221 protein-coding genes, 4 tRNA genes and 1 pseudogene (2 of these 226 running past the window's edge) are annotated in these 230,686 nt (G+C 62.4%); 64 read left to right on the forward strand and 162 right to left on the reverse strand.

What is annotated here, in order from left to right; translation table 11 throughout:
* From KYT97_RS09495 to mftE, 8 genes are all read right to left on the reverse strand, one after another.
* On the reverse strand, positions 1-1,037 hold the 5' portion of the coding sequence (locus tag KYT97_RS09495) for an ethanolamine ammonia-lyase subunit EutB (protein ID WP_045070874.1). It extends 376 nt beyond the left edge of the window; only the first 1,037 of its 1,413 coding nucleotides appear in the window; its start codon is at positions 1,035-1,037; the stop codon falls past the left edge of the window.
* Positions 1,034-2,497, reverse strand: coding sequence for an ethanolamine permease (eat, locus tag KYT97_RS09500; protein ID WP_116538729.1), 1,464 nt, complete (start codon positions 2,495-2,497; stop codon positions 1,034-1,036). Before eat ends, KYT97_RS09495 begins: the two co-directional genes overlap by 4 nt.
* A 112-nt stretch (positions 2,498-2,609) precedes the next feature.
* The gene (locus tag KYT97_RS09505) at positions 2,610-3,182 is read right to left on the reverse strand and encodes a DUF779 domain-containing protein (protein WP_116101667.1); all 573 of its coding nucleotides are present in this window, start codon (positions 3,180-3,182) and stop codon (positions 2,610-2,612) included.
* 58 nt (positions 3,183-3,240) lie between these two features.
* Positions 3,241-4,764 (reverse strand): aldehyde dehydrogenase, encoded by a 1,524-nt coding sequence (gene adh, locus KYT97_RS09510; protein ID WP_033236961.1) that lies wholly within the window; start codon positions 4,762-4,764, stop codon positions 3,241-3,243.
* A 165-nt stretch (positions 4,765-4,929) separates the two neighbouring features.
* Positions 4,930-6,237 (reverse strand): sigma-54-dependent transcriptional regulator family protein, encoded by a 1,308-nt coding sequence (locus KYT97_RS09515; protein ID WP_033236962.1) that lies wholly within the window; start codon positions 6,235-6,237, stop codon positions 4,930-4,932.
* Between the two features lie 73 nt (positions 6,238-6,310).
* Positions 6,311-7,798, reverse strand: coding sequence for a mycofactocin dehydrogenase MftG (gene mftG, locus KYT97_RS09520; protein WP_219112150.1), 1,488 nt, complete (start codon positions 7,796-7,798; stop codon positions 6,311-6,313).
* Positions 7,795-9,192 carry a mycofactocin biosynthesis glycosyltransferase MftF gene (gene mftF, locus KYT97_RS09525; protein ID WP_033236971.1) on the reverse strand — a complete coding sequence of 466 codons (1,398 nt, stop codon included), beginning with the start codon at positions 9,190-9,192 and terminating at the stop codon, positions 7,795-7,797. The genes mftG and mftF overlap by 4 nt, the downstream gene beginning before the upstream one ends.
* Positions 9,193-9,262: 70 nt before the next feature.
* Positions 9,263-9,955 carry a mycofactocin biosynthesis peptidyl-dipeptidase MftE gene (gene mftE / locus KYT97_RS09530; RefSeq protein ID WP_095887929.1) on the reverse strand — a complete coding sequence of 231 codons (693 nt, stop codon included), beginning with the start codon at positions 9,953-9,955 and terminating at the stop codon, positions 9,263-9,265.
* Between the two features lie 165 nt (positions 9,956-10,120).
* Between mftE and KYT97_RS09535 the strand changes: the two genes are divergently transcribed.
* Positions 10,121-11,359: an HNH endonuclease signature motif containing protein gene (locus KYT97_RS09535; protein WP_219112151.1), complete on the forward strand. Its 1,239-nt coding sequence runs from the start codon at positions 10,121-10,123 to the stop codon at positions 11,357-11,359.
* A gap of 57 nt (positions 11,360-11,416) precedes the next feature.
* Here KYT97_RS09535 and KYT97_RS09540 read toward each other — a convergent pair whose 3' ends face one another.
* The 7 genes from KYT97_RS09540 to mftA form a co-directional block, all read right to left on the reverse strand.
* Positions 11,417-13,366, reverse strand: coding sequence for a mycofactocin system FadH/OYE family oxidoreductase 2 (locus KYT97_RS09540; RefSeq protein ID WP_219112152.1), 1,950 nt, complete (start codon positions 13,364-13,366; stop codon positions 11,417-11,419).
* A complete protein-coding gene (locus tag KYT97_RS09545; protein WP_033236396.1) occupies positions 13,366-14,187 on the reverse strand; it encodes a mycofactocin-coupled SDR family oxidoreductase in 822 nt (273 codons plus the stop codon). The genes KYT97_RS09540 and KYT97_RS09545 overlap by 1 nt, the downstream gene beginning before the upstream one ends.
* A complete protein-coding gene (locus KYT97_RS09550; protein ID WP_219112153.1) occupies positions 14,184-16,112 on the reverse strand; it encodes a mycofactocin system FadH/OYE family oxidoreductase 1 in 1,929 nt (642 codons plus the stop codon). The genes KYT97_RS09545 and KYT97_RS09550 overlap by 4 nt, the downstream gene beginning before the upstream one ends.
* 26 nt (positions 16,113-16,138) lie before the next feature.
* Entirely contained in the window at positions 16,139-17,317 is a 1,179-nt protein-coding gene (gene mftD, locus KYT97_RS09555) for a pre-mycofactocin synthase MftD (RefSeq protein WP_045070891.1), read from the reverse strand.
* A gap of 40 nt (positions 17,318-17,357) precedes the next feature.
* Positions 17,358-18,572 carry a mycofactocin radical SAM maturase gene (gene mftC / locus KYT97_RS09560; RefSeq protein ID WP_033236399.1) on the reverse strand — a complete coding sequence of 405 codons (1,215 nt, stop codon included), beginning with the start codon at positions 18,570-18,572 and terminating at the stop codon, positions 17,358-17,360.
* Between the two features lie 75 nt (positions 18,573-18,647).
* Positions 18,648-18,935, reverse strand: a complete 288-nt coding sequence (gene mftB / locus KYT97_RS09565; RefSeq protein ID WP_033236400.1) for a mycofactocin biosynthesis chaperone MftB — start codon at positions 18,933-18,935, stop codon at positions 18,648-18,650.
* Entirely contained in the window at positions 18,920-19,015 is a 96-nt protein-coding gene (gene mftA / locus KYT97_RS09570) for a mycofactocin precursor MftA (RefSeq protein WP_072782308.1), read from the reverse strand. Before mftA ends, mftB begins: the two co-directional genes overlap by 16 nt.
* Before the next feature lie 103 nt (positions 19,016-19,118).
* Here mftA and mftR point away from each other — a divergent pair, with 103 nt between their 5' ends.
* Both mftR and mftM read left to right on the forward strand, forming a co-directional pair.
* Positions 19,119-19,718, forward strand: coding sequence for a mycofactocin system transcriptional regulator (mftR, locus tag KYT97_RS09575; protein WP_033236401.1), 600 nt, complete (start codon positions 19,119-19,121; stop codon positions 19,716-19,718).
* Positions 19,719-19,729: 11 nt separating this feature from the next.
* Positions 19,730-20,554: a mycofactocin oligosaccharide methyltransferase MftM gene (mftM, locus tag KYT97_RS09580; protein WP_045070894.1), complete on the forward strand. Its 825-nt coding sequence runs from the start codon at positions 19,730-19,732 to the stop codon at positions 20,552-20,554.
* 3 nt (positions 20,555-20,557) lie between these two features.
* Here mftM and KYT97_RS09585 read toward each other — a convergent pair whose 3' ends face one another.
* On the reverse strand, positions 20,558-20,767 hold the full coding sequence (locus KYT97_RS09585) for a DUF4287 domain-containing protein (RefSeq protein WP_033236403.1): 210 nt from the start codon (positions 20,765-20,767) through the stop codon (positions 20,558-20,560).
* A gap of 41 nt (positions 20,768-20,808) precedes the next feature.
* Positions 20,809-21,252, reverse strand: coding sequence for a DUF6314 family protein (locus tag KYT97_RS09590; RefSeq protein ID WP_045070896.1), 444 nt, complete (start codon positions 21,250-21,252; stop codon positions 20,809-20,811).
* A 73-nt stretch (positions 21,253-21,325) separates the two neighbouring features.
* Between KYT97_RS09590 and KYT97_RS09595 the strand changes: the two genes are divergently transcribed.
* Entirely contained in the window at positions 21,326-21,796 is a 471-nt protein-coding gene (locus KYT97_RS09595; protein WP_045071242.1) for a MaoC/PaaZ C-terminal domain-containing protein, read from the forward strand.
* Between the two features lie 8 nt (positions 21,797-21,804).
* On the opposite strand, the gene KYT97_RS09600 is transcribed toward KYT97_RS09595, so the two are convergent.
* Both KYT97_RS09600 and KYT97_RS09605 read right to left on the reverse strand, forming a co-directional pair.
* Positions 21,805-23,469: an ABC transporter permease gene (locus KYT97_RS09600; protein WP_219112154.1), complete on the reverse strand. Its 1,665-nt coding sequence runs from the start codon at positions 23,467-23,469 to the stop codon at positions 21,805-21,807.
* Positions 23,466-24,401: an ABC transporter ATP-binding protein gene (locus tag KYT97_RS09605; RefSeq protein WP_033236405.1), complete on the reverse strand. Its 936-nt coding sequence runs from the start codon at positions 24,399-24,401 to the stop codon at positions 23,466-23,468. Before KYT97_RS09605 ends, KYT97_RS09600 begins: the two co-directional genes overlap by 4 nt.
* A gap of 68 nt (positions 24,402-24,469) precedes the next feature.
* Here KYT97_RS09605 and KYT97_RS09610 point away from each other — a divergent pair, with 68 nt between their 5' ends.
* The gene (locus tag KYT97_RS09610) at positions 24,470-24,958 is read left to right on the forward strand and encodes a GbsR/MarR family transcriptional regulator (protein WP_245006060.1); all 489 of its coding nucleotides are present in this window, start codon (positions 24,470-24,472) and stop codon (positions 24,956-24,958) included.
* On the opposite strand, the gene KYT97_RS09615 is transcribed toward KYT97_RS09610, so the two are convergent.
* From KYT97_RS09615 to mdo, 7 genes are all read right to left on the reverse strand, one after another.
* Positions 24,955-25,659: a MadR family response regulator transcription factor gene (locus KYT97_RS09615; RefSeq protein ID WP_245006061.1), complete on the reverse strand. Its 705-nt coding sequence runs from the start codon at positions 25,657-25,659 to the stop codon at positions 24,955-24,957. The genes KYT97_RS09610 and KYT97_RS09615 overlap by 4 nt on opposite strands.
* Positions 25,659-27,044 carry a MadS family sensor histidine kinase gene (locus tag KYT97_RS09620; RefSeq protein WP_245006155.1) on the reverse strand — a complete coding sequence of 462 codons (1,386 nt, stop codon included), beginning with the start codon at positions 27,042-27,044 and terminating at the stop codon, positions 25,659-25,661. Before KYT97_RS09620 ends, KYT97_RS09615 begins: the two co-directional genes overlap by 1 nt.
* Positions 27,045-27,054: 10 nt before the next feature.
* Complete coding sequence (locus KYT97_RS09625; protein WP_230590363.1) at positions 27,055-28,197, reverse strand: iron-containing alcohol dehydrogenase; 1,143 nt, start codon at positions 28,195-28,197, stop codon at positions 27,055-27,057.
* A gap of 274 nt (positions 28,198-28,471) precedes the next feature.
* On the reverse strand, positions 28,472-28,795 hold the full coding sequence (locus KYT97_RS09630; protein WP_045070904.1) for a hypothetical protein: 324 nt from the start codon (positions 28,793-28,795) through the stop codon (positions 28,472-28,474).
* A gap of 41 nt (positions 28,796-28,836) precedes the next feature.
* Complete coding sequence (madC, locus tag KYT97_RS09635) at positions 28,837-30,354, reverse strand: MadC family VWA domain-containing protein (RefSeq protein ID WP_092801785.1); 1,518 nt, start codon at positions 30,352-30,354, stop codon at positions 28,837-28,839.
* Entirely contained in the window at positions 30,351-31,433 is a 1,083-nt protein-coding gene (locus KYT97_RS09640; protein ID WP_219112155.1) for a MadB family AAA-type ATPase, read from the reverse strand. The genes madC and KYT97_RS09640 overlap by 4 nt, the downstream gene beginning before the upstream one ends.
* 85 nt (positions 31,434-31,518) lie before the next feature.
* The gene (gene mdo, locus KYT97_RS09645; RefSeq protein WP_033236488.1) at positions 31,519-32,793 is read right to left on the reverse strand and encodes an NDMA-dependent methanol dehydrogenase; all 1,275 of its coding nucleotides are present in this window, start codon (positions 32,791-32,793) and stop codon (positions 31,519-31,521) included.
* 362 nt (positions 32,794-33,155) lie between these two features.
* On the opposite strand from mdo, the gene KYT97_RS09650 reads away from it, so the two are divergent.
* Positions 33,156-34,211: a ferredoxin--NADP reductase gene (locus KYT97_RS09650; RefSeq protein WP_092801912.1), complete on the forward strand. Its 1,056-nt coding sequence runs from the start codon at positions 33,156-33,158 to the stop codon at positions 34,209-34,211.
* Here the strand turns inward: KYT97_RS09650 and KYT97_RS09655 are convergent.
* Both KYT97_RS09655 and KYT97_RS09660 read right to left on the reverse strand, forming a co-directional pair.
* Positions 34,195-35,439 carry a glycosyltransferase family 87 protein gene (locus KYT97_RS09655; protein ID WP_219112156.1) on the reverse strand — a complete coding sequence of 415 codons (1,245 nt, stop codon included), beginning with the start codon at positions 35,437-35,439 and terminating at the stop codon, positions 34,195-34,197. The two genes, KYT97_RS09650 and KYT97_RS09655, sit on opposite strands and share 17 nt — an antisense overlap.
* Before the next feature lie 83 nt (positions 35,440-35,522).
* Positions 35,523-36,269: a DNA alkylation repair protein gene (locus tag KYT97_RS09660; protein ID WP_219112157.1), complete on the reverse strand. Its 747-nt coding sequence runs from the start codon at positions 36,267-36,269 to the stop codon at positions 35,523-35,525.
* Between the two features lie 319 nt (positions 36,270-36,588).
* Here KYT97_RS09660 and KYT97_RS09665 point away from each other — a divergent pair, with 319 nt between their 5' ends.
* Positions 36,589-36,954 carry an SPW repeat domain-containing protein gene (locus KYT97_RS09665; protein ID WP_033236413.1) on the forward strand — a complete coding sequence of 122 codons (366 nt, stop codon included), beginning with the start codon at positions 36,589-36,591 and terminating at the stop codon, positions 36,952-36,954.
* A gap of 34 nt (positions 36,955-36,988) precedes the next feature.
* Here the strand turns inward: KYT97_RS09665 and KYT97_RS09670 are convergent, their stop codons facing one another.
* Complete coding sequence (locus tag KYT97_RS09670) at positions 36,989-37,756, reverse strand: glutamate racemase (protein ID WP_219112158.1); 768 nt, start codon at positions 37,754-37,756, stop codon at positions 36,989-36,991.
* Positions 37,757-37,836: 80 nt separating this feature from the next.
* Entirely contained in the window at positions 37,837-39,015 is a 1,179-nt protein-coding gene (locus KYT97_RS09675) for an NAD(P)/FAD-dependent oxidoreductase (protein WP_245006156.1), read from the reverse strand.
* A gap of 187 nt (positions 39,016-39,202) precedes the next feature.
* Between KYT97_RS09675 and KYT97_RS09680 the strand changes: the two genes are divergently transcribed.
* From KYT97_RS09680 to KYT97_RS09700, 5 genes are read left to right on the forward strand one after another with little or no spacing between them, the layout of a single operon-like run.
* Entirely contained in the window at positions 39,203-39,667 is a 465-nt protein-coding gene (locus tag KYT97_RS09680; protein WP_045070913.1) for an Asp23/Gls24 family envelope stress response protein, read from the forward strand.
* On the forward strand, positions 39,664-39,993 hold the full coding sequence (locus tag KYT97_RS09685) for an Asp23/Gls24 family envelope stress response protein (RefSeq protein WP_245006062.1): 330 nt from the start codon (positions 39,664-39,666) through the stop codon (positions 39,991-39,993). The genes KYT97_RS09680 and KYT97_RS09685 overlap by 4 nt, the downstream gene beginning before the upstream one ends.
* 1 nt (position 39,994) lies before the next feature.
* Entirely contained in the window at positions 39,995-40,174 is a 180-nt protein-coding gene (locus tag KYT97_RS09690; RefSeq protein ID WP_033236416.1) for a hypothetical protein, read from the forward strand.
* Complete coding sequence (locus KYT97_RS09695; RefSeq protein WP_033236417.1) at positions 40,161-41,159, forward strand: DUF6286 domain-containing Asp23/Gls24 family envelope stress response protein; 999 nt, start codon at positions 40,161-40,163, stop codon at positions 41,157-41,159. Before KYT97_RS09690 ends, KYT97_RS09695 begins: the two co-directional genes overlap by 14 nt.
* Positions 41,156-41,719 (forward strand): hypothetical protein, encoded by a 564-nt coding sequence (locus KYT97_RS09700; RefSeq protein ID WP_219112159.1) that lies wholly within the window; start codon positions 41,156-41,158, stop codon positions 41,717-41,719. Before KYT97_RS09695 ends, KYT97_RS09700 begins: the two co-directional genes overlap by 4 nt.
* 132 nt (positions 41,720-41,851) lie before the next feature.
* Here KYT97_RS09700 and tuf read toward each other — a convergent pair whose 3' ends face one another.
* From tuf to KYT97_RS09770, 14 genes are all read right to left on the reverse strand, one after another.
* Positions 41,852-43,042, reverse strand: a complete 1,191-nt coding sequence (tuf, locus tag KYT97_RS09705; protein ID WP_033236419.1) for an elongation factor Tu — start codon at positions 43,040-43,042, stop codon at positions 41,852-41,854.
* 132 nt (positions 43,043-43,174) lie between these two features.
* The gene (fusA, locus tag KYT97_RS09710) at positions 43,175-45,277 is read right to left on the reverse strand and encodes an elongation factor G (protein ID WP_033236420.1); all 2,103 of its coding nucleotides are present in this window, start codon (positions 45,275-45,277) and stop codon (positions 43,175-43,177) included.
* A 204-nt stretch (positions 45,278-45,481) separates the two neighbouring features.
* Positions 45,482-45,952 (reverse strand): 30S ribosomal protein S7, encoded by a 471-nt coding sequence (gene rpsG / locus KYT97_RS09715; protein ID WP_003941856.1) that lies wholly within the window; start codon positions 45,950-45,952, stop codon positions 45,482-45,484.
* Entirely contained in the window at positions 45,952-46,326 is a 375-nt protein-coding gene (gene rpsL / locus KYT97_RS09720; protein ID WP_003941908.1) for a 30S ribosomal protein S12, read from the reverse strand. The genes rpsG and rpsL overlap by 1 nt, the downstream gene beginning before the upstream one ends.
* Before the next feature lie 364 nt (positions 46,327-46,690).
* Entirely contained in the window at positions 46,691-47,215 is a 525-nt protein-coding gene (locus KYT97_RS09725) for a DUF3558 domain-containing protein (protein ID WP_116101688.1), read from the reverse strand.
* The gene (locus tag KYT97_RS09730; protein ID WP_219112160.1) at positions 47,212-47,769 is read right to left on the reverse strand and encodes a DUF3558 domain-containing protein; all 558 of its coding nucleotides are present in this window, start codon (positions 47,767-47,769) and stop codon (positions 47,212-47,214) included. The genes KYT97_RS09725 and KYT97_RS09730 overlap by 4 nt, the downstream gene beginning before the upstream one ends.
* A gap of 36 nt (positions 47,770-47,805) precedes the next feature.
* Positions 47,806-48,417, reverse strand: coding sequence for a TetR/AcrR family transcriptional regulator (locus KYT97_RS09735; protein ID WP_033236422.1), 612 nt, complete (start codon positions 48,415-48,417; stop codon positions 47,806-47,808).
* Positions 48,418-48,433: 16 nt separating this feature from the next.
* Positions 48,434-49,231 (reverse strand): enoyl-CoA hydratase family protein, encoded by a 798-nt coding sequence (locus KYT97_RS09740; protein WP_116101691.1) that lies wholly within the window; start codon positions 49,229-49,231, stop codon positions 48,434-48,436.
* Between the two features lie 25 nt (positions 49,232-49,256).
* Entirely contained in the window at positions 49,257-50,417 is a 1,161-nt protein-coding gene (locus KYT97_RS09745) for an acyl-CoA dehydrogenase family protein (protein WP_033236424.1), read from the reverse strand.
* Positions 50,417-52,402: an acetyl/propionyl/methylcrotonyl-CoA carboxylase subunit alpha gene (locus KYT97_RS09750; RefSeq protein WP_219112161.1), complete on the reverse strand. Its 1,986-nt coding sequence runs from the start codon at positions 52,400-52,402 to the stop codon at positions 50,417-50,419. Before KYT97_RS09750 ends, KYT97_RS09745 begins: the two co-directional genes overlap by 1 nt.
* Positions 52,403-52,410: 8 nt before the next feature.
* On the reverse strand, positions 52,411-54,009 hold the full coding sequence (locus KYT97_RS09755) for an acyl-CoA carboxylase subunit beta (RefSeq protein ID WP_219112162.1): 1,599 nt from the start codon (positions 54,007-54,009) through the stop codon (positions 52,411-52,413).
* The gene (locus KYT97_RS09760) at positions 54,006-55,154 is read right to left on the reverse strand and encodes an acyl-CoA dehydrogenase family protein (protein WP_042921024.1); all 1,149 of its coding nucleotides are present in this window, start codon (positions 55,152-55,154) and stop codon (positions 54,006-54,008) included. The genes KYT97_RS09755 and KYT97_RS09760 overlap by 4 nt, the downstream gene beginning before the upstream one ends.
* A complete protein-coding gene (locus KYT97_RS09765; RefSeq protein ID WP_219112163.1) occupies positions 55,151-56,872 on the reverse strand; it encodes an acyclic terpene utilization AtuA family protein in 1,722 nt (573 codons plus the stop codon). Before KYT97_RS09765 ends, KYT97_RS09760 begins: the two co-directional genes overlap by 4 nt.
* Positions 56,869-57,690, reverse strand: coding sequence for a TIGR03084 family metal-binding protein (locus tag KYT97_RS09770; protein ID WP_172936269.1), 822 nt, complete (start codon positions 57,688-57,690; stop codon positions 56,869-56,871). Before KYT97_RS09770 ends, KYT97_RS09765 begins: the two co-directional genes overlap by 4 nt.
* 109 nt (positions 57,691-57,799) lie before the next feature.
* Between KYT97_RS09770 and KYT97_RS09775 the strand changes: the two genes are divergently transcribed.
* From KYT97_RS09775 to KYT97_RS09785, 3 genes are read left to right on the forward strand one after another with little or no spacing between them, the layout of a single operon-like run.
* A complete protein-coding gene (locus tag KYT97_RS09775; RefSeq protein ID WP_033236429.1) occupies positions 57,800-58,600 on the forward strand; it encodes a crotonase/enoyl-CoA hydratase family protein in 801 nt (266 codons plus the stop codon).
* On the forward strand, positions 58,597-59,457 hold the full coding sequence (locus tag KYT97_RS09780; RefSeq protein ID WP_033236430.1) for an EamA family transporter: 861 nt from the start codon (positions 58,597-58,599) through the stop codon (positions 59,455-59,457). The genes KYT97_RS09775 and KYT97_RS09780 overlap by 4 nt, the downstream gene beginning before the upstream one ends.
* Positions 59,458-59,502: 45 nt before the next feature.
* Positions 59,503-60,030, forward strand: coding sequence for a gamma carbonic anhydrase family protein (locus KYT97_RS09785; protein WP_033236431.1), 528 nt, complete (start codon positions 59,503-59,505; stop codon positions 60,028-60,030).
* Positions 60,031-60,070: 40 nt separating this feature from the next.
* Here the strand turns inward: KYT97_RS09785 and KYT97_RS09790 are convergent, their stop codons facing one another.
* From KYT97_RS09790 to KYT97_RS09810, 5 genes are all read right to left on the reverse strand, one after another.
* Positions 60,071-61,057, reverse strand: coding sequence for a pirin family protein (locus tag KYT97_RS09790; RefSeq protein WP_033236432.1), 987 nt, complete (start codon positions 61,055-61,057; stop codon positions 60,071-60,073).
* 39 nt (positions 61,058-61,096) lie between these two features.
* Entirely contained in the window at positions 61,097-62,191 is a 1,095-nt protein-coding gene (locus KYT97_RS09795; protein WP_033236433.1) for an LLM class flavin-dependent oxidoreductase, read from the reverse strand.
* Positions 62,192-62,338: 147 nt separating this feature from the next.
* Complete coding sequence (locus tag KYT97_RS09800) at positions 62,339-63,865, reverse strand: DHA2 family efflux MFS transporter permease subunit (RefSeq protein ID WP_033236434.1); 1,527 nt, start codon at positions 63,863-63,865, stop codon at positions 62,339-62,341.
* On the reverse strand, positions 63,862-64,332 hold the full coding sequence (locus KYT97_RS09805; RefSeq protein WP_033236435.1) for a MarR family winged helix-turn-helix transcriptional regulator: 471 nt from the start codon (positions 64,330-64,332) through the stop codon (positions 63,862-63,864). Before KYT97_RS09805 ends, KYT97_RS09800 begins: the two co-directional genes overlap by 4 nt.
* Before the next feature lie 88 nt (positions 64,333-64,420).
* Positions 64,421-65,386 carry an NADPH:quinone oxidoreductase family protein gene (locus KYT97_RS09810; RefSeq protein WP_095886696.1) on the reverse strand — a complete coding sequence of 322 codons (966 nt, stop codon included), beginning with the start codon at positions 65,384-65,386 and terminating at the stop codon, positions 64,421-64,423.
* A gap of 377 nt (positions 65,387-65,763) precedes the next feature.
* On the opposite strand from KYT97_RS09810, the gene KYT97_RS09815 reads away from it, so the two are divergent.
* From KYT97_RS09815 to KYT97_RS09850, 8 genes are all read left to right on the forward strand, one after another.
* The gene (locus KYT97_RS09815; protein ID WP_052683643.1) at positions 65,764-66,483 is read left to right on the forward strand and encodes an ANTAR domain-containing response regulator; all 720 of its coding nucleotides are present in this window, start codon (positions 65,764-65,766) and stop codon (positions 66,481-66,483) included.
* 3 nt (positions 66,484-66,486) lie between these two features.
* Entirely contained in the window at positions 66,487-67,572 is a 1,086-nt protein-coding gene (locus KYT97_RS09820; protein WP_116101702.1) for a glycosyltransferase family 4 protein, read from the forward strand.
* Positions 67,573-67,711: 139 nt separating this feature from the next.
* Positions 67,712-68,569, forward strand: a complete 858-nt coding sequence (locus tag KYT97_RS09825) for a glycosyltransferase family 2 protein (RefSeq protein WP_116101703.1) — start codon at positions 67,712-67,714, stop codon at positions 68,567-68,569.
* Positions 68,566-69,735 carry a glycosyltransferase gene (locus KYT97_RS09830; RefSeq protein ID WP_033236437.1) on the forward strand — a complete coding sequence of 390 codons (1,170 nt, stop codon included), beginning with the start codon at positions 68,566-68,568 and terminating at the stop codon, positions 69,733-69,735. Before KYT97_RS09825 ends, KYT97_RS09830 begins: the two co-directional genes overlap by 4 nt.
* Positions 69,732-71,627 carry a hypothetical protein gene (locus tag KYT97_RS09835; protein ID WP_219112164.1) on the forward strand — a complete coding sequence of 632 codons (1,896 nt, stop codon included), beginning with the start codon at positions 69,732-69,734 and terminating at the stop codon, positions 71,625-71,627. Before KYT97_RS09830 ends, KYT97_RS09835 begins: the two co-directional genes overlap by 4 nt.
* Positions 71,624-72,562: a hypothetical protein gene (locus tag KYT97_RS09840; RefSeq protein ID WP_219112165.1), complete on the forward strand. Its 939-nt coding sequence runs from the start codon at positions 71,624-71,626 to the stop codon at positions 72,560-72,562. Before KYT97_RS09835 ends, KYT97_RS09840 begins: the two co-directional genes overlap by 4 nt.
* A complete protein-coding gene (locus KYT97_RS09845) occupies positions 72,562-73,872 on the forward strand; it encodes a lipopolysaccharide biosynthesis protein (RefSeq protein WP_219112166.1) in 1,311 nt (436 codons plus the stop codon). Before KYT97_RS09840 ends, KYT97_RS09845 begins: the two co-directional genes overlap by 1 nt.
* 13 nt (positions 73,873-73,885) lie before the next feature.
* Positions 73,886-75,127, forward strand: a complete 1,242-nt coding sequence (locus KYT97_RS09850) for a glycosyltransferase (RefSeq protein ID WP_219112167.1) — start codon at positions 73,886-73,888, stop codon at positions 75,125-75,127.
* Here KYT97_RS09850 and KYT97_RS09855 read toward each other — a convergent pair.
* From KYT97_RS09855 to KYT97_RS09870, 4 genes are read right to left on the reverse strand one after another with little or no spacing between them, the layout of a single operon-like run.
* Positions 75,094-76,110, reverse strand: coding sequence for a glycoside hydrolase family 6 protein (locus tag KYT97_RS09855; RefSeq protein ID WP_245006157.1), 1,017 nt, complete (start codon positions 76,108-76,110; stop codon positions 75,094-75,096). The genes KYT97_RS09850 and KYT97_RS09855 overlap by 34 nt on opposite strands.
* A complete protein-coding gene (locus KYT97_RS09860; RefSeq protein ID WP_219112169.1) occupies positions 76,110-80,228 on the reverse strand; it encodes a non-ribosomal peptide synthetase in 4,119 nt (1,372 codons plus the stop codon). Before KYT97_RS09860 ends, KYT97_RS09855 begins: the two co-directional genes overlap by 1 nt.
* Positions 80,225-81,448, reverse strand: a complete 1,224-nt coding sequence (locus tag KYT97_RS09865) for a cytochrome P450 (protein WP_033236443.1) — start codon at positions 81,446-81,448, stop codon at positions 80,225-80,227. The genes KYT97_RS09860 and KYT97_RS09865 overlap by 4 nt, the downstream gene beginning before the upstream one ends.
* Positions 81,448-83,307 (reverse strand): non-ribosomal peptide synthetase, encoded by a 1,860-nt coding sequence (locus KYT97_RS09870; RefSeq protein ID WP_219112170.1) that lies wholly within the window; start codon positions 83,305-83,307, stop codon positions 81,448-81,450. Before KYT97_RS09870 ends, KYT97_RS09865 begins: the two co-directional genes overlap by 1 nt.
* A gap of 338 nt (positions 83,308-83,645) precedes the next feature.
* Between KYT97_RS09870 and KYT97_RS09875 the strand changes: the two genes are divergently transcribed.
* Complete coding sequence (locus KYT97_RS09875; protein WP_045070971.1) at positions 83,646-84,341, forward strand: GAF domain-containing protein; 696 nt, start codon at positions 83,646-83,648, stop codon at positions 84,339-84,341.
* Here the strand turns inward: KYT97_RS09875 and KYT97_RS09880 are convergent.
* From KYT97_RS09880 to KYT97_RS09890, 3 genes are read right to left on the reverse strand one after another with little or no spacing between them, the layout of a single operon-like run.
* Positions 84,330-86,186 carry a putative bifunctional diguanylate cyclase/phosphodiesterase gene (locus KYT97_RS09880; RefSeq protein WP_045070974.1) on the reverse strand — a complete coding sequence of 619 codons (1,857 nt, stop codon included), beginning with the start codon at positions 86,184-86,186 and terminating at the stop codon, positions 84,330-84,332. The genes KYT97_RS09875 and KYT97_RS09880 overlap by 12 nt on opposite strands.
* 30 nt (positions 86,187-86,216) lie before the next feature.
* Positions 86,217-88,376, reverse strand: coding sequence for an Rv1355c family protein (locus tag KYT97_RS09885; protein WP_245006063.1), 2,160 nt, complete (start codon positions 88,374-88,376; stop codon positions 86,217-86,219).
* Entirely contained in the window at positions 88,345-89,127 is a 783-nt protein-coding gene (locus KYT97_RS09890; protein ID WP_141484738.1) for a hypothetical protein, read from the reverse strand. The genes KYT97_RS09885 and KYT97_RS09890 overlap by 32 nt, the downstream gene beginning before the upstream one ends.
* Before the next feature lie 150 nt (positions 89,128-89,277).
* Between KYT97_RS09890 and KYT97_RS09895 the strand changes: the two genes are divergently transcribed.
* Positions 89,278-90,036 carry an acyl-[acyl-carrier-protein] thioesterase gene (locus KYT97_RS09895; RefSeq protein ID WP_033236446.1) on the forward strand — a complete coding sequence of 253 codons (759 nt, stop codon included), beginning with the start codon at positions 89,278-89,280 and terminating at the stop codon, positions 90,034-90,036.
* On the opposite strand, the gene KYT97_RS09900 is transcribed toward KYT97_RS09895, so the two are convergent.
* Positions 90,033-90,233 carry a hypothetical protein gene (locus KYT97_RS09900; RefSeq protein ID WP_033236447.1) on the reverse strand — a complete coding sequence of 67 codons (201 nt, stop codon included), beginning with the start codon at positions 90,231-90,233 and terminating at the stop codon, positions 90,033-90,035. The genes KYT97_RS09895 and KYT97_RS09900 overlap by 4 nt on opposite strands.
* Positions 90,234-90,306: 73 nt before the next feature.
* Here KYT97_RS09900 and KYT97_RS09905 point away from each other — a divergent pair, with 73 nt between their 5' ends.
* Positions 90,307-90,804: a SixA phosphatase family protein gene (locus tag KYT97_RS09905; RefSeq protein ID WP_033236448.1), complete on the forward strand. Its 498-nt coding sequence runs from the start codon at positions 90,307-90,309 to the stop codon at positions 90,802-90,804.
* Here the strand turns inward: KYT97_RS09905 and KYT97_RS09910 are convergent.
* The gene (locus KYT97_RS09910; protein WP_219112171.1) at positions 90,801-91,808 is read right to left on the reverse strand and encodes an MsnO8 family LLM class oxidoreductase; all 1,008 of its coding nucleotides are present in this window, start codon (positions 91,806-91,808) and stop codon (positions 90,801-90,803) included. The two genes, KYT97_RS09905 and KYT97_RS09910, sit on opposite strands and share 4 nt — an antisense overlap.
* A gap of 88 nt (positions 91,809-91,896) precedes the next feature.
* Between KYT97_RS09910 and KYT97_RS09915 the strand changes: the two genes are divergently transcribed.
* Positions 91,897-92,283 (forward strand): glyoxalase superfamily protein, encoded by a 387-nt coding sequence (locus KYT97_RS09915; RefSeq protein ID WP_033236450.1) that lies wholly within the window; start codon positions 91,897-91,899, stop codon positions 92,281-92,283.
* A 53-nt stretch (positions 92,284-92,336) separates the two neighbouring features.
* Here the strand turns inward: KYT97_RS09915 and KYT97_RS09920 are convergent, their stop codons facing one another.
* From KYT97_RS09920 to KYT97_RS10045, 26 genes are all read right to left on the reverse strand, one after another.
* A complete protein-coding gene (locus KYT97_RS09920) occupies positions 92,337-96,293 on the reverse strand; it encodes a DNA-directed RNA polymerase subunit beta' (RefSeq protein WP_045070980.1) in 3,957 nt (1,318 codons plus the stop codon).
* Positions 96,294-96,412: 119 nt separating this feature from the next.
* Positions 96,413-99,919, reverse strand: a complete 3,507-nt coding sequence (gene rpoB / locus KYT97_RS09925) for a DNA-directed RNA polymerase subunit beta (protein ID WP_033236452.1) — start codon at positions 99,917-99,919, stop codon at positions 96,413-96,415.
* Between the two features lie 433 nt (positions 99,920-100,352).
* Entirely contained in the window at positions 100,353-101,216 is an 864-nt protein-coding gene (locus tag KYT97_RS09930; RefSeq protein ID WP_219112172.1) for a hypothetical protein, read from the reverse strand.
* A 36-nt stretch (positions 101,217-101,252) separates the two neighbouring features.
* On the reverse strand, positions 101,253-101,906 hold the full coding sequence (locus KYT97_RS09935; RefSeq protein ID WP_242484599.1) for a hypothetical protein: 654 nt from the start codon (positions 101,904-101,906) through the stop codon (positions 101,253-101,255).
* 103 nt (positions 101,907-102,009) lie between these two features.
* Positions 102,010-103,257 (reverse strand): MCE family protein, encoded by a 1,248-nt coding sequence (locus tag KYT97_RS09940; RefSeq protein ID WP_033236455.1) that lies wholly within the window; start codon positions 103,255-103,257, stop codon positions 102,010-102,012.
* Positions 103,254-104,486 carry an MCE family protein gene (locus tag KYT97_RS09945; protein WP_033236456.1) on the reverse strand — a complete coding sequence of 411 codons (1,233 nt, stop codon included), beginning with the start codon at positions 104,484-104,486 and terminating at the stop codon, positions 103,254-103,256. Before KYT97_RS09945 ends, KYT97_RS09940 begins: the two co-directional genes overlap by 4 nt.
* Positions 104,483-105,730 (reverse strand): MCE family protein, encoded by a 1,248-nt coding sequence (locus KYT97_RS09950; RefSeq protein ID WP_033236457.1) that lies wholly within the window; start codon positions 105,728-105,730, stop codon positions 104,483-104,485. Before KYT97_RS09950 ends, KYT97_RS09945 begins: the two co-directional genes overlap by 4 nt.
* Positions 105,730-106,725, reverse strand: coding sequence for an MCE family protein (locus KYT97_RS09955; RefSeq protein ID WP_045070990.1), 996 nt, complete (start codon positions 106,723-106,725; stop codon positions 105,730-105,732). Before KYT97_RS09955 ends, KYT97_RS09950 begins: the two co-directional genes overlap by 1 nt.
* Positions 106,722-107,801 carry an MCE family protein gene (locus KYT97_RS09960; RefSeq protein WP_033236459.1) on the reverse strand — a complete coding sequence of 360 codons (1,080 nt, stop codon included), beginning with the start codon at positions 107,799-107,801 and terminating at the stop codon, positions 106,722-106,724. The genes KYT97_RS09955 and KYT97_RS09960 overlap by 4 nt, the downstream gene beginning before the upstream one ends.
* Complete coding sequence (locus KYT97_RS09965; RefSeq protein ID WP_033236460.1) at positions 107,798-109,159, reverse strand: MCE family protein; 1,362 nt, start codon at positions 109,157-109,159, stop codon at positions 107,798-107,800. Before KYT97_RS09965 ends, KYT97_RS09960 begins: the two co-directional genes overlap by 4 nt.
* Positions 109,156-110,016, reverse strand: a complete 861-nt coding sequence (locus tag KYT97_RS09970) for an MlaE family ABC transporter permease (protein WP_033236461.1) — start codon at positions 110,014-110,016, stop codon at positions 109,156-109,158. Before KYT97_RS09970 ends, KYT97_RS09965 begins: the two co-directional genes overlap by 4 nt.
* 5 nt (positions 110,017-110,021) lie before the next feature.
* Positions 110,022-110,816, reverse strand: coding sequence for an MlaE family ABC transporter permease (locus KYT97_RS09975; protein ID WP_033236462.1), 795 nt, complete (start codon positions 110,814-110,816; stop codon positions 110,022-110,024).
* A 9-nt stretch (positions 110,817-110,825) separates the two neighbouring features.
* Positions 110,826-111,941 carry an ABC transporter ATP-binding protein gene (locus KYT97_RS09980; RefSeq protein ID WP_275586646.1) on the reverse strand — a complete coding sequence of 372 codons (1,116 nt, stop codon included), beginning with the start codon at positions 111,939-111,941 and terminating at the stop codon, positions 110,826-110,828.
* Positions 111,942-112,196: 255 nt separating this feature from the next.
* On the reverse strand, positions 112,197-112,583 hold the full coding sequence (rplL, locus tag KYT97_RS09985) for a 50S ribosomal protein L7/L12 (RefSeq protein ID WP_033236464.1): 387 nt from the start codon (positions 112,581-112,583) through the stop codon (positions 112,197-112,199).
* A 78-nt stretch (positions 112,584-112,661) separates the two neighbouring features.
* Entirely contained in the window at positions 112,662-113,255 is a 594-nt protein-coding gene (gene rplJ, locus KYT97_RS09990) for a 50S ribosomal protein L10 (protein WP_033236465.1), read from the reverse strand.
* A gap of 429 nt (positions 113,256-113,684) precedes the next feature.
* Positions 113,685-114,404, reverse strand: a complete 720-nt coding sequence (gene rplA, locus KYT97_RS09995) for a 50S ribosomal protein L1 (protein WP_003941982.1) — start codon at positions 114,402-114,404, stop codon at positions 113,685-113,687.
* A gap of 111 nt (positions 114,405-114,515) precedes the next feature.
* Positions 114,516-114,950 carry a 50S ribosomal protein L11 gene (gene rplK / locus KYT97_RS10000; RefSeq protein WP_033236466.1) on the reverse strand — a complete coding sequence of 145 codons (435 nt, stop codon included), beginning with the start codon at positions 114,948-114,950 and terminating at the stop codon, positions 114,516-114,518.
* 61 nt (positions 114,951-115,011) lie between these two features.
* The gene (gene nusG / locus KYT97_RS10005; RefSeq protein WP_033236467.1) at positions 115,012-115,863 is read right to left on the reverse strand and encodes a transcription termination/antitermination protein NusG; all 852 of its coding nucleotides are present in this window, start codon (positions 115,861-115,863) and stop codon (positions 115,012-115,014) included.
* Between the two features lie 83 nt (positions 115,864-115,946).
* Positions 115,947-116,438, reverse strand: coding sequence for a preprotein translocase subunit SecE (gene secE / locus KYT97_RS10010; protein WP_033236468.1), 492 nt, complete (start codon positions 116,436-116,438; stop codon positions 115,947-115,949).
* 31 nt (positions 116,439-116,469) lie between these two features.
* Positions 116,470-116,542: transfer RNA gene (locus KYT97_RS10015), tRNA-Trp, on the reverse strand.
* A gap of 186 nt (positions 116,543-116,728) precedes the next feature.
* Entirely contained in the window at positions 116,729-117,154 is a 426-nt protein-coding gene (hadB, locus tag KYT97_RS10020) for a (3R)-hydroxyacyl-ACP dehydratase subunit HadB (protein ID WP_033236469.1), read from the reverse strand.
* Positions 117,141-117,626, reverse strand: a complete 486-nt coding sequence (gene hadA / locus KYT97_RS10025; RefSeq protein WP_172936632.1) for a (3R)-hydroxyacyl-ACP dehydratase subunit HadA — start codon at positions 117,624-117,626, stop codon at positions 117,141-117,143. The genes hadB and hadA overlap by 14 nt, the downstream gene beginning before the upstream one ends.
* Before the next feature lie 155 nt (positions 117,627-117,781).
* Entirely contained in the window at positions 117,782-117,949 is a 168-nt protein-coding gene (gene rpmG / locus KYT97_RS10030) for a 50S ribosomal protein L33 (protein WP_003941903.1), read from the reverse strand.
* 61 nt (positions 117,950-118,010) lie between these two features.
* Positions 118,011-118,083, reverse strand: a tRNA-Met gene (locus KYT97_RS10035).
* Between the two features lie 45 nt (positions 118,084-118,128).
* Positions 118,129-118,201 (reverse strand) — tRNA-Thr (locus KYT97_RS10040).
* A gap of 425 nt (positions 118,202-118,626) precedes the next feature.
* Positions 118,627-118,709, reverse strand: a tRNA-Tyr gene (locus KYT97_RS10045).
* Between the two features lie 222 nt (positions 118,710-118,931).
* Between KYT97_RS10045 and KYT97_RS10050 the strand changes: the two genes are divergently transcribed.
* A complete protein-coding gene (locus tag KYT97_RS10050) occupies positions 118,932-119,423 on the forward strand; it encodes a YajQ family cyclic di-GMP-binding protein (RefSeq protein WP_033236471.1) in 492 nt (163 codons plus the stop codon).
* A 71-nt stretch (positions 119,424-119,494) separates the two neighbouring features.
* On the opposite strand, the gene htpX is transcribed toward KYT97_RS10050, so the two are convergent.
* Both htpX and KYT97_RS10060 read right to left on the reverse strand, forming a co-directional pair.
* The gene (htpX, locus tag KYT97_RS10055) at positions 119,495-120,400 is read right to left on the reverse strand and encodes a zinc metalloprotease HtpX (RefSeq protein WP_092801963.1); all 906 of its coding nucleotides are present in this window, start codon (positions 120,398-120,400) and stop codon (positions 119,495-119,497) included.
* Between the two features lie 96 nt (positions 120,401-120,496).
* The gene (locus KYT97_RS10060) at positions 120,497-121,546 is read right to left on the reverse strand and encodes a polyprenyl synthetase family protein (RefSeq protein ID WP_045071268.1); all 1,050 of its coding nucleotides are present in this window, start codon (positions 121,544-121,546) and stop codon (positions 120,497-120,499) included.
* Between the two features lie 104 nt (positions 121,547-121,650).
* On the opposite strand from KYT97_RS10060, the gene KYT97_RS10065 reads away from it, so the two are divergent.
* On the forward strand, positions 121,651-122,913 hold the full coding sequence (locus KYT97_RS10065) for a geranylgeranyl reductase family protein (protein WP_116102008.1): 1,263 nt from the start codon (positions 121,651-121,653) through the stop codon (positions 122,911-122,913).
* An 11-nt stretch (positions 122,914-122,924) separates the two neighbouring features.
* Here the strand turns inward: KYT97_RS10065 and KYT97_RS10070 are convergent, their stop codons facing one another.
* Genes KYT97_RS10070 through menD form a run of 4 tightly spaced genes read right to left on the reverse strand, consistent with a single transcriptional unit; the run spans position 122,925 to position 126,914 of the window.
* On the reverse strand, positions 122,925-123,623 hold the full coding sequence (locus tag KYT97_RS10070) for a demethylmenaquinone methyltransferase (protein WP_033236474.1): 699 nt from the start codon (positions 123,621-123,623) through the stop codon (positions 122,925-122,927).
* 37 nt (positions 123,624-123,660) lie between these two features.
* Complete coding sequence (locus KYT97_RS10075; RefSeq protein ID WP_219112173.1) at positions 123,661-124,803, reverse strand: glycosyltransferase family 4 protein; 1,143 nt, start codon at positions 124,801-124,803, stop codon at positions 123,661-123,663.
* A 57-nt stretch (positions 124,804-124,860) separates the two neighbouring features.
* Complete coding sequence (locus KYT97_RS10080; protein ID WP_219112174.1) at positions 124,861-125,304, reverse strand: DUF3592 domain-containing protein; 444 nt, start codon at positions 125,302-125,304, stop codon at positions 124,861-124,863.
* A complete protein-coding gene (menD, locus tag KYT97_RS10085; RefSeq protein ID WP_172936290.1) occupies positions 125,301-126,914 on the reverse strand; it encodes a 2-succinyl-5-enolpyruvyl-6-hydroxy-3-cyclohexene-1-carboxylic-acid synthase in 1,614 nt (537 codons plus the stop codon). The genes KYT97_RS10080 and menD overlap by 4 nt, the downstream gene beginning before the upstream one ends.
* Positions 126,915-126,981: 67 nt before the next feature.
* Between menD and KYT97_RS10090 the strand changes: the two genes are divergently transcribed.
* Together KYT97_RS10090 and KYT97_RS10095 are read left to right on the forward strand one after the other, a co-directional pair.
* Complete coding sequence (locus KYT97_RS10090; RefSeq protein ID WP_219112175.1) at positions 126,982-127,581, forward strand: flavin reductase family protein; 600 nt, start codon at positions 126,982-126,984, stop codon at positions 127,579-127,581.
* Positions 127,582-127,624: 43 nt separating this feature from the next.
* Positions 127,625-128,452 carry a siderophore-interacting protein gene (locus tag KYT97_RS10095; RefSeq protein ID WP_219112176.1) on the forward strand — a complete coding sequence of 276 codons (828 nt, stop codon included), beginning with the start codon at positions 127,625-127,627 and terminating at the stop codon, positions 128,450-128,452.
* A gap of 67 nt (positions 128,453-128,519) precedes the next feature.
* Here the strand turns inward: KYT97_RS10095 and KYT97_RS10100 are convergent, their stop codons facing one another.
* From KYT97_RS10100 to KYT97_RS10110, 3 genes are read right to left on the reverse strand one after another with little or no spacing between them, the layout of a single operon-like run.
* A complete protein-coding gene (locus tag KYT97_RS10100; RefSeq protein ID WP_033236504.1) occupies positions 128,520-128,966 on the reverse strand; it encodes a DUF6918 family protein in 447 nt (148 codons plus the stop codon).
* A gap of 48 nt (positions 128,967-129,014) precedes the next feature.
* A complete protein-coding gene (locus KYT97_RS10105; protein WP_219112177.1) occupies positions 129,015-130,025 on the reverse strand; it encodes an o-succinylbenzoate synthase in 1,011 nt (336 codons plus the stop codon).
* A 1-nt stretch (position 130,026) separates the two neighbouring features.
* Positions 130,027-130,671 (reverse strand): PaaI family thioesterase, encoded by a 645-nt coding sequence (locus KYT97_RS10110; RefSeq protein ID WP_045071274.1) that lies wholly within the window; start codon positions 130,669-130,671, stop codon positions 130,027-130,029.
* Positions 130,672-130,754: 83 nt separating this feature from the next.
* On the opposite strand from KYT97_RS10110, the gene KYT97_RS10115 reads away from it, so the two are divergent.
* Together KYT97_RS10115 and KYT97_RS10120 are read left to right on the forward strand one after the other, a co-directional pair.
* Complete coding sequence (locus KYT97_RS10115) at positions 130,755-131,648, forward strand: 1,4-dihydroxy-2-naphthoyl-CoA synthase (protein WP_033236506.1); 894 nt, start codon at positions 130,755-130,757, stop codon at positions 131,646-131,648.
* Positions 131,649-131,697: 49 nt separating this feature from the next.
* On the forward strand, positions 131,698-132,084 hold the full coding sequence (locus KYT97_RS10120) for a VOC family protein (RefSeq protein ID WP_033236479.1): 387 nt from the start codon (positions 131,698-131,700) through the stop codon (positions 132,082-132,084).
* Between the two features lie 62 nt (positions 132,085-132,146).
* Here the strand turns inward: KYT97_RS10120 and KYT97_RS10125 are convergent, their stop codons facing one another.
* From KYT97_RS10125 to KYT97_RS10145, 5 genes are all read right to left on the reverse strand, one after another.
* Entirely contained in the window at positions 132,147-132,509 is a 363-nt protein-coding gene (locus KYT97_RS10125; protein WP_174557328.1) for a hypothetical protein, read from the reverse strand.
* Positions 132,506-133,249 (reverse strand): ABC transporter ATP-binding protein, encoded by a 744-nt coding sequence (locus KYT97_RS10130; protein ID WP_116101728.1) that lies wholly within the window; start codon positions 133,247-133,249, stop codon positions 132,506-132,508. The genes KYT97_RS10125 and KYT97_RS10130 overlap by 4 nt, the downstream gene beginning before the upstream one ends.
* Positions 133,246-133,989 carry an ABC transporter ATP-binding protein gene (locus tag KYT97_RS10135; RefSeq protein ID WP_219112178.1) on the reverse strand — a complete coding sequence of 248 codons (744 nt, stop codon included), beginning with the start codon at positions 133,987-133,989 and terminating at the stop codon, positions 133,246-133,248. The genes KYT97_RS10130 and KYT97_RS10135 overlap by 4 nt, the downstream gene beginning before the upstream one ends.
* Positions 133,982-136,234: an ABC transporter permease gene (locus KYT97_RS10140; RefSeq protein ID WP_219112179.1), complete on the reverse strand. Its 2,253-nt coding sequence runs from the start codon at positions 136,232-136,234 to the stop codon at positions 133,982-133,984. Before KYT97_RS10140 ends, KYT97_RS10135 begins: the two co-directional genes overlap by 8 nt.
* Before the next feature lie 82 nt (positions 136,235-136,316).
* Entirely contained in the window at positions 136,317-137,741 is a 1,425-nt protein-coding gene (locus KYT97_RS10145; protein ID WP_045063800.1) for an ABC transporter substrate-binding protein, read from the reverse strand.
* Positions 137,742-138,003: 262 nt separating this feature from the next.
* Here KYT97_RS10145 and KYT97_RS10150 point away from each other — a divergent pair, with 262 nt between their 5' ends.
* From KYT97_RS10150 to menE, 5 genes are read left to right on the forward strand one after another with little or no spacing between them, the layout of a single operon-like run.
* Positions 138,004-139,188: an inorganic phosphate transporter gene (locus KYT97_RS10150; protein ID WP_033235447.1), complete on the forward strand. Its 1,185-nt coding sequence runs from the start codon at positions 138,004-138,006 to the stop codon at positions 139,186-139,188.
* 14 nt (positions 139,189-139,202) lie between these two features.
* On the forward strand, positions 139,203-139,466 hold the full coding sequence (locus KYT97_RS10155; protein ID WP_141484749.1) for a hypothetical protein: 264 nt from the start codon (positions 139,203-139,205) through the stop codon (positions 139,464-139,466).
* 55 nt (positions 139,467-139,521) lie between these two features.
* Positions 139,522-139,854 (forward strand): DUF3349 domain-containing protein, encoded by a 333-nt coding sequence (locus KYT97_RS10160; RefSeq protein WP_033235449.1) that lies wholly within the window; start codon positions 139,522-139,524, stop codon positions 139,852-139,854.
* A 4-nt stretch (positions 139,855-139,858) separates the two neighbouring features.
* Positions 139,859-140,164 carry a DUF3349 domain-containing protein gene (locus KYT97_RS10165; protein ID WP_033235450.1) on the forward strand — a complete coding sequence of 102 codons (306 nt, stop codon included), beginning with the start codon at positions 139,859-139,861 and terminating at the stop codon, positions 140,162-140,164.
* The gene (gene menE, locus KYT97_RS10170) at positions 140,161-141,300 is read left to right on the forward strand and encodes an o-succinylbenzoate--CoA ligase (RefSeq protein ID WP_219112180.1); all 1,140 of its coding nucleotides are present in this window, start codon (positions 140,161-140,163) and stop codon (positions 141,298-141,300) included. The genes KYT97_RS10165 and menE overlap by 4 nt, the downstream gene beginning before the upstream one ends.
* An 18-nt stretch (positions 141,301-141,318) precedes the next feature.
* Here the strand turns inward: menE and KYT97_RS10175 are convergent, their stop codons facing one another.
* The 4 genes from KYT97_RS10175 to KYT97_RS10190 all read right to left on the reverse strand — a co-directional run bounded on the left by KYT97_RS10175 (position 141,319) and on the right by KYT97_RS10190 (position 147,189).
* The gene (locus KYT97_RS10175) at positions 141,319-142,056 is read right to left on the reverse strand and encodes an ABC transporter ATP-binding protein (RefSeq protein WP_172936296.1); all 738 of its coding nucleotides are present in this window, start codon (positions 142,054-142,056) and stop codon (positions 141,319-141,321) included.
* Positions 142,053-144,773, reverse strand: coding sequence for a branched-chain amino acid ABC transporter permease/ATP-binding protein (locus tag KYT97_RS10180; RefSeq protein ID WP_219112182.1), 2,721 nt, complete (start codon positions 144,771-144,773; stop codon positions 142,053-142,055). The genes KYT97_RS10175 and KYT97_RS10180 overlap by 4 nt, the downstream gene beginning before the upstream one ends.
* A gap of 26 nt (positions 144,774-144,799) precedes the next feature.
* Complete coding sequence (locus KYT97_RS10185; RefSeq protein ID WP_033235453.1) at positions 144,800-146,011, reverse strand: ABC transporter substrate-binding protein; 1,212 nt, start codon at positions 146,009-146,011, stop codon at positions 144,800-144,802.
* 284 nt (positions 146,012-146,295) lie between these two features.
* Complete coding sequence (locus KYT97_RS10190; protein WP_172936299.1) at positions 146,296-147,189, reverse strand: type IV toxin-antitoxin system AbiEi family antitoxin domain-containing protein; 894 nt, start codon at positions 147,187-147,189, stop codon at positions 146,296-146,298.
* A 242-nt stretch (positions 147,190-147,431) separates the two neighbouring features.
* On the opposite strand from KYT97_RS10190, the gene KYT97_RS10195 reads away from it, so the two are divergent.
* Entirely contained in the window at positions 147,432-148,439 is a 1,008-nt protein-coding gene (locus KYT97_RS10195; protein WP_033235454.1) for a daunorubicin resistance protein DrrA family ABC transporter ATP-binding protein, read from the forward strand.
* Positions 148,436-149,263: an ABC transporter permease gene (locus KYT97_RS10200; protein WP_033235455.1), complete on the forward strand. Its 828-nt coding sequence runs from the start codon at positions 148,436-148,438 to the stop codon at positions 149,261-149,263. The genes KYT97_RS10195 and KYT97_RS10200 overlap by 4 nt, the downstream gene beginning before the upstream one ends.
* A gap of 10 nt (positions 149,264-149,273) precedes the next feature.
* Here the strand turns inward: KYT97_RS10200 and KYT97_RS10205 are convergent, their stop codons facing one another.
* A complete protein-coding gene (locus KYT97_RS10205) occupies positions 149,274-152,468 on the reverse strand; it encodes an AfsR/SARP family transcriptional regulator (protein ID WP_245006064.1) in 3,195 nt (1,064 codons plus the stop codon).
* Positions 152,469-152,529: 61 nt separating this feature from the next.
* Between KYT97_RS10205 and KYT97_RS10210 the strand changes: the two genes are divergently transcribed.
* Positions 152,530-153,399, forward strand: coding sequence for a 1,4-dihydroxy-2-naphthoate polyprenyltransferase (locus KYT97_RS10210; protein WP_045063810.1), 870 nt, complete (start codon positions 152,530-152,532; stop codon positions 153,397-153,399).
* Positions 153,400-153,430: 31 nt separating this feature from the next.
* Here the strand turns inward: KYT97_RS10210 and KYT97_RS10215 are convergent, their stop codons facing one another.
* The 4 genes from KYT97_RS10215 to KYT97_RS10230 are packed head-to-tail and all read right to left on the reverse strand — an operon-like array spanning position 153,431 to position 155,429.
* Positions 153,431-153,811, reverse strand: coding sequence for a phage holin family protein (locus tag KYT97_RS10215; protein WP_033235458.1), 381 nt, complete (start codon positions 153,809-153,811; stop codon positions 153,431-153,433).
* Positions 153,812-153,850: 39 nt separating this feature from the next.
* Positions 153,851-154,396, reverse strand: coding sequence for a Clp protease N-terminal domain-containing protein (locus tag KYT97_RS10220; protein ID WP_219112184.1), 546 nt, complete (start codon positions 154,394-154,396; stop codon positions 153,851-153,853).
* Between the two features lie 4 nt (positions 154,397-154,400).
* The gene (locus KYT97_RS10225) at positions 154,401-154,634 is read right to left on the reverse strand and encodes an HTH domain-containing protein (RefSeq protein WP_033235460.1); all 234 of its coding nucleotides are present in this window, start codon (positions 154,632-154,634) and stop codon (positions 154,401-154,403) included.
* Between the two features lie 57 nt (positions 154,635-154,691).
* Positions 154,692-155,429, reverse strand: a complete 738-nt coding sequence (locus tag KYT97_RS10230) for a lysophospholipid acyltransferase family protein (protein WP_219112185.1) — start codon at positions 155,427-155,429, stop codon at positions 154,692-154,694.
* Between the two features lie 93 nt (positions 155,430-155,522).
* Here KYT97_RS10230 and KYT97_RS10235 point away from each other — a divergent pair, with 93 nt between their 5' ends.
* Positions 155,523-156,059, forward strand: coding sequence for a GNAT family N-acetyltransferase (locus KYT97_RS10235; RefSeq protein WP_219112187.1), 537 nt, complete (start codon positions 155,523-155,525; stop codon positions 156,057-156,059).
* On the opposite strand, the gene cds1 is transcribed toward KYT97_RS10235, so the two are convergent.
* Positions 156,025-157,128 carry an L-cysteine desulfhydrase Cds1 gene (gene cds1, locus KYT97_RS10240; RefSeq protein WP_219112189.1) on the reverse strand — a complete coding sequence of 368 codons (1,104 nt, stop codon included), beginning with the start codon at positions 157,126-157,128 and terminating at the stop codon, positions 156,025-156,027. The two genes, KYT97_RS10235 and cds1, sit on opposite strands and share 35 nt — an antisense overlap.
* Complete coding sequence (locus tag KYT97_RS10245; RefSeq protein ID WP_033235463.1) at positions 157,125-157,511, reverse strand: DUF4229 domain-containing protein; 387 nt, start codon at positions 157,509-157,511, stop codon at positions 157,125-157,127. The genes cds1 and KYT97_RS10245 overlap by 4 nt, the downstream gene beginning before the upstream one ends.
* Positions 157,512-157,748: 237 nt before the next feature.
* On the opposite strand from KYT97_RS10245, the gene KYT97_RS10250 reads away from it, so the two are divergent.
* The gene (locus KYT97_RS10250) at positions 157,749-157,955 is read left to right on the forward strand and encodes a BldC family transcriptional regulator (protein WP_033235774.1); all 207 of its coding nucleotides are present in this window, start codon (positions 157,749-157,751) and stop codon (positions 157,953-157,955) included.
* Positions 157,956-158,094: 139 nt separating this feature from the next.
* Complete coding sequence (locus KYT97_RS10255) at positions 158,095-158,301, forward strand: hypothetical protein (RefSeq protein ID WP_033235464.1); 207 nt, start codon at positions 158,095-158,097, stop codon at positions 158,299-158,301.
* A gap of 151 nt (positions 158,302-158,452) precedes the next feature.
* On the opposite strand, the gene KYT97_RS10260 is transcribed toward KYT97_RS10255, so the two are convergent.
* From KYT97_RS10260 to hemL, 7 genes are all read right to left on the reverse strand, one after another.
* Positions 158,453-160,114 carry a MinD/ParA family ATP-binding protein gene (locus KYT97_RS10260; protein ID WP_219112190.1) on the reverse strand — a complete coding sequence of 554 codons (1,662 nt, stop codon included), beginning with the start codon at positions 160,112-160,114 and terminating at the stop codon, positions 158,453-158,455.
* Between the two features lie 178 nt (positions 160,115-160,292).
* Entirely contained in the window at positions 160,293-161,255 is a 963-nt protein-coding gene (gene ccsB, locus KYT97_RS10265; RefSeq protein WP_045063821.1) for a c-type cytochrome biogenesis protein CcsB, read from the reverse strand.
* The gene (resB, locus tag KYT97_RS10270; RefSeq protein ID WP_172936304.1) at positions 161,252-162,916 is read right to left on the reverse strand and encodes a cytochrome c biogenesis protein ResB; all 1,665 of its coding nucleotides are present in this window, start codon (positions 162,914-162,916) and stop codon (positions 161,252-161,254) included. Before resB ends, ccsB begins: the two co-directional genes overlap by 4 nt.
* Positions 162,913-163,743 (reverse strand): cytochrome c biogenesis CcdA family protein, encoded by an 831-nt coding sequence (locus KYT97_RS10275; protein ID WP_033235467.1) that lies wholly within the window; start codon positions 163,741-163,743, stop codon positions 162,913-162,915. The genes resB and KYT97_RS10275 overlap by 4 nt, the downstream gene beginning before the upstream one ends.
* Positions 163,740-164,351, reverse strand: a complete 612-nt coding sequence (locus KYT97_RS10280) for a TlpA disulfide reductase family protein (RefSeq protein WP_033235468.1) — start codon at positions 164,349-164,351, stop codon at positions 163,740-163,742. Before KYT97_RS10280 ends, KYT97_RS10275 begins: the two co-directional genes overlap by 4 nt.
* Positions 164,348-165,007, reverse strand: coding sequence for a histidine phosphatase family protein (locus tag KYT97_RS10285; RefSeq protein ID WP_033235469.1), 660 nt, complete (start codon positions 165,005-165,007; stop codon positions 164,348-164,350). Before KYT97_RS10285 ends, KYT97_RS10280 begins: the two co-directional genes overlap by 4 nt.
* Positions 165,008-165,066: 59 nt before the next feature.
* Positions 165,067-166,392, reverse strand: coding sequence for a glutamate-1-semialdehyde 2,1-aminomutase (gene hemL, locus KYT97_RS10290; RefSeq protein WP_045063822.1), 1,326 nt, complete (start codon positions 166,390-166,392; stop codon positions 165,067-165,069).
* A 110-nt stretch (positions 166,393-166,502) separates the two neighbouring features.
* On the opposite strand from hemL, the gene KYT97_RS10295 reads away from it, so the two are divergent.
* Both KYT97_RS10295 and KYT97_RS10300 read left to right on the forward strand, forming a co-directional pair.
* Positions 166,503-166,850 (forward strand): hypothetical protein, encoded by a 348-nt coding sequence (locus KYT97_RS10295; RefSeq protein WP_219112192.1) that lies wholly within the window; start codon positions 166,503-166,505, stop codon positions 166,848-166,850.
* A 43-nt stretch (positions 166,851-166,893) separates the two neighbouring features.
* Positions 166,894-168,825, forward strand: a complete 1,932-nt coding sequence (locus KYT97_RS10300) for an acyl-CoA dehydrogenase family protein (protein WP_045063823.1) — start codon at positions 166,894-166,896, stop codon at positions 168,823-168,825.
* A 38-nt stretch (positions 168,826-168,863) separates the two neighbouring features.
* Here the strand turns inward: KYT97_RS10300 and KYT97_RS10305 are convergent, their stop codons facing one another.
* On the reverse strand, positions 168,864-169,886 hold the full coding sequence (locus tag KYT97_RS10305; protein ID WP_172936305.1) for an ABC transporter permease: 1,023 nt from the start codon (positions 169,884-169,886) through the stop codon (positions 168,864-168,866).
* 135 nt (positions 169,887-170,021) lie between these two features.
* Here KYT97_RS10305 and KYT97_RS10310 point away from each other — a divergent pair, with 135 nt between their 5' ends.
* A complete protein-coding gene (locus tag KYT97_RS10310) occupies positions 170,022-170,582 on the forward strand; it encodes a TetR/AcrR family transcriptional regulator (RefSeq protein ID WP_219112194.1) in 561 nt (186 codons plus the stop codon).
* A gap of 5 nt (positions 170,583-170,587) precedes the next feature.
* On the opposite strand, the gene KYT97_RS10315 is transcribed toward KYT97_RS10310, so the two are convergent.
* The 9 genes from KYT97_RS10315 to KYT97_RS10355 form a co-directional block, all read right to left on the reverse strand.
* Positions 170,588-171,463, reverse strand: coding sequence for a TIGR03619 family F420-dependent LLM class oxidoreductase (locus tag KYT97_RS10315; RefSeq protein WP_219112196.1), 876 nt, complete (start codon positions 171,461-171,463; stop codon positions 170,588-170,590).
* Between the two features lie 125 nt (positions 171,464-171,588).
* Positions 171,589-173,202, reverse strand: coding sequence for an ABC transporter substrate-binding protein (locus KYT97_RS10320; protein ID WP_219112198.1), 1,614 nt, complete (start codon positions 173,200-173,202; stop codon positions 171,589-171,591).
* Between the two features lie 118 nt (positions 173,203-173,320).
* Complete coding sequence (locus tag KYT97_RS10325; protein ID WP_045063830.1) at positions 173,321-174,382, reverse strand: DUF1214 domain-containing protein; 1,062 nt, start codon at positions 174,380-174,382, stop codon at positions 173,321-173,323.
* Positions 174,383-174,417: 35 nt separating this feature from the next.
* Positions 174,418-175,560: a sulfotransferase family protein gene (locus KYT97_RS10330; protein WP_219112200.1), complete on the reverse strand. Its 1,143-nt coding sequence runs from the start codon at positions 175,558-175,560 to the stop codon at positions 174,418-174,420.
* A 40-nt stretch (positions 175,561-175,600) separates the two neighbouring features.
* Positions 175,601-176,392: an SDR family oxidoreductase gene (locus KYT97_RS10335; RefSeq protein WP_092802101.1), complete on the reverse strand. Its 792-nt coding sequence runs from the start codon at positions 176,390-176,392 to the stop codon at positions 175,601-175,603.
* On the reverse strand, positions 176,386-176,745 hold the full coding sequence (locus tag KYT97_RS10340; RefSeq protein WP_033235479.1) for a nuclear transport factor 2 family protein: 360 nt from the start codon (positions 176,743-176,745) through the stop codon (positions 176,386-176,388). Before KYT97_RS10340 ends, KYT97_RS10335 begins: the two co-directional genes overlap by 7 nt.
* 24 nt (positions 176,746-176,769) lie before the next feature.
* Positions 176,770-178,671, reverse strand: a complete 1,902-nt coding sequence (cysN, locus tag KYT97_RS10345; protein ID WP_219112201.1) for a sulfate adenylyltransferase subunit CysN — start codon at positions 178,669-178,671, stop codon at positions 176,770-176,772.
* Positions 178,671-179,576 carry a sulfate adenylyltransferase subunit CysD gene (gene cysD / locus KYT97_RS10350; RefSeq protein WP_045063838.1) on the reverse strand — a complete coding sequence of 302 codons (906 nt, stop codon included), beginning with the start codon at positions 179,574-179,576 and terminating at the stop codon, positions 178,671-178,673. The genes cysN and cysD overlap by 1 nt, the downstream gene beginning before the upstream one ends.
* Complete coding sequence (locus KYT97_RS10355) at positions 179,573-180,319, reverse strand: 3'(2'),5'-bisphosphate nucleotidase CysQ (RefSeq protein WP_033235482.1); 747 nt, start codon at positions 180,317-180,319, stop codon at positions 179,573-179,575. Before KYT97_RS10355 ends, cysD begins: the two co-directional genes overlap by 4 nt.
* Positions 180,320-180,573: 254 nt before the next feature.
* Here KYT97_RS10355 and KYT97_RS10360 point away from each other — a divergent pair, with 254 nt between their 5' ends.
* Positions 180,574-181,185 (forward strand): TetR/AcrR family transcriptional regulator, encoded by a 612-nt coding sequence (locus KYT97_RS10360; RefSeq protein WP_033235777.1) that lies wholly within the window; start codon positions 180,574-180,576, stop codon positions 181,183-181,185.
* A gap of 13 nt (positions 181,186-181,198) precedes the next feature.
* On the opposite strand, the gene KYT97_RS10365 is transcribed toward KYT97_RS10360, so the two are convergent.
* The 11 genes from KYT97_RS10365 to KYT97_RS10415 form a co-directional block, all read right to left on the reverse strand.
* Positions 181,199-181,480, reverse strand: coding sequence for a metal-sensitive transcriptional regulator (locus KYT97_RS10365; RefSeq protein ID WP_033235483.1), 282 nt, complete (start codon positions 181,478-181,480; stop codon positions 181,199-181,201).
* Positions 181,481-181,511: 31 nt separating this feature from the next.
* Entirely contained in the window at positions 181,512-181,769 is a 258-nt protein-coding gene (locus KYT97_RS10370) for a hypothetical protein (RefSeq protein ID WP_219112203.1), read from the reverse strand.
* The gene (locus KYT97_RS10375) at positions 181,762-182,283 is read right to left on the reverse strand and encodes a hypothetical protein (RefSeq protein WP_045063842.1); all 522 of its coding nucleotides are present in this window, start codon (positions 182,281-182,283) and stop codon (positions 181,762-181,764) included. Before KYT97_RS10375 ends, KYT97_RS10370 begins: the two co-directional genes overlap by 8 nt.
* Positions 182,276-182,737: a hypothetical protein gene (locus KYT97_RS10380; protein ID WP_239654589.1), complete on the reverse strand. Its 462-nt coding sequence runs from the start codon at positions 182,735-182,737 to the stop codon at positions 182,276-182,278. The genes KYT97_RS10375 and KYT97_RS10380 overlap by 8 nt, the downstream gene beginning before the upstream one ends.
* 206 nt (positions 182,738-182,943) lie before the next feature.
* On the reverse strand, positions 182,944-183,594 hold the full coding sequence (locus KYT97_RS10385; RefSeq protein WP_033235486.1) for a hypothetical protein: 651 nt from the start codon (positions 183,592-183,594) through the stop codon (positions 182,944-182,946).
* A 51-nt stretch (positions 183,595-183,645) separates the two neighbouring features.
* Positions 183,646-184,620 carry a porphobilinogen synthase gene (gene hemB, locus KYT97_RS10390; RefSeq protein ID WP_033235487.1) on the reverse strand — a complete coding sequence of 325 codons (975 nt, stop codon included), beginning with the start codon at positions 184,618-184,620 and terminating at the stop codon, positions 183,646-183,648.
* A gap of 73 nt (positions 184,621-184,693) precedes the next feature.
* Positions 184,694-186,256, reverse strand: coding sequence for a bifunctional uroporphyrinogen-III C-methyltransferase/uroporphyrinogen-III synthase (locus tag KYT97_RS10395; protein WP_033235488.1), 1,563 nt, complete (start codon positions 186,254-186,256; stop codon positions 184,694-184,696).
* Positions 186,257-186,316: 60 nt separating this feature from the next.
* Positions 186,317-187,291: a hydroxymethylbilane synthase gene (gene hemC / locus KYT97_RS10400; protein ID WP_033235489.1), complete on the reverse strand. Its 975-nt coding sequence runs from the start codon at positions 187,289-187,291 to the stop codon at positions 186,317-186,319.
* On the reverse strand, positions 187,288-188,649 hold the full coding sequence (locus KYT97_RS10405; RefSeq protein WP_219112205.1) for a glutamyl-tRNA reductase: 1,362 nt from the start codon (positions 188,647-188,649) through the stop codon (positions 187,288-187,290). Before KYT97_RS10405 ends, hemC begins: the two co-directional genes overlap by 4 nt.
* Entirely contained in the window at positions 188,646-189,539 is an 894-nt protein-coding gene (locus tag KYT97_RS10410; RefSeq protein WP_095886734.1) for a redox-sensing transcriptional repressor Rex, read from the reverse strand. The genes KYT97_RS10405 and KYT97_RS10410 overlap by 4 nt, the downstream gene beginning before the upstream one ends.
* Before the next feature lie 141 nt (positions 189,540-189,680).
* The gene (locus tag KYT97_RS10415; RefSeq protein ID WP_033235492.1) at positions 189,681-189,941 is read right to left on the reverse strand and encodes a glutaredoxin family protein; all 261 of its coding nucleotides are present in this window, start codon (positions 189,939-189,941) and stop codon (positions 189,681-189,683) included.
* A 201-nt stretch (positions 189,942-190,142) separates the two neighbouring features.
* Here KYT97_RS10415 and KYT97_RS10420 point away from each other — a divergent pair, with 201 nt between their 5' ends.
* A complete protein-coding gene (locus KYT97_RS10420; protein WP_033235493.1) occupies positions 190,143-191,138 on the forward strand; it encodes an HAD family hydrolase in 996 nt (331 codons plus the stop codon).
* Positions 191,139-191,214: 76 nt separating this feature from the next.
* Here KYT97_RS10420 and KYT97_RS10425 read toward each other — a convergent pair whose 3' ends face one another.
* The 7 genes from KYT97_RS10425 to KYT97_RS10455 all read right to left on the reverse strand — a co-directional run bounded on the left by KYT97_RS10425 (position 191,215) and on the right by KYT97_RS10455 (position 196,698).
* A complete protein-coding gene (locus KYT97_RS10425) occupies positions 191,215-192,240 on the reverse strand; it encodes a lysophospholipid acyltransferase family protein (protein ID WP_033235494.1) in 1,026 nt (341 codons plus the stop codon).
* Positions 192,237-193,328, reverse strand: a complete 1,092-nt coding sequence (locus KYT97_RS10430) for an NAD-dependent epimerase/dehydratase family protein (RefSeq protein ID WP_141484823.1) — start codon at positions 193,326-193,328, stop codon at positions 192,237-192,239. Before KYT97_RS10430 ends, KYT97_RS10425 begins: the two co-directional genes overlap by 4 nt.
* Before the next feature lie 320 nt (positions 193,329-193,648).
* Positions 193,649-193,750: a 30S ribosomal protein bS22 gene (locus KYT97_RS10435; RefSeq protein WP_003402602.1), complete on the reverse strand. Its 102-nt coding sequence runs from the start codon at positions 193,748-193,750 to the stop codon at positions 193,649-193,651.
* A gap of 244 nt (positions 193,751-193,994) precedes the next feature.
* Complete coding sequence (locus KYT97_RS10440; protein WP_003941845.1) at positions 193,995-194,231, reverse strand: helix-turn-helix domain-containing protein; 237 nt, start codon at positions 194,229-194,231, stop codon at positions 193,995-193,997.
* A 127-nt stretch (positions 194,232-194,358) separates the two neighbouring features.
* Positions 194,359-195,174: a pyrroline-5-carboxylate reductase gene (gene proC, locus KYT97_RS10445; protein WP_033235495.1), complete on the reverse strand. Its 816-nt coding sequence runs from the start codon at positions 195,172-195,174 to the stop codon at positions 194,359-194,361.
* A gap of 34 nt (positions 195,175-195,208) precedes the next feature.
* Positions 195,209-196,054, reverse strand: coding sequence for a thioesterase family protein (locus tag KYT97_RS10450; RefSeq protein ID WP_045063858.1), 846 nt, complete (start codon positions 196,052-196,054; stop codon positions 195,209-195,211).
* On the reverse strand, positions 196,054-196,698 hold the full coding sequence (locus KYT97_RS10455; RefSeq protein WP_033235497.1) for a MerR family transcriptional regulator: 645 nt from the start codon (positions 196,696-196,698) through the stop codon (positions 196,054-196,056). The genes KYT97_RS10450 and KYT97_RS10455 overlap by 1 nt, the downstream gene beginning before the upstream one ends.
* A 135-nt stretch (positions 196,699-196,833) precedes the next feature.
* On the opposite strand from KYT97_RS10455, the gene KYT97_RS10460 reads away from it, so the two are divergent.
* The 4 genes from KYT97_RS10460 to KYT97_RS10475 all read left to right on the forward strand — a co-directional run bounded on the left by KYT97_RS10460 (position 196,834) and on the right by KYT97_RS10475 (position 202,822).
* Entirely contained in the window at positions 196,834-197,481 is a 648-nt protein-coding gene (locus KYT97_RS10460; RefSeq protein ID WP_045063862.1) for a TetR/AcrR family transcriptional regulator, read from the forward strand.
* Positions 197,482-197,609: 128 nt separating this feature from the next.
* Positions 197,610-199,076: a wax ester/triacylglycerol synthase domain-containing protein gene (locus KYT97_RS10465; RefSeq protein ID WP_033235498.1), complete on the forward strand. Its 1,467-nt coding sequence runs from the start codon at positions 197,610-197,612 to the stop codon at positions 199,074-199,076.
* Positions 199,077-199,079: 3 nt separating this feature from the next.
* Positions 199,080-201,392, forward strand: coding sequence for a glycerol-3-phosphate 1-O-acyltransferase (locus KYT97_RS10470; protein WP_219112207.1), 2,313 nt, complete (start codon positions 199,080-199,082; stop codon positions 201,390-201,392).
* Positions 201,389-202,822 (forward strand): HAD-IB family hydrolase, encoded by a 1,434-nt coding sequence (locus tag KYT97_RS10475; RefSeq protein WP_033235500.1) that lies wholly within the window; start codon positions 201,389-201,391, stop codon positions 202,820-202,822. The genes KYT97_RS10470 and KYT97_RS10475 overlap by 4 nt, the downstream gene beginning before the upstream one ends.
* 31 nt (positions 202,823-202,853) lie before the next feature.
* On the opposite strand, the gene KYT97_RS10480 is transcribed toward KYT97_RS10475, so the two are convergent.
* The 3 genes from KYT97_RS10480 to KYT97_RS10490 are packed head-to-tail and all read right to left on the reverse strand — an operon-like array spanning position 202,854 to position 205,736.
* Entirely contained in the window at positions 202,854-203,684 is an 831-nt protein-coding gene (locus KYT97_RS10480; RefSeq protein WP_033235501.1) for a sugar phosphate isomerase/epimerase family protein, read from the reverse strand.
* A gap of 7 nt (positions 203,685-203,691) precedes the next feature.
* Positions 203,692-204,786, reverse strand: coding sequence for a hypothetical protein (locus tag KYT97_RS10485; RefSeq protein WP_219112208.1), 1,095 nt, complete (start codon positions 204,784-204,786; stop codon positions 203,692-203,694).
* Positions 204,786-205,736: a Ppx/GppA family phosphatase gene (locus tag KYT97_RS10490; RefSeq protein WP_033235503.1), complete on the reverse strand. Its 951-nt coding sequence runs from the start codon at positions 205,734-205,736 to the stop codon at positions 204,786-204,788. Before KYT97_RS10490 ends, KYT97_RS10485 begins: the two co-directional genes overlap by 1 nt.
* Before the next feature lie 66 nt (positions 205,737-205,802).
* Here KYT97_RS10490 and KYT97_RS10495 point away from each other — a divergent pair, with 66 nt between their 5' ends.
* Complete coding sequence (locus KYT97_RS10495; RefSeq protein ID WP_033235504.1) at positions 205,803-206,588, forward strand: DUF3109 family protein; 786 nt, start codon at positions 205,803-205,805, stop codon at positions 206,586-206,588.
* 58 nt (positions 206,589-206,646) lie between these two features.
* Here KYT97_RS10495 and KYT97_RS10500 read toward each other — a convergent pair whose 3' ends face one another.
* The 4 genes and pseudogenes from KYT97_RS10500 to KYT97_RS31070 all read right to left on the reverse strand — a co-directional run.
* The gene (locus tag KYT97_RS10500; protein WP_033235505.1) at positions 206,647-207,336 is read right to left on the reverse strand and encodes a response regulator transcription factor; all 690 of its coding nucleotides are present in this window, start codon (positions 207,334-207,336) and stop codon (positions 206,647-206,649) included.
* On the reverse strand, positions 207,333-208,568 hold the full coding sequence (locus tag KYT97_RS10505; RefSeq protein WP_092802151.1) for a sensor histidine kinase: 1,236 nt from the start codon (positions 208,566-208,568) through the stop codon (positions 207,333-207,335). The genes KYT97_RS10500 and KYT97_RS10505 overlap by 4 nt, the downstream gene beginning before the upstream one ends.
* A 162-nt stretch (positions 208,569-208,730) precedes the next feature.
* The gene (locus tag KYT97_RS10510) at positions 208,731-209,486 is read right to left on the reverse strand and encodes a phosphoglyceromutase (RefSeq protein ID WP_172936322.1); all 756 of its coding nucleotides are present in this window, start codon (positions 209,484-209,486) and stop codon (positions 208,731-208,733) included.
* Positions 209,487-209,532: 46 nt separating this feature from the next.
* Positions 209,533-209,631 (reverse strand): annotated as a pseudogene (locus tag KYT97_RS31070) (AMP-binding enzyme); the annotation flags it as partial.
* 284 nt (positions 209,632-209,915) lie between these two features.
* Here KYT97_RS31070 and KYT97_RS10520 point away from each other — a divergent pair.
* On the forward strand, positions 209,916-210,665 hold the full coding sequence (locus KYT97_RS10520; protein WP_219112209.1) for a hypothetical protein: 750 nt from the start codon (positions 209,916-209,918) through the stop codon (positions 210,663-210,665).
* Between the two features lie 53 nt (positions 210,666-210,718).
* Positions 210,719-211,162, forward strand: coding sequence for a hypothetical protein (locus KYT97_RS10525; RefSeq protein WP_219112211.1), 444 nt, complete (start codon positions 210,719-210,721; stop codon positions 211,160-211,162).
* Between the two features lie 95 nt (positions 211,163-211,257).
* On the opposite strand, the gene KYT97_RS10530 is transcribed toward KYT97_RS10525, so the two are convergent.
* The 5 genes from KYT97_RS10530 to KYT97_RS10550 form a co-directional block, all read right to left on the reverse strand.
* Complete coding sequence (locus KYT97_RS10530) at positions 211,258-212,853, reverse strand: AMP-binding protein (RefSeq protein WP_219112212.1); 1,596 nt, start codon at positions 212,851-212,853, stop codon at positions 211,258-211,260.
* Between the two features lie 134 nt (positions 212,854-212,987).
* Positions 212,988-213,521, reverse strand: coding sequence for a type III secretion system chaperone family protein (locus tag KYT97_RS10535; protein ID WP_051730615.1), 534 nt, complete (start codon positions 213,519-213,521; stop codon positions 212,988-212,990).
* Positions 213,518-214,876, reverse strand: a complete 1,359-nt coding sequence (gene mshA / locus KYT97_RS10540) for a D-inositol-3-phosphate glycosyltransferase (RefSeq protein ID WP_181317465.1) — start codon at positions 214,874-214,876, stop codon at positions 213,518-213,520. The genes KYT97_RS10535 and mshA overlap by 4 nt, the downstream gene beginning before the upstream one ends.
* A gap of 12 nt (positions 214,877-214,888) precedes the next feature.
* On the reverse strand, positions 214,889-215,716 hold the full coding sequence (locus KYT97_RS10545) for an alpha/beta fold hydrolase (protein ID WP_045063884.1): 828 nt from the start codon (positions 215,714-215,716) through the stop codon (positions 214,889-214,891).
* The gene (locus KYT97_RS10550) at positions 215,662-216,888 is read right to left on the reverse strand and encodes an MFS transporter (RefSeq protein ID WP_219112213.1); all 1,227 of its coding nucleotides are present in this window, start codon (positions 216,886-216,888) and stop codon (positions 215,662-215,664) included. The genes KYT97_RS10545 and KYT97_RS10550 overlap by 55 nt, the downstream gene beginning before the upstream one ends.
* Before the next feature lie 101 nt (positions 216,889-216,989).
* Between KYT97_RS10550 and KYT97_RS10555 the strand changes: the two genes are divergently transcribed.
* Genes KYT97_RS10555 through KYT97_RS10565 form a run of 3 tightly spaced genes read left to right on the forward strand, consistent with a single transcriptional unit; the run spans position 216,990 to position 219,202 of the window.
* Positions 216,990-217,763 carry a PIG-L family deacetylase gene (locus KYT97_RS10555; RefSeq protein WP_033235511.1) on the forward strand — a complete coding sequence of 258 codons (774 nt, stop codon included), beginning with the start codon at positions 216,990-216,992 and terminating at the stop codon, positions 217,761-217,763.
* A gap of 45 nt (positions 217,764-217,808) precedes the next feature.
* Positions 217,809-218,201: a PaaI family thioesterase gene (locus tag KYT97_RS10560; protein WP_033235512.1), complete on the forward strand. Its 393-nt coding sequence runs from the start codon at positions 217,809-217,811 to the stop codon at positions 218,199-218,201.
* Entirely contained in the window at positions 218,198-219,202 is a 1,005-nt protein-coding gene (locus tag KYT97_RS10565; RefSeq protein WP_245006065.1) for a tocopherol cyclase family protein, read from the forward strand. The genes KYT97_RS10560 and KYT97_RS10565 overlap by 4 nt, the downstream gene beginning before the upstream one ends.
* Here the strand turns inward: KYT97_RS10565 and KYT97_RS10570 are convergent.
* Positions 219,168-220,037, reverse strand: coding sequence for a LysR family transcriptional regulator (locus KYT97_RS10570; protein WP_116101749.1), 870 nt, complete (start codon positions 220,035-220,037; stop codon positions 219,168-219,170). The genes KYT97_RS10565 and KYT97_RS10570 overlap by 35 nt on opposite strands.
* 70 nt (positions 220,038-220,107) lie before the next feature.
* Between KYT97_RS10570 and KYT97_RS10575 the strand changes: the two genes are divergently transcribed.
* Entirely contained in the window at positions 220,108-220,467 is a 360-nt protein-coding gene (locus tag KYT97_RS10575; protein WP_033235515.1) for a YybH family protein, read from the forward strand.
* A gap of 15 nt (positions 220,468-220,482) precedes the next feature.
* Here KYT97_RS10575 and KYT97_RS10580 read toward each other — a convergent pair whose 3' ends face one another.
* Positions 220,483-221,745, reverse strand: coding sequence for an ROK family transcriptional regulator (locus tag KYT97_RS10580; protein ID WP_033235783.1), 1,263 nt, complete (start codon positions 221,743-221,745; stop codon positions 220,483-220,485).
* 317 nt (positions 221,746-222,062) lie between these two features.
* On the opposite strand from KYT97_RS10580, the gene KYT97_RS10585 reads away from it, so the two are divergent.
* A complete protein-coding gene (locus KYT97_RS10585) occupies positions 222,063-224,384 on the forward strand; it encodes an arylsulfatase (protein WP_116102018.1) in 2,322 nt (773 codons plus the stop codon).
* 15 nt (positions 224,385-224,399) lie between these two features.
* Complete coding sequence (locus tag KYT97_RS10590; RefSeq protein WP_033235516.1) at positions 224,400-225,149, forward strand: SDR family NAD(P)-dependent oxidoreductase; 750 nt, start codon at positions 224,400-224,402, stop codon at positions 225,147-225,149.
* Between the two features lie 15 nt (positions 225,150-225,164).
* Here the strand turns inward: KYT97_RS10590 and KYT97_RS10595 are convergent, their stop codons facing one another.
* From KYT97_RS10595 to KYT97_RS10610, 4 genes are all read right to left on the reverse strand, one after another.
* Positions 225,165-225,881, reverse strand: coding sequence for an ESX secretion-associated protein EspG (locus KYT97_RS10595; RefSeq protein WP_245006159.1), 717 nt, complete (start codon positions 225,879-225,881; stop codon positions 225,165-225,167).
* A gap of 71 nt (positions 225,882-225,952) precedes the next feature.
* On the reverse strand, positions 225,953-227,476 hold the full coding sequence (locus tag KYT97_RS10600; RefSeq protein ID WP_219112214.1) for a hypothetical protein: 1,524 nt from the start codon (positions 227,474-227,476) through the stop codon (positions 225,953-225,955).
* Positions 227,477-227,563: 87 nt separating this feature from the next.
* Positions 227,564-228,760, reverse strand: coding sequence for a L,D-transpeptidase (locus tag KYT97_RS10605; RefSeq protein ID WP_219112215.1), 1,197 nt, complete (start codon positions 228,758-228,760; stop codon positions 227,564-227,566).
* 33 nt (positions 228,761-228,793) lie between these two features.
* Entirely contained in the window at positions 228,794-229,837 is a 1,044-nt protein-coding gene (locus KYT97_RS10610) for a UDP-N-acetylmuramate dehydrogenase (protein ID WP_245006066.1), read from the reverse strand.
* A 74-nt stretch (positions 229,838-229,911) separates the two neighbouring features.
* On the opposite strand from KYT97_RS10610, the gene KYT97_RS10615 reads away from it, so the two are divergent.
* Both KYT97_RS10615 and KYT97_RS10620 read left to right on the forward strand, forming a co-directional pair.
* Positions 229,912-230,409, forward strand: coding sequence for a DUF2505 domain-containing protein (locus KYT97_RS10615; protein ID WP_033235518.1), 498 nt, complete (start codon positions 229,912-229,914; stop codon positions 230,407-230,409).
* Positions 230,410-230,469: 60 nt separating this feature from the next.
* On the forward strand, positions 230,470-230,686 hold the start of the coding sequence (locus tag KYT97_RS10620; RefSeq protein WP_045063896.1) for a DUF2505 domain-containing protein. The gene runs 284 nt beyond the window's last position; the window shows 217 of its 501 coding nt (coding positions 1-217); its start codon is at positions 230,470-230,472; its stop codon lies off the right edge, out of view.

The raw sequence follows: 230,686 nt of genomic DNA on the forward strand, positions 1-230,686 counted from the left end.
TACAGGTACTCGGGCCCGATGAATCCGACGACGGTGTTGACCAGGAGTGGTTCGAGGTCGCGTGCCACCGCGTACGCGCGCGTTTCGAGAGTTTGTTGATCGACGGGAGCGCCGCCGGTGCCGAGGTGAGCGCCGGAACTGAGCGCCGAACCCTGCCCGGTCTCGAGATACATGACGTTGTTCCCGACAGTCCCCCGGTTCAAGGACCGACCGGCTTCGTTACCTTCTCGGAGCAGCGGAATACTCACTCCGAAGCCGGAATTGGCGCCTTCGGTGCCGGCAATCGACTGGAAGACGAGATCGACCGGTACACCGGATTCGATCAGTCCGATCGTCGTGGTCACGTGGGAGAGCACGCAGGATTGTGTCGGAATCTCGAATCGCTGCCGGATGTCGTCGAGGAGGTGCAACAGATCCGATGTGGCCTGCGGAGAGTCCGTTGCCGGGTTGATCCCGATGACGGCGTCGCCGCAACCCAGGAGGAGACCGTCGAGCGTGGCCGCGGCGATTCCCCGCGGGTCGTCGGTGGGATGGTTGGGTTGTAGCCGGGTGCTCAGCCGACCAGGCAGACCGATGGTGGTCCGGAAGCCTGCGGTGACGTTGATCGCCTTCGCGACCGCAATCAGATCCTGATTACGCATGATCTTGCTGACCGCCGCTACCATCTCCGGGGTCAATCCAGGACTCACCGCCGCAAGTTGTGCCGCGGCACCTGGCGCCGACGCAGTCTCGAGGAGCCAGTCCCGCAAGCCGCCGACGGTCAGGTGCGCGATCGGTTGGAACGCCAGACGGTTGTGACTGTCGATGATGAGCCGAGTGACCTCGTCGTCCTCGTACGGAACCAGGAGATCTTCCAGAAATACTTTCAACGGAAGATCTGCCAGAACCCACTGGGCAGCAGCGCGTTCCGCGTCGGAGTGCGCCGCGCAACCGGCCAGTTCGTCACCTGATCGAAGTGGTGTCGCCTTGGCCATGAGGTCGACGAGACTCTCGAACGAGTAAGTCGTGCCCGAAACCTGTTGGTGGTACATGCTCATTCCAGTTCTTCTTCCGCCTGTGCAAGTACAGCAAACTCCTCGTCCGGCGAGTTGGCAACAAGATGATGTCGACTGTAGAGACCAAAATAGGCCATGAGAACACCGAACGCGACGAGCGTGAGAAGTGCTGCGATCGGATCGACCAGGAACGTGGCGACCACGGATATCGCTGCGACGACAAGAGCAAATGAAGTGGTGGCAATTCCGCCGGGAGTCCGATACGGACGGGGCATGTTCGGCTCCCGCTTGCGAAGCACGATGTGGCTCACCATCATCAGCACGTAGCTGACAGCCGCGCCGAACACCGCCATGTTCAGCAGCATCGCGCCTTCTCCGGTGAGCGACAGGGCAAACCCGACGACTCCGGGGACTACGAGCGCAAGTGTCGGGGCCTTGCGTTTGTTTGTCACCGACAGGTTCTTGGGCAGGTATCCGGCACGCGAGAGCGCAAAGGTCTGACGGGAGTACGCGTACATGATCGAGAAGAAACTCGCGACCAGGCCGGCGAGCCCGATGTAGTTGACGACCTTGGCGGCGCCACTGTCACCAAGCGCTTCGACCAGCGGGTTTCCGGACGTGGACAACGCGTCGGCACCCAATGCGCCCGTCGCCAGGAAGAGAACGGCTGCGCCCGTGACGATCAGGATCAGCATGCTGATGATGATGCCGCGCGGGACGTTCTTCTCCGGCTCGCGCGCTTCCTCAGCTGCGAGCGGAACACCTTCCACCGCAAGGAAGAACCAGATCGCGAAGGGAACTGCTGCCCAGATTCCGATCAAACCGAAGGGCAGGAACGACGACGACCCGGCCGCGGAAGTATCGACGGCGATGTCGGTGAGATTCGACGAATCGAACAGTCCCACAGCGGAAACCGCAAAGACGACAAGGCCGACGAGAGCAATGGCGGTAATCACGAACATCGCTTTGAGCGCCTCACCGGCACCGGTGAGGTGAATGCCGATGAAGATCGCGTACACCGCGAGGTAGACCCACCAACCGTCGGTGATTCCGAACAGATTGAGCGATTCGACGTACGCTCCGATGAACGTCGCAATGGCGGCCGGTGCGATGGAATACTCGATGAGAATTGCAGTGCCGGTGGCAAATCCACCCCACGGGCCCAACGCACGACGGGCGAACGTGTACCCGCCACCAGCAGCCGGGAGAGCCGACGACATCTCAGCCATGCCCAGCACCATCGCCAAGTACATGCCGGCGATGACAACTGCAGCAATCAACAGACCACCGAATCCGCCCTCGGCCAGTCCGTTGTTCCATCCGGCATAGTCGCCGGAAATCACATAGCTGACTCCCAATCCGGCCAGCAGCACCCATCCTGCCGTGCCTTTGCGGAGTGTTCGTTTTTCGAGATACGAATTGTCTTCTGCATGAAAATCGGCGCCGTCGTGGTGCGCGCCCGTCGACTTGTCCGGCACGTGCTCGGAAAGAGACATGTCCATCCTCTGAATCGGTCAAGAATTCAACGACGCCAGTGCCCGGCGCCGCGTGGCTCAACAGTATGGGTGAGAAGTAACTGGCAATCGCCGCGGCGATGACGGGACTGTAAAACGCTCAGGCTCGGCCGGCCATGCCCGGAACCGGGCAAGCGTCCACCGCTTCGGCCACAACCTGAGGAACCGTTGGAGGAAGGGGACGCACCCCGGCCTCCCACTGCGCGCCGACCAAGATCGCGGACGAGTTGAGCGCATCGTTCTCTTGCGGCGTGAAAGCCCGTGCTCGACTGAGGAATCGGAATCCTTCAGGAGACTCCAGACTGAAACCGCTGCCACGACCGGGCACAACGTCCAGAACCAGCTGGGTATGCTTCCACGCTTCGAATTGGGATCCGGAAATCCAGACCTGAACGGCATCCGCACCCGCGGGCAGGTCGACCGGAACCTCACCGACCCCAAGCCGCAGATCGATGACGCCGAGCAGTACGTCACGGTCACCCACGATGAACTCTCCTGCGGGATAACACATCGGTGCGCTGCCGTCGCAGCATCCACCGGATTGGTGCATCATCAGTTCGCCGTGGTTTCCGCTGAGGCGGCGCAGAAGATCAGCCGCCCCAGCGGTAGTCACGAGACGGGGTGGAACGACGCCTGCCGTGTCATCAGTTGCGGTGACATCAGTAGCGTCCATTCCAGCCTCCGTGTGTTCGTATTCTCGCGTTGTCTTTACCTGGTGCGCGAAGCGAGGATCAGAAGAATCCCTGAGCCTTCTGCGCGTAGCTGACCAGGAGGTTCTTGGTCTGCTGGTAGTGCGAGAGCATCATCAGGTGGTTCTCGCGACCGATACCGGACTGCTTGTATCCACCGAAGGCGGCATGTGCCGGGTACTGGTGGTACGTGTTGGTCCACACTCGGCCGGCCTGGATGTCACGGCCTGCACGGTAGGCAACTCCACCATCACGCGACCAGACGCCGGCGCCGAGACCGTAGAGAGTGTCGTTGGCAAGTTCGATGGCCTCGTCGTAATCCTTGAAGGACGTGACGGATACGACCGGGCCGAAGATCTCTTCCTGGAAGATGCGCATCTTGTTGTTGCCGGTGAAGACCGTCGGCTGCACGTAGTAGCCGCCGGAGAGGTCGCCGCCCAGTTGAGCCCGCTCGCCGCCGGTGATGACCTTGGCGCCTTCGGCCTTGCCGATCTCGATGTAGGACAGGATCTTCTCGAGCTGATCGTTGCTGGCCTGCGCGCCGATCATGGTGTCGGTATCGAGCGGATCACCTTGGCGCACAGCCTTGGTGCGGATGGCAGCCATTGCGAGGAAGTCGTCGAAAATATCTTCCTGGATCAACGAACGCGACGGGCACGTGCATACCTCGCCCTGGTTGAGCGCGAACATCGTGAAGCCTTCGAGCGCCTTGTCCTGGTAGTCGTCGTTAGCGGCGAGCACGTCGGAGAAGAAGATGTTGGGGCTCTTGCCACCGAGTTCGAGGGTGACCGGGATCAGGTTCTGCGACGCGTACTGCATGATCAGGCGTCCGGTGGTGGTTTCACCGGTGAACGCGATCTTCTTGATGCGCGGGCTCGATGCGAGCGGCTTGCCGGCCTCGACGCCGAATCCGTTGACGATGTTGAGAACACCGGCAGGCAGCAGGTCACCGATGATGCCGATGAGGTGCAGGATCGAGACGGGCGTCTGCTCGGCAGGCTTGAGGACGATGGCATTTCCGGCAGCAAGTGCGGGAGCCAGCTTCCACACGGCCATGAGGATCGGGAAGTTCCACGGAATGATCTGACCGACTACACCGAGCGGCTCGTGGAAGTGGTACGCCACGGTGTCGGAGTTGATCTCCGAGAGCGAACCTTCCTGTGCGCGAATCGCTCCCGCGAAGTAGCGGAAGTGGTCGATGGCAAGCGGGATGTCCGCGTTGAGGGTTTCACGAATCGGCTTGCCGTTGTCCCAGGACTCGGCAAGCGCGATGGATTCGAGGTTCTCCTCCATGCGATCGGCGATCTTGTTCAGGATGATGGCGCGCTCGGCAACAGAGGTCTTGCCCCAGGCCGGTGCCGCCGCGTGTGCTGCGTCGAGAGCGAGCTCGATGTCTTCCGCGGTGGAACGTGCCACGTCGCAGAAGTTCTGTCCGGTCACCGGCGTCGGATTCTCGAAGTACTGACCCTTGACCGGAGCAACCCATTCGTTGCCGATCCAGTTGTCGTATCGAGACTGGAAGGACATGATCGCGTCGGCGGTACCTGGGCGGGCGTACACGGTCATTGCAAGCTCCTATGTAAACGTGATCTTCCTGGGCACAGTCACGAGATCGGTGACTGCAGTCCCACCCCCCGGTGGGGTGTGATTCACAACACTAGGAGTTGCAACGTTGCAACTACGTTGCGTCGGTGCAACGCGCCCGTTCGGTCGGTGCAACGCGCCCGTTCCTCAGAGGCCGAGTTGCCGGTCCAGAAGATCAATTTTTGCCTTGACCTGCGAATACAGTGCAGATTTCGGGTCTAGTGTCGACAGGTACGCCTCCCAGACGACCGAATCCTCCCGGCCATGTACCGACGTGGTCCACTTGGCGAGAAGGTTGGCGTCGCCGCCGCGAAGAAGCGCGGCCTGAACCCGAGTGCGCAGTTCGTCCCGGATTGCGTCGATGCCCGGAGCGGTGGATCCACTCAGGACCGGGCCGGAATACAAGCGCAAGGCCGTCGCTGCGTCACCGCGATCCAGAGCCTTGCGGACGTCGTCGACGTCGGTGGCGAACTCGGTAATGATGCGATAGGGCCTCGACGCCAACCGATCGGCGCCGAAAACCTTACGAAGGCGAGACATCTCGGCGCGAACAGTGACACCGTCCAATTCACCTTCGTCGAGGAGAACCGCAAGGTGATCGGCGCTGAGCCCTTCCGGATGTTCCGCGAGCAGAAGCAGGATCTCGGCGTGACGTTGTGAGACCGGAATCCGCTCACCGCCGCGTACGAGAGTCGGCCGTCCGCCGCCGAACGTCTCCAGCCTCGGAGCTGAGGCAGTGAGCGGGATCGGCGAGTTGAGCAGGTGGAACCGCAGTTCCGATTCGGCGGCGGCCACCGTTGCACGAATCAACGACAACACTTCCGGGACGGCAACCCGAGGTCCACCGGTGATGTCGATGGCGCCGAGAATCTGTCCGGTCGTGGGGTCGTGGACAGGCGCGGCCGAACAACTCCAGTCGTGCACGGTGCGGTTGAAATGCTCCGAACCGAAAATCTGTACCGAATGGTCGAGCGCGAGTGCCGTCCCCGGAGCATTGGTGCCGACGCGGTCTTCACTCCAGTCGGCGCCTTCGACAAAATTCATCGACAGTGCCCGGTCCTTGGCGGCACTGTCGCCCTCCACCCAGAGCAACCGACCGTGTGCGTCGCTGATCGCGATCAGCAGGCCTGTATCCGCTGCATCCTCAACCAGCAGTTTTCGAACCACCGGCCGGATGAGAGACATGGGATGGGACGAGCGATAACTCTCGAGATCCAGCCCCTCGAGCATCTCCGGAGCACCGACGACATCAGGATCGACGCCCTTGTTTCGACTACGCATCCAGGATTCGAGCACAACGGACCGCACGCGCGAATCGTCCGCTATTGCAGCCCCGTCGTGGGCGTCGATAAAGGATTGATGGGCACTCGACAGTCGACGTGCCAGCACCGCTACGTCATCTCCGGGCCGCACTGCTACCCACGGGTTGCCGTACACAGCCTGTTCACGTGCCATATTCTGCGTTCCTCCGCTCCCCTGCCACTGTAGTGCCGATCACATCACAATGGTGAAGATGGTCGGTTGCTCTTCACGCCCGCGCAGCGTCACGCACCAGTTCACTTGCTCGTTCAGCCAGCATCACCGCAGTTGCATGGGGACCGCGAGTGGGAATCACCGGCATGATCGATGTGTCGACAATACTGAGTGCCTCGACGCCGAGGACACTGCATCGATCGTTGACAACCGCATCCGGATCGAACTCCGAACCCATGACGCAACTTCCCGACATGTGCAGCGACGTGCCCAACCGCGATTCGATCCACTCGTCCGAATATTCGATCTCGGGCCGCCGGATCATCCCGGTCTTCGCAATGGTTTCGAGCAGGTCCTCCGCGATCTGTATTCCCCGCCGGAGGACTCGACGATCGTGCGCTGAGTCGACATAGTTGTATCGAATCCGCGGCGATCCACCGGGCGCCTTCGGATCGAGCTCGACGGTTCCGCGGCTGCGCGGAGCCATCAGCACCACTCCGATCCCATGATCCATCTGCGGAATTCCGGGTACCAAATCTGTGAACGACGCTGTGTACGGACGTATTTCGAGGTCCGCGTCGTTCAGAGCCATTTCCAGCACCGGGGTCTGCGGCCGCAATGCCTCCGGAACCGAATACCGGTAAGGCAGCAACACTTCCGGGTGATCGACAAAACCCTGCCCCACGCCCGGAAGGTCGACCACCACCGGAACATCATGAGCCACAAGCTGATCAGCCGATCCGACGCCGGAATTGAGGAGCAGGAGCGGCGTGGCAACCGCGCCGGAGCACACCACGATGTGGCGCCCGCGGATGCGCCGCAACGCTGTGCCGTCGAGGACATCGACGCCCACCGCCCGCGTCCCGGAGAACACGATCCGCAGCACGGTGACACCGACATCGACGGTGAGATTACGACGCCCCATCGCCGGCAACAGGTAGCCGACCGCAGTACTGATACGACGATGGTCCGAGATATTCAACGGGACCGGGCCGACGCCGTTCGAATCCGGCGCATTCTTGTCGGCGTCCTCTGGGAAACCCGCTGCAAGTGCCGCGTCATGGAACCGACTGCTGAATGGATGCATGGCGTCGAGTTGGCGCCGACGCACCGGAATTGGACCATTGTCACCGTGATACGGCCCGCCGAAATCGTGATCGGTCTCCGACTTCCGGAAGTACGGCAGCACCTTCTCGTAACTCCAGGAATCGGGCCAGAGGTCAAAATCTGTGCGCGTGGCCCTCGCGAAGTACGCACCATTTACCGCGCCGCTCCCACCGAGAGTTCGCCCACGCGAGACGGTGGCACGTCGACTTGGCGTCAATTCGACCGGATACGTCCAGGTGTGTTCACTAGCCGGTCCCACCGGGAGCAAATACGGATCATCGAGGACACCCGGAAGATCAACCGTCGAACGATATCCACTTCCTGCCTCGAGAAGAAGCACCTGCGCGGCCGGGTCCTCGCTGAGTCTCGCCGCGACCACACAGCCCGTGGTGCCGCCACCGACCACCACGAAGTCTGCGCGATCCGGAACGCTCACTTGGTGATTCGGGGCTTCAATGCCGCCAGGTCGCGCGCCTCGATCGCACCACGCCACAGGCCGAATCCGTACGCGACGTCGTCGGCCCGTTTGAACAACACGTACCGAACCGGACCCAAACCACCTGGCTCGCGGTGCCGATACCAGTCCACCAGCCCTTCACTGACGGCCGCGGCAATCGCCAATCGCCGGATCTTGCGTGAGCTGATCACCGCCAACAGCGTCACCGGCCAATAGTGACGGCACATCGCCGACGCCAATTGCCAGAACCCGCCCACAAATCCTTGGGCAGTGAGAATCGCCGCGATGCGCGTCGGCTGCGTCAGACCAGTGAACATCTTCCGCAACCGGAACACGGTGAACAGCAAAGCGCCGAGCGCTCCGGCCAACCCCGATTTGGTGAGCGTTGCTGCCGCAACACACGCGAACAGCGTCGAGACCGACATCGCCATGGGCGGCACCGAACCCGGATGGCGTGCAGCCAACGGCGCAGCGCCGGTTCCGTAGAAAGCTCGTCTGCTGAACCATTTGCCGAACTGAACCCGATGGTCATGGGCGACATTGGCAACCGGTTCGTAGCGCAGTCGCCAACCGGCTGACTGCAGGCGCCAGCAGAAATCGACGTCCTCGGCCACCTCGAGGTTTTCGTCGAATCCCTCGCAGTCCAGAGCCACGTCGCGCCGCACGATCATGGCCGCACTGGGTACGTACGACACCGGACTGCCGGACTTGACGGCGGCTTCCTTCCGCCCGAGATCCAGGGAGGAACGCATACTTTCATACCGAGCCAGTGATGTCCCGTAAGGATCGAGGGCCACAATTCGCGGCGCTACCAGCGCCACACCAGGATCACTGAAGTGCCCTAGCATCAGCTCGAGCCAGCCTGCTCGCGGAATGACGTCGGAGTCGAGGAACGCCACGAAACATGTTTGTGCCGAACGCAATCCCGTATTACGGGCCGACGAGGGACCACGCGCGTACTCGTGCCGGACAACAGTGACAGTTCCCGTACCCGGGTAGTCCCGCCGCGGATCGAGAGGAACGTCGGACCCGTCGTCGACAACGATCACCGCCAGATCCTTGAGCACCGGCAACAACCGCTCGATGCCGGCAACGTTGTCCTTGACCGGAATCACTACAGTGACGTCAGCCGCCGACGGCGTCGACATGGGCCGAGGATTCGCGACGCCCGAATCGAGCAAATGGCGCGCCACCGCGGCGCTCTGGTGGTCGACAACCTCGAGGAAGCCGTCGCCGATCATCGCCGCTGCTGTCGGAGCCAGTTTGAGCATGCGCGTCGGCGAACCGCCGATGAGCACGCGGCCACCCGAGTACGTGCGAACTTTGGGATCCAACCGAATGCCGAAGCCGTCGGGGAGTCGTGCGGGTCGCATCAGGCGATCGTCAGGGAAAACACCGCGAATCGGTTCGGGTAGATCGCCCGCCCCCCATCGGTAACAACCATCACCGAAGCCTCCCATCCGGGCCCGGACTCCACCGGGCCAGTCCATCCGTCACACGTTGCACCAACTCGTCGAAAATGTGCGCGCCGTCCACGGCACTTGCCTGAACTGGATCACCCAGAACACCGTTATCCGACACAGCGACCATACCGCCCGAACGCAATCCTGGCATCAGGTCTGAGATAGGAGAAATATTTCCTACCTCCGCCAGGTTCATATCCACACATTCCGGCGAAAGGTGCAGTAAGAGGCTGGTTTCTGTCTTGCCCGCATGGGCGTCCGCCCCCGGAACCGCGCAAGGCACCCAGGCTGCGTCCCGGCCTTCGTATCGCAACAGCGCCACAGCCTTTGCCAACGCCGGACCGTTTCCACCATGACCGTTGACGAACAGCACCCTCTTCGCCCACCGGAATGCCGACCGTCCGTACTCGACAACCACCATTTCCATGACCTCGGCGCCGATGGAAATCGTCCCGGCAAAACCCTCATGCTCCCCGCTCGCCCCGTACTCGAGGGCCGGGGCAACCACGGCGCCGGGAAGCTCGTTCGACACCGCTCTCGCAATTCGGGTATCGGTGTCCAGCGGCAAGTGCGGGCCATGCTGCTCGAAAGAACCGACCGGAACCACGACGGTGTGCGCAGACCCCTCGAGCCCTGGGCTCGGGATAGCGGACAGTTCACGGGTTTCGGTCATGATGAGATCATATTCGTCGGCCGTTCGAGCGTGGGCAGCGCACATGGCCGATTTGTATCAATGTATCGAATATTATTGCAAGTCAACATGTCTCGAGAGAATATTGACGGGAATCTGTCCGATATGTCCCTAGGAATCGAAATCCTGTTCGATTAGAATTGGCCCATGGACAGTCGGGAAGCGTGGCAATACGACGGCGAGGGCCTCAAGACCGAGGTACTCGACCTCGCTCGCGCCCGACACGAGATGCAGTCCCGCATGGTTGTGATGATCACGGAAATGTTCACCCGCGACACCCTCGGCGGCAAAGGATTCCGCGCTATCGCACAGTGGCTGCACCTGTCCACCAACCTCGAGATCGGCGAATGCAGCCAACTTGTCGGCCTGGCGCGGTTATTCATGCTCGAACCTGTTGTCGGACAATCCTTTCACGACGGCGACATCGACGCGTTGAAAGCGCGTCAGGTCGCCCACTTCTGTCAGCACCCACCCAAGAACATGAGCCTCGCCGACGTCGAGAAAGCCCGCGACATCCTCCTGACCCTCGCCTCGAAGAAGGTCACCGACTGCGATTCCGTCCGCGCGGCCATTAGACGGATCCAGAAGCAGTACGGCAAACGCGCCGACGGAGTGCCGGCCGGTGAAGACTCCGAGCTCAACGAGTTCTACGCCTCCCGCGGACTGTACGGGCGAGTCAGCGCGAAAGGTGACCTCGACGCCGTCAACGGTGCCCGTCTCATCGCACTACTGTCCGCCCTCTCGGCGCCCACGCCGGAGAAGGACGGTGTGAAAGACGAACGCACCCCGGCACTTCGACGCGCCGACGGGTTCTGCGAAATGCTGCGCCGCTACGAAGCCGCGGGTCTCGGTCCCGTCGAAGGCGGCGTGAAACCGCACCTGACGATCACCGCCACCGCAAAAGACATGACCGATCTTCAAGCGCTGAAGGATATGTTGCCCTCCACTGAAGAACTCGGGTACGCGATCACCAACTGGGCCGGCCCCATCAGCCTCGACACCGCCCGCATGCTGGCCTGCGACTGCGAGGTCACCCGAATCCTTCTCGACAGCAACGGTGTTCCGCTCAATCACGGCATGAAAGCGCGCCTTGCCAGCGTTCCGCAGCGGCGGGCCCTGACGGTTCGGGACGGCGGATGTGCCTTCCCCGGTTGCGGCACCCCACCAGGCTGGTGCGACGCCCACCATCTGATCCACTGGCTCGATGACGGCCCAACGGACCTCGACAACCTGATCTTGTTGTGCGGTCACCACCATCGGATGATGCATCACACCGAGTGGCGAGTCGACATCGGAGACGACCGAAAAACCCGGTTCTATCCACCGATGTCCGTGGATCCGTATCAAGTTCCCGTTCCCGGGAACACACCGCCGACAGCGGCCTGAAAAACCAACGTGTGCACCGGGGATCAAACACGCCCCGGTGCACACGCCTGCGTGCGATTAGAGGCTCACTGCAACCCTGTGACCTTCAATGACGGCACTGTGCGAACGCCTCGGCGACAGAGCATCACCAATTCGGTAGACCTCGAAGGAACTGCCACGCAGCCCATTCCACAGTTCATCCACCGGTTCCTGCTGCGTCGCAAACACCACCCAGTCCGCAGCAATAGACTCGGACACTCCCGTCGGATGGTGCACCAGTTCGACAGTCACTGGACCTTCGCCGTGCACCGCGGTCACCATCAGATCCGTACGCTGAACTATCGACTTCTCATGCGCCCGACGGTTCCAGCCTTCGAAATCCAAAGTGATACTCAAATCTTGGGCCACAACCATCCCGTTGGTGGCGATCGTGACGGCGCAACCGCGATCTGCGAGGAACTCCGCCACCGACGCGCCCTGGTGGAATCCCAGTTCGTCAAACACCAATACGGAACCGCTCGGCAGCACCTTCCCGTCGAGCACGTCGCGAACACCCACAACTCTGCGCAGGTCGCCCGCCCACACCGGGCGCACTGGCTTTGCTCCCGTCGCCACCACCACCACATCGGGGGCCAACTCGATCAGCCTCTCCGCTGTCACTTCAGTATCGAGTTCGATGGCGACTCCGTCTCTGCGGCATTCGGATTCGAGGTTTCGGATCAGATCACCCAGTTCCCGGCGAGCAGGCATCACGCAGGCAGTACGGATCTGCCCACCAAGAACGGCGTCGCGCTCGAACAGCGTCACCCGATGCCCACGCTGCGCGGCGGTAGCCGCTGCCTGCAGACCAGCCGGCCCGCCGCCGACAACAACTACGCTGCGGCCCTGCAACCGCGGCCGGGGTAAAGCAACGGACTCTCGTCCGGCCCGCGGGTTCTCCGTGCAACCCAACCAACGGTTGAGCCCCATCCGTCCGACGCATTCCTGGTTGCAGGACAGGCAGGTTCGCACCTGCGAGGGCTTGCCCGCGCGTGCCTTATTCACAAAATCCGGGTCTGCGATCTGACCACGCACTACCCCCACTAGATCGCACAGACCTTCGTCCAACGCCTGCTCAGCCTGTTCCGGTGACTTGAATCGGCCGACACCGATGACAGGTAGTGAGACCACTTCCTTGATCGCCGATGGAATGAAGTTCGCGTAACCTTTCGGCACCGCCATCGATGCCTCGATCAAATGCAAAGTCTCTGTGGCCATGCCGATAGCGGTGTTGATGTAGTCGACCTGACCGTCGGCTTCCACCAGCTGCGCAGTCAGGACCGCGTCAGGCAACTCGATACCGCCCCGGGTTCCTTCGTAACCGCTCAGCCGAACTCCGAGAATGCGATCAGGGCCGATGGCGCGGCGAAGAATTCGCAATACTTCCAGGAGGAACTGGGCACGGTTCTCAGTAGCACCGCCGTACCGATCCGTTCGCTGGTTTGTCGACCGCGCCAGAAATGCTCGGACAATCGACGACTGCGACGCCTGCAATTCCACGCCGTCGAACCCGCCGGAGATACAGTTGCGCGCGACCAGCGAAAAACCGTCGAGGATCTCCGCGATATCGCCGTCGTCAACAGCTTTGGGGACTTCCCGGAACAGTGGATCGGCTATAGCACTGGGCGCCCAGAGCGGGAGCCTCGAATACGTTCCGGCGCCCTGTCCTCCATTGTGATTGATCTGAGCGAGGATCACCGACCCGTGCGCGTGCACGGCATCGGTGATCCGGCGATAGCCCTCGACCACCTCGGGCCTGTATCCGGCGATCATCTTCTCGTACGGTCGATCCGACGGATGAGTCGAATGTTCCTCACTGATGATCAACCCGGCGCCACCTCGCGCCCTCGCCTCGTAATACGCGGCATGCTGCGCCGTCGGCAACCCGTTCTCTGCATAGTTGGTCAGGTGCGCAGAGAACACCACCCGATTACGCAGGGTGAAATCGCGCAGGCGCAGCGGCTCGAAGAGACGAGGATATGACGTCATCAGACCTTGGAGTTACCTTGATCAAGAGCGATGTGGCTTGCCGTCACGGTGCGTGAACCGTCACCGGCCAACCACACGACGGTATCGGAGATCTCGTCGGGCTCGGCAAAAGCCGTCTCCGTGAGAATGGGAGTGAAGTTCGGGAGGTATTGCGGGTAGTTCTGGAACACGGCGAGAGCGCCCTGATCAACACCCATCGGGGTATTGACCCCGTACGGATGGATGGAGTTGACGCGGATCCTGTACTCCCCCAGTTCCTTTGCCGCCGCCTGAGTGAGACCGACCAAACCGAACTTTGCGCTTCCGTAGTGCGCCTGACCGGGCATCGCCTTGAGTCCGGCGACCGAACTGATCACGACGATCGAACCACCGCGGCCACCCTCGATGATGGACGGCACCGCCGCTTTGAGCGTTTTCCACACACCGGTGAGGTTGATGTCGATGAGGGTTTCCCACTGCTCGTCCGACATCTCCCAGAATCGATTCCAGTTGCAGACGCCCGCATTGGCCACCACGATGTCCAGTCGACCGAACTGCTCGACACCGTCCTTCACCACAGCGGCGAGCGCGGCACTGTCTCGAACGTCAGCCTCACGCGCGAGGATCTTGCCGCCCTCGGCTTCGACCAGGCGGACGGTCTCAGTGAAATCTTCCGAGGTTGCCGCGTCGTAGGTGTTGTGCTCGGCAACAGCACTGCAGACGTCGATCGCAATGATCGACGCACCCTCCCTGGCCAAGCGAATTGCGTGTGAGCGGCCCTGACCACGCGCCGCGCCCGTAATGAATGCAACACGGCCTTCGAGTGAACGTACCTGGGTCATGAATCGATCCTCTCCACGGAATTGAAACCTGTTCCAGTAGTAAACCCTGCGCGGCGCCCTTCGTGGATGGATTCGAGAACAGTTCTCGGAGCAATCGTGTCGCCGACACCGGTACCTGCCAAATAGCGCAGGGAGTTGTCAGGCAATCGAGGCGAGCAGTCGATCACGGTCGCGCACCGGATTTCTGCAGCGACATCCGTGTAGACGTTCTCGACGTGCACACAGCCGTCGACAACCGCACGTACCCGCGAGGAACACACTCGGTTCACCCCAGCCTGCTGAAGTCTGGTGTTCGCTCCGACAAGGTCGCCACTCATACCCAACCGCGAACCGACGATTGTGTCAGGTGTGACGATCGAGACGTCGAGTCCGCACTCTGCCAACTCCTCCGCAAGCGCAACGGCTACCGGCCCACCCAACGGATCCACAAGAACAACAGGGCCTTTGATCGAATCGCCGCCAAGCCTCTGCGCCTGCGCCGCGTCCATCCAGAGAACGGATGTGTCGACGGAGTACGTCGGCGGCCTGGGAATACTGCCCGACGCGATCACCACGCCTCCACGGCCTCGTGCGTCGTCGATCTCCGGTGGGCTGACTGTGTGCTCGGTCAGCATGGTGACGCCGCTGCGACGGCATTCGTCTTCGAGCCACTGTGCAAGCAAGGAAAATCGACTGCGCTCCTTCCCCTGCGCAAAGGTTCGGATCATCCCGCCGAACCGTGACGATTGTTCTGCAACGGTGACGGCAGCGCCGCGCCCGGCCAGGATTCGTGCAGCTTCCAATCCCGCAGGTCCGCCCCCGACCACAAGCACCGGGCCGGTAATCGAATCCTGCTCGCGCTCATCAGGATCGATCGTCTCGAATCCGGCAGTCGGATTTCCGACGCACGTCACCACCGGATTACGCGGATCGCGCACGAGGCACGTTTGATTGCACAGAACGCACGGACGCGGCTGATCTCCGCGGGCTGACTTCACCACCAGGTCCGGGTCGGCGATCTGCGCTCGGGTCATTTCCACAAAATCCACATGCTCGAGCGCGTCATGGGCGTCCGCGATGTCGACGACGCTCCCCTGCAACACAACCGGAATCGAAACTGCGGCCTTGACGGATCGGCACAGTTCACGATTGAAGTTCGGTTCTGCGTGAAAGTCCGGGCGATACCCCGCGGTCGAGTAGAGACCGCCGCGCACCACAACCAGCAGATCGAGATACCGTTCCAGTTCACTGGCATACCCGACCGCGAGCTCCGGCGTGACGCCCGCCCACGGCGCCTGCTCGTCGCACGACATCCGGAGGGAAACCACACGGTTCGCACCGACAGAGCCGCGAACTGCGTGCAGGACTTCCCGCAGCAGCGTCAGCCGATCACGTCCGTACCTGTCCCCGCGCGTATTGGTCAACCCCGAAAGGAACTGCCGCAGAATGCTTCGCGGGCCGGCATCTATCTCGATGCCGTCCATCCCGGAGTTCACCGCAAGCGCTGCCGATGTACGGAAACCCTCGACCACAGCGTCGATGTCGTTCTGTTCCATCATCATCGGCAGCTCGCGTGTCACCGGATCAGCGACCCTCGACGGCCCCCACAGAACCGACTGCGAGTAGGCGCTCGATCCCTGCATCCCGGTGTGCCCCAGGCTCGCGAGGACCAGGGAGCCGTGCGCCGCGCATGCCGATGAGATCGCTCGCCAACCCGGCCCACACCGAGATGCCAGCGGCGCACGCTCGTATGGCCAGTCGTTCTCCAGAACCGACGCCGTTTCGGTGACTACGATCCCGGCTCCGCCCTCGGCGCGGCGCTGGTAGTACGCGCGGTGCCGATCCGAGAAAACTCTTCCCACAGCAAGATTGGTCTCGTGCGGACCGAAAACAACCCTGGACCGGACATGGTGTCCGGCCAGGGTTGTGTGTTCGTGAAGGCTCAACTCACAGCTCGATCAGAGCCAGAGGTTCAGCTCGCGCCCAGCGTGCGGGTGAAGCCTTCCGGAATGACCAGGTCATCCTTGCTGAGCTCGGTGATGGACGAATGGCCGAGACCCATGAGGCCCGAGTCGATGCCCATACGCATGAGGTCGAGTACGTTCTCGACACCGGCCTGGCCGTTTGCCGAGAGGCCCCACAGGTACGCGCGGCCGAGCATGACTGCCTTGGCGCCGAGCGCAAGAGCCTTGACGACATCGCCGCCGCGTCGGATGCCGCCGTCGAGAACAACTTCCACCTGATCGCCAACAGCTTCGGCGATACCCGGGAGCACACGGATCGGCGCCGGGGTGCCGTCGAGGTTGTTGCCACCGTGGTTGGAGACGGAGATCGCGGAGACACCGGCGTCGACTGCACGCTTGGCGTCGTCGATACGCATGATGCCCTTGAGCATGAACGGGCCACCCCACTGCTCACGCAGCCAGGCGATGTCTTCCCACGTCGGAAGCGGAGTCTGCATCCACTCGCCGTACGCGCCGAAGAACGTCGGTGCCGGCTGGCCGGGAGCCGCGAGATTGGGTGTTGTCAGATCCGGGATCTTGCCGGTCTTGGCGAACTCCAACAACCACTTCGGGCGCATGATGCCTTCGGGCGCGAACTGGAACATGGCTTTGAGGTCCATCTTTTCGGGGATGGACGGGCTGCCCCAGTCGCGGCCGTACGAGAAGGACCAGTCGGTGGTGATGATCAGGCCCTTGGCGCCGGCAGCGCGAGCGCGCTCCATACGCTGTAGGAGCACGTCGCGGCTACCGACCCAGTACATCTGGAAGAACACCTGCGGGTTGGCCGCAGCGACCTCTTCGATGGACTTGCTGGCAAAAGAACTCAGGCCGATGGCCGTTCCCCGCGCCGCAGCGGCCCGTGCAACCGCCACCTCACCGTCGGGGTGCACTGCCTGCACACCGGTCGGCGAGATCATCACCGGAAGCGAAATGTCCTGCCCCATAATGGTGGTGGCCATGTTCCGCTCGTTCGGCAATCCGGCCGCATGCGGAGCGAAACCCAGTTCGCTGTATGCCGCGACATTGTCGTCGACGGTCAGACCCTTTTCGGATCCGGCCACCAGCGCCGCATACACGGACTTGGGCAGCCTCTTCTGCGCACGTCGCTGTGCTTCAGCGACGGTCTCGAAGAATGCGTTCTTTGCCATCAATCAAACCTCTCGTATCGCAAGTAGCCCGGAAAGCTACTTACATTCCCGCTAGCGGGTTTTCGTCACAAATCTTGGCGGGGGGACGCATCATCAGTGTCAAGGGCACCGATGCGCGCGGGGTCTTACGTTGACCGGATCGTGAGTGGTCGACGCTGGACTTGGGGATCTCTCCCGCGCCGGCCAACGCCATTTCACCGTTTCCGATGACGCATTCGGGATCGGGTCCGTCCATCGGCAGGCCGGTGAAGAACTTGGCTGCCATGCAGCCGCCGCGGCAGGAGTCGTAGTGGTTGCACTTGCTGCACGCGCCACCGGTCTGCGGCGAACGCAGTTCCTGGAACAGGTCCGAGTGCTGCCAGACATGCTGGAAGCCACCGTCTTTCACGATGTTGCCGGCGAGGAACTGATCGTGAATCGCGAACGGGCATGCGTAGACGTCGCCGACCGGGTCGATCAGGCACACAACTCGGCCCGCGCCGCACAGGTTCAAACCGGGCAGTGCATCGCCGAACGCAGAGAGATGGAAGAAGGAGTCGCCCGTCAGGACGCCCTCACCGTTGGCGACCAGCCAGTTGTAGAGCTCACGCTGCTGTTCGGGACGCGGATGCAGATCATCCCACACGTCGGCGCCGCGGCCCGAAGGACGCAGGCGAGTGATGCGCAGGGTCGCGTCGTACTTGTCCGCGAGAGCCTTGAACTCGTCGAGCTGGCTGACGTTGTGCCGCGTGACGACTACGGAGATCTTGGCGTCCTTGAAGCCGGCTTCCTTCAGGTTGGCAAGCGCACGCTCGGCCATCGCGAACGAACCAGGCCCGCGCACAGCATCATTGACCTCAGCAGTGGCGCCGTCGATGGAAATCTGCACGTCGACGTAGTCACTGGCCGCAAGGCGCGCAGCAACCTTCTTGTCGATCTTCACGCCGTTGGTGGAGAACTTCACGCCGACCTGGTGGTCCGTCGCGTAGTCGACGAGCTCCCAGAAATCGGAACGCACGGTCGGCTCACCGCCACCGATGTTGACGTAGAAAACCTGCATACGCTGCAGCTCGTCGATGATGGCCTTGCACTGCTCGGTGCTCAGCTCGTTGGGGTCGCGGCGACCCGACGACGACAGGCAGTGCACGCAGGACAGGTTGCAGGCGTAGGTAAGTTCCCACGTCAGGCAGATGGGGGCGTCGAGTCCGAGTTCGAACTGATCGACGAGGCGACCCACCGGTGCCGGTGTGGAGGGATGTTCAAGAACTGAGGTCATGGCTGTGTCCTCGCAAAGAAATGAAGCGGGCGAACGTGCAGAGGGCTGTTCCGCACGTGGGAGCGAGCGAGCGACTCAGACAGGCACAATCATGTGCGAGTCGGCGAGAGTGCTCAGCGCGCGGGCATATTGGGGAGCCGCGTCATCTTCGATGCCTTGCGCACGTAGTGCGGACCGGACATCAGGATGGTCTGGCAACGCCTTGACCACCGCAACGATGGTCGTGTTCTTCAGGAACGAGAGCTTGCGCGTTCCGAAGTGGTAGAGCAACGCCCCGAAAGGTTCGGGGCGAAGCGCTACCTGCGGGTGGAGTTTCCACCCCGCATCGAGATTCAAAGCAGGCACGGTCAGTACACGCCGCACATGCCGTCGATCGAAACCTCTTCGACCAGCGATTCTTCGATGAGGTCGTTGTCGAGTGCCTTATTGTCACGATCGGACATGGATTCCTCCTGAATCTGTGGTCACGAGTGGGACTTCACTGTGACTCGGTTCACCACTGTAATGGCATCGAGTGCAGAATGACAGACTGGGAGCAGAAAAAGTATGCGAAGCCGCAAAAACCCGTCCGCTCGGATAGGTCGTCGCCCCTCCACTACCAGGGAGGGAATCAGCACGGTCGGCATCGAACTCTTTTCCACGCTCGGCTTCAACGAGGTCAGTGTCGATCAGATCGCCGACGCCGCCGGAATCGCTCGCCGGACGTTCTTCCGCTACTTTCCGTCCAAGAACGCTGTGCCATGGGGCGACTTCGACGGTCATCTGGCTCAGATGCGTGAACACTTCAATTCGCTGCCCGAGGACATGCCGCTTGTCGACGCCCTCGAATCCGCACTACTGACGTTCAACACGTTTCCCCCGGAAGAGACTGCTGTGCACCGTAACCGGATGGAACTCATCCTCACCGTGCCCACGCTTCAGGCATACTCGGTGGTGATGTACGAAGGCTGGCGCCAGGTTGTCGCCGAGTACGCTGCCAAGCGAATGAACCTCGAACCGACCGATCACGGTCCGCGGACTGTGGGCTACCTTCTGCTCGGTGTCGCGATGGCCGCCTACGAACAGTGGCTCACCGACGACGCACTTGAACTACCCGAACTTCTGCGAACCGGAACACAGTCCTTGCGCACCGGTATCAGCATCTAGGAAGGCCCACCATGTCAGCACCCGCCGCACCGGTCATGGATTCACTTGCGCCCTCGACACCCGGGCGATGGTCGTTCGGCCACGTCACGGTCGAGCGGGTGGCGTCAGGTCCCCTCACTCTCGATCGCAGTGACGGCACGCTGCTGGTGCGGCATTCCCTGACTGCGGACGACCTCAGCGAACGGCTCGTCGCTGGCGTGACCGCCTCGATCCAGGACGCCGACTTCGGGCAGGACGAATTCGAACTCACGATGGTGGGACTGGTTCGCTCCACCGTCGACGGAGCCCTCGAATCATGGACCACCTACTACCGGAACTCACTGCGCGAACTCCTGGACGGCAGCGCCGATTTTGCGCCCATCCACGAGAAAGCACACGAACTCGTGCGCGGCTCCGTCCTCGACCTCGGGTCGTGTTTCGGATTCCTGCCGTTGCGCCTCGCCGGCGCCGGAATGGACGTCACTGCGACGGATATCCTGCCCGGAACCATGATCCTGCTCGACGCGGTTGCCCCAGAACTGGGTATCACGATCAACACACTGATCTGCGACGCCGGTGAGGTACCAACACCCGACAAGAGTGCGGATACCGTCACGGCAATTCATCTGCTCGAACATGTCGACAATGCCGTGGGAGAGAAGGTGATCGCGCAGGCCCTGCGGATCGCCCGAGAGCGTGTTGTCATCGCCGTCCCGTTCGAGGACGAGGCAACTGCATGCCACGGGCACATCCGGACCTTCGACCTCGAATCACTGCGCGCCGTTGGCGAGAAGACCGGCGCGGCGTTCGAGGTGTTCGAACATCACGGTGGATGGCTGATACTCGATGCGCGGTAAGTGCTAGCCGGCATCTTCCTTCAGGGTATGCGCCACTAGAGCATTGGCATGTCCGTGCCCCAGCCCGTGCTCGGACTTCAGCCAGGTGACCAGTTCCATGTGCTTTGTCAGGTCGGAACTGCGAATCAGCTCCTGCCACTCGCTGATCGGCCGTCCGTATTTCTTCTCGATCGACGGAAAATACGACGCTGGGCCTTTCACCGGTTCAGTCATGACCCGGAATCTACAGCCGCCATGCGTGCGTCGCGCGTCATTTACGACGATCTCGCGAGGTGCGTCGTCATCGTGTAGTCCTTGCTCGGCCCGGTCACCGTCCACTCGACGGACCACGCAGCCTGCGCGTCTGTTGTGGCTTCCTCGACATCGATGTCGATGCGGCCCCGGTATGTATCTGCGCCGCACAGATGCTCGACGTCGTCTCCCGGCGCCCAGTCGTGAAACTCTCGACCGTCCTCGAAGGTGACTGCCCACTCGCCGTCATGCTGCTCGATGAACAGAGTGCGGAAAACCGGCAACTCCAGGTCGCCGTCGAACAATGTCCCGCTTTCGAACCAGCGCAGTCGGCCGTCACCGGCATCTTCGATGGTGGTTGTTCCCGTGACGCGTTTTGTAACTTCTGCACGGCGGTCGACGATCCTTCGTTCGAAGTTCCACTCCCCTACCAGTGCGTTTGGATCGAGGTGCCTGTCGTTGACCATCTCCCGATTCTAGTGGCTCGGTAGGTGGCGTATGTTCCGAGTACAGGCCTACCCGCAGGAGATCCAGAAGAACATGAACGATTCTGCCGCCCTTCACCATCGCTCCGTCTACGCCGAAGATCTTCGGATCGGCCAGATCATGGAGTTGAGTTCATACACGGTCTCGGAGCAGGAAATTGTCGACTTTGCGACGCAATGGGACCCTCAGTGGTTCCACACCGACAAAGAGGCCGCCGAATCCGGCGTGTTCGGCGGCTTGATCGGCAGCGGAGTACACACTTTGGCAATTTGTCAGAGACTTGTGGTCGCAAGCATTTACGACCGATGGAACGTCATTGCCGGCAAGTCCATGCGCGACGTACAGTTCCTGCGCCCACTCCGTCCCGGCGACACCTTGAGCGGCACGCTCACCGTTGACGACGTAGTACTCGACACGCGCTCGCGTGGACTGGTGACTACAACCGCCGAATTGGTTGATGCGCAGGGTAATCGCATGTTCCAGGTTGTCACAGACGCGTATCTCCACTGTCGACCGACATCGTGATCGAGCCGCTACATCCGGATGTCTCGGCGTGCAAACGCAGCAATCGCCGACGCACCGAGAGCTAGTGCCAGAGCGGTCAACACAACCAGCGGCAAAGCCGTCACGGCTTCGGCGGGTGCGGTGGGAACGTGAGTGAACGGTGAAAGGTCCAGGACTACTTGGGGAAGCTTGAACAGCACGCCGAATTGCCCGAGAACGATGCAGGCCGCAAAAATACCCCAGGACAGCGACGACGCAATCGCCGGAAACCGTCCGAAAACCAAAGCCACGACTGCAAGAACGACTAGAACTGCCGGTAGATAGGCCAGTGCCGCGCCTGTCATCCGCACAGTGTTGCCCGCGATATCGTCGGTAACCAGACCGAACGCGAACCCGGTGAACACTCCCGAAAGAATGTGCGCGAGCACCACCCCGCCGACAACGGTGCTTACGTGCGAAAGCATCCACTTCCAGCGCGGAAGTGCCGTGGACAACAGCGGTTCCAACCTTCCCGAGGATTCTTCGCCATGCATGCGGAGAATGCTCTGAACCGCATATGCCGCAATGACTATCGACAGGAAACCCAACGCGGTCGCCAGGTAGGAATCGACCAATGCGGCTGACCCCCCACCGAGCTGCTCGAAAAGGTCAGCAGTCTGCTGCGACGAACCCACCAACTGGTCGATCTCGTTTCCGACTGCCCCGTACGAGAATCCGAGAATGACTACCGAGAATAGCCACCAGAACATCGTCACTCTCTGCATGCGCCACGCCAGACCCCACGCCGACGGTAACCAGCGCGCCGCAACCGGTGGCCCCGGCCTCGGCTGGACCAGTCCAGCTCCCTGGTCACGATGACCGATGAGCACAAAGGCAATCCCGATGTGAACTACGGCAAAACCGAAGAGCAGCAGCAGTATCCACCAGGCGTTGTCGTCGTACGGTCGTATCTGCTGCGCCCACCCGATCGGCGAGAGCCACGACATCCACCCACTGACCACGCGGGTACCGTCGTCGACAACGGTGCTGTCGACGTCGCCGATCGCCCGTAGCATGAACGCAATTCCGATGGCCGCGCCCGCGATACCGTTGGCCGTGCGAGCACCATCCGTGATTTGAGCCGCAACAGCCGCAACGCCGGCAAACGCGATACCGGTGCCGCCGATCGCCGCTCCCAGCGCCAGCGAGCCGTCCGCCGGAAGCCCGATGGCCACCAGACCGATTGCACTGGCAAGAGCCAGAACGATATTCGCACCGATCGTGACAACAAGTGCCGACGTCAGTAGCGCACGCCTACCGACAACCGCCGCACCGATCATCTCGGCGCGCCCGGTCTCCTCGTTCTGCCGAGTGTGGCGCACCACCGCCAGCGTGCTCATCAATGCCGCTGCCAACGCAAACACCAGAACGCCCTGGCTGGCAACAATCGCGCCCTCGGAGTATCCCGACACGATGCCGTTGGTGGCCAACGCCACGGGTGAGACTGCGGATCCGACTGCAACGGAACGCAATTCCTCCGGAGTGCTGTACAGTCCACCCACGCTGGCAGCGACAAATATCAGAAACACGGTCAGCGAAATCAGCCAGACCGGGAGCTGAATTCGATCGCGTCGCAAGGCAAGCCGAACCAACCGTGATGTACCGGTGAACTGGGTACCTTGGTGAACGTCGACCGGGCTGGTCGTGGCAGTCACGGCCGCGCCCCCGATTCCGCTCGCAGATGCTCCGAACTCTCCTTCGCTCGTTCGTCCCCGTAATGACGAAGGAACAGTTCTTCGAGAGTTGGCGGTGTGGACGTCAGCGCCACGATCCCGAAGCCGACAAGGTGTTCCATCAGTGCGCCGAGCCGAACACTGTCGACCTCACACTTCGCGTGATCACCATCGACGAGCACGTCGTACGTGCCCTCGAAGGCGTCGAGTCCGGCGACCGGTGTGCGCGTCGTGACCGATACCGATGTACGGGTCAGATGCCGCAGTTCCGATAGCGTTCCGGACTCCACCGTTTGCCCTTCACGAATGATGCTGACACGATCGCACAGCGCTTCCACCTCTGCCAGAATGTGACTCGACAGCAAAACCGTCTTCCCGGCATGGGCCAACTCGTGAACGCAGTCCTGGAAAACCGCCTCCATCAACGGGTCGAGACCGGACGTCGGTTCGTCGAGAACATAGAGTTCGACGTCCGAAGCGAACGCGGCAACGAGTGCCACTTTCTGCCGATTGCCTTTCGAGTATGTTCTCGCCTTCTTTCTGGGATCGAGTTCGAAACGATCGAGTAACTCTGCGCGCGTAGACACATCGATTCCGCCTCGCAGGCCGGCGAGTAGGTCGATGGCCTCACCTCCGGTCAAATTCGGCCACAGATTCACCTCGCCCGGCACGTATGCCAGACGCCGATGCAGGGCGACGGAATCACGCCACGGATCGCCGCCGAGGACCGTTGCTTCGCCGGAATCCGAACGCAGCAGGCCGAGCAGTACCCGAATGGTGGTCGACTTGCCTGAACCGTTCGGCCCGAGAAATCCGTGAATCTCGCCTTCGGAAACCTCGAGATCCAAGCCGTCCAACGCTCGGGTTGGTCCGAACGTCTTGACCAGGTCTTTCACCGAAACTGCGGCACCCATGAATTCGACCGTACGCTGATTTCACAAATGTGTGAAGATAGAAAAACGTAAAGATCGGACACTCCCCGATGACCGACATGACCGCCCGACATGAACCGCCCGACCATCCCGACAAGAGCCGGCAGTTGGTCGAGCGCCTCTCGCTGGTGCTGATCGACATGGGCTTCCCGCCCATGCCGGCACGCGTCTGGGCGGCTTTGATGACCAGCAATCAGCCGTCGTCGACTCCCGGCGATCTCGGTGAGGTGCTCGGCGTGAGCGCGGCTGCCATTTCCGGCGCGGTGCGATACCTGCTACAGGTCAGCCTGATCGAACGCGACGCCGTTCCGGGATCAAGGCGTCAGCACTACCGCGTCAGTGTAGACCTGTGGGCCGACGCGTTTGTCACCAAACAGTCTGCGCTGTACCAGGTATCGGAGGTAGCAGCAGAGGGCATTCGCGTCCTTGGCGAAGGCACACGCGGCGGCGACCGGATGGCCGACCTTCGCGACTTCTTCGACTTCATGGCCGCGGAGATGCCGCGGATGCTGGCCGACTGGCGAGCAACGCGCGTCTAGATCAATCCCTGTTTGCTGGCCGCATAGACTGCCTCGGCACGCCGACTCACCTCGAGTTTGCGCATGATATTGCTGACATGGAACTTCACCGTCGTCGGTGAGATGAACAATCTCTCACCGATCCTGATGTTGGACAATCCATTTGCGAGCAGCCGCAGGACCTCGAGTTCGCGATCCGTCAACCGGTCCTTGGTTGTGGACTGGCCGTTCAACGAGCGCACCACAGCGGAAGCACTGCGCGAGTCGAATGCACTCTCGCCGCGAGATACCGCCCGGATTGCCCGGACCAGTTCGGTGGTGTCGACGTCTTTGACAACGTATCCACGCGCCCCGGCGTGCACAGCGCGAACCACCAGTTGGTCGTCGAGAAATGTGGTGAGAACCAGCAATCCGAGTTTCGGATGCGCCACGGACAACTGCGAGCACAGCGTCAATCCCTCGTAGTCCGAACTCGCCGAGAGTTTGAGGTCCATGAGGACGATGTCGGGACTCACCCGATCGACAACCGACAATGCCTCCGGCAATGACGATGCCTCGCCGACAATGCGCAGATCACTTTCCCTCTCGAGCACCGACCGCAGTCCTTGCCGCAGTATTGCGTGGTCGTCGACGAGCACGATACGAACTACGCGACTCTCGGTGGGCCGCACAGGATTTCTGGGCCCGACGTGGCCGGCGGAGACGGGGCGTGCTGTGGTCATCATTCCTCGATCTCGGTTGTGGGACAGGTATCTTCGGCGCCGGTCTCAGTATCACTGTCAGGCTTGTCGGCGAGCGGCACCCGAACCAACACTTGGACTCCCCCGATCCTCGCGCGACGAACATCGAGCGTGCCACCCAATTCGCGTGCCCGGGACTGCATGTTGGCCAAGCCCCTGTGCCGCCCGTCGAGATCGTTGCTCGCCGCAAGTTTGAGGATCAATCGCATCCGCGCGGGGTCTCCGTCACCGTCGTCCGAGATGGACAAGACCACGGTATCGGTGCGATACGTCAACCGGAGAACCGCCCGAGTGGCGTGGGCGTGAACGGCGGCGTTGAAGAGTGCTTCGCCCGCGATCCGCAGCAATGCATGTTCGGTTTCACCGGGAAGCTCGGCCGGTGTGCCGCCGACACGAAGACTTACGGCCAACTCGTCGGGCATGTGGACCACGCTGAGTTGCTCGAGCATCTCCGGTAGCGAGGTCCGGCCTTCATCCGACGAGTGGTTGAGCGCGTAGATCGCCGAGCGCAGTTGCTCCACGGCCCGCCTCGTCAGATCCTTTGCCAGATCCAGTCTTTCACTTCGCTCGGCGTCGGGAATGTCACTGCGGCACACTTCGATCTGCATACCCGCTGACAGCACCGCCTGGGTCACGCTGTCGTGGAGTTCGCGGGCGATGCGATGGCGTTCGTCGTCGACGACCTGGTGCCGGTGCGCCACCCCGAGTTGACGTTGCGTCGATTCCAGCTCACTGTTTCGCACCGCCAGATCGGCGGCAGTTCGATTGGCCTCCGCAAATGCCTCTTCGGCACGCGACAGCAGCAGTTGCCCGCGCTGATACAGAGCCGAATTCTGCAGCGCAACAGCCGTTTGACTGGCCAAGATGCTGAGAACTGCGCCGTCGGTGGAATCAAGAGTGCGATTCTGCGGAGTCCAGGCCGCAAATGCGCCCACAACACCACCCCCGAGCACGATCGGCACAAACGCGTAGTGCGGATCGACCACGGAATTCGATTCGATACTGCCGCACCGAATGTCGTTGAGACAATCCACGACGTCGTCCGGCAGCGGTGGACCCTCGACGTTGTCGACCAGGAATGGAGTCGCGTCCGGTCCGAGAACCAACCGTCGCGGCCCCGCGTCAGGCAAGGTGCCGTCGGCGAGCGCAAAGACCACCCACTGCGCACTCAAATGTGCACGCGCGGCCTCGGCAACAGCACAGACCAACGTCTCCGGGCCGTCGACTGTTCTCACCAGCGCCCGCGAAATCAACTCCAATGCATGCACGACGCGCTCGAGTCGTTCAGCCGCGCCGCGGTACTGCGGATAGAAAGTGCTCTTCCCCGAACGTAATCCGGTGAGCCTCGACAGGTCTGCGGTCATGATCTCGCCCGATTCACAGCGCGCTCCGGAACAAGGCCACCATCTGTTCCTGAGTGGCTTCACGCGGATTGGTGGACATGCACGCATCACGCAGTGCAAAACTTGCCAAGCGGCTCAAGTCCTGCTCCCGAACACCCAACTCCGCCAAACCCTTCGGGACACCGACCTCACGGGCAAGCCGCTCGACGCGATCCGCCACCGCCAACGCGGCTTCTTGCGCACTGCCACGTTGCTCCGGAAGATTCAGCGCCGCAGCAATTGCCACGAACGGCGCCGCGTCGGTCGTGGAATTGAAACGAATGACGTGCGGAAGCAAGATCCCGTTGATGACGCCATGTGGGAGATCCAGCATGCCTCCGACTTGATGACTCATCGCATGAGCCGCGCCGAGAATCGCGTTGGTGAAGGCAAGACCGGCCTCGAGACTCGCCTGAGCCATGACGGATCGCGCTTCCATTTCCATCGGCTCATGAATTGTGCGCACCAGATTCTCGGTGACCAAGCCGACCGCTCGGAGTGCGTGATGATCAGTGAGCGGATTGTGGGCAAGCGATACGAAAGCCTCGATACCGTGCGTCAACGCATCCAATCCGGTTGCCGCATTGAGCCACTCGGGCATCGTTGTGAGCAAACGTGGATCGATGACCGTGACATCGGGAACCAACGCTCGCCCGATGATCGTGATCTTCGTACCCCGAGCGGTGTCCGTGACTATGCAGAACTGAGAAACATCTGCTCCGGTACCCGACGTGGTCGGGACCATCACCAGGGGCGGAATCGGCTTGGTCGCCTGATCGACCCCCTCGTAGTCGAGTATGTTTCCGCCGTTTGCGGCCAGAACCGCGACGCCCTTGGCCGCATCGATGACAGACCCACCGCCGAGCGCGATGATGACGTCGCACTCGCCCTCCTGGTACACCCCGAAGCCGGCCGCAATCTCGTAGTCCTTGGGATTGGGAGTCAGCCCAGCCCAGACCGTCGGCTGCAGCCCCTGCTCGGCCAAGTGCGCCTCGAGTTCACTGACCCATCCCGATTCGACCAGGCCCGGGTCGGTGACAAGAAAGGGGCGAAAACCGCCGAATCGGAGGGTTGCGTGAGCGGCTTCGACCAGGGAACCGATGCCGAACACAATTTCCGGAGCATGGAACTTCACCAATCTGGCAGCGGTGCCACGGCGGTGTTCACCTGTGTCATGGCGGTGTTCACCTGCGTCACGGCGGTGTTCACCTGCGTCAACAGCGTCCGGAACATCCACCGACACGGCTCCCACTCTCCTCTCGCCCGGCGCCGAGTCTGTGATCCACTTAACAAGCGCCGGTTCCGAGACTACGCGGGCATCGACGGACACACACCCGCCCAAGGAGAGGTGAATACCTACCCGATCGGGTAGGTACTGTCTTTATGCCTCGACCGTGCGTCCAGGGAGACCCTTACTCCTGACGACGACGATCCCGCCCGCCGAACAGCACGAACACGATGCCGGCGAGCAAGCCGACCACGGTCGGTCCGAGGACCAATCCGGAATACAACCACGGCGCAGGCTCTGCGGGGTACAGGTCCATAAAGCTGGCTCCGGTGAAACCAGGCTCGGGATCGAAGTATGCGCCGCCAGTGAGGATGTGCGGCGATGCCAACGATTGCCACCACCACTGGAAGACTCCCAGAGCAACAAGGCCGCATACCGCACCGACTACCGTCAGCAGCAGTATCGGTTTCCAGCGCAGCGCCGACTTCTCGGCCTTCGTCACCGTCATGGATATCAGTACATCACTACTCTCGGATTGCTTTTCACACCTCAGCGAAGCGCGTGACCCAGTTCCGCCGCCTTGGTCATCAGCTGCGCGGCATCGCGAGCCACCACCACCTCGTCACAGATCTTCGAGTACTCCGGCATCGCACACGACGCCTGGTTCCAATATCGCTGTGGTTCCGGCGTGATCCAGGCCAATCGATGAACCTTGCGTCGTAGTTCCTCGAGCTTCTCCACCTGCGGAGGTAATCCGTTGCACCGCCCGTCACCGACGATGATGACGGACGTTCGTGAGTTCAAGGCGTTGCCGTGCTCGTCCAGCAATTCGGTGAGTACTCGCCCGTAATCACTGCTGGCTTCCAGGTCCAGACCTGGATGCGCCAGGACCGCTGCCAGAGCGCCGTCACCACTGCTGGCGAGCAGGGTGTCCGTGACGTCGACGGGTCGATCGACAAAGGCCAGCACCTCACAGCGGTCGGCGCGCCGGTGCATCGCCTGGGCCAGCCTCAAGGTGAACGCGGTAACGGGCCGGACCGACAGCGAGACGTCGGCGATCAGCAACAACCGAACCCGATCGGGGCGAGGAGCTTTCACCACCAGATGGAAGGGAATGCCGTCAGTCCGCAAACTCGACCGTACCGTCCGCCGCATGTCCAAACGCCCACGGGAGCGTTCGCGCGGTCGCGGTCTCGCGGGGCCTCGCATCCGGCGCAACACTTCGTGGCACGCAAGTTCGACGTCGTTATGTGAGGGGCCTGCGGCCGCCTCACTGTCAGGGGCATCGGGAGCGGACTCCGCCAGGGCAGCGGCGGAGAGCGCCTGAACAAATGCTTCGACAGCTTCGACCAGGCGGTTCAGCTGCGCCTGCGTCAGCGGTCCGTCATCGGAGACGTCCGCATAGGCCTTGCTGGGATCGTACGCGTCGAGCCACGCGAGAATGGACGTCGGATCGTCCCAAGACAACGAACCCACCACAGCGGCAGCAACACTCGTACTGAGATCACCGACTACAGCCGACGACGCTCTGTCCACGTCCACGGTGTAGCTGACCCCCCGTCGCCCCGTTTCGGAACCGGTATCCACCGACAGTTCAGCATCACTTGACGTCATCGACACATCGTCGTCGTCCTTGTGCGGGTTGAATCCCTTCTCCGCCTCCGGAGTATCGAAGTAGTCACCCACCTCGGCGGCACGCTCGTTGTACTCCGCGTAGCGGCCGACTTCCTGATCCTCGTCGATACCGAGTGCGGTCGGCAGACCGTCGGCCACTTCCGCTCTGGACGCAATGCGATCTGCCGTCTTGCCGTCTCGAATCGGACGGAACAACGCGTCGAATGCCCGATCGAAGCCCGGTTGCTCGTGAGAGTACTTGGCGCACACCGACCGCAGGCAGGCACGCAAGACATCACGATCCGACGCCCCGACCATCGCCAGGACCCGCCGGACCTCGATGACCTCAGCGGGCGACGCCGATACTCCGGCCGCCCTCAGCAATCGGCCGAAGCTCGCCGACACCACGTCGAGGACAAACGACGGCTTTGCGGTAGAGCTGAGCATTGTCATCGCGACGAGCGGAGTCCGCTGCCACCGCGGATCCCTTGTTGATGCGAATCCCGCCCGCCGGTCCCCCGGAACACCGCTGTCGTCGTGTTCGCGGGCTTGCTTGCGACAGTGGCACGTTCGACTGACTCCCCGCCATTGCGCGACGGCGACTCCAGCGCTGTCCCGTCGAATCGTTCCTTCGCGAGCGTCACATCCGACGAGTACTTGAGTAGCGCTGCCAGCAAGATGTCGCGCACCGTGGCGTCCGACGACACCCCCAGGCCGCTGGCTGCGAGAACCGTTGCCGCCCTTGCCGCATCGATCACCTCGGAGATCGACGGGCTCTTGCGCAGCGGAAGGTCACGCAGGATTCGAGCCAGTTCGACTACTTCGGAGGCAGTGGCTTGATCAACCTCCGGCGCACGGGCGGTGACGATCTCACGCTCGCGCTCGGAGGTCGGGTAGCCGAGATGGTAGTGCAGGCACCGACGCTTGAGCGCCGGCGAAAGTTCACGAGTATCGTTGGACGTCAAGATGACCCAGGGCTGCGACCGGGCCACGAATGTACCGACCTCGGGAATCGTGATCTGCTGCTCGGCAAGAATTTCCAGGAGAAGCGCCTCCATGGACTCCTCGGTGCGGTCCACTTCGTCGACCAGAAGCACGACCGGTTCCGGTGACAATATCGCCTCGAGCAACGGCCGGACCGACAGGAAATTCTCGGAATACAAACCGAAATCCTGATCTGCCAGAAACTTCGACGCGTCAGCGACGCTGTCGAACTCGGCCACCTGATCGCTGATCCGGTCACGGAGCATCTGCACGTGCAGGAGTTGCTTTGCGTAGTCCCATTCGTAGAGCGCCCGATTGTCGTCCAAACCCTCGTAGCACTGCAATCGCACGAGCTTTCGTCCACCGATCGCGGCCAGCGATTTCGCGAGTTCCGTCTTGCCGACCCCGGCCGGTCCTTCGAGCAGGAGTGGACGCCCCAACGCCGTCGCAAGGTGAACTACCACCGCAAACTCGTCGTCCGCGATGTAATCCTGCTCGCGCAGCGCATCTTTCACTTCGACGCCGGTGGAGAAAGTGCGATTGGACATGGAACACCTTTCAATGGGGGCAAGCCCCACGTGCGCCTTTCTGGTAGCGCGGGCTACCAAAAAGGCGCACGGGGCCGAAGGCCCGTTAGAAGTAGGACTTGTTGATCGCGTGATCGACAACCGGGATCATCGACTCCACGGTGACCTCGCGGGGGTTGCCCGGGGTGCACCAGTCGTCCTGAATGTGCTCGGAGATGGCGCGCACAGTCTTCTCGTCACCCTTGATGACATCACCACGACCTTCGTACTTCTTGGTGTTCATCTGGTTCTTCGCGTACGAATCGGTGCGCACCTGACCGAAGTTGTCAGGGATACCGACATCCTTGGCCAGACGGATCGCGGCCTCGACGGCAGCGTCGGCGGCCTGCACCGTCGTGAGGTTGCGGGTGTCGACACCGAGAGCGCCGGCCAACTGGGCGTAACGCTCGTAGCGCGAGGGCAGGTTGTACTCCCACACCCGAGGCAGCGCGATGGCGTTGTTCAGACCGTGGTGGCTGTCGAAGAAAGCGCTCACCGCGTGGGAGATCGAGTGGACGATTCCGAGTCCGCCGGAGTTGAAGGCCTGGCCGGCAATGTACTGCGCGTTCATCATTCCCTCGCGGGCCTTGAGGTTCCGCGGCTCGAAGACAGCCTCGCGCAGGTTCTTCGCGACCAACTCGACCGAGTAGATCGCGTTGCCGAGCGACGGCGCAAAATCCAGGCGAGACACGAAAGGCTCACTGCCGTGGGCCAGTACGTCGAAGCCGCAGTACGCGGTGAAGTGCTGAGGGCAGGTGTAGTAGAGCAGCGGGTCGTCGACCGCGAGGGTCACGATGGTCGCCTCGTCGAAGCCCACCCACTTGTGCGGGTTGTTCATGTCAGACGTGTCGGTGATGACGTACGCCCATGACGTCTCGGAACCCGTACCGGCTGTGGTGGATACAGCGATGTGCGGAGGGTTCTCCTTGTTCGTGGACTTGGCAAATCCCTCGAACTCGTTGATGTTGCGGCCGTCGTGCGCGATCACGACGCGGGCACCCTTGGCGGCGTCGTGGCTCGAGCCACCACCGATCGAGATGATCGAGTCGCACTTCTCCTTCTGGTAGAGCGCCGCGGCCTCCATGACGTTGTAGTCCTTGGGGTTGGACTCCACCTTGTCGTAGAGAACCACCTCGACGCCCTGGTACTCGATCTTGCCGATCAGTTCTTCGATGATTCCCGAGCCGCGCAGACCCGTCGTCATCAACAAGGTGCGCTTGAACCCGAGGTTCTTGGCTTCGACGCCGATGATGTCGTGAGCACCCACACCCATGAGTGCGCGGGGGAACGGATGAAATTCCTTGATCGGGAAGTCCCAGATCTGATTGAGCTCGATTGCCATCTTCTTTGCTCCTCGCGAATGCGTGACTGTGACGGTGGGAGTGAGTGAAAGCCGCTTGTTTGTGATCGGCATCTCATCTGCACTCCACTGTGGACCGGCCGACAGCCCGAACCCACAATTCGCTGCGATTACCGCCCGGACGCCGCCCCCGAACCGCCCATTCGGGCAGGTTGTGACCGCCCCGGCCCGCCAGGCGCCCCCATCACGATCGGTCTGATTCCCGCTGATCGGGAACGTTTTGCCGCGCGACTAGGATCCCCAGTAGCTTTTCATCACTGCTAGCATTGAACTAGAACATGTTCTACCTGCAGCATTTCACTGACCTGCGCATTACCCAGCTTCACGAGAGGACTTGCTTCGCGATGACGACAGTCGAGGTACCGCACAGCTCGCGATCGGCGGTACTCACCGTGTCCGGAGTCGTGGAAGAGACTTCGGACGCCCGGTCGCTGGTTTTCGAGATCCCCGCAGACCTGAAGGGCAAGTTCGACTACAAGCCCGGACAGTTCCTCACCCTGCGCATCCCCAGCGACCAGACCGGTTCCGTTGCCCGGTGCTACTCCCTGGCCAGTTCACCGTTCACCGACGACGCCCCCAAGGTGACCGTCAAGCGAACCGTCGACGGCTATGGTTCCAATTGGCTGTGCGACAAGGTTCAGGTCGGCGACACCATCGAAGTGCTGCCGCCGTCCGGTGTGTTCACCCCCAAGTCGCTCGATCACGATTTCCTGCTCTTCGGCGCGGGCAGCGGCATCACTCCGGTGATCTCGATCCTCAAGTCCGCTCTCACCCAGGGCAGCGGCAACGTTGTCCTCGTGTACGCCAACCGTGACGAGAAGTCCGTCATCTTCGGCGCGGAGCTTCGCGAACTCGCAACGAAGTACGCCGGTCGCCTGACCGTCATCCACTGGATCGAATCGGTCCAGGGACTCCCGGTCGTTTCGCAGCTGGCAACGCTGGCCAAGCCGTTTGTCGCCTACGAAGCCTTCATGTGTGGCCCCGGCCCCTTCATGGACGCCGTGCACAACGCACTCGCCGAAGCCGGCATGCCCCGCACACAGGTCCACGCCGAGGTCTTCAATTCACTCGCCGGCGACCCGTTCAAGGACGTGGAGCTCGCCGAGGTCACCGACGAGGAAGCAGCCGACGCCGCCACAGTCGAGGTCGAACTGGACGGCGAAACCCATACCCTCGTCTGGCCCCGCAAGCAGACCCTCGTCGACATCATGCTCGCCAAGGGCCTCGACGTGCCGTACTCCTGCCAGGAAGGTGAATGCGGCTCCTGCGCCTGCACCGTCACCGAAGGCGAAGTGCAGATGGACAACTCCGAGATCCTCGACGCCGAGGACATCGCAAACGGATACATTCTCGGATGCCAGGCAAAGCCTGTATCCGACAGCCTCAAGATCGAGTTCTGACACCGGATTCTTCGATACTGTTCGGCCCCTGATTCCCTTCGGATTCGGGGGCCGAATCGTTTTCCCCGAACGCCGAATTCTGCCCGAACACAGTGTCCGGCCGTGGCCGCATCTGCCACAAAGCAACAATTGCCGCTGCGCTGACCAGGATGAAACCCTCCCGCAAGATCGCTCCGACCGGCACGAGCAGCGCCGACGCGTCCATCAACTGCTGTCCCATACTCGGTCCGCAATAGACCACCACCAGAGCTGCAACGAAAACCGCGACACCACGACGCGAACGCAGCCGGAACAGTATCGTGACCGCCGCCGGGATCAGGTACACCCAGTGATGAATCCAGCTGATCGGCGACAGAATCGGCGCGCTCAACCCGATCACCAGTGCCGCGTCGACGCTACGGCCGTCGAGGTATATCCGCCTCGCAATCCACAGTGCCGCTGCGCCGACCAGCACGATCAACGGCATCACCACCGCATCCGTCCAGGAACCCAGCGCAGCCAGAGTGCCCTGCAGCGAGCCGTTACCCGAACTGGCAATCGCCTCGCCCGTAAGATCCACGCGGCCACTCAAACTCCACACGACTTCGGTCCAGAAGGTTCTGCTCAGCGCCGGATCAACCAGTGCGGCAGCAACAGTGGCAGCGGCCGCACCCACTGAACTCCAGATCGCCAGTCGCCATTGCCGTGTCACCACGAAGTAGACGACGAACAACCCCGGAGTCAGCTTGATCGCGGTCGCAACGCCGATCAACAGTCCACGCGGGAAATACCGGCCGAGAATCGAATTGTCATCTCGAGTGATGTCGAACAGCACCAGTGCCATCAACAACAGATTTACCTGACCGAATGAGATGTGCGCGCTGACCGTCGGTGTCACCGACACCCCGATCAGAAGTGCCGCCATCACCAACGGCCGCAAGCGAACCCACCTCGGAGTGAAGCGCGCAACCGTCCACGCCACCAGCAGAATGCACAGAAGCGACCACAGAAGGTACGCAGTCCACCAGTCGAAAAACGCTGTCGGCCACAACAACAACACTGCAAACGGCGTGTAGGTGAACGGCATTCCCTCAGGCTCGATCATCGGACCGAACAAGTTCCCGGAATAGATGTCACCGCCACTGGCAAACTTCTCGACAGCGTAGCGATAGACGAGGAAATCGACAGGTTCGACGGCTCGCACGACGTACACCAGATATGCCAGCACCACGCATGCTGCCGCGAGCATCGACGCGATGGTTGTCGCTGTAACTAGTCGAGCTGAGGAGGCCTGCACCTCTCGATCGTGTCACAGACCGTTACGGCAAAGTCTCACACCGGCGCACGGAGCGACCGAAAATGCGTCCGCTCCTCCGCACTGAGGTGCTCACACGCATAGCTCAATGCGGTACGACCCATGTCGTGCGCATGCAACTCCAGGAACCCGGTCAACAAACCCCGGTCGACGCGTTTGCCCACCTCACGCAGCATCCAGCCCATCGCTTTCTGCGTCAGATCACGACGATCGTCGAGGACGGACGCCGCGAGCTCGAGAGTTGTCGACGCGTCGCCCCGCGTGATGAAGCCGTACGTGGTCAACAGCGCCACTCGCCGACGCCACAGGTCGCCCGAATCCGAGAGCTCGAACACCAAGCTTCGGTTCCGATCGAACAACCATCCGCCGAGAATCTGACCGGCCGACGAATCGACCAGGTCCCAGTTGTTCACCCGCCCACGCTCCACCGCGTCGAGGTAGAACTCGGCAATCGTGCGTCGAGCTTCGGCGTCGAAAGACCTCTGCCTGCTTGCCTTTTCGAACTGCGCCACCAGAATCAACAGGCCGGCGAGACGATACTCGTGAACTTCGCTGTCGAGCAGCACACGCACTTCGCTCAACTCGAGACCGCCGAACCGCTTGACCACAGTCCGTGTCTTGGGCACCCGAACGCCGATGAAGACGTCGCCTTCGCCGTACTCCCCCGGCCCGGTCTTGAAGAACCGCTGAAGGTGAACAGCATCCTTCGGATCGGACAGGTCGGCCAACGCCTCGCACACCGCACGAGCACTCAGATCACCCATGCCGACACGATCTCACAACTCACAGCGTCCTCACATCGAACGCCCCAGATAGGCACAGCCTGGTCGGCAACACTGAAACCATGCTCACAACCGCACTGGCCTTCACCACACTCACGCTGATGGCGCTCTCCGGCCACATCGCAGCCACCGCCCCGCGCGGCCTGGTCGCGGCCCGCACCTCTGATCACAAATCTTGATACAAACCGGCCATGCCTGCGGGTAACTGCAACCCGAATGCAATTGTCGGAGAGTTGAACTCGACCTCAGGAAGGCGTCTACTCGAGAGTGAAAGAATCTTTTCGCTCGAGGAGGTTTCGCCATGAAGTCGTGGAATCGAATGCAGGATGCCGTAGCCGTGGTTCTCGGTGTCTTTGCCGCACTGTCGCCGATCTGGTTGACCACCAACGACCGGGCTATGTGGTCACTGATCGTCCTGGGTGTGCTCGTTGCACTCGCCGGCCTGGCTCACATGGCACGACCGGACATGGCCGTCGCCGACTACGCGATGGGTGTCTTCGGCGTTCTGATGTTCATCTCCCCCTGGGTCATGAACTTCCACGCCCTCGAAGGCGCAGCCTGGACAGCCTGGGTTGTCGGAGTCCTCACCGTAGTGGTGGCAGTGAGTGCGATGCCGATGATGGCCGCCAGAATGCATCACGGCGACCACGGAGTGGCCGCCCATTAGAGCAGTGACCACGGAGTGGCCGCCCACTGAGTACTCAGGCCCTTATTGCTCCCAACAACCGTCCGGCGTCGAATGCTTCGGCGCTGGACGGAAGGCTGCCGGGGCGTCCGCTCACGAACACCTCGACCGTCCCGGAACCAACTGAAGTGTCCATCTCAGCTGCGTCGATACGGCGCAGTGTCTGCCTTGCGACGGCCTCGGCGCTGTCGAAGAGCAAGACGCCTTCGGGCAGCGCGGCAACAATCTCGTCCCGCAACAACGGGTAATGGGTGCAGCCAAGAACAACACCTTGCACACCGTCTGGTGTCCGGGCCGCGGCGTCGCTGATCGCGGCCAAGGCGCCCGCTCGGTTGCCTCGGTCGATGGCGTCGGCGAGGCCGTGGCACGCGACGCCGACTACCTCGGTTCCATCCGCGAATTCGGCGATCAGATCTGCCTGATAGCGGCTGGCCGTGGTTGCCGCCGTAGCCCAGATCGCCACCGACTCACACACGGCAGCCGCTGGTTTGATTGCCGGTACCGTCCCGATTACGGGAATACCAGGCCCGACCAGCTCGCGGACATGCTCGAGCGCCGTCACACTCGCCGTATTGCATGGCAGCACGATGACCTCCGCGCCCCGGTCGAGACTTCGCGCCGCAGCACCGAGCACCCGGTCGATCACCCACGGCGCAGGCTTCGGCCCCCATGGTGCGCCGTCAGGATCCAAGGACAACACCAGATCCAATTCGGGACGCAGGCGGCGAAGCCAAGCGGAAGTCGGGAGCAAACCTAGACCCGAGTCGATGAGCGCAACGATCACCGAACAAATCTAGCGTCCCGAACCCGACCGAGCCGCATCAGCTCGCCCGCCTGTCCGTCAACTCACACTGCTGGGGCAACTCACACTGCTGCGGCTTCCAGCACTTCGGCGATCGGAGTACCCGCGGCGATCTTCGCGCGCATCTTCATCACCGCCGCAGGACTGCCACAGCCGACTACGGCTGCCAACACTCCGTCACGCTCGTAGTAGGCGACAAACTTGCGGCCGTCGTCCTTGACGATATGCACCTGATCGGTGGACGACACCGTTCCCAGCGCCTGAATCTTCACGTCGTATTGATCGCTCCAGAAATACGGAACCTGCGCGGGCGCATTCGCGTCACCGGTACCGGTCAACGCACCGGCAAGGATCTTTGCCTGATCCCCGGCGTTGCTCCAGTGTTCGACGCGCTTGCGCGCTTCCCCGATCGTCCATGCGGCCACGTCACCGATCGCCCACACGTTCTCGACACTTGTCCGGCCCACCGCGTCGCACAGCACTCCGTTGCCGAGTTCGATCCCGGAATCTGCAAGCCAATCCGTCACCGGCAATGATCCGACGCCGATGGCGACCACGTCGACGGCAATTTCGGAACCGTCACCGAGAACAGCGGTGTCGACGACGCCGTCGCCGGACAGAGTCTCGAGCCCGACGCCAACCCGGACGTCGATGCCCGCGTCTCGGTGCAGTCGCTCCACCAGAGCACCGACCGTCGTGCCCAGTACCGATGCAAGCGGTGTCGGTTGCGGTTCGAGCAGAACGACGTCAACTCCGTGCGACTTCATGCTCGACGCCAACTCACAGCCGATGAAACCGGCACCGACGATCAGCGCTCGCTTGCCCGGCGCAAGGTCCGCGCGCAGAGCGAGTGCTTCCTCGATGGAACGCAGGACGTGCACGCCTGAAAGCTCAGGCAGACCGCCGATGCGCCTTGGGGTCAGTCCCGTGGCGATGATCAGATCGTCGTACGTCAGCTCCGAACCGTCGGCAAACGCGACGGTCTTGGATGCGGTATCCACCGAGAGTGCTGGTGAACCGAGCTTCAGGTCGATCGCGTTCTCGGTGAAGAACTCCGCCGGACGCAGAGTCGTCTCGTCCTTGTCTCCGCGGATGACTTCCTTCGACAGCGGCGGACGGTCGTACGGCAGATGCGCCTCACCGCCCGCGAGGACTATCTCGCCCACGAAACCGGCGCGCCGCAGCTCCTCCGCGGCTCGTAGCCCCGACAAACCTGCGCCCACGATCACAATCCGTGCCACCACACACCCACCCGTCTGATCTTGCGTCACTATCGGCGCCCACTATGAGAGCCGTCACGTATTCACGTCAGACTCTGTCATACCAAATTCGGACGTAGGTGTGGTGCACCCGCTGGGAAGCAGTGGTTGTCACTAGAGTTGATGACAGGTGAGACGCACACACTGAAACTCGAGCAGGGAGCACCGCATGACCAGCGATTCCAGTGGAAGCAGCAGCGTCCAGTTCGGCGCGGACGGCGGCGCCGCGCTCCACAGCACGCAGGGCAAAACGATCATTGCGGACGCCGTGGTCGCCAAGATCGCCGGCATAGCCACCCGCGAGATCAACGGCGTGTACGACGTCGGCGGCGGTACCGCACGCGCCGTCGGCGCACTCCGCGACCGCATCCCTGGTGCACGCGTCAATCACGCGCAGGGCGTGGCCGTCGAGGTCGGCGAGAAGCAGGCCGCGATCGACATCGGAATCGTCGCCGAATACGGCGTCGCCCTCCACGAATTGGCGCTCGGAATCAGGCGCAACGTCATCGCGGCCGTCGAAAGAATGACCGGCCTCGAAGTCACCGAAGTCAACATCACCGTCTTCGACGTCATGCTCTTCGGCGAATCCGAGAACCCGGGCACCGAAGCGGAAGCGAAGCCGAGAGTTCAGTGAGCGGTCCCCAACGGATCGATCTCGGTTTGGCAGCCGAAACCGTCGCCGACGCCGCGCTGGCGGTTCACGGTGTCGCCGCACTGCACGGCGGCGAGTTCGGCGAAGTCGGAACCTACCTCCCGGGCAAGCGCGTCACCGGCGTGGTCATCGACGAAAACGGTTGCAACGTACACATATCCGTCGCTTACCCGGCAAACGTCGTGACTGTCGCTCAACACGTCCGCGACGCGGTCGGGCAGGTCGTCGACGTACCGATCACCGTCACCGTCGGCGACGTCAGCCACCCTGACGATCAGCTCGCACCCCTCATCGAAGAAAGGAACTGATGTGAACAGCACGACAGTCGGCCTGCTGGTCGGTCTGCTCCTCGCCCTCGCCGGAATTCTGGGCGGGTTCAGCGGATTCCTTTTTGCCGTCCTACTCGGAGCAGCCGGTATGGCGATCGGCGCGCATCGCGACGGTCACCTCGACCTCGGCGCCATCCTCCGAAGCCGTGGCCGTGGCTGAGTCCACCACACCCACCCCCACGGCGGGCACATCAACACCGGACCCCGTTGACCCCGGCCTTCGCGGCGTACTGGTCATCAAGGACCGCGCGATGTCGAAAATCGCCACAGCCGCCGCGATCACGGTCCCCGGAGTTGTCCGGCAAACCGGCGGACTCAGCAAGTTGACCGGACGGGAACTGCCGCGGGCAGACATCGCGATGGGGTCCGACGCCGTATCCGTCAATCTCTTTCTTGCGGTCAACTGGCCGTGCTCTGTTGTCGAACTGACAGGTCGCGTGCACAACGAGGTCGCCACGAGTGTCGAATCCCTCACCGGCTACCCGCTGCACGAAATGAACGTTCTGATTGCGGCAACCACGGTCCCCGAAGAGGGCGCCGTACCGGGCATCAGCATTCCCGAAGACACTGCCGAGCAACCGGTTTCGCAGTGGACTCCCCCTCGCACGCCTGCCGCCGCACCCGCCGCAGCGGTATCGGCAGTAGTGATCGCGTTCGGACTGCTCGCGCTTGCTTTTGTGGTCTCACGTGAATGGTTCATCAATCGCGGCACCTTCGAATCTGCGCCGTGGATCGCGAACTCCGTTGAATGGGCATCACGATTGCACTGGCAGACGTGGCTACTACCGACGGCAATCGCAGCGGTAGTCGCCGGGGTCGTCCTGATCATGACGGCGATGAAGCGACGTGCTAAAACCCATGTGCCACTAGGGAACCCGAATGCCGGTACCGTCTGGATGCGCCCGACCGACATTGCCCGCATGTGCAGCGGACAAGCCGCAACGGTGCCCGGCGTCGAACGCGCCCACACCACCGTCGACCGCAAACACGCCAAGGTCCATATCGATACCGTCGGCGGGGATCGCGACGCACTGATCACGGCCGTCGAAACAGCAGTTCAACCGCACCTCGACGTCCTACAGCGCCCCGTCCGTCTGACCGTTCTCGCCCGAGAAATCGCAGCAAAGCAGAAGGTCGAATCGTGAACCGCTACATAGCCGCGCTCGACCGAATCGTTGTGCTGATCATCGGCATTGCTCTCGTCGTCGCCGGTGCGTACATCATCGCCTGGGATGCCGGCGTCCGTCTGATCCGGACGTGGGTGTCACGGCTGGATCGACCGACACTCCTCGGAATTCCCGAGCAGCCCTGGTGGCATTGGGTTCTCACCGGAACTTTTGTCTTCTGCGTGATTGCCGGCTTCGGCTTGCTGTATCTCAATCTTCGGCTGCGCCGCGCCCGAGCAATAACACTCCGACATGCACAGTCCGGCACCGAAATCAGTGTTGATCTCGGTCCGATCGCCGATGGTGTTGCAGCTGAACTCGCACATTTGCCCGGTGTCCGTGCCGCTAAGGGACGAGCCACCGTAGACCGTGGGCTCCCGACACTCTCCGTAGTGGTCAACGCCGATCCCGGAATCAACGTCGTCGACTTCACCACCCGCGCCGAGGACATCGCGTCGACAACGCGCCGCAACCTCGACGGTTCTGATGTTGCGGTGCAGGTACTACTGCACCTCCATCGAGTGGACGCCGCGCAGTAGGTCTGGCTCCGGTTCCCGAGCAGGCAGACCACCACCGGAAAACAAGTACAACAACAAGAAAGGCGCTCACTCCCCGAAGGGAATGAGCGCCTTTCTGTGCAGAGCTATGAATCAACTAGCAAGACAAGAGTCTCACTTGATGATCTTGGAAACCTTGCCGGCGCCGACCGTACGGCCGCCTTCGCGAATTGCGAAGCGCAGGCCCTCGTCCATGGCGACAGGCTGGATGAGCTTGACGGACATCTCGGTGTTGTCACCGGGCATGACCATCTCGGTGCCCTCAGGCAGCGTCACGACGCCCGTAACGTCCGTGGTACGGAAGTAGAACTGCGGGCGGTAGTTGTTGAAGAACGGGGTGTGGCGGCCGCCCTCGTCCTTCGACAGGATGTATGCCTGGCCCTCGAACTCCGTGTGGGGAGTCGTGGTGCCCGGCTTGACGACAACCTGTCCACGCTCGACATCTTCGCGCTTGATGCCACGAACGAGCAGTCCGACGTTGTCGCCGGCCTGGCCCGAGTCGAGCAGCTTGCGGAACATTTCGATGCCCGTGACGGTGGTCTTGGTGGAGGTCTCCTTGATGCCGACGATCTCCACCTCCTCGTTCACGTTGACAACGCCACGCTCGATACGACCGGTGACAACGGTGCCACGGCCGGTGATCGTGAAGACATCCTCGACAGGCATGAGGAAGGGCTTCTCGGTCTCACGAACCGGAGTCGGGATGGACTCGTCGACTGCAGCCATGAGGTCGAGGATGGACTGGGTCCACTTCTCGTCGCCCTCGAGTGCCTTGAGTGCCGAGATCGGGATGACCGGGGCGTCCTCGTCGAATTCCTGAGCGGCCAGCAGTTCGCGGACCTCCATCTCGACGAGCTCGAGGATCTCTTCGTCGTCAACCATGTCGGCCTTGTTCAGGGCGACGAGGATGTACGGAACGCCAACCTGGCGAGCGAGCAGGACATGCTCGCGCGTCTGGGGCATCGGGCCATCGGTGGCTGCAACGACGAGGATAGCGCCGTCCATCTGAGCCGCGCCGGTGATCATGTTCTTGATGTAGTCGGCGTGACCCGGTGCATCGACGTGCGCGTAGTGGCGCTTGTCCGTCTGGTACTCAACATGCGAGATGTTGATCGTGATGCCACGAGCCTTTTCCTCGGGAGCCTTGTCGATCTGATCGAAGGCCGAAGCCTCGTTCAGGTCGGGGAAAGCATCCGCAAGCACCTTGGTGATGGCCGCCGTCGTCGTGGTCTTGCCGTGGTCGACGTGACCGATGGTGCCGATGTTCACGTGCGGCTTCGTCCGCTCGAACTTCGCCTTCGCCACTTTTGTCCTCCTGGACTGATAATTGCTTGCCGTATGCAGCAGTGCGGTTGGTTATTACTTGGTCGTGCTTCGTGCCGAAAGCAACCGAGGTTACTTACCGGCGCGGGCTGGGGAGCTCGCAGTACTTACTACTTACTCGCCCGTCGCCTTGGCGATGATTTCCTTCGAGACGTTCGCGGGAACCTCTGCGTAGGAATCGAACACCATGGAGAAGTTCGCCCGGCCCTGGGTCCTGGACCGCAGGTCACCGATGTAACCGAACATCTCCGAGAGCGGAACCAGCGCCTTCACGACACGGGCACCACTGCGTTCCTCCATGGCCTGAATCTGGCCACGGCGGGAGTTGATATCGCCGATCACGTCGCCCATGTACTCCTCGGGCGTTGTGACCTCGACAGCCATAAGGGGTTCGAGAATGACGGGGCCGGCCTTGCGGGCGGCTTCCTTCAGCGCCTGCGAACCGGCAACCTTGAACGCCATTTCCGAGGAGTCGACGTCGTGGTAAGCACCATCGAGCAGCGACAGCTTCAGGTTCACGAGCGGGTAGCCGGCGAGAACACCGTACTGCATCGCGTCCTGTGCGCCTGCATCCACGGAGGGGATGTACTCGCGCGGGATACGTCCGCCGGAGACCTTGTTCTCGAATGCGTAGGTAGCACCGTCTTCGCCCACGAAAGGCTCCAGAGCGATGATGACCTTTGCGAACTGGCCCGAGCCACCCGTCTGCTTCTTGTGGGTGTAGTCGTGCTTCTCGACCGTCTTGGTGATGGTCTCGCGGTACGCAACCTGCGGCTTGCCGACGTTGGCCTCGACCTTGAACTCGCGACGCATGCGGTCGACGAGGATGTCGAGGTGGAGCTCGCCCATGCCGCCGATGACGGTCTGACCGGTCTCGTCGTCGAGTTCGACCGAGAAGGTCGGATCCTCTTCGGCGAGCTTCTGGATCGCGACGCCCAGCTTTTCCTGGTCGGACTTGGTCTTGGGCTCGATGGAGACCTGGATGACCGGTGCGGGGAACGACATCGACTCGAGGACGATGGGGTTCGCCTGATCGCACAAGGTGTCACCGGTGGTGGTGTCCTTGAGGCCGATCATCGCGTAGATGTGGCCGGCTACGGCCTCTTCTACCGGGTTCTCCTTGTTGGCGTGCATCTGGAAGAGCTTTCCGATGCGCTCCTTCTTGCCCTTGGTTGCGTTGAGCACCTGTGCGCCCGGATCGATACGACCCGAGTACACGCGGACGAAGGTCAGCTTGCCGAAGAACGGGTGAGCAGCGATCTTGAAGGCGAGAGCCGAGAACGGCTCTTCCTTGCTCGGCTTGCGAGTGATCTCTACTTCTTCGTCATTGAGCTTGTGTCCGACAACCTCGCCGATATCCAGCGGGTTGGGCAGGTAGTCGATGACTGCGTCGAGCATGGGCTGAACGCCCTTGTTCTTGAACGCGGAGCCACAGATAACCGGGTACAGCTCGGAAGCGACCGTCATCTTGCGGATGGCGCCCTTGATTTCCTCGACCGTGAGCTCTTCGCCGCCGAAGTACTTCTCCATGAGAGCTTCGTCGGACTCGGCAACGGTTTCGAGCAGCTTCTCGCGGTACTCTGCAGCCTTCTCGACGAGATCCGCGGGGATCTCTTCGATGGTCGGCAGTGCACCGGTCGGAACTACGCCGCGCCACGTGATGGCACGCATCTCGACCAGGTCGACGACGCCGTCGAAGTCGTCCTCAGCGCCGATGGGCAGCTGGAGAACGAGCGGCTTCGCGCCGAGACGGTCGATGATGGTCTGCACGGTGAAGTAGAAATCCGCGCCCATCTTGTCCATCTTGTTGACGAAGCAGATACGCGGAACGTCGTACTTGGCAGCCTGACGCCACACCTGCTCGGACTGCGGCTCGACACCCTCTTTACCGTCGAACACAGCAACTGCGCCGTCGAGCACGCGCAGCGACCGCTCCACCTCGACCGTGAAGTCGACGTGGCCGGGGGTATCGATGATGTTGATCTGGTTGTTGTTCCAGAAGCAAGTCACGGCGGCAGACGTGATCGTGATGCCGCGTTCCTTCTCCTGCTCCATCCAGTCCGTCGTCGACGCACCGTCGTGCGTCTCACCGATCTTGTAATTGACACCGGTGTAGAACAGGATGCGCTCGGTGGTGGTGGTTTTGCCGGCATCGATGTGCGCCATGATGCCGATGTTGCGGACCTTGTTCAGGTCAGTCAGCACTTCCTGTGCCACAGGTTTCTTCCCCGCTCGTTGCTTGGTTTTTCGGGTGTCGGCCGTATCCGGTGTGTTCCACCGTCAAGGCCATGGTCTTTCAATTATGTCTCTGCCGCGGCAACCCGACCACCTCTGTCCGGAATTAACCGGCCGATGTGATCAGGTCGCCAACGGCGACAGCGTCGGAGCACCCACCCGATGGCAGTTGCTCCGACGCTTACATCACCAGCGGTAGTGGGCGAATGCCTTGTTGGCTTCGGCCATCTTGTGAGTGTCTTCGCGACGCTTCACAGCTGCACCGAGGCCATTGCTGGCATCGAGGAGCTCGTTGGCGAGACGCTCGACCATGGTCTTCTCACGACGTGCACGCGAGAAGGTGACCAGCCAGCGCAGTGCCAGCGTGGTGGAACGACCGGGACGAACCTCGACCGGCACCTGGTAGGTAGCGCCACCAACGCGGCGGCTACGAACCTCGAGTGCAGGCTTGACGTTGTCCAGGGCGCGCTTGAGCGTGACGACCGGATCGGTGCCGGTCTTCTCGCGTGCCTGCTCGAGAGCCTGGTACACGATTCGCTCTGCGGTGGACTTCTTGCCGTCCAGCAGGATCTTGTTGACGAGCTGCGTCACCAACGGGGAACCGTAAACCGGGTCGTTGATGAGCGGGCGCTTCGGAGCGGGGCCCTTACGTGGCATTAGCTCTTCTCCTTCTTGGCGCCGTAGCGGCTGCGTGCCTGCTTGCGACCCTTGACACCCTGGGTGTCGAGGGAGCCGCGGATGATCTTGTAACGGACACCCGGGAGGTCCTTCACACGACCGCCACGGACGAGCACCATGGAGTGCTCCTGAAGGTTGTGGCCTTCACCGGGGATGTACGCGGTGACCTCGACCGAAGTCGTCAGGCGAACGCGAGCGACCTTACGGAGAGCGGAGTTCGGCTTCTTGGGGGTGGTGGTGTACACGCGAGTGCACACGCCACGACGCTGCGGGCTGCCCTTGAGGGCTGCCGTCTTGACCTTGGCGGTCTTGTCGCGGCGACCCTTGCGGACCAGCTGGTTGATGGTTGGCATTTACCGGCTTTCTACGTCGGAACAGACTGCTCGAAGCAACCTTGGCTGTTCTGAAATTAGGGATCTAGCAGTTGGAGCAAGATAGCTGCTGCTCCTCACCCACCTCTGATACTGCTGCGCTGCGCAAATGCGCCTCGCTCTGCACCCGAGGTCGGGCGTGTCGCATACCCCCACACAGGCAGCCGGATGCTCGTTCTGAAGCAATAACTGCTCGAACGTGCGCACGGCAATACCTAGCTAGGCACACAGATCGGCCCGGGCATGCCGGACACGACCCATAACGATACCTGCCAGCGTGCTATGTGGTCAAAATGAGCCTGAAGTGATACGGAACTCACAGCAACGACCAGGTTCGACAGCAGGTTCAAATACTGACGTTGAGCGTCAGTTCTCCGAGTTTAGTGGCTCCCGCGCACGCATCCATGCCGCCGGCCGGCTGGCGCACCCACCAACCGAACACTCCCCCGGCCGGAGCGCCGGCGGTGATGCCACAGCTTTGTGGATCCGCCGGTTGCCGCACGAGGTAGGCGTCACTGCCCTTGACGGTGATCTTCTCGACCACATATCCGAGATGCTCGAATGCGGCGACCTCGTGATCGGTGGTGCCGGTCTCGAACCAGTTGAACGTGACATGGACCGGACCTGCGCCGCCAACCCCGTCCCACCGACAGATTGCCCCGTAGAAACCACGGTCGACGCCGTCGGCGCCGATTGCCGCCGCGATCTGCGGGTCGGACACCGCTTCACATTCCTGCAGGATGTTGGCGAACTTCTCGCTGCTACTGCCCTGATAGCCGCCCTCGGCCAGCGGCGTTCCCGTCACTGTCGAACCGCACCCCGTCAGCAGGATCAACGACGCGCCAAGCGCCGCCGCCCGTGCGCGACTCACTGTGCCCTCGAGACAGTGAGTTCCATCAGGCTCTTCCCGACAACACACGGATCGGCAGGCGGGGCGACAAGCCCGGAGTTCGCGGAGCCGTAGTTCACCGACCAATGGACAAAATCGCCCCCGAACGAAATACCCAACTCGCACAGAACGCCTTCTCGCGACGCGATGAAACCGGAGTGGCCCTCGATCGTGATGTCGGCGGCAGGTCGACCGAGAAGGTCGGAACCGGCGCGCTCGCGGCCGATCGGGCTGCCGCGGTACCAGGAGAACGCGACGCTTGGTCCCAACGAACCGGCAACCGTCCATTCACAGCCGACACCGTTTCTGGTGACATCGGTGAACGCGAGCCCGAAAGCCGCGACCACCTCCTCATCCGTCACCGATCCGCATTCTGCGAACATCGGACCGGGATCGGTTGCTGCCTGGGCGGTGGGCGCTGAACCTGTGGACTGTTCCGCTGTGCCGTCGTCGGCCCCACAGCCGGTAACCGACACCAGCACCGCAGCAGCGACCACCAACGGGGTACTGAAGGACAGGGCTCTGCGGCGCGGCATGCAGGTGACTGTACTTCCGGGATCAGAGCTGCGCGATCACGACACCGGCGCTGACACACGCACGAGAGTCGAGTCGAGTTGCGCCGCCCACGTTCTGACCACCTCGGACCGTCGACGCGAGTCGTCGGTCAAGACATCTGCCAACCCCAGCCCTCGGGCAAGGTCAAGGGTCGCCTGCACCAGACGGTGCGTCGTCGGATCTGCGTCGTCGGCGCCAAGACTCTCGACGGCCATGCGGTGCGCGATGCGCCCGAACCGTTCCTCGAGTGGCAACACTCGCGCTCGCAAGTCCGGGTCGGAAGCTGCCGCTGTCCACACCTGAAGTGCTGCCTTGAACAGAGTGCCGGTGTAGTACTCGACCAATCGGGAGATGATCGCCTCGGTTCGACCGGCACCTGCGGGAAGGTCGGTGGACTCTTTGCGTGCCTGATCCATTCGGGCGTCGAACATCACCTCGAGTGCCGCGGTGATCAGGTCCTCACGCGTCGGGAAGTGGTGCTGCATGGCACCACGGGACACCCCGGCCCGCTGCGCGACGACGCTCATCGTCGTTGCACCCCATCCGAGTTCGGCGAGACACTCCACCGTCACTTCGAGCAGGTGGGAGCGCGTGACTCGACTTCGGTCCTGCTTGGGTTCTCGAGTCATCGCGCCGCCATCCCTTCTACTGTGCGTTCTGTTGTGCCCAGGCTGCTGGACGCTTCTGCAAGAAAGACATCATGCCCTCACGAGCCTCGTCAGAGGAAAACAGCCGCGCCGACTGCGCGATCATCTCCTCGCCGTCTCGGTCGAATCCGGCCAGGACCTGCCTGGTCGTGAGCCATTTCGATTCGGCCAGCCCCTGTGGCGAGCACTGACGCAATGTGACCAAGAGTTCAGTGATCGACTCGGCGGTTCCCTGCGACGCTTCCGTCACCAGCCCGATAGCGTGGGCCTCGTTCGGTCCGAACTTCTCTCCGGTGAGCAGGTACCGGCTCGCAGATCGCTGATCGAGCCTCGGCAGAACAGTGAGCGAGATGATGGACGCGGCCAACCCCAATCGTGATTCCGTCACCGCGAAGGTGCTCGCCGGTCCGGCGACGACGATGTCGCACGCCCCGACAAGACCCATCCCCCCGGCCCGGACGTGACCGTCGATGCGCCCGATCACGGGCTTGGGCAGCTCGAGAATGCTGCGCAAGAGCGTCAGCATCCCCCGCCCGCGCTCTTTGACTGCCTCCTCCGGAGATAAGGACGACCCGGATGCTTCGCTGAGATCGGCTCCCGCACAGAATGTTCCACCGGTGTGGGTGAGCACCACTGCTCGAACTGCCGGATCAGCGGCCGCCGACGTCAGTCCAGCCTGCAACTCCGTGACCAACCGCGTCGAAATCGCGTTGCGGTTGTGTGGTGAGTCGAGAGTGATCGTGGCCGCACCACCGGATACTTCGTACCGTACGTATGGCTTGTCCTCGTCCGTCATGCTTCGCCCTTTCCAGTGAGACCGTCTAGTAAGACCGAGGCAGACCGAGAGAGTGCTGCGAGACGAAGTTGAGGATCATCTCGCGGCTCACCGGCGCGACACGGGCGATACGAGCCGCGCCGAGCATGGCGGCCAGTCCGTATTCCTTCGTCAGACCCGCCCCGCCGTGCGTCTGGATCGCCTGATCGAGTGCCTTGATGCTGGCCTCGGCAGCCGCGTACTTCGCCATGTTCGCGGCTTCGGCAGCACCGAAATCGTCACCACTGTCGTAGAGGACCGCGGCCTTCTGCATCATCAGCTTGGCGAGCTCGAGTTCGATCTTCACCTGCGCGAGGGGATGCGAAATACCTTGGTGGGCACCGATCGGCGTCTTCCACACCGTGCGCTCGTTGGCGAACTTCACCGCGGCGTTCAGGGCGTAACGGCCCATTCCGATGGCCATCGATGCACCCAGGATGCGCTCGGGGTTGAGACCGGCGAACAACTGCATCAGGGCGGCATCGGCTTCGCCGACCAGAGCGTCGGCCGGCAGCCGTACATCGTCGAGGAACAAGATGAACTGGTGGTCCGGCTCGATGATATCCATCTCCATCTGTGTCTTCACGAATCCGGGAGAATCCGTGGGGACGATGAACAGAGCGGGCTTGAGCTTGCCGGTCTTGGAGTCCTCGGTGCGCGCGACGATGAGCACTGCGTCAGCTTGATCGACGCCCGAGATGTAGATCTTGTTGCCGCTCAGGATCCAGTCTTCGCCGTCGCGACGAGCCGTCGTCGTGATCTGGTGTGAGTTCGAACCCGCGTCGGCCTCGGTGATTCCGAACGCCATGATCTTGGAGCCGTCGGCGAGGCTGGGCAGCCACTGCTGCTTCTGCTCCGCAGTGCCGTACTTGCCGATGATGGTGCCGCAGATGGCCGGCGAGACGACAACCAGGAGCAGACCGGCACCCTGCGCCGCCAATTCCTCCTGCACCAGCGCGAGTTCGTAGATACCAGCACCGCCGCCGCCGTATTCCTCGGGCAGGTTGACGCCCAGGAATCCGAGTTTGCCCGCCTCGTTCCACAATTCGGTGAGCGGCTCACCCTTGCGTGCCTTGGGCAGCACGTAGTCGACGTAGTTGAAGCGCTCACCCAGTTTGGAAACGGATGCCCGCAGTTCCTTCTGCTCTTCGGTTTCGATGAAACTCATCATGCGTCCTCTTCTGTAGCGGGTTCTTCCACACGTGCGAGTACCGATCCGACCTCGACCTGCTGGCCGACGGCGACCGGAAGTTCTACCAGGACACCGGCAGTCGGCGCGGTGACTGTGTGTTCCATCTTCATGGCCTCTAGCCACAGAATCGGCTGGCCGGCAGTGACGGTGTCACCGAGTGCGGCACCGAGGCGGATAACCGATCCCGGCATCGGAGCGAGCAACGAACCAGCCGCGACTTCCGCCGACGGATCCACGAAGCGCGGTGCTGCCGTCAACGCGACCGGCCCCAGCGAGGAGTCGACAAAAATCTCACTCCCGTACGCCGCCACGTCGAACGAACGCCGTACTCCGCTCTGCTCGAGCACTACCTGTGCAGCAGTTGCCGATACCAGGCTCAGGCCGTCGAACCCTTCTGCACTCAGCACGCCGCTTCGGCTCAGGGAGTAGCGGACGTCGTAGTCGCCCGACGCAGTGGAGTAGCTCTTGCTCTGTGGCTGCGACGGCAGGTTGCGCCACCCGCTGGGCAAGCGGCCGATGACGCGCGCCGACGCCCGGTTGTGCGCGGCATCGGCAAGTGCCGCCGCCAACGCCGAAAGCCTTTCGGCGTCGGTATCGGCCAGAGGCGTTGACAACTTCTCGAGGTCATGGGTTTCGAAGAACGCCGTATCGGTATCCCCGGCAATGAAGGCCGGGTGAGTCAGGACATTGACGAGCAGGTCACGGTTGGTGCGCAGGCCGTGAATCCTGGTGCGCGCCAGCGTCGACGCGAGCAGCCGGGCAGCTGCGGTCCGCGTCGGCGCGTACGAGATGACCTTGGCCAACATCGGGTCGTAGTGGACGCCGACAACACTGCCGTCGACGACGCCGGAGTCGAGGCGAACGCCCTGCTCACGCAGAACACTGAATTCTTGTGGGTCACCGGGCAACTCGATGTGGTGAACGGTTCCGCTCTGCGGTTGCCAGTTCTTGGCGGGGTCCTCGGCGTACAGGCGCACCTCGATGGAATGTCCGCGAATCTCCGGCTGCTCGTCCGGAAGCACTTCACCTGAAGCGACCTGCAATTGCAGTTCCACCAGATCGAGTCCGGTGGTGCACTCGGTGACGGGATGCTCCACCTGCAGGCGAGTGTTCATCTCCAGAAAAAAGAAGTCACCCTTTTCGTCAGCCAGGAATTCAACGGTTCCCGCTCCCTCGTAGCCGATGGCGTTGGCTGCGAGCCGCGAGGCGTCGAAAAGCTTGTCGCGCATGGCGGGGATGCGTTGCACGAGCGGCGACGGTGCCTCTTCGACCACCTTCTGATGCCGACGCTGGATCGAGCACTCGCGCTCCCCCACCGCCCACACCCCACCGTGGCGGTCGGCCATGACCTGAACCTCGATGTGCCGACCGGTCTCGAGGTAGCGCTCGCAGAAGACAGTCGGGTCACCGAAGGCGGACTGCGCCTCACGCCGCGCCGCTTCCAGTTCGCCTTCCAGCGCCGACAATTCACGAACGACACGCATTCCGCGTCCGCCGCCGCCCGCCGACGCCTTGATGAGCACCGGCAGATGAGCTTCGGTCACCGCAGCGGGATCGAGTTCGGACAGCACCGGAACTCCGGCCGCGTCCATGATCTTCTTGGACTCGACTTTCGAGCCCATGAGCTCGATGGATTCGACGGGCGGACCGATCCACGTCAGCCCCGCGTCGATGACGCTGCGCGCGAACTCCGCGTTCTCGGAGAGGAATCCGTAGCCGGGGTGAATCGCGTCGGCGCCCGAAGCCTTGGCGGCGGCGATGATGAGCTCACCCCGCAGGTAGGTCTCGGCAGGCGTGTTACCCGGCAGGCGAACCGAAGCATCGGCTTCGGAGACGTGCGGGCTGTCGGCATCCGCGTCGGAAAAAACCGCAACCGTCCCGATTCCGTTCTTCCGACAGGTTGCGAAGACACGGCGGGCGATTTCGCCACGATTGGCGACCAGTACTGAAGTGATTGTCACGGCGTGCCTCACATACGGAAGACGCCGAAGTTCTCGGTGCCTTCGATCGGGGCGGTGGCAATGGCCGACAGGCACATTCCCACCACGGTGCGGGTGTCTCGGGGATCGATGACGCCGTCGTCATACAGACGCCCGGACAAGAACATCGGAAGTGACTCGGCCTCGATCTGGTTCTCGATCATCGCTCGCATGCCGGCATCAGCCTGCTCGTCGAAAACCTGGCCGCGGGCCTCGGCAGCAGCGCGTCCCACGATGGAGATGACGCCGGCGAGCTGCGCACCGCCCATGACGGCGGACTTGGAACTGGGCCAGGCAAAGAGGAATCTCGGATCGAATGCCCGTCCGCACATGCCGTAGTGACCGGCGCCGTACGACGCTCCGAGCAGGATGGAGATGTGCGGAACCTTGGAGTTGGCTACTGCATTGATCATCATCGATCCGTGCTTGATCATGCCGCCCTCCTCGTATTCCTTACCCACCATGTAGCCGGTGGTGTTGTGTAGGAACAGCAACGGCGTGTTGGAGCGGTTGGCAAGCTGGATGAACTGCGTGGCCTTCTGGGACTCTTCGCTGAAGAGAACTCCACGGGCGTTGGCCAGGATGCCGATCGGGTAACCGTTGAGCTCGGCCCAGCCGGTCACGAGGGAGGAACCGTAGAGCGGCTTGAACTCGTCGAAGTCGGAACCGTCGACGATACGGGCGATGACCTCGCGCGGATCGAAGGGGATCTTCAGGTCGGCCGGAACGATGCCGAGCAACTCTTCCGGATCCTCGAGCGGTTCGATGATCTCTGCTCGGGGCGCCGGCCCCTTCTTGGTCCAGTTGAGTCGCTTGACGATCGAGCGCCCGATGCGGATCGCGTCCTGCTCGTCGACTGCGAAGTAGTCGGCCAGTCCCGACTTGCGGGCGTGCATTTCGGCGCCGCCGAGTGCCTCGTCGTCGGATTCCTCACCGGTGGCCATCTTGACCAACGGCGGGCCTGCGAGGAACACCTTGGAGCGTTCCTTGATCATCACGACGTGGTCGGACATGCCCGGGATGTACGCGCCGCCGGCAGTCGAGTTACCGAAGACCAGTGCAATGGTGGGGATACCGGCGGCGGAGAGCTGTGTAAGGTCACGGAACATACGCCCGCCCGGGATGAACACCTCCTTCTGCGTCGGCAGGTCTGCACCGCCGGACTCGACCAGCGAGATGACAGGAAGGCGGTTCTGCATGGCGATGTCGTTGGCGCGGAATCCCTTACGCAGCGTCCACGGGTTGCTGGTGCCGCCGCGCACGGTGGGATCGTTGGCAACGATCAGGCATTCGACACCTTCGACGACGCCGATACCGACCACGGTGCTGGCGCCGACCGGGAAGTCACTCCCCCACGCAGCGAGGGGACACAGTTCGAGGAACGGCGAATCCTGATCGAGCAGGAGTTCGATCCGCTCGCGTGCCAGGAGTTTTCCTCGCTTGTGGTGCCGCTCGGTGTATTTCTCGCCGCCGCCCGCCAGCGCCTTGGCGTGCTCGACCTCGATCTCGGCGAGCTTGGTGTTCATGGTCGATGTTGCGGTCTGGTACACCTCGGAATTGGTGTCCAGTGTTGACCGGATGACACTCATGACTGATACCCCAATCGCTTGGCCGCGAGGCCGGTGAGGATTTCGGTGGTTCCGCCACCGATTCCCAGAATTCGCATGTCCCGGTACTGCCTCTCCACTTCACTTTCCTGCATGTATCCGAGGCCGCCGAACAGCTGAACGGCTTGGTTCGCAACCCATTCGCCCGTCTCGACTGCCGTGTTCTTGGCGAAGCACACCTCGGCGATCAGATCGCCGTCACCGGCCATGTGCCGTTCGATCACCGAATGCGTGTACACCTTGGCGACGTCGATCTTGCGGGCCATCTCGGTGACGGTGTTCTGCACGGCCTGCCGACTGATGAGGGGTCGACCGAAAGTCTCGCGGGCGCGGCACCATTCGAGGGTCAGCTCCAGGCAACGTTCTGCACTGGCATACGCCTGGGCGGCGAGGGCGACCCGCTCGGAGACAAATGCCTGCGCGATCTGCGCGAAGCCGCTGTTCTCTGCGCCGACCAGATTCTCCACCGGAACCCGGGCGTCGACAAAGGACAGTTCCGCTGTATCCGACGCGCGCCAGCCCATCTTCTCGAGTTTGCGCGAGACGGTGAATCCCGGTGTGCCCTTCTCGATCACGAGCAGTGAGACACCACCCGCGCCGGGGCCACCGGTGCGCACTGCGGTGACGACGAAGTCCGCTCGAACGCCGGAGGTGATGAACGTCTTGGCGCCGTTCACGACGTAATGATCGCCGTCGCGCTTGGCTGTGGTTGTCAGGTGCCCGACGTCGCTGCCTCCGCCGGGCTCGGTGATGGCGAGCGAGCCGATCTTGTCGCCGCGCAGGGTCGGCTTGACCCACTTCTCGATCTGCGCCTCGTCGCCGGCCGCAATCAGGTGCGGCACCGCGATGCCGCAGGTGAACAGCGAAGCGAACAGCCCGCCCGACGCACCTGCCTGATGCATCTCCTCACAGATCACGATGGAGTCGACGGCGTCGCCGCCCTCACCACCGGCCGATTCGGGCGCACTGGCCCCAAGGAGCCCGAGAGCGCCTGCCTTGCGGTGCAATTCGCGGGGAATCTCGCCGTCACGCTCCCACTGCGTCAGGTGCGGCAGAATCTCCTGGTTCACGAATCCGCGTACGGTCTCGCGAAGCGCAAGCCTTTCCGGTGTGGTCCACACGGTCACCGTGAATCCTCTTTCTCGTCAGTTGTGGGGAGTAGCGAAATCGGGATGTCGATGTGGCGCGAGCGCAGCCATTCACCAATTCCCTTGGCCTGCGGATCGAACCGCGCCTGCGAGGCAACACCCTGACCGAGGATTCCCTCGATCACGAAGTTGACGGCACGAAGGTGCGGAAGCTGGTAGCGAGTGACGGTAAGCTCCGCCGCCTCGGGCAGTAGTTCCTTGAGTTTCTCGACGGACAGAGTGTGCACCAACCACTTCCACTGATCGTCCGTGCGAACCCAGACGCCGACGTTGGCGTTTCCACCCTTGTCGCCACTACGGGCACCGGCGATCGTGCCGAGTGGCACCGAGAGCGAAGTCTGTGGCGGCAACGGCTCCGGACGCTCAGGTTCGTCGACAGGTTCGAGGTCCTGCGTCAGCGTCGACGGAGCGATGTCCACCCGCGTGCCGTCTGGCAGTACGGCCACGTGAGGCACCGATCCCGCGTCGACGTAGCCGGGGGTGAACACTCCGTACGGTTGTCCGTTGCTCGGCGGCGCGGTCAGCGAGAAGCCTGGGTAACTGGCGAGTGCCATTTCCACCGCAACCGCGGAGAAGGGGCGACCGATCACCTTGGGGTCGGAATCGCGAACCACGCAGCGCAGCAACGCACTCGCTGTTTCCTCGGTGTCGGAATCCGGGTGATCTGTGCGAGCGAGAGTCCAGACCAGTTCGGCGGGCTTCTTCGTCAGCCAGGATTCGAGTTGAGTCTTCGCCAGATCGGCCTTGGCCTCGATGTCGAGACCCGTGAGGATGAACGTGGCCTCGTTGCGGAACCCGGCCAGCGTGTTGAGTGAGACCTTGTACTGCGGCGGCGGAGCCTCGCCCGTGACTCCGCTGATCAGCACCCGATCCGGGCCTTCCTGGGTGAGCACCGCGTTGTCGATACGGGTGGTCACATCCGGGCCTGCGTAGCGTCCGCCCGTGATCTCGTACAACAGCTGCGCCGTCACCGTGCCGACGCTCACCTCGCCGTCCGTTCCGGAATGCTTGGTGATGACCGAGGATCCGTCCGCGTTGATCTCGGCGATCGGGAAGCCAGGACGGCCCAGATTGGGAATCTCGGTGAAGAACGCGTAGTTGCCGCCGGTGGCCTGGGTTCCGCACTCGATGACGTGGCCAGCCGCGACAGCACCGGCCAATTGATCGAAATCATCTCGCTTCCAACCGAAGTGATGAGCGGCTGGACCGACGATCACCGACGCATCGGTGACACGACCGGTGACCACGACATCGACGTCCGCCGACAAGGCTTCGACTATGCCCCAGGCGCCGAGGTACGCATTGGCCGTCAGCGGGGAGCCGAGTCCGAGTTCGTCTGCCCGAGAGATCAAATCGTCACCCTCGACGTGGGCGATCTTCGCGTTCAACCCCAGCCTGGTGTTGACCTCGCGCAGCGCGTCCGCCAGTCCGGCCGGGTTGAGGCCGCCGGCATTCGCGACGATCTTCACGCCCTTGTCGAGCGCGAGGCCGAGGGTGTCCTCGACCTGTCGCAGGAACGTCTTCGCGTAGCCGAGCGACGGGTCCTTCATCCGGTCCCGGCCGAGGATCAGCATCGTCAGTTCGGCCAGATAGTCGCCGGTCAGGTAGTCGAGTTCGCCGCCCTCGAGCATCTCGCGCATCGCCGAGACGCGGTCGCCGTAGAACCCGGAGCAATTACCGATCCGTACCGAACTCATCTGTCCACCTTCGCTTCTCGTCCCTCACCGCTCGCTCCGATGGCGGCTCGCCCCTCGCCGCCGGGTCCGGCAAATGCCTGCGCAAACCCCAACCACTCGTCTGCGTCGGCGCCAACGGCAACCAGATCGAGATCGGCGCGATTGGCGCGCTGGGTGACCAGCAGGCAGAAGTCCAACGCCGGCCCGGTCACCTTCTGCGGCGCATCTTCCGGCCCCCAGGTCCAGAGCGAACCGTCCGGCGCCGTCAACTCCACCCGGAAATCGTCGGCGGGCGGCGTCTTCTCGTTGACCGAGTACGCAAAGTTCCGCGTCCGCACACCCAGATGAGCGATGTTCTTGATGCGCGCCGTCGGAGCGCGTTCGACGCCGAGTGTGTCGGCGACGTCCTGCCCGTGCGCCCACGTCTCCATCAATCGCGCGGTTGCCATGGAGACACCGCCCATGGGCGGGCCGTACCAGGGGAACTTGGTGCCGGCCGGGGCAGCGGTGAGCGCCTCGACGAGAGCAATGCGCCCCGCCCGCCAATCGGCGAGCAACTCTGCGGGCGGGCGGGCTGCCTGCTCGGCAGCACCGTCGTCGACAAACCCGGCCGGATTCACGAACGCCGCCTTCAACTGCTCCGCGAACCCGTCCGGGTCGGTGACAGCCAGGATCGCAGCACTGTCCGTCCAATGCAGGTGCCCGATCTGATGCGCGATGGTCCACCCTTCCGCGGGCGTCATTGTCGCCCACTTCTCCTCGGGCAGATCCGCAACCAGGGCGTCGAGGCTCTCGCCTTCGGCCCGCAAGTCATCGATGAACGTCTGAAGTTCGGCCATGCGACCAGCATCACACCCGGGTCCATAAAAATCAAGCACGAATGATTGTTATTTGGAAATCTCGCGATGAGAGACTGAGCTCAACTGCCATCGACTATCAGGAGCACCCATGAGCGACGCCGTACTGATCTCGCGAACCGGCGATGTGGTCACGTGGACCCTCAATCGCCCGGACACCCGCAACGCCATCTCCGAGATCGACATGATCGAGGCCCTCGAAGACGCGGTCACCGCAGTCAACCGAGATCAGAGTGTGCGCGCAGTCATCCTCACGGGGGCCGGGTCGGCTTTCTCCTCCGGCGGCAACGTCAAACACATGCGAGACAAGGAAGGCATGTTCGGTGGTGCTCCCGGCGAGATCCGCCAGGGCTACCGGCACGGCATCCAGCGCATTCCGCTCGCGCTGTACACGTGTGAGGTGCCGACCATCGCCGCGGTCAACGGCCCGGCCATCGGAGCGGGCTGCGACCTCTCACTCATGTGCGACCTCCGCATCGCCTCGACCGCCGCAGTCTTCGCCGAGAGCTTCGTCAAGGTGGGACTCATCCCCGGCGACGGCGGAGCCTGGCTGCTCCCCCGCGCGATCGGCAACGCCCGCGCCGCCGAGATGGCGTTCACCGGCGAACCGATCGACGCGACCAAGGCACTCGACTGGGGTCTGGTCTCGCAGATCACCGAGCCCGAAGAATTGCTTCCCGCAGCGCACGCTTTGGCAGCGCGAGTAGCCGCCAATCCCCCGCAGGTGCTCCGCATGACCAAGAAACTGCTCCGCGAGGGCCAGCACCAGAGCCTCGAGAGTTTGCTCGAACTCTCGGCCGCCATGCAGTCGATCGCCCATCACACTCGCGATCACCACGAAGCCGTTGCCGCGATGCTCGAGCGTCGAAGTCCTGAGTTCACCGGAGAATGAAGGCCGGCAGTCAGCTTCTGCCGGTCGGCGCAGTCCTCACCTCGATACTTTCGCTCCAGTTCGGAGCGGCATTCGCGACGACCCTGTTCTCGCAGATCGGGCCGGCCGGTGCCACGACGCTTCGGCTGACGATCGCCGCGATCATCCTCGGAGTCATCGTCCGCCCACGATGGAGCAGGTGGTCGAACCGGCAGCGCAAGGGCATATTTGCGCTCGGCGTTTCTCTGGCCGTCATGAACGGGGCCTTCTACATGGCCCTCGACACGGTGCCCATCGGAACGGCCGTCACCATCGAATTTCTCGGGCCACTCACACTTGCCGCGGTGCTGTCGAAGCGCTGGGCCGACGGTGCCTGGGTGCTGCTTGCCTTCGGCGGAGTACTGCTCCTCGGATTGGGTGATCACGGGGAATCCGGACTCGACGTCGTCGGCGTGATCTACGCACTCATTGCGGCCGCAGCCTGGGCGGGATACATCATCGCCGGTTCACACCTCGCCGCAACACTTCCGAGTGCCGACGGTCTGGCCGGTGCCACGATTGTGGCGGCCGTCCTCACCCTGCCGTTCGGTGTGGTCTCCGGAGGATCCGAACTGCTCGATCCGAAGATGCTTGCCGCCGGCGCGGCCGTAGCCATCCTCTCGTCCGTCATTCCGTACAGCCTGGAAATGTGGGCGCTGCGATCCTTGGCCAAGAAGGTCTTTGCCGTCCTCATTGCGCTCGAACCGGCAGCAGCAGCGTTGGCCGGCGTAGTCATCATCGGACAGACACTCGACTCCATGACCCTGGTTGCCATCGGACTTGTGGTCGTGGCGGGCATCGGCACCGTTGTCATGAATCGAAAGCCCACCCCGAAATAGTCCAGGTACCGTCAGAGCACGTTCATTCCAACGCACAGGAGAACCATGACCAACCCGATCATCGCCACCGTTCTCGGACGCACCCCGCAGATCGACGAGAGCGCGTTCATCGCACCCAATGCCACCGTTGTCGGCGCAGTGACCATCGCTGCCGGCGCCAGCATCTGGTACGGCGCGGTCATTCGCGGCGACGCCGAATCGATCTCCATCGGCGCGGACACCAACATCCAGGACAACTGCACGGTGCATGCAGACCCGACGTTCCCCGCGGTTCTGGGCGAGCGAATCTCGGTCGGCCACAACGCGGTGTTGCACGGGTGCACCGTCGAAGACGACGTGCTGGTCGGCATGGGCGCAGTGGTGCTCAACGGCGCACACATCGGTTCGGGATCACTGATCGCGGCCGGCGCCGTCGTCTCGCAGGGGATGCAGATCCCGCCCGGATCACTGGTCGCCGGCGTACCGGCCAAGGTCAAACGTGAACTCTCCGAAGGCGAAAAGGCCGGGATCAGCGCCAACGGCGCCGGTTACATCATGCTCGCCAAGGCCCATCAGGACATCGAACAGGCCTGATCGACACGACGCTTGCGGCCGGAAGCAGCAAGAGACGCGGCTAACCTCGGGGCCGCAACGTACTGTTCGGCAACTCGGGTGCCGGGAGCGCCGGACCGTCGTATCCCGGCACTACGCCGAAACGTTGATCAGGGACGCTGCCGTCGAATCCAGAGGCCAGTTCGGCCTGCCACTTGCGTCGATACTCGACGATCTCTTCGTGCGTGCGGCCCATGAAGTTCCACCACATGATGACCTGCTCGCCCAACGGCTTGCCGCCGAGCAGCAGGACCCGAGCTGGTTCGGAACCCGGGTTGCGTAATGTCAGCTTCCCGAAACCCGGTGCTTGATAACCCAACTCGGCCCAGCCGACGGTGGTGCCACGCAGCACTACCGATCCTTGATCGACGATCACTCCGTGTTCGTGCGAACGATCGACGTCGAGCGCAATGTCAGCGCCCGGATCGAGAACTATCTCGGCACCGAGCAATTCGGTGAAGGTGGATACCGGCGATTTCTCGCCGGCCAACGAGCCGAGGAACACGCTGAGCCTGGCGCCCCCAATGGTCACCGGTTCCGGTCGATAGTGAACAAACGCGGGGGCGGTATCGCGAGCCGCGTCCGGGAGAGCCACCCACAGCTGCATGCCGTGCAGAACCTTCGTTTTCGGCGTCGAGACCTCCGAATGCGCGATCCCGCTACCGGCCGTCATCAAGTTAAGTTCGCCCGGGCGCACCATCGCGTGAGAGCCGATGCTGTCGCGATGCTCGATCTCACCCGTGAACAACCAACTGACCGTCTGCAAACCGGTGTGTGGATGCGGCGGCACATGCATGCCGGGCCCCGAGCCGACGTCGTCCGGCCCGTAGTGATCGGCGAAGCACCACGCCCCGATCAGCGAACGATCGCGCTGCGGCAATGTGCGCCGCACCCGCATTGCCCGTGGGCCACCGAGCGGAACATCCCGCGGGGTGAGGATCTGAATCTCGCTGTTGTCAGGTTTGCCTTCACATTCCTGCTCTACGGGATGCATGTCGAGGTTGCTCATCTCTTCATCCTGCCTCGGGTTGCGTCAGGGTGCCCAGAACTATGCCGAGACCGCACTTGTGTCACGCGCGGCCTTCATCGACGCGTGGGTGGGCGGGTTGTCCGGGACATGCGCCGGACGACGAGCCGCGAATTCACGACGCAGAACCGGTACAACTTCCTCGCCGAGAAGATCGAGCTGCTCGAGCACCGTCTTCAGCGGAAGACCCGCGTGATCCATGAGGAACAGCTGGCGCTGGTAGTCGCCGAAGAAATCCGCGAACGCGAGGGTCTTCTCGATGACCTGCTCCGGCGAACCGACTGTCAGCGGCGTCTGCTCGGTGAACTCTTCGAGCGACGGTCCGTGACCGTACACCGGCGCATTGTCGAAGTACGGGCGGAATTCCTTGACGGCGTCCTGACTGTTCTTACGCATGAAGACCTGACCGCCCAGCCCGACGATCGCCTGATCGGCGGTGCCGTGTCCGTAATGCTCGTAGCGCTGACGGTAGAGGTTGATGAGCTCGATGTAGTGCTCCTTGGGCCAGAAGATGTTGTTCGCGAAGAACCCGTCACCGTGATACGCCGCGATTTCCGCGATCTCAGGACTGCGAATCGAGCCGTGCCACACAAAGGGTGCGATGCCGTCGAGCGGACGTGGTGTGGACGTGAAACCTTGCAGCGGAGTGCGGTACTCCCCTTGCCAGTTCACCACTTCCTCGTCCCAAAGCCGGCGCAAGAGCTGATAGTTCTCGAGGGCCAACGGAATACCCGCGCGAATGTCCTTGCCGAACCACGGGTACACGGGCGCCGTGTTGCCACGCCCCATCATGAGGTCGACGCGACCCTCCGCGAGATGCTGGAGCATCGCGTAGTCTTCGGCGATCTTCACCGGATCGTTGGTGGTGATCAGCGTCGTTGACGTGGACAGCGTGATCTTCTCGGTCTGTGCAGCGATGTAGCCGAGCATCGTGGTGGGTGACGACGGCACAAACGGCTTGTTGTGGTGCTCGCCTGTTGCGAAGACGTCGAGTCCCACGTCTTCGGCATGCTTGGCGATAGTGGTCATCGCCTTGATGCGCTCGTGCTCGGTGGGCGTGACCCCTGTCGTGGGGTCTGTGGTGACGTCACCGACTGTGAAGATTCCGAACTGCATGGCTACTCCTGTTCAGGGCGTTGATCCCTACGACTGCATGTAGATAATTTAACATTCAACCATCTGGGGCTATTCCCGCACCCTGAACAGCACTGAGGGCGGTAGGCACACCATGTGCTTACCGCCCTCAGCGCAAAAGAATACGTGTCAGTGCATCATGATCGGCGCCGCTGAATCACCCTCGGCTACAACTCGCGTCGTCTTGCTACGCGGCAGGAAGAATGCCGGGATGAAGGTCAAAGCAATCAAGACGGTAGCAACAAGGAACGTGTTGCCGAATGCGTCGGCGGCAGAACTCAGAATCGAATCGACCGTCGACGGATCCGGTCCCACCGGCGGCGGAAGGTGCGCCATGCCGACTTCATTGCTTGTCAGATCGCGATTGAGCAACTGGTTGGTGAGAACCACGGACATCACAGCGGTACCGATAGAGCCGGCGGTCTGCTGAACGATATTCATGAGTGTCGAACCGCGAGCGATCTGCTCGTTGGACAGCGTCACGATCGCGGCCGTCATCAGCGGCATCATCGTGCAGCCCATACCCATACCCATCACGAACAGGGCAGCCATCAGCATCCAGGTCGGGGAATCGGAAGCGACCTGCGTAAAGACACCCATGCCGATCAGGATCAACGGCAGACCCGTCAACACGATCTTGCCTGCGCCCATCTTGTCCACGAGTCGGCCGGCGATCGGCATGGTCAGCATTGCGCCAAGCCCCTGCGGAGCCATGAGGAGGCCGGCCTCGAGGGTCGTGTGGCCACCCACCTGGATGAAGAAACTCGGGAACAACAGACCCGCGCCCATGAACGCCACGATGAACAGTGACGTCGTGATCACGGCGACCGACAACTGCCGGTTCTTGAACAAGCGCAGGTCGATCAGCGGATGATCCTTACGCAGCGCATGGAACACAAACGCGATGATCAGAACCAAGCCGATACCGGCGGAGACCAAGACCCTGGCCGACGCGACGGTCCCGACCTCGGGGATCGACGACACACCGAAGAGGAACAGCGCCAGGCCCGGCGACAGCAGCACCATGCCGAGGAAGTCGAACGACTCCGAAGGCTGGGGCTTGTCCGAAGGCAGAATCTTGAACGCTGCCGCCAACGCAATGGCACCGATCGGCAGGTTGATCAGGAAGATCCAGTGCCAGCTTGCGACCTCGATCAGCCAACCACCGAGGATCGGTCCACCGATGGGGCCGAGCAGCATCGGAATACCGAGCACAGCCATGACACGACCGATCCGTTCCGGACCAGCAGCCTTGGTCATGATCGTCATACCGAGCGGCATCAACATGCCGCCGCCAAGACCCTGCAGAACTCGGAAACCGATCAACGACGTGATGTCCCACGCCATCGCACAGGCAACCGAACCCAGCACGAACAGCACGAGCGCGGTCATGTACAGCCGTTTGGTACCGAATCGGTCCGCCGCCCAACCCGTCACCGGGATAACTGTTGCGAGAGCAAGCGTGTACGCCGTCATCGTCCATGCCACTGTGGCGTAGGACGTATCGAATTCCTCGGCAAATGTAGTCAGCGCGACGCTCACCACGGTCACGTCGAGAATCGACATGATGGCACCGAGCACCACCACGGATGCGATTTTGAGTACCGCACCGTCTAACTTGTCGGACGCCGGTGCCGGCGCGTTCGGCGATGTCATCGCGAAGTCTCCTGGGTAGATGCTCGCAGGTAGTCACCCGCGAGAATGGGCTCTAGCGCCTCGACAAGTCGAAGCCGTTCCGGCGCGGGCACGCGCGACGCAAAATCACGAAGCTGTCCACGCTTGCATTCGATGTGATTGGACGTGACCTTAACGCCGGCCTCCGACAGGGAAACCCGTTTGACGCGCCGGTCACGTTCGTCCTCACGCCGCACGACCAACCCCATCTGCACGAGGTGGTCGATATTGCGACCCGTCGCCGCCACCGAGAGCCGAAGCTCGTCGGCAACCTCGTTGATCGGGACGGGCGCATCGCACTGGCCGAGAGCAAACAGCACACGAACCTGACTGAACGAGAGATCCAACTCGATCAGTGCATCGATCGACTCCGAATCACCGGCGCTCATCAGGCGAGTGAACAACTCGTCGAGTGCTCCGAACAGGTCATCAGAATCCGAGGCGATCACCTGGCGAATAGTAGTGCGGATGCAACTATTGCCCAACCGTAACTAACGCGCAACCCGATTTCCGGTGAGCAACATCACCCTCGGAAACTCATTCCTGCACCAAAATGGCCTTTCCGAGAACTTTGCCCGTTTCCAAATCGGTGAGCGCCAAGGCCGCATCCTCCAGAAGGTATCGAGCCTTGACGATGGGACGCAACCCGTTTTCGACATGGCGCACCAGCGATGCATGCACCTCAGCAACTGCGTCGCGATCAGAACGTGTGAACTCACCCCACGCCGCCCCGACAATGCTGATGTTGCGGAACAGCACCCGGTTCAACTTCACCTCGGGAATCCCGCCGCCGGCAAATCCGATCACGACAAGGCGGCCTTCAGGGGCCAGAACGCGGACCGCCTCGTCGAAGGCGTCACCGCCGACGGGATCCACCACTATCTGCGCCCCCTTGCCGCCGGTCAGCTCGCGAACCCGCTCACCCCACCCCGGCGCCAGTGCCACCACCTCGTCAGCTCCCAACTCGCGGAGGAACTCCTCGACGCCGGCGCGTCGAACAACGGCGATTACCCGAGCACCGTGCGCCTTGGCCAACTGAATGGTCGCGGTGCCCACACCGCCGGCCGCGCCGAGAACAACTACGGTTTCGCCGGCCACGATCTTGGCGCGACGAGCCAGCGCAAACTCCATCGTCTGGTAATTGATGATCAAAGACGCGGCTTCGTCGAAATCCAAAGCGTCCGGGATTCGCAACACCTGCGAATGGTCGACTGCTATTCGTTCCGCATATCCCCCGAGATAGGTCGCCGCAAGGACCCGGTCGCCCGCAGTGAATCCCGATTCCTCCGGCGCCGTGATCACGACACCCGAGATTTCCGCACCGGGGACAAACGGGGGCTCCGGCCGGATTTGATACTTGCCGTAGGTGATCAACAAGTCCGGAAAACAGACTCCACTGGCCTTGACGTCGATGAGAACTTTGCCGGACGCATCAGGCTCGGGGATCTCCTCGAGGTCGAGTCCTTGCGGGCCGGACAACTCGGTAACAACCATCGCACGCACAGCAACTCCTCATCGAGAAAGCAATCGGACATCATCTGTTCCCGACCTTAGCCTGCCGTCCGACCATCCCGGCCGATAGAACCGGACGCAAGGTATGGAAACTCGCTTCGCAAGGGTCGCAAGGAAATTCGCCGTCGACCACGGGCCATATGGGTTCCCATTCATTCCCTGGGTCTGTACGCTTGGGTCATATCGGGATTTCAGTTTGTTTCTGACCTCAGGTTCCGTCCTCGGAACTGGATTTCAGAGCATCTGAATTCAAATATGTCCGAACCTTGTGCACTGGAACAAGATACGGAACATCTGCCACGTCTGCGCAGACTCCACTTCTGCGGGGACAAGTCACGGCACCGGTAACGACCTACGGTGGGATACCCATGCATGATGACGCCCTATACCTCTGTGCCCTGACCCATTTCGCGTCGCCGCCGCGCGAAGGTAACTCGGCAACGCAAACACTTCACGAACTCGTGTGCTACATCGCCGACATATTCGATACCGCAGCGGCAAGCATCACCGTCACCCTTCCCGATCAACCGGACATCACGTCGGTCAGCTCACCCGAATTCGATCGATGCGAACGAGAGTTTCGGATAGGGCCCGGGAGGTTACCCCGACTCGACAGCGTGCAGATCACCGATGTGCCGAGCGCCGCATACGCCTGGCCTGCCTTTGCTGCCCAAGCGAGCCACCTGGGCGTCAAAGCCGTGGCGGCGCTTCCGTTTTACCGGGAGGCGAGAATCTCGAGTGGCTCCGCGGCCCCCGCCCGAACCTCGATCGGGACGCTGACCGTCTTCTCGCACGAGATGATCATCTGGGACGACGACGATGTGAGCGCAGCCCAGGCACTGACCACCGTCGCGATGGGGTTCATACTCATGTCGCTCGAACTACACGAGCGCGAACGGGAATCCACGCAGCTGCAACATGCACTCGAAACCCGAATCGTTGTCGAACAGGCCAAGGGGATCATCTCGAAGGACCACAACACCACCATCGACTCGGCATACCAACTCATCCGCCGACGCGCACGCAGCCACAACGCGACCGTGCTGTCCGTCGCGCGGGCGATTGTCGAACTGGGACTGAAGGTGTGATCGATGCGCGTCGCTTTGGTGACACCGGCATTCCCGCCGTCCATCGGCGGAGTCGAAGACCACGTCGCGCAGTTGGCCACACATCTGAGCTCGACCGGGATCGATGTCGAAGTTTTCACCGGTAGCCGTCGAGCGGAAACGCCGGCGACCCCGCAAAAACGCGATTCGATTGTTCACCGCTACCCCGCGTGGACAACCACCGCCATGTCGGTCTCACCCCGACTTTTGGTGCGAACCATGCACCTCGACAATACTTTTGACATCGTCCACGTCCACAGCTATCACGCATCCTCCGCGTTGGCCGCATTGACGGGGTTCCATCGGCCGGTCGTCTTCACCCCACATTTTCACGGCACCGGACACACTCGATCCACCCGCATGCTGCATTCGCTCTACCGGAAATTCTCCCGAGCGCTTTTCACCTCGAGCTCCGCCGTTGTCTGTGTCTCCGATGCAGAACTCGAGTTGGTGCATTCGTATTTCCCGGGCCTCGAAACCTACACAACTGTCATTCCCAACGGCGTCGACGCAGCTGCAGTACGCGCCGCCACGCCGTATCCCGACGAAACCGCCACGCTGTTGTTTCACGGGCGATTGGAACCATACAAGCGGGTGGATCGGATCCTCGAGGCCATGGTCGAATTGCCCGACACCGTCCAGCTTGTTGTCGTCGGCGACGGTTCTGCTCGAAATGCACTGGCCGCCAGTTCCGCCCGCCTCGGACTCGGCGACCGGGTGCGGTTCACGGGACGGCTGGACACTCCTGGCATGCATCGCTGGCTCCGGACGGCGGACGTGTCCGTCTCGTTGTCCGAGCATGAAGCCTTTGGCATCGCCCCCCTCGAGTCGGCCGCTGCAGGATCACGAATCGTCCTGAGCGACATACCAGCTCATCGTGAGATTGTTCGGCGATTCCTCGGTACCGGAGCAGTCCTTATCCCACCGACTGCAGGCGCCACGTCCATAGCCCGTGCGATCGCACTTCAATTGAGTGCCGGTACCGGCGACGACGTGGTATTGCCTGACTGGGCCGGCGTGGCAACCGCAACAGCCCAGGTGTACCGACATGTACTCCGAGGGGAGCCGTAGCGTGGAGAGTCGCCGAGGAGTAAGTTCGAATTAGTCGGCATGCCCTTGTTCCCTGGTACTTCCGCACCGATATTCGGAGCTGCCCCTGATTCCCGGTAGCTCGTCCCTCCCCGCACGGACGAGTCAGGTGGCACCCGCAATGAATCAGCCTTCGTTTCCGCACAGCCAGCCGCTGGTCAGCCTCTCGATACTGATGCCGGTCTTCAACGAGGAACGCACGCTGAAGGCAGCGATAGACCGCGTATTCGCCGTACATTATCCGTGCCGGATGGAACTGATAGTCGTCGACGACGGCAGCACCGATCGCACCGCACGAATTCTCGAAGCTCAGCGATCAGACGCTCGGACATCGAAAGACATTGTCGTAGTGACCCATCCGGTCAATCGCGGCAAGGGCGCGGCAATTCGAACCGGGTTGGACTACGCCGCCGGAAGTCACCTCGTCATCCTCGACGCAGACCTCGAATATCTGCCGAGCGATATTCCGTCGCTGATCGCACCGGTACTGGCCGGATACTCCGATCACGTGTTCGGCGCGAGGGTCCGCGGAGTCAACGCCTGCTTTCCGTCATTTCGGTTTGCCATCGGCGGCCGCGCAACAACCTTGTTTGCCAACGTATTGTACGACGCTTGCCTGACGGACATGCACACTTGCCTCAAACTCATCCCGACCGATCACCTGCGCTCCCTGACATTGACGGAGGGCGGATTCGGCCTCGACACGGAAATGACAGCGCGATTACTGCGGTGCGGTATCCGGCCTCTCGAGGTGCCTGTGTCCTATCACGGACGATCCGTGTCGGAGGGCAAGAAAATCACCTGGCGAGATGGTGTTGTCTGCCTTGCCGTCCTGACTCGGATTCGGGTGCAGCACCGACCGGACATCGCACCCGTTGTGCACCGGATCTCGGTAGTCGCAGCAGCACAAAATGATCCGCCCAACAATCCACCCAGCAGTCCGCCCAAGGTTCTGCATCTGCCGAAGGCTGCGGGGTGAGCAGCGTGAACGCGGAAGGCAGACTCGAGGTAGTGCTCGTGGGTCCGGGCTTTCACTTCCTCAGTGGGTTGTCGGCCTACACCTGCACACTTGCGAACGAACTGAGTCGCGAACACGATGTGTCGGTGCTCCTGCTACGCCGGGTCATCCCGCGGCGGTTGTATCCGACTACTCGTCGCTCACCGAATACCGGCACCGCGCTTCGCTACGGCAACAATGTCACTCGCATCGGCGAACTCGACTGGTACTGGTTTCCCGGCCTATTGGGGGCCCTGGCTCGGCTTCGCTCGACAAAGCCGAATCTGGTTGTACTGCAATGGTGGACTGCCGCGACACTCCACACCTATATCCTCGTCGCTTTGTTTGCCCGGGTACTCGGCATTCGTGTGGTTGTCGAGTTTCACGAGACTCAGGACACCAGTGAGGCTTTGGTTTTGGGCGTCGATATGTACTGTCGACGCGGTATGCCCCTTCTGCTGTCGCTCGCCCATGGCGCGCTCGTCCACAACAACCATGATTTAGAGTTACTGCGCAGAACATTCGGCTCGCGTCCGTTCGACCGACTCGACATCGAAACAGCACCCCACGGACCGTACACACACATCGCCGATTCCCCCGCCGATTCCCCGGCTTCTCACGATTCCCGCAGTGGGCCAACCCGACTGCTCTTTTTCGGCCTCATCAGACCGTACAAAGGCCTCGACGATCTCCTGGTGGCCTTCAACAAACTCAGCGCCGAGCAGGCCGCACAGTTTCATCTCACGATCGTGGGTGAAACCTGGGAGAACTGGCAGACTCCGGCAGCACTGATATCCGCCAGTCCACACCGTCGGCGCATTACCTTCGTGAATCGCTACGTCAGCGACGCCGAGGCAGGCCAATTCTTCCGCGATACAGACGTAGTGGTGCTTCCCTATCGGCGCGCGTCGGCAAGCGGTCCGCTGCAGATCGCAATGCACTCCGGACTACACGTCGTGCTCTACGCGGTGGGCGGACTGGTCGAAGCAACTCGCACCTACGAAGGCGCCCATCTGGTCGAACCCGACAACGTCGACGCACTCCGTCGTACCTTGATGTCGATTCCGCCGGACCGCCATCGACGATTCACCGACCACACGTCGTGGTCGACCACCCTGCGTGCGATCGAACGGTTGGCGCAATCATGATCGCACTCGCCCCGGTCGATGCCGAACAGGCTCCGCGGCATCGGTTCTCCGACACTTCACGCTCGGCGCTGCGGTCGTGGACATCGACAGGCGTCCTCCTTGCACTCGGAATACTCCTGATCGGTGTGTCGTACCGGATGTCGTCCGACGGTTCACCGCCGAATGTCTACTACGCAACCTTCTGGGTCGGTATGCTGCTCGGGGTTATTCCGCTGGCAGCCAAACTGGCGGCTTTCGGGACAACAGTCAATCAGCGCATCGGCGCGATAGCGTTGCTCGGACTCTTCACGGCAGTCCCGAAGTATCTCCGAAACCCTTTCGGCCCGTCGTATCACGACGAGTATGCGCACTGGCGTGAATCCGTCGACGTCATGTCGAGCGGCCAACTGTTCCCACCCAATTCGATCATCCCGATCGTCGAATACTTCCCGGGTACGTCAGCCCTGTCCGCCTCTATCGCTCAGCTGACCGGACTTTCGGCCTGGTCCGCCGGCGAAGTGTTGATGGTCGTCACCCACGTGATGACAATTCTCGGTGCGTACGTCCTTGGAACGTCGCTACTGCGCTCCGCCCGTGCAGGTGCCGTGGCAGCGCTGATCTACGCCCTCAATCCGTCTGCCATCTATTTCGACACTCAATTCGCGTACGAGGGTGTTGCCATCACATTCTTCATGTGGGCGTTGGCTTTGACCTCGATTGCCGCACAGTCGGACGATCATCGTCGTCGAATCGCTTTTCTGTCGATCGCGGTCACGTGCGGCGCCGTATGCGTCGTGACCCACCATCTGACCACCATCGCCTTGCTCCTGATCTCGGGTGCAATCGCCGTCACTGTCACCGCATTCGGGTTTGTACGCGCACACCAAAGGCCATACGCATGGTGGGTTCTGCTGAGCGGCACCGCGGCCGTCGGCGCCGCCTGGCTTGTCTTTGTCGCATCACCGACCGTGAGCTACCTCTCGCCGTATCTCGCCAACTCGGTGACTCAGTTGAGCAGCATCGCCACGTCACAATCGAGTGGCCGCGAACTGCTCGCCGCCAATGTTCAACCACTCTGGGAACGAGCCTTCACTGCCGCCGCCCCGGCAGCGGTCGCAGCGATATTCGCGTTGGGCCTGTTGGTGATCGCGCGCGTGCGGGGCAAAGTCACGTCCGCAACTCTCGCATTCATCGCCATCGGGGCCGTCTACTTCCCGTCCGTTCTGTTTGTGCTGGCCCCATCGGGTGCGGAGGGGGCCAGGCGCTCGTGGGCGTTCAGTTACGTCGGGGTGGCAGTGATGTGCGCCCTCGTCGTCGCGTTCCAGGATCGGTTGCCACGCATCGTGATCCGGTTCCGGAAACTGATCTCGCTCGCCGTCCTGATCGTCTTGCTGATCGGCAATGTCGGCGCCGGCCTCAACGATCCGTACCGCTTTCCCGGCCCGTTTCTCTGGGGCTCGGACACCAGATCCGCGAGCTCCGAAGCTCGGACGGTGGCCGAACACATTCGACTGAGAGAAGGTCGCGTGCGCGTCGTGACCGACCGATACACAACGCTGGCGCTGGCGGCGTACGGCGAACTCTACGTCTCCGAACCGTCATCCGACTTTCCGGTGTGGGAGCTGACCCAGACCGACACCGACCCCGATACGAAGCTCGCTACCGACCTGGCCGGGGCAACCTACGACTACCTTGTCGTCGATACCCGAATGGCGGATTCCCCACCCTTCAACGGGGACAACTACGGCAGCGGAGATCCCCTGGCCGGCCTGCCGACACCGCCGTCGTACCTCGACCGACTCGACCACGCGCCGTGGGCGTCGCTGATCATGTCGACCGAGCATCTCCGGGTCTACCGACTCGATTCGGCGAGCGTCGGCACCGAACTGACCGATCTGACAGGAACGCCATGAAACGCACTGACATTGCCACTCGGAGTCGCCAAGTCCTGGACGTGGTACTGACCTCCGATCTCCTTACCGGAGTGAGGGTTTCCGCCGTGGTTGCGGCCGTGTCTCTCGCCGCGGTACTGCTCCGGGCTCCCGTGGAACTTCGGGTGTGTGCAGTGGCCGCACTCCTCGTCATACCGGCGTGGGCGGCCGCGGCGCTGATCCTCGGCAAGACGCCCGGTAGTACCGACACCCGCTTCGACGGACTCGAAAAACCGCTGCGCGTACTTCTTCCAGCCCTGTTCACCCTCATCATCCTGCTCGAAACCGTTCTGGCACTTGGCCCATTGGGATTTCAACTGACCACGTCAACCATCGCACTGGCGCTCTTTGCCGTATCGGCGGTGATGTTGACCCTGTTGGCCAGTCGCATCCGGCAGTCTCCGCGGAAACCTGAATCGCGCGCAGTCCCCGACGTACCGTGGCGCCGAGTCGGGAAAACCGCACTGGTCTCGCTCGCGTTGACGGCCCTGTGCGTCGGCGCGTTGATCGGAGCGCTCGCGATGCAGACAACGCAGCCCGAACGGTATGTCAACACGATTCTCACCGGCCCCGACACTGCCATCGCTGGCCAACTCGCAGTGGCACCCGGTTCTCCGGTCGACATCGAATGGACTTCGTACAGCTACGGATTCCTCTTTCCCACCCTGCCGCCGGACGTGTCCGCAACCATCGGCGGCGTCTCACCAACCGATCCGCGGTTTGTGACGACACCACCGACCGCACCCTTCGACACCAACACCAATGCCCGCAGCGCCCAGGTCGGAACGGTGTCGTTCCTCGCACCGAACGAGCCCGGCCGGTACCGCGTCGCGATCGACCTCACGATAGCCCAGACCCCCGACACCGTCGGTGTCGGACCGACATCCCTCGTGCTCTATCTCTCCGTGGCGCCCTGATGAAGGTGACACTCGGCTCTCTCCCCCAGATCGCGCGGACCCGAATAGCCGAAGACTCGATGCTGCGCAACAGTTCTTACATGATGGCGAGCACCGTTCTCACCTCCCTCATGGGCTATGTGTTCTGGCTTGTTGTTGCTCACACGACATCAACAGCGGACATCGGAGTCGGAGCGGCCACCACCAGCGCCATGCAGGCGACGGCATTGATCGCCAGCGTCGGCGCTGCCACCGCGATGGTCGAGTGGCTACCGCGCACGCTCACGGTTGATCGCTGGCGTCGAATACTCACCGCCGCAGTGACAGTCGTGATCGTGACTGCGGTGTCCGGGTCCGCAGTCGTGGTTCTCACCTTGGGATACGTTCTGGACACCCTCCCCTCGCTGAGCACCGCTGTCGCCGCAGCGGCATTCACGATGGGAGCCACATTCTTCGCTCTCGGCACGCTGGCCGACTGTGTGGCAGTTGCGCTGCGACGCAGCGGACTGCTCCTCGCGCGCAACATGCTGTTCACCGGCTTACGCATTCCGTTGCTGTTCCTTCCCGTGCTCATCCGTGGCACTCACAACCAGATTCTGACGGCCTGGAGCGCGTCCGCGGTGATATCGGTCGTGTTCTCGACGTTCTGGTGCAGACGAATTCGCGGTGAACACAGCATGCGGCCACTGTTCGGACACCTAGTCTCCGACGTCCGGGACATGAGCGCGTCACTTCTGGGGCAACACGTTGTGACCGTGGCCGCGAGTGTCACGTCATTCGTACTGCCGATCATCGTGCTCGCCAGACTGTCCGAATCCGACGGCGCCTACTTCTATGCGACCTGGATGCTCGGCGCGGTGTTCTTCATGATCAGTCCGTGTATCGCGATGTCGCTGTTCGCCGAGACCGCAACGGATCCCGAAGACATCCCGGCTCTCGCACGGCGCTGCAGTCGGATTATCGCCGCGCTGCTCGGCCCGTTGATCCTCGTCTACCTCATCGGCGGTGGGTGGGCCTTGCGGGTATTCGGCGAGTCGTACAGCGCCCACGGGAAAATGCTGCTGATCGTGCTGACCCTCTCTGCCATCCCGGACGCCGTCACCAATATCGCGGTGGCGGTTCTGCGTGCAGTCGGCAGGCTACGCGAGGCGATGACGCTCAACGTGTCGATGCTGCTGATGTGCTTGGCCCTCTCCTGGATCCTGTTGCCCTCCATGGGGATTGTTGCTGTCGGAATCAGCTGGCTCGCAGCGCAGAGCCTCGGCGCACTCTGGACGTTGGCGCGGTGGCGTTACATCATCGTGCCTGCACAGCAGAGGGTTCTTCGGTGAAGGGGGTTCGCCGGTGAAGGTCCTCGTGGTCTCCGACAGCTACCCACCGGCGGCCGGTGGACTCGAACGTGCCGTGCATGCACTGGCCACCGGATTGGCCGGCGACGGAACCGAAGTCACAGTCGCCACACTCAGCCGAGGCGGCACAGCCTCGCATTCGCTCGAAGGCCTGGTTGTGGTCCACCACCTACCCGGTTGGACGCGATTCCTGCGACCGTTCACCTCCGACCCCACCCACCAATTTCATCCCACCGCACCCGATCCCGCACTGACGAGGCACCTCCAGCGCCTTGTCGATCAGCTACAACCCGATGTAGTGCACGCCCACGGATGGATCCTGCACTCATGCCTGCGATTGCGCTTACCTCGGCAAACCGCACTGGTAGTCACTCTCCACGACTACGGACTGAACTGCGCCAAGAAAACTCTGGTACCCGCGAACGCGCTGGACACCGTATGCCCGGGTCCAGGAATCAAGCGGTGCCTTCGGTGCGCAAGCGAGTTCTACGGGGCACCGAAGGCCGTGCCACTTGTCCTCGGACTGGCCGAGAGCCAGCACCTCCTCGATCGTGTCGGGCTCTTTCTGCCGATCAGCACAGCAGTGGCGGAATCATGTCTGGAGGGAGTCAATCCGGATCGGGTAGCCGTAATACCGTCGTTTGTACCCGACGACGTCGGTGACGAGGGGCTGGGGAATGACACAACCGATTTCCTCCCGTCCACCGACTACCTGCTCTTCATCGGTGCCATCGGCCCGCACAAGGGAATCACGACACTGCTGGACGCGCAGCGGCTCATGCCCACGCCGATTCCACTGGTCGTGATCGGAATGCAACGCCCCGATACCCCATCGATGATCGGCGACTCCGAACGCCGAGTGATCGTTCGCACCAACGCCGGGCACCAACAGGTCATGGCTGCCATGCGAAGGGCTCGCGTGGTCTGCGTCCCCTCGAGATGGGCGGAACCACAAGGACTTGTTGCCATCGAAGCGATGAGTGCGGGAACCCCGGTTGTCGCATCCGACATCGGCGGGCTACGGGACGTGATCGACCACAATCGCTCCGGACTGCTTGTTCCTCCCGGCAATGCCGCCGAACTCGCCCGGGCACTTGAACTGCTGGTCAACGATCAGGCCCTCCACACACGTTTGGCTGACGGTGGAAGGACCAGGGCCCGCGCCTATACCGAATCGACAGTCCTGCCGCAGGTTCGACGCGCCTACGCTAGAGCAATTTCACGGCGTGCCGTATGAATACTTCGGCGTCGTCCCGAATTCTGCACAATCGCAACAGCATACGCATTCCACCACACACTCGACGGCGGCTCACCGCGATTGCACGTGCCATCCGATTCGCCGGGATGTTTGACCCACAAATACGCGTCCGCGTGCGCTGCCTGGGTTTGTGTTGTCGGGGCCGACCCTAGCGCGCGATCCGGAGGATTGCACCAGTTGAGCGGCCCTTCGGGCGGTGGTCCGGCGCCGTTGCGTGACGTATCGACGACGTAGGTCTTTCCGCCGGTCAGCGCCGATACGGACTCGCCGTATGCTTCCTGCTCCGCTGTCGTGTAGAAGTTGGCGACATTGAGACTGAACCCCCTGGCTCGATCAACGCCGGCCGATCCCAGTCGACTCGCCAGCTCGGGTGCATCCAGCCATCGAGAATGACCACCGTCGATGTACACCGCCGTATTCGGTTCCGCAGAAAGAGCATTCACCGAATAGCGAAGTAGATCCATTCGTTCCGTGATCTGTTCCGAAGACAGGCACGATCGGTCGGTGAGCGCGTCCGGTTCCACGATCACGACGGCTTCACGGTTACCGATTCCGGCCGCGACATTGTCCGACCAGGTCCGGTAGTCCGCGCCGTTGCTGTACCCGCCGGCAGAGAAGGAACCGCAGTCGCGCTGGGGAATCGCATAGGTGACCAACACCGCAACAGCATCCGCACTCGCCGCGCCGTCGACGTAGCGCCCCACCTGGTTGGCAACCGCTGACGGCGGAGATGTTGCACTGAGCCAGATTGCCTGCGGTGTGTCGGCCAACGTGGCAACGGTCGAGGCGGTTTCCGGGTAGTCGACCATCGCGCGCGCCGCACTCGAATTCGGGTCGACGTAGAAACCTCCGGACGCGACCTGCTGCAGAGTAGCCAGGTCGTCTCGCGCACCCGCCGCACAACAACTCGAACCCGTCATGAGCACAACCGCGCAGGCACACGCGACGATTCGATTCCACATCACGGTAGATCCACCCTTGTATCGTGAAAAGTATCGTGAAGACCTGCCAGCATGATCTCTGCCAGTTCTTCGATTTGTGGGCTGTCGAGAATCGAGTCGTGGCTTCCGCACAGAAAGTGCGTGCGCACCCGACCTTCGTGGAAGGTATCCCACCCCAGAATCGGTGTTCGCACTTCCGCCGCCGTCGTCGACGTGACAAATAGTTCGAGTGGCACGCTGTGCCCGCGTTGTTCGTAGCGCGCCATGATGTCCCAGACACCCCGGAGATCGAAATCCTCCGTCGCCGAACGCCGAATGACTCCCGCGGCAATCAGTTTCTCCCGACCCGACCATCTGAGGTTGCGGGCATATTCGGTCACCAGCTTGATCCTGCCGGGCTGGCGTAGCCGCTCGAGTCGTCCCGACGACGACTTCCATCGCTTCATCACTCGCCCTGCGGTTTCCGGCGTCGGCGTATCGAGTATCCCCAGCCACGCAACGTGCTGCCCGTCTCGATCCAACTGTCGCGCAAGCTCGTACGCCACAAGCCCGCCGAACGAGAAGCCGGCCAGTGCGTACGGCCCTTCCGGTTGAACGGCCCGCATCGCCGACATCATGGGCTCCACGAGTTGCTCGACGGTATCCGAGCGTTCCGGGCGCATCGACGCGGCAAGCGGCAGCAGCGGATACACACCCTGCTCGTCGCCCCACAGCGTACGCAGATGCCGCAGACTCATCGCGCTCGGGAGATCGGGAAACACGAAGAAGGCGGGCGGCCGATCCGTCGCGGCCGGCGCGTGCGATTCGGCCGGCGACGACGCACCGTCCACGAGGCGCGCAAGCCCAGCGACGGTAGTTCCCTTGTCGAGGAAATCGACAAGCGACACCTGCGCACCCATCCGATGTTCGATCTGCGCAACAAGATTCGCGGCCAGAATCGAATGCCCGCCGAGATCGAAGAAGTTCCGATCCAGATCCGACACCTCGGTGGCGAGCAGCATCGACCACAGAGAGGCTACCTTCTGCTCCGTCGGCGTGAGCACCCGTGCAGAAGACCTCTCGGAAGCGATTGCCGCGCTGCGATGTTCATCTGCGCCTTCGCGCTGCACCCGTGCGGCCAGGTCGCGCAAGGCCCGGCGATCGAGTTTCCCACTTACCGAGGTGGGAAGTGCCGGCACTCGAACGATCACGGCCGGCACCATGTACTCCGGCAGTCGTTGCCGTGTCCACGCGCGCAGATTCGCGTCGTCATCCGGTTGGTTCTGCCGGGAGTAATTCTCATCCGGGACGATGTAGGCAAGCAACTGCGGTTGTCCGCAGTGGTCGGTGCCGACGTCGACGGACACCGTTGCCACGCCCGGATGTTCTCTCAGCGTCGCTTCGATCTCGCCCAGTTCGATCCTGAACCCGCGGATCTTGACCTGACCATCGAGTCTCCCGAGGTGCCGCAGCCGTCCGTCGGCGATGTACCGCCCGCGATCACCGCTGCGGTAGGCGCGCTCTCCGGGCACACACGGATCCGGTACGAACCGTTGCGCCGTCTCACCCGTGCGGTGGAGATACCCTCTCGACACCCCTGGTCCGCCGATCACAATCTCTCCCGGCACACCCATCGGAAGGATCCGCCCACTCGAATCCGTGACGTACAGACGTGTTCCCGGCATCGGTCGGCCCACTGTCACCGGTTCATCCGGGGAGACCGATCCGCCGCCGGCAAACACTGTCGTCTCGGTTGGGCCCCACCCGTTCCACACCCCGGCGCAGAGACCGGACAGCGACATTGCCACCGACTGCGGTAGCGGTTCACCAACCGCACCCGCGATCAACCCGGGGCTTCCTGCCCAGCCCGATTCGATCAGCGCTGCCCAACTGGTGGGGGTTGCGCTCATCCGCGTGGCGCCGCACTGCTCGATCACGTGCGCAAGCCGACGCGGGTCGTGCATCTCCTCGGTGGTAGCGACCACAAGACCGGCCCCGATCCCGAGAGTCACGAAGTAGTCGCCAACCGACATGTCGAACGTGTATGAGGCCACCGAAAGCACGACGTCGCCGGAATCGAGACCCAGCGCCACCGGCAACGCCGACATCAGATCCAGTACATTGCGGTGTTCCACCTGAACGCCTTTGGGTGTTCCTGTCGAACCCGACGTGTAGATGATGTAGGCCAAATCGTCAGACCGAACTGCCCCCGTGTACCGACCGTCGACCAACCGTTCCGTGCTTGGATCAGAGGGCTCCTGGCCGTCCACTGTCACCACTGGGCAGTCGACCCACGTCAATTCCTCAGCCAAGGATTCGGCAGTCAGCACTACCGACGCATGCGCGTCCTCGAGCATGAACCGGGCCCGCCGCACCGGTTGCCTAGGCTCGATCGGCAGATAGGCAGCGCCCACCATCAAGGCGGCCAGGATCGCCGGCACGAGATCAATCGTGCGTGGCATCAACACCGCCACAACAGTTCCCGGACCGATACCCACGCGGGTAAGACGTCCGGCAATCGAACGGGCCCGGTTCACCAGCTCGCCGTAGGTCAAGCAGATCGCACCCACTGTCACGGCTGGTGCATTCGGCGACGTGATCGCCCGATTCACGATTGCCTCGTGGATCGTTCGCGGAGGACTTTGTCCGATCAGTCCCGACTCGGCAGGGGCAGGATTGAGATTCAGCTGCCGAGTCACGTCTTCGGGATCCGCGAGTGACAGCTCGCTCAGGACGGCGGTGGGGTTTTCCGCGCACCGGCGCAGCAACAGGTGCAGATGACGCCCCATCAACGCGACCGTTCCTGAATCGAAAAGGTCTGTGTTGTAGCTGATTCTGCCCACCAACCGACCGTCGTCGCGCTCGTCCAACTCGAGGCTCAGATCGAACTTCACCTGCCCAACTCCGGAGCCGACGGCGTTCTCCATCAGCTGCATCGACCACTCGTCGTCGACGGGAACCGCCGGGGGTTCGAGAACCAGGACCGACTGGAACAGCGGGTTCATACGAGGATCTCGCGGCACGTCCAGTCCCCGGACCAGCCGTTCGAAGGGCACCACACGCCCGAGCGCATCCAGTACTTCGGTGCGCATGGCGGCGACGGCCTCGGCAAATGTCCAGTGCGCGCTGAGTCGCGCGCGCAACACGGTCGGAGTGAGGCAGTACCCCACCATTGACTCGAGTTCGGACCTTTGACGGAGGTCTGTCGGTGTTGCGAACGTGACATCGCTACTGCCCGTGTAACACTGGAGCCAGTACCCGTACACCGCGGCCAAGGCATGGAATAGCGTTGCCCCTTGCAGGCCCGCCGAGGAACGCAATCTCGCCACCGTGTCGGCGTCAACCGAAACCGGCTCAACAGACCCGACAAATCGTTGACGCGGCGGACGCGGCCGGTCGAGCGAAAGGTCCAAGGCCGGCGCCCCCTTGAAGTGCCGTCGGTAGCATTCGATCCTGTTCGCCACCTCATCGCCCTCCACCCACTTCCGCTCCCAGGAGGAGTAGTCGCCGTGTTGAACGGGCGACTCACGAAGCGCAGGCAAAGTGCCTGCGATCCGAGAGTTGTACAACGACACCAGCTCCGGAAGAAATATCCGGTACAGCGTGACGCCGTCGAAGATCAAGTGATGCAGTCCGAGGTACAACCGATGACATGAGTCGGACACACGCACCAACTGCGGCCGGATCAGTGGACCCGCGCTCGTGTCGTACGGCTGACGTGTCTGCTCGACGGCAAGGTCTGTTGCCACGCCGACCGCTTCGTCGAACGGTAAGTGGCTCACATCCAAGACTGGCAGCTCCGTCACCGCCGGCGGATGGATCACCTGCCGCGGCTCGTCTCCCACCATCGCAAACGTGGTGCGCCACGCTTCATGCCGGCGGATGAATTCGTTGAAGGCCCAGTTGAGGGCTTCGACGTCGAAAGCCCCGTCTTTGGTCACAATGGCAAGTTCGTTGTACGCAAGCGCTTTCGGCGCCAACCGATTGAGGTACCACAGTTGCAACTGTGCGGCCGACAGCGGCGCGTAGTGCACACCGGTCTCACTCCCCCGCCTGCGCGGCACGGAAGGTGATGCGCCGTTCGCTTGTGCTCCCCGCAATCGATTCTCGAGCAGTGCTTTCCGCGCCGCGATCCGGCGCTCGTTGTCGAGGGTGGTCATAGCGACCACCGCACGTTCAGTGACGCAAGGCCACGTAATCCCAAATTGGGGCGCCACCGGATCGGTCCCGGTTGCAGTTCCAGTCCTGGCAACCGGGCCAGCACCGTCCCGAATGCCGCCTGCGCCTCCATCCGGGCCAACGGCGCACCGAAGCAGAAGTGCCCCGCCCAACCGAATGCGAGGTGACGGTTGGGTGCGCGATGCAAATCGAGCCGACCAGGATCGGTGAACTTCGAGGGGTCCCGATTCGCGGACCCCATCACGGCGATCACCGCTTGGCCTGCCGGAATCGGTTGTCCGGCAATCTCCACCGCGTCCGGAGCAATCCGTGCCGTGTGTTGGCTCGGGCTCTCGAAACGCAACAGTTCCTCGATCGCTGCGCTCAGACCCGAGGGATCGTCGATCAATTCCTCGAACTGATCGCGGTGACGGAGCAACGTGAGCAAGCCGTTGCCGATCAGATTGGTGGTTGTCTCCTGTCCGCCGACCATGGTCACCACGACGTTGGCCACTATCTCGTCTTCGCTGAGACTGTCTCCGTCGATCTCCGCTGCGCACAGCGCACCGATCAAACCGTCGGTGGGGTGCGTGGCCTCGTTGCGCACCGCGGCCTGGAAATATTCCGTCATCTGCTCCACGCTGCGCAGGACACCGGCAACGCGGCCGGGATTGTGCTGGAAATTGCCGAGCATCTCGGCAAAGTCACTTGACCAGTTCTTCAGCAGTTCATGGTCTTCGGTGGGCACCCCCAACATCTCCGCCGTCACGATAGCGGGCAGCGGGTTGGCCAGGGTGTCCATCACCTCCATGCCCCCGTCGTCGATGACCGCGTCGATCAGCGAATCGGTGATCTCCTGGATGTGACCGCGCAGGGCCGCAATGCGGCGCGGTGTGAAGGCCGCAGCCGCCAATCCGCGAACCCGGCCGTGTTGTGGTGGATCGAGGAACAGCATCTGACGCACCATCACTTGCGCCACCGGAGCCAACTGCTCCATCCCCAACTCAGCCAACTTTGCCGGGGTGGGCGTGCGATCAGCCTTGAACCGGGTGAGTACGTCGGCGACATCCGCGTAACGAGTCACCACCCACGCGTGTAGGTACGGATCCCACATCACCGGCGCCTCGTCGCGCAAGGATTGATAGAGCTGGTAGGGATCTGCTAGCACTTCGGGGTCGAGTAGTCGAATCAGACTGGGAGCCTTGGTCGGTGCCGTGGTCATCATTCACTCCGTCCTGCGTCGAGAAGCTCCTGATCGCTCATGCCGGATATCTGCTCCACGACCAGTTGTTCCACCTTGGCGGCCATGTCACGAACCGTGGGATTGTCGAAAAGCTCGAGCAACGTCATTTCGACGCCGTACATCTCCGCTATCCGAATGATCAACTGAGCGCCCAACATCGAATGGCCGCCGAGAACGAAGAAGTTTTCGTCGATCCCCACCGCCGGCAGATCCAGTCGTATGGCGACGATCTCGGCGAGCGCTGCCTCGACCTCGTTTCGAGGCGCGATCAAGGAGCCTCGGTCGACACTGATGGTCGAGTGCGCCGCGCGCTCCAACGCCGCGCGATCAATTTTTCCGTGTGCGGTGGTGGGGAACTCGTCAAGTTCGATGATGGAACGAGGCAACATGTGATCGGGAAGGTGGGCCGAGAGATACGTCTGCAGCCCCGATATGTCCGCCGTCTTGTCATCCCGAACGACAAACGCAGCCAGAGATGGATTCTGCCGATCCCCGCGAACGATCACCACGCTGGCCTGCACCGCCGGGTGTCGATCGAGTACCCCGGCGATCTCACCGACTTCGACCCGGTTACCTCGGATCTGCACCTGATCGTCGCGTCGGCTGGAGAACTCGACATCGCCGAATCTGTTGACCCGAACCAGATCACCGGTCCGGTACTCGCGTTGTGCGGGGTCGTCGCCGTGCTGTGAGAACTTCTGCGCGGTCAAGTCCGGCAGACCGAGATATCCGCGGGCTACCGATACACCCCGTATCACCAATTCTCCGACCTCACCGGCACGGACCGGGGAACCGTCCTCACCGACTACCTCGAGGTCGACACCGTCGATCGCGCGACCGAGTGCGGGCAACGCGTCTGCTGGGGCGTCACCGGCGAGCGGATCGACAACCCCCGACACGGAGACGACACTCGCCTCGGACAGTCCGTAATTGTTGACGAGAGTGAACGGCAAGCCAGGCGGCGGACGGTGGTACAACACGTCGCCTCCTGTCAACAGAATCCGCAGTGCGGTATTTTCCGGCCAGGTCATCGCAATCAGCGATTCTGCGAGGGGGGTGGGCACAAAGCACACGCTCACGCGTTCGGAGACCAGCCAATCACGCAACCGCACCGGATCGTTTTCCAATCCCGATGGAACTACGTGCAACGACGCGCCCGCCGTCAAAGCCGGCCACAGTTCCCACACTGCTGCGTCGAAACCCGGACTCGCGATCAACGTGCATTGATCATTCGAGGTCAGCTCGAATGATCGTTGGTGCCAGTCGATCAGGTTGAGCAATCCGCCGTGCTCGGCGACAACGCCTTTCGGCTCACCGGTCGAACCCGACGTGTAGACGACGTAAGCGGCATCAGTCGGTCGGGTGCTGAAGGTCTCGGCAATGACAGCCTCGCCGTCGACCGGTGCGCACCCAGTGCGCGGCGGAACGATCGGGTCGACCCAATCGAGCCTGGCAGCAACGTCCGGAAAAGCAACTAACGCGCGAGCAGAACTATCCTGGACGGCAAACCGAAGTCGCGCATCAGGCTGCCGCGGATCGAGTGCCACGTACCCGGCACCCGCCGAGAGGATCCCCAACGCACCGACGACACAGTCCGTCGAACGCGGCACACAGAGAGCCACAAGATCACCAGGAACCACCCCGGCAGATTTCAGATCTTCGGCGAGTGCGATTGCGCGAGAATGTAGTTGGCCGTAGTCGAGCTCTTCTTCCACCGAGGCAACGGCTACGCTGCGGGGCGCGGATTCCACAACTCGCGCGATCTGCCGCACGACGGAATCGTCAGGCAAATGTTCGTCAGGTAAATGAGAGTGAAGGTGACGCTGAATGTGATTCATGAGGGCCTGCCTACTCGTCCATCAGATCGGACGAGCCACCAGGCATCAGGGGTAGCTCCACGCACCGCGCCACCAGGAATCAGGGGTGGAACGGCTCTGAATTGAAAGTTACTCCACTGCCAGGTCGATGGCTAGGTGTCACCGCCGGGTCGATGGCTAGGTGTCACTGCCGGGTCGATGGCTAGATGTCTTTCCATGGCACACCGGCCCGGATCGGTGTAGCTTTCGACTAGGCGGCAGTCTGCCCTTCCACACCCGGCAGCGCTGCAGGCCCTCTCCAGAGCTACCCCTGATTCCCGGCGGCTCGTCCTCGCTGCGCTGACGAGTAGGTAGCCACGATGAATCTCGAATTCGCCGATCTTCTTGCACATTTTGTGCAGCTGCTGCCGACCGTCTATGTGGTCGATGACGTGATGACGGAGTTGCTGGAAAACAGCGTCGACGTCCTCGGGGTGTCGGGTGGCAGCATCAGCCTGGTCAGTGGGGGCGAACTGAGATGCATCACGTCGATTGCCGATTCCGCTGCCGATATCGAACGATGCCAGGAAGGACTTCAATCCGGCCCCGGACGGACGGCATACGAGAAGGGCGAGAGGATCGCTGTCACCGATATCCGTCAACGGCACGATCTCTGGCCTGAATTTGCCGAGAACGCCAGACGGTTGAACATCGCAGCTACTGCGAGTGTCCCGATGTCGATCAACGGCGAAACGATCGGCGTTGTAAGTCTGTACGCGCACGAGCCACGACCGTGGTCCGCCGACGACATCGTCTTCACGTACCTGGTGGCGAACATGGCAACGGGGTACTGCGTCAACGCGTCGAAACGCCATCAACTGCAGCAGATTCGTTCTCAGCTACAGGAATCGTTGAAAGTGCGCATCATTCTCGAACAAGCCAAAGGCATCACTGCCGATGCGCGGCGCACCGGAATCGACGAGGCGTACGCGCTGATCCAAGCTCACGCACAGTTGTGCAACGCTTCGGTATCAGCCGTCGCACGCGCAATAGTCGATGTCGGACTACGGGTGTGAAGGCGTCAGAGTTGTAACTCGTAGGGGCGGCGACGACCTGCGCCCGGCCCGCAGCATCGCCGCGATACGGTCGGATTTCACCGGTGGACTGAAGAGAAATCCTTGCGCATATCGGCATCCGAGATCGAGCAGTATTTGCGCCGCCCGACCGGAGTCGACGCCTTCGGCGACCACGTCCAGCCCGAAGGAATCTGCAAGTCCGACAATCGAGTGGACTATCGCCAGATCGTCGTGATCGATTCCCAGTTCATGAACGAATCCCCGATCGATCTTGACCGTGTCGACCGGCAACACCTTCAACTGAGCCAAAGAACTGTACCCGGTTCCGAAATCATCGAGAGCGATGCGAACGCCGAGTTCCTCCAGTCCACGCAATGTCACCAACACGTGAGCCAGATCGTGCATCACCGCCCGCTCCGTGATTTCAATACACAAGCTGCTACCCAAGAGGCCATGCGTTTCCAACTCGATTGCAACGGAATCCACAAAGTCACTGGTAATCAACTGCGCCGGTGATACATTCACGCACATGAACAGTGGCGTCCCTGAAATCATCGCATTCCACTGCGCAAGTTGGCGGCAGGCTTCGCGCAGAACCTGCCGGCCGAGTTCCCCTGACAGGTTGGCAGCCTCGGCGATGTCGATGAACGAATCCGGTTGAAGCACACCACGTACCGGGTGGTTCCACCGCACCAGCGCTTCGACACCCGATATCGCACCCGATTCCAGGTCGACAACAGGTTGGTAGTACACCTCCAACTGGCCGTCGCGAATTGCCGCGCGCAGGTGCATCTCCATCTCCGCATGATCGTCGTTGGCTGCCCGCATCTCGTCGCTGCACACCACTACCGCATTTCCTCCGTCGGATTTTGCGGTAAGCACGGCCTCGTCGGCGCACCGGAGCAATTCGCCAACGCTGCACTCTCCCGGTTTTGCCACCGCGATACCGATACTCACGCTTCTGCCCACCTCTTCGGTCCCCAGCGAGATCGGCGTGGACGCAACCAACTGCGCTTCGCGCGCAACCACTTCGGCCTCATTCGCGTCCATCGGTTCCGACATGACAATGACAAACTCGTCACCGCCGAGCCGGACCACGACGTCATCCGGAAATCTGCCTTCGAGGCGGTTTCCGAGTTCGTGAATGAACGCATCGCCCGCATTGTGTCCCAGTAGATCGTTGACCACCTTCAGCCGGTCGACGTCCAGGAACAGAAGCGCAACGGGCCCGGACTCCCCCGGCTGCAGACGTCGTTCGAGTTCACCGAGAAGCATCCTCCGATTGGACAGTCCGGTCAGCTCGTCGTGATCCGCCAGGTAGCGCAGACGCCCCTCCGCAGCCACCCTCGCCTGCAATTGGGCAAACAGAGTGGCAATAGCGTTGAGTGCATTGATTTCTCGAGTTGACCACTCCCGGTCGCCGAACTTGATGAATCCCAGGACCCCCGTGGTGACGGGACCGGACAGCAAGGGCACGGCGGCCATCGACGTCTCGACGACACCTGCGCCGCTTCGGATCCTGTCTTGATACCCGCTCGGTTCGGGACGGATGATCACTGCTTCGCGCGCATTCTCGGCGGCCGCAAAAACCGGGTCCGCGTCCCGGAAATACACCACTCCCAAGGGATCGGGTTCGGGAACATCCTGGCGCTGCGGCCATTCCGCCACCAGAACCGTCGCCCCGATCGTGTGATCGTTGCGCCGCAGGAAGCTGACGTCGACGCCGAAGTACTCGACCAGGTCGCGAAGGACCTCGGTGGCCGCTGCGACCGATGTCGTCGAATCGGCCGGCATCAGTCGACCGGCAACGTCGGTCACCAACTGTTCGAGGCTACGTCCGTCCATGATTTCTCCTGCAACTTTCTCTACGGTGCCTCAGCGTCGAATACTGTTCGCGGGCAGTCGCGCACTGCGCACTGTTTCCGGTGGACAATGACTCAGGCGCAGCACCAAGGCAATGGACTCCTCGCTACCGAGATCGAGTAGCACTCGCATGCGCAGGCGCAATGCATCGAGTTCGCTCGCAAACGGGTCGGACAATCGCGCGCAGTCGCTACCGTCGCGGGCGTACAGGAACACTGGTGACATGGGTTGCACACCCAATCCGTGCTCCTGTGCGCACACCCACACCGCTTCGGCAGCCGAACCGCCGCGAACATAGTCGTCGAGACAGGAACCGTCCACAATCACCACACCAAATGCCGAACTCGACGTGATGCGGTCACGAGCACTGATCCCCAATACTTCTCCCGCGCCCCATCGCGCCAGCCGGGTCACCACGTCACTACGCCTGACGACGTCGAGGAATGCCACCTCGCTGTCGGCGAGCCCCAGTGTGCGGATATCGATCCCTGTATTCGCTGTTTCCGATCCCGGCCAACGCAATTCGCCGATCATCTGCTCGTGCAGCATCGGCGTCAGGTATCGGATACGGTCAGCGGCACCCACGACGTCCCCGAACACACCAAGATCACGCGGGTCCGTGTACAGATGAAGGTTGCCGCCTTCATCACGCGCGGCGCCCCGCAGTGCATCCTCGAGCTCACGGCCGATCGGTGCTTGCACACCTACCCCTCGATTGGTACTTCGCTCCATCATCGCCGGGTAGTGCTGCGCCAGAAGCTGATTCGTCGTTTCTCCCAGCTTGACGCTTGCCACCAAATCTGCCGAATCCGGATCGGGAAGTAGAACGGTGTCACCAAGAATTCCGTGTGCCGCTGCTGCGACCTTCGCGTTGTAGACGGCAGCACCGATCGCCACATGGGTTGCCCGGCCCTCTAGATCCATCAACGACGTTCGATCACGATCCGCATGAACGTGGATCACCGGCCCATCGACCTCGACGGCCCAGGGTTGGGCATTTCCGCCCGACGGCGCCCACCTGATCGCCTCGAGAACAGCCTCGACGCCGTCGGCCGGCATTGTCGGTGCCGCGCCAGCCGCCACACTCGTTTCAGGAACATTGCTCTGCGAGCCATCCTCGTCGACCAGCGGATCATGCAGGCAATTCAGTCGGGCACCCGAGTCGATCCGGACCCGGCCGGACGGCAGCGACTCCCCCAAGCCGAACCGGCGCACCGCCGTCGCCACGGCGGATGCCCCCGCGAAGCATTCACTTCCGAGCTGCGGCCACGTCGACAGTGTCGACCCGACTTCGACCAGTGACGCAGCCATTTTCGCCGACAGTTCTGCGGCCGACAGGAGCGCCAACGCATGGGGGATCTTCTCCTGGGCCGTTAGTCCGGCCAAGGTTGCTGTGTCGACATTCCCGAGAAGCCCGTGAAACAACGGCCGCTGCGGCTCGAGATCGAAACGCTCGATGTCCAGCAGCCCACGATCGGTTGTCTCCATGATCACCGGGATTCCACGACCACGCGCCACCCGTCGTATCGACATCTTGGCGTCGAGCGAATCACATTCCTCGACAACCAGATCCAGACCGTCGACAATCTTCTCGACGCTCGCGTCCGTCACCCCGGCCGTAAACACCGACACAGCAAGATACGGGTCGAGTTCGGCAACACGCCGCGCTGCGACCACCGCCTTGTTGACACCTACGTCAGTGATTCCCACCGGGATTCGGTTCAGGTTCGAGAGGTCGATACTGTCGAAATCTGCCAATCTCAGTTCGCCGCACAACCCTTCGAGCGCCAGAGCCTGCGCGATGACATTCCCGACACTCAACCCGACGATTCCTACACGCAACCGTCTCAGTCGCGCCTGTTCGTCACGGGTGATCTTGTTCCGGTTCCGGTCCAACCGGAGAAGTGAAAATGATTGCGGACCAAGAATTCCCACCAGCTCGCGCCGCCACGGGTAGTACACCCATCGACAAGGTTCGTCGACGACCCGGCGATCAGGAAGGTTGCGAAGTCCCGACAACTCGTCGCGGAACCGAGCCCGATGGTCGAGTGCCAACGTATCCGGTTGTCGCCTCACCTCTTCCAACGAGGCAGCGTCGGCGGCGACTCGCTCGTCGAACACTCTCGCTCGCCAGAGCGCCTCATTCCCGGCCGACACCATCGCCGAGTCCATCTTCCGCGAAGCTGTCAGACGGCACTTGCGCCCCCTCGAGTTGGGCTGCCTCCGCCAGGAGTGCCGGCAACTGAGTATGGTGCGTCTTGTCCACGTAGGTGTGCTTGTCCCACCACATCATGCGGGTCAGATACCGCTCGTCCGGATACGGAACCCCGGGAATCGAATCCTCCATGACGCCGCCACAGGTAGCCCAACGGTCGAGTACGTACCCCGCGGCCGTCGCGAATGCGAACCTGACTCCGAGCAGCGACAGCGCATGCGGTGCGATGCGCGACAATGCCGACGTCAGCTCACCACGTCTCTCCGCTTGCGCCCCGCACCAGGCAGTCTTGAGTTCGATCACACCACTTGGGATACGCCCGTCGATCATGGCGTAAACCTGTGCGATACCGGGGTGGTCGGTCCATTCCTGGACAGCGTGTGCCTGGTCCGCGCACATGTACGGCCCCTGCACGCGCACGCCGCCGACAACACGTCCCACGTCGTCGAGAGCCACGAAGAACAGCGTTGTCGAGAGCCCGTCCACTATGTCGTCGTATTCGACGACACTCTCGACTCCGTGATGTCGATAGTTCTCCCGCGCACCGTCTAGATACTCGCGCCATAATCGCGGATGCGACGCTGGTGTTGCAACAAGGAACCAGCACCGGGACGTAGCGTCGAAATAGCCACATTCCGATGCCGTAGTCGTGGGTGCTGTAGTCGTGCGTACCGCAGTAACAGAGGTTGTGCTCGCCGCTCGAGTCATGACAGTCCCGTCCACACCAGAAGGTGCGTAGTCGAAGCGCGAGGAGAGAATCTTATTGTCGCAAGAAATCGGCACCGATGCTCGAATCTCTGCGTCGACCGACCACCTGGCAGAATTCAAGCAACCCCTCGGCGAACAGGAATCACTTTCGTGAACTCAGACCTCACACTCGCGCCGCAGCCCGATCGCGGACCGATTTTCGTGAAAACACGCCCGGTGCGCACCGGCGACATCAACGCGGCCAAAGCGCTCCGGTTGGACGGCGTCGCCCGATACCTGCAAGACATCGCCACCGACAACATCGAGGCCATCGAGGCCGTCGACACTCACCCGTTCTGGATCGTGCGTCGAACCGTCATCGACGTCATCCGTCCGGCGATCTGGCCCGAATATCTGACCATGACCCGGTGGTGCTCCGCATTCTCGACGAGGTGGGCGAACATGCGTGTCCGCTTCGACGGCAGCAACGGTGCGCTGATCGAGACGGAAGGGTTCTGGATCCACATCAGTGCAGAGTCCGGTATGCCCACCCGGATGAGTGACGACTTCATGAAACCACTCGAGGAATCCACCGACGAACATCGCCTCAAATGGAAACGTGTGATCGCCGACAACGCACCGGACGTCGAAGCACCGGGCGTCATCGACACTCCGTTCACCCTGCGTGTGACTGATATCGACCCGTTCGATCACGTCAACAACGCCGTTTACTGGCAAGCCGTCGAAGAGGTGATCAGTACCCGAACTGCACTGCGCAGCACGCCTCACCGGGCGGTGATCGAATACCTCTCACCCCTTGTCGCCGGCGACGACGTGGTCCTACGGAGCCACGTCGAAGGTTCGCGCCTCACCGTCTGGTTCCTGGTGGGCGATGCACTGCGCGCCGTTGCACAGGTGAGTGCGCTCTAACGCAGCTTGCGAGTAGCTACTGCCGCAACGCCGAACACCAGAGCGAGAAGGATCGCGGCCCAGAAACCGAAGAGCCACCACACGACACCGAAGACGACTACAGCCGGCGCCACAGTGATGAGTGCAATGGTAGGGCTTTCCCGTACCACCTCGAGAGCCGTTCGAGCATGCGTGCGATCGAGCTTCTTGCCTGCCATGGAAGCCTCCTTCAAGGTCCTGACCATCCAGAGTAACCGTCACTGGTAGCGACAAAGCGGATAACGTGAACGCATGGCAGACCACCGCACCCTCGTTCTCATGAGACACGGAAAGTCCAGCTATCCCGAAGGCATTCGCGATCACGAGCGGCCACTCGCCGAACGGGGACTGCGCGAAGCCCGCCTCGGCGGCGAATGGATCCGCGAGAACGTCCCACCCATCGACGCCGTATTGTGCTCGACGTCGCGGCGCACCGTCGACACCCTGGCCGCGACCGCCGTCGACGCCCCGACAGGCTTCGACAAGTCGATCTACGGCGGATCCCAGGCCGACGTCATCAACGCAATCCGGACCACGTCCGCCAATGTCAGCACGCTCCTGGTCATCGGCCATGAACCGGGAATTCCCTGGACTGCACTGGATCTGGCATCGAACGAGAATTCCGAAGCAGCCCAACGGATTCGAGACAAGTTTCCGACTTCGGCAATCGCCGTGTTGTCCGTGCCCGTCCCGTGGTCAGAACTCGACGACGCTGCCGCCACGCTGCTGGAGTTCCACGTTCCCCGCTAGATCACCTCGCGCAGTACGTGATCCGAGTGTTCCAGGGCGGCGCGGTCGTATGTCGATGTCGACGCCAGCAACTCGTCCGCGCCCGTCCGCTCGGCCAGATCACTCGAGTGCTGCTTCACCTCGATTGCGGTCCCGTACATAGCCGAAGCCACGAACGAGTCGATACGCCTGGTGGTTCGATCGTTGAGCGCTGCGCCCCTGATCTGTTCCGCCGACACGAGCGGCGGAAACTCCCCTGTCCGTGACGATTCCGCGAGCGCGTACGCCTCCGGAATCAACAGCTCACGGGCCGCCTCGGTGGTATCGGCAACCATGACTTCGAGCGAGACCACGACATAAGGATCGGGGTGCGCGTCGCTGGGCTGGAAAGTCCGGCGATACTGGTCCAGCGCCTCCACCCTGTTGGTACCACCGATCTCGAGCATTGGCCCACCCACGACTACCGGAAGCCCCAGCTGCGCTGCCACTTTCAACCCGGTGCGCGTGGCAAGCACAAAGATCGGCACCCCGCCGCGCGACGCCGGACGAGCCGTGACGACGGCAGTTCCGTCCAGATAGCGTCGCAGCTCCTCGATATCAGCGGCAAACGTGTCCGGCGCGTCCTTGCTCCGTCGTAGCGCCTGGCGAACCGGTTCCGTGAAGCCCAATGACCGGCCGAGACCCAGATCGATCCGACCCGGATACAGGGCATCCAACATCAGGAACTGTTCGGCGACAACCAACGGTTGATGATTCGGCAGCATGACGCCGCCGCTGCCCAGTCGAATGTCGCGCGTGTGAGCGCCAATGGCTGCAAGAAGCACAGCCGGCGACCCACTCGCGATACCCGGAACCGCGTGATGCTCGGCGACCCAGAACCGGTGGTAGCCGAGAGCGTCGGCATCTTCGGCTCGCTCGAGAGTATGAGTCAGAGCGGCGGAGTCGGGGTATCCGCTCCGGGTTCGGGATCGGTCGAGCAGTGAGAGAAGCACTCTCGAAGCAACAAGGAATTCGGAAAGTTTCATCCGATTCGCAATCGAGGACCGTTTCTGACCGCAATACCCGCAACACTGGACCTGTCGCCGGAATTCACCATCACATGAAGGGCACGTCATGGACATCAAGCTCGAACTGGTCGCCATTCCCGTCACCGACATCGACCGCGCCAAGGACTTCTACGTCCGACTCGGCTTCAACGCCGACCACGATCACACCGTCAACGAGAACCTGCGGTTCGTCCAGCTGACCCCACCCGGTTCCGCCTGCTCCATCTGCATCGGCAAGGGAATCACCGACGCCGAACCCGGTTCGGTCGTCGGCATGCAGGTGGTAGTCAAGGACATCGAAGAGGCCGAGCGCGAATTCAAGAGCCGCGGGATCGATATCAGCCCGATCGACGACCAGGCTTGGGGACGATTCATCTACTTCGCCGACCCCGACGGCAACAAGTGGGCCGTCCAAGAGATCGTCATCCCCGACCTCAGCGGCAGTAACTCCTGAAACGAAAAATCCCCCGCCTCATCAGAGGCGGGGGATTTCTCACGAACTAACCGCTAGCGGTAGTCGTTGCTGAAGCCGTAGTCGTCCAGCGGAACTGCAGCACCGGTGTTCTGGCCGAAGCCGTCCGGGCTGTAGTACTGGTCGTCGTACGCGGGCACTGCGTACGCAGCGGCGCGGGCCTCTTCGGTGGGCTGAACCTGGATGTTGCGGTAACGGTTGATACCGGTACCGGCAGGGATCAGCTTGCCGATGATGACATTTTCCTTCAGACCGATCAGCTTGTCCGAGCGGCAGTTGATTGCAGCGTCGGTCAAGACACGAGTGGTCTCCTGGAACGATGCCGCGGACAGCCACGAATCCGTCGCGAGCGACGCCTTCGTGATACCCATGAGCACCGGACGGCCTGCTGCGGGCTCGCGGCCCTCAGCGACAACGCGGCGGTTGGCCGATTCGAACTCGGCGCGCTCGGTGAGCGAACCGGGAAGGAACTCGGTGGCACCGGAATCGATGATCGTCACGCGACGAAGCATCTGGCGCACGATGACCTCGATGTGCTTGTCGTGGATCGACACACCCTGGCTCCGGTACACCTCCTGGACCTCGTTGACCAAGTGGATCTGAACCTGACGCGGACCCATGACTCGCAGGACCTCGTGGGGATCGGCAGCACCTTCCATGAGCTGCTGTCCGACCTCGACGTGGTCACCGTCTGCCAGAAGGCGGTCTTCGCCGTCGCTGTGCTTGAAGCTACGCAGACGCTGACGCTTGGAGAGCTTGTCGTAGACAACCTCTTCGCCGCCGTCGTCCGGCACGATCGTGATCTTGTAGAAACGATCGCCGTCTTCGAGCTGCACCCGACCGGTGACGTCCGCGATAGGAGCCTTGCCCTTCGGCACACGTGCCTCGAACAGTTCCTGGACACGCGGCAAACCACCGGTGATGTCGGCGCCGGCCACACCACCCTGGTGGAAGGTACGCATGGTCAGCTGGGTACCGGGCTCACCGATCGACTGTGCGGCGACAATACCGACAGCCTCACCGATGTCGACCAGCTTGCCGGTGGCCATGGAGCGGCCGTAGCAAGTGGCGCAAACGCCGGTGCCGGTGGTGCACGTCAGGACCGAACGGACCTTGACCTGCGTGATACCGGCCTCGAGCAGGGCGTCGATCGCGGGGTCACCGAGATCGTGTCCACGCTCGACGATGACCTTGCCGTTCTCGTCGACTGCGTCAGCAGCCAACGTGCGGGCGTACGTGCTGGTCTCCACGTGAGCATCGCGGATGATCGAGCCGTTGGCCTGCTTCTCCGAGATCGTGGTGACGATGCCGCGCTCGGTGCCACAGTCGGTCTCGCGAACGATGACGTCCTGCGACACGTCCACCAGACGACGGGTCAGGTAGCCCGAGTCGGCGGTACGCAGAGCGGTATCGGCCAGACCCTTACGAGCACCGTGCGTGTTGATGAAGTACTCGAGAACGGTCAGGCCTTCCTTGAAGGAAGACTTGATCGGACGCGGGATGAACTCACCCTTCGGGTTTGTCACCAGGCCCTTCATACCGGCAAGCGAACGAACCTGAGTCATGTTGCCGGCCGCGCCGGACTTCACGATCATCGGGATCGGGTTGTTGTCGGGGAAGTGAGCCTCCATGGCCTTGCCGACCTTTTCGGTCGCTTCCTGCCAAATGGTGACCAGAGCGCTGTTGCGCTCCTTCTTGTCCAAAGCACCACGCTGGTACTGCTTCTCGATCTTGTCGGCCTGAGCCTCGAAGTCCTCGATGATGGCAGGCTTCTCCGGCGGAACCAGAACGTCCGAGATGGAGATCGTGACACCGGAACGCGTTGCCCAGTGGAAGCCGACATCCTTGAGCTTGTCGACGGTCTGAGCAACCACGATCATCGGGTAACGCTCGGCAAGATCGTTGATGATCGTTGCCTGACGCTTCTTCGGCATCTGCTCGTTGACGAACGGGTAGTCCGCCGGAAGCAGCTCGTTGAAGAGCACGCGACCCAATGTGGTGACAGCGGTCCAGCCGTCGCCGTAGTTCCAGCCCTCGGGGAACAGTTCCGCTTCGCGATCGCGCGGCGGACGCTGGTTGGTCAGACGCACCTTGATCTGCGACTGAACTGTCAGCGCGCCACGATCCACGGCCATCTGAGCCTCGGCGGGGCTGGAGTACACGCCCTGCTCCGGACCCTCGGACGTAGCTGCAGCGAGCTCACCGACGACACCGTCGTCGAGACGCGTCAGGTGGAACAGACCGGTCACCATGTCAAGACGCGGCATAGCGAGCGGGCGACCCGAAGCGGGCGAGAGGATGTTGTTCGAGGACAGCATCAGGATGCGTGCCTCGGCCTGAGCCTCTGCCGACAGCGGAAGGTGAACAGCCATCTGGTCACCGTCGAAGTCGGCGTTGAAGGCCTCACACACCAGCGGGTGGAGCTGAATGGCCTTGCCCTCGACGAGCTGCGGCTCGAATGCCTGGATACCCAGACGGTGCAGCGTAGGTGCACGGTTGAGCAGCACGGGGTGCTCGGCGATGACCTCTTCGAGGACATCCCACACCTGGACGCGCTTGCGCTCGACCATGCGCTTGGCCGACTTGATGTTCTGCGCGTGGTTCAGATCCACCAGACGCTTCATCACGAACGGCTTGAACAGCTCGAGAGCCATCAGCTTGGGCAGACCACACTGGTGCAGCTTGAGCTGAGGACCGACGACGATCACGGAACGACCCGAGTAGTCGACGCGCTTTCCGAGGAGGTTCTGACGGAAACGACCCTGCTTGCCCTTGAGCAGATCGCTCAGGGACTTCAGCGGGCGGTTACCCGGTCCGGTGACCGGACGTCCACGACGACCGTTGTCGAACAGGGCGTCGACAGACTCCTGCAGCATCCGCTTCTCGTTGTTGACGATGATCTCGGGAGCACCGAGGTCGATCAGTCGCTTGAGGCGGTTGTTGCGGTTGATGACGCGGCGGTACAGATCGTTGAGGTCGGACGTCGCGAAACGTCCACCGTCGAGCTGAACCATCGGGCGAAGCTCCGGCGGGATCACCGGAACGGCGTTGAGGACCATGCCCATCGGCGAGTTGCCGTTGGTCTGGAAAGCCGCAACGACCTTGAGGCGCTTGAGAGCACGGAGCTTCTTCTGGCCCTTGCCGCTGCGGATGGTCTCGCGAAGAGACTCTGCCTCGGCGTCGAGGTCGAAGTTCTGCATCAGGATCTGGATGGACTCTGCGCCCATCGCACCCGTGAAGTACTCGCCGTAACGGTCGACCAGCTCGCGGTACAGCAACTCGTCGATGATGAGCTGCTTGACGCTCAGCTTGGTGAAGGTGCTCCAGATCTCGTCGAGACGATCCAGCTCACGCTGCGCGCGGTCACGGAGCTGACGCATTTCGCGCTCGCCGCCGTCCTTGACCTTGCGGCGGACATCGGACTTGGCGCCCTCTGCCTCGAGCTCGGCGATATCGGCTTCGAGCTTCTGCGCGCGTGCCTCGAGATCGGCGTCGCGCTGATCTGCGACAGCCTTCTTCTCGACCTGCATCTCGGCTTCGAGGGTGGACAGCTCGTTGTGACGGAGCTCCTCGTCGACACCGACGATGACGTAAGCCGCGAAGTAGATGATCTTTTCGAGATCCTTCGGAGCCAGGTCGAGCAGGTAACCGAGGCGGCTCGGCACACCCTTGAAGTACCAGATGTGCGTGACCGGTGCGGCCAGTTCGATGTGACCCATGCGCTCACGACGAACCTTGGCGCGAGTGACCTCGACGCCACAGCGCTCACAGATGATGCCCTTGAAGCGGACACGCTTGTACTTACCGCAGTAGCACTCCCAGTCCCGGGTGGGGCCGAAGATCTTCTCGCAGAAGAGGCCGTCCTTCTCGGGCTTGAGCGTGCGGTAGTTGATGGTCTCCGGCTTCTTGACCTCGCCGTAGGACCAATTGCGGATGTCCTCTGCGCTGGCCAAGCCAATGCGGAGTTCATCGAAGAAGTTGACGTCGAGCACGTAACTTCCTTTCCCCGTTGGGGTTACGGTTGCCGGTCACCCCGGCAACCTGACTGCCAATTCAAATGTGAACTACGCCCCCGGGCCGCTCTTTCACAGAGCAACCCGGGGACCGAAACCTAGTTCGCGAGGTCGTCGACCGTTGCCGCTTCGTTCCTGGACAGGTTGATGCCCAAGTTCGCCGCAGCGCGCTCCAAGTCCTCGTCGTCGCCGTCCGCCATCGTGATGGCAGCGCCGTCCGAGGACAGCACCTCCACGTTGAGGCAGAGCGACTGGAGCTCCTTGAGGAGCACCTTGAACGACTCGGGGATGCCGGGTTCCGGGATGTTCTCGCCCTTGACGATGGCTTCGTACACCTTCACGCGACCAACCACGTCGTCCGACTTGATGGTCAGCAGTTCCTGCAGCGTGTAAGCCGCGCCGTAGGCCTGCATAGCCCAGCACTCCATCTCACCGAAGCGCTGGCCACCGAACTGGGCCTTACCGCCGAGAGGCTGCTGCGTGATCATCGAGTACGGACCGGTCGAACGAGCGTGGATCTTGTCGTCGACCAAGTGGTGCAGCTTGATGATGTACATGTAACCGACCGAGACCGGGTACGGGAACGGCTCGCCGGAGCGGCCGTCGAACAACGTGGCCTTTCCGTCGGGGCCGACCATCTGCTCGCCGTCGCGGTTCGGCAACGTGGACTCGAGGAGACCAGTGAGCTCGTCTTCCTTCGCGCCGTCGAACACCGGGGTGGCGATGTTCGAGTCGGCAGGAGCGGCGAGCATCTCTTCCGGAAGGGTCGCAGCCCAATCCGGACGAGTGCCGTCAGCGGCGATCTGAACGTTCCAGCCGGTCTTGCCGATCCACCCGAGGTGGGTCTCCAGGACCTGACCGATGTTCATACGACGCGGGACGCCGTGCGTGTTCAGGATGATGTCGACAGGCGTGCCGTCCGAAAGGAACGGCATGTCTTCCTGCGGGAGGATCTTGCCGATAACACCCTTGTTGCCGTGGCGGCCGGCGAGCTTGTCGCCGTCCTGGATCTTGCGCTTCTGGGCCACGTACACGCGAACGAGCTCGTTGACACCGGGAGGCAGATCGTCGTCGTCATCGCGCGAGAAGACGCGGATGCCGATGACCTTGCCGGTCTCACCGTGAGGAACCTTGAGGGACGTGTCACGAACCTCGCGGGCCTTCTCACCGAAGATGGCGCGAAGGAGGCGCTCTTCGGGGGTCAGCTCGGTCTCGCCCTTCGGCGTGACCTTTCCGACCAGCACGTCGCCGTCACGAACCTCGGCACCGATACGGATGATGCCGCGCTCGTCGAGGTCAGCGAGGACCTCGTCGGACACGTTCGGGATGTCGCGAGTGATTTCCTCGGCACCGAGCTTGGTGTCGCGGGCATCGATCTCGTGCTCCTCGATGTGAATCGAGGTCAGGACGTCCTCTTCCACCAGGCGCTGCGACAGAATGATCGCGTCCTCGTAGTTGTGGCCTTCCCACGGCATGATCGCCAGGAGCAGGTTCTTACCGAGCGCCATTTCACCGTTTTCGGTGCAAGGGCCGTCAGCGAGGACCTGGCCGGCATCGACGCGCTGTCCCTCGTCCACGATCGGACGCTGGTTGGCGCACGTGCCCTGGTTGGAACGCGCGAACTTGCGCATCCGGTAGGTCTTGCGGCTTCCGTCATCGGCCATGACCGTGATGTAGTCCGCTGAGACCTCTTCGACAACACCGGTCTTCTCGGTGATGACGACGTCACCGGCGTCGACAGCTGCACGCAGCTCCATACCGGTACCGACGAGAGGCGCTTCGCTGCGAACCAGCGGAACAGCCTGACGCTGCATGTTCGCACCCATCAGGGCGCGGTTTGCGTCGTCGTGCTCGAGGAACGGGATCATCGCGGTAGCGACGGACACCATCTGGCGCGGCGAAACGTCCATGTAGTCGATGTCGGAGGACGAGACGAACTCGACCTCGCCACCCTTACGACGAACGAGAATCTTCGCGTCGGTGAAACGGCCGTCACGGTCGATGGCCGAGTTGGCCTGTGCGACGACGTGGCGATCCTCTTCGTCAGCGGTCAGGTAATCAACCTGATCGGTGACCTGGCCGTCGACAACCCGGCGGTACGGCGTCTCGATGAAGCCGAACGGGTTGACGCGTGCGTACACCGACAGCGAACCGATCAGGCCGATGTTCGGGCCTTCCGGGGTCTCGATCGGGCACATGCGGCCGTAGTGCGACGCGTGAACGTCACGAACCTCGAGGCCGGCGCGCTCACGGGACAGACCACCCGGGCCGAGGGCAGACAGACGACGCTTGTGCGTCAGCCCCGACAGCGGGTTGTTCTGGTCCATGAACTGCGACAGCTGGGACGTTCCGAAGAACTCCTTGATCGCAGCGACGACCGGGCGGATGTTGATCAGGGTCTGAGGCGTAATTGCCTCGACGTCCTGCGTAGTCATGCGCTCACGAACAACACGCTCCATGCGGGACAGGCCCACGCGGATCTGGTTCTGGATGAGCTCACCAACGGTGCGCAGACGACGGTTACCGAAGTGGTCGATGTCGTCGACCTCAACGGGAACCTCGACGCCGTCCGGTGCCGTCATCGAGGTGTCACCAGCGTGCAAACGCACGAGGTACTCGACGGTGGCGACGATGTCTTCTTCGGTCAGCGTCGAAGCAACAATCGGCTGACCTGCGTTGAGGCCGAGCTTCTTGTTGATCTTGTAACGACCGACGCGAGCGAGGTCGTAACGCTTGTCCTTGAAGAACAGGTTCTCCAGAAGGGTCTGCGCGCTCTCCTTGGTGGGGGGCTCGCCCGGACGCAGCTTGCGGTAGATGTCGAGCAACGCCTCGTCGGTACCGGCGGTGTTGTCCTTCTCCAGCGTGGCCATGAGGATCTCGGAGAAGCCGAAGCGCTCCGTGATCTGCTCCGTGGTCCAGCCGAGTGCCTTGAGCAGGACGGTGACGGGCTGACGACGCTTACGGTCGATGCGGACACCAACGGTGTCGCGCTTGTCGACGTCGAACTCGAGCCATGCGCCGCGACCCGGGATCACCTTGACGCTGTGCAGATCCTTCTCGGTGCTCTTGTCGACGCTCTTGTCGAAGTACACACCGGGGGAACGCACGAGCTGCGAGACAACCACGCGCTCCGTGCCGTTGATGATGAAGGTGCCCTTGTCGGTCATCATCGGGAAATCACCCATGAAGACCGTCTGGCTCTTGATCTCACCAGTGTTGTTGTTGATGAACTCCGCGGTGACGAACAACGGCGCCGCGTAGGTCATGTCCTTGTCTTTGCACTCGTCCGTCGAGGCCTTGACCTCGTCGAATCGAGGATCAGAGAAGGAGAGTGACATAGAGCCGGAGAAATCCTCGATCGGAGAAAGCTCCGCGAGGATGTCTTCGAGACCGCCGGACACTGCATTGTCGCCGAGAGCTGCTGCTCGTTCGCGCCAACTCTGCGCGCCGATCAACCACTCGAACGAATCGGTTTGAACATCAAGAAGCCCGGGAACTTCGAGGGGTTCGCGAACTTTCGCGAACGAAACCCTCTTCGGGGCTCCGGGGATTCCGGAAACTGCCTTGGTCTGGCTAGAGACTGCCAAGATGCGTCCTTCCAGCACCTCACGCGGGCCGCTCCGTACTGTTGCGACCGCCGCTGTATCTGCTTCGAATTTCGCTGGTTACAACCCGAACGAAACCCGTCGCAGAAAGCAAGAAGTACTTGACTTCGCAGCGGTTGAGACGAGGGGTGGACAGGAGGCAGCCAGCGCAACGTCCAAAAGTACACCCTTACTCAGGAAATGTCGAGTCGGGTGTAGCTGAGGGTCTGATTCAGGTGCTGACGTGAGACTGCCGATCACTCGTCCGTGCATGTTCACCGCTCAGACTGGACCTTCGGAACCGCCCCGTCAAGAGCGCCGAGGTAAGTCGTGGCATTCGAACAGTCGACCGACTCGGTTCGAACACCGTTGTCGGTAGTGTAGCCAGTCACTGACCCGGATACGAAAAACTGGACCGGAATCTATTTCCGGTCCAGCTCGTCGTACACATTTGTCAGCGGTCGCGGATCTCCGAGATCAGCCAATTACCGTCCTGCTTCTCCAAGCTGACGACAACCATCCCGGAACGGGAACCGGCAGCCACACCACTCTGCGTCGAGCTCACGTTCAACTGCGCGAGTAGTTGCGCTCGGTCCTCCTCGAGCCTGGTGACACCGATCTCCGTGACATCCGCCGTAGTCGCCGTCTGGGTTTGTTCGACGCCGGCCTTCTGCGTGTCCTTGTACTCGGTCAGCTGATCACGCATGGCCTGGTTCAGACCCTGCAAGCCCTTGTCGAAATCGGCGTCGAAGGTGCCGGGCGCAAAGGTGAACACCGCCTCGAGCGCCGGTGGAGTCACCCGCAGCACCTCAGCCGTCGCCCCCTCGTCAACCCATGCCACATCGTCCATCTGGGCGCCGACCTTGAAAAAAGCCAGACCCGCAAGCAACGCGACTACCACCGCTGCTGCGCCTAACCCGATGACCAGCGGCCACGAAGTGCGACTCGCTTCCTTCGACAGAGCAGGCTCTGGTGCTGGCGGTTCCTCCGCGAGGCTGGGCTCGGCTGCCGTCTCGGGACTCGGCTGGGCTTCCTTCTCGGGACTCGGCTGGGCTTCCTTCTCGGGACTCGGCTGGGCTTCCTTCTCGAGACTCGGCTTCGGGGCTTTCCGAAGGCTTGCCTTCGGGGCTGCCTCGGTTTCGACGGCCTCGGTCTCGACGGCCTCTGTTGCGGCTACCTCGGTCTCGACGGCCTCGACGTTCGCTGGTTCCTCGGCCGGCGTCCCCGCGGGGACGTTCAACGAGCGGGCTGATCCGGCTATCTTCGGCCGACGGTTCTGGTTTGCCTGCGGCATCCCGACTCTGCGCTTCGGTGGCATTACGCGCTTCTCCTTCGGATGACTGATCGAGGCTGACTACTGGCCACCTGAATCGCCCCCTACGCTCGGTGCGGGCGCCTCGGTGGGCGCTGGTGATTCGGTTGCCGGCGTCGACCCATCGGAACCGCCGGTGCCGTCGGCGCCCGGCAATGTGCCCGACTCCAGATCGATCCGGTTTCCGACGGGTTCGGCCGAACTGGCCTTCCAGATACCGTCCACCTCGACCATGCCCAATCGCATACCGACCTGGTTCTTCACGTACTGGTTGCCCTGCGTAGTGGTGACCTTCACGACCACAAGAGCCGTCGCAGTCCTGTCGTCCGTGTTGAGTTCGGTGAGCGCAGCAGACATCACCTCGGCATCGGCCTTGGATCCGGAGTTCCGCAGTTCGTCCGTGATGGAATCTTGAACACTTTGGAGGTACACCGTCATCTCGTCACCGGTAACCGAAGACCGCATGGTCTCGATCGACGCGTCGAGATTCGCCGAGTCGGCGTTGTTGAGATTGATCGCAACCTGCTGGGCGCCGATCAACGCCTCGTCGCGAATCTCTGCGGTGTTGCGGTCGGTGGTCAACGCCTTCACGTACGGGACGCCGAACACACCTAGCGCAACTAGTGCGGCTACGAGGAGAACGCCGACCGCAACAAGCGGCGCCGTCACCCCCTTCGGACTGCTTTTCTGAATCACGCTCACTACCCTACTTACCTGTTATGTCCGGATCCTGGCAGCACCAATTCCGTTGCCTCGAATCCTCAACTGCCCCAACCCAATAGCACACCCTGGGGCACATCTACTTCGGCGTCACTCCGAGAATCGGCGCCAACTGGGTAGCAATCGGATTGAGATTCAACTTGTCAGGATCGACCTTCGGCTTGAAGTCCCACGGTTGAATCGTGCCGGGATCGGCGTAGATAACCCGGTTGGCACTGCGAACACCCGTCTCGCTGCCCAGCGGGACCTCACAGGACGCCGCTGTGTTCAACGGGAAGTCCTGCTGCGTGTCGTCGAAGTTGGGATCCTGACGCTTCATGTCATCGAGAATCGCCATGGTGCCTTCGTACCCGACGGTGCACGACAACGGATTGTTTGTCTCCAGCACCAACCCTTGATGCACGGTTCCGTCACCAGGAGCCACTGTCGGCCCCGCCGCAGCCAGCCCCGGCAGAAAGATCAGAAACGGCTGCAGCGCAATGGCACGAGGCGCAAACGTCCTGCCGAACGACGCCAGATTTGTCAGGTCCGTGGTCAGTGCCGGACCGGTCTCGTTGACGAGGGCCCCGATCTGCTCGCTGGCCGGGATGCCGTTGTCGATCAGACGCCTGATGTCGGGGTCACTGGTCCGCAGTTGTGCGGCAATGACATCGAGGTCGGCACTGAACTGCTTGATCGACGACGACTGGTCGGACTGGGTCGTGAGCACCGTCTGGCTGTCACGGATCAATCCGAGCGTCTGAGGCAAGGTGTCGAGGCCGGACTGCGAGAGTCCGGACAACGAGTCGGCCAGAACCTGGATGTCCTCACCCTTGCCGTTGAAGGCTGCACCGAGTTCGACCGCGACGGTGTGCAGTGCATCGACGGGCACCGAATGGACCAAGCCGTTCGCACTGGTCAACACTTCTTCGACCGGAACCGGCGTCGCTGTGTCACCCACTGCAATCACAGAACCGTCCTCGAGGAACGGACCCTGATCGGTATCGGGGATCAGATCGACGAACTGCTCGCCGATTGCAGAACGGTTGGCCACAACAGCCCTCGTCGACGCCGGGATCGGCGGTGCATTGTTGTCGATCTTCAGATCGACCTCGATCCCGTCGTCCGTCAGTGACAAGTCACCAACCCGTCCCACCGGCACACCGCGATACGTCACCTCGGCATTGGTGAAGATGCCGCCCGACGTCTGCAGTTCCGTCTTGACCGTGTACTGCCCGAAACCCAGGAGGTTGTCGAGGCGCACATACTTGCCTCCCACATAGACAAGTCCTAGGAGCGCGACCAATACGAAGCCCACTAGCTGCCACTTGACCAGAGCCGATCTCATTGTCCACCACCGATTCCGAACTGATCCAGCATTCCCTGAATGGGGTTGAGCGGGGCACCGACTGCAGGTGCCATCGGCAACTGCGGCAGGATCGGCGCGATCGGGAGCAGTGACACTGTGGGCCAGCCCGGTCGCGGTCCGTTTCCGTTGTAATACGGATTGGACGGATCCACCACCGGCTTGGGATCACCGAACTTGGGCTGGCGATACTCGGGATCTCCCTGTCCGACACCAAGCCCGGAGAGCGTATTACCGATTTGCAGGTCGACAGCGAGGAACAAATTGACCGACCCACCTTGCGTGATCTTCTCGACTCCGTCCGGGAACGGGAACGTCGGAAGCAGCGGGAGCGCGCCGACGAGGTCGTCACCGGATGCAGCGAGCGCCTGCAATGTCGGACGAAGTGCCTGAAGATCTGCGATCAGATCGTCCTTGGACTGTGTCAGGACATCGGTGCCGACGGTTCCGAGACGGTCCACCTGAGCGAGCATCTGCGTCAACTGCGGGCGCTGCTCGTTGAGTACCGATATTGCCACGGGCAGTTCGTCGAGGACCTTGGCGATCTTCTCGTTCTGCTCGTTCACCCGACTGGACAACACGTCGAGACCGTCGAGCGCGCGAGTGATGTCCTCACGCTGTTCGTTCAAGCCTCCGATGAGAGTATTCGCCTGTTCCAGAAGACTTCTGGTTGTTCCCTCGCGGCCGTCGAACGCCGCGCCGAGCTCCTTGACGATGGGCTGCAACTGGCCGACACCGCCGCCGTTGAGCAGGAGCGACAATGCACCGAGCACCTGTTCGATCTCGGTGGCGTGGCGAGTGCGATCCAACGGAATCAAGTCGCCGTCCGACAACTGGGCCGTAGTGTCCGCGCCACTAGGAGGCGCTGACAGCTGAATGAATTTCTCGCCGAGCAAATTGGTCTGCTCCACGGCGGCAACGGCATTGGCCGGCAAATCCACCGAGGAATCCAAGATGATCCCCACGTCGGCGGTCCACCCGTCCGGGCCGACTCCGATCTTCTCTACTCGCCCGACCGGAACACCGTCCACTTTGACCGCGGACTGTGGAACCAGATCGAGAACGTCGTCGAATTCAATGGTCAGATTCATGGGATTCGATCCCACGTCAGGCCCACCCGGAAGGGGCACCGCATAGATGCCCTCCGACGAGCAAGCACTCGCACCGAGCAGAACTACAAGTCCCGCACCGGCAATCACTGTGCGCTTCACTCGCCCTCCCCGCTGCTCAGTCGCGGTGACACGACACCCGGCACCGTGCCAGGAACAACCTGCATCTCACGCTCCGGGCCGGCCAGGATTCCGAACGGGAGATTCATGTTCTTGGCCTGGTCGGCCGCATCCGTCATAGCGGCCACCGCCACACACTGATCGATGGCGGGTTGCATCTGTCGTCCCAACTCCTCGAACTGAGGATTACCCGGCACCAGTTTGCCGAGATCCATCAATTTGCACAGCACCTCGGCCGGGTTCTGCAAGTCCGGGAAGGCCAGACGTGAAGCGAGAACTCCGGATTCGGCGTCATACGAGTTCACCAGATTGGAAATGGCGAGAGGCAACAAGGTCAGGGTGTTGGCGAGCGCTTCCTTGTTGTTCGCCAGCGTCTGCGTCGGCGCAATCAGGCCTTCAGCAGTTGTCGCCAACTGATCGCGGTTGTCTGCCACGAACTTAGCGACATCACCGAGAGTCAAGGACAACTGATTCAGAGCGGCACCCAGATCATCGCGTTCGCCCGCCAGAAATCCGGTGAGGTCGGACAATTGAGTGTTGAACTGGCGCACCTGTTGATCGTTGGTCGCCAACGCTCCGACAAAAGTATTGAGATTCTTGATGGTCACCGCGATGTTGTCACTCGAGTCGTTCAACGTACGAGCCGCGTCGGAGAGCTGGGTGATGCTCTCCCCCAACGCTGCTCCGTTGCCGTCGAGGTTCGCGGCACCGGTCTCGACGAACTTGGACAGCGCACCGTCCTTGTTCGCACCTTCGGGTCCGAGCGCCGACGCGAGGTCGTTGATGCTCGCGTACAACTGATCGACCTCGACCGGGGTGGCGGTGCGCTCGATCGGAATCACCGAACCGCTGGCCATCTTGTCGCCGCCCGTGAACACCGGCGTCAACTGAATGTAGCGGTCCGCCACTACTGACGGAGTCACCTGCGCCGCATTGGCATCCACCGGAATATCGATTCCGCGATCCACGCGGAGGTCGACCTTGACCTGATCGCCCTGCGGTTCCACCGAGGTGACAGTGCCGACCTTCACGCCCAGAACTCGCACGTCGGAACCGTCGTAAATACCGATGGACTTGTCGAAGTACGCCGTGATCGTTGTTGTGCCCGCGCGGGTGAACACCCACCACAAGGCGCCGCCAACCACCAACACGCCAATCAACGCTGCGGCAATGATCGCCAGAGTTCGCTTCTTGGAGCCACTTTCGGCTTCAGTGATATCAGCCATCAGTTACCTCCCAACGTACGAATCGGATCACGAGGGCCCGGAATCAGTGGCAGACCAGGCGGAAGGAGGTTGACAACGACCTGGTCGAACCAGCGGCCGTTGCCGACGACGTTGGCGTACAGGCGAATAAAGGGTTCGTAGAGCTTCAGAGCCTTGTCCAAGTTCTCGTTGTTGGCTTCGAGGATGTCGATGACACCGTTGAGTTGGGTCAACGCAGGCCCGATTGCCGCCTCGTTGTCGCGGACCAATCCGGTGAGTTGCTGTGACACCCGCTGAGTTCCGGTGAGCAACTGGGAGATCGCCTGCTGGCGGTTGTTCAACTCCTGCACCAGCAGAGCGCCGTCACTGATCAGTTGAGTGAACTCCTTGTTCCGGTCCGCCAAGATTTGCGACGTCTTGCCCGTTGCCTCGAACAGTTTCTGCAGGTCCTGATCACGGCTCGCGATAGTCTGCGACAACCGACTCACGCCGTCCAATGATGCTCGGACGTCCTCTGGCGTCTCGGAGAAGGCCTCCGAGAGCGTTTCCATGCTCTGCGCCAACTGCTCCGTGTCGATGTCACCGACAGTGTCCGCGGCCGACGAGAAAGCCTCGACAACGTCGTACGGAGCAGTCGTGCGCTCCAATGGAATTCGGTCCTTCGGATCCAGATTTTCGGTGCCACGCGGATCCAGAGCCAGGTACTTCTGCCCCAGAATCGTCTTGATCTGGATGGACGCCGACGTCTGATCGCCGACCCACGCATCCTTGACTTTGAAGTCGACCAGAACGCGGTCACCGTCGAGGTCGACCGATGTCACCTTGCCGACCTTCACACCCGCGATGCGGACCTCGTTACCGGGCTTGAGCCCAGCAGCTTCCGAGAATTCCGCCGCGTACGAAGACCCTGCGCCGACAAAGGGAAGTGAATCCATGAAGAAGGCGGACAACGTTGCCAGGAGCACCACGACGATGCCTATGGCCCCGGCCATTGCCGGACTACGACGCTTTTTCATCGGCCCTGCAACTCCTTCATTCCGTCTTGAGTGCATCGCTTGGCCGCATTGGTGTAGATCGGCATATTGACCGTCGGCAACCCGGTCGGCAAGTTCAATGTTGCCGACTGACCAGGACCTGCAATGATGTCGATTCCGCACAGGTAGAACTGGAACCACGATCCGTAACTGGCGACACGGGTCAACTTGTCCAGCTTCACGGGCAAGGTCTCGAGCACTGCATTCACGTCGTCGCTACGGCGGTTCAGCGTTGTGGCCAAAGTGTCCAGCGCCGTGATCGATCCCTGGATAGACGGTCGCGTGGGCTCCAGCAGATCCGCCGTTGCATTTGTCAATCCGGCGAGCGACGTGACTGCTGACCCGACAACTCCGCGCTCGTTGGCAAGTCCGGTGACAAGCTGCTGCGTGTTGACGATGAGCGAATCCAGATTCTTGTCATTCGCATTTACTGTCGACAGCACTTCGTTGAGGTTCTTGATCACCGCGCCGATGACAACGTCCTTGTCCGCCACCGTGTTTGTCAGGCTGGCCGTGTTGCGGACGAGTTCGCTGATTGTTCCCGACTCTCCCTGGAAAACCTGGATGATCTGGTACGACAGCTTGTTGACATCCTCGGCACTCAAAGTCGTGAACAACGGCTTGAAGCCGTTGAACAGGGTCGTGAGATTGACGGCCGGTCGGGTCTGCTCGAGAGGGAGCGTTTCGCCTGCGGTCAGCTTCTTACCCTGGCTGCCTTCGCCCTGAGACAGCGAGATGTAACGCTGCCCGACCAGGTTCCGGAAACGGATCGTGGCAATAGAACTGGCCGGCAACCAATCTCGATCGGAGACCGAGAACTGCACTTCGGCTTGGTTGTCGTTGACGATGGCGATCTTCTCGACCTGACCGACACGCACACCTGCAATCCGAACCTCGTCGCCCTCGTTCAGTGAGGTCACGTCGGAGAACACGGCGTTGAACTTGGTCCCGCCTCCCCCTCCGAGGTTTGCGATACTCGCCGCCAGCAATCCTGTTGCCAGAATCGTGACCACGACAAATATGATGAGCTTTGTCAGCGGTGCTGCGAGACCTCTCATTGGAAGCTCACCTCCGCACCGGTAAATGCGGGAGCGCTGACCATAGTGGTCCACGACGGAACATTCTCCGGTGCAACACCATTAGCCTGGCCGTAGATGACCTTCAACGTATCCTCTTCGAGTTGCGAGCCCGCATATCCGGCTTGCTGCACCGGACCGGTGGTGTTGGTCGAGAACATCTGCGGTCCCGAACCTTCCGGAGCCTGCAAGAACTCCATCGTTTCGGGGCCACCGTTGCGGGAGGGAACCTGGTACGAGCCGTCACCGTACGAACCGCCGGGATACTGTGGGAAGGGTCGACCGGGCTCGGTGACATTGTCGTAGCAAACCGGTCCACGATTGTCGACGAGTCGAGGCTCGTCCTGGTTGGGGATGTAACGCCCCTTCGGGTTGACAATCTGAATGTTTGCCCGAACACCGGGATCAGGCGCGTCAGCCGAGAGAATCTTGGCGGCCTTCGGCGTAGTTTCAGCGAATCCCTTGAAGGTGCACCCGAACGTCGGAGAGTACTGAGCCAACAACTGCAGCGCTTCTCGTGAGTCTGCGGACAGTGTGATGATGGACTGCGCGTTTGTCTCGAGGAACGCAGCGGTGGTCGACGACGTCGCCGTCAACGAAGCCAACAGGGTGTTGACCTGATTCTGCTTCTCCACCACGGTGTTTCCGGTGGTGCGCAGGGTGTCGAGTGCATTCACGAGATCCGGAGCGGCCTCCGAATAGGTCTGTGAGAAATCTGCGAACTTGCGCAGGTCCTCCTGCACGGCGGGGAGTTCGGTATTGACCTCGCGGAAAATCTCCTCGAGACGGTCAACGGTGAGCCCCAACTCAGCGCCGCGGCCGGTCAAGCCTTGTGCCAGCGAACCGAGGGTGTTCGCGAGATCCTGCGGCGGAATTGCCTGCAGCAACGGGAGCAAACCGTCCAAGACCTCGCCAACCTCGATCGCGTTGCCGCTCTTGTCCTGATGAAGCACGGTCCCGGCCGAAAGAGGCGGAGCCGTTGTCCCCTCCGGGATGATCAGCGAGACGTACCGCTCACCGAACAGTGTCTTCGGGAGCAAACGAGCTGTCGCGTCGGAGGGAATCAACTCGGCTTTGTCCGGTTCGATCGCGAGAACCGATGTGACGACACCATCGGTTGTCGACGCGGATCGCACCTCACCGACCAACATTCCACGAACCTTGACATCCGCGTTGGGAGGTAACGCATTTCCCACGGAATCGGACAGGAGATCGACCTTCACGACGTCGGTGAACGACTTGTTGAAGGCCCCGATCGTGAAGGTGAGAAACAGCGCCAACACAACGAAGAACACAATTCCCAGCACACGGCGGCGCAGAACGGACGGAGCCTCGATCATCCGGCCACCCTCACTGTTGTCGTGGTGCCCCAGATTGCGAGGCTGAGGAAGAAGTCAAGCACTGCGATCGTCACGATTGCCGCACGAACGGCGCGACCGACGGCCACGCCGACGCCTGCCGGGCCACCCGACGCGTGAAATCCGTAGTAGCAGTGGATCAAGATCAGAACAAAAGCAAAGACCAGAACCTTGGCAAACGAATACAACACGTCCTGCGGTGGCAGGAACAAGTTGAAGTAATGGTCGTAAGACCCCGTTGACTGGCCGTTGAATACCGTACTGATCACGCGCGAGGCCAGATAGGCGGCAAGCAAGCCGACGATATACAGCGGGATGACGGCCACAAAGCCGGCGATCATGCGAGTCGTCACCAGGAAGGGAACCGACGGGACTGCCATGACCTCGAGCGCGTCGATCTCCTCGGAGATACGCATAGCACCGAGTTGTGCGGTGAAACCACACCCGACCGTCGCTGAAAGGGCCAGCGCGGCAACAATCGGCGCGATCTCGCGAGTATTGACGTAGGCAGACAGGAAGCCGGTCAGGACCGAGCTACCCAACTGTTCCAGCGCCGCGAACCCCTGCAATCCCACAACGACGCCGGTGAATCCGGACATCATCGCGATGACGCCGATAGTTCCGCCGATGACGGCCAATGCGCCACTGCCGAAGGTCACTTCAGCGAGTAGACGCAGAGTTTCCTTGCGGTAGCGGTGCAGTGTGCGCGGTGTCCAGGCAATGGCTCGCGCGTAGAACGACATCTGCTCACCCGCGCGATCAAGCACGTTGAGCGGCATTCTGGCTACTTTGCGGCTCTTCAGCAGAAACTGATCGCCGCGGCCTCGTGCGATGGTCATGTAGGTCAGGATCCCTTCGCCGGCACGATCTGGAGGTACACCATCGTCAGAATCAGATTGGCGAAGAACAACAACAGGAACGTGATGACAACGGCCTGGTTGACCGCCTCACCAACGCCTTTGGGCCCACCCGAGGGGTGTAGTCCCTTGTAAGCCGAGATGACTCCGGCGATGACACCGAAGACCGCAGCCTTGATCTCGCCACTCCAGATATCCGGCAGCTGCGCAAACGCCGAGAACGATGCGATGTAGGCGCCGGGGTTACCGCCCTGCAGGATCACGTTGAAGAAGTAGCCACCCGCGATACCAACGACGGATACCAGCCCGTTGAGCAATACGGCAATGAGCACCATCGCCAACACACGTGGAACAACAAGTCGCTGAATGGGATTGATGCCAAGGACTTCCATGGCGTCGATCTCTTCACGGATTGTCCGCGAACCGAGGTCAGCGGTGACCGCCGAACCGGCAGCACCAGCGACAAGCAGAGCAGTCACCAGTGGACTTCCCTGCTGAATCACCGCAAGAACGCTGGCAGCGCCGGTGAACGATTCAGCGCCCAACTGCTTGATCAGCGAACCGGTCTGCAGCGAAACGACTGCGCCGAACGGAATCGCGACCAGCGCAGTCGGCAAAATCGTGACGCTGGCGATGAACCATGCTTGCTCGATGAACTCGCGAAACTGAAACGGCCGCCGGAACGTATTCTTCACGACCTCGACGAAGAGTTCGACGATGTTGCCGGCCTGAGTCAGTGCCCCGTGTACAGGACTCAGAACCGAGTTGCGGGTACCCGCCATTCGTTATGCCTACCCTTGTCCGTGAGTCGTGTTTCCGTAGGGATCACCCTCATAAGCTGGAATTACCTGTGTATCCTGCGAGCTTCCGTCCCACTCCCCCTGGTACTCGCTCGCGTCCGCGTAGGCATGGTTGAACTGACCCGCCTCCTCGTTGAGGCTGTCCTGGATTGCCGCCTGCGCGTTCACCGGCAGTGTGTGCATGATCTGACGGACGCGTTCCTGACGGCGACGAACAGCCTGACGCTCCGGATTACCGGGCGTCGCCTTCATCTGCGGCACGATGCCCTCGACGTCGTCGACACCGCCGGCATGGTGACCGGCATCCACGAGCGCCTGCTCGTGCGCCATCTGAGCCTCGTCCTTCTCCTCCGACATACCGATCGGACCGATCATCGTGCCGTTGAGGAATTGCTTGACGACGGGCTCGTCGGACGTGAGCAACACCTCACGAGGACCGAACATCACCAACTGACGGCGGAACAGCATCCCGATGTTGTCCGGAACCGTACGAGCAAGGTTGATGTTGTGCGAGACAATGAGAATCGTCGCATCGGACTGAGCATTGATATCGATCAACGTCTGGCTGATGTACGTCGTACGCACCGGGTCCAGACCGGAGTCCGGCTCGTCGACGAGAATGATCTCGGGATCGAGCACGAGTGCACGCGCCAGACCGGCACGCTTACGCATACCACCGGAAATCTCACCGGGAAGCTTGTCCTCCGCACCGACCAGACCCGTCAGATCGAGCTTCTCCATCACGATCTTGCGGATATCGGATTCCGACTTCTTCGTATGCTCACGGAGCGGAAACGCGATGTTGTCGTACAAATTCATCGAACCGAACAACGCACCGTCCTGGAACAGCACACCGAACAACTTACGGATCTCGTAGAGCTCCTTCGAGGAACACTGCAAAATATCCGTGCCGTCGATCACGATGGAACCCTGCTCGGGGCGGAGCAAACCGATCAAAGACTTCAAGAACACCGACTTACCGGTACCCGAGGGCCCCAGCAATGCGCTCACCTCACCGGCGGGAAGCGTCAACGACACGTCCTGCCAAATCCTCTGCGACCCGAAAGACTTAGTCAGCCCGTCTACCGCTACCTCTACTCCCACCACTACCTCCGCGCCGTCCGATGCATCCACCCGATGTGGGTTGGGTCACTCTATCGCATGGAAGTGTTACCCGTGACTGCGAATACTACTAACGAGTAAGTACGAAGCACAAACTAACACGCACCCTGAATCGGACACGCATCCGACCTGCGCCGATCCGGACATTCCCGCCGGGTACGCCCAATAAAAAAGAGGGCCACTTCCCGTAGGAAGTGACCCTCTTTCGACTACTCGAGGTGAGCAGCGGAGAAAACCGTCTTACTTGACGGAGATCTTTGCGCCGGCGCCTTCGAGCTTTTCCTTTGCAGCTTCAGCTGCTTCCTTCGAAACCTTCTCCAGGATTGCCTTCGGAGCGCTCTCGACGAGATCCTTGGCTTCCTTCAGGCCGAGGCCGGAAACGACCTCACGGACGACCTTGATGACCTGGATCTTCTTGTCGCCAGCCGACTCGAGGACGACGTCGAACTCGTCCTGCTCTTCAGCAGCTTCTGCGCCGGCAGCCGGTGCGCCTGCAGCGGCGACGGCGACGGGAGCAGCAGCGGTGACCTCGAAGGTCTCCTCGAATGCCTTAACGAACTCCGAGAGCTCGAGGAGGGTGAGCTCCTTGAACTGGTCCAACAACTCTTCGGTGCTGAGCTTCGCCATTGTGGCGGTCCTTCCTGTAAGTCCCATGTCGCTGATCCGCGACCGGGCGGGGATATAGCAGTGATGCGCGGGTGCGGATCAGCTTTCGGCTTCGGCCTCGGCCGGAGCCTCGGTAGCAGCCTCTGCGGCAGCAGCCGGAGCTTCTGCAGCTCCGCCTTCTGCGGCCTTCTTCTCCTGCAGTGCAGCGGCCAAACGGGCCATCTGCGAAGCGGGAGCATTGAACAGGCCTGCGGCCTTTGCCAAGTTGCCCTTCATCGCGCCGGCAAGCTTTGCCAACAGGATTTCGCGGGATTCGAGATCCGCGATCTTGTTGACCTCGTCCACGGACAGCGCAGCGCCGTCCATGTAGCCGCCCTTGATGATGAGCGCCTTGTTTTCCTTTGCGAAGTTCTTCAGTGCCTTCGCAGCGTCGACCGGTTCGCCCTTGATGAATGCAATGGCGGTCGGTCCGACGAACAGGTCATCAAGGCCCTCGATGCCAGCCTCAGCGGCGGCACGCTTAACCAGGGTGTTCTTGGCGACGGAGTAGGTGGCACCTTCTCCGAGAGCGCGTCGCAGTGTCGTGATGTTGCCCACTGACAGACCACGGTATTCCGTGATCACAGCAGCGGTCGAACCCTTGAACTGCTCGGTGATTTCCGCAACTGCGGAAACCTTCTCAGGCTTTGCCATACTTCGCCTCCTCTCGTGACAGTCGTTATCCCACTTCGGAACCGCCGCGGCTCACCAGGAGAACCTGACAAGCCACAAGTCCTAGACATGCAAAACGCCCCGGCGCAGGGCGCACGGGGCGTACAGAGGAGACAAACGGAAGCGAAAAGAACCACCACAGAATGCGTTCCCCCTTACCTCGTCCTCCTGCGTGGGTCGCCGGACATTTCCGGACTTTCAACTGCACTCATCGCTAAGCGCAATAACCAACGGTCTTGGGTAGAACATGATTTTGGGGTGAAGTTCATATCCAGCACTGAACTCCGCGTTGAAGACTACCTCACCGGGCAACACATCACCAAATCGCCCCTGGGCCCTCTCCCTGAATGCAAAAAAGAAGGCCGATAGGGAGCTAATCCCTATCGGCCTTCTTTCAGTTCAGCGGACTGCTTACGCGTCTGCAGCATCCTCGAGGAGGTTGCGGGTACGGTTCGGATCCACCGGGATGCCCGGACCGGTGGTGGTCGAAACCGTGATCTTCTTCACGTAGCGGCCCTTGGCCGACGAGGGCTTCGCACGCAGGATCTCGTCCAGCGCTGCGCCGTAGTTCTCCACCAGCTTCTCATCGTCGAACGATGCCTTGCCGATGACGAAGTGCAGGTTGGCCTGCTTGTCGACGCGGAAGTTGATCTTTCCGCCCTTGATGTCGTTGACAGCCTTCGTGACATCCGCGGTAACGGTGCCCGTCTTGGGGTTCGGCATCAGGCCACGGGGTCCGAGGACACGGGCGATGCGGCCGACCTTGGCCATCTGATCAGGAGTCGCGATTGCGGCGTCGAAATCGACCCATCCACCCTGGATGCGCTCGATCAGGTCTTCTGCACCGACTACGTCAGCGCCTGCAGCCTCGGCTTCTGCTGCCTTCTCGCCAACGGCGAACACGATGACGCGAGCGGTCTTACCGGTGCCGTGGGGCAGGTTGACCGTTCCGCGGACCATCTGGTCAGCCTTACGGGGGTCGACGCCCAGACGAACTGCAACCTCTACGGTTGCATCCATCTTGGTGGACGACGTCTCCTTGGCGAGCTTTGCAGCCTGAAGCGGGCTGTAGAGCTTGTCTGCGTCGATCTTCTCAGCGGCGGCGAGGTACGCCTTGCTGCGCTTTGCCATTTCTTCTGTCCTTACTTATCACTGCAGAGAGTTACTTGATGCAGTGGTGAATGGTTCAGTTGTGGTCAGGGCCTGGCCGGCCCTCCCACGTGATGCTGTGGAGCTGCTGAATTAGCCCTGGACCGTGATGCCCATGGAACGAGCGGTGCCGGCGATGATCTTCGCGGCCTGCTCGATGTCATTGGCATTGAGGTCTTCAGCCTTGGTCTTCGCGATTTCGCGCACCTGATCCATGGTTACCGAGGCAACCTTGGTCTTGTGCGGTTCGCCGGAGCCCTTGGCTACGCCGGCTGCCTTGAGGAGCAGTCGAGCAGCGGGAGGGGTCTTCAGCTTGAAATCGAAGGTCCGGTCTTCGTAGACCGAGATCTCGACCGGCACAACGTTGCCGCGCTGGGACTCAGTCGCCGCGTTGTAGGCCTTGCAGAACTCCATGATGTTCACGCCATGCTGACCGAGCGCGGGACCCACGGGAGGTGCAGGGTTAGCCTGACCTGCCTGGATCTGCAGCTTGATGAGCCCGGCGAGCTTCTTCTTCTTTGGGGGCATCTCTAGTTCCTAGTTTCTAGCTTGGGTGTGTGTCTTGCGTCTAACAGTGCAAGTGTGGGGGTTAGATCTTCGCGACCTGGTTGAAGTTCAACTCAACCGGAGTTTCACGTCCGAAGATCGATACGAGGACCTTGAGCTTCTGCTGCTCTCCGTTGACCTCGCTGATGCTGGCAGGCAATGTCGCGAACGGGCCGTCCATGACCGTGACGGATTCGCCGATCTCGAAGTCCACCTCGATGAGGGGCTTGCCGAAGGACTCGACCGGCGCCTCGCCTGCTGCGACGGCAGCTGCTGCAGCCTGCTGCTTCTTCTGCTCTTGCTGAGGAAGCAGGAACTTGACGACGTCGTTGAGAGACAGCGGCGACGGACGCGAGGTGGCACCGACAAATCCGGTGACGCCAGGCGTGTTGCGCACTGCGCCCCACGATTCGTCGTTGAGTTCCATGCGGACCAGGATGTAGCCGGGGAGAACCTTGCGGTTGACCTGCTTGCGCTGGCCGTTCTTGATCTCGGTGACCTCTTCGGTGGGAACTTCCACCTGGAAGATGTAGTCGCCGACGTCGAGGTTCTGAACGCGGGTCTCGAGGTTGGTCTTGACCTTGTTCTCGTAACCGGCGTACGAGTGGATGACGTACCAGTCGCCTGGTGCGCGGCGCAGAGCAGCCTTCAGTTCCGCAACCGGATCTTCTACTTCGATGTCGGCTGCCGGAGCAGCGTCGTCGGAGTTCTCGGCGTCCTCGGAGATGATGTCCTCGGTTGCCTCGGTCTGCGCGGCTTCGGTGCCGTCTGCAGCGTCTTCGGCAGCGTCGGTATCGGTGCCTTCGCCAGCCTCGACGTCTACTTCGGCTGCCGCCTCGGCAGAAACACGCTCTTCGGCCAAGGCCTCATTCGTGTCGTTCTCGGGGGTGCTCACTGGGGCACTCGCTTCCTCTCGTTACTCGGACCCGTGCGGGTCTTTCTCGCGCTCGCAGGCAAGGACGCCCGACGATTCGACAATCAGCCGAACAGCCAGGTAACGCCCTTGATCACAGCGATATCGACGCCGCTGATGAAAGCGACCATGAAGACCACGAACGCCAGCACGACGCTGGTATAGGTGACCATCTGCTTACGGTTCGGCCAGATGACCTTGCGGAGTTCTGCGATGACCTCGCGGAAGAACTTGCGAAGGCGCTTGAAGAGGTTGTCCTTCTTCGCCTTGGGGTTCTTACCGGGGTTCTTTGCAGTCGCCTTCGGCGACGCCGTCCGAGCCGGAGTCTTCACGGTGGACGCTGCAACCGAGGCGCCGCGTGCAGCGCGCTTGCCGGTCGGCTTGTTGGAAACCCCACTTGATGCGGAAGCCGCCTCTACGGCGTCTCCCTTGTCCAGCGACAGATCGGAACGCGTGGCCGCGTCAGCTGCAGTGTCGTCGACAGCCTTCGAAGCGGAAGACGGTGAAGTCTCCGCGTCCGAAGCGTCGGCGTCGCGCTTGTCGCGATCCTCGCTCACGTCGTTCCTCTCAGTCGCTGGCATCCGGGGGCAGGGGCGACAGGACTTGAACCTGCAACCTGCGGTTTTGGAGACCGCTGCTCTGCCAGTTGAGCTACGCCCCTTTGGTTGACGTCCGCAGCCGGGCACTTTCATGCCCTGCTGGTTCGGTTAACCGCTCTGCGATCACACAACATACGCGCTACCCGATGTGAACATCTTGCGACGTTCAGGGCAGCGCGCAGCGCTGAGGAATCCCAGAAATCTCAGTGTACTTCAAAGCCCCGGAACAAACACAATCTACCCGGCTATCAGGCCAGACGGACTGTGGCCGTGGCGCGGCCGAAGATTTTTCTACCTTCGGATTTTGCCACAATTGCCAGTACTGCAGTCTTGCTGTCTTCGTCGATCGACTTCACCTTGGCGGTGAACTCGATCTCGGCGGCCTTGTCGGCTGCCACGATTACCGGACTAGTAAACCGTACATTGTATTCGGTTACCGCACCCGGGTCCCCTAGCCATTCGGTGACGTATCCGGCACCCATGCCCATGGAGAGCATGCCGTGCGCCACCACATCGGGCAGGCCGGCAAGTCGAGCAACCTCGTCACTGAAGTGAATCGGGTTTGGATCTCCCGATACGCCCGTGTAATTGACGAGGTTTCCACGCGTGACGGTGACGGTCTTCTCAGGAAGAAGATCGCCGACATTCACGTCGGAAAATTTACGGAGCGACATGCATCATCACATCCTTGACTGCGTGGGCGATGTTCTCGTCCACCTCACCACCGGTGCGGGCAACCAGGGTTGTCCACATCGTGACGGTCTCTCGACCGTGCTGGTTGATGATGATGTTCTTGGTCACGATGATGTCACTACCTGCAGCCTGCCTGAACGAATCCAGATAGACGTCGCAGAACAGTCGATCCCCCACCTGAATCGGTTCGTGAAGCACGATCCGTTGATCCGTATGGAGAATCTGACTCAAGTCGTAGCCGGTGACAACTTCTTCGAAGAGTCGACGTTGGGCAATGCCGCCGACGATCGCAACAAACGTCACCGGAGCAATCAGGCCGTCGTATCCGAGGCCCTTTGCAGCGGTTTCGTCGTAATGCGCAGGATGCGAATCCTGGACGGAGCGAGCGAACTCGCGCACCTTCTCGCGCCCGACCTCGTAGAAGTCTTCGACACGATAATGGTGACCGACCATCTGGACGGCATGAGCGGCCGGGTCCGTAGGGACCTCGGCCGCTGCCTTGTTCTCTTGCAAATCAGTCACGCGGAGAAACTCTCTTCTAGCTAGGACCCGAAGACGCAGGCCCCAAGAGGGTCTTCCGCGAAAATCGTCGTCCCGTTAAGGACTTGCTACTTCGACTCGCGATGCGACTGGTGAGTTCCGCAGTTGGGGCAGAACTTCTTGAGCTCCAGGCGATCGGGGTCGTTGCGCCGATTCTTCTTGGTGATGTAGTTACGGTGCTTGCATACCTCGCAGGCCAAGGTGATCTTGGGCCGAACGTCGGTCGAGGAGGCCACGGGATGCCTTCTTTCGGGTGTATCTGATTACGAACAATCAGGGTGGATCATGCATATTGTGTAGCGGTGACCGGACTTGAACCGGCGACGCAACGATTATGAGTCGTTTGCTCTACCAACTGAGCTACACCGCCTCGGTGTCGAGTGTCGCGCAAAAAGCGCGGCACCACAATCCAGCGAGCCCCCTAACGGAATCGAACCGTTGACCTTTTCCTTACCATGGAAACGCTCTACCGACTGAGCTAAGGGGGCGTGGCTTCCGGAGTGCGTTGCCGCTCTCTTGAAGCCTCCGAAAGATTACACACGAACGCGCTCCAGCACCAAATCGCCAGGTCATCGGGGCAAAATCAGTGCCGCAGCCCATTGTTGCACCGATCCGAGCCCATGGCGAGGCCTTTGACGCAACGGATATCGGCCCATTGACGGCCGCTCGTGCCTAATTACGGCCGTTCGTGCCCGAGAACGACGACGCTGAGAACGACGACACTGAGAACGGCCACACCGCGTCTCTGCCGACAGCGCACTGCTTCTCTGCATCTACAACTCTGTATCTACCTACTGCTGCGCCTTCGACCACTCGAAGCGATCGGAGCCGGAACAGCCTGAGCTGGAGCAGCCGGGGCCGAACACAAAAAAGTCAGCCCCGATCCTGATTCAGGATCGGGGCTGACTTGTTGTGGCAGATGTAGGATTCGAACCTACGTAGGCATAAGCCGACGGATTTACAGTCCGCTCCCATTGGCCGCTCGGGCAATCTGCCGTGCTGCACCAGGTCTTGATCCGATGCACTCGCAAGTATATCGCGGCGCGCAGCGGCCAAGAACGGCTTCCTTGGTGCGGAAAGAAGAATACAACGAACCCACCCCCATTTTGCAAACCGGGTGGTGAGCGGCGGTGCCGACCCGATAACGTCGAGGTGTCCACCGGCACGGAAGGTGGGCAGACCTCGATGTTGTGACTACCGGAAAGCGGGAGTGTAGAAGTGGCTGATTCGTCCTTCGACGTGGTGAGCAAAGTAGACCGTCAAGAGGTGGACAACGCCCTGCATCAAGCTGCCAAGGAGCTGACCACACGCTTCGACTTCCGGAACACCGGTGCGTCGATCGAGTGGTCGGGTGAAGAAACGATCACGTTGAACGCCGACACCGAGGAGCGCTTGCTGGCGGCCCTCGAGGTGTTCAAGGAAAAGTTGATTCGCCGGGACATCTCCCTGAAGGCATTCGATGCGGGAGAGCCGGCACAGTCCGGAAAGATCTACAAACTGTCCGGAACGTTGGTCCAGGGCATCTCCAGTGAGAACGCGAAGAAGATCACCAAGAAGATCCGTGACGAGGGCCCCAAGGGTGTCAAAGCACAGATCCAGGGTGAGGAGCTGCGCGTCAGCAGCAAGAAGCGCGACGACCTTCAGGGCGTCATCTCCCTGCTCAAGGGTGAGGACTTCGGGATCGCCCTGCAGTTCGTGAACTACCGGTAGTAGGGGCTGCGCCCCTGTGCGCCTTTTTGGTAGTTCCGACGACCAGAAAGGCGCACCGGGGCCGAAGGCCCCTACATCCCCGCCATCTTCTCCAAACGGTCGATCCGCTCCGCCATCGGCGGATGCGTCGAAAAGAGCCTGCTCATCTTCTCCCCCGCCCGGAACGGGTTTGCGATCATCAGATGCGACTGCGCCGCCAATCGGGGCTCAGGGGGCAACGGAGCCGCCGCTACACCTGCCTCCAGCTTTCGTAGCGCCGACGCCAGCGCCAGTGGGTCACCGGTGAGCTCGGCTCCCGATTGATCGGCCTGATACTCCCGTGAGCGCGAGACCGCCAGTTTGACCACGGTGGCGGCGATCGGTCCCAGAAGCGAGACCAGCAGCAATGCAATCGGGTTGCTTCCCTGACCGTTGCCTCGTCCGCCGAACATGCTGGCGTACATCGCGAAGTTCGCCAGGCCGGAAATGACGGCAGCCATGGCCCCGGCGACCGAAGAGATCAGGATGTCCCGGTTGTAGACGTGTGAGAGTTCGTGCCCGAGTACTGCTCGCAGTTCTCGTTCGTTCAACAAACCCATGATTCCGCTGGTCACACATACCGCAGCGTGGCGCGGATTACGGCCGGTTGCGAAGGCATTCGGTGCGTTGGTCGGGCTGATGTAGAGCCTGGGCATCGGCTGATGCGCTGTAGTCGCCAGTTCGCGCACGATGCGATAGATCACGGGCGCTTCGACCTCGGTGATGGGCTGGGCATGCATCGACCGCAACGCCAGCTTGTCGCTGTTGAAATAGACGTAGGCGTTCATTCCGACGGCAAAAAGTACGGATAACCACAAGATGGTCGGGTTGCCGAACAACGATCCGATGAACACGATCAGGGCAGACATGCCCAGCAGCAGCCCGAAAGTCTTGGCTCCGTTTGCGTAGCCGTGCACAGCGCTCAACCCCTTACCCGTAACGAGCTCGACTGCTCGCATGTAACTTCGCGGCTTTTGCAGCCGACCCGTTAGCACAACGAAGAGCAGGGGTGTTCAGGTTCCCGCGGCAACGCGAACGGTGTACGCGGTTAAACGTCAGCCAACCCGTCGAACCGTGTAGTCGATCAAGCGAACGAGGGCCTCGTTGGCCGGGCCTTGCGGCAACTCTGCCAGCTGAGCCAGGGCTGCATCGACATATTCGCCCAGCTTTGCTTTGGCTTTGGTCATTCCCGGTGAACGTTCGAGCAAGGCGAGGGCCTCCTCGACGTCAGCATCCTCGGTGACCGGGCCGGCAAGCAGCTCGCGAAGACGATCCGCGTCGGCGCCCTCTTCCTCGAAGGCGTACAGCACAGGAAGCGTGTGGACTCCCTCGCGCAGGTCGGTGCCAGGGGTTTTGCCCGACTGTTCCGAAACGGAGGAGATGTCGATGATGTCGTCGACGATTTGAAATGCGGTGCCGACGGCGTCGCCGAGTCGCTCGAGTCGTTCGATCTGGGTGGCGTCGGATCCCGAGAAAGTTCCACCGAATCGACCGGAAGCGGCGATCAGCGAACCGGTTTTCTCCCACACGACCTTGAGGTAATGCTCGATCGGATCCTGTTCCTGCCTGGCACCGATCGTCTCGCGCATCTGTCCGGTGACCAACTCGGCAAACGTTTCCGCGATGATGCGAACGGCTTCGGGCCCGAGCGTCGACACCAGTCTTGACGCGTGAGCGAACAGGTAGTCACCGGCGAGGATGGCAATACTGTTGCCCCAGCGAGCATTTGCACTGGGTGCGCCGCGGCGCATCTCCGCCTCGTCCATGACGTCGTCGTGATAGAGCGTCGCGAGGTGCACGAGTTCGGTGACCGTGGCAGCGGTGACGATGGACGGATCGGTCGGATTGGGTCCGAGTTGGGCCGTCAGGATCGTGAACAGCGGCCGGAACCGCTTGCCACCTGCGCGCGCGAGGTGCAGGGCGGCTTCGGTGAGGAAGTCCTCACCGTCGGACAGCTCGCTGACCAACAACTCTTCGACATCGGCGAGTCCACTACGGACAACATCAGCAAGCTTCTCGTCGCCCAGGTCTATGCCCGCTACGACGGTGCTCACTGCCGTTGTGTCGGCAGCAGTTTTTTCGGTGCTCACGATGTCAGTACCCATTCCTGTCGTCAGTGACGGCTCGGTTCCCACGGTAGTGAACCTAGCGGTTCGCACTTGGCACGGCCTCGCCACGGTCTCGATCACGAGCCTGGGAAGATGTGAGTGTGTCCGCCGAAGAGCAGTCCCCCGCCGTGAATTCCCAGCCGACCGAAACTGACATTGTGGTCATCGGTGCAGGTCCTGCGGGTTCTTCGGCCGCTGCATGGGCCGCGCGCAGTGGCCGCGACGTCGTCCTGATCGATGCGGCCGTGTTCCCCCGAGACAAGACATGTGGTGATGGACTCACTCCGCGGGCCGTCGCCGAGCTTGATCGACTAGGCCTCGGAGAGTGGGTTAGGTCACACACGACGAACAAGGGACTCCGGCTATCAGGCTTCGGCCAAGAGCTGGAAATGGAGTGGCCGTCCACAGCGTTCCCCTCTATCGGCAGCGCTGTCCCCCGCGCCGAGCTGGACGATCGGATCCGACGATGCGCGATCGAGTCCGGTGCGGTGATGCTGGAAGGCACCAAAGCCGTCGACGTCGAACGTGACGGTGATCGGGTCAGTGCAGTTGTGCTGTCCGGCCTCTCCGGAACCAGCACTCTGCGGTGCCAGACCCTCATCGTCGCCGACGGTGTTCGTTCGACGCTCGGCAAGAAGCTGGGGCGGCAGTGGCATCGGGACACCGCGTACGGAGTGGCCGCGCGCGCTTATGTCGGAACTCCCCGCAGCGCCGATCCCTGGATTACGTCGCACCTGGAACTGCGTGACGGCGACGGCACCCTACAGGCGGGATACGGCTGGATTTTCCCGCTGGGCACCGGCGAGGTGAACATCGGCGTCGGCACCCTTGCGACAGCCAAGCGGCCGGCCCCCGGAGCATTGCGCCCGCTCCTGGATCTGTACACCGATCAGCGCCGCGGCGAATGGCAGTGGAACAGTGAAATCCATTCCGTTGCTTCAGCTTTGCTACCGATGGGCGGCGCGGTATCCAATATCGCCGGCCGCAACTGGGCGATCATCGGCGATGCCGCGGCGTGTGTGAATCCACTCAACGGCGAGGGTATCGACTACGGCCTCGAGGGTGGACGGTTGATCGTCGAACACCTCGGCGACGGCGATCTGACCGAACTGTGGCCGAGCGTCCTACGCGAGCATTACGGGCAGGCGTTCTCCGTCGCGCGGCGTCTTGCCGGGCTGCTCACGGTTCCGCGGTTCCTCCCCGCGTCCGGCCCGATCGCGATGCGGTCGAAGGCAATGATGACCGTCGCGGTCAGGGTGATGGGCAACCTCGTCACCGACGCCGACGCTGATCTGACGGCGCGGGCCTGGCGAGCGTCGGGAGCCGCATCCCGAAGGATCGACTCCCGTCCGCTGTTCGGCTGATTACAGCAGGTTCAGCGCGTCGCGTGATGTAGCGCCACGACGCCGCCGGTGAGGTTGCGCCACTTGACGTTCTTCCACCCGGCTGCCTCGATCTTGCGTGCCAGTTCTTCCTGCGTCGGCCAGGCGCGAATGGATTCGGCGAGGTAGACGTACGCGTCGGGGTTGCTGCTGACGGCGCGGGCGACCTGTGGGAGTGCCTTCATGAGGTACTCCATGTAGACGGTGCGGAAGGGCCCGAAGACGGGCGTCGAGAATTCACTGACAACAAGGCGTCCACCTGGCTTGGTGACGCGGGCGATCTCCCGCAAGCCGGCCTCGAAATCGGAGACGTTGCGCAGACCGAAGGAGATGGTCGCGGCGTCGAATACGTCGTCGGCGTATGGCAGGAACATGGCGTCGCCGGCCACCATCGGGACTTTGCGGGAGCGACCTGCCTGCAGCATGCCCTTGGAGAAGTCGGTGGCGACGCACCACGCGCCCGACCGGCCCAGTTCAACGGTCGAGACTCCGGTGCCTGCGGCGAGGTCGAGAACCTTCTCGCCCGGCTTGAGGTCGAGGGCCTCTCGCGTTGCCTTGCGCCAGCCTTTGTCCTGGCCGAAGGACAGCACGGTGTTGGTCAGGTCGTATCGCTCGGCGACGTCGTCGAACATCGACGCGACCTCGCGCGGTTGTTTGTCGAGAGTTGCCCGGGTTCCGTGTGTAGTCGCCACACGTCAAACGCTACCAACACTCGCGAAGTGGGCTGGTTCAGGCTGCTCGGGCGCCGGTTCGCCGGCCAAGACCTTGCACGTCCTCGTAGTGATTCAGCAACTCGTCGCAGATAGCCGGCCACGTCCGGTGCAGGACCGACCGCCGAGCGGCCGAACCGAACTGCACTCGCAGATCGCGCTGACGGAGGGCGTCGATCGCGCTGGGTAGAAGTTCGCCGAATCTGTCCACCGGCAGGAGGTAGCCGTTGCGGCAATGCGAGACAAGATCCCGAGGGCCGCCCGCGTCCGGCCCGACGACGGGTATACCGCTCGCCAGCGCTTCCTGGACGGCTTGGCAGAACGTCTCGTGCTCTCCCGGGTGCACGAAAACGTCCAAGCTGGCGTAGGCCTCGGCAAGATCGGTTCCGCCGAGCGCGCCGGTGAAGACCGCGTCGGGCAACAGCGCGCGCAAGCGCTCTCGGTCCGGCCCGTCGCCGACGATCACGAGTTGCAGGCTGCGATCTCCGGCCAACGCGGACAATCGTTCGACGTGTTTCTCCGGTGCCAGCCGTCCCACAAAGCCGACAACCAGGCGATCACTGTCCCCGCTCCAGGTTCGGCGCAGAGCGGAGCTACGACGCGACGGCGCGAATCTTGCTGCGTCGACGCCCCTCGCCCACTTGTGGACCCGGGGAATTCCGTGTTCTTCGAGGGCGTCGACGGCGGAGGTGGACGGCGCGAGGGTTCTGGTGCAGCTCTTGTGAATTCGCCGGGTCCACGCCCACGCTGCCCTGCTGGTGAGGCCGAGTCCGTAGCTTTCGGCAAAACCCGCGACATCGGTTTGATAGACGGCGACGGTAGGAACGTGGAGTCGTTTGGCGATGCCTACTCCCCCGGCGCCGAGGAGAAAGGGAGACGCGAGGTGCATGACGTCGGGCGCAAAGGCGCGAACGGCGGCGGTCAATCGTGGTTGTGGCAGTCCGACCGGTAGCGAACTGACTTTCGGAACCATGACGGCAGGCACTCGGTGCACAGCGACGCCTTCGTGCCGGGTGGGGGCGTGCCCATTTCCCACGGTGTCCGGCGCGATGACCATCGCGTCATGGCCGGTTCGATCGAGATGTTCGAGCACGCGTAGGACCGAGTTGGTGACGCCGTTCATGTTGGGCAGGAATGACTCCGCAACGATGGCTACTCTCACACCGATCACGGTGACAGTGCGAGGGAAAGTCCGTGCCGTGTTCGTGTGAAGCGCAGGCTAATTCGAGGTGACGGACTCTGACGTGCGCACCAGGGCCTCACGTTTGCGCAGGTACCAGACGGCGGGTCCGGCCAGGAGCCACGTCACGACGATGACCGATCCGGCGGGAATCAGCGCCACACTTGCGCTGCGGCCGGCCACCCGGACCAGGTCGGGGTCGGTCTTGTAGTACTCGACCTCGATGCGTTGTCCGACAGTCAGATTGGTGGGATAGAGCACGCCGAGTTCGGGATTGTGGTTCGCGCCGTCCGGCGTCACGAAGCTGATCGCGGACCGCAGCGAACCGGCGGAGAGCACCTCGGCGGTTGCGGTCCCCATGTTCGATTCGATGGTCCGGTCGTTCCGCCAGGCACCGAGTACGAGGATGACCGCGAGAACCGAAATGCCGATCGCAACGACGAGGATTCCGATGCGGAAACGGCGCAGAACCACGTCGCTCACAGTTGCGCTCGCACTGATGCGTGCAGTTCCCGCAAACCGCTGCGGTCGGTGGGAACCTCCAGAACCCGGATACCTGCAGCGGGTTGTGCCAGCGCTTCCGTGAGCTTGTCGACGCTCACGGCGGTGTGCGGAACGCGGTAGGCGGCGCACAGTGCTGCCAGGTCCATGCCGTGTGGCGTGCCGAAGACACGCTCGAACACTCCGGCGTACTGCGGATCGCCTTGCTCGAGCAGTTCGAATATTCCGCCGCCGTCGTCGTTGGCGACGATGATCGTGAGGTCGCGAGGCCGCGGTTCCCCGGTCCCGATCAACAGGCCGGAGGCATCGTGCAGGAAGGTGAGGTCGCCCATCAGGGCGATTGTTCGTCCCTCGTCGTAGGCCAGAGCAGCGCCGACCGCGGCCGAGACCGTGCCGTCGATCCCGGCGACGCCGCGGTTGGACAGCACTCGCACCGACGACTTCGGGTAACTCACCAGCGCCGCGTCGCGTACCGGGTTGGAGGCTCCGAGCAGCAACTGGTCACCGTCGCCCAGAGAACCCATCACCGCTGCGGCTACGTGCAGGCCGGTGGCCTTGGGGTGGGCAGCCAGCTGCTTGGCGACGGCCGCGTCGGCGTGCTCGGTCAGCGACATGCATCGCGCGATCCACGCCGGGTCCGGTGTTCCGCTCACGACGGCCCGGGTTCCGGTGGCAAGGACGTTGCCCGACACGTCGGGCCAGCGCGGCCCGGTAGTGAGCGCATAGACGTCGACGCTCGGGTCGGCCAGCACCTTGGACACCTGACGATGCAGCGTGGGACGGCCGGTGATGACTACCTGCCGGGGTTTGAGTTGTGCCAAAGCCAGTGGATGCAACGCAATTCCGTGCAGCGGCGCGGTGGGTTCGGCGACGGTCGGCAGTCCGGCGAGTTCGGGTCGCAGCGCGCTGCCGTGGCCGGAGACGACAACGGTGTCTGCGGTCAGATCCAGGTCGAGGGGGACGTCGAGTGTTGCGTTCTGCGTGGTGGTCCACGCTGCGCCGCCTGGCCGACCTTCCGGAACCGGCCCCTGCACATGCACGTCGGGAACCAGCGGTTCGCGCAACGGTATGTCGAAATGCACGGGCCCGGCGTTGCCTGACCTGGTTCCACGGGCAGCGGCGAGTACCCGGCACACCGCGGAACGCCACTGGCTGTTCTGCGTCGTATCGTCTTCGGCCAGCCCGAGGCTGATGGTGGCGCGCACCTGGCTGCCGAACAATCCGAGTTGCTCGACGGTCTGGTTGGCGCCGGTTCCGAGCATTTCGTACGGCCGGTTGGCGCTCAGGACTACCAGAGGCACTCGTGCGTAGTTCGCTTCGAGCACTGCGGGTCCGAGGTTCGCGACGGCCGTTCCGGACGTCATGACGATCGGCACCGGACGCTTGCCTGCGATAGCCAGTCCGAGCGCGAGGAAGCCGGCTGTCCGCTCGTCGATCCGCATATGCAGACGCAGGCGTCCCTCGATGTCTGCGGACTGAAGGGCAAATGCGAGCGGCGCGTTGCGTGAGCCTGGGCAGAGCACGACTTCACGCACGCCACCACGAACCAGTTCGTCGACGACGGCTGTGGCTTGTGCTGTGGACGGATTCACGCCTTCAAGAGTGTCAGATGTTCGGGCCGGGCCGTTCCGAGGGGCGAGTCTGCGGCACCATGTGTGAGTGCGCACACTCTTCGATCCCTCTGACATCTCACCCCGCCGGTTCTACCAGTTGCTCACGGCGACGGTGGTTCCGCGGCCGATCGCCTGGGTGTCGACGCTCTCGGCCGACGGCGTCGGCAATCTGGCGCCGCACAGCTTCTTCACCGTGGCCAGTGCGGCTCCGCCGGTGGTGCAGTTCACCTCGGTTGGCCGCAAGGACAGTTTGCGCAATATCGAGGCGACCGGCGAGTTCGTGATCAACGTGGCTACGGCGTCGTTGTTCGACATGATCAACGACAGTTCGGCCCCCTACGCTCCCGGCGCCGACGAGTTTCTCGAGTTGGGTATTCGCAGTGAGCCGAGTGAACGCGTGCGCCCGCTTCGGGTCGCGGAATCGCCGGTTGCGATCGAATGCACGTTGCGCCAGGTCATCGAGGTCGGTGATTCGTTTGTGGTGATGGGCGACGTTGTTGCCGTCGCGGTTCGCCCGGACGCGTTGGCCGACGACGGCTTGCCGGAGTTCGCGGCGTTGGCACCGTTGAGTCGGTTGGGCCGCTCGGAATGGGGCCTGCCGCCGGAGGTTGTCGTCAAAGAGCGGCCCAGCAGACCGAAGAAATAAGTTAGGATTGCCTGACCTACTGTCGTCGATCGAGGGTTCCGTTATGGCCAAGCGCTCCAAGTTCGTGAAACCGGTGTCACGCAGCATCACGTCAGCCGAAGTTGTCGCGAACAAACGGATCAGTCCCACCTTCATCCGCATCACGATTGCCGGCGAGGAGCTGGGCACCATCACCCCGATGGGCGCCGATCACTGGTTCCGCCTCTTCATCCCGCAAGCCGGCCAGAGTGAGCTGCGACTGCCGTCCGCGGCAAACAACCTCTGGTATGCGCAGTACCTGGTGATGTCCAAGGACACCCGTCCCGTGGTGCGTAATTACACGATCCGCGAGTACCGGCCCGCCGGATCCGGGCTCTTCGGCGACACAGCGGAAATCGACATCGACTTCGCCTTTCACGGCGATATCGGTCCGGCATCCGCGTGGGCTGACACGGCCTCGAGCGGCGACAAGGTAGCGCTTCTCGACGAGGGCTGCATCTACAACCCGACTCCCGACTGCACCTGGCAACTCCTGGTCGGAGACGAAAGTGCCCTACCGGCGATCGCCGGAATTCTCGAGACCGCAGACGCCGATCTGCGGGCAGAGGTCTTCATCGAGATCCCGAACATCGAGGACAAGCAGAACCTCCCGCAGCTCGCTCACGTGAACGTGCATTGGATCATCCGGGAAGACGCAGACACCAAGCCCGGAGCACTTGCCCTCGAGGCTGTTCGCGCGGCCGAACTTCCCGAAGGGCCGTCGTACACGTTTGTCGCCGGCGAGCAGGCCCTCACCACCGGGCTACGACGCCACCTCGTGAACGACCGCAAGTTCCCGAAAACCGACATCACGTTCACCGGGTTCTGGCGCGACGGCCACGCTGCGAACTGATCTGGCACAACGAAGAGCGGCCCGGGAGTGAAACCTCCCGGGCCGCTCTGTGTCGTGCTGGTCGAACTTATGCGGCGTGCTTCTGGATCAGATCACCCAGACGCGGCAGTGCGGCCGTTACGTGCTTCTGCGCCGAACCACGCAGCTTGGAGTACATCGACTTGACGACGGCCTTGTCGCTGCCTTCGATGCGCTCGTCCGTCACCTGGAGCAGTGAGTTGGCAACGGCGTCGCCGCGAGCCGTGATGAACTCCGCGAAGCTTCCGCCGCCCGAGGCGGAGAATTCCTGCCAGTACGGCTCGAGCTTTGCCACGAATTCGGGCAGAAGTGCGGTGACTGCGTCCGGCACGATGGACGGGCTCACCTTCTTGACTGCGCCGTAGCCGCCCTTGAGAGCTAGCCCTGAGGCCCCCGACTTATCCGAAACCTCTGCGTCGATCAAGGTCTGCACGTCCGCGACGACCGCGGGAAGCCGTGAATCCTCGAGCAGGGTTTCGTTCAGAGCTGCAACCACTTTCGATCCCTTCATTCTTGACTGATGTTCATCAGGTCGGGCCCGACACTATACGAAATTCATCGCGCCTCGTTGATCGAGTATCCGATGACAGCGGCGGACGCGGCCCAGCCACCACGCGGTGCGTTCGGGCGTGGCCGTCAGCTGCGCGAGGATCGACGGATCAGGCTCGACCGCGCCGACGGACAGAGCACCCGAGATTGCCGGATCGATAACTGCGACGTCCCGGACGAACAGCCCGCCAGTGCCCAATCCGCACGCAAACGGCAACTCGGGCAACGCAGCTGCGGCCGCGAGCCCCGACGCCATCCCGACTGCCGTATCGAGCGCACTGGACACCACCACCGGCACGCCGTACTCGGCCAGTTGAGTACTCAACGCGACCACCGCGCGCATACCGCCGAGCGGGGGCACCTTCACTATCGCGACGTCTGCTCCCCCAGCGCGCACCACTCGCAGCGGATCTTCCGCGCGCCTGATGCTCTCGTCCGCGGCAATCCGCACACCCGTCCCCGCTGCGCGCACCCGCACCAGTTCCTCGACGCTTGCGCACGGCTGCTCCGCGTACTCGAGTTCACCGCCTTCGGTCAGCGCCCGCAGCGCCACAACGGCCTCGTCGACGCTCCACCCACCGTTTGCGTCGACACGCACATTGGGGATGTGCCGACGGACCTCGTTCACCCGGGCAATGTCATCCGCCAACGACTGTCCTTTTTCGGCGACCTTGATCTTGGCTGTTCGCGATCCGGGAAAACGCTCCAACAATTCCGGCACCGCCGACGCGTCGATCGCGGGAACCGTGGCGTTGACCGGCACCGTGGCCCGAATCGCAGGCGGGGGGCCGAGCCACGCGGCTTCGATGCCGGCGCGCAGCCAGTGCGCGGCTTCCTCGTCGTCGTACTCGACAAACGGAGCGAACTCCCCCCATCCTGCCGGGCCGCGCAGAAGCAGCGCCTCACGCGTCGTGATCCCGCGAAAACGCACCCGCATCGGCAAACTCACCACAACTGCGTCGGCGATCAGATCGTCGAACGACGGCAACTCGAAGATGGGAGACATGTCAGGGCTGACCGGGGAGTAGCTCGATCATGAGCGCGTCACCGTCGACAAGTAGCTTTCCGTCGAGGTCGGTCAGCCGTGCACTGACAAACGTCTTACGGCCCTCCACCCGATCCACTTTTCCTTCGATCACCAATTGCGTGTTCAGCGGGGTGATCGCGCGGTAGTTGATGTGCAGGTAACCGGTTCGCGACATCGGGCGGCCACCCGCGTGGGTGGTCATGCCGAAGATGTCGTCGAACAGCAACGGCACGATTCCGCCGTGCGCCGCGCCGTTGCCACCGAGGTGATAGCGGCGGAACATGCCGGTGCTGCGCACACCTTCGGCGTCGAATCTCTCGATTGTCCAGGGCGGCATGAGGAGACTGCCGCGACCAGGCAACTGAATATTCGAGCCTGCAGGCGACGCCCCTTCGGGCACCTCGTGCGGGGCCAGTCGATCGGCAAGTTCCTCCGCTTGCGTGGCGATCTCCGCGAGAACTTCGTCAGGGACGTGCGTCGACACCGCCAGGTCCTGCAACCTGCGCATCGCCTCGACGAAACGACCGAAGTCGGGACCTGCAGGTGTGTGGCGGAAGACCGGGAAACCGCCTCGACGCTCGTCGGGAACGACGGTCTCCTTGCCTTCTACGGTGGGTTCGCTCATGACCTGCACGTTAGCGCGTGGGGGAACATGTTCTACTCCAGGTACTCGTCGGGGTTACGATGCCTGCCTCTATCGTGACCTACGTGACCTTCAACCCGCAGCTTTGGCGCCCCGTTCCCGGATTCGAGAATCTCACCGACATCACGTATCACCGGCATGTCAGTCAAGGCACCGTTCGTATCGCCTTCGACCGCCCCGAAGTACGTAATGCCTTCCGCCCACACACCGTCGACGAGCTGTACCGGGCACTCGACCATGCCCGGATGACGTCCGACGTCGGCGCCGTGCTGCTCACCGGCAACGGACCGAGCGAGAAGGACGGCGGCTGGGCCTTCTGCTCCGGCGGCGATCAGCGCATCCGTGGCCGCAGCGGCTACCAGTATGCGGAAGGCGAAACGGCCGACACCGTCGACAAGGCTCGTGCCGGACGCCTCCACATCCTGGAAGTGCAGCGATTGATTCGTTTCATGCCCAAGGTGGTCATCTGCCTGGTCAACGGTTGGGCCGCCGGCGGCGGACACAGCCTGCACGTCGTCTGCGACCTCACCCTCGCGAGTCGTGAACATGCCCGCTTCAAGCAAACCGATGCCGACGTCGGAAGCTTCGACGGCGGGTACGGCAGCGCTTACCTCGCAAAGATGGTGGGCCAGAAGTTCGCTCGCGAAATCTTCTTCCTCGGCGACACCTATTCCGCTGAGGAAATGCACCAGATGGGCGCGGTCAACAAGGTTGTCGATCACGCCGAACTCGAGAACGTTGCCATCGAGTGGGCAGGCAAGATCAACGGCAAGTCCCCGCAAGCTCAGCGCATGCTCAAGTACGCATTCAATCTGCAGGACGACGGCCTGGTCGGCCAGCAGCTATTTGCCGGTGAGGCAACACGTTTGGCATACATGACCGACGAAGCCGTCGAGGGCCGCGATTCCTTCCTCGAGAAGCGCGATCCCGACTGGTCGCCGTACCCCTGGTATTTCTGATTGCCGAGCATTTCTGATATCGCCGAGCGAGACGTGGAAGGATGGTTCCGTGGAGATTCTGAGCAGCCGAACGATATTGCGCCCCGACGACTACGAGCTGACTCTGAGCTTCTACCGAGACACCCTCGGGTTGGCTATCGCCCGTGAATACCCCGGCGGCACAGTGTTCTTCGCCGGACAGGGGTTGATCGAGATCGCCGCACACGGCGCCGCAGGCAACGGTGGGTTCCGGGGCGCGATCTGGCTGCAGGTTCGCGATCTCACGGCCGTGCAAACGGAACTGGTGCTCGCCGGAGTCAAGATTGCCCGAGAGGCACGTCAGGAACCGTGGGGTCTTCACGAGATGTGGATCGCCGATCCAGACGGGACGCCGATCGTCATGGTGCAGATTCCGGACGATCATCCGATCCGACGCGACTCCCGAACGCCGCAGTAGTCTCCGAGCGCACGAAATGCCCGCCACGGTTTCCGTGGCGGGCATTTTCAGTTGAGCTGGGTTCAGATGCGTGTGTTCAGTGCCTGTGCGATCTGATCGGTCTGGGCCTGGCCTTCGAGCAGCTGACGCACCAGCCACAACCGCAGGACCTTCGCGACGGACGCGGCGATGAACATCGCCGCTCCGATGACCGTCAACGCCAGGAACGCGATAGCCAAGATCTGGTACGACGCGATGTTGCGCAGATCCGATTCCGTGAGCGAGGAGATGTAGAGGACAAACGCGCCGACTACCCCCACCACCATCAGGATCAGGCCGCCGAACAGTGTTTTCGCGTCGCCACCGGACTGTCCCTTGTCGAGTTTGAGGTCGGTGATGTTCTTCTTGAACTCATCACGGCGATCTTCAACTGTCGTCATCGTCATCCTCCTAGATAACTGGTAGAAAGTTCTTCTTCGATCTCATGCGGGTCACCGACCCGAGTAACGCGACCCTGCAACATCAACGCCGCCGACGTCGCGATCGGCAACACCGCCCGCGCGAACTGCTCCGCCACGAGGATGGAAATACCTTCCGCGGCAAGTGAACCCACCACGTCGTACATTTGCGAGACAATCCGTGGTGCCAGACCCATCGACAACTCGTCGAGCAGCAACACCGTCGGATGAGTTCCCAATGCCCGCGAGAGCGCGAGCATCTGCTGCTCACCGCCGGACATCGAACCCGCCAACTGACTCCGACGCTCCCCCAGGATCGGGAAACGTGTGTACGCAACCTCTTCCAGGTCCGCGAGGGAGGCTCCGGTTCCGGTGGCGATCCACAGGTTCTCCCGCACCGACAGGTTCGCGAAGATCCCACGGCCTTCCGGGATGGAACACACACCCAACCGGGCGAGTTCGGACGCTTCGATTCCGTTGACGACCCGTCCGGCGAGTTTGAACTCCCCGCGTGTGACCGGTAGGACACCGGAGCACACCTTCAACGTGGAGGTTTTTCCGCCGCCGTTCGGGCCGAGCAACGCGACAACGGCGCCGGGCTGCAGGACGAGGTCCACGCCGTGGAGGACTTCGATGGCCCCGTAACCGGCACGCACACCCGATAATTCGAGCAACGGCTCCGGACGCGGTGTTTCGGCCGCTGCCGGGTCGATCGTTGCTGCGGTCATACTGCTTCCTCCTCGGTGCCGATGTACGCGGCGATCACTTCGGGGTCGGTGCGGATCTTCTCCGGATCACCCGTGGCCAACACCGCTCCGTAGTCGAGTACGTGAATCGTCGAGCACACCTTCATCACCAACGGAATATCGTGCTCGACCAGACAAATTCCCAGACCCCCGGCGGCGAGGTCGGTGAGCATCTGCGCGAACACCTCCGTTTCCTGCTCGGTCTGACCCGATGCCGGCTCGTCGAGAAGCAGAATCCGCGGGTTCGTCATCAAGGCCCGCGCGACCTCGACGACTCGGGCGCGGCCGGTGGGGATGTCGGAGACATCCTTGGCCGCTACATCGCTCAGGCCGGTCAGCTCGAGCAGTCGATCCGTTTCGGCGTCGACGTCGATCTTGTTGCCGCTGTTCGCCTTGTGGATGTCGCCGGCGACGCGCAGGTTGTCGCGCACCGACAACGAGACGAACAACTCGAGGCGCTGGAACGTGCGCGCCAAACCTTTGTTGGCGCGCTTGTGCGGCGCCAACTTCGTCACGTCCACGCCATCGAGGAAGACCTGTCCCGACGTCGGTTTCTGCAACCCGGTGATGGTGTTGAACAGGGTGGTCTTCCCGGCGCCGTTCGGGCCGATCAACCCGGTCACCGTTCCCGGGGCCACCGTCAGGGACACATCCTTGACGGCCACGTGGCCACCGAAACGTACCGTGACACCGCGGGTTTCGAGCAAAGGTGTCTCAGACATGAGCGGCCAACTCCTTTTCGGATTTGACGAGGTCGATGCCGAGTTCACGGTCGAGTTCGCCGCGCACCTCGTCGCTGTACGGGACGTCGATCCCGACCTCTTCCGGGACCAGCGTCTTCTTCGCCGCCAACTCCTCGGGGGTGAGAACTGCTGCCGGCATGACCATTTCACCGATCACCGGCAACAGGAACACCACCGCGATGGTGATGGAGGCAAACCACCAGTTCCCGAGCACCCCACCCAGGGCGAGCAGATACGTCACCGCGATCACGGCGGCGCCGCCGTAGAGGACCGGTGTGGCGTTCATCAAACGGCGGTACCCTTCGACGACCTGGTGGATGGTGCCGCTGGGGTTCGCGCCGACCCCGATACCGATCAACGCCGGGCTCACTGCCGCGATGTTGCCGAGCAGCAGCCACATTCCCTCGAGTTCGGGCTGCGCCGACGCGAGGTTGGTGAACGAGACCATGATGACGGCAAAACCGATGCCCGCCATCAAACCACCGAACAGGGCGCCACTGACGTAGCCGATTCCGGCGACGACGGTGAGCATCAGCAACGACAGCGAGACCATGATCGCGAAGCTCTCCCCCGAGACCGAGCCCATCGCGCTCGACATCAGGATGCCGCCCAATCCGGCGATGCCGGAGGAGATCATGAACACGCTCAGCTTGAGCCGAACCAACGACTGGCCGAGCATCGCCGATCCGGCGGGGCTGTCCTTCATCGCGGCGAGACGACGGCCGTAACCGCTGTTGCGCAACGCGATCACTCCGACACCGAGCACGGAGAACAGTGCCGTGACGGTCATCAGGAATACCGTGTCGTTACTGAGATCGAGCGGCCCCACCTTGAGCGGCGGGATCGCGATGTTGCCGTCCTTGAACAGCGAGTACCGGATGCCGAACATCTCGTGTTCGGTGGTATCACGCAGGACCATGTTGGAGAGGAACACACCGAACGCCATCGTCGCCAAAGCCAGATACAACCCGCGCAGACGCAGCGCCGGCAACGCGACGAGACCACCGATGACGGCGGTGACAAGCACACCGACGACGATGCCCCACAGGTTCAGATGCGCCGCCAACCCGCTACCGGAGATACCGAAATGGAACGCCACGATGGTGGCGATGGCACCGAAAGAGACCGGCGCCAAGTTCAATTCACCGGCATACCCGGTCAACAACGTCAGCGAAAGCGCGATGATCGCGAACGTCATCCCGATCGTCAACGTCGTGATCGCCGACGTCACCATCAGCAGACGCAGCAGATACACGATGACAATGAGCGCGACACCCCAGATGACGGCCTTGCGGACCGTCGGGACGTGATACCGCTCGCGGGTACGGGTGACAGCGCCGCGCAGACGGTCCTGCGGCAGCACGATCAGCACCACGAACAGCGCGATCATCGGCAGGGAGACACGGAAATTCGACGTCCAACTCCAACTTGTCGGGAAGTACGCCAACACGTACGTACCGGCCAGACCGAGAACCACGGCGCCGACAAACGTGCGCGGAATACTGCGCAACCGGCCGAACATCGCGGCGGCAAACGCGTCGATCACCAACAGCGTCAACATGTTCGCTTCGAGGGTGCCGCCGCTGATCGGGGTGATCAAGATACCCGCCAACACCGCCAACGTCGATCCCATCGCCCACGACAACGCGGCGAGGCGTTCCGGGTTATGGCCGTTCAGGCGCAACAAATCCGGATCGTCGACGACACCGCGCATCGCGACACCGGCGCGGGTTTTGGTGAACAGGATCCGCAGACCCACCGCGATACCGATCGCGACGAGGATGCAGATCAACTCGTGGTAGCGGATGCTCGCACCGAACACCGTGATCTTGGACTGATCACCGAAGAACATCTGCATAGTGCGCGCGGTCTCCGGATGCCAGAACCAATGCGAGATCGAGAGCATACCCAGCAGGATCGACACCGTGACAACAATTTTGGTGACCTCCGCCGTATCGCGCAGGCCCTTCATGATGAACAGATACAGGCCCAGCCCCATCAACGGGCCGACCACAACCAAAGAAATCAGCAACGCAACCACGGTCGGGAGTTCCCAGCCGTACCGCAACTGCCAGTAGATGAACGCACCGAGCATCGCCTGAGCGCCGTGCGCGAAATTGAAAATTCCGGACGTGTTGTACGTGAGCACCAACCCGGAAGCGGCGATCGCATACACCGATCCCAGGACCAAACCCAGGATCGTGAAAGTGACAAAAGTGTTCATAACTGAACCCTCGTTAGGGGAGGAAAGGCGGCACACTGCGCGCACTCGAAACACACGGAGCGCGCCACCTTCCTCAGGTGGATCAGGACTGCGGCTTGATCACATTCGCGTTCTGGTACTTCGTGGAGATGCGATCGGCATCCAGATCGGTGCCCCACGTGCTCTTGTCCGTGGCAACCATGTACTTCGGGTCGCACTTGAACTCGCCTGCCGTCGTCGGGAACGCCTGTGAGTATTCGGCGCCCTTCAGTGACGTCATGAGACCGCAGGTGGCCGGCATGTTCTTGCCCGGATCGGTAGCGGCATGCAATCCGCCGCCGTCCCAGTCGTCGATCTTCGAGAGTTCGTTGACCATGCACTGGCGCGTCAGGTCGCTGCCGCACTCATCCGCAGCGGTGGCCCACAGCAGGAACGACGATGCAGCCTGCATACCGAGAAGTGCCGTCTTGCCGCCCTGCTCGTTGACCAGGTCGACGTACTTCTTGACAGCGGGAACCTTGTCCGCGTTCTCGAGCATCTGGAAGGTCATGCCGGCGTTCAGGTTGTCGAGCAGGCCGGTGTCCTTGTTCCAGGACGCGATGGACTCGCCGTACCAGGTGGCCTCACCGAAGAAGATCGGATCGATCCCGACCTGATCGAGAGACTTGACGAAGTTCAGCTCGGCCGGGCTGGCCGAACGCGAGGTCCAGATGCCCTTGGCACCGCATTCCTTGAACTTCTCGGCAAACGGCACGTAGCTGGATTCGCCCTCGTAGTTCAGGGTCACGCCGCAGTCCTTGAGCTTGAAGCCCGCAGCCTGGGCGATGGACCGAATCTTGTTGGTGGAGGTGATGATCGTCGGCATCGTGCTGTTGACGACGTCGAAGTCGTTCAGCAGGTCCGGATGCATCTCGGCCATCTGGAACCACTGCGAACCGTTGGCGTAGTCGACGGGGAACGGGACACCCTGAAACGTCATCGGTCCGTTGGCGGCGTCGGGCGACACCGTGAATCCGGGAACGGCAACCATGTTGCAGGCCACACGGGTCTGCTCTGCTGTCTGGTCCATTGCAAATCCGTGGCCGACCAACATGAACTGGCTGGCGCAGGCTTCCTGCATGACCGAATTGGCCTGCGTCATCGCCGCGTCGTAGTCGGTACCGACAACCTTGCGGCCGTTGATGCCGCCCTGATCGTTGCACCACGAGATGAGGGCGTTGACCGCGTCACTCATCTCCTTGTTGAGGCCTGGCGACTTCACGTAGCCGCGGTCGTCGCCGAAGCCGATCTTGATCTCGGTGTCGCTGACACCCTGATCCGTCGCGCCCTTCGCATCTCCGTCGCCGCACGGCGAATCCAGGGTTCCGAACTTGGCATCGGAACTCTTCGACGCAACGTCGGCCGTCGCAACGGATGCACCGTTCGACGTTGCCGACGGGTCGTCACCGCGGTCGCCTGCACAGGCAGAGACCAATGCAGCAGTTGCGGCCAGTGCCACAACCAGCTTCGCGGTCTTGTTGGGCTTCACTTCGAAACTCTCCTTCTCACACACGTGCGCTGCCGAACAGCGCGCTCAGTGCCGTAGGTAATCAGCGATCAAAACGCGACGAATGTGCTTTCCCGGTCAGTGAGACGGAAAAGTGAAACGCAACACAAGAGTTCGGAGCAGTGTCACTGAACACGCCCTCAGCTGCGGTAGCGCAGCCCACGCGCCCGCCTCTACCTCATGTCACGGAAGGTCACATCTCGTTGGCTGTACATTTACGCGTTCGATACGCACAATTCACGTTGTGACCGCAGAGCTCGTAATCCTCCTGGTGGTAGTTGTCACCGCCCTCGCGTTCGATTTCACGAACGGATTTCACGACACAGGCAATGCAATGGCCACATCCATTGCCACCGGCGCACTCAAACCGAAGGTCGCGGTCACACTCTCCGCAATCCTGAACTTGGTTGGCGCCTTCCTGTCCGTCGAGGTTGCGGCGACGGTCGCCAAAGGCGTCGTCAACCTGGGCGCGGTCAGCGGACAGGACCTTCTTCTGATCGTTTTTGCCGGTCTGGTCGGCGGCATCATCTGGAACTTGGCGACGTGGTTGCTCGGCCTCCCGTCGAGTTCGTCCCACGCGCTGTTCGGCGGTCTGATCGGCGCGGCGATCGCGTCCATCGGAATGGGCGGCGTCGAGTGGGGTGGCGTCCTCACCAAGGTTGTCGTTCCGGCACTCCTGGCCCCCGTGGTGGCGGCACTGGTTGCCGGCGTCGGCACCAAGCTCGTCTACCGGATCACCGCGTCCGTCAAGGAAGACGAGCGTGAGCGCGGATTCCGTTTCGGTCAGATCGGAACCGCTTCACTGATCTCCCTTGCGCACGGCACCAATGACGCCCAGAAGACAATGGGCGTCATCTTTTTGGCCTTGGTGGCTCACGGATCCATCACCGCCGAGACGGAGATGCCGTTCTGGGTCAAGTTCACGTGTGCCGTCGCAATTGCGTTGGGTACCTACCTCGGCGGATGGCGAATCATTCGCACACTCGGCAAGGGTCTCGTCGAGATTTCCGCACCTCAGGGACTAGCTGCCGAAGCATCCTCGGCCGCAATCATTCTTACGTCGAGCCACCTCGGACTCCCGCTGTCCACGACTCACGTTGCCACCGGATCCATCCTCGGCACCGGCCTCGGCCGCAAGGGCGCTGAAGTTCGCTGGGGCGTCGCCGGACGCATGGGTGCCGCGTGGCTGATCACTCTCCCGTCGGCCGCAATCGTCGGCGCGATCTGCTGGGCCATCGCACATTTCATCGGCGGACTCGCCGGTGTTCTGGTCGTCTTCGCCGCCCTGATCGCGTTTGCGATCTTCATGTACGTGCGTTCGCGTAAAGAACCTGTCGACGCGGCCAACGTGACCGCTGAGTGGGACGAGAATCAAGCTGTGCCCGTCGCAGATCCGACACCGACCCCCGAGACCACCCACAACTCCTGAAAGGGCAGACGAGAATGCATCTCCTCACCGACACTCTCGAATCACTCTGGCAGGTAGTTGCCGTCGGCCTGCTCTTCGGCGCCGGATTGCCCGCGATCTTTGCGCTCGGCCTCAAATCGCTGAGTCTGCAGAACGCCGACGGCTCCGACGGGCCGACTGCGCTCGGCAAGGCCGGAGCCTATCTGTGCTTTGCCGTCGTGCTGATCACGATCTTCGCTGGGATACTGCTGCTGATGAAGAACTTCCTGGCCAGCACGTTCGGAATCAACGTCTTCTGAATCCGGCGCAAGGGCGATCCGACTCCACCACCGAAACGAAAAAGAGGCCGAGGATTTGAGCAAGTATTCATTGCGCAGCGTGCTCGACTGGCTGCGGGCGGGATACCCCGAAGGAATCCCGGACAAAGATCATTTTGCGCTGCTCGCCGTATTGCGTCGACGCCTGACCGACGAGGAAATCGAACAGGTCGTCGCGATGTCCATCGAATCCGCGCACGAAGTTCCGGATCGGCACGTCGACTACGACACGCTCCGGGCGATCATCGAGGGGATCCTCCACGAGGAATCCTCCGAAGAGGACGTCGAACGTGTGACTGCGCGTCTGCGCGCAGGCGGGTGGCCCGTCTTCGACGACAACGCCGAACATGAAGTTCGAGATGTGAGCTGACGTCATGGCCCTTCCGCCCTTCCTCACCTCGATAGTCGGTTGGTTGCGGGCCGGCTATCCCAACGGCGTTCCCGAACAGGACTACATTCCGTTGTTTGCTCTGCTGACGCGTCGACTCTCGGAAACGGAAGTCGACGCGGTTGCCGACGCGTTGATCGAAGACGGTGATCTCCCGATCGAGAAGACCGACATCCAGGTCCTGATCACCAAGATCACCAACGAGATGCCGCTGGAGACCGACGTCGATCGTGTCCGCAGTCATCTTGCTGCCGGCGGCTGGCCGCTGGCCGGACCGGACGTTCGACGATGAATACCCTCGAAGCACTACCGATTCCGCAGGGCGCGTCCGCCCTCGAAGTCTTGCCGCACATCGCCCGGATACTCGACGGCACAGGCCCCGCCGTTCTCCCTGTCCCGGCCGCTGATTCGCGCGAGAGAGCCAGGCTCTCCGACGCTCTGCATCCCGGCGAACCCATCGACGACGGCATTGCCCTGGTTGTGGCGACATCGGGAACCACCGGGACTCCGAAGGGAGCGATGCTGCGCGCCGACGCACTACGCGCGAGCGGCGAGGCCACCCACGAGTACCTCGGCGGGCCCGGTTCCTGGCTACTTGTCCTTCCGCCGCACCACATCGCGGGCATGCAGGTTCTGCTGCGCAGCGCTCTCGCCGGAACCGAACCCGTTGTCGTCGACGTCAGCTCGGGTTTTGATCCCGCCGCGCTTCCCGCTGCGGTTGCCGCGATGAGTGGCCCGCGAAAGTACACGTCGATGGTCCCGACACAGTTGGTCAAAGCGCTGTCAGATCCCAGTGCTGTCGACGCGCTTGCCTCCCTCGACGCCGTACTGCTCGGTGGAGCCGCAACTCCCGTACCGGTTCTCGAGCAAGCCGCCACGGCGGGCATCGAAGTTGTGCGAACCTACGGCATGAGCGAAACCGCCGGCGGATGCGTGTACGACGGAATCCCGTTGTCCGGGGCAAAGATTCGCATCGACAACGGCCGAGTTCTGCTGGGCGGGCCGATGCTCGCGTCCGGGTATCGTGGACTCCCGGATCACCCGGCCTTTTCCGAGCCCGGCTGGTTTCGCACCGACGACGCCGGATCGGTAGTCGACGGCGTACTGCGCATCAGCGGACGCCTCGACGAAGCGATCTCCACCGGCGGGCTGACAGTGGTGCCGCAGGTCGTCGAAGCCGCACTCGCTGATCATCCCGCTGTTCGGGAGTGCGCTGTCATCGGCGTCGCCGATCCGCGCCTCGGCCAACGGGTCGTGGTGTGCGTTGTACCCGAAGGCGCACCCCCGACGCTCGAAGAATTGCGCGCCCACGCTCAGCGCACTCTCGATGTGACCGCAGCGCCGCGCGAGCTGTTCGTCGTGGACGCACTCCCCCTCCGTGGCCCAGGCAAACTCGACCGGGCGGCTCTGGTGGCCAGGTTCGGCTGAAGTTCTGCGCACTGGAGCCTATTGCTCTGTGCTCGTTGGACTCTGCGCCAGATAGGCACGTTGCACGGCGTCGAGGTCCGCACCGATCTCTGCTGCGGTGCCTTCCATCATCACTGCGCCTCGGCGCAGGACGTACACCCGATCCGCTACCGCGAGCACCTGCCGCACGTGTTGTTCGACGAGGAGTACACCGAGACCCTGGCGGTCCGCGGCCTCCCGCACCACGGCGAGTAGGCGCTGCACGATCTGCGGCGCAAGCCCAAGCGACAGTTCGTCGGCCAGCAGGAGACGAGGTTCCCGGGCCAGCGCTCTGGCCAGCGTCAGCATCTGTTGTTCACCACCTGACAGTAGGCCTGCCGGACGCTTCAGGAGAGCGCGCAACTCGGGGAATATCGCGCAGGCTGCGTCTGCGGATACACCTGCCAGGCGGAGGTTCTCGGCCCCGGTCAGGCCCATGATCACGGACCGTTCCTCGGTCACGTAGCTCAGACCGCGACGCGCCAACGACGACAGGGACGAACGCCGACTGGAGCCGAGTACCGAGATCTCGCCCGATATCGGGGCAAGTTCTCCGGCCACGGTGAGCATGGTGGTGGACTTGCCGGCGCCGTTGGCGCCGATAAGTGCCACCACCTCCCCCGATCGCACCGTGATGTCGAGGTCACGGCAGACCACCGCCCCCGCGTAACCCGCACTCAGGCCACGGCATTCGAGGACAACGTCCGCCGCCACCGTCTTCTCACTGGTGCTTGTCATCGTGTTGCCTCCGTTGTCGTCTCGATGTCGGTACCCAGATAGGCGTCGCGGACAGCCGGGCTGGAGGCAATCTCGTCCGGTGTTCCGGACGCGATCACCCGGCCGGCTTCGAGCACCACGATCCGATCGCACGTGGACATCACGAGTCCCATGTCGTGTTCGACGAGAAGCACCCCCGCGCCGCGTTGTACGGCCAAGTGCCGGATGGCAACTGCGAGTTCACGGCTCTCGGCGTCGTCCAGTCCGGCTGCCGGCTCGTCGAGCAGGATGACGGACGGTGCGGAGGCAACCGCTCGGGCGATGCCCACCAGCCGTCGCCGACCGTACGACAGTTCGCCCGGTAACTTGTCCAGATCGTTCTCCAACTCGAAGTCCCGCACAACGGTCGACGCACTCGGTGAGAGTGGATGACGGCCGGGGCGAATCAGATCGGTAACCCATGTGCGCCAAGTCGATTCGTCGGCGCCGGCATGGATGTTCTCCCCGACGGTGACGTCCTCGAACAGCTCGAGCGACTGGAAGGAGCGGCGGAGCCCACCTTTGGACCTGCGCGCAGTGGACCACCCGGTGATGTTGTTGTCCCCCAGGGTGAGTTGCCCCGCCGCTGGGCTGACAAATCCGGTGATCGCGTCGATCACCGTGGTCTTCCCGGCCCCGTTGGGTCCGATCAGACCTACCACTTGCCCCGGAGCAACATCGAGGTCGACACCGTCGACCGCGACGACGCCGCCGAATCGCACCGTCAATCCCCGTACGATCAATGGCGTCGGGGTTACCGAACCAGTTGGCGATTCATCCGAAAGTTGATGACCACGGCCCTTTTTGCGGGTGCCGAGCGTGCTCAGCCCTGGAACCGACCGAAGCCCGCGCGAAATCATGTCGGCGATACCGTTCTGATTGGTGAGCAGAGTGACAATGAGGATCACACCGCCGAGCAGTGCGGCCATAGCCAAGCCCGAGAGCAGTCGGCTGAACAGCGCTCCCGGCGCCATCAGCGCACCGATGACGCTACCCAGTACAAAGCCGAGGCCGCCGGTCACCGTCTGGACTACGGCATTGATCGACGCGAACACGTTGAACTCGAGATAGGTGACCGCGGTGTTGCGTAGACCGAGGAGAATGCCTGCCACAGCAGCCAAACCGGCTGCAAACGCAAACGCGTAGATCTTGACGGCAAACACGCTGATCCCGAGCGACGCCGCCGCTCGCTCGTTGGTCCGCACAGCGATCAACCGTCTGCCGGTGCGCGAGCGTCGCAAATTCGCGACCATCAGTGCACACAGCACCAGCGCTACGAGGCACAGCAGAGCCCACCGCTCGGGGTAACGCGTTGGCGTCACCTCCAGCCCGAACAGGCTCAGCTGGTTGATCTTCACCGAACCCTCGAGCTTGTCGCCGGTGAAGGTCGGATTGTTGAACACCATCTCCTGGATGGTGAACCCGAGCCCCAGTGTGACAACCGCCAGATTCACACCCCGCGTTCGCAACGCCGGCAGCGCGAACACCACCCCGATCACAATCACCGCCACCACGCTCACCAGCGCCGCCGGCACCAGTGGCCAACCGGCCTGCCCGACGAGCCGCGCGGCGAACAGCGCACCAAGGCCACCGACGGTGTACTGGGCGAGCGAGAGCTGGCCGGCAAAACCCGTCAGGACCACGATCGAGAGCAGGAACACCGCCGCAGCCAGAGTCAGCGTCAAGGACCGCAGCCAGTCGCCACCGGCCGCAATAATGCCGACAGCCACCAGAACTCCGAGTATGACACCTGCCCAACGGATCTCGCCTGATCCGAGTTTGGGCAGCCGCTCGGAAACATGACTGCGCAGCGGCAACCCCTTCCCCCGCACAACGAGCACCACCAGGATCACCGCGAACGGCACTGCCCGATTGACGCCGGTGAGCGTCTCCATCCCGAGGAGATCCCGCAGGCCGTCCTGATACAGGACGACCAGGCTCTCACCCACACCCAGCAACAATCCGCCGAGCAGAGTGAGTGGGAAGGAGCGGAAACCACCGAGCAAAGCCGCGGCAAGCGCCGAGACCGTCACGATCACCACAAACGCCGACGGAGTGAGCCCGGTCAAGGGCGCCACCAGGATTCCCGCGCCGCCGGCGAGCGCTCCGCCAACGGTCCAGGTCAACGTTGCCAGACGCTGCGGAGACCAGCCGAGCGCAGCGGCCGCTCGCTCGTGCTCGGCGGCCGCGGTAATGGCCAAGCCCACCCGGGTGAACGTGGTCCAGGCCCACAGCGCCGCCGTCGACAGCACCGCGATACCCAGCAGGATCATCCGATCCTGCTGTACCACAACACCTCCCCAGTGATACGCGTCGTCGGGCAGGAAGGCACGCACCCGGATCGGGGTGCTGCCGTAGTACTGCTGCACCCCGGCCTGCAGGATCACCATCAAGCCGAGGGTGGCGGCCAGCCGGACGATCGGCGCGGCATTGGTGAGCCACCGCAACACCAGCAGCTGAAATGCCAGTCCGATCAGTCCAGCCACTACCGTTGCCACGAGGAAAGCCGGAACCAGGCCCCAATCATGATCGCGCTGAAGGGTTTCCAAACTGAAGTAGGCCCCCACCATGGCGATCGCGCCTTGCGCGAAGTTCACCACCCCGGAACCGCGATAAACCAGCACGATGCCCTGCGCCAGGAGCGCGTAGGCAGAGCCCGCCCCCAGGCCGAGAATCGCAAACTGTAGGAACTCAGTCATTCGTCAATCTCCAGGGTGAATTCAGCTCAGGCAGTAGGGTTGCGCAGGTCGTACTGAACCGGATCGGTGATGACAACGTCACCGTCGAACGTCATCCGGTACATCATCGAGTTCGAGACGCGCTGGAAGATCCCGAACGGCTCGACCGCACTCGGCGTCCAAGCGGGCACAAGGCCCGCCATGTCAAGGGCCTTGGCATTCTCGAATCCCTGCATGACCGTGTTCTTGTTGACATCCTTGAGATCCTTTGCGACCTCACCGAATGCGCGCACCGTCAACCACGGGTTCATCGCGTCGCCGTTGAGGTTCTCGCGCCCCAGTTCGTCCTTACCGGACTTCTCCATGTCTGCCAGGAAATCCTTCAGACCGGGAAAGTCGTCGGTGCTCGACGACGCTGCGGGAGTCGGGCCGGTGTACGTCGAGGACGTGGCGAAGGTGCCGAGATCCTGCAGGTCCGCCTGGGAGAAGCCCGCCGACCCCAACGCGAAAGTCAGCTTCGATCCGAGCTGCTCGAACGACTGCGCGATCGGGTTCGCGTCGGCCGCGCCCAGCGCCATGATCACGCCCTGCGCGCCGTTTCGTTCTGCCGCCGCGATGAATTGGGTGTAGTCGGTCGCACCGGTACCCACTGCGACGTCGTTGACGATCTCCGCCCCCTTGGCCTGCACCGCAGGGGTCAGCAAGCCGACCAGCTGGGCGGTTACCGGAAGGTCGGGGCGCATCAAGGAAAGCTTGGTCTTGCCCTGTGCCACCAGCATGTCGATCATTCCGTACAGGTTGAGCAGTGAACCGGAGAACGGCGTGTAGACGTTGGTCGCGGTGAAGTCGGCCATGTTCACCGGGTTCAGCCCGATGCGGGCGATTCCGGCGTCCAGCAGGATCTTCGACGATGCCTCCGACGAAACCGGAGTGAAGTCCGCGAGCGTCGCGACGGCCCCCTCGGAGACCATCTTGTTCGCGCAGTCGACCTCCTTGTTCGGATCACCCATGGAGTCGCACTGAATCAGCTCGAGGGGGCGTCCGTTCACGCCGCCCCGATCGTTGAAAGCGTCGACCGATGCGACCATGCCGGCGGCGTAAGCGGCGGAGCCGAGCCCCGGCGCCTCGATCGGAGCGATCTGACCTACCTTGATCGGATCTCCGGTCGCGGCGTTCTCGGACGGGTCCGAACCACTATCGCTGCTGCAGCTCGACACGAGCAGTCCTACAGCCGCGAGCGCGGCGATTGCTGGGGTCATTCTCTTCAAGTTCACGTGCGCGTCCTTTTGTGTGTAGACAGCGATGTTTCGGACGCCCTGCCCTGGCCTGATCCACTGAGCTGCGACTACTCAGCCGAGGAAGCGCCAGTCCGTCCGACTTGGCAGCAGCGTATTAGAGCGAGTCGCTCCGTAAGGGCGGTTTCGCGAAATTCCGTTACGGAGCGCTATGCAATGTTACGTTTTGCCTGGTTCGCGCACGGCTCGACAAGCTCCCGCAGGCCGAATGTTCAGCCGCAGGCCTGATCACCCGCGCGGCCGAACATTCAGCGCGCGACGCCGCGCACGCACGCACGATCGAAGCGCTCCCGCACCCGTTCGAAGTCCCGCAGATCCGCCCACACCCAGCGGAATACCTCGAACCCCGCATCTCGGATTGCGTCCTCGCGCAGTTTCTCGCGCTCCACCACCGCACCCGGATTCTCGCTGCGGTACTTCACCATGCCGTCGAACTCGCCCACCACCCCGAATTCTTCCCAGAAGAAGTCGACCCTCCCGATGAACCGTCCGCCGAGGCGGATCTCCTGCTGCAAGGTCGGCATCGGCCATCCGTCGGCGCGCATGCGCACCCGGCTGATGGACTCCCCTGGGCTCTCGGCACCGGGTTCGATGAACTCGGCAACCACCCGCGCCCGGCTCATTCCGCGGCGGCCGTGCAAACGTTCGAGCACGGATGCAAGATCGTCACGTCTCATCCCCCGGCGCAGTGCACAGTCGCCGATCACCACGGCATTCTCAAACGATGTCGTGCGCGCGATATCGACAATCGTGCGCGCCAGCGACGTCGTTGCCACACCGTCGACAAGCACGATCTCCTCCGGAACCAGCGGTGCCGGATGAAGGTGGAAGGTGGCACTCTTTCGCCCACCCGAGCTTCTGTTCCGCGTCACGTGCACAACATTCAGGCCTAACCCGCCGCAGTCCAGACCGTGCATCACTGCCGCGGATACATGGCTGACGATTGCGCCTGGTCCGCAGGCTGCAGCGGTGGCGAGGGCGGTGTGGCGGTGACGGGCTCGCACATCGAGTTCACGGTAGTGATCGGCTCGCATGTAGATTCCCGCTGCGATTCGGTGCAGCTCTCCGCACCTGACGGCCCGCTGCAACTGCGCGTCGCTGATGCCGTCCCGATGGGCCTGTGCCCGCGTGAGAATTCCCATGTGGCGAGCGTGCCGCCTCTATCGGCGTACGTCAGCAACAAATGTTCGGCTGGGGATAACGCTGGCACTGTGGAGAAGCCTGCCGCTATGGATAACACTGCCGCGCGCAGAATCAGCACACGCGCGCTCGATCAGGGCTGCGGCTGCATAATCGCCCTGCGGCGCGGGGCACAGTCCCCCTTGCACGGCTGCGCAAGTTCCACGCAAGGCAAATGCAAGCGCACTCTGTCACGCTTGATCCCATGAACCACACAGCTTCACCTCTTGCCATCGAGGCCGAGGGCCTAGTCAAGATGTTCGGTGAGCAACGCGCTGTCGACGGAGTCAGCCTCACCGTGCCCACGGGATCGGTGTTCGGCGTGCTCGGCCCCAACGGCGCGGGCAAGACCACCACCGTTCGCATGCTCGCCACCCTCCTGCGCCCCGACGGCGGTGAGGCCCGCATCTTCGGCCGCGATGTCAGCCGCGAACCCGTGGCGGTGCGATCCCTGATCGGCGTGACCGGGCAGTACGCGTCCGTCGACGAGGACCTGACGGCTACCGAGAACCTGGTGATCTTCTCCCGTCTGCTCGGTCTGAGCCGCAAGGACTCCCGCAAGAAATCACTCGAGCTTCTCGAGGAATTCGACCTCACCGAAGCCGCAGCCAAACCTCTCAAGAACTTCTCCGGCGGAATGCGTCGACGCCTCGACCTCGCGGCCAGCCTGATCGCCCGCCCGCCTCTGTTGTTCCTCGACGAACCCACGACCGGCCTCGATCCGCGTACCCGCGCCCAGATGTGGGAGACGATCAGGCGACTGGTCGCCGAGGGTTCGACGGTCATGCTGACCACGCAATACCTGGACGAGGCCGATCAGTTGGCCGATCGGATCGCGGTGATCGACCGTGGCCGAGTGATCGCAAACGGCACAGCTGACGAGCTCAAGGCGTCGGTGGGCATTTCGTCGTTGCATCTCAAACTCGTCGAGCGCGATCGAACCGACGAAGCCCGATCCATTATCGCGTCGATGCTCGGTGTCGAGGTAGGTGTCACTCCCGAGGTCGGCCGGATCACCGCCCCGCTGAGCGACCCATCCGTAACCGCCGATCTCCTGATCCGTTTGCGGGAGCGCGGCATCGCCGTCGACGAGATCAACGTGCAGAAGCCCAGTCTGGACGAAGTGTTCCTCACCATCACCGGGCATCAACCCGAAGACCATGGACGCAACGACGCCGATTCCGACAACAACTCCGATCGGATTCCCGCATGACCACTACTCTCACCACTACCAAATCGCCAGTCGCCGATCTCACTTCGGCTCCGCGGCGGATCAGTCTCGAGCAGAGTTTCGCGAATACGTTCACGATGGCGTACCGCGGCATTCTCAAGATCAAGCACAATCCCGAGCAACTGTTCGACGTTGTCATCCAGCCGATCATCTTCACTCTGATGTTCACGTACATCTTCGGCGGCGCCATCGCCGGCGACGTCACGGCCTACTTGCCGACGATCATCCCCGGCATCCTCGTCCAGACGGTCATCACCGGTTCCATCGTCACCGGCACTCAGCTTCGTGAAGACATGGACAAGGGTGTGTTCGACCGCTTCAAGTCGTTGCCGATCGCCCGTATCGCTCCGCTGTCCGGCGCCTTGCTCGCGGACGTCGTTCGGTACGGCATCGCCACCACCATTACGTTCATCGTCGGTTTTGCCATGGGATACCGCCCGGCCGGCGGTGCGATCGGCATCCTGTCTGCCGCGATTCTGGTGATGGTGTGCGCGTTCTCGATCAGTTGGATCTTTGCACTCATGGGCGTGATGATGAACAAAGCGTCTACGGTGCAGGGCGTTTCGATGCTCGTGCTGTTCCCCCTGACGTTCATGTCGAATGCGTTCGTCGATCCCGCCACCATGCCGAGCTGGCTTCAGAAGTTCGTGAACGTCAATCCGGTCTCACAATTGGTGACCGCAGTTCGCGAACTCGCGAACGAAGGCCACTTCGGTATTCACGTGGTGTGGTCGCTCGTCGGAGCGGCAGTCATCGTGGCCGTGATGGCACCGCTGACCGTACGGATGTACATGCGCAAGACGTAAAGAGAGACGATTACCCACGCGACCCGCGAAGCGCTGCAAGAACTGCTTCGCGGGTCGTGGCGCGTGGGTATCTCGAAGCCGTGTTCACCGCGTCAAACCACTGTTGGTCACCGACAATTCCGCGCGCGAATGCGATGAGCCGTGCATGCTGCAGCGAGGCAAAATCCTGCCGTCCCCGCATCACGACGGCCAGGGCCAACAGTTCGATGCCGGGCCCGACGTTCCCGGTCGACAGATCATAGGCACCGACGGCCGCTGCGACCGAACCCGTCAGTGGCAGGTCGGTATATCCGTTGGGATGCAACTTGATCAGACTCGACTCGACCATCCGGTGTACGTGATCCGCAACCATCGGCGACTGCCCTGCCAGCGCGTGTGCGCATACCGCGGCAGCGCTGAGCAGGATGACAAACGGATCTCCGTACACATTGCCCATCGCGTCGCCGAGCAGATCCAGCGCCTCTCGGTACTGGCGTAGACCGAGTTCGACATGGCCCTCCGCCAGGTCTGCCTCGGCAAGATTGGCCGACATCGCCGACCGCCGCTGATGATTTTCGATCGCAGAGCTGGCGCCGACCTGCGCCAGCGCGGGCCGCAGTTGATCCAGCAGCGCGCGGCCGCCCGCGGAATCGCCGTCGGCAATCAGCGCGCTTGCCTGAAACCCGATGAGCTGCACCGCTTCTTCGTGAGCTCCCAGACTTTCGCTGGCCGCCGCTGCCAGCGCGTAGTACTCGGCAGCTTCGGCATATCTCGTCGATTGACTGTGGACCGAGCCGACGTGTTGAGCGGCCATCGCGACGCCCCACTCGTCTCCGATCTCTCGGGCGTACCGCAGAAGATCCTCGGCATCACTACGTGCACCCCGCACATCGCCGATGTTCTCGCGCAAGTTCGACCGCGCGAACAACGCCGCCGTCCGGGTCTCGGTGTCAGCGCTGCGGACTCCTTCCGCCAACAACCGCGCAACGCCGTACCCGGAGCGGGGACTATTCAGCAGTCGGATGAAAAACACGAACATCGGCCGCAGATCGCCGCGCTCGCGCAGCATCTTTCGGAGGCGAACCCTTGCTCGAACGTGATCGCGACTGAGTTCGGCGAACAGTAGATGCATCGCCACCAACATGAACGTCGTGGCCGCCAAGTCGCCGTCTACGTCACGTAGGTCGTGATCTCGAGTTGCTTCGATCACCTTCGGTGCCCAGTTCGCTACTTCCGTGTGTGCACCCCGAATCGACCAGAGCACTCCGAGAACCGGGAAGACACTCGCTGTGGTCACGCCGTCTTTGCCGTCGACTGCCCAACGCAGCACAGCAAGGAGATTGTCATGTTCGGCGTCGATCTCGCCCACAAGGCGCAGCTGATCGGAACGAGCCCGTCGGCGAGCGTCCCCGGCGATCGCGACGGCCCAGCCACTAAGTCTCCGAAGAACTTCCGTCCCCTCACCGAGATCGCCGAGTTTCTCCTCGCCGTATTCGCGAACCGTCTCGAGCATGTGGTAGCGCAACCCGTCCGGCCCGTCGACGACGGTAAGCAACGACTGGTTGACCAGAGCCTCGATCGCGTCGGCTATGTCATCCACGCCGTCCCACTCGGCGACCGCTCGCGCCGAAGACAATGTGAAACCAGCCGGGAATCGGCACAATCGAGCCAGTGCCACTCGATACTCGGGGCCGAGCAGATTCCAACTCCAGTCGATCACCGCGTGCAGAGTGCGATGGCGATCCGGCGACGTGGGGTCACCGGATCGCAAGAGCGCGAATCGATCACTCAGGCGCGCCGAAATTTCCTCGACGCTCATCGTCCGCACGCGGGCCGCCGCGAGTTCGATGGCCAACGGCAAGCCGTCGAGCGTCGCGCACAGCTTTCCGACGGCCGCCAAATCGAGATGTACGGATGGTCGCACGGCTCTGGCCCGAGCCGTGAACAATTCCACCGCAGACCCGGAATCACCGTGAATCTCCAACGGAGGCAACGGATAGACGACCTCTGCACTGAGCATGAGCGGTGATCGACTTGTCGTCAGAACGGTCAACTGAGCACTGGCTGCAATCATCTCGGCAACGATGTCCGAGCAGGCCCGGAGTACATGTTCACAGTTGTCGAGAATCAACGTCATCGGACCGGCCGAAAGAACCTCGACCAACCGCTCGCGGGCGGAGTGCGTTCGCCCGACTGTCAGGCGACCTGGTGCCAGATCGGCTTCACTGATTCCGAGGGTGCTACCGATCGCCGCGATCACGTCGTCGCTGCTTCGCAACGACGCCAGTTCGACCAGAACAACGGACGTGCGGGCCGAGGCCCGCGACCCCAATTCGTGTGCCAGACGGGTTTTTCCCGCGCCGCCGGGTCCGAGGATCGTGACGACGCGAGACCGTTCGAGGAGTGCCTCGATTCTCTCGATATCGTCTCGGCGGCCGAACATGGCGTTGGGTGCCGCGCGCAAACCGATCGCGCGGGAACTCCGGACCGCCGCAGTCGACGCAGTCGGCGCAGCGAGCAAGTCCGCGTTCAGCGCCACCAGAGCCGGCGACGGATCAACGCCCAACCGGTCAGCCAGGCGCTCGCGGTGCACCGCGAACATCTCGAGCGCATCGTTGACACGATCCGAACCTGCGAGCGATCGCATCAGGTTCCCGGCAGCGGTGTCGTCGAAAGGATTGTCGGCGTGAGCTTCTCGCGCAAGAGGAAGTGCCTCGGAGAAATCCCCGAGCTCGAGCAGCGAGCGCAGTCGCAGTGTGACAAGTTCGCGGCGCAGGCTCTTGGCACGCGAAGCCAACTGCTCACCCGCCGGCCCGACAACATCGTCGCCCGGGCTCCCCCGCCAGAGATTCAGAGCTGCAGTGACTCTCGTCAGCAACTCGCGCGGGTGCACGTCAGCACCCCGAAGCGCTCGAACCTCGTCTTCGGCTCGCGCGAGATCAACCTGATCCCGTGTCACCGTGAGCCGATAGCCCGCCGGCGTTACCTCCAGGGCGCCTTCCGGGAGCGCGGATCGCAGCCTGGACACCTGCGTGTGTAGAGCATTGGTCGGTGAGCGCGGCGGCTCCGACCCCCAGATGTCGGAGATCAGGCTCTGCGGCGAACATGGATGCCCCGGATCGAGCGCCAACGCGGTAAGCAGGGCGCGCGCTCGCGGCCCGGGCACTCCGACCCACCGATTCGCCGCCCCGATCGACACGGGGCCGAGCAGAGTTATGCCAGTCACGTCTCGAGTCTTGTCCTGATCCACCGCGTTCGATGGTATTGCACAGTGCAAAGATCGTTGTATGGCTACAGCTGCTCAATGGATCGAAGGCGCGAGACCGCGCACCCTCCCGAATGCGATTGCCCCGGTGCTGGTCGGCACCGGAGCAGCGGCGTCACTGGATCACGCGGTGTGGTGGAAGGCGCTCCTCGCGCTGATCGTTTCCCTGGCTTTGATCATCGGGGTGAACTTCGCGAACGATTACTCCGACGGAATTCGCGGGACGGACGACGATCGCGTCGGGCCGATTCGCCTGGTCGGATCGAAGCTGGTCAGCCCCGGCACCGTCAAGGCCGCAGCCATCGGTTGCTTCTCGGTCGCGGCTGTTGCCGGATTTGCCCTGGCCGCTACGACGGCGTGGTGGCTGGTCGCGGTTGGCGTGTTCTGCATCATCGGCGCCTGGTACTACACCGGCGGCAAGAAGCCGTACGGGTACAGCGGATTCGGCGAGATCGCCGTGTTTGTGTTCTTCGGCCTGGTCGCGGTTCTGGGAACTCAATTCGTGCAGGCGGAACGCATTGATCTTGCCGGACTTGCCGGCGCCGTTGCCATCGGTTCCTTCTCTAGTGCGGTTCTTGTGGCCAACAACTTGCGAGACATCCCGACGGACTCCGAATCCGGAAAGATCACACTCGCCGTCCGCCTCGGCGACGCGAAGACCCGCACGTTGCACGTCGTCCTGCTGGCTGTTCCGTTCATCGCAACACTGCTGCTTGTTCTACGAACACCGTGGGCGCTGCTCGGACTGCTCGCGTTGCCACTTGCAGTCCGAGCCAACGCACCACTGCGCTCGGGCGGTCAGGGCATGGCTCTCATTCCTGCCCTGCGCGACACCGGACTCGCAATGCTTGTCTGGGGTGCCGCGACGGCAGTTGCGCTCAGCCTGGCCTGATCAGCGAAAGCTTGATCAGCGAAGGCCCTGATCAGCGATTCTCGGGCACAAACGCGCTGAGGACGAAGTTCACGACGGAGATGATCAGTGCGCCCCAAACAGCGGTCCAGAATCCGTCGACGGTCAGGCCGGCGTCCAGCGACGTCGAGATCCAGGCCGTCAACATCAGCATGAGCGCGTTGATGACGAGCGTGAACAACCCGAGCGTGAGAATCAACAGCGGGAGGGACAGTAGCTTCAGCAACGGCTTGATGAACGCGTTGACGACGGTGAAGATCAGCGCAATTATGGCGATGACCAGGATGTTTCCCCACGTATCGTCTTGATTGCTGTCGATGGTGATTCCGGTTACCCACATGGAGGCGAGCCAGATAGCTATTCCGTTGACTATGAGACGTGCCAGAAATGTCATGTCTGAATGCTGGCACATGATCCCGTCATGTCGTGGTGTCTAGGCCGCTGGGCGCATCGCCGATTCCAGCCGGCTACGGATCTCGGGGATGCTGACCTGCGCTTCGAGTGCCGTGCGCGTCGGACCATCGGCGACACGCAGGATGCCGAGGAGTATGTGCTCGGCGCCGATGTGGTTGCTCTTGTGCGCAACCGCTTCCCGCAGTGACAGTTCGAGAACCTTCTTCGCGTCCTTCTCGAATCTCGAGCGTGGGAAGGCGAATCTGCTACGACGCGAACCGATCCCGGCAGGCACGGCAGGCTCGTCGAGCGCTCCCTTCCCGAACGCTTGCTCGAGGCTCTCCCGAATGGCGGCCAGGTCGATGCCTATCGACGCCAGCACATCGGCGTCTTGATCAAGATCGTTCGTCGGAGTCTCGCTGTGCAGCGATTCGGCGGTGACACCGCACTCGCGCAGGGTCGCTGTGGCGATGCCACGGTCGGTGGCCAGAAGTGCTTCCAACAATTCCTGGGGAGTCACCTGATCGGCACTGCCGACCGCGTCGACGACAACCGCGCGTGCGTCTGCAGTAAACCTCTCGAACATTTCCCTACCTGCCTTTCCCTCGTTGCGACTCTGCGCTTGCATGCTTCTTGTGGACGGCCTGACGGCTCACCTCGAGAGTCTCGGCAATCGCTTGCCAGGACCATCCCTGCTTGCGCGCGTTGGCAACCTGGATGGCTTCGAGTCGTTCGAGCAGTCGTCGCAGCGCCCGAACGGCCCGCAAGCCCTCGGCTGGATCGGGACTGCCCGCGGCGGTGGCGAGTGAGGTCGCTTCGGTCATGGTGTCAATATAGGTTGACAAACGGCAGGCGTCAACCAAAGTTGACACATTGAGCGATCAGTAGCTCGCCACGGCGCCATCCACGGCACGCTGCAGATCGCCTTGTACGACGCGAGCGATGTCCATCGGTTTTCCACCCAGGTCGACTACCGGAGTGCCGATGAAAACCCGGGCGCTCTTGACCTGACCCGCCTCCGGCCCGTAGCTGATTCCAACCGACAGGAGTGCAGGCGAGCATCCCAATTTCTCTGCGCGCGAAACGATGTGGCCGATTCCGCTGTTGACGTGCTGCAGCGTCCGGGGATCCTCGGTATTGCAGGTTCCCTCGGGGAAAATCGCCAGACAGTCCCCCTCGCTCAAGCGCTGCGCCGCAACGTCCATCATCACGCGGCCCGCGTCCGACACGGCCCGCAGTCCGTGATTCTTGCTGCGGAACACCGGAATGCTGCCCATCATGTCGACCTTTTTGCGCTGAGCTGGATCAACGAAGAGCTCATCCTTCGCCAGCACGCGAGTCCGCCCGATCACGCGCCGCAGTGGGGTGCGCCACGCCGTCGCCGCAAGCGTGAATTGGTCACTCTCCGTAAGGTGATTGACCGCAACCACCAGTTGCGTCCCACGCCCGAGTAGAGCCGCCAACGCGGCTTCCGCGCCAGGTGCATAAGCAATTCGCGGACGATATTTCAGTGCCAGCGCGGCATAGGCAAGCTTGGCCACGAACCGATTCTGCTGGTGACCGCGGTAGTACTCGTACACAGCCTCGTAGTTGTCGAGCGAAACCTCGGGAGCGTCCATAGGCCAAACGATACACAACCTACGGTTGCGTAGGTTTGGGATTCCGGGCGACTCGGTTGGGCGAAATTCGACACTCGAGGTACAACGGATTCTGTGATTCGCTTGGCTGTCCCCGATGACCTACCTGCACTGCAACTGATCGAAACAGCCGCGGGTGAGCCCTTCCGAGACGTTGGAATGGACGCCATTGCCGACGATCCGCCCCCGACTCTCGACGAACTCACGAAGTACCTCGAAGCCGATCACATCTGGGTGATGACCGATGCCGCGAACACAATTCTCGGATACGCCCTTGTCGACATCATCGACGTCGGGGTTCATATCGAGCAGGTATCAGTGCACCCCATGCACTCACGCAAAGGCTTCGGCGCGCAGTTGATCGACTCCATCGCCGACTGGGCTGGAGCACACCATCACCACGTGGTGACCCTGACTACGTTTGCCGACGTCCCCTGGAACGCGCCCTACTACGAGCGACTCGGATTCGAGCGCATACCCGAGAGCACGATGTCCCCGGATCTCATCCGGATCCGCACGCACGAGCAAGCGGCCGGACTCGATTCATGGCCCAGGATCACGATGAGCCGTCCAACGCTCAGGCGCCGGCCGTCCACGTCCCGGATCGGATGAACTCGTCCAGAACCGCTGTCGGCGTCTCGAGTGAAATACCTTCGGACGCAACCCAATCATCGTTGTAGTACGTCCCCGAATAGCGTTCTCCGCCGTCACAGAGCAGCGTGACGACGCTGCCGCTTCGTCCTGCCGCCATCATCTCCGCAATCAAGGCGAAGGAGCCCCACAGATTTGTTCCGGTGGAACCACCGACCTTGCGCCCCAACGCGTCACTGGCGTGACGTGCGGCAGCAATGGAGCCGGCGTCGGGCACCTTGATCATCCGATCGACGACCTGACCGACAAACGAAGGCTCGACGCGAGGTCGACCGATGCCTTCGATTCGCGAGCCGCGAGTACCGACTATGGACGGATCACCGGCCCGCCAGGCGTCGAAGAACACCGAGTGTTCGGGATCGACAACACACAGCCCGGTGTCGAATTTGCCGTAGCGCAGGAAGCGACCGATGGTCGCGCCCGTTCCACCGGTGCCTGCGCCGACGACAACCCACTCCGGGACCGGGTTTTCCTCACGTTCGAGCTGAGTGAAGATCGACGCGGCGATGTTGTTGTTTCCACGCCAGTCCGTTGCGCGCTCGGCATGAGTGAACTGATCCATGTAGTGCCCACCCGACTCGCGCGCGAGCCGCTGGGATTCGGAGTAGATCGACGACGGGTCGGTGACGAAGTGGCAACGTCCGCCGTGCGCTTCGATCAGGGCGATCTTCGCGGGACTGGTGTGAGCGGGCATCACAGCCACGAATTCGAGCCCCAGCAACTTCGCGAAGTACGCCTCACTGACGGCCGTCGATCCGGACGAAGCCTCGATAACGGGCGTGTGTTCGGTAACCCAACCGTTGCAGATGGAATACAGGAACAACGAGCGCGCGAGACGGTGCTTGAGGCTGCCGGTGATATGCGTCGACTCGTCTTTGAGATAGAGCTGGACGGGCCAGTCGTTCGGTAGCGGGTACCGCAGGAGGTGGGTGTCGGCGCTGCGCTGAGCGTCGGCTTCGATCAGTCGGACCGCGTTGTCGACCCAACTTCTCGCACTACGGCGCGAGACGTCGACCACCTCCGAGGTCACCGCTGGTCACCACGCAGTTTGGCGCGCAAATCGTCGCGATCTTCGCGACGCTGAGCGTCAACTGCGGCAATGCCGACATTGACGCGCTTACGCAACTTGGCAAACAGCAGAAGCGAGAGCGGAAGCGCGATCAACACGGCAAACAAGGCAGCTACGAGCAGGGGAACCTCTGCACCGACAGCCTTTCCACCGAACATGATGACGGCACCGATTACGACTACCAGCACGAGTCGGGCAACTGAGTACAGCACGACATCTCTCGCCAATTGCCCCTTCGTGACAACCCCACCAGAGGCAATTGCTTGCCCAGAGTTAACGGGCTCCGACTTGGCCAGGTCGGGCGTAGAAGGCTGGTTTTCCGGACGTTCAGGCAACTTACTCACACTGCAAGGTTACCTACTCCGGGCGACTAAAATAATCGGCCCGCTTTATCCGGTTTGTCCTTTACTTTTCCTTTACCTAAATATTAAGGATCGACTAACTGGGCAACTCTGTGCAAACATTGCGCTACCAATCCAAAAAAGGTCGAACGTGGACAGGGGCCGCCGAAACAAACTCGGCGTAGGTTTTGAGCTACTGTTTCGAAACACATGTTCGACGCCAAGACGGAGGAACATCAGATGAGCGCACCAACATACAACGTAGCCGCAGACGCACTCATGACACCCGGCCAGGTCGCGGCTCTGTTTCACGTAGATCCCAAGACCGTGACCCGCTGGGCGCACGCCGGCCGACTCGGATCACTTCGCACTCCGGGCGGACACCGTCGCTTCCGCGAGACCGAGGTCATGCAGCTTCTGCGCTCGCTGACCACCGAAGCCAACTGAAATACCGGAGCTCGCGCTCTACCCAAATGCTCTACCCGAATACAGCACGGCGCACCAAGCCGCACCCACGTCCCAGGGATTCTGGTGATCCAGACCCGAGACTGAGTAGGCTCTTCCTTGTACTTGAAGGAGGTGCGCCGTGCTGTATCTGTTGGCGTTAGTAGGTTTGGTGACATTGGTCGTCCTGATGTGGAAAGCATTCGGACCGTCCCCCACTTCCCGAGCCTCGGGTGGCGGCGTGAAGGGGCCTGACGACGATCCCGAGTTCCTGTGGAACGTAAATCAGCAAACTCGACGCAAGCAGCAGGGAGGCCAGGACGGCGCTCCGACTGATTCGTCGCAGTAGGCCCTATTCGTCACAGTAGGTCCCATGCACAGGGCGATCGCCCCTACAGCAGTAGGGCGGTCGCCCTGTGCAGATCGTAGGGTCACCGCCCTGTGCAGATCGTAGGGTCACCGCCCTGTGCAGCTTGCAGGGTCACCGCCCTGTGCAAGTTTCAGCGCTGCAGCGGACGTCCGTAGTGCGAACGCGGGAAGTCGTCGGCAACCGCGGCAGCAAGCTCGAAGAGAGCGTCACGGGTCCCGGACCGAAGTCGATCGAGGTCAACCTCGGCGCCTTCTTCGAGGTGCGGATCGAACGGAATCAGCCGAACGGTGCGGCACCGCTGTTCGAAATGCTCGACTACCCGGGGTAGATCAACCTTTCCCGAACCAGGCCGTACCGCATTGATGACGGCGACGGCGTTGGAGACCAGCGCGCTGTGTCCGTGTGCGTCGAGCCAGTCCAAGGTGGCTGAGGCACTACGAGCGCCGTCGACCGAACCGGAACTGACGACGATCAACGAATCTGCCTGTTCGAGAACCGCTGTCATTGCCGAGTGCATCAATCCGGTTCCGCAATCGGTGAGAACAATGCTGTAGAACTTTTCGAGCATGGTGACGGTGCGGGTGTAGTCCTCCCCGCTGAATGCTTCGGAAACCGCCGGATCACTGTCGGAGGCAAGCACTTCCAGGCGGTGCCGACTCTGTGACGTGTAACCACGAACGTCGCTGTACTTCTCGATGGTCGCTTCGTCACGCAGAAGGTTACGGACTGTGGCCGGGGTTTCGAGAGGAACTTTCTGACTGAGCGTTCCACGGTCCGGATTCGCGTCGATTGCGATGACGCGATCACCGCGCACGGATGCAAACGTCGAGCCGAGAGTCGCTGTTGTCGTTGTCTTCCCAACTCCGCCTTTGAGGCTGAGTACCGCAACTTTGTAGCAGCCCTGCATGGGCTGATTGATCTTGTGAGTCAACTCGAGCATCTGCTGATCTTTGGCGCCGTTACCGAGGTTGAGACTCCGTCCCGACAACGTGTACACCGCCTTGCGCCACCCGCCGACCGGAGCGGGCTTCACAGGCTTGAGCAACAGCGCGTTGGAGAGATCTTGCGCCGACATCGGCAGCGATGGTTCCGGCCGACCGGGCGCGGGCTGCGTTCCCACGATCGACGCCGGACCCGCGGCAGGCGGACGCGGGACGGGCATCTGCGGGTTGGGCATCTGCGGGTTGGGCATCTGGGGGTTGGGCACGGGTGGCGAAACAGGAACCCGAGCAGCAGGCGGCATCTGACCTGAAGGTGCGGGCGCAGCCGGAAACTGCGGCCGGGGCGCCGGAGCTTGTTGCGCCGCAACAGGATTCACCACACCCGGATTGCCTGCACCATTCGTCCGGCCGACCCCCGGCGACGGTTCATAGGTTTGCGGCGGCAGTGAGGCCGCGAATGGCCCGGACGCAAAGTGTCCATTTGCCGGCCCGGGAGGCCCCCCGGGGTACTGAATAGCAGGCACACGCCCCGAGTTGGGGGCAGGCGTCGAATTTGGGACAGGCATCGAGCTCGGGGCCGGCATCGGATTCGACGCTGCAGCCGGGGCAGTAGTAGCGGGCGGGGGCGTCGGCGGCGCCGGGTACATCGGTACGGAGTCATGGCCGTTGGGGCCCGGCGCTGTGTTGTCCGTCGGCGCGACGAACAAGCTTCGCATTCCCGGATCAACATCCTTCGGCGATGCAGGAGTCGGTGCATGAACAGGCTTCGGTGCGGCCTGCTGATGCGGAGCAGGCGCCGGACGCACCGGTTCCCAGATCCCCGCTCCCGCGTCGTCCTTCTTGTCAGCCATGTCCGCCCCTGTCGAAATCTGTTCCGTGTCGATCACCCAGCCCGATACAGACACGACCATACAGCTATCGCGTAGCTAGTTTCGTGGCTGGTACCCGGCTACCGTGTACCCTGCCGCAGCTGCACTGGGCGGGCACAAAACCCGACCGGTCGGCGACAACCCACCGTACCGGATCGACTCAGGTCAGCCCCGCGTAGGAATGCAAGCCGGACACGACCATGTTGATGATGAACAGATTGAAGAGCATTGCCACAAAACCTGCGATGTTGATCCAGGCGGCTTTCGTCTCACGCCAACCGGATGTTGCGCGGGCGTGCAGGTACGCGGCGTAAATCACCCAGGCGATGAACGACACCGTTTCCTTGGGATCCCAGCCCCAGAACCGGCCCCAGGCCGCTTCCGCCCAGATAGCACCCAGGATGACTCCGGCACCGAACAGCGGGAAGGCGATGATGGTGCTCTTGTACGCCAGGCGGTCGAGTGTCTGTGCATCGGGAAGGCGCTCGGCGATCCGGCCACCGATGCCAGAACCTTCTTCACCTGGCGGGAACTTGAGGCGCAGCAGGAACAGGATGCTGGCGATGCCACCGATCATGAAGATGCCGGATCCGACGCTCACGATGGTCACGTGAATCGGCAGCCAGTAGGACCGCAGTGCGGGAACCACGGGAGCGGCGTCGGCGTAGAGGATTGTTCCGGCAAGGAACATCAGAATCAGCACCGGTACGAGCAGGAAGACCCACATCGATCGGTACGTTGCCTTGGCCAGCAGAACGTGACCGACCAACAACGCGGCAGCACACGCCATGGCAACAAACTCGTACATGTTGCCGAGCGGGAATCGCGAGGTGGCAAATCCACGGAGCACGATCGACGCGATGATCAGAACGGTGCCGACAACCAGGACTGCGCGGCCCATCCCGCCGAAGCGCTCGGAGAGCGGCTTGACCGGCTGCTCGGTCACGCGACCCGGAGTGAGGGCGTCCCCACCACCTGCGGCAACCAGTTCCTTCTCCTGAACGGATTTGGCGCGAGCCGACGCGTACTCGACGATCAGCAGCACAAACGCCAGAACCAGCACCGTGAAGGCTGATTTGAAGGCCCAGTCGCTGTACTGAGCGAGAGTCTCGTTGGTTGTCATCGGGCATTCTCCTGCACGTGCGGTGTGGTCACCGAGTTAGTCGAGTGGCTGTCTAGTAGTCGATCTGCGAGACGATCGAACTCGTCGCCCCAGCCGGCGTGGTCGGTACGGGCAAGTCCGCCGAGCTCTACTACCGTACGTCGTTCGTCGTCGAGATAGATACGGGCCCAGATTCTGCGACGCTTGATCAGCAGCGAAACCAGTAGCCCCGCCATCATCGTCAGTGCCGAGACCAGGACCCACTGCTGAGCCGGGTCGTGCGAAACCTGCAGGTTGACGAAGTCGACGGCGCCGTCGAATCGTACCTGCGTGCCGTCCGCCAATGTTGCGCTCTCGCCGGGCATCAGGTTGACACGTTCCTGCTTGACCAGTCGGCCCTGATTGATGAGTTCGGTGTTGAGCTCGAACAGCGACTGCGGATTACCGGTGTCCAGTCCGGTGTCACCCTTGTAGATGTCGATGGCAACGGCCGGATCGTTCATCGCCGGGAAGCTCGACGACAGCAGATTTCCGTGGAACAGTGCCGTCGGCGCGAACAGTCCTTCGATGGCGATCTGATTCTTGCGTCGCTCGTCGGCATCCGGGTACATGCCGCCTGGCGGGTCGAAGCGCATCGCACCACTGCTCAGGAAGGTGACGGCATCGTCGGGTCGCCACTGCAGAGTCTCGGTGCGGGTCTCCCCGTTGGGGAAAGTGACCGTGAAGGTCGGTGCGTAACCGTGGCCCTGCAGGTACACGCGATCACCGGCAATGCGCAGTGGGTGGTTCACCGCGATGGTCGTGTCGCGCCAAGTGTCGGAGTCGATGTCATCGCCCGACTGGTACGCGATGTCCGAGGTGAACATCTCGGCCTGTCCGGTTTCGAGGTAGTCGGCCTCGAAGTTCTTGACCCGTAAACACAGCGGCGTCATCCCGGTGCCGTCGAGCTCGAGTCCGGCGATGAAGGAGTCGAAGGCGGCAGGCGACGTCGTGCAGAATCCCGGTCCGTCGTTGGCGATCACGATGCGGTTGCCCTCGTAGCCGAACAGCTTTCCGGCGGCGATGGCAATCAGGAGCCCGACGAGCGAGAGGTGGAATACGAGGTTACCGAATTCACGGAGGTACCCTTTCTCCGCCGAGATCGTGATTTCACCGTCGCGCTTCGACCGCGCGTCGTCGGTGCGGGTCTCGACGCGCCATCCTTTGAGTTCCTTGGACAGACGCACCGCCAACTGTTCGGGCGTCTCGCCAGGGACGACGGCCGACGTGTGGTGCGGCAAGCGGGAGAGGTTGCGCGGCGCCGCCACCGGGCGGGTACGCAGAGCCTTTGCGTGTTCGACGCAGCGCGGCAGGATGCAGCCGACGAGTGAGATGAACAGCAGGGCGTAGATCGCGGTGAACCAGAAACTGCTGAACACGTCGAACAGTTCGAGCTTGTCCATCCACGGACCCAAGGTGGGCCGCGCGGCGATGTATTCGGCTACCTTGCCCTCGTTGAGGGAACGCTGTGGCAACAGCGCGCCTGGAATAGCGGCGATTGCGAGGAGGAACAGCAGCACGAGCGCCGTCTTCATCGAGGTGAGACCGCGCCACGTGTTGCGTCCGAGCGCGATGACTCGGCCGATCGTCGACTGCCGAGGCAATGCCGAAGTCGAGTTGTCGTGATTGTCGTCAGCTGTCATATCGGCAGCGTCACCTCCGAGATAAATGCGTCACGAACCCAGCCGACGAACTGGTCCCACGCGCCCGTGACGAGGGCAATACCCACCGCCACCAACATGATTCCGCCGAAAATCTGAATTGTTCGCGCGTTGCGGCGCAGCCAACCGACACCGTTCAAGGCGCGAGCCGACCCGAGAGCCAGAATGATGAACGGCAAGCCGAGCCCGATGCAGTACGCCACGATCAACGTGACACCGCGAGCCGCGGTCATACCTTCGGTTCCGGCGGCCACGGACATCACACCGGCAAGCGTCGGGCCAAGGCAGGGCGTCCAGCCGAGCGCAAAAACACCCCCGAGTAGCGGAGCGCCCACCAGGGAGGACACTCGACGCGGCTCGAAGCGGACGTCTTTCTGCAGCGCGGGCACCAGGCCGATGAACACGAGACCCATCGCGATAGTCACTACGCCGCCGACGCGCATCAGCACGTCGCGGTTGATCAGCAGGGTGGAGATGACCCCGAACACGGAAGCCGTCGCCAACACGAAGACGACGGTGAAGCCGGCCACGAAAAGTCCGGCGGCGCCTGCCACTCGCAGACGGCTACTGCGGGCAATCGTTCGCGTCCTGGCTTCGTCTGCCGTGATTGCCGGAGCGTCCGCACCGACCACCCCGGCCAGGTAGGACAGGTAACCGGGAACGAGCGGCACTACGCACGGTGAGGCAAACGAGACCAGACCGGCGAGCAGGCACGCGCCCAGTGCAAGAAATAGCGGCCCGGACGAGGCGGCATTTTGAAATGCTTCACCGACGCCGGCGCCGAGTGTTTCAGTACTTGCGAGTGTCATTGCTGCGCAGGCTCTTCCGCTGCCACTCGTTCCACCACGGGCAGAAGATCCTCGGCAAGCAATTCCTGCAGGAACACAGCGGCAACGCGGTGCTGGCGGTCGAGGACGATGGTGGTCGGGATGACCGATGTCGGGTATCCCTTGCCGAGCGCGATCAGCGATCGCATCGACGGGTCGTAGATCGACGGGTACGAGACCTTGTTGTCGACGACAAAGTCCTGTGCCTTGTTCTTGGTGTCGTCGCGAACGTTGATGCCGAGGAACTGCACTCCGGAATCACGCGTCTGCTCGTAGACCTGCTCCAAGTCGTCGGCTTCGGCGCGGCACGGGCCACACCACTGGCCCCAGACATTGAGGACGACAACTTTGTCCTCGAAATCGCTGAGGGCGACAGTTGCGTCTTCAGTCATCAGATCCGGCCCGGTGAGCTTTCCGATGGTGCCGCGATCGGACGGCGGATCGTAGAAGATCTTCGTCTGGCCACCCGGCGAGACGAAGTCGAACGTGCCGCCCGTTGCGACGGCGTCGTCGCCGGTCGCGCAGGACGAGAGAACGAGCATCGCTGCAGCAGCCGTGGCGACTGCTACTGCGACCTTGCGGAAAATCATGCTCCAGTCACTCTCGGATCGGATGCGCCTGCCGGCTCGGAGTAGATGATGTCGACGAGAGTGTCGCCTTCGTAGACGAGCGATGTGAGCGACGCCAGGCCGCACTGGCGGTGACGCGGGTCGTGCCACAGGCGTTCGCCCTGCAGGAACCGTCGCAGAGTCCACACCGGCAACTGATGGCTGACGATGACAGCTTCGTGTCCGACGGCAGCAACGCGAGCGGCATTCACGGCAGCGAGCATGCGATGCGCAATCTGCAGGTAGGGCTCGCCCCATGACGGAGTGAACGGATCGCGCAACTTCCACCAGTGCCGCGGGCGCGAGAGTGCGCCGTCACCGACGGCAACCTTGAGGCCTTCGAACTCGTTGCCGGCTTCGATGACGTTGTCGTCGGTCGTGATGTCGACGCCGTGAGCCTCGGCGATCGGAGTCGCGGTTTCCTGTGCCCGCTGCAACGGCGACGCGACAACATGGGTGATGTCGTGATCGGCAAGAACAGCCGCGACCGCCCGTGCCTGCGCCTCACCCGCCACCGACAACCGGAATCCCGGTAGCCGTCCGTACAGGATCCCGCGCGGGTTGTGCACTTCACCATGGCGAAGCACATGCACGATCGTGCGGGTGGACGTGTGGTCTGGATGGTCGACGTCGGTCACAGTCGAGAGTCCTAGCTGAAGTAGGTGCGGGCTGAAGGAATAGCGGGATCGTGCATGTCTCAGGGCTTGACGGCTGCTGCGGCAGCCTTTGCTGCGTGCGGCAGAGCGTCGGCGATGATCGAGAATGCCCGATCGTCGAGCGCGGCCGAGACGAACCACGCTTCGAACGCACTCGGCGGCGCGTACACACCGCGAGCGAGCAGTTCGTGGAAGAACGCGGGGAACCGCCACGTCTGCGCGGCCTTCGCCTCGTCGTAGTTCGTGACGGTGTTTTCGGAGAAGAACACGCTGACCAGTGTGCCCGCGTACTGCACCTGGTGGACGACGCCTTCTGCGGTGAGCGCATTGGACATGAGCGTGCCGAGGGTGGTGGCGTTCTTTCCGAGCTTGGCGTACACCTCGGCGTCGGCAGCGCGAAGATTGGCGAGACCGGCAGCGACGGCAACCGGGTTACCGGAGAGGGTGCCTGCCTGGTAGACCGGGCCGTCCGGTGCGAGATGGCCCATGATGTCGGCGCGACCGCCGAATGCCGCGGCCGGAAGACCGCCGCTCATGACCTTGCCGAAGGTGTAGAGGTCGCCGGCGACGTTGTCGATGCCGTACCAACCGGACGCGCTGACGCGGAATCCCGTCATCACCTCGTCCATGATCAGCAGAGCGCCGTGCTCGCGGGTGAGCGCGCGCAGTCCCTCGTTGAAACCGGGCAGCGGCGCGACGGCACCCATGTTTCCGGCAGCGGCCTCGGTGATGACACACGCGACGGCGTCCGGGTTGGCTGCGAATGCCGCGGCGACGGCGTCGAGATCGTTGTAGCGGACCACGATGGTGTCTTCGGCCTGTGCGCCGGTCACACCGGGTGATGTGGGCAGTCCGAAGGTGGCAAGACCCGATCCGGCGTCGGCAAGCAATGCGTCGACGTGACCGTGATAGCAGCCGGAGAACTTGATGATCTTGGTGCGACCGGTGAATCCGCGAGCCAGGCGCACGGCGCTCATGGTGGCCTCGGTGCCGGAGTTGACGAGGCGAACCTTCTCGACGGGGGCGACCCTGGCAACGATTTCTTCGGCCAGCGCGATTTCACCTTCGGTGGGAGCACCGAAGGACAGTCCGCCGAGGGCTGCCTCGCGGACGGCTTCCACGACTGCGGGATGGGCGTGTCCGAGGATCATCGGCCCCCACGACGACACGAGATCGACGTACTTGTTGTCGTCGACGTCGGTCAGCGTGTAGCCGGACGCCTCACGGATGAATCGGGGTGTTCCACCCACCGAACCGAACGCTCGGACCGGCGAATTGACGCCGCCTGGAATAACCTTGCCGGCACGCTCGAAGAGCCGAGCCGAGTTCGTTGCATGCACGTCGAAATCACCGGAAGACACAGTCACGACCTCCAGTGTCCCAGTTCTGTCGAATCTGACAACGACAGGGTGTAGGAGTTACGGCGCCGAAGTGCGTTTTCCGGCCCCAACAGGCCAATTATGGGACTATTTGGGCTATGAGGCGACTGCTGACCACGCTGTTGATTCCAGTTGCGATTCTTGTCACATCCTGCAGCTCCGACGGGGAAACCGAGGCCCCGAGCGCTACGACGGTGACTTCCGCTGCCAATTCGTCCGTCAGTTCGGTCCCCGCCGTGCCCCGGACCGAGCCTGCCTTTCTCGATGGTTGCTCGGCTGTGTCGGTCTACGTCACGCAGCAGACGCAGAGCGGCGGAGCCCCGGCGGACGCTGCGGCGGACTTCCTGAAAATCGTGGAGAACGACCCGTCGTATCAAGCGATGCCGGAAGCCGACAAACAACTGTTCCGAGAAGGAATCGAAGCCGGCGCCGCTGGAAACTGCTGAGGAAACTGCTGACAGGTCGCACCCTCGCGCTAGGGTCGATCCCATGGCCACCACAGCGGACCACCTCAGGAATACTCTCGACGGACGCTGGCGGGAGGTGCGGGAGCGAGTTCGCGGCGAACTGTCCGACGAGCGTTTTGCTCCGCATTTCACTCCGAATCTCGCCATCGCCCGCGCCAAGACCCTCGAACAGATGCGAGTTCTTGCCGATCTCGGTTATGCCGCAAACGGTTTCGCGGTAGCGCACGGCGGAACCGGAGATGCGGGCGGCGCCGTCACCAGTATCGAAATGCTCGCAATGTCCGACTTGTCTCTCATGGTCAAGGCCGGCGTCCAGTGGGGACTGTTCGGCGGAGCCATCGAGAACCTCGGCACCGAACGACACCACCAGGCTTACGTCAAACCCCTCATCGACCTGGAACTTCTCGGGTGTTTTGCCATGACCGAAACCGGTCATGGCAGCGATGTCCAGGAACTCGAGACCACCGCGACCTACGACGCGGCCACCGGCGAATTCGTCATCGACTCCCCCACTCCGTCCTCACGTAAGGACTACATCGGCGGGGCCGCTGAACATGCCACCGTCGCAGCAGTGTTCGCGCAACTCATCACCGGAGGCGAAAGCCAGGGCGTGCACTGCTTCGTCGTTCCGATCCGCGATGCCGCCGGAAACGACCTTCCTGGCGTCACGACGTCGGATTGCGGCTTCAAGGGCGGACTGCCCGGAGTCGACAACGGGCGCATCATGTTCGATCACGTGCGTATCCCTCGCGACAACCTACTCAATCGATACGCCGACGTTGCCGAGGACGGCACGTACAGTTCCGCAATCGACAACCCGAACCGCCGCTTCTTCACGATGGTGGGCACGTTGGTTCGCGGACGCGTCACCGTGGGCGGTTCCGCAGCAGCGGCAGCACGTGTCGGCTTGGCCATCGCGGGTCGGTACGCCCTGCAGCGCAGGCAATTCAGCGCCCCCAAGAGTGACAATGAAGTCCTGATCATGGACTACCTCGTCCATCAGAAGCGCCTGCTGCCGCTGATCGCCCGCTCGTACGCATTGCAGTTCGCACAGAACGAACTGGTGGCCGCGATGCATGACATCCAGAGCAGCGAGAACCCTGACCCTCAGGAGCAGCGTGAACTCGAGGGTCGCGCCGCCGGACTCAAGGCCGCCAACACGTGGCATGCCACTCGCGCTATTCAGGAGGCACGCGAAGCCTGCGGCGGCGCAGGCTATCTCGCGGAGAACCGTCTCACCGCATTGAAAGCCGACACCGACGTCTTCACGACTTTCGAGGGCGACAACCATGTGCTGACACAGTTGGTCGCCAAGGAACTGCTCACGTCCTACGCCGACGAAGTTCGCGGCATGAGCCCGGTCGACTGGATGCGTTTCGCCGCTACGACGGTCTCCGATGTGGTCAAGAAACGTACTGCGGCCCAACAGATCCTGCAGACGATTGTCGACACTCGGCAGGACAACGAGGAGGACGGCAGCCTCTTCAATCGCGGCACTCAGATGAAGATGTTCGAGGACCGCGAAGAGTACCTGCTTTCCACCGCCGCACGGAGATTGCAGGCCGCACAGAAGAGGGAGGAGAATCCGTTCGACGCCTTCAACTTCGTGCAGGACCACGTGCTGAAAGCCGCGCAGGCGCACATCGAGCGCGTCATCCTGGAAGCCTTTGTTGCCGGCATCGATTCATGTGAGGACGAGACAGCAAAGGATCTTCTCGGCGAGGTGTGCGACCTTTACGCGCTCTCCGTCATCGAAGCAGACAAAGCCTGGTTCATGGAGCACCGGCATCTGTCGGTCGAGCGCTCGAAGGCCGTCACGCGCGGCATCAACGAACGCTGCCGCACCCTGCGCCCGCATGTCGCAACCTTGATCGACGGGTTCGGAATCCCGGAATCTCTGCTGGGTTCGGCGATGCTCGACGGAGACGGCACGGACGCAGTACGACTGAAGTAGAAATCTGGTGGGGCCGGGAGCACCCGGCCCCACCAATTTTATTGCGCTGCCGCCTTCTTCGACTGACGGGCAGCGACCAGGCCGGTCAACCCGAGAGCCGCAACCAACCAGACACCCAGAACGATCAGGTGCTGGCCGGCGCCGTTGCCGTCGAAGTAGATGACGGACCGAATGGGCTCCATAGCCGCCGATCCGAGCCAGAACGAATGAATGTGCTGCCAGAACCCCGGCAGGAACGACACCGGAATAGCGCCGCCCGAACTCGGAAAGTTGATGAAGACCAGTACCGTCAACACCGCAAAGATCGCGGCTTGACCCAGCAGTTTGTTGAGCAGAATGCACACTGCACCCACGGTGAAGGTGTAGACCATCGAAATCCCCAGCAATTGCAGGATCTCACCGAACGACGCGCCAAATGCATGCATGAAGATGCTGGTGATTCCGAAGGCGATGAGCGGGGTGAGGATTGCCGCGCCGGCGAGAATCGAATATTGCTCTCTCAGTCGCATTCTCGGCGCGACCTGACTGAGCACAGTCATGGTCAGGTAACCACCGAGGGTGCAGACGATCAGGAAGTAGAACAGTCCGACGGTCGAGGAATCACGCGCGGTGACCGGAGCCGAGTCCACCGAGGTCACCTGCTGCCCCGTCTGATCCGCGATGGAATGGGCCAGCCCCGTCACTACCGACACCGTGGAGGCACCGGCACCGGTTGCAATGTGCGCGGTCACGGTGTCACCGATTTCGATGGCGCCGATGGCGTCACGGTTGCCGATCCGAGCGATCGCATCGGCTGCGTTATCCGTGGCAACGATGTCGAATTTGCCGCCGGACGTTTTTTCGATTCCGTCGATCAAGGGCGCGGTCACCGACGCTGGTCCCACCACCACGATCGGCGCGTTGTTCGGCGTCGGTGAGTGGAAGGCGCTGACGTAGCACAGGCAGAACATGATGACGAAGAAAAGCGGAAACGCGAGTCCGCCGCCCACCATCTTCCAGTTTGTGGGTGGCTCAATCGCCTTCGCCGCTTCGCTCGGGACCCTGACGTCGGTATCTGTCATATTTCACACTCTTTTCGCTAACCGCATCTAGCTGTCAACACCGTTGACAGACTCAACAGTCAACACCGTTGACACGATAGAGTCAACAGCGTTGACAACGAGGTCGGCGTGAGAGCGAGCACAGAGGTCGATAGCGTGACACCCAGTGGACAGACGCCTGAGGCGGATCATCCCTCGACGCCCGAGGCGATTCGCGCCGCAGCATTCCAACTGTTCGGCGAGCACGGGTTCGGCGGCACATCCGTTCGGGCAATCGCGAAGGTTGCCGGTATCGATCCGGCTCTGGTCATCCGGCATTTCGGATCCAAGGAAGCACTGTTCCTGGAAACCACACCGGTCGAGGATTACTTCGAGGGCCAGTTCGACGGCCCGCTCGACACGCTCGGCGAGCAGATCGCATCGTTTCTCCTCGGCAAGGCAGACGCCCGAATGCTGTCGGTGTTCACGGCGCTGACACGCGCATCCGACAGTCCCCGCATCCGCGGACGATTGAGGGAAATGACAAGCACATTTGCCACCAACCTCGCCGACCGTTTACCGGGCGACGACGCCTACACCCGGGCACTGCTCGTCTCCGCCCAGGTTTCGGGGTTGCTGAGCGCGCTCAGCACCGAGAGCATCGCGCCGACCGCAGATCGGGACAAGGTGGCAAAACTCTACGGCCGGGCGATGCAGACGCTGATAGATCAGTACTGAGAAGATCAGTACTGGGAAATGACCTCGTCGGCAAATTGTCGAATCGAGTCGAGTCTTCCCTGACGATCTCCGGGGTCTACGCCGTAGCGATACCACGGCGACACTCTGATTTCCGTGACGCCCAACTCCTCGAGTTCGCGGTATCCATCGATGTCGCGTACGTCGGTGGGCGAGACGTTGATCTCGAAGGGGACGTCGGCACGGCCGAACTCGGCCCGCAACTTCGTCAGACGGTCGATGGCAGAGGCTAATTCAGCTTTGGTGGTGTTCACCGACATCCACCCGTCAGCCAGCCTCGCGGCGCGGCGCAATCCCGGTTCGCTGTGCCCACCGATGTAGATCGGTACGGGAATCTCCGGAGCCGGACTGATCATCAGAGCATCGAAATCGTAGTGTTTGCCGTGGTATTCAACCCACTGCGGGCCACGGCCGGCACATACGGCCTTGATGATCTCGATCGCTTCGTCGGTCCGCGCGCCACGGGTACGCATCTCCGTACCGGTGAAGGTGAACTCCTCGGGAATCCACGACAACCCGACGCCGATCGCGATGCGGTTTCCCGACATCACCGCCATGGTCGAAACCTGCTTGGCCGTCAACAACGGATCACGGAGCGGAAGCTTGAATACATTGGTGTAAAACTGGATTCGAGACGTCACCGCAGCCATTGCCGTCATCGCTATGAAAGGATCGGGCATCGGCGTCTCGGGGGCCCACATCCGCTTGCCGTCAACGGTGTACGGATACGGCGCCGACACCTGCTCCGGATAGAACACGGAATCCGGCATTGCGATACCGTCGAAGCCCGCCTCTTCGGTAACCTGAGCCAACTCGCACAGTTCCAGAGCGTCGATCATCGCGCCCGCCAACGACCACTTCATCGTTCCACCATTTTCATCGCTACTCGACTGACATGTCAGACCCGACCGTAATGCCTTGCAGCAGGCAATCACTCGACTGATCCTGATGACCGGGACGGCCATCCGGATCGTCTCGCACAGTCGACTTACTTCGGTGAAATCCAGGCTTCGTCGAAGAACATGATGTCCGTGAGGTTGCGTGTGACGCCGTGAATGTTGTCGTCCCAGGCCGTCAATACCGCTGCCGGGCCCCAGATTACGTAGGGCACAGCCGTGTTGGCATACTCCTGCACCTTGCTGATGGCGTCGCGGACAGCATCGTCGGTGGGCGCAGTCTGCACAGCTGTGATCAGCGTGTCCATTTCCGGATCTGCGAAACCGGAAGGATTGTTCTTCGAATCACTGGCCATACTGTTGTACAAATTGATGTATGGCGCTTCCTCCCCGACCGGAGCGCCGCCCCTGGTCATGTCAAAATCGTGGTCTTTGTACACCCTGCGAACAAGATCCGTGACGTCGGTTGCGTAGTCGATGGTGACGTCGAAACCGATGGCGTTCAGCGACGCCTGCACCGTCAATGCGGTGGCCTGTTGGCCGGGTTCCGAGGTCGTGAGGTAGCGGAGCTTGCCGTCGTATCCGTCTGCTTTCGCCTGATCGAGCAGGGTCTTTGCCTTCGACGAATCGAACGGTATGCCTTCGGTGTTGTTGAACCACCGCGACGACACCGGTACCAGTTCGGAACTGGCAGTGCCTAATCCGTTGTTCGCACGTGTATTGACGGCTTCCGGGTCCACCCCGTACGCGATTGCCTGGCGGACGCGGACGTCGGCTCCTGGCCTGCCCTCGCGGTTGTTGATCGTGCCGATCCCGTTCTGACCGGTGGGACTGAGGTAGCCGGAGTATCCGTCGTCGAGAGCGCGTTTGATTACGGCCTCGTCGCGAAGGATGTACGTCATGTCGATCTGACCGCTCTTCAGCGATTCGTACTGAGCCTGGGCGCCAGAGGTGGGAACAAAACGCACCGTGTCCAGCGGAGGTTTACCTCCCTGATAGTCCGGGCGCGCGGCAAGTATCAACTCTTCGTGCGGCGCGAACTTGGCCAAGGTGAACGGCCCGGCCCCGATCGGAGTGAACGCTCCCCCTGCGTCGGAACTTCGCGCGACGATCATTCCGGGGCCGAGCGACAACAGTGCCGGAAATTGACGCCACGGCCGTTTGAGCACAAACTCGATCGTGGTCTCGTTCGGCGTATCGACCCGCTCCACAATGTTCAGCCAAGACTGCGATACATCCCCCTTGCCCGCCACAAATCGATCGATGCTCCACTTCACCGCTTCCGCGTTGAGCGGGCTTCCATCGCTGAAGGTCAAGCCCTCGGGCAGGGTGACTGTGTACGCGGTGAAGTCGGCATTATTCGTCAGCGACTTCGCCAGCTGTGGCACGAAGCTCCCGCTTGCGGAGTCGCTGCGCACAAGCGTGTCGTAGATTGCGGCCATTTCGGTCCCGCCGGTCGAGCCGGCAGCCTGAGTTTTGGTGGGATCCAGCGAGGAAGGGAACGAATAGGACCCGAAGGTGAGAGCACCCCCGCCGATCGGCTCCCCGGCGTCCTGTGCGCCGACGTACCCAGCTGCACCACTGCGCGTCTGGGGATTCGCATCCGAAGAGTCGCCGCTACTCGACGCGCAGCCGGTCAACAGAAGTGCGCCGGCAATACCGAGCGCAACCAGGCGGGTAGTGGACCGAATTACTGTGGTGTGCATACGATTCCCCTGCTGAGATGAACCAGTGACATTATCCCGCGCAGCGAACGTCGTACTACGCGGCCGATATGACCACGTAGTACGACGATTCACACAGGACCGAGTGAGTCTGCCTGCCTTAGAGCTTGATTACCTTCGACGTCGGAATCGGGTGGGAGTCCGCCTTGATCCAGCGCATCGCCCAGGTCCCCTCCGCGTGCGAATCGGTGTTGATCCAGTTGCCGTAACCCGGATCCTTTGCCGCCACCACGATTGTCAGGGTGCCGTCGTCGTTGAGCTTTGCGGTGTGGTTGTTGATGTAGATGTTCGTCCGGTTGTAGTCGAGCGACTCCACCCAGAAGTTCTGCAGCACGAAGTTGAAGTACTCGCAGTTCGGAACTTCGGTCTCGATGACCCACGCCTCGTCCTCGGCGAGCTTCCAATACCCGTGCAAGTAGAAGATCGTCGGATCGCCGCCGGCGTTCTGGAAGTAGTCCTGTCCCCAGTCGAAGATCTCGTTGGTGTGCGGTTGGAATTTGCGCGACCATTCGAGGAAGGTCTCCGCCATCCCCTTCACGATCCCGACCGACTTGCCCAGGCGCACGCCCAACTCTTCCGGACTCAGCGGCTCGAAGTCGCCGTCCGGGTTCAAGCACTCGATGCTCAGCTCACCGGGTACCTCGTTGCGTCGATCCCGATACGTCTGTCGAACGGAGATGAGATTGCTGTCGGCTGCCAGCGGCAGCCAGGCACCTTCCGCCGGCTTGTCCACGCTCGCGATGAACTCGAAACGGCCGTTCTCGTCAACCTCGAGGTCGTGGATGTGCAGGTCGCCGGTCTGCAGCATCGTGCCGTCGATGTGGTACCGATTGATGCGTGAACCGAACGTGATCAGCGGAACCGTGCCCCGGCTGCCGATGATCCGGTAGCTGTATTTACCGGAAATATTGGCGCGCATGTAAACGTTGTCCGGGTTGTCGGCACCGATCTTCGTCATCATGTTCGGGTTCGGTGCGGACGTGAACTGCGGCCACCGCGGATCGGTGTACTCGACACAGTTGATTGTGCCGTAGCGGAGCAACCGACTCAGGTAGCGGACGCCCTCGGCCTGCGTCAGCGGATCCTGAGGAACGATCTCGTCTTCGAGGACCTTCCCGACCTCGAGCAGATCTGCGCAGAACTTTTCCCAAGTAGCGTTCATATGAGTCTCCTTGTTCTAGTGGATTTTTCGAGCAATCAGCTGGCGGCGAACTTCGCTTCGACGTCGGCGGCGCTCACGCCGAACTCCTCGAGCGAATAGCGGTGTGACGGACGACGGTGTTCTGCGAGGCTCGCCTGATGCGACGCATCCACCGCGGCCCGAGCCTCGTCCGTGAAGGGCAGGTCGAACTGCGCGTAGATCTTCTCGACAGTGCCGACCGCGTCGGAGATGAAGTCCTTGTAGTCGACGTCGATGAACTGATCGGAGTTGTAACGGGTACGGGCATTGTTGAAGTTCGCGTTACCGCGCGCCCACAGGTCGAGTTGGGTGCGTCCGATGGCCGGACGGTCGAAGGCCTTCGACATGTCGTGTCCGCCCTGCTCCGCAAGGCTGAAAGTGGACGCCATCGATGTCAGGGGGTCCCGGAATGTGCGAACGAACAACGCATCCGGATAGACCGACATGATCTCGTCGATCGCGAAGACGTGGCTCGGACTCTTGAGCACCCATCGTCGATCCGAATCGTGCAGCCCGATCAGCTGCAGGTTCTTCTTGTGCCGCGCATACGTTTCGGTCCAGTCCTGCTTCGCCAGCCACCGGGTGTAACTCGGTACGTACGCAACGGTCTCGAACGCGGTCGAGAGCATCGTCTGCTGCAGTAGACGCCAACATTCCTCGACCTCCTCCGCCCCCATGAAATGCACCTTCATCAGGTCAGCCTCGTTGCGCTGACGGGCTCGGTAGAAGGCGTCTGAGCGAACGTAATCTTCGTTCTCCGACCACTTGTCGCGCTCCGGGCGCGGCTGCGGCGTCTCGGCAAGCCACATCTCGGCACCCTGATGCGCCGGGTCAGCGCCCAGCAACCGGTGTAGCGCGGTGCTGCCGGTCCGAGTCAACCCGACTACGAAGATCGGACGCTCGATCGGAACATCGACGTGCTCGGGGTATTTCGCGAATCCGGCCTCGCTGGTCAGTCGTCCCGCGAGCGCTCCGATGATCATCTTGCGAGCAATCACCTTGCCGTGCGGAGTGAGGTCGGCTTCCTGCTGGAACGACTCGAGCAGAACCCGAAGCCCTTCGAGATAGCCGTCGCTACCGAAGTCGTCGTAACCGGCTTCTTCGCACGCTGCCTGGTGCAAGTCCTCGATGGAACCAATGCCGTCGTAATCCTGTGTCATGACACGTCCTTTGAGAATTGATCGGTCTTGTATGAGTTGATCAGTGGTGCGTGTGACCGCAGTTGACGTCGAGACATTGCCCGGCGATGGCCCTGGCCGAATCGGACAGGAGGAAGACGACAGCGTTGGCAATGTCATCGGGTTCTGGTAGCCGGCGCAGATCGGCGCCAGCTGCTATCTCGTCGTAGATCACCTTGGGGTCGACTCCGGTGGCCGCCGCCTTCTTCTCGAACATGTTCTTGACCGAGTCCGCCCAGATATAGCCGGGGGCAACGGAGTTGACTCGAATCCCCTTTGGACCGAGGTCGATCGACAGACTGCGGGCCATTGCCAGGAGTCCGGCTTTCATCACGCGGTATGCCCCGAATCCGGGAAGCTGATTGCGCAGCACCATGGACGTGACCATGACGACGGACCCCTGCGCCTCGGTCAATGCCGGCACCAATGCGCGTGTGACGTTCAACGCCGCAAGCAAGTTGATGTCGATGCCCGACTGGATGGACGCCATGTCGGCTTCCAGCAATGGGACCTGCGCCGGTTGGACAAAGGCATTGTTCACAAGGCAATCCACGGCACCGAACTCAGCAACGGCAGTCTGCGCCAGCGACGCAATCGAATCGACGTCGGTGAGATCCGTCGGTACCGCCAAAGCGATTCCGCCGCGATCACGGATCTCGGTTGCCACCGATTCCAAACGCTCGGGCGTGCGGGCGGCCAGAACAACCTTCGCACCGGCCGCCGCACTCTGCACTGCGATCGAACGACCCAGTGCCGGGCCGACTCCCGAGACCACGACTACTTTTCCGGCCAGCAGGCCCTGAGCGCTCAACACAGTGCCTGCGGATCGAGAACCACACTCAACGAGACGATCTTGCAGTTGTCGTCGAATTCGAACAGGTCGGAGGCAGCGAAGTCGGCCATACCGACGCGCTGCACCCGAAGCTGCATTGCTGCGTACTTTCCCGTCACCGAAATCGGACCGAGCAGGCTGACTGTGAAGTCGACCTGCGCGTTTGCCGTGTCGAATGCGCGAATCTCGTCGACCCCGCGATAGGTCTTGACACCCAACGGTTCGTGTTGAACGGCGTCGGCGGCAAACAGCGCAACCAGATTGTCAACATCGTGGCTTCCGAGATACTTGACGTAATCTTCTACGACAGAAATGATTTCAGCCCTGTCAGGCATGAAGGCTCCTCATGTTCAGGCGGGTCAAGAAATGGTTCCGCGGGCGCGGAGATAGTCGACAATGACGCTCGCAGCATCCTCGGTCGTCGTGACACTGGTGTCGATGTGAATATCGGGACTCTGCGGCGCTTCGTACGGTGAGTCGATGCCGGTGAAGTTCACCAACTCCCCACGTCGCGCTTTCTTGTACAGTCCCTTGGGATCTCGCTCCTCTGCGACGGCAAGAGCGGTATCGACGAAGATTTCGACGAACTGGCTGTCCCCGATCAATTCACGGGCCGCATGACGCTCGGCCTCGAACGGCGAAATGAACGACGCGAGAACGATCAGGCCGGCGTCCGCCATCAGGCGGGTCACTTCGGTGACGCGGCGGATGTTCTCGACGCGGTCGGCTTCGGTGAACCCGAGGTCTCGATTCAAACCGTGACGGACATTGTCTCCGTCGAGGAGATAGGTGTGTGCGCCGAGAGCGTGCAGTTGGCGCTCGACGTCGTTGGCGATGGTCGACTTCCCCGAACCGGAGAGCCCGGTGAACCACAGAACGGCGGGTTTATGTCCCTTGAGCCTGGTGTGCGCGGCCTCGTCGACGTCGACGGATTGCCAGTGAATGTTGTCGGATCGGCGCAGCGAGTGCGTGATCATGCCGGCACCGACTGTGCTGTTGGTGAGGCGATCGATGAGGATGAAACTGCCGGTGTCACGGTTTCCCGTGTAGGGGTCGAACGGGACCGCGCGATCGAAACTGATGTTGCACACACCGATTTCGTTGAGCTCGAGGGTTGTCGTTGCGGTCTTTTCGAGGGTGTTGACGTTGATCTTGTGTTTCGGTTTCGTGATGCGCGCAGTGACCGTGACGGTACCGATCTGGCACAGGAACGGCCGTTCGGGCAGCATGGGCGCCTCGCCCATCCACACGATGTGGGCCTCGAACTGGTCTGCGACGGCCGGCGGATTGTCGCCGATGGACAGCACGTCGCCGCGGCTGATGTCGATCTCGTCGGTGAGTGTGATGGTGACCGAGCGGCCCGCACCGGCCACATCGAGGTCGCCGCCCATCGTCACGATGCGCTCGACGGTGGACGTCTTTCCGCTGGGGAGCACGCGGATCGGATCACCGGGAGAGACTGTCCCGGAGACGATCTGGCCCGAGAATCCCCGGAAGTCGAGGTCCGGCCGGTTGACCCACTGCACCGGCATCCGGAACGGAGCCGAGGCGGCGGCATCGTCGATGTCCACGGATTCGAGATGTTCGATCAGGCTGGGCCCGGAATACCACGGGGTATTCGCGCTGCGCTCGGTGAGATTGTCGCCCTTGTATGCCGACATCGGAATGGCGACAAACCCGTCGAGACCGATCTCGTGAGCGAAGCTCGTGTAGTCCGCAATGATGGCGTCGAAGACCTCCTGCGAGTAGTCGACGAGGTCGAGTTTGTTGACCGCGAGCACCACGTGCTTGATCCCGAGTAACGACACAAGATACGAGTGCCGACGCGTCTGCGTCAGGATGCCTTTGCGTGAGTCGACAAGGATCACCGCGAGATCGGCTGTCGATGCGCCGGTCACCATGTTTCGGGTGTACTGCTCGTGCCCGGGGGTATCGGCAACAACGAACTTGCGACGTTCTGTCGTGAAGTAGCGATAGGCGACGTCGATCGTGATGCCCTGCTCACGTTCGGCTGCGAGACCGTCGACGAGGAGCGCAAAATCGAGCCCTTCACCCTGGGTGCCGCTCTTGCGCGAATCCGCTTCGAGTGCCGTCAGTTGATCGTCGAAGACGAGTTTCGATTCGTAGAGCAGACGGCCGATCAAGGTGCTCTTGCCGTCGTCGACGCTGCCGCACGTGATGAATCGCAGCATGCTCTTGTTCGCGTGGCGCTCGAGGTATGCCTCGATGTCGTCGGCGATCAGATCCGAGGAAACAGTCATCAGAAGTACCCTTCTTGCTTCTTCTTTTCCATCGACGCACTCGAGTCGTGGTCGATGACCCGTCCCTGGCGTTCGGAGGTGGTGGTGAGCAACATTTCCGAGATGATCTCGGTCAAGCTGGTGGCGGTCGATTCGACGGCACCGGTCAGCGGGTAGCAGCCGAGGGTGCGGAAACGGACGCTCTTGAGTTCCGGAGTTTCTCCCGGCAACAAGGGCATCCGGTCGTCGTCGACCATGATCAGGGCGCCGTCACGTTCGACGACGGGACGCTTGTCGGCAAAATACAGCGGAACGATCGGAATCTCTTCCTGGCGTATGTATTCCCACACATCCAGCTCGGTCCAGTTCGAGAGCGGGAAGACGCGCAGGCTTTCACCCGGCGCTTTGCGGACGTTGTACATCCGCCACAGCTCCGGTCGCTGCTGCTTCGGATCCCAGCGGTGCGCTGCCGATCGGATCGAGAAGATCCGTTCCTTGGCCCGGGATTTTTCTTCGTCACGGCGGGCGCCGCCGAATGCCGCGTCGAACTTGTAGTGATCGAGGGCTTGTTTGAGGCCTTCGGTTTTCCACATGTCGGTATGGACGGCCGAGCCGTGAGTGAACGGGTTGATCCCCTGCTTGACGCAGTCCGGATTGGTGTAGACGATCAGATCGAGATCGCCTGCAGCAGCGGTACTGTCACGAAGTTTGTACATTTCGCGGAACTTCCACGTGGTGTCGACGTGCAGCAGCGGAAACGGCAGCTTCGACGGGTAGAAAGCCTTGCGTGCCAGATGCAGCATCACGGCGGAGTCCTTGCCCACCGAGTACAGCATCACCGGGTTCTCGCTCTGCGAGGCAGCTTCACGCATGATGTGAATGCTCTCGGCTTCGAGTCGTTCGAGGTGCGTCAGTGTCGTGGTCATCGGCCCAGTTCCTCCAGTGCTTTCGGGGCGAGTTCAGGTCGGCAGATCAGCAGATCCGGCAGCCACGGGTTTTCCTGGTTGTAGCGAAGTTCGCTGCCGTCGATACGCGAAACATGCAGTCCCGCAGCGCGTGCGACGGCAACAGGGGCCGCCGAATCCCACTCGTACTGTCCGCCCGCATGTGCATAGATATCTGCTTCTCCGGATACAACTGCCATCGCTTTGGCGCCGGCAGAGCCCATCTCGATCAGCTCCGCGCCCATCGAGTCAGCCATTCGCATGACCGGTTCCGGACGCCGCGTCCGCGACACGACGACGCGTACCGGCGTCGTAGCGCCGCGATCGGTTCGATCATCGCTGCTTGCATAGGTGACGCCGAGGGCAGGCATTGCGACCGCACCTGTTGTGAGGACGCCGTTTTCGGTCAGTGCGACATGCACGGCCCAATCCGATCGGCCGGCTTCTCCGTATTCACGGGTGCCGTCGAGCGGGTCGACGATCCACACCCGATCCGCATTCAACCTCGCGAGGTCGTCAGCGCCTTCCTCCGACAGCACCGCATCCGCGGGGAAGCGTCGGGCAAGTTCGGCGACGATGAAGTCGTGACTGAGCCGATCGGCAGCGTCCTTGAAAGTCGCGGCATCGACGTCGTTCGCACCGAGGGATTTCCGGTGTTCGAGCAGAAGTTCTCCAGCCGCAGCGGCGATCTCGATCGCCGCGCGTTCATCGTTGGTGCGTGTCATAGGTACTCCACAACTGTGTAGACCTCCCGATGGATACGGGAAGAAACGTCAGGCCGACCGCAGAGTGTCCAGCGCTACGCACTGGTCTCGATGTGGTCTGCGCCATAGCGTAGCACCAGAATGAACGATGTTCATTCTATTTCGAACAATGTTCTTTCTGTGATTGGTATCACTGAACAGCAAACCCTATGGTCAAGAATGAACGACGTTCATTTGCAATTGAGGTTGCGGCCTGTCCCGACTACGGTGATCAAATGAGCAGTACCAGCACTAACTCGATCTACGGCGACGCCGAAGCGCGCCGACGCCGTACCTTGGACGCGGCGATCGCACTCCTCGACGAAGGCGGCTACTCCGCGCTCACTATTCGCGCGGTGGCAAAACGATCGGGAACGAGCACCGGCCTGATCTACCAGTACTTCGTCGACAAGCAGGACATCTTTGCCGCCCTGCTCAGCGAGAGCCAACTGGAAATGGCGGACTTCGTGAGCTCGCTCCCCCGCGAGCAAGGACTGACGCCGCTACTCGAGTCCATGATTCCCGAATTCGCGCGGCATTGGGCGCGAGTCGGCAGACTCACCACCACGTGGCGCGACATCGAGGGAATGGCCGGATCCGACCGCGACAGCATGCGGGAACTTCACGCATCAGTTGCGGTCTTCAACTCGGCATTGATTCGAGCGCTCACCGAATCTGCTGCAGCCGAAGGCAGCCGGTTGATCGAAGACCCCGCGCTCATCCATCTTGTGCTCTCCGGACTCAAAGGCCTGTCGGACACCATCGTCATCAACGTCGCCAAAGAAATCACACCCGAGCATTTCGTGAACTTCTCCGCCCGCGCGCTCGCTCGGGCCATCACGGAGTGAACCGAACAGCTACTCAGGAACGAACGAGGCGAGCGATCGCTGCCTGAGCTTCCTTGATCTTGGCGTCGGCTTCCGGACCGCCCTGCTTGGCGGCTTCGACAACACAGCCGGCAAGGTGCGCGTCGAGAAGCTTCAGGGACACTGACTGCAACGCGCTGGTTGCGGCCGAAACCTGCGTCAGGACGTCGATGCAGTACCGATCGTCGGCAACCATGCGCGAGATACCCGCGACCTGACCTTCGATGCGGCGAAGACGTTTGAGCAGATCGTCCTGCTCGGGGCTGTAACCACTCATAACGCCACTATACCCCCTACCCGTATAGTGCTTACTCGGATGCGACGTAGGCCATACGGAGCCGACGCGTCACATCGATCGCCATGAGCCCGGCCAGCAAGAGAGCCAGACCGGCACCGGAGATCCACAGTCCGTCGTAGTGGGTGCCCTCGAACGACGGTGCGCCCTCGATAATCGGACCGAAGGTCGACGTGGTCAGCCCTGATCGCCAGCACACGAGCGCCAGCGTCAGCGCCGCGACCATACCCAGAACACCTACCAAGGTCTTGGCATCGACTTTTCTAGTCATCGGACACCCTCTCGGAATCTCGCGCACTTTCCGCTTCGCCGCGGCGCGCCATTACCTGATTCAACGCCTCACGCAACGCGATGTCGTCCTTCGCCCAGGCTCGGACCAGACCACCCGTCGTCAGTCGCAAGCCGATGCTGTGACGACGACGTGGCACTCCGGACAGTTCGCCGAGCGCTCGGGCGGTTTCCCACGGCTCCATTTCGTCTTCGTAGGCGGAGTCGTCCGATTCGGGAAACACCTCGGCGATTTCGTCGACCGGAACCTCCTCGGTGCCCTGACGAAGCATCGCGTCGGTCAACTCGACGCTCACATGCCGGCGCGCGGCAGTGACCTGCACGTAGACCAAGCCCGTCAGAATCACCGCGAACATTGCCAATCCGAACCAGTGCACCACCGGCCCGGTAAACAATTCGATCACCAGAGCCACCAGGCAGAACGCCGGACCGAGGGCAACAGCCGACATCCGCGAACCAGGCTCGTAGAACAGAACCTCGGACGCGTTGTCAGCCATGAGCAAACCAGCTGCGCGTCGAGCCCCGATAAATCGACACCCCCGCGCTGATCAGCATCACCGGAACAACCAACGCCAGAGCGGTGCTGATACCGGTAATCACCAGTGCCAGCTGGAGCCACACAAAGACTCCCGAATAGATGACGAGTATCCGTCGACACAACCTCCGGCCGAGCCGCGTCGGGCCGGCCAAGCCGCCGACAACCAAGCCGCTGACCAGCAACGCCACGCCGGACACGCGAACGAACGTGACATACGTATCGATGTTGTCCGTCGGTACGCCCTGATCAGCGAACTGCTCCCGGAGCTCGTACGACGCGCTGGAGAGGTTGATCAAGCCGAACAGGATCAGGAGGAATGCACTTGCTATCCACAACCAGAAGGCAGCGTTGACAGCGGTGGGGGGCCGGACTTTCTTCGACGTCGTCACAGGTGCCGAGTCCGCGCTAGCCACTCACGACTCCTGGCACGACAACCAGGAGTGCAGTGGCGATCACGGATATACCCAACAGCAGAAATACGATCATTTCGGTTCGCGAGCTGCGTCGCGGTCGTGGGGCGTCATGTGTGCCCTCGGCGTTCAAAGCGTCTCGAGAATGCACTGCGCTTGCCTCTCCCAACTACCGTCGTGACCTGACTCACACTACCCCGCATGGCGCCTCACCGGGACTGTGGGGGGAACCTCAGAAAGTACGGATTCGACTCCTTGCGATGCATCATCACGATGGCACCGACGGCCGCGACAGCTTGCAGGATCTGCGCGCCGCCGAACAGCAGGGTGGCACCGTCACCGCCCCCACCGAGACCGAGAATCACCGGAATCGCAGAGACGACCATGAAGACCCCACCAAAGGTCAACAGCATGCGCGCCCAGTTCTTGCCGCGGCTCATCGATCGCACGACCAGCAGGAAAAGCGCGGTGAACACCAAAATCATGATCACCGACACCACCACAGCCATCGGGAAAACACTCTCGATGTCCGAGCGGGTGAGACCCGCGTCGGCGGCGGCGGGATTGCTCATCATCTCGTCGATGAACGACGACTTCTGACCGAGCATCATCGCGATCATCGCGCCGCCCTGCACCACACCGAGCACAGCCACTGCCCACCACAGCTGAATCGCCGTCACCACGTCCGTCGGCGGCTCGGACTTCTGCGTGCCCGAAGGATGCGACGACGGATTGGTCGGCATCGGGCCCAGCGGATGGAACTGATTCTGGAACTGCTGGTTCTGATACTGCTGATTGTCGTACGACGGTTGGTTGTCGTACGGCGGTTCCTGGCGAGGAGGCTGCCACGGCTCGGTCATGATGACAGCCTATCTGTCCGGCACTTCATGATCATCCGGCTTGGTCCGAGCTCACAACCAACCGGCGACCTCGGACGCCCAGTACGTGAGAACGACGTCGGCACCGGCACGTCGGATGCTGGTCAGTGATTCGAGAACTGCGGCGTCGCGATCGATCCAGCCGTTTTGCGCAGCCGCTGTGATCATCGAGTACTCCCCCGAGATCTGATACGCAGCCACCGGCACCGGTGAACGGTCCGCAGTCTCGCGCAGGATGTCGAGATACGACATGGCGGGCTTCACCATCACCATGTCCGCGCCCTCGGCAATGTCGAGATCAACTTCGCGCAACGACTCACGACGGTTGGCCGCGTCCTGCTGATAGGTACGACGGTCACCCTGCAGCGAGGATCCGACTGCTTCGCGGAACGGCCCGTAGAACGCCGACGCGTATTTCGCTGCGTACGCCAACTGACCGACCTCGGTGTACCCCGCCGCGTCGAGTGCGCCGCGAATCGCCCCGACCTGCCCGTCCATCATTCCGCTCGGTCCGAGGAGATGAGCACCCGAATCTGCTTGAGCCAACGCCATCTCGACGTATCGAATCAAGGTCGCGTCGTTGTCGACGGCGCCGGCCGGTGTCAGCACTCCGCAGTGCCCGTGATCGGTGAACTCGTCGAGACACGTGTCGGCCATGATGACCGTCGAATCACCGAGTTCGTCTGCGAGAGCCCGCAATCCGACGTTGAGAATTCCGTCGGGGTCGATAGCACCCGATCCCTGCGCGTCCTTGTCCTCGGGCTTGGGCACACCGAACAGCATCAGACCGCCGACGCCGGCGCTCACCGCCTCGGTAGCCGCTGCTCGCAACGAGTCGAGAGTGTGCTGGTACACGCCAGGCATGGAGGAGATCTCACGCGGGGCGGCGATACCGTCCGCAACGAACATCGGCAGCACGAGGTGCCGCGGTTCGAGGGTCGTCTCCGCTACCAGTCGCCGAAGCGCAGGGGTTCGCCGGAGTCGGCGCGGACGATGGGTGGGAAACACAGGAAGGGTCCTCCTTCGTCTGACCTGTGCGCCTTTCCGGTAGTGGGCACTACCAGAAAGGCGCACAGGCGCTTTAGCGCCTACGTGACTTCTTGCGCGGAGGCGGCAATGCACCCTCGGCGCGCAGGCGAGCGGCGTGCTCGGCCAGTGCCTCGACCAGCGGCCCTACCTGCGAGGTTTCGGGCTGCACGTCGACGCGCAGTCCGAACTCGATGGCAGTTTCGGCGGTCTTCGGGCCGATGCACGCAACCAGAGTGCGAGCGTGCGGCTTGCCGGCGATACCGACAAGGTTGCGCACCGTCGAGGACGAGGTGAAGCACACGGCGTCGAATCCGCCGGTCTTGATCATCTCGCGGGTCTCGGCGGCAGGCGGTGCGGCGCGCACAGTGCGGTACGCGGTGACGTCGTCGATTTCCCAGCCACGTTCGCGCAGGCCTTCGGCGAGGGTTTCGGTTGCGATGTCGGCGCGGGGCAACAGAACTCGGTTGACCGGGTCGAAAACGTCGTCGTACGGCGCGAATTCGGCCAGCAGCCCTTCACTGGACTGATCACCCTTCGGTACCAGTTCGGGGTTGATACCGAACGAGCGGACCTTGGCTGCGGTGGCTTCGCCGATGCAGGCGATCTTCACGCCGGAGAATGCGCGGGCGTCGAGGCCGAACTCTTCGAACTTCTCCCACACTGCGCGAACAGCATTGGTGGAGGTGAAGACGACCCACTGGTAGCGACCGTCGACGAGTCCCTTGACGGAGCGTTCCATCTGAGCGGGGCTGCGCGGCGGTTCGACGGCGATGGTCGGGACCTCGATCGGGATGGCGCCGTGGGTGACCAGACGGTCACTCATCTCGCCGGCCTGATCCTTGGTGCGCGGCACGAGGACGGTCCAGCCGTACAGTGCGCGTGATTCCCACCAGGACATCTTGTTGCGTTGGGCGACAACCTTGCCGACCGTGATGACCAAGGAGCCGACCAGTTCGGAGCCGGCCTCGTTGAGCGTCGCCAACGTTGCTTCGACGGTGCGCTGCTGCCGGGTGGTGCCGCGCACGGTGATCGCTGCGGGGGTCTGCGGAGCCATGCCGTTCTCGACCAGTGCGCTGGCGGTCTCGGCGAGGTGTCCGGAGGTTGCGTGCAAGACCAGTGGTCCCGGTGCTGCGGCCAGTGCGGCCCAGTCGACCTCGCCGCGCACGTCGGCTTCGGTGTGTCCCGATCCCAGTGCCATGCCGGCATAGCTGGGAACCGCTGAGCCGGAGGGCAGTCCTGGCAGGACCTCGAACTGAACCTGGGTGCGTGCCACCGCGGTGACCTCGGCGATCACGGAATCCGTGGTAAGCGGATCACCCGAGACGAGACGGACGACGTCGTGGCCGTTCTTGGCTTCGTGCACAAGAGTTTTGGCGACCTCGGCCGGTTCCCCGAGTGCGGGACGCACGTCGGCGATCAGTTCGCCGGTTTCCTCGTCGCGACCCATGTCGATGCCCACGAGAGCGACGACGCCCTTGTCCACATCAGGATCGGTGAATGCCAAGGCTGCGCCGGTGAGGACGTCGCGTGCGCGAACGGTGAGCAGGGCGGGGTCGCCCGGTCCCGATCCCACGAACAGGATCCGTCCGGGAGTGTTCTTTCGGACTCGGGTCATCGGTGATTCTCCAGTGCGCTGTATCGAAATGGGAACTTGGTGCAAGTGCAATAGGTTGTGTCAAACATCGGCGGCCTCGCCTGTGGTCACGTTCATCAACTCTCGGGCGCCGAGTTCGAGTAACTCTCGGGCCACCGCTCTGCCGAGTTCCTCGGCGTTGTCCGGTGCACCGACTGCACCGGTACGGATGACGTCCGAACCGTCGAATGCGGCTGCGCAGCCGCGGATCGACAGTTCGTCGAAAATTTTGCCGTTGTCGTCGATTGATTCGACAACTTCGGCGAGTGCCCCTACGGGGGCAGTACATCCCGCTTCGAGTTCGGCCAGCAGGGCGCGTTCGGCGATGACCGCCGCACGTGTGTCCGCGTGATCGAGCTCTGCGAGTATCGCCACCAATTCTTCATTGGCAGAGAGACATTCGACTGCCAGCGCACCCTGCGCCGGCGCCGGAAGCATCTGAACGGGCTCGATGTTCTCGGTGATGAGATCAAGGAGGCCGATGCGGGACAGACCGGCGCGAGCGAGGATCACGGCATCGAGTTCACCGGATTCGACCTTGCCGAGCCGGCGCTGCAGGTTTCCGCGCAGCGGCACGATGTCGAGCCCGAGGCCGAGGGCCGCGAGCTGTGACACTCGTCGCGGCGCAGAGGTTCCGACCTTGGATCCCGCCGGAAGTTCACCGAGCACCAGTCCGTCACGGGCAACCAGCGCATCACGCGGATCTTCGCGAGGCGGGATCGCGGCGATCACGAAACGCTCGTCCTGCGCAGTGGGCAAGTCCTTGTACGAATGCACGGCAACGTCGACGCGGTTGTCTGCCAACGCTTCTCGAAGCTCCGCCGTGAACACGCCGACGCCGATCTTCTGCACTGGATCGGTGGACTGATCGCCCTTGGTCTTGATGATGACCAGTTCAGCCGGGTGCCCGGCCGCAATGAGTGCGTCGCGCACGGTTCCGGCTTGTGTGGTGGCGAGAAGGCTTCCGCGAGTACCGATCCGCAGGGTGCCCTCGGAGTGCAGTGGTGTGGTGCTCATGCCTGCTTGTCCCTTCCACCGCGATCGCCGTCCACCCGATCGGTGGGTGCGGCCACTGCCGCGGGCAGTGCCGGGCTGAGTTCGAATAGTTCACGCAGCGCGGCCGCGTATGAATCTCCGCCAGGCGCCGACGCCAGTTGCTTGACGCGCACGGTAGGTGCGTGAAGCAGTTTGTCCACGACGCGTCGTACGGTGCGTGCCACTTCGTCGCGTTGCGGATCGTCGAGATCGGGCAACCGCGAATCGAGGCGCATCAGTTCGGATTCGACGACATCTGCGGCGCGCTGCCGCAGAGCCGTTACCGTGGGTGTGACCTCGGCGAGTCGTTGACCGGCCAGGTACATCGCCAACTCACCGGCAACGATGGCGCGGGCAGCGTCGGCGTCGGATGCCGCGGCCCCCGCAGCCGGATCCCGTTGCAGCGCTTCCATGTCCAGGACCGTGACGCCGGGCAGACCCGATACTGCAGGGTCGATGTCGCGGGGCAGACCGAGGTCGCAGATGACAAGATGCTTGTTCGGGTTGCGATCGGGTTCGGCGAGCGCGCGGTGCGCGTCGGCCAATGTGACTACTGCTCCGACCGCACCGGTACAGGTCACCAACACGTCCGCCTGCGCCATGACCGCTGAAAGCTGCTCGAAATCAACAGCTTCGGCGATGACGCCGTTGGAACGAGCGGTGTCCGCCAAGTGCTCGGCACGCTCGCGGGTGCGGTTGACCACAATGATGCGATCGATTCCGGCGCGGGTCAGGTGCGCGACCGACAGTCCGCCCATCGCACCTGCGCCGACAACCACTGCGGTGCGTCCGACCAATCCACCGTCACCGAGGATTCCGGCAGCGCGGTCGAGCGCCACCGACACCACTGATGCTCCGGCAGAATCTATTCCGGTTTCGGAGTGCACCCGCTTGCCGACACGCAGTGCCTGCTGGGCAAGCTCGTGCACAACCCGCCCTGCCGCCTGCTGCGCGTCGGACGACGCGTAGGCAGTACGAATCTGGCCGAGGATCTGCTGCTCGCCGATCACCATCGAGTCGAGTCCGCTCGCGACAGCAAAGAGATGCTCGACGGCAGCTTCGCTGTACCGCACGTAGGCGTGGGCATGCAGGGCCGTCAGGTCCAGACCGGAATGGTCGGAGAGAATCTCGCCGACCTCGGTGAGAGCGCCGTGGAATGCGTCCACGACTGCATATACCTCTACCCGGTTGCAGGTGGAGACGATCATCGCCTCGGTGATGTGCGACGACGCCAGAAGCTTGTCGATCAACTTCGGACGGTCGGTGTCGGTCACCGCCACTCGCTCGAGAACCGGCACGGGCGCAGTTCTATGCGAAACCCCGACAAGCAAAACACTCACGGCGCGATCACTGATCCGTTTCTTGTCGAACCTGCTCCGACCGGAGCGGGTGAACTTGTGGAGGGACGGGACGAAGCGGGTGCCGCATGAGCGACGCGCACTCTTGGTGCAGCTGACGCCTGATCTGCGTTGCGTGCACTGTTGAACGAGAGAACCTGCATTTCGACTGCCAAGTCGACCCGTCGCAGTTCCACGTGATCCGGAACGTCGAGAGCGATCGGCGAGAAACTCATGATGCAGAGGAGGCCGGCGCGAACGAACTGATCGCATACGTCCTGCGCGGCCTCGTCCGGAGTGGAGATGACGCCGATGGTGGCCTTCAGTTCGCGGCACGCGAATTCGAGTTCGGCGGTGTCCCGCACGGTCAGATCCCCCACCTGGGTTCCGACGCGAGCGGCGTCGCTGTCGAAGAGTCCGACCATCTCGAATCCACGACGACTGAACCCGCCGTAGCCGACCAGTGCTTTCCCGAGGTTTCCGACGCCCACCAGAACAACCTTGTGTCCGCGGTCCAGCCCGAGCGCACGCTCGATGCGGATGCGAAGTTTGGTGACGTCGTACCCGACGCCGCGAACACCGTTGGGACCGAGGAACGAAAGATCCTTGCGCAACTTCGCTGATCCGACGCCTGATGCCTGCGCCAGTTCTTCGCTGGAGACGATGGACGTACCGCGATCGGACATGACTCCGAGGACCCGCAGGTATGCCGCCAACCGGGTCACCGTAGCCTGGGGGATGACGCGATCCTGCGTAGTTGCGGGATCGACCTCAGCAGCGACTGGAGCAGCAGTGGTGACAGGACGGCCCGCAGCGCCGGTGACGCGCTGAGCCGATGGCTCGTGCGTCTGGTGCGGTTCGGTCACGTCGTTGGCTCCTCGTCCGACCGACACAGTTGTCGACCTCCACGATGCTCCGGGGGGAATGTTCACACCACGGTAACCGCTTGTGAACCCATGCACAAAGTTGCTTGGAACGGGTTCGATGTGCCTTTAACCTGCAGAGCGGCAGATTTCCCCATATTTAGCATTGCCTTACTTGCGTAAATCGGCTCGAAGTCTCTCTTCGTCGACTTCCCAGTAACCGTGCTCGCGCCCATCGAGAAGAATGACCGGTAGCCGGTCTCCGTACTCGGCCCTCAGTTCCGGGTCGCTTGCTGCGGCTTCGTCCACGTCGATGCACGTCACTTCAAGCTCGAACTCGCTGCAGACCCGCGCCAGCACCTCCGCCGCGCCTACACAGGAGGCACATCCCGCACGGGTCAACAAGGTCACTTCATGGGTGTTCACAGTCATCGAGTAAGGACCCTTCCTCAGGCGCGATGTTCATCTATCAGTCGGTCAAGTGTGCCTTTTGTGCCCACCCCGATACCAAATCGCCCGAGAGGAAGGTCACACACACCGACACTCATCGCCATCCACGCCTTGGAGCCTCACCGCGGAGGATAGGCTGACTTCAAGAGTTCTCTGCTCAACGGTGCAACACGGGAGGTGCGGGTGCCTGCGCGATCACTACCGAACGGTTCCGGATTCGGGTCGGGGCTGGCCGGGGTCATTCTCCCTGGTCGTCGCCGGGTCAAGAATCCGCTGGGACCGAGCGAATCGGAAGTTCGAGCCAACCTCGCCGGTGAGGCCAGTGCGGACGCGGCCCTGGCACTCACCGCGGCCGCCCAAGCGGAAGAGCCCACGGCCGACGACGCTGTACCGGCGGTGCCGCGAGACCTCACTGCTGCGGCATTCTTCGACGTCGACAACACCATGGTCCAAGGTGCGTCCATCATTCACTTCGCACGTGGGTTGGCCGCCCGGAAATACCTGAAAACGTCGGACCTGGTGGATTTCGCCTGGAAACAGGTCAAATTCCGGGTAACGGGACGCGAGAGCAGTGACGATGTTGCCGAGGGCCGCGAGAAGGCTCTCTCGTTTGTCGCCGGCCGGTCAACGGCTGAACTCGCCCGCCTCGGTGAGGAAATCTACGACGAGGTGATCGCGGACAAGATCTGGCCTGGCACCCGTGCGTTGGCTCAGATGCACTTGGACGCGGGCCAGCAGGTCTGGTTGGTGACGGCTACCCCTGTCGAACTCGCGCAGGTCATCGCCGAGAAGTTGGGTCTGACCGGAGCCTTGGGCACAGTCGCGGAAAGTGAGGACGGCGTCTTCACCGGCCGTCTTGTCGGTGACATCCTGCACGGAATGGGCAAGGCGCATGCCGTCCGCACACTGGCGGTTCGCGAGGGCCTCAACCTCAAGCGGTGCTCCGCATACTCCGACTCTCACAACGACGTCCCGATGCTGTCCCTCGTCGGTACCGCTGTTGCGATCAATCCCGACGCCGATCTTCGCGAACTCGCAAAGAACCGCGGCTGGGAAGTGCGTGATTTCCGCACCGCGCGCAAAGCGGCCAAGATCGGTGTTCCCACGGCGCTGGTGCTCGGGGCGATCAGTGGTGCACTCGCCGTTATCCTTGCGCGTCGGAAAGAACAGAACGCCTGACGGAATCGAAAGTCCGGATCGAATCCGATCCGGACTTTCAGTTCAGCCCCGCTTTCAGTTCAGCCCCGCTTTCAGTTCAGCCCAGGAAAATGTTGCGGCGCTTGGCCAGCAGTCGGTAGAGCGTCTGCTGGATGGTCTCGCGCACGTGGTCGGTCACTTCGAAGAGAACCATCGGATCCTCTTCTGCACCTGCGTCGTACGTGTCCGTGACGATCGGTGTCCCGAATTCGATGTGCCACTTCGACGGCAGCGGAACCAGCCCGAGCGGTCCCAGATGCGGAAACAACGGAGTGACCGGGAAATACGGAAGGCCCAACAACCGTGACAGCGTCGTCAAGTCGCCGATTTTCGGGTAGATCTCTTCCGAGCCGACTATCGAGCACGGGATGATCGGAACTCCGGTACGCATTGCGGCCGAAACGAATCCGCCGCGCCCGAACCGCTGCAACTTGTAGCGCTCACTGAACGGTTTTCCGATTCCCTTGAACCCTTCGGGGAAGACCGCCGCCACTTCACCCTCACGCAGAAGTCGCTCGGCGTCCGGGTTGCAAGCCAGTGTGTGCCCCGCTTTGCGCGCAAGTCCGCCGACCAGCGGCATCTCGAATGCCATGTCCGCAGCCAACATTCGCAGTGGCCGGTGCGCCGGATGGTGATCGTGTACGGCAACGGACGTCATCAACCCGTCGATCGGAATCACGCCGGCATGATTCGCGACCACCAGAGCGCCGCCGGTAAGGGGGATGTTCTCGATTCCGCTGACCTCGACACGAAACCACTTCTCGAACAGTGGCCGCAGCACCGGCATGACGATGTGGTCCGCGAAGTGCGGATCGAACCCGAACTCGTCGACCTCGTAGTCACCGGCCATCCGGCGCCGTAGGAACTCCGCCGTCGACGCGATCTGATCGACCAGTCCCGAGCGGACGGTGTCGACAAACGACCCGTCGTTCGGAGTCTTGGGTGGCAACGCCCCACTCGAAGGATGCCGGCGCTCGCTCTGCTCTCGCACCAATCGTTGCGCGCCGGTTACCGATTCACGTGAGCTTGCTTCGCTTCGGGCTGGGTGCGGCCGCAACGGAATTACCTTTGCCACGTCACTCATCGCTCCACCACACCTCGGTCCGGGGTCGTCATCGACATCACGTCGGCGCTCGGTGACGCCACGGCTCCGTTGCCGCCGACTATCGCGGTCAACGTTTTCTCCGCCCGGTCGATCCACTCGGGCCCGATGATCCGCCGCGTCTGCATGGCCCGGACGAAGTCGTCGAGCGCCTGCATCGTCGTCCACCTCGGCTCGAATCCCATCTCGCTGCGCATTCGTGTGGTGTCCAGACCGCACCCGAACCGGAAGTACTCGAGTTGTTCGTCGGTGTACAACCGCATGGACGAACCCACCAAGGCGTTGCCGACGCTGCGGAACAGCGCCAGCGGCATCGGAACTTCGATGCGTCCGGCTCGCCTGATGGCCTGCGACATCATCACAACCCCGTCTGCTGCGATGTTGTACGTTCCCGCCACCGGGGTAACGGTGGCGCATTCGAGCGCGGCAAGCGCGTCCTCGGCGTGCAGCAACTGCAGACGTGCGTTACGTCCGGCAATGGTGGGAACCACGGGTGCACTGATGTAGTGCCCGACCGTTGCGGTGAGTTGGGGGCCGATCAGCGGAGCAAGTCTCAGAATTGCCACGTCGATGTCGGGCCGGCGACGTCCCATGCCTCGGAGGTACCCCTCGATTTCGAGGGTGTCCCTGGCGTAGCCTCCGGGCGGGCGCCGACGCGCACTCATCTCTTCCGTGAACTGGGCGGGATCTTTGGCACTGCACCCGTACACAACCGACGCGGAGCGGAGAACGACTTTGCGAACGGTAGGGGCCTTCTGACACACGGCGAACAACTGCATTGCACCGATGACGTTCATGTCCTTCATCGCTGCGCGTGAGCCTGATTTGGGGGCCTTCTGCAGGGTCGACGCGTGTACGACGGTATCAACTTCGGCGCCTCGGATGACCTTGCCGATGAGAGGGTTGCGGATATCGGCGCGCACGAATTCGGCACGGCCCATTCGGCGCAACATGTCTTTGCTCGGGCTCACGGAGTCAACGGCGATCACTCGCTCGATTGCCGGATTCTGCGCCAGTCGGGTTACCAGGTAACCGCCCAGAAATCGGCTTGTGCCGGTTACGAGAACCACGCGGGGAACTACATTGTCCGATTTCGTGTCGCCTGCTGATTTTTCGTCGGCTGCTGTGTCACGAACTACCACCAAGTACCCCCCTATCCAGGACGAACGATCGTTCCCGAATCACTTTTGTGACAAGTTTCCCCCACCATACGGCCAGTCGGGGTCTCGCGCTGTTTACCCGCATCACACTCATTCAAGACATATCTCCCACGGAGTGGGACGGCGTGTCCATAACCCCCCGAACAGGCCCCGAACAGGCCCCGAACAGACAACGATGCCCGCCGCTTCCGAAGAAGTGGCGGGCATCGACGCTTAGTGCACAGTACTGCTTATTTACCGAGTTTCCTGCGCTGCACTCGGGTACGACGAAGCAACTTGCGGTGCTTCTTCTTGGACATGCGCTTGCGACGCTTCTTGATCACTGAACCCATAGCGGGTGTCCCTCACGTTCTTCTATAGCGTTCCTGCGCACGCCGGTCACGTACGCCTGCGCCAAGCAACTGGCGCCTGGCCCTCGTTTTAACTAGCTCAGCGCCTTACGACACCAGCTTGCTGGTACGACAGTTGATTATCGTACCGGTGCGGACTCACTCGACATAAACCGAGCCTCCGGCACAGCTTCTGCTGTGCCCGCGACAGGGCTTACGCCGAGGTCGTCCTCTCCGAATCGGCTGGTCAGCCTGCGTCGAAGTACGAGGTTTCGAGATAATCGTGCACCGCTTTCGCATGTACACGGAACGAACGTCCCACTCGAACAGCGGGCAATTCGCCGCTGTGTACCAAACGGTACACAGTCATCTTCGACACCCTCATCAACGTTGCCACCTCGGCAACCGTGAGGAATTGTGTTCCGGCCACGGCCGGCTTCCCGTCGTGGGACGAACCCATGGACGGCTTGTTTGCAGACACCATAAATCCACATACCTCCAGTACGACTCGCGCCGCCGGCTTCCCCTCCGGCGGAACAGACACGTACGTACTAACCCCGAGCTTAGCTGTACTTGTGGGGTTAAAGCGACGGGTGTGGCGTAATGGGCGACTATTCGACAGCGGCACCCATTGCGACTGAACGCGTCTTAGCGGCCTCGAGAGCGTTGTAGAACGCGGTTCGAAGACCGCCTGCCTCGAGTTCGCGAAGCGCTGCGGCTGTCGTGCCACCTGGCGAGGTCACGGCAGCCCGAAGATCGCCGGCGCTGTCTCCGGTGCGATCGAGCATCGCGGCCGAACCGACCATCGTCTGAACAACCAATTCAGACGCCACTGCACGAGTGAGACCGAGACTGACACCGGCATCGATCATCGCTTCGGCCACCAGGAACATGTATGCCGGACCAGAACCGGATACGGCCGTGACAGCATCGATCTGCGATTCGGGCACCGTGACGACCTTGCCGACGCTGCCCAGAATTCCGCGCACCAATTCCAGGTGCTCCGGCTTGACGTGTCGGCCCGGCGCCAGAACGCTGACGCCTTCGCCGACCAGCATCGGCGTATTCGGCATGACCCGAATCACCGGGAACCCTGCGGGAAGCCGCGTTTCGTAGAACCCGATGGGGATACCGGCGGCGAGCGAGACGATCAACTGCTCGAGATCACCGTCGAGATCCACCTTCGACAGCGCTGTCAGAGCTGCCTCGACGTCGTTCGGCTTGACGGCGATCACGATAACGTCAGCACCGTCGGCCGCGTCCTCGATCGTGGTGACGCGGATGGAGTACTCGGCAATCAGTTCCTCCACGCGCGGCTGATACTGCTCGGCAACAACCAGATCCTTGATCGCATGGCCTGCGTGCAGCAACCCGGAGATCAGCGCCTCGCCGATCTTGCCGCCACCGATAATCGCAATTCTTGTCATGCCGTCAAGCCTGCCACGACGACATCGAGGGGAATTACCGGGGCATCATGGCCAACTGCCTACTCTGCACCACCACGGCCCCGGTGGAATCGAGAATGTCGTGATCCTCTTCGAACCACGTGCTGCCCAACACATCCGAACTCGCCCGAACCCGCAGCCAGCCCGGTGCAGGCAGCCTGCGCAGGTACGTCGTCAACTGCACGGTCGGCGCCCAGCCGAACAGTCCACGGTTCATCGTGACCGGAGCGCTGATGTCTCCCGCCATGATCGCGAACAACACCGCGGTGTCGACATCCGCTTCGTCATCGGGCCGAGCGCGCACCCACATCCGCACCTCCGGCTCCCCCTGAGCGCCGGTGAGAAAGTGCGCGGACGTCGTGTCGATCCGCATGTCGCAACCTTGACCGACATGCACGATCTGCGCCATCGGATGATCACCCTCTACCGCGGCGGCGTGCTCCGACGGTTCCGCAGGCATGTCGTCGATCGACGAGGTGCTCACGAAGGCAGGCACGTCGCCGTCGGGAATGCCGAGTGTGACCGCGGCGCGGACGGCAACCCTTCCCGCCTGACTCAACTCGACGTCCACCAGCGACACCTGGCGCCCCTGCTTCTGCACTGTCACTGCCAATTCCACGTCACCCGGATCGGGTGCGGCAAGGTAATTCGCGCTCACGGCGATAGGTTGCATCGCCCGCACACCGTCGTTGTCGGAAGCGCCGTCGCGCAACGCCGCTCTCGCAGCCGCCGCGCACACTGCCATCATCGACCCGCCGTGAACCTTGGGTCCGATGGTCCAGATCGGGTCGATCGTTGCGCGGAAACGGCCGCCACCGAGCGATTCCAGTCGGTTCAGATCACGAAAAGGGCTGGTGCTCATCAATTTTCCTTCATCCGGTTTGTCGTGTGCTCCGCAGGTGACGTGAACTTTGCGGATCCTAGGTCTTGGTGCGCCAAGCGTCGTAGTGCTGTCAGGACCGGTTCGTACATCGCGGTCCCGAGGACCGCGTACCGAACTGCCTCTTCCGTCGAACCGAGCGGCATCAGATCGATTTCCACTTCGGCAATTCCTCGAATGTGTTCTCCGTAAGCCCGCAGTCGTTCCTCGCTCAACGTCAGACCTGCTCCTTCGAGACCGATCAGCGCTTGTTCCAGATGAGCGACGGCGACGTACCGCGGGTCGTACACCTGCCCGAGAAACTCCAGCACCTTCTGCGCCCGCGGAAATTCGTGCACCGGATCGTTGTCGACGTGGGGTGGCAGCTGGGCGATGGCGCGTCCGATCCGCTCGAATTCGGAGAGGTCCGTCGCCGAGACGAGATCGAGAATCGCACGTATGCGCGGAATGGAGAGGCCCGCCCCGGAGAGCGCTCTGATCAGCCCGAGGCGACGAATGTGATCGTCGCCGTACTGTGCGCCGGTCGCACTAGTGGGTTCGCCCGCCATCAGCAGACCCTCACGCAGGTAGTACTTCACAGTGGGCAGTGCCACGCCGGATCTGGCCGACAGTTCGGAAATCTTCATCGCGCTCCTCGCCCCCTCACTAGATACCAATACTATCCAACCGAAATGCGCCCGTGATCCCACCCCTGCGTGGACTATCCTCGGACGTTCTAGCGAACACTAAGAAACGATTGTCGAGCGGAGCTCACAGGCACAATGGCAAGAAAACCTTCTGCACCGCCCCAGGACGCTGCACTGCCCCAGGACGAAGGGTGGCGCACCGTCGAACCACTGACACTGACGCCGCTCCTCACAGCAGCCCTGGCCACCTTCCACGAATTCGGGTACCACGGCGCCTCCGTCCGCGATATCGCCAAACGCGCCGGCGTCACCGTTCCGACGCTGTACTACCACCACGAAAACAAGCAGGGCATTCTTGTCGCCTTGATGATGACCGGCATCGAAGCGGTCACCGTCCGGGCACGCGAAGCGGTCGACGCTGCCGGACCCTCCCCTACCCGACAATTCGGAAACCTTGTCGAGGCCGTTGTATTGCACATGACCAGCCGAACGGACATCGCTTTCCTCGATTCCGAACTGCGCTACCTCGAAGACACAGAGCGAAAAGCCTATGCGGCCAAGCGAAAGCATCTCGAGAACCTTCTGGCCGACGTCCTGAGCGCCGGTGTCGAACAGGGCGAGTTCACCGTCACCGACATCGCCGGCACCGGGCGCGCCATGCTGGGTATGTGCCAATCGGTGGCGCTCTGGTTCCGGCCGGACGGTCCGCAGACACCGCACGAAGTCAGTGTCTTCTATCGAGAAATCGCACTCAACGCAGTGGGCGCCGTCGCCACTGTCTGATTTGACCGGTCCAGTCGAACGTCACATCTGTTCACTGCCACCGAAACCGGGACGCGCCGACGGTCTCGGGTCCACACTTAGATACAGAACGACGGGGTGGACCCGAAGACCGAGGGAGTTCTTGAAGTATGGCCGACAACAATCCATTTGTTCCTCCTAGTGCGGTCGACGTCGACCTCTCTGCGGTCGCGTGGGGCGCGAACCGGACGATGTCCGATTTCGAGACCGGGATGTGGCGGATGGAAGAAGCGCAACCACAATTGCGCTCGCCGATCGTCGCGGTAGAAGTCCTCGACCAGGCGCCCGATTGGGATCGTCTTCGCGGGGCTGTCGAATGGGCGTCGCACGTCGTACCCCGCATCCGGATGCGCGCTGTCGAACCCACCCTGAACCTGGGTAACCCGGTCTGGTCGGTAGATCCCGAATTCGACATCGGGTACCACTTGCGACGCGTCCGTCTACCCGCGCCTGCCGATTTCGATCACGCACTGCGTATGTGCCGCCACCTCGCCACCGAACCGTTCGACAAGGCTCGCCCGCCGTGGAGCGCACTGCTCATCGAGGGACTGGACGACGGCCGCGCGGTTTTTGTCGTCAAAACCCACCACTCCATCACGGACGGCATGGGCGGAATCCAGATGATGACGCTCCTGCACAGCAGGCGCGCCGATCCCACGCCGGACAAGCCCGATCGCACCCCGCCGCCGGCAGAGCATCTGTCCTCGATCGGTGCTTTCGGCGAAGAAGTTATCGGCGAGATCCGTCGGGCGCCGTCGCGAGTGGCACGACTCCTGCGCGGCGTCACCAACATCGCGGCCACCGCGATCACACAACCGATCACCACAACCACCGAGGTCCTGGACTACGCCAACTCGCTGCGCCGAATTGTCACTCCGCCCGCCAGTTCCGGTTCTCCACTCCTACGTGAACGCGGTCTCGGTCGCTGGTTCGGAACCTTGGAAGTTGGTGTGCCCGAACTCAAAGCGGGCGCAAAAGCGGCCGGCGGCTCACTCAACGACGCGTACGTCGCAGCTCTACTCGGCGGATTCCGTCGCTATCACGACGCGTTCGGCCAATCGGTCGACAGTGTTCCCATGGGGATGCCGGTCAGCATGCGCACCGGTTCGGATCCGTCCGGCGGCAACAGATTTGCCGCCGTTCGCTTCAGCGGCCCGATCTCGGAGACGGACCCGGCCAAACGAATCCGGCAGGTCCGCGAAATCGTTCTGAACCTTCGCGAAGAGCCGGCACTCGACGCCGTCGACCTGGCTGCGCCCGTCCTCGCGCGCCTGCCAAATCAGCTCCTCGCGAGCTGGTACCTGTCCCAGTCCACCGGACTCGATCTGCAAGCGAGCAACGTTGCGGGCGTTCCCGTCCCGGTCTATCTTGCCGGCGCGAAGATCGAGCGGATGTTCCCGTTCGGTCCCGCCCCTGGCTGCGCCGTGATGGCAACGCTGGTCTCGCACGTCGGAATCTGCTGCATCGGAATCAATATCGACACCGCAGCCGTCACCAAACCTGCATTACTCATGCAGTGCATCCAAGACAGCCTCGATGAGATCGTGGCCCTCGGAACCGCTGCGGAAGGTGCGTGAGTCATGACCGCAGACGTGACCCGACAGAATGTATACCTGACCGAGCCGATGACCGAGGCCGAAGCAGGCGTGCTGCGAAAGTGGTTGGCCGACAAAGCTCGCGGCACAGCGCAGCCGTCGACTACCGTCGCGATCACCGATCGCACGCTCGGCGAACTGTCCCGCCGAACCGACGACCCGATGCTCGCTCCGTTGCGAGTGGTGTGGCTACCCAGCAACCGAACCGAACAGAACGTAGCAGGGCGCGTTCGCAATGCGCTCGCCCCGCGAGATCCGTTGCACCCCGGCCGGAGCGCGCAGCGCCGCACACTGCGTACCGACCCCGACCGGTGCCAGGTCATCGAGGGCCGGCCCGCCCCGCTCAGCGACCTGTCACGCCGCCTCGACGAAAGCGGCGGCGGATCTTTGCCCGAGTTCATCCGCCGTCAGGCTGCCCTCGCCCTCGAGCGAGCAGAACTCGAATTGATCGGCGGGCAGTACAAGGTGTCGCGATTTGTCGTCGACGAAATCACCGACACCCGGCGCTTCACCACCGAGACCATGGCCCTCTCCGACCGTCTCGGCATCGCCGTTGCCGAAGTGGACCGGCGTGCGCGCGAAGCACTCGAGGAAATGGTTGCCACCCAGAGCCGCCAGGCAATCGCGGTGTGGGATCGTTTGGGACGCTACTTCGCTCGCGCGTACACGATCGATGTCGACACCAGCCGATTCGACGAACTGCGGGAGCTCAACAAGGAACATTCACTTGTCTTCCTTCCCAGCCACCGCTCGTATCTCGATCCGCTGGTGCTCCGCCCCGCACTGATCAACAACGGCCTTCCGCTCAATCACGTGATGGGCGGACTCAACATCAGTTTCTGGCCAATGGGGTCCATCCTCAAGCGCAGTGGCACCGTCTTCATCCGTCGTAGCATCGGCGACGACGAGGTCTACAAGTGGTCGATGCACGAGTACATGCGGTACCTGCTCACCAAACGATTCAATCTCGAGTGGTACATCGAAGGCGGTCGTGGACGCACCGGCAAACTTCGTCCGCCGCGTTTCGGGTTGATGACGTATCTGGCCAAGGCTTTTCACGTCAGCGGCGCCTCCGACGTCTACCTGGTGCCGGTGGCGCTGAGCTACGACCAACTCTACGAAGTCGGTGCCATGGCCGCCGAGGCCCTCGGCGCCGAGAAGAAGCCTGAAGGCCTGCGCTGGATGTTCGGATACGTTCGGGCGCAAGGCAAGAGGAACGGCGTCGCACACGTCACGATCGGGCGACCGCTTTCCTTTGCCGAAGCACTCCGGCAAGAACCCGACCAGCGCCTGGCCATTCAGAAGGCGGCGATCGAAGTGTGCCACCGCATCAACGAGGTGACGCCGATTACGGTGTCCTCTCTCGCGATGCTCCCCTTCCTCGGAATCGAGGATCGCGCGCTCACCGTCACTGAACTCACCCTCATCCTCACGCCCCTGTTCCAATACATCACGGCGCGCAAACTACCGCTCGCCGGCGATGTGGAACTCGACGATCCGCACGTCATCGACAAGGCACTGCAGACGCATGTCGAGTCGGGCGTGCTGATGCATTTCGACAAGGGCGGCGAAAAGGTCTTCTACCTGGGCAAGGATCAGGGTCTTGTTGCGGCGTTCTACCGCAACAACACCATTCATTTCCTCGTCGCCCGGGCAATCGCAGAACTGGTCCTACAAGCGGCGGTAGACGAGCAGTTCACCGACCCGATCCTCGACGGCTGGAACGAGGCCAAACGCATTCGGGACCTGATGAAGTTCGAGTTCTTCTTCAGCGACCGGGACACCTTCGAAGAAGAGATGCGTACCGAACTGGACCTGATCGACCCCAGTTGGAGCTCGGTCACCGCCGACCCGAACCGCACCGCGCACATCATCGAGGGCGTTCGCCCTTACCTAGCCCACCGTGTACTGCAACCGTTCCTCGAGGCGTACCAGGTGGTGGCCGACCAATTGGTCCTCGCGCCGGTGTCGAAGTCCTTCGACGAAAAGTCGTTCACCCGCAACTGCATCGACGTGGCCCACGAGCGTCGGTTGCGCCAGCAGATCGCCAGCAGCGAATCGGTATCCGGCGAATTGTTTGCCACCGCACTCAATTTGGCCCGCAATCGCAATCTCGTGGAAGCCGTGGACGACGGGGTCACCGCGCGTCGGATTGCCTTCGCCGAGGAACTGCGGGTTCTGGTCGACCGGTTGCGGCGGATCCGCGAACTCGCCCACTCCCGCCTCGACGCGGCAACCAGATCCTATGGCGCCGCAGCCACTCCCAATCCCACCCCTCACGAGGAAGCAGGACCGTGACCGGACTCGAGCGTCTGCACGCCGCGATCAAAGCGGCCCCAGCCGGACCCGACACCATTGCCGCGTTCGACCTGGACGGCACCCTCATCAGCGGGTACTCCGCCAGCGTTGTCTACCGTGATCGACTGCGGCGCTTCGATATCAGCCTCGGCGAACTGCTGCGGACCACCGGCGCCGCCATCGACACCCAGTTTCGCGGTGCCGACGTCGGCGCGCTCATGGACATCGCAGTCCGCGCGCTTACCGGCCGCACCGAGGAAGAACTGAACGACTGGGGCGAGCGGCTGTTCAGGCAGGAAATCGCCGCGATGATCTACCCCGACGCTCGCGAGATTCTCGCGGCGCATCGAAAGGCCGGTCACACCGTTGTGATGGCCACATCGGCCACGCCGTTCCAGGCCCGAGGGGTTGCCGCGGATCTCGACATCGAAGACGTGCTGTGCACGGAAATCGAAGTGATCGACGGCATGCTCACCGGCGACCTGTCGGCGCCGGCACTATGGGGTCCCGCGAAGGCCGACGCACTCGCGGCCTACGCCGAGAAGCGCGGCGTCGATCTGCGGAATGCCTTTGCGTATTCCAATGGTGCCGAAGATGTTCCGATGCTCGAATCCGTCGGCCGCCCCGTCGCCTTGAATCCGGATCGCACCCTGGCGAGTGTCGCGAGGCGCAAGGGCTGGCCCTCCGTCACGCTGCGTAAACCACAACGCGGAGCAACTCCCCTCTCGACGGTGCGCACCGCCACCGCGATGGGCGCATTGGCTGCCACTGCTGTGGTGGGCTTCTCGGCCGGTTTGGTCACCGGCAACCGGCAATTGGGAGCCAACCTCGTGGGCACCTACGGCCCCGACATCTCCCTGTCGCTACTGGGCATCGACGTCGAAATCGACGGTGAGCACAATATATGGGATCACCGCCCAGCCGTCTTCATGTTCAATCATCAAAGCTCGCTGGACCTGCTGGTACTGGGCACCGTCATCAAACGCGACGTGACCGGAGTGGCGAAGAAGGAAGCGGCAAACGATCCTCGCTTCATTCCGATCGGCGCCCTGTTGGACGTCGCGTACATCGATCGATCCAACACCGCCAAGGCCAAGGCGGCATTGCAACCGGCCGTCGACAAGCTGAAAAACGGCGTCTCGATAGTCATCGCGCCCGAGGGAACACGTTCCGCCACACCAAAACTCGGGGCATTCAAGAAGGGCGCGTTCCACCTGGCCATGCAAGCGGGCGTTCCCATCGTGCCGGTTGTGATCCACAATGCCGGTGAACGCATGTGGCGTAATTCCCTTGTCGCCCATCCGGGCCCGGTCTACGTTTCGGTTCTCGACCCCATCTCCACTACAGGATGGCAACTCGACGACCTCGATTCTCACATCGAGGAAGTGCGCTCACAGTTCGACGCAGCGCTCACTGCCGGGCATCCCTGAATATCGGACATCGCTGACAGCCACCAAAGATTCAGGCCAGGTGCTCGCGTGCAAACGCGAGTGCCTGCGCCAGCATCGAGGATCTTTCCCGCCGCGTGCGAGCATTCTGAGTATTGATCTCGAGGACGGCCTGGCCGGTGAAACCTGTTGCGGCCAGGTGTCGGCATATCTCGGCGCAGGGTTGTGATCCGTGGCCGGGAATCAGGTGCTCGTCCATCGACGCGCCTCGCCCGTCCGCGAGGTGCAGATGCTGGAGTCCCTTGCCCATTCTCGCAGCCAGTTCGAATGCGTCCATGCCGGCAGTTGCGGTGTGCGACAAGTCGAGTGTGTAGTGGGAATGATCGGAATCGGTGGGATCGTACGACGGACTGAACGCCGACAACGCCGCTCCTGGACCGCCGCGCTTACGCAGTCGCTCGGCCGAGCGGTCCTTGCCGCCGAAAAAGCTGTCGGCACGCATGGGGAACATATTCTCCACAGCTACGACGACGCTGCTTCGCGATTCCAGGTCGACGACCTGATCCGCAAAGCCGTCGGCATATTTGCGTTGCCACCGAAACGGCGGGTGCACAACCACAGTGGTGGCGCCCAACGTTTCGGCAGTGCGGACGGACCGCTCGAGCTTCTCGATCGGATCGGCGCCCCACACACGCTGCGAAATCAGCAGACACGGCGCGTGAACGGCCTGCACCGGAATCCCGTATTTGCGCACCAACGCCGCAACGCCACCGACGTCTTGGCTGACCGACTCGGCCCACACCATCAATTCGATGCCGTCGTATCCCAAATCGGCCGCGTAGCGGAACGCGGCTTCGGTGTTCTCGGGATAAACCGATGCCGTCGACAAGCCCACAGCGATCATCGTCGGATCAACCCGAGGTCAACAAGAACGCCAGCGGACCCAAGGTCACGATCATGCCGACAACGACCGCAATCACAAAACTCGTGATGTCGTCCGTTTTCCGCAGAACTCGAACAACCGCCACCAGACCGACGATAACGATCAGGGCAAGTACCAGCGCCACCCACGGCAGCATGTCCCAGAGCTTCTCGAAACCCTTGAACATCGCGCCGCCGATGATGAGCGCAACAACAACCTGTCCGGCCAGGATCGCCCATTCACGGATCGAGTTCCGATCGCCGGTGTCTTCTGCAGTGGCAGGCTCGGCCGGTGCAACCTCCTCCACGGAAGCAGGCGAGGGCTCCGGCGCAGCGGCGGCCGGTTCCGTCGAACCGGCATTCTCGGCGGGTTCGTCGCTGATCGAGGCCATCATCTCGGTACTGACATCGGCGTCAGCCGGGCTTGGCGCGACTCGCGGAGGCAGGATCGGCGAGCGCATCGACGGATTCTGGGAAACCTCGCGTTCTTGCCGCATCAGGTCACCTGCCAACGTCTGACCGGACAGCAGAGCAGGCTCCTGCGTCACCTTCGGTGGCCCAGCCGGCACCGGCTTCCTGGTCGTGGTCTCGGGCACAGCCTGCTGAGACCCAACCGGCACAGCCGGGGTCGACACAACCGGCACAGCCTGGGTCGGCGCGAGAGGCGCAGCCTTCTTCGGCTCGACGGGTGCGCGGCTGACCCACTGCCCCGGCGCGCTCTTGGAGATCGGCTTGTGAAGGTCGATCTTGGTGTCGTCCGACTCGTCGTTCTCGACCGACTGCGTGAACTCGGTCACCGGAGCCTGAGTGGACTCAGGCTTGGTCTCGACGGTCTTGGTCTCGACGATCTTGGTCTCGACGATCTCGGTCTCGGCAGGCTTGGTTTCAGGCGGTGCCGAGGGTGCGTCCGATTCGGCTGCCGAACGTGAACCGGCAGGCCGAACGATCGGAATTTCGCCGGTGAGCTCAGCTACGGAGATACCTCCGGCCACGCCCCTACGACGACGCCCACCGCGGGACTCGACCGTCTGACCGTTCCGCTTGAGCAGTTCCGCTACGGAAATCTGCTGACTGTCCTCGGTCATCAAGCACTCACCACCAATTCACCGCCCATTTCTGTGTCGAGCTTCCGCAGAATCAGACCCTCGCGCAATGCCCACGGACAAATTTCGAGTTCGTCCACTCCGAGCGCTCGCATGGTTGCTTCTGCGATGAGTGCGCCGGCCACAATCTGCTGTGACCGATCTGCACTCACTCCTTCCAATTCTGCACGGTCTGACGCCGTCATCCTGGATATGAAGGCTATGAGTTGCCTGAGTCCGCTGGCGGTCAGGGTCCGTTTGGCACGCGGCCCGGCTGCGGACGGTGCCGCGCCGGTGAGCCTGGCCAAGGAGCGGAAGGTCTTCGAGGTGCCGACGGTCCGGTCCCAGTCACCGGCGCTGCGGAGTTCCTTGGCTGGTCCGAGCAGTTCTGCGTCCAACCAGTCGCGAAGCACGGCGACGCGGCGCTTGCCGGGCGGGTCGGCGTGGAGCCAGTCCCGGGTGAGCCGGCCTGCGCCGAGTTGGAGTGAAAACGCGACGTCCGGATCCTCGTCGCCGCCTGCGGTGAGCTCGAGTGAACCTCCACCGATATCGAGGTTCAGGATGCGTCCGGCGCTCCAGCCGTACCAACGGCGGACCGCAAGGAAAGTCAATCGGGCTTCGTCGACACCGGAGAGCACCTCGAGCCCTACGCCCGTCTCCGCGCGAACCCGGGCGAGCACCGCTTCGGAATTGTTGGCGTCGCGCACGGCGGAGGTGGCAAACGCCATCATTTCCTCACATCCGGACATTTTGGCGATACCGGCGAATTCCCCGACTGTGGAGACCAGCCGATCGGCCCCGACGACAGTGATGTCGCCCCGGTCGTCGGTGTTTTCCGCGAGCCGCAAAGTCGCCTTGGTGGAGCTCATGGGTGTTGGGTGGCCGCCACGGTGGGCGTCCACTACCAGTAGATGAACGGTGTTGCTTCCGACGTCGAGTACCCCTAGTCGCACATCGCCACGTTACTGGGTCTACGGTCTGCCCTTGTGACAGCAGGTAACCCAGACCGGTCCCACAAGATGACTCCAAGCCCCGAGGTCGACCTCGATTTCCCGCGCGAGTGGGTCGAATTTGTCGACCCCGACAACTCCGAACACCTCATTGCCGCCGATATGACGTGGCTGCTCTCGCACTGGACCTGCGTGTTCGGTACTCCGGCATGCCAGGGAATTCTCGGCGATCGTCCCGACGACGGATGTTGCTCGCACGGCGCGTTTCTCTCCGATCAGGAGGATCAGGACAAGCTCGATGCGTCAGTGAAACTGCTCACAGCCGAGGACTGGCAGTTCATGGAGAAGGGTCTCGGCAAGAAGGGCTACGTCGAGGAAGACGACCTCGAGGACGAGCCGGCGCTGCGCACCCGCCGCTACAAGGGCGCGTGCATTTTCCTGAATCGGCCGGGTTTTGCGGGCGGCCAGGGGTGCGCGCTTCACTCGATGGCGCTCAAGAAGGGCATCGAGCCGCTCGAGGTGAAGCCGGACGTGTGCTGGCAGCTTCCGATCCGTCGTACCCAGGACTGGGTGGACCGCCCGGACGGGGTTCAGATCCTCAAGACCACGATCACCGAGTACGACCGCCGCGGCTGGGGCGAGGGCGGCGACGACCTGTCCTGGTACTGCTCGGGCTCGCCCGACGCTCATGTCGGCCAGAAGCAGGTGTGGCAGTCGTACGCCCCGGAGTTGACCGAGTTACTCGGGAAGGCCGTTTACGACGAGCTGGCTCGCCTCTGCAGGCGCCGGGCCGGGCTCGGCCTTATCGCAGTCCACCCGGCAACCACGATCGCTCAGAACAAAGCTCAGGCGTAAAAACAACTTCAGCCGCCCCACACGACGTGTGGGGCGGCTGAACTTTTTCGTCGTTCTTTCAGGCTTCGAGCTTGTATCCCAGACCACGTACGGTCACGAGATGCTCCGGCTTGGCCGGGTCCGCTTCGATCTTGGAACGCAGCCGCTTCACGTGCACGTCAAGGGTTTTGGTGTCGCCGACGTAGTCCGCTCCCCACACACGATCGATCAACTGGCCGCGGGTGAGCACGCGTCCGGAATTGCGGAGCAGGTACTCGAGGAGATCGAACTCCTTGAGCGGCAACGTGATCGGATTCCCACCCACCTGGACGACGTGGCGTTCGACGTCCATCCGGACCGGTCCGGCTTCGAGGACACCGTTTTCCGAACCCAGGTCTGCCTCGTTCTCGACGCCGCGGCGCAGCACGGCCCGGATACGGGCAATGAGTTCGCGGGCCGAATACGGCTTGGTCACGTAGTCGTCCGCACCGAGTTCGAGGCCGACAACCTTGTCGATCTCGCTGTCGCGGGCCGTCACCATGATGACGGGCACACCGGAACGAGTGCGCAGCGCCTTGCACACGTCGGTACCGCTCATACCGGGCAGCATGAGGTCCAGCAGCACGATGTCTGCGCCGGAACGATCGAATTCCGCCAAGGCCGACGGGCCGTCGTTGACGATGGTGGTCTCGAACCCTTCCTTGCGGAGCAGGAACGCCAGCGGATCCGCCAACGACTCCTCGTCCTCCACGATCAGCACCCTCGTCATCGTTTGGCCTCCATGCCTGTGTCTTTACTGCCTGAGTCTCGTCTACCGCTTCGCCCGGAACCGAGTGTTCCCGCGTCGCCGTCGTCGAGGTCGTCGGTCTCCTCCACATGCGCTGGTATCTGCAAGGTGAAGGTGGACCCGGTTCCTGGTTTGCTCCATACGTCGATGGAGCCGTTGTGATTGGCCGCTACGTGCTTGACGATCGCGAGCCCCAGTCCGGTGCCTCCGGTCTGGCGCGATCGTGCTTTGTCGACCCGGAAGAATCGCTCGAATACGCGTTCCTGGTCGGCTTTTGCGATTCCCTCGCCGCGATCGGTCACGGCGATGGCGACGTTGCCACCGCGCATCGAGCGACTGACCGACACCGGAGAACCCTTGGGCGAGTATGCAATCGCATTCTCGATGAGATTGGACAGTGCGGTAACGAGCAACGTCTGATCGCCGAGAACTTCGAGTCCACTCGGATGATCGGTGGTGACGGTGATCTCGGCCGCCTCGGCCGACAACCTCGACCTCGACAACGCTTCGGAGACAACGGTATCCACGTCCACGACATCGAGGTCGGGAAGTTTCTCGGCTCCCTGCAATCGTGAAAGCGCGATCAGTTCCGTCACCATCTTGCCGAGGCGAATCGACTCGCTGTGCACTCGTTCGCCGAAGTGCCGCACCGACTCCGGATCGTCGGCGGATTCCAGCAGTGCTTCTGCCAGCAAACTCATCGCTCCGACCGGGGTTTTGAGTTCGTGACTGACGTTCGCAACGAAGTCGCGTCTCGTCGCCTCCATGCGAACCTGCTCGGAATCGTCGTCCGCGAACAGGACCACGAAATTGCGCTCGTCCTTGCTGAGCAGACGCGCCACCCCGCGAACCGCGATCTTGTCGCGTCCGCGTTGGACGGTTGTGGCCGTCAGATCCACTTCGACGGGTTGCCCGGTCTCGAGCACCTTCAGGGCTGCCTGCCACGCCCGCTCGTCGACGCGGCGATTCTTGACAAGCCCCAACTCTTCCGCGCGGGGATTGAACAGCACCACGTCGTGATAGCCGTCGACAACGGCGATACCGCTCTCGGACGCCAGCACGATCAGGTCCAGGACCTGCGACATTGTCAACCCGGTCTGTTCTGCAGCACGTTCGCGGTGCCGTGAGCTCAGCCTCGGAATCAGCACACCTCCGACGAGGTATCCGATCAAGCCGCCAACCACGATCAGCAGCACTGCAGTTGCGACACTCACGGCGCAATCGTACGTTCGCGCGTCGAGTGGGTTACGGCGGGTTCGAGCATTTCCGCCCACGTCATCCGCCCGGTGGGCGGCGTTGGCGCGCCGTTCATCTGCTGTTCGCCGAAGCCCCCCGAACAGTCAGTTCGAGGGGCTTCGGAAGTCATCATGATGGCGCTACTTCGCGCCCTGATTCGCCACTGCGGCAGCGCCTGCGGCGGCCGCCTCGGGATCGAGGTAGGTGCCGCCCGGGTTGAGCGGCTGCAGGTTCTCGTCGAGGTCGTAACGCAGCGGAATGCCCGTCGGGATGTTGAGACCGGCGATGTCCTCGTCGGAAATACCGTCGAGGTGCTTGACCAATGCGCGCAGCGAATTGCCGTGCGCGGTGACCAGAACGTTCTTACCCGCGAGGAGTTCCTGGGAGATCGTGTCTTCCCAGTACGGGATCAACCGCTTGACGACGTCGAGCAGGCACTCGGTCAGCGGCACCTCGTCGAGGTTTGCGTAACGCGGATCGGTGTCCTGGCTGTATTCGCTGCCCGCTTCGATGGCCGGCGGCGGCGTGTCGTAGCTACGACGCCACAGCATGAACTGATCGTTGCCGTACTCCTCTTTGGTCTGAGCCTTGTTCTTGCCCTGCAGGGCGCCGTAATGGCGCTCGTTGAGGCGCCAGTCGCGGACGACGGGGATCCAGTGGCGATCGGCCGCATCGAGTGCGAGGTTGGCGGTGCTGATCGCGCGGCGAAGCAGCGAGGTGTAGAGGACATCGGGCAGCAGGCCGTGCTCGGCGAGCAGTTCGCCGGCGCGCTTGCCTTCGGCCATGCCCTTGTCGGTCAGGTGTACGTCCACCCAGCCGGTGAACAGATTGAGTGCATTCCATTCGCTCTCGCCGTGGCGAAGCAGGACCAGTGTTCCGATACTCATGCCGTTCATCCTGGCATGAGTACCGGAACACGTCTTGATCAACCCTGCCGCGAAATCAGCTTTGCGCTGCTTCTGCGGTGCGCAGATCCTTGCGGAGAATCTTTCCGGCCGCGGACTTGGGGACCGTGCTGATGAAGGCGGCCTTGCGAACCTTCGTCACCACGCCCAGCCCGAAGATTACGGACATTCGCTCTCGTTTCGGCAAAATGTGAGCTCCGATCGAATAATGCTTGGCTCCGTGGCTGAATGAGTGATCGGCCCTCGATCAAATCCCGCAATAAAACTACAGTTTCATTCAGTCCACCGCCGCGAACCTCGGCGATCCCGATATCCGTCAAACATTGACCTATCCTGTCGGTTCACTTCAACAGCGACCAGCGCTGTCAAGCTTCGGGATCCCGCTAGATCGGATGTCCCGATATGAGAGGAGCCGAACTCTTGACCGTCGATTCGGTGCGAAAGCACAATCCTCAAGACGACATTCACGTACCACCCGAGTCACCCGCCGATCTCGATGCCCCAGGCAACAACGATGCGGCCGATGCACTCGAAGCCAAACATCGATTCTGGACTGTGGTAGTCAATCGACTGGTTTCCATCGCTGTAGTTTCGGGACTCGTCCTCGTCCTCATCGGCCTTACGACATGGCCGTCAATCGAGGAATCAGCACCTGATGCCCGTCTCGTCACCCCCGGAACATGGTTACCCGCATTGCACGCCGAATTGAGCGGACGAATTACACCGGCAAACACACTGACTTGTGCGATCGCACTGTTCGCTGGATGCGCCACCATCACAGTGGCGTTGGCAATCGGTAAGGCCTCGAGTCTGACCGTACAAGAACAGGCCATTCACAGCCAGTGGCGGATCTTGTTGGAGGTCACCGCATTGCTGGCGGCGGTGGGTGCCGTGCTGTTGGCAGGGGCAGCGTGGATCGGACCCGAGGTACGGGAAACGTCGGGTATCTCGCTCATGACCTGTGTCTTCGCGATGATGTGTTTACTCATGGTTTTGTCCATCTCAGGGAAAGCACCCGAGCCGATCAGCTTTTTCGCGAGAATGCTGAAAAACAGGCTGCCGACAGACGAACCGAACGGCGAAACAAGATCGGATACACCGTCCCTGATGTGCGATCGGACTCTCCATTTCGAAGAGTTGTTTGTGGGTATATATGGCGCTCGCTGGTAATCGGAATTGTGGTGACAATCGCGATGCACTTAAGTTTGTCGATTGTTCAAATCGTGAGAAGTCGCTCTATCGCGATCGAGTGGCCGAATCCGTTGGAATTGCTCGCATCTGTTGGAGTGTTCGCCGGCATCGTATTGGCAACCGGGTACTTCTCCGTAGTTCGGTGGTCTACCTACGACACTCGTTTTCCGCGTTGGCAACTCACGGTGAAGTCCGCAATATTGAGAGTCGGAGGGACGCTTTTCTGCATTCTGGGCATACTCGCACTCGGCGACAGCTGGATCGTGAGTGTTCTCGTCGGCGTATTCCTCTTCGGACCGACTGTCTTTGTCTGGGCTGCTTTGTCGATCACCCGCGTACGACCGGGGCTGCGCTGGCTCAGTTGGTTTGCCACACCTGTGTGGGCCGCTATCACACACAATCTCGACTTGAGTAGTGCCACGTCGACCGACCCTGACGTGAATGACGCTCCGAGCAGCAACACACATCGGTGTTAAACAAACACAACCACCACCGAGGGTGGGCAAAGCCGCCCCGCTACGACGGATTGACGATGACCGTTTCGCAGCGGGACTGCTCACCTGTTTGAGGGTCAGCCTGCTTCTGCGGTGCGCAGATCCTTGCGGAGAATCTTTCCGGCCGCGGACTTGGGGACCGTGCTGATGAAGGCGACCTTGCGAACCTTCTTGTGCGGTGAGACGCGCTCGGCGACAAAAGCGATGACGTCGGCCTCGGACAACGCGGCACCGTCCTGCAGGACGACAAACGCCTTCGGCACTTCCTCGCCCTCCTCGTCGAGTACTCCGATGACGGCGGCGTCGGCGATCTGCGGGTGGGTGAGCAGCAACGCTTCGAGTTCGGCCGGCGGAACCTGGTAGCCCTTGTACTTGATCAGTTCCTTGAGACGGTCGACGATGGTGACGACACCTTCGTCGTCGACGGTCGCAATGTCGCCGGTACGCAGGTAACCGTCGGCGTCGAGGGTGTCTTTGGTTGCCTGCTCGTTCCCGAGGTACCCGGCCATGATGTTCGGGCCCTTGCACCACAGCTCACCGGGCGCACTGACCTCACCGGAACCGGCCGCCGGGTATGCAACCTCTTCACCGGTACCCGGATCGACGAGCTTGCATTCCATGTTCGCGATGGTCGGGCCGCACGAGTCGAGCGGCATGTCGTCCCGGTCGAACGGAATTGCATGGCTGACCGGGCTCATCTCGGACATGCCGTAGCCCTGACGGACCCGGCAGTTCAGGCGATCGGCGACGGCCTTGCCGAGGGCGGCATCGAGCGGGGCGGCGCCGGAGAAAATCGTGTGCACACTCGACAGGTCGTACTGGTCGACCAGTGGATGTTTCGCCAACGCGACCGCGACGGGCGGCGCGACGAAGATGTACGTCGATTTCTGCTCGGCGACGATCCGCAGAAATTCGACGAGATCGAACTTCGGCATCGTGATCAGGCTCGCGCGGGCGAAGAGCGCGGCGTTGAGCAGCACCGTCATGCCGTAGATGTGGAAGAACGGCAGGACTGCGAGAATCTTGTCGTCGGAGCCGATGCCCATCCGCGGCATGATCTGGCAGACGTTCGCGACCAGGTTGCGATGGGTGAGCATGACCCCCTTGGGTCGACCGGTAGTCCCTGACGAGTACGGCAGCACCGCGAGTTGGGTGGCCGGATCGAAGGAAACCTCGGGCGGCGTCGCACCTTCACCGAGCAGATCGCGCAGCGAGAGGTGGCCTTCGGCGCCGTCGAGGACGATCACGTTCTCGGCGGGGATGCCGACCTCGTCGGCCGCCGCCTTGGCTTGCGGAAGCAGCGGCGAGACCGTGAAGAGGAACGTGGCCTTCGAGTCGGTGAGTTGCTTGGCGATGTCCTCGGCGGTGTAGAGAGCGTTGATGGTGGTCGCAACGCCACCGGCACGCAAGATGCCGTGGAAGACGGATCCGAACGCCGGGACGTTCGGTGAATGCAGAGCGACGACGTCCCCCACAGCGAGTCCGCGCGCGGCGAGGGCTCCAGCGACGCCGTTGATCTGCGCGATCAGCGAGGCGTACGTGGTGACGGTGCCCGAAGCGCCCTCGACAAACGCAGTCTTGTCGAGATCAGCGGGTTCGATGTTTCCGAACAGGAAGTCGTAGACACTGACGTTGGGGATGTCGACGTCGGGGAACGGACTCTTGAAGCTCAACGGTGCTCCTCGTGAAGGTTGCGCGGCAAGGTGACGAACAATTTACTGTGACTTACGGAAACAGCATTATTCCGTGATGGTAGTCACAAAGTAAAGAACACCCTACGGGACACATCGCCGATATGTCTCACGCATCACTTCTCGGCGGCAGTGTCCAATTCTTCAGCGTCCGCTTTCTCGCCGTCCGCTTCTTCGATCAGATGCTTGAACGGTTGCAGGTTCGCCAGCGACTCCCCACGCGAGACGCGCCATGCCCATTCACGCTTGATGGACGAGAAGAATCCGAGTTCGAGGATGACGTTGAAATCGCCGTCCGCAGCCTCGAGGACCTGGCCGAGAACTCGATCGAGTTCGTCACCGGTCACCGCATGTTCGGAGATCTTGCCGACGAGGTAGATGTCCCCGACCTTGTCGAGCGTGTACGCCACCCCGTACAGGCGACGGTTCCGCTTGAGCAGGAACTTGTAGACACCCTCGAAGTTCTCGTCGACCTTGCGGCACACAAAAGCTTCGACCCGCACACCGTGGTTCCCGACGGTCAGCAAAGTCGACGTCTTGAGTTTGTGCTCACCGGGAAGTTCGACGATGAAATGGGTGCCGTCGCGCTTCGTGAATTCGAGTTCACGCTCGGTGAGGGCCTGCTCGATGATGTCGGAAACACTGCTCATGTACGCACTCCTCCGGTCCGTCGCAGACGCCACAGTCCCCGCGCGCGGCGGGGCGAGAAGTCACTGGGACCGGTTCCGTTGTTGTAGTTGACGCCGGCTTTGCGGTAGCTCTCGAGAAGTCCGTCCGCGGTGTGTTCCCACGAGAAGTTCTCCGCGTGACGCGGAGCGCGCTCGGCAAGAGTTTCCAGACGCGCGGGTTCGGTGACCAGCGCTTCGAGAGCGCCTGCCCAATCCTGAGTCTTGTGCCCCTGCACCAGTAGGCCCGTCTCACCGTTGCGAACGGCAACACCCAAACCACCGACGTCAGCGGCAATCACCGGAGTCCCACAGGCTTGAGCCTCGATGGCCACCAGGCCGAATGATTCCGAATAGCTCGGTACCGCAACAAGATCCGACGCCCGATACACATCGGCCAGCCGCGTCGGCGCCTGCGGCGGCAGGAAGGTCACCTGCGCTGTGATGCCGAGGGCGCGTGCCAGCTCGATCAAGACGTCCGGCTGAGCCAACCCGGTGCCGGAGGGACCACCGACGACCAGGATCCGCAGCGGCAATCCGGGATGGCGGCTGATGACTTCCGCAGCTGCACGCAGAAGGACGTCCGGCGCCTTGAGGGGCTGAATGCGACCGACAAACGTCACGATCACTTCGTTGGGATTCAGGCCGAACGACGCCCTGGCCCGATCACGATCGCCCGGACGATAGAGCGTCAGATCCGCACCAGGCGCGACGACGTCGATGCGCGTCGGGTCGGCCCCGTACAACTCGTGGAGAGCTTTGGCTTCGTCGGTGGTGTTTGCAACAAGCCGATCGGACTCGGCCACAACCTGTTGCTCCCCGATCTGCCGAGCGGCAGGTTCGGGCGTGTCCCCCTCTGCCATCGACAGGTTCTTGACGGCGGCAAGAGTGTGCGCGGTGTGGACGAGCGGAACGCCCCAGCGGTCCCGAGCCAACCAGCCGACCTGCCCGGACAGCCAGTAGTGCGAGTGAATCAGGCTGTAATAGCCCGGTTCACGACGCGCTTCCTCTCGCAGGACTCCGGCGACAAACGCGCAGAGTTGCGTCGGGAGATCTGCCTTGTCGAGGCCCTCGAACGGACCGGCGGCGACGTTGCGCACCCGAACCCCCGGTGCGGCTTCGACGACGGGAGCGTCTGCCGATGACGTCGCGCGGGTGAAAATCTCCACCTCGACACCACGTTTTGCCAACTGAATCGCGGATTGCAGGACGTAGACGTTCATCCCACCTGCATCACCGGTGCCTGGTTGCGCCAAGGGCGAGGTGTGGACCGACAGTACGGCCACCCGGCGAGGGCGCGAAGTGTGCGTGGGTGTCACGACTCCATAGTGCCCCCTCACCGGGCGCGAACTCTAACCGAGGCTGGAGACGAACGTTCTCACTTCGGACACGAATCGGGTCGGATCCTCCACGAACGGCCCGTGATCGCAGCCGTCCCAGTACGACGCCTGCGACTTCGGAATCAGCTCTTCGGCGTGCTTACCTGCACTCACGTCGACAACGGAGTCTTCGGTGCCGTGCAGAACCAGCGCCGGGATGTCGAGGGAACGGAGCAGTTCGTCGTGACCGACCGCACGGTTGAACAGTGCGGCCCGCACGCGCGGGCGGGTCGCGAGGCTCGCACCGAACAGGGCCTGCGACTGGGCCCCTTTGCCTTCCGGCGGGCCGGTGAGCGCGTTGCCGAACGCGCCGAGTGCCCGAATCGCCTCGCGGGGATCTTCCGACATGGCACCGGGAACAGCGCTGCGCATCGCCGCACCCACCTTGCCGCCCTTCTCACCGCGCCCGATGCTCGTGATCGCGCCGACCAGGACAACGCCGGCCACAGCGTGCGTTCCGTGCGCTGCCAGGTAATCGCAGATCACGAGCCCGCCGTACGACCACCCGAGCAACACGGCTTTCTCGGTGATGCCCTCGGCTGCCAGGACAGCGGCAACATCGCCGGCCCAGTTCGCGCTGTTGTCGTAACCGTCTTCGGGGGCGTCGGAGTATCCGTGGCCGCGTAGATCAACGGCGATCAACCGGTGCGAGGATGCCAGTTCGCTCAGAACCTGCTCACCCCAGCACTGCGAGGACTGTGCCCAGCCGTGCAGCAGGACCAGCGGGGTTGCTTCCGGGTTTCCGGTTACTCGGTAGACGATGGACGTGCCGTCGACGCTGACGGCTTCACGAATAGACATGCCGTCACGATAGAGGCTGTGACCGCTGCGCCGACGGCAAGCGTGTACGCCGACGAGACTCCGTAGCGGTCGATCAGCTGCCCCGCCAGCGCGGATCCGAGCGCCACGCCGACGCCCAGGCCGGTCACCGTCAGCGTCATACCTTCGGTGAGTTTCTCGGGTGGGACGATCTGCTCGACAAGAGCTGTGGCGATGATGAGCGTCGGCGCGATTGTTGCGCCGGCCAGGATGTAGGCCGCTGCCAGTCCCGCGACGCTGCCGACCAGCAGGAGCGGAATGCTCAGCACGGTGACGGCAATGGACGCGATCATCAGCTGTCCGCGTAGCGAGCGCGTCGGGTGCCGGGACCCGAACACCAAGCCCACGATTCCCGATCCGCCGGCAAACAGGGCGAGGACGACAGTCGCCGACCCGGGCGAGTTCTGTTCCTGGGTGAACGCGATGGCACCGACGTCGATGACACCGAACATGGTTCCCAGCATCACCATCACGATGATGACGATCCACATCGCCGGGTTCGCGAGAACCGAGCGTCCCCGGCCCGGTGTGCGTGGATGAATCTTGGGTTCCGTCGATCGCTGCGCCACCAGTAGGAGCGTGCCGACCACAAGAAGAATTACTCCCGCGAGCGGACCGGCTTCGGGAAACAGCCCGATGCTCAGACCGACCGAGAGCACCGGCCCCACGACGAAACAGAGTTCGTCGACGACGGATTCGAACGCAAAAGCTGTGCGCAACTCAGGTTTTCCGACGTAGATCGCAACCCACCTGGCGCGAACCATCGCACCGATCGTCGGGGTCGCACCGGCCGGGATCACCAGAGCGAACAGCAGCCAGTCCGGCGCTTCGAGTCTCACGGACAGCAGCAGCGCACCGATCGAGATGGCGCTGACCGCAGCGGCCAGGGGCAGAACCGCGCGCTGCCCGAAGCGATCCACCGTGCGGGACACCAACGGCGCTATGACGGCGCAGGACAGCGCAAACACTGCGGCGAGCGCGCCGGCCAGCCCGTAGTCACCACGAAGTTGCGAGATCATCGTCACGATTCCGATGCCGATCATCGCGATCGGCAACCGCGCGATGAAACCGGCGGCGGAGAAGGCAACCGCGCCAGGGGCGGCGAATATCTCGCGATATGCCCCCATCAGGCCTTTATCGTCGGAACTGGTCATGACTGATTCTCGTGCACCACACAAGGTTCACAGAATATGTGCAGCCACCACAAATCCCGGGTCGAGTTGACCTGTCGGTAGCTTGCCCTACGATTGCGCGAATGAGTGTCCTGGTGTGTTTCCACGCCCATCCCGACGACGAAGTATTCATCACGGGTGGCGTCATGAGAATGGCTGCCGACGCGGGTCATCGCGTTGTTGTCGTCACGGCCACCGACGGTGCGCTGGGTGAGTATCCCGACGGCCTGTTGGACGAGCACGAATCATTGGCGGAGCGTCGCAGCCGCGAACTCGAGGCGTCCACCGACGCCCTCGGTGCCAGCCGTGTCGTGTCGCTGCACTATCCGGATTCCGGAATGGTCGGCACCCCCGAGAACGAGAATCCCGACGCTTTCTGCAATGCCGAAGTAGACGAAGCGGCCGAGCGTCTGGCAGAAGTTCTTCGCGAGGAGAACGCCGACATCCTGACGATCTACGACGCCAATGGTGGTTACGGTCACCCGGACCACATTCAGGTGCACTACGTCGGCATTCGGGCGGCTGAGCTCGCGGGCACACCGCTCGTCTACGAGGCGTCCACCAACCGCGATCACATGAAGATGTTGATGCTGGCCAATCCGGAGTGGACGGAAGAAGCGCAGCCACCGGACATCGAGACGTTCGGCCTTCCAGCCGAACAGCTCACCACGGCCGTCGACGTCAGTTCGGTGATCAGCTCGAAGCGTGCGGCCATGTACGCACACGCCACACAGGTCGGGGATTTCGGGCCGTTCCTCGAGATGCCCACCGAGCAGCTCACCGCGGCATTCGGTACCGAGTGGTTCCGTCGACGCAACGCCCCGGACGGCCTGTCGGAAACTGCGCTTCCGCTGTAGCCGAAGCTCCACATCGGCTTCGACTTCTGGTTAGCATCGGTAGGCATGGACCTCGAACAGCTTGTCGCGAGCATGCCTTTTGCCGTTCATACCGGAGTGCAGTTGGACAGTGCGACCTCCGAAGAGGTTGTCGGGCACCTCGATTGGGACAACCACCGCACCACCGCCGGTAACGGAATGCACGGCGGCGCCTTGATGACGCTGGCAGACAGCGTCGGCGCCGTCTGTGCATTCCTCAACCTGCCACCCGGCGCCGGCACCTCGACTACCAGTTCGTCGACGGTCTTCACTCGGGGTGTCCGCAAGGGCACCGTCACTGCAACTGCCCGGCCGTTGCATGCCGGCCGCAGCACCATCGCGATAGTCACCGAACTCCGGGACGACGAGGGCCGTCTGGTCGCTCAGGTCACGGCATCCCAGGCAGTGTTGGGGCCGTGAACCTTCCCGGGTACCGGTCATCCGGTGCCACCGCGCCGTACGGCAATCTACTTGCCTCGCACGATGTTGCGATGGAGGGCTATTTCTGGCGGTTCACGCTGCCGGAAAGCGGCCGCGTTGTCATTGCACTGGCCGGAATCAATCGAGCGGCCGACGGCCATTGGTCGACACTCGCGGTAGCCGCGCATCCCGGCGGGTTCCTCAGCGACACAGAGTATCCCGGCGGATATGCCGATCCTGACCGGCTAGGGGCCTATGCGGACAACGCTTTTCGCGGCACGACGGATCAGGTACACGCCGATCTCGAGACCGCGCGTCTGGACGTTCGCATCTCGAACCAGCGATTCTGGCCGCGTCGACGCTTCGGCGGTTCCAGCTATTTCCAGTCTGTTCCCGCTCTCAATCAGTACTGGCATCCGTGGCTTCTCGGTGGCAGAGCCGAGGGCGCCGCGATCATCGACGGCGAGACCTGGGATCTCACCGGAGCACAGGTGTACGGCGAGAAGAACTGGGGCAAGGGTGGTTTCCCCGAATCCTGGTGGTGGGGCCAGGCTCAGGGGTTCACCGACCCGAATGCATGTATCGCCTTCGCGGGCGGGCAGATCAGCGCGGGGCCGCTTCGCACCGAAGTCACCGCCGTTGTTGTCGCACTGCCCGACGGAACCGTATTCCGGCTGGGAAACCCGGTCACCTCGCCCGTGACCACAGTGGTTGCCGACGACCGCTGGACACTACACGGCCGCAATCACCTCTGGAGTGTCGAGATCGAGGGCAGCGCTCCCCTGTCGGACGCCCATATCCTCCCGGTACCTCTTCCCGCGCAGCGCCGCAACGTTCCTGGCGCACTGGAACATCTGGGTGCCACGTTGACTGTGACCGTACGTCGGCGAGGCGCTGTGTACTGGACCGACACTTCTCACCTCGCAGCCCTCGAGCACGGCGGGTTGGACCGCGCCCAATCGGAAGTCACGAGACGGGAGCAGATCGCGCCAGATCTATGAGCGCCGACGCCGCCGGATTCTTGCCGCCGCGGGCGCGCCACACCATTTCCAAGCGGGACCGGGCCTCAGGTTCGAGGTTGATCCGATGCAACTGTCCCACTGCGGATTCCGGGATAACCGCCATCCCCAACCCCTGCGCTGCCAGTGAGACGATAATCCCGAGATTGCTGGCCTCGAGCGCAACTGTGGGGGCGACGCCTACCGCCACGCAGGCCGCGTCGAGGCACGTCCTGATACCGGTTCCCGGTGGAAGGCAGATCACGGACCGCGTCCCGAGTTCCGCGAACGGCAGAGTATCCCGTTCGGCAAGTGGATGATTCGCGGCCACTCCCGCCACCAGTCGCTCATCGGTGATCACGCGGGATTCGAGGCCCTCGGGCAGCTCCCCCGCCACCCCGACAACCGCTATGTCGAAGGTTCCGTCCGCGACACCGGCAAGAAGGTTGCGTGAATCATCTTCGGCCAGAGAGATATCCAGACCCGGATGTCGGAGGTGCAGCCGAGCCAGGAGATCTGTCAGGTCAGCCGAAGCACAGGCCGTCACCATCCCGACGGAAACCGAGCCTCGGACCAAACCTTTCAGCGCGTCCACGACGTCGCGGACGCTGTCCACGGAGGCCAGGGCAGCGCGAGCGTGGGGCAGCACAGCGCGCCCCGCTTCAGTGGGACGTACGGTCCGGCCGCTTCGATCGAGCAGTTCCTGCCCCAGCTCCCGCTCGAGGCGTTTGATCTGCGCACTCACACCTGGTTGAGCGACGTGTAGACGCTCGGCCGCGCGGGTGAAATTCGCTTCGTCGACCACTGCGACGAAGTACTCGAGTTGCCGAAGTTCCATAACTGTTGATTCTAGCTACGAGACAAACCAGATCTTGGACTTATCATCAGCATCGCAGCACGATGGAGGCATGACAACAACAGACACAACTCGAGAAGCCCGGACCCCGGAAGACCTCGCTCGCCTCTTTGTCGAGTTCGCCAACGCCGGTGACGCCGACGCAGTAGCGGGACTCTACGAAGAGGGCGCCGTGATGGCATTTCCGCCCGGTTCGCTGACCGTCGGGCGTTCGGCCATCCGCGACGTGATCGCACAGATGCTCGCTGCCGCACCCACGTTCACCGTCGAGAAGGCGCTGCCGACGGTCGTCAGCGGTGATCTCGCGATGACCTCCACTGCGCCGGCCGACGGTACCGGCGGACGCACTCAGGTTGCGCGCCGCCAGCCCGACGGACGATGGTTGCGGGTACTCGACCGGCCGGAGCTGTAACCGGCACAGACGAAGTCAGATGACGGCGGCCCGGCGCATCGCTGCGGCCGGATCAGCGAACAGCGAGCTCAGCGACACCACGGTCGACGCGTATTCCTGCACCCGATTCCCGAAGCCGGTGATCCGAATGTCCTTACGCTCCAGGGACGATGTCGTCGAGAAAGCCTCGGCGACATACGGCGCGCCGGCCGGGTAGTCGGTGAAAGCCTGGCCACCGAGGATCACACGATCCGGGTTGAACAGATCACGCAACAGCGCCACCGTCCGGCCCAGCACCCGGGCTCGTTCGACCAGGAGTTCATGTGCCGCAGCCGAACCGGCAGAGGCCGCCGCGTACACGTCGGCGATGGTGATGCGCTCGCTACCCTGAATCACCGCGCCGCTCGACAGCGCCTGCGTCACAATCGCTCGATCGCTGATGGTCGCTTCCAAGCACCCCACGGAACCGCAGGCGCACCGGGCCGACGACCCCGTCGGCAGGTGCGCGATCGAGCCCGGTCCGCTGGACGGGGTGTGCACGCGACCCTCGAAAGTGATCGCAATGCCTGATGTTTCACGCGCATAGAAGTACAGCGCAGTGGTCCCGGTAGCCGGTGTCTCGGTGCGATCGGCGCTCAGCAGCAATTCCGATGCGGCCATGGCCTCGACGTGCGCGGCAACCGAAACCGGCAAGCCCAATCCGGCTCCGATGACGGCGCCGACCTTTGCTCCCTTCCATCCCAATCGGGGGTGGTCGACCACGCCGGTAGCAGAGTCGACGCGTCCACCGATCGCAACGCCGACAGCCAGCGGTCGACGTTTGTGCCAACGGGAAGTGAACGATTTTGCCGAACGCGCGATAGTCGCGAGTGCAACAGATGAATTGGTGGTGGGCGTCGGGATTTCGACGGCGCCGAGCACCCGGCCCCGAATATCGCTGGCAATGATGCTGGTGACGGCTGCACCGATGTGGATGCCGACCGTCAGATACGGCTCGTGATTCACCTCGAACGGAACCTTGGGGCGACCGATGGCGCCTGAGGCAATCAGATCTGCTCGCTCACGGACCACTCCGAGGTCGAGCAGGCTCGTGACCTGCCGATTGACGGTTGCAATGCTCAACCCGGAGGCCTTGGCAGCAGTGTCCCGCGAAATCGGGCCTCTCAGCCGAGCGATGCGGAGGACCGTTGCCGCCGGTCCGTCGGCGATGCGCAGCTCAGGTGCAACAACCTGAGGCCGCGGTCCGGAGAGGACGGTTCGTGATCGAAGCTGCGGGGCAGTAAGTGTGGGGGTCGACATGGCAGTCCCTTGCAGAAGGAGGAGAAAGCGCACACTTCAGCCCTCGGACCGGCATCAATGCTGGTCAAGGAAGAAAGGGTGGAGAGCGGCGCAGAAAATTAGCTGCAGAAAGAACGGCGGCAACAACACAGTTCGCGTGCCAGAGGCAGACGCGACCCCAACGCAGCGGTCACATAGGTGACGCGCAAAGCGGCAGGCTGGTCGGTCGACATAGATCCAAAAATAGCAGCTCTGCCCAGTTTCACAAATCGGGTGCGGTAACGATCACAGTGAATGCAACTATGGCCAACCGCAAATACAGCTGTTTTAGTGCTGACATGACCGGCGCAGACACCACTCCCCCACCACACGCACGCGGCTACGAGGGGTTCGGTGGCCGGATCGGCCGTACCGCAGCCGACTCGATCCCGTCTTGGCCGTCGACAGCGTCACCGGCGTCGGATGCCCCCAACATCGTGGTCGTCTTGATCGACGACATGGGATACAGCGACATCGGCCCGTTCGGATCGGAGATCGAGACACCGACCCTGGACCGACTTGCTGCACAAGGTGTTCGGCTCACCAACTATCACACGACGCCGCTGTGCTCACCCTCTCGGGCAGCGCTCCTGACCGGAGTCAATCCACATCGGGCGGGATACGGGTTCGTGGCAAACGCCGACCCCGGCTACCCGGGCTTACGGCTCGAGCTTGGTGACGACATCCTGACCCTGCCTGAGATCCTTCGCGAATCCGGTTACGCCACATACGCGGTCGGTAAATGGCACCTTGTGCGTGACGCCAACCTCGCGCCGGGTCGCAGCCGCGACTCCTGGCCGACGCAGCGCGGATTCGACCGCTACTACGGATCACTCGAAGGCCTCAATTCCTTCTACTACCCCAATCAATTGATCTCCGACAACTCCGTCGTCGACGTCGACGAGTATCCCGAGAATTACTATCTGACAGACGATCTCACCGACAAAGCTGTCAGCTACATCAAGGATCTTCGGGCACACGATGCGGAGAAGCCGTTTTTCCTCTACTTTGCGCACGTCGCCATGCACGGGCCGTTGCAAGCCAAAACCGAAGATCAAGCCAAGTACCGGGGCCGCTACAACGAAGGCTGGGACCGAATCCGCGAATCCCGCTTTGCTGCTCAGCTCGCGGCGGGACTGTTCCCCGAAGGTACGCGGCAAGCACCGCGTAATTCCGAGCCTGGCTTCGACGTTCGCGAATGGAATTCCCTGACATCGGAGCAACAGTCGCGGTTTGCCCGCTACATGGAAGTCTATGCAGGCATGGTGGATTCGGTTGATCAAAGCGTTGGCCGCATTGTCGAGACGCTCGAAGAACTCGGAGAGTTGGACAACACCATCATCGTCTTCACCTCCGACAACGGCGGCACGGCCGAGGGTGGTTCAGACGGCACGCGCAGCTACTTCGCGCAATTCGCGCACGTGCAGGATCCCGAGTGGGTAGGCGACGTCCCGCACGACGAATCGTTGATCGGTGGTCCGCAGTTGGGGGTTCACTACCCTCGCGGATGGGGACAGACGTCCAACACCCCGTTCCGGTTCTACAAGGGCCAATCGTTTGCCGGTGGCGTCCGAGTGCCGTTTGTCCTGTCCTGGCCGGCCGGTATCAAACCGGCTGCGGCCGACAACGGCATTCGAGACCAGTTTGCCTACGTCACCGATCTGACCCCCACCCTCCTCGATCTTGCAGGCATCGACGTTCCGACCGTGCGTCATGGCCTGCCCGCCAAGGAGTTCGACGGAGTCTCGGCTGCCCACGTTCTGCACTCACCGGTGGCACCGAGCTCCCACACCGAGCAATACACCGAAATGACCGGCAACCGCGGGTACTACAAGGACGGCTGGAAACTGCTGGCGCTGGCACCCGACAACATCGACGAACCCGACTGGCAACTGTTCGACGTCACCGCAGACCCCACCGAACTGAACAATCTCGCCGCGCAGTACCCGGACAAGGTCCGCGAACTTGCCGACGCCTGGGACAACTCGGCGTGGGCGAACACCGTCTTCCCGCTGTTGGGCAACGGCGTCGGAGCGGTGCGTCGGCCCGAGGAACAAGCGCTGTCGCGGCCGGTGCGAATCCTGGCAGGTACCCCAACCCTCGAGCGATACCGATCGTCTCGGCTCATCGCCTTCCGCGACTTCGACATCACCGTAGAACTGAGCGGCTACCAGGGCGGCGACTCCGGCGTCCTCGTAGCGCACGGCGACCCCCAAGGCGGGTACATCCTGTACGTCGAAGACGGCCATCTCCATCTCGGATACAACGCGTTCGGGGACTACCGAAGCATCGACACCGGGCCGCTCGCGGTGGGCAGCACCCGCATCGACGTTGCGGTGAGAGTCGCGCCGCGCCTGCGCTGGAACCTCGACGTCAGCGTCGACGGCGTTCCGGCCGGCCACCTCCGCGATCAGGTCCAACTTGTGGGCATGGCGCCGTGGACCGGCATCTCGGTCGGCGTCGATGCGCGTGGACCGGTGTCCTGGGACCTGCACGGGCGACGCGGCAGCTTCCGCTACAGCGGCGCGCTCCGAGCCGTCACATACACCCCGGGAACCGTCCAGGTCCCGGCCCGTCACATCGAATCCATCGAGCGGGAGGCAGAGTACGCGGCCGACTAGCCCTACGATTACGTCATGACCATTTCTTCCGATGCCCGCGTCGCTGTTGTCACCGGAGCCAGCTCCGGAATCGGCGAGGCCACTGCCCGCACGCTTGCCGATCAGGGATTTCACGTGGTGATCGGGGCCCGGCGCCTCGATCGCCTCGAGAAGATCGCCGAGGAGATCGGCGGCACCGCGCTCGAACTCGACGTCACCGACGAGGATTCCGTCGACGCATTTGCCGCGGTCCTGCCCCGCGTCGACGTCCTGGTGAACAATGCGGGCGGCGCCAAGGGCCTGGCGACAGTCATGGAGGCGGATCTCGACGACTGGCGCTGGATGTGGGAAACCAATGTGCTGGGCACTTTGCGGGTCACAAAAGCGTTGCTGCCCAAGCTCATCGACTCCGGCGACGGTTTGGTGGTCACCATCACCTCGATCGCCGCACTCGAGGCGTACGACAACGGTTCCGGGTACACCACCGCCAAACATGCTCAGGCCGTTCTGCATCGGACCCTGCGCGGCGAATTGTTGGGCAAGCCCGTTCGGTTGACGGAGATCGCTCCCGGCGCCGTCGAAACCGAATTCTCCCTGGTCCGTTTCGAGGGCGATCAGGAGAAGGCCGACAAGGTGTACGAAGGCATCACTCCGCTTGTGGCTCAGGACATCGCCGAGATCATCGGCTTTGTCGCGGCACGTCCGTCACATGTGAACCTGGATCAGATCGTCGTGCGTCCTCGCGATCAGGCAGGTGCTGGACGCTTCCACCGCACTACGACCTAGCACAAGCCCGACCACCTAGCGTTGTTGCCTCTTCGTGGAAACGGCGGCCATGATCGCCGTTTCCACGTCGAGGGCGGAAGCCGCAACAGCGCTGAGCGTTTCACCACCTCTCACGATGTACCTACCGTCGTCGGCAAAGTCGTTCCATTGAAAGACAACGTCACCCCGGTTCGGTCTGCTGTCTATGGCACTGCCCGACGAGATAGTGATTTCACCGATCGACGTGCGCGGCCGACGAAAGAACCTCCCCAGCTCCTGCGCTGGTCGCGGATCGTCGGCTCGACTCAGGATCGACTCTCCCGGAATATGTTTCGTGCTCCGAGCCGACGCGACCCGAACCTTCCCCGCCGGGCATTGCGGCAGGTGCGTCACCATCGCGGACACCAGCACCGACGCCGGTTGCACCGAAAGAACAACATCGGAGCCGGAATCAGCTGCCGCACCTGGCAACTGCTCAACCAGCACTCCCCACTCGCCGGCGATCGCACCGTGCAGCCGTGTCACCATGTTCATCCGGGCGCCGTGAAATCCAGACACTTCGATGCGTACAGTGGGCTCCGCCAGTATCTGCAACGCGTCGGTCATACTCTCGTCGAGAATCTGCCGGATCCGCAGTGCCGCGTTTTTCCGCTGCATAGTCAGTTCGGTCATGGTTTCGGCCGTAGGACGGAATTTCAATGGGTACGGCAATCTGTCCCGACCTACGGCTTCCCACAGAATCTGGAATTCCATTCCGGTGAAGCGCCACTGTGACTGTGTGTTCACAGCTTCAGCACCAGTGTTCACTGCCCCAGCACCAGTGTTCACTGCCCCAGCACCGGCGGCGTGACCATCGGCAGGTCCCCGATCAGTTCGTTTCCGTTGTCGAGAGTGATGAGGTAGCCCGGCGTCTCGTGCATCTTGTCGTCGTCGCCTTGTCCGCGGCCGCCTGCCATGCCTCCCATTCCGCCGGCCATCATGCCCCGGCTACCGGCTGCTCCGAGACTGCCTGCCGCACCGCCGCGGGCACCGCTGCCGCCGGCACTGCCCAGGCCGCCGCCTGCCACACTGCCACCCAACCCACTGCCACCCAAACCACTGCCGCCCAATCCATTCGCGCCTGATCCACCGCCCGCGATGCCGCCACCTGCCCCACCTGCAGATCCGCCGCCGCCAAATCCGCCACTCCCAGGTCCGCCGGTGAGACCGGTACCTCCACCAAGTCCGGCGCCATGTCCGACACCAGGGATGGACCCACTGCCGACAGACTGCGGCACAGCGGACGCCGCCGAGGTAGTCGCCGGCCCGGAACCACTTTCACTCCGGCCGATTCCCGACCCGGATACCCGTCCGCTGTCGCCGAGCGCAGCGCCTGGCGTCGCACCTGATCCACCAGCCGAAGCACCGTTACCCGCGCCGCCGACCGTCGGGTCAGTCCCGGCGCCACCTGGCGAATCAGCTGTGCGCTGTTCCAATCCGCTACCACCGCCAGATGTTTGGTAGTTGCCCGCGGCGGATGCCGCTTGCTCGTACGACATCTGATCGGTACCGGTCTGGAACGGACTACGGCCGCCGGAGGTTCCGCCGCCGGAGGTGATGGGATTGAATGCGGGCGGCAGGACGGGAACCTGATCATCGGCGCGCTTCATGTACGGCAGGTACATCTCCTTCATGACCTGGCGCGCCAGTCGCTCCGCTTCTTCGGCTTCATGTTGCGCCTGACGCCACGACTCCCCTGGAATCATGCTGATGAGCTGTTCCCCAAGCGATGCGTCGCTTGGACGCGGTATCGACTGTTTTGCCTGTCCCAGTGCGATCTTTGCTTCTTCGACTTTGTTGGCTACCAGTTGCACTCGTGTCTGAAGTTCCTGGCCGTCAGCTGAGTACGCAAGAACAGCCTCCAAGGCCGCAGATCCACCCTTGCCCTGCCAGCCGTCACCGATTGCGGATCCGACGGCGAGGTTGAAGGCCGAGATTCCATTCACAACCCGCTCCGATATCTCGGTCCAGGCCTTACTGATCGCGACAAGAATGTCGGGCTTCATCTCGTCGACATGCGCAAAAATCTGAGCATGAGACATCGCGTCGAAGGGATCGTCTTCAATAATGGCGTGTTCGCTGTACTCCAACGCCGTCGCCCGCGGAGTCAGCGCATCGCGGATTGCCCAGTTCACTTCGCGTTCCAGGTCGGCGACCTTCGATGCTTCGGCGATTGTGTCGTCGAACTCGCCGCGATCGTCGGTGAAATGTTGGAGCACAGCGGTCGGTGCCAATGCCACATCGGCGACACGACCGGGCACCGATGCCACAAGGGCGAGACCATCCGCCACAACACCATGAAGACTCACGACTATCCCCCCGAATTCATCCGTGTCTACCTGGATAGACGCATCGGTGATGCCAGGGGTTCCGTCGAGAGAAAAGATTCTTGTTGCTCAGGCGAGCGCGGACATGGACTTCCAGGTCGGGAGATCGATCGCCCAGTCGTAGATGTCGCCGTCGGCGGCGGAGAGGTCGATCGACGTCCCGGTCACCTCGACGGGGTCGCCGTACAGCGCGGTTCCGAAATACTCCTGCGCATCCGACATCGAGAGATTGATACATCCGTTGGTGACGTTCGACGAACCTTGAACTCCCGTGGTTTGCGGGTTTGCGTGGATGAACTCACCGTTGTTGGAAATGCGAACGGCCCACCGTTCGCGGACGTTCTCGTAGAACGGCGGATTGGACATGAGGAAATCTTCGTACTTCTCGGTCACCATGTGGATGCCGCTGCGCGTGACGTTGCGGGCCTCGTTGCCTTCGCCGTAGCTGACGGGGATGTCCATGATCGTCTGGCCGTCGCGGACGACCTGCATACGGTGGCTGGGCGCGTTTGCCTTCACGATCTGACTACGACCGATAGTGAAATCGAGAGTGAGGTCCTGATCGCCGTACGCGCCGCCGCCGTAGTTCAGTCCGTACAGCTTCGCGTCCAGATGAACGACGGTTCCCGGGACCCAGTACTCGGCGGGACGCCAATGCGCGCGCGAGCCCCCGTTATCGTCCGGCAGCCACGCCCATGAACCTGCGGTCGCCGGAACGCTCGTGACAACAAGCGCCTTCTCCACTGCTGCTTTGTCGACGACGGAGTTGTCGAACTGGAGGGTGATCGGCGCTGCTATTCCGACTTCCTGACCGTCGGCGATGTTGAGGGTGCCGCCGGTCTGCGAATCGGGTGCCAACGTTGTGAAACTGCCCTCGACGGGAACGGTTTTTCCGTCCGTGCCGGTGGCGGAACCAGACCACGAATACGTGGCCGCGTACCCGAGAGCCTCGCTGACGACGTAAGACGTCCGGTCCGCAGACAGCTGACCTGCGACGGGGGTACCCGCCGAGTTGCTCAGCGCAACCTCGTCGAGAGTGCCGCCGGTGACTGTGACGGATACCGGGGCGATCGGGCTGACGTCCCTGGCACCGACAACCGGCGTCTCGACAACCTGCGCAACGGGTGCCTTGTCAGCTGGTGATGCCTCGCCGGCCGTCTCGGCGCCACCGATGGTGCATCCCGCAACAGCGAGCATCGCCGCAAGCAGAACAGCTACCAAAGCAGCAAGACGCGAACGTTTTCTCCGAATACCCAGCTGATGCACCTCAACAGGCTACCCGCGCTAACGATTGTCAGCTCATATCCGGCAACCCACGGTGACCGGTTCCGGCTCGAGACGCACACCGAACACGGCGTCCACGCCGTCTCGCACGGTGCGGGCGAGAGCCACGATGTCCGAGCACTTCGCGTCGCCGCGGTTTGTCAGGGCGAGTGTGTGACGAGTCGACAACCGAGCCGGCGCGTCCTCGCCCGGGTATCCCTTGGAAAAGCCGGCTCGTTCGATCAGCCACCCCGCCGACAGCTTGGTTCCGCCGACCCCCGGATACTGCGGGACAGTCACATCCCCGAGCTGCGTCGTAATAGCGGAAAGAACTGCGGGCAACCGATCCTCGGGCACAACCGGATTGGTGAAGAAGGAACCCGCGCTCCACGTGTCGTGATCGTAAGGGTCGAGCACCATCGCCTTACCGGCGCGCAAACCCAGAACAGCTTCGCGGACCTGCGACGACGGCAATCGATCACCTTCCTGAGCATCGAGTGCCGTGAACAGTTCCCGGTAAGCCAGGGGCGCGCTCAGTCCATCCGTTGTCGCGTCGAGTTCGACCGCCAGAACCAGCGCTGCGTCCGAATGCTTGAGGACGCTCGAGCGGTAGCCGAGTTGCAGAGTCGACGGATCGACCCAGGACACCTCTCCGGTGCGGCGATCGAGCAACTGGACCCGCCGAAGTCGCGAGCCCACCTCGACGCCGTATGCGCCGACATTCTGCACCGGGGTTGCGCCCGTCGAACCAGGGATTCCCGACAGGGCTTCGAGTCCGCCCAATTCCGCGGCGACGGATTGACCGACCACCTCGTCCCACACGGCGCCGGCCTCGGCGACAACACGATCCGTGTCGAGGGTCACCGTGGTGTTCGCCACACGAACCACAACTCCGTCGAAACCCTCGTCCGAAATGACGAGATTCGACCCGCCCGCCAAGATCAGCGTCGGCACGTTTTCACGATCGAGAAGCCGAACGACGTCGACCAGAGACTGCGTCGTCGGGCATTCCGCGAGCAGCCGCGCAGGTCCTCCTACCCGGAGCGTCGTCAATCCGGACAGGTCAATGTTCTCGGACACGAAAGCGCCGGAATCTACGACGCGTTGGCCAATGGTTACGTCCCACACATCGGTAAACGGTAGCCTCCACAATCGTGAGCCGTCGCATCGAGCATTCATCGAAGTACACCGTCCCCGTCGCCAAGGTCCATGAGGCGGTGACGTCGGAGCAGTACTGGCGTGACCGTATCGCCGCAGTAGGTGGCCCTGGCGCCACCATCGACGAACTGACTGTCCGGGACGAAACCGTCGCAGTCACCATGTCGCAGGTCATTCCGGCCGAGCACCTTCCCTCCATGGTCTCCAACTTCATCAAGGGTGACATCGTCATCAAGCGCAGCGAGACCATCGCACCGCTCAACGGCGGAACCGCGACGGGAACCTTCTCGGCGCACGTCGACGGCGTCCCTGCCCGCATCGAGGGCACCCAGGTGCTCAGCGGAGACGACACGGGTTGCACCTTGAGTGCCACCGGTGAGGTCGAGGTCAAGATCCCGATTTTCGGCGGCAAGATCGAAAGCGCGATCGTCGACGAGGTCACCCGTCTGATCGAGGCGGAGCAGGACTTCACGCGGGACTGGATCGCAAAATAGGGCATTGCGGGCGGGGTAGGTTTTTTCTGTAACAGCAGGTAGCCGGTATCGTTTGCGATCATGGCTCGACGCATCGACTACTCCGCCCGCTACCAGCACTCCCCCGAACAGGTCTACGAAGCACTGACCGATCGCGGATACTGGGACGCCCGGGTCGAGGAGATGCGCAAGCATTCCGAAAATCGGGTGGAACATTTCGAGGTCAGCGATTCCGGAATCGAACTCGTCCTGCACCACGTCCTGCCCCGCACCGATCTACCCGATATCGCGCAGACCG

It is taken from the genome of Rhodococcus globerulus (genome assembly GCF_019334125.1).
GTDB classification, from domain to species: Bacteria; Actinomycetota; Actinomycetes; order Mycobacteriales; family Mycobacteriaceae; genus Rhodococcus_F; species Rhodococcus_F globerula.

Coding starts and splice junctions, on each gene's coding strand:
- eat (WP_116538729.1), bottom strand. CDS start 2,497: ATGGACATGTCTCTTTCCGAGCACGTGCCGGACAAGTCGACGGGCGCG.
- KYT97_RS09505 (WP_116101667.1), bottom strand. CDS start 3,182: ATGGACGCTACTGATGTCACCGCAACTGATGACACGGCAGGCGTCGTT.
- adh (WP_033236961.1), bottom strand. CDS start 4,764: ATGACCGTGTACGCCCGCCCAGGTACCGCCGACGCGATCATGTCCTTC.
- KYT97_RS09515 (WP_033236962.1), bottom strand. CDS start 6,237: ATGGCACGTGAACAGGCTGTGTACGGCAACCCGTGGGTAGCAGTGCGG.
- mftF (WP_033236971.1), bottom strand. CDS start 9,192: ATGCGACCCGCACGACTCCCCGACGGCTTCGGCATTCGGTTGGATCCC.
- mftE (WP_095887929.1), bottom strand. CDS start 9,955: ATGACCGAAACCCGTGAACTGTCCGCTATCCCGAGCCCAGGGCTCGAG.
- KYT97_RS09535 (WP_219112151.1), top strand. CDS start 10,121: ATGGACAGTCGGGAAGCGTGGCAATACGACGGCGAGGGCCTCAAGACC.
- KYT97_RS09540 (WP_219112152.1), bottom strand. CDS start 13,366: ATGACGTCATATCCTCGTCTCTTCGAGCCGCTGCGCCTGCGCGATTTC.
- KYT97_RS09545 (WP_033236396.1), bottom strand. CDS start 14,187: ATGACCCAGGTACGTTCACTCGAAGGCCGTGTTGCATTCATTACGGGC.
- mftD (WP_045070891.1), bottom strand. CDS start 17,317: ATGGCAAAGAACGCATTCTTCGAGACCGTCGCTGAAGCACAGCGACGT.
- mftC (WP_033236399.1), bottom strand. CDS start 18,572: ATGACCTCAGTTCTTGAACATCCCTCCACACCGGCACCGGTGGGTCGC.
- mftA (WP_072782308.1), bottom strand. CDS start 19,015: ATGTCCGATCGTGACAATAAGGCACTCGACAACGACCTCATCGAAGAA.
- mftR (WP_033236401.1), top strand. CDS start 19,119: ATGCGAAGCCGCAAAAACCCGTCCGCTCGGATAGGTCGTCGCCCCTCC.
- mftM (WP_045070894.1), top strand. CDS start 19,730: ATGTCAGCACCCGCCGCACCGGTCATGGATTCACTTGCGCCCTCGACA.
- KYT97_RS09585 (WP_033236403.1), bottom strand. CDS start 20,767: ATGACTGAACCGGTGAAAGGCCCAGCGTCGTATTTTCCGTCGATCGAG.
- KYT97_RS09590 (WP_045070896.1), bottom strand. CDS start 21,252: ATGGTCAACGACAGGCACCTCGATCCAAACGCACTGGTAGGGGAGTGG.
- KYT97_RS09595 (WP_045071242.1), top strand. CDS start 21,326: ATGAACGATTCTGCCGCCCTTCACCATCGCTCCGTCTACGCCGAAGAT.
- KYT97_RS09605 (WP_033236405.1), bottom strand. CDS start 24,401: ATGGGTGCCGCAGTTTCGGTGAAAGACCTGGTCAAGACGTTCGGACCA.
- KYT97_RS09610 (WP_245006060.1), top strand. CDS start 24,470: ATGACCGACATGACCGCCCGACATGAACCGCCCGACCATCCCGACAAG.
- KYT97_RS09615 (WP_245006061.1), bottom strand. CDS start 25,659: ATGACCACAGCACGCCCCGTCTCCGCCGGCCACGTCGGGCCCAGAAAT.
- KYT97_RS09630 (WP_045070904.1), bottom strand. CDS start 28,795: ATGACGGTGACGAAGGCCGAGAAGTCGGCGCTGCGCTGGAAACCGATA.
- madC (WP_092801785.1), bottom strand. CDS start 30,354: ATGACAATGCTCAGCTCTACCGCAAAGCCGTCGTTTGTCCTCGACGTG.
- KYT97_RS09640 (WP_219112155.1), bottom strand. CDS start 31,433: ATGTCCAATCGCACTTTCTCCACCGGCGTCGAAGTGAAAGATGCGCTG.
- mdo (WP_033236488.1), bottom strand. CDS start 32,793: ATGGCAATCGAGCTCAATCAGATCTGGGACTTCCCGATCAAGGAATTT.
- KYT97_RS09650 (WP_092801912.1), top strand. CDS start 33,156: ATGACGACAGTCGAGGTACCGCACAGCTCGCGATCGGCGGTACTCACC.
- KYT97_RS09655 (WP_219112156.1), bottom strand. CDS start 35,439: ATGCTCGCGGCAGCATGCGTGGTGCTGGCATATCTGGTGTACGTCGTG.
- KYT97_RS09660 (WP_219112157.1), bottom strand. CDS start 36,269: ATGGGTGATCTGAGTGCTCGTGCGGTGTGCGAGGCGTTGGCCGACCTG.
- KYT97_RS09665 (WP_033236413.1), top strand. CDS start 36,589: ATGAAGTCGTGGAATCGAATGCAGGATGCCGTAGCCGTGGTTCTCGGT.
- KYT97_RS09680 (WP_045070913.1), top strand. CDS start 39,203: ATGACCAGCGATTCCAGTGGAAGCAGCAGCGTCCAGTTCGGCGCGGAC.
- rpsG (WP_003941856.1), bottom strand. CDS start 45,952: ATGCCACGTAAGGGCCCCGCTCCGAAGCGCCCGCTCATCAACGACCCG.
- rpsL (WP_003941908.1), bottom strand. CDS start 46,326: ATGCCAACCATCAACCAGCTGGTCCGCAAGGGTCGCCGCGACAAGACC.
- KYT97_RS09730 (WP_219112160.1), bottom strand. CDS start 47,769: ATGCCGCGCCGCAGAGCCCTGTCCTTCAGTACCCCGTTGGTGGTCGCT.
- KYT97_RS09735 (WP_033236422.1), bottom strand. CDS start 48,417: ATGACTCGAGAACCCAAGCAGGACCGAAGTCGAGTCACGCGCTCCCAC.
- KYT97_RS09740 (WP_116101691.1), bottom strand. CDS start 49,231: ATGACGGACGAGGACAAGCCATACGTACGGTACGAAGTATCCGGTGGT.
- KYT97_RS09745 (WP_033236424.1), bottom strand. CDS start 50,417: ATGAGTTTCATCGAAACCGAAGAGCAGAAGGAACTGCGGGCATCCGTT.
- KYT97_RS09755 (WP_219112162.1), bottom strand. CDS start 54,009: ATGAGTGTCATCCGGTCAACACTGGACACCAATTCCGAGGTGTACCAG.
- KYT97_RS09765 (WP_219112163.1), bottom strand. CDS start 56,872: ATGAGTTCGGTACGGATCGGTAATTGCTCCGGGTTCTACGGCGACCGC.
- KYT97_RS09770 (WP_172936269.1), bottom strand. CDS start 57,690: ATGGCCGAACTTCAGACGTTCATCGATGACTTGCGGGCCGAAGGCGAG.
- KYT97_RS09775 (WP_033236429.1), top strand. CDS start 57,800: ATGAGCGACGCCGTACTGATCTCGCGAACCGGCGATGTGGTCACGTGG.
- KYT97_RS09780 (WP_033236430.1), top strand. CDS start 58,597: ATGAAGGCCGGCAGTCAGCTTCTGCCGGTCGGCGCAGTCCTCACCTCG.
- KYT97_RS09785 (WP_033236431.1), top strand. CDS start 59,503: ATGACCAACCCGATCATCGCCACCGTTCTCGGACGCACCCCGCAGATC.
- KYT97_RS09790 (WP_033236432.1), bottom strand. CDS start 61,057: ATGAGCAACCTCGACATGCATCCCGTAGAGCAGGAATGTGAAGGCAAA.
- KYT97_RS09795 (WP_033236433.1), bottom strand. CDS start 62,191: ATGCAGTTCGGAATCTTCACAGTCGGTGACGTCACCACAGACCCCACG.
- KYT97_RS09800 (WP_033236434.1), bottom strand. CDS start 63,865: ATGACATCGCCGAACGCGCCGGCACCGGCGTCCGACAAGTTAGACGGT.
- KYT97_RS09815 (WP_052683643.1), top strand. CDS start 65,764: ATGCATGATGACGCCCTATACCTCTGTGCCCTGACCCATTTCGCGTCG.
- KYT97_RS09820 (WP_116101702.1), top strand. CDS start 66,487: ATGCGCGTCGCTTTGGTGACACCGGCATTCCCGCCGTCCATCGGCGGA.
- KYT97_RS09825 (WP_116101703.1), top strand. CDS start 67,712: ATGAATCAGCCTTCGTTTCCGCACAGCCAGCCGCTGGTCAGCCTCTCG.
- KYT97_RS09835 (WP_219112164.1), top strand. CDS start 69,732: ATGATCGCACTCGCCCCGGTCGATGCCGAACAGGCTCCGCGGCATCGG.
- KYT97_RS09840 (WP_219112165.1), top strand. CDS start 71,624: ATGAAACGCACTGACATTGCCACTCGGAGTCGCCAAGTCCTGGACGTG.
- KYT97_RS09845 (WP_219112166.1), top strand. CDS start 72,562: ATGAAGGTGACACTCGGCTCTCTCCCCCAGATCGCGCGGACCCGAATA.
- KYT97_RS09855 (WP_245006157.1), bottom strand. CDS start 76,110: ATGTGGAATCGAATCGTCGCGTGTGCCTGCGCGGTTGTGCTCATGACG.
- KYT97_RS09860 (WP_219112169.1), bottom strand. CDS start 80,228: ATGACCACCCTCGACAACGAGCGCCGGATCGCGGCGCGGAAAGCACTG.
- KYT97_RS09865 (WP_033236443.1), bottom strand. CDS start 81,448: ATGACCACGGCACCGACCAAGGCTCCCAGTCTGATTCGACTACTCGAC.
- KYT97_RS09870 (WP_219112170.1), bottom strand. CDS start 83,307: ATGAATCACATTCAGCGTCACCTTCACTCTCATTTACCTGACGAACAT.
- KYT97_RS09875 (WP_045070971.1), top strand. CDS start 83,646: ATGAATCTCGAATTCGCCGATCTTCTTGCACATTTTGTGCAGCTGCTG.
- KYT97_RS09880 (WP_045070974.1), bottom strand. CDS start 86,186: ATGGACGGACGTAGCCTCGAACAGTTGGTGACCGACGTTGCCGGTCGA.
- KYT97_RS09885 (WP_245006063.1), bottom strand. CDS start 88,376: ATGGACTCGGCGATGGTGTCGGCCGGGAATGAGGCGCTCTGGCGAGCG.
- KYT97_RS09890 (WP_141484738.1), bottom strand. CDS start 89,127: ATGACTCGAGCGGCGAGCACAACCTCTGTTACTGCGGTACGCACGACT.
- KYT97_RS09900 (WP_033236447.1), bottom strand. CDS start 90,233: ATGGCAGGCAAGAAGCTCGATCGCACGCATGCTCGAACGGCTCTCGAG.
- KYT97_RS09905 (WP_033236448.1), top strand. CDS start 90,307: ATGGCAGACCACCGCACCCTCGTTCTCATGAGACACGGAAAGTCCAGC.
- KYT97_RS09910 (WP_219112171.1), bottom strand. CDS start 91,808: ATGAAACTTTCCGAATTCCTTGTTGCTTCGAGAGTGCTTCTCTCACTG.
- KYT97_RS09915 (WP_033236450.1), top strand. CDS start 91,897: ATGGACATCAAGCTCGAACTGGTCGCCATTCCCGTCACCGACATCGAC.
- KYT97_RS09930 (WP_219112172.1), bottom strand. CDS start 101,216: ATGCCACCGAAGCGCAGAGTCGGGATGCCGCAGGCAAACCAGAACCGT.
- KYT97_RS09940 (WP_033236455.1), bottom strand. CDS start 103,257: ATGAGATCGGCTCTGGTCAAGTGGCAGCTAGTGGGCTTCGTATTGGTC.
- KYT97_RS09950 (WP_033236457.1), bottom strand. CDS start 105,730: ATGGCTGATATCACTGAAGCCGAAAGTGGCTCCAAGAAGCGAACTCTG.
- KYT97_RS09955 (WP_045070990.1), bottom strand. CDS start 106,725: ATGAAAAAGCGTCGTAGTCCGGCAATGGCCGGGGCCATAGGCATCGTC.
- KYT97_RS09960 (WP_033236459.1), bottom strand. CDS start 107,801: ATGAGAGGTCTCGCAGCACCGCTGACAAAGCTCATCATATTTGTCGTG.
- KYT97_RS09965 (WP_033236460.1), bottom strand. CDS start 109,159: ATGATCGAGGCTCCGTCCGTTCTGCGCCGCCGTGTGCTGGGAATTGTG.
- KYT97_RS09970 (WP_033236461.1), bottom strand. CDS start 110,016: ATGACCATCGCACGAGGCCGCGGCGATCAGTTTCTGCTGAAGAGCCGC.
- KYT97_RS09975 (WP_033236462.1), bottom strand. CDS start 110,816: ATGGCGGGTACCCGCAACTCGGTTCTGAGTCCTGTACACGGGGCACTG.
- rplL (WP_033236464.1), bottom strand. CDS start 112,583: ATGGCGAAGCTCAGCACCGAAGAGTTGTTGGACCAGTTCAAGGAGCTC.
- rplJ (WP_033236465.1), bottom strand. CDS start 113,255: ATGGCAAAGCCTGAGAAGGTTTCCGCAGTTGCGGAAATCACCGAGCAG.
- rplA (WP_003941982.1), bottom strand. CDS start 114,404: ATGGCAAAGCGCAGCAAGGCGTACCTCGCCGCCGCTGAGAAGATCGAC.
- rplK (WP_033236466.1), bottom strand. CDS start 114,950: ATGCCCCCAAAGAAGAAGAAGCTCGCCGGGCTCATCAAGCTGCAGATC.
- hadB (WP_033236469.1), bottom strand. CDS start 117,154: ATGTCGCTCCGTAAATTTTCCGACGTGAATGTCGGCGATCTTCTTCCT.
- hadA (WP_172936632.1), bottom strand. CDS start 117,626: ATGGTCGGTCACCATTATCGTGTCGAAGACTTCTACGAGGTCGGGCGC.
- htpX (WP_092801963.1), bottom strand. CDS start 120,400: ATGCGAGCAGTCGAGCTCGTTACGGGTAAGGGGTTGAGCGCTGTGCAC.
- KYT97_RS10060 (WP_045071268.1), bottom strand. CDS start 121,546: ATGGGTACTGACATCGTGAGCACCGAAAAAACTGCTGCCGACACAACG.
- KYT97_RS10095 (WP_219112176.1), top strand. CDS start 127,625: ATGGCCAAGCGCTCCAAGTTCGTGAAACCGGTGTCACGCAGCATCACG.
- KYT97_RS10105 (WP_219112177.1), bottom strand. CDS start 130,025: ATGTCTCCCATCTTCGAGTTGCCGTCGTTCGACGATCTGATCGCCGAC.
- KYT97_RS10110 (WP_045071274.1), bottom strand. CDS start 130,671: ATGAGCGAACCCACCGTAGAAGGCAAGGAGACCGTCGTTCCCGACGAG.
- KYT97_RS10125 (WP_174557328.1), bottom strand. CDS start 132,509: ATGACGATGACGACAGTTGAAGATCGCCGTGATGAGTTCAAGAAGAAC.
- KYT97_RS10130 (WP_116101728.1), bottom strand. CDS start 133,249: ATGACCGCAGCAACGATCGACCCGGCAGCGGCCGAAACACCGCGTCCG.
- KYT97_RS10135 (WP_219112178.1), bottom strand. CDS start 133,989: ATGTCTGAGACACCTTTGCTCGAAACCCGCGGTGTCACGGTACGTTTC.
- KYT97_RS10140 (WP_219112179.1), bottom strand. CDS start 136,234: ATGAACACTTTTGTCACTTTCACGATCCTGGGTTTGGTCCTGGGATCG.
- KYT97_RS10155 (WP_141484749.1), top strand. CDS start 139,203: ATGCATCTCCTCACCGACACTCTCGAATCACTCTGGCAGGTAGTTGCC.
- KYT97_RS10165 (WP_033235450.1), top strand. CDS start 139,859: ATGGCCCTTCCGCCCTTCCTCACCTCGATAGTCGGTTGGTTGCGGGCC.
- menE (WP_219112180.1), top strand. CDS start 140,161: ATGAATACCCTCGAAGCACTACCGATTCCGCAGGGCGCGTCCGCCCTC.
- KYT97_RS10175 (WP_172936296.1), bottom strand. CDS start 142,056: ATGACAAGCACCAGTGAGAAGACGGTGGCGGCGGACGTTGTCCTCGAA.
- KYT97_RS10180 (WP_219112182.1), bottom strand. CDS start 144,773: ATGACTGAGTTCCTACAGTTTGCGATTCTCGGCCTGGGGGCGGGCTCT.
- KYT97_RS10185 (WP_033235453.1), bottom strand. CDS start 146,011: ATGACCCCAGCAATCGCCGCGCTCGCGGCTGTAGGACTGCTCGTGTCG.
- KYT97_RS10190 (WP_172936299.1), bottom strand. CDS start 147,189: ATGGGAATTCTCACGCGGGCACAGGCCCATCGGGACGGCATCAGCGAC.
- KYT97_RS10195 (WP_033235454.1), top strand. CDS start 147,432: ATGAACCACACAGCTTCACCTCTTGCCATCGAGGCCGAGGGCCTAGTC.
- KYT97_RS10200 (WP_033235455.1), top strand. CDS start 148,436: ATGACCACTACTCTCACCACTACCAAATCGCCAGTCGCCGATCTCACT.
- KYT97_RS10210 (WP_045063810.1), top strand. CDS start 152,530: ATGGCTACAGCTGCTCAATGGATCGAAGGCGCGAGACCGCGCACCCTC.
- KYT97_RS10215 (WP_033235458.1), bottom strand. CDS start 153,811: ATGACATTTCTGGCACGTCTCATAGTCAACGGAATAGCTATCTGGCTC.
- KYT97_RS10220 (WP_219112184.1), bottom strand. CDS start 154,396: ATGTTCGAGAGGTTTACTGCAGACGCACGCGCGGTTGTCGTCGACGCG.
- KYT97_RS10225 (WP_033235460.1), bottom strand. CDS start 154,634: ATGACCGAAGCGACCTCACTCGCCACCGCCGCGGGCAGTCCCGATCCA.
- KYT97_RS10230 (WP_219112185.1), bottom strand. CDS start 155,429: ATGGACGCTCCCGAGGTTTCGCTCGACAACTACGAGGCTGTGTACGAG.
- KYT97_RS10250 (WP_033235774.1), top strand. CDS start 157,749: ATGAGCGCACCAACATACAACGTAGCCGCAGACGCACTCATGACACCC.
- KYT97_RS10260 (WP_219112190.1), bottom strand. CDS start 160,114: ATGGCTGACAAGAAGGACGACGCGGGAGCGGGGATCTGGGAACCGGTG.
- ccsB (WP_045063821.1), bottom strand. CDS start 161,255: ATGACAACCAACGAGACTCTCGCTCAGTACAGCGACTGGGCCTTCAAA.
- resB (WP_172936304.1), bottom strand. CDS start 162,916: ATGACAGCTGACGACAATCACGACAACTCGACTTCGGCATTGCCTCGG.
- KYT97_RS10275 (WP_033235467.1), bottom strand. CDS start 163,743: ATGACACTCGCAAGTACTGAAACACTCGGCGCCGGCGTCGGTGAAGCA.
- KYT97_RS10280 (WP_033235468.1), bottom strand. CDS start 164,351: ATGATTTTCCGCAAGGTCGCAGTAGCAGTCGCCACGGCTGCTGCAGCG.
- KYT97_RS10295 (WP_219112192.1), top strand. CDS start 166,503: ATGAGGCGACTGCTGACCACGCTGTTGATTCCAGTTGCGATTCTTGTC.
- KYT97_RS10300 (WP_045063823.1), top strand. CDS start 166,894: ATGGCCACCACAGCGGACCACCTCAGGAATACTCTCGACGGACGCTGG.
- KYT97_RS10305 (WP_172936305.1), bottom strand. CDS start 169,886: ATGACAGATACCGACGTCAGGGTCCCGAGCGAAGCGGCGAAGGCGATT.
- KYT97_RS10315 (WP_219112196.1), bottom strand. CDS start 171,463: ATGAAGTGGTCGTTGGCGGGCGCGATGATCGACGCTCTGGAACTGTGC.
- KYT97_RS10320 (WP_219112198.1), bottom strand. CDS start 173,202: ATGCACACCACAGTAATTCGGTCCACTACCCGCCTGGTTGCGCTCGGT.
- KYT97_RS10325 (WP_045063830.1), bottom strand. CDS start 174,382: ATGAACGCTACTTGGGAAAAGTTCTGCGCAGATCTGCTCGAGGTCGGG.
- KYT97_RS10330 (WP_219112200.1), bottom strand. CDS start 175,560: ATGACACAGGATTACGACGGCATTGGTTCCATCGAGGACTTGCACCAG.
- KYT97_RS10340 (WP_033235479.1), bottom strand. CDS start 176,745: ATGCCTGACAGGGCTGAAATCATTTCTGTCGTAGAAGATTACGTCAAG.
- cysN (WP_219112201.1), bottom strand. CDS start 178,671: ATGACTGTTTCCTCGGATCTGATCGCCGACGACATCGAGGCATACCTC.
- cysD (WP_045063838.1), bottom strand. CDS start 179,576: ATGACCACGACACTGACGCACCTCGAACGACTCGAAGCCGAGAGCATT.
- KYT97_RS10355 (WP_033235482.1), bottom strand. CDS start 180,319: ATGACACGCACCAACGATGAACGCGCGGCGATCGAGATCGCCGCTGCG.
- KYT97_RS10360 (WP_033235777.1), top strand. CDS start 180,574: ATGAGCAGTACCAGCACTAACTCGATCTACGGCGACGCCGAAGCGCGC.
- KYT97_RS10365 (WP_033235483.1), bottom strand. CDS start 181,480: ATGAGTGGTTACAGCCCCGAGCAGGACGATCTGCTCAAACGTCTTCGC.
- KYT97_RS10370 (WP_219112203.1), bottom strand. CDS start 181,769: ATGACTAGAAAAGTCGATGCCAAGACCTTGGTAGGTGTTCTGGGTATG.
- KYT97_RS10375 (WP_045063842.1), bottom strand. CDS start 182,283: ATGGCTGACAACGCGTCCGAGGTTCTGTTCTACGAGCCTGGTTCGCGG.
- KYT97_RS10385 (WP_033235486.1), bottom strand. CDS start 183,594: ATGACCGAGCCGTGGCAGCCTCCTCGCCAGGAACCGCCGTACGACAAC.
- KYT97_RS10395 (WP_033235488.1), bottom strand. CDS start 186,256: ATGACCCGAGTCCGAAAGAACACTCCCGGACGGATCCTGTTCGTGGGA.
- hemC (WP_033235489.1), bottom strand. CDS start 187,291: ATGAGCACCACACCACTGCACTCCGAGGGCACCCTGCGGATCGGTACT.
- KYT97_RS10415 (WP_033235492.1), bottom strand. CDS start 189,941: ATGACTGTGAACACCCATGAAGTGACCTTGTTGACCCGTGCGGGATGT.
- KYT97_RS10425 (WP_033235494.1), bottom strand. CDS start 192,240: ATGAGTGACGTGGCAAAGGTAATTCCGTTGCGGCCGCACCCAGCCCGA.
- KYT97_RS10435 (WP_003402602.1), bottom strand. CDS start 193,750: ATGGGTTCAGTGATCAAGAAGCGTCGCAAGCGCATGTCCAAGAAGAAG.
- KYT97_RS10440 (WP_003941845.1), bottom strand. CDS start 194,231: ATGGTGTCTGCAAACAAGCCGTCCATGGGTTCGTCCCACGACGGGAAG.
- proC (WP_033235495.1), bottom strand. CDS start 195,174: ATGACAAGAATTGCGATTATCGGTGGCGGCAAGATCGGCGAGGCGCTG.
- KYT97_RS10450 (WP_045063858.1), bottom strand. CDS start 196,054: ATGAGCACCAGCCCTTTTCGTGATCTGAACCGACTGGAATCGCTCGGT.
- KYT97_RS10455 (WP_033235497.1), bottom strand. CDS start 196,698: ATGAAGATTTCCGAACTGTCGGCCAGATCCGGCGTGGCACTGCCCACT.
- KYT97_RS10460 (WP_045063862.1), top strand. CDS start 196,834: ATGGCAAGAAAACCTTCTGCACCGCCCCAGGACGCTGCACTGCCCCAG.
- KYT97_RS10465 (WP_033235498.1), top strand. CDS start 197,610: ATGGCCGACAACAATCCATTTGTTCCTCCTAGTGCGGTCGACGTCGAC.
- KYT97_RS10470 (WP_219112207.1), top strand. CDS start 199,080: ATGACCGCAGACGTGACCCGACAGAATGTATACCTGACCGAGCCGATG.
- KYT97_RS10480 (WP_033235501.1), bottom strand. CDS start 203,684: ATGATCGCTGTGGGCTTGTCGACGGCATCGGTTTATCCCGAGAACACC.
- KYT97_RS10485 (WP_219112208.1), bottom strand. CDS start 204,786: ATGACCGAGGACAGTCAGCAGATTTCCGTAGCGGAACTGCTCAAGCGG.
- KYT97_RS10495 (WP_033235504.1), top strand. CDS start 205,803: ATGACTCCAAGCCCCGAGGTCGACCTCGATTTCCCGCGCGAGTGGGTC.
- KYT97_RS10500 (WP_033235505.1), bottom strand. CDS start 207,336: ATGACGAGGGTGCTGATCGTGGAGGACGAGGAGTCGTTGGCGGATCCG.
- KYT97_RS10510 (WP_172936322.1), bottom strand. CDS start 209,486: ATGAACGGCATGAGTATCGGAACACTGGTCCTGCTTCGCCACGGCGAG.
- KYT97_RS10535 (WP_051730615.1), bottom strand. CDS start 213,521: ATGAGCAGTGTTTCCGACATCATCGAGCAGGCCCTCACCGAGCGTGAA.
- KYT97_RS10545 (WP_045063884.1), bottom strand. CDS start 215,716: ATGTCTATTCGTGAAGCCGTCAGCGTCGACGGCACGTCCATCGTCTAC.
- KYT97_RS10550 (WP_219112213.1), bottom strand. CDS start 216,888: ATGACCAGTTCCGACGATAAAGGCCTGATGGGGGCATATCGCGAGATA.
- KYT97_RS10555 (WP_033235511.1), top strand. CDS start 216,990: ATGAGTGTCCTGGTGTGTTTCCACGCCCATCCCGACGACGAAGTATTC.
- KYT97_RS10560 (WP_033235512.1), top strand. CDS start 217,809: ATGGACCTCGAACAGCTTGTCGCGAGCATGCCTTTTGCCGTTCATACC.
- KYT97_RS10570 (WP_116101749.1), bottom strand. CDS start 220,037: ATGGAACTTCGGCAACTCGAGTACTTCGTCGCAGTGGTCGACGAAGCG.
- KYT97_RS10575 (WP_033235515.1), top strand. CDS start 220,108: ATGACAACAACAGACACAACTCGAGAAGCCCGGACCCCGGAAGACCTC.
- KYT97_RS10580 (WP_033235783.1), bottom strand. CDS start 221,745: ATGTCGACCCCCACACTTACTGCCCCGCAGCTTCGATCACGAACCGTC.
- KYT97_RS10585 (WP_116102018.1), top strand. CDS start 222,063: ATGACCGGCGCAGACACCACTCCCCCACCACACGCACGCGGCTACGAG.
- KYT97_RS10590 (WP_033235516.1), top strand. CDS start 224,400: ATGACCATTTCTTCCGATGCCCGCGTCGCTGTTGTCACCGGAGCCAGC.
- KYT97_RS10595 (WP_245006159.1), bottom strand. CDS start 225,881: ATGGAATTCCAGATTCTGTGGGAAGCCGTAGGTCGGGACAGATTGCCG.